Origin of the sequence: Pasteurella dagmatis, assembly GCF_900186835.1 — a bacterium.
GTDB classification, from domain to species: domain Bacteria; phylum Pseudomonadota; class Gammaproteobacteria; order Enterobacterales; family Pasteurellaceae; genus Pasteurella; species Pasteurella dagmatis.
The window spans coordinates 2,017,672-2,248,357 of sequence record NZ_LT906448.1; the positions used below are offsets into that span (position 1 = coordinate 2,017,672).

Annotated in this window: 207 protein-coding genes, 6 tRNA genes, 4 rRNA genes, 1 other RNA gene, 4 pseudogenes, 1 CRISPR repeat array and 1 riboswitch (2 of these 224 running past the window's edge); of the genes and pseudogenes, 118 read left to right on the forward strand and 104 right to left on the reverse strand. The window is 38.4% G+C overall.

Annotated elements, in window-relative coordinates; all coding sequences use genetic code 11:
- From rplR to rplQ, 11 genes are all read left to right on the forward strand, one after another.
- On the forward strand, window positions 1-13 hold the 3' end of the coding sequence (gene rplR, locus CKV78_RS09200; RefSeq protein WP_005764306.1) for a 50S ribosomal protein L18. The gene continues 341 nt to the left of window position 1, outside the view; the window shows 13 of its 354 coding nt (coding positions 342-354); the start codon falls outside the window, past its left edge; it ends in the stop codon at window positions 11-13.
- A 15-nt stretch (window positions 14-28) separates the two neighbouring features.
- Complete coding sequence (rpsE, locus tag CKV78_RS09205; RefSeq protein ID WP_005764304.1) at window positions 29-529, forward strand: 30S ribosomal protein S5; 501 nt, start codon at window positions 29-31, stop codon at window positions 527-529.
- Between the two features lie 6 nt (window positions 530-535).
- Complete coding sequence (rpmD, locus tag CKV78_RS09210) at window positions 536-715, forward strand: 50S ribosomal protein L30 (RefSeq protein WP_005543631.1); 180 nt, start codon at window positions 536-538, stop codon at window positions 713-715.
- 4 nt (window positions 716-719) lie between these two features.
- Window positions 720-1,154, forward strand: a complete 435-nt coding sequence (gene rplO, locus CKV78_RS09215; RefSeq protein WP_005764302.1) for a 50S ribosomal protein L15 — start codon at window positions 720-722, stop codon at window positions 1,152-1,154.
- Between the two features lie 7 nt (window positions 1,155-1,161).
- Complete coding sequence (secY, locus tag CKV78_RS09220; protein WP_005764300.1) at window positions 1,162-2,487, forward strand: preprotein translocase subunit SecY; 1,326 nt, start codon at window positions 1,162-1,164, stop codon at window positions 2,485-2,487.
- Between the two features lie 28 nt (window positions 2,488-2,515).
- Entirely contained in the window at window positions 2,516-2,629 is a 114-nt protein-coding gene (gene rpmJ / locus CKV78_RS09225; protein WP_005548767.1) for a 50S ribosomal protein L36, read from the forward strand.
- 140 nt (window positions 2,630-2,769) lie between these two features.
- A complete protein-coding gene (gene rpsM / locus CKV78_RS09230; RefSeq protein ID WP_005717912.1) occupies window positions 2,770-3,126 on the forward strand; it encodes a 30S ribosomal protein S13 in 357 nt (118 codons plus the stop codon).
- A 16-nt stretch (window positions 3,127-3,142) separates the two neighbouring features.
- Entirely contained in the window at window positions 3,143-3,532 is a 390-nt protein-coding gene (rpsK, locus tag CKV78_RS09235; protein WP_005701868.1) for a 30S ribosomal protein S11, read from the forward strand.
- A 29-nt stretch (window positions 3,533-3,561) separates the two neighbouring features.
- Entirely contained in the window at window positions 3,562-4,182 is a 621-nt protein-coding gene (gene rpsD, locus CKV78_RS09240; RefSeq protein ID WP_005764298.1) for a 30S ribosomal protein S4, read from the forward strand.
- A gap of 32 nt (window positions 4,183-4,214) precedes the next feature.
- Window positions 4,215-5,204: a DNA-directed RNA polymerase subunit alpha gene (locus tag CKV78_RS09245; protein WP_005764296.1), complete on the forward strand. Its 990-nt coding sequence runs from the start codon at window positions 4,215-4,217 to the stop codon at window positions 5,202-5,204.
- A gap of 41 nt (window positions 5,205-5,245) precedes the next feature.
- A complete protein-coding gene (rplQ, locus tag CKV78_RS09250) occupies window positions 5,246-5,635 on the forward strand; it encodes a 50S ribosomal protein L17 (protein WP_032855573.1) in 390 nt (129 codons plus the stop codon).
- 198 nt (window positions 5,636-5,833) lie between these two features.
- Here the strand turns inward: rplQ and CKV78_RS09255 are convergent, their stop codons facing one another.
- From CKV78_RS09255 to ubiK, 3 genes are all read right to left on the reverse strand, one after another.
- Window positions 5,834-6,523, reverse strand: coding sequence for a metallophosphoesterase family protein (locus tag CKV78_RS09255; RefSeq protein ID WP_005764292.1), 690 nt, complete (start codon window positions 6,521-6,523; stop codon window positions 5,834-5,836).
- The gene (gene nadR, locus CKV78_RS09260) at window positions 6,520-7,806 is read right to left on the reverse strand and encodes a multifunctional transcriptional regulator/nicotinamide-nucleotide adenylyltransferase/ribosylnicotinamide kinase NadR (RefSeq protein WP_005764290.1); all 1,287 of its coding nucleotides are present in this window, start codon (window positions 7,804-7,806) and stop codon (window positions 6,520-6,522) included. Before nadR ends, CKV78_RS09255 begins: the two co-directional genes overlap by 4 nt.
- A gap of 63 nt (window positions 7,807-7,869) precedes the next feature.
- The gene (ubiK, locus tag CKV78_RS09265) at window positions 7,870-8,121 is read right to left on the reverse strand and encodes a ubiquinone biosynthesis accessory factor UbiK (protein ID WP_032855571.1); all 252 of its coding nucleotides are present in this window, start codon (window positions 8,119-8,121) and stop codon (window positions 7,870-7,872) included.
- 95 nt (window positions 8,122-8,216) lie between these two features.
- Window positions 8,217-8,362: riboswitch (FMN riboswitch) on the forward strand.
- Between the two features lie 114 nt (window positions 8,363-8,476).
- Here ubiK and ribB point away from each other — a divergent pair.
- Window positions 8,477-9,121: a 3,4-dihydroxy-2-butanone-4-phosphate synthase gene (gene ribB, locus CKV78_RS09270; protein ID WP_005764286.1), complete on the forward strand. Its 645-nt coding sequence runs from the start codon at window positions 8,477-8,479 to the stop codon at window positions 9,119-9,121.
- Window positions 9,122-9,192: 71 nt separating this feature from the next.
- On the opposite strand, the gene CKV78_RS09275 is transcribed toward ribB, so the two are convergent.
- The 6 genes from CKV78_RS09275 to atoD form a co-directional block, all read right to left on the reverse strand.
- Entirely contained in the window at window positions 9,193-10,521 is a 1,329-nt protein-coding gene (locus CKV78_RS09275; protein WP_005764284.1) for a GntP family permease, read from the reverse strand.
- A 64-nt stretch (window positions 10,522-10,585) separates the two neighbouring features.
- On the reverse strand, window positions 10,586-11,347 hold the full coding sequence (locus CKV78_RS09280; RefSeq protein WP_032855570.1) for a 3-hydroxybutyrate dehydrogenase: 762 nt from the start codon (window positions 11,345-11,347) through the stop codon (window positions 10,586-10,588).
- 113 nt (window positions 11,348-11,460) lie between these two features.
- Window positions 11,461-12,642 (reverse strand): acetyl-CoA C-acetyltransferase, encoded by a 1,182-nt coding sequence (locus tag CKV78_RS09285; protein ID WP_005764280.1) that lies wholly within the window; start codon window positions 12,640-12,642, stop codon window positions 11,461-11,463.
- Window positions 12,643-12,658: 16 nt separating this feature from the next.
- Window positions 12,659-13,981 carry a TIGR00366 family protein gene (locus CKV78_RS09290; protein WP_005764278.1) on the reverse strand — a complete coding sequence of 441 codons (1,323 nt, stop codon included), beginning with the start codon at window positions 13,979-13,981 and terminating at the stop codon, window positions 12,659-12,661.
- 9 nt (window positions 13,982-13,990) lie between these two features.
- The gene (locus tag CKV78_RS09295; RefSeq protein WP_005764276.1) at window positions 13,991-14,641 is read right to left on the reverse strand and encodes a 3-oxoacid CoA-transferase subunit B; all 651 of its coding nucleotides are present in this window, start codon (window positions 14,639-14,641) and stop codon (window positions 13,991-13,993) included.
- Window position 14,642: 1 nt separating this feature from the next.
- On the reverse strand, window positions 14,643-15,299 hold the full coding sequence (gene atoD / locus CKV78_RS09300) for an acetate CoA-transferase subunit alpha (protein ID WP_005764274.1): 657 nt from the start codon (window positions 15,297-15,299) through the stop codon (window positions 14,643-14,645).
- 319 nt (window positions 15,300-15,618) lie between these two features.
- Between atoD and CKV78_RS09305 the strand changes: the two genes are divergently transcribed.
- Window positions 15,619-16,512, forward strand: coding sequence for a LysR family transcriptional regulator (locus CKV78_RS09305; protein ID WP_032855569.1), 894 nt, complete (start codon window positions 15,619-15,621; stop codon window positions 16,510-16,512).
- A gap of 74 nt (window positions 16,513-16,586) precedes the next feature.
- On the opposite strand, the gene CKV78_RS09310 is transcribed toward CKV78_RS09305, so the two are convergent.
- Window positions 16,587-17,636: an extracellular solute-binding protein gene (locus CKV78_RS09310; RefSeq protein WP_032855568.1), complete on the reverse strand. Its 1,050-nt coding sequence runs from the start codon at window positions 17,634-17,636 to the stop codon at window positions 16,587-16,589.
- Between the two features lie 194 nt (window positions 17,637-17,830).
- Between CKV78_RS09310 and CKV78_RS09315 the strand changes: the two genes are divergently transcribed.
- From CKV78_RS09315 to speB, 3 genes are all read left to right on the forward strand, one after another.
- Entirely contained in the window at window positions 17,831-19,126 is a 1,296-nt protein-coding gene (locus CKV78_RS09315) for an NAD(P)/FAD-dependent oxidoreductase (protein ID WP_005764269.1), read from the forward strand.
- 213 nt (window positions 19,127-19,339) lie between these two features.
- Complete coding sequence (gene speA / locus CKV78_RS09320) at window positions 19,340-21,277, forward strand: biosynthetic arginine decarboxylase (protein ID WP_032855566.1); 1,938 nt, start codon at window positions 19,340-19,342, stop codon at window positions 21,275-21,277.
- A gap of 64 nt (window positions 21,278-21,341) precedes the next feature.
- Window positions 21,342-22,262 (forward strand): agmatinase, encoded by a 921-nt coding sequence (speB, locus tag CKV78_RS09325; RefSeq protein WP_005764265.1) that lies wholly within the window; start codon window positions 21,342-21,344, stop codon window positions 22,260-22,262.
- A gap of 57 nt (window positions 22,263-22,319) precedes the next feature.
- Here the strand turns inward: speB and CKV78_RS09330 are convergent, their stop codons facing one another.
- Entirely contained in the window at window positions 22,320-24,908 is a 2,589-nt protein-coding gene (locus tag CKV78_RS09330; RefSeq protein WP_032855564.1) for an ATP-binding protein, read from the reverse strand.
- 299 nt (window positions 24,909-25,207) lie between these two features.
- Window positions 25,208-25,921 (reverse strand): pirin family protein, encoded by a 714-nt coding sequence (locus tag CKV78_RS09335; protein ID WP_005764258.1) that lies wholly within the window; start codon window positions 25,919-25,921, stop codon window positions 25,208-25,210.
- 308 nt (window positions 25,922-26,229) lie between these two features.
- Here CKV78_RS09335 and CKV78_RS09340 point away from each other — a divergent pair, with 308 nt between their 5' ends.
- The 3 genes from CKV78_RS09340 to CKV78_RS09350 are packed head-to-tail and all read left to right on the forward strand — an operon-like array spanning window position 26,230 to window position 29,716.
- Entirely contained in the window at window positions 26,230-27,741 is a 1,512-nt protein-coding gene (locus CKV78_RS09340) for a sugar ABC transporter ATP-binding protein (protein ID WP_032855562.1), read from the forward strand.
- Between the two features lie 47 nt (window positions 27,742-27,788).
- Window positions 27,789-28,760, forward strand: coding sequence for an ABC transporter permease subunit (locus CKV78_RS09345; protein ID WP_005764254.1), 972 nt, complete (start codon window positions 27,789-27,791; stop codon window positions 28,758-28,760).
- Between the two features lie 26 nt (window positions 28,761-28,786).
- Window positions 28,787-29,716 (forward strand): ABC transporter substrate-binding protein, encoded by a 930-nt coding sequence (locus CKV78_RS09350; protein ID WP_005764252.1) that lies wholly within the window; start codon window positions 28,787-28,789, stop codon window positions 29,714-29,716.
- A gap of 43 nt (window positions 29,717-29,759) precedes the next feature.
- On the opposite strand, the gene CKV78_RS09355 is transcribed toward CKV78_RS09350, so the two are convergent.
- Window positions 29,760-30,479, reverse strand: coding sequence for a response regulator (locus CKV78_RS09355; RefSeq protein ID WP_032855560.1), 720 nt, complete (start codon window positions 30,477-30,479; stop codon window positions 29,760-29,762).
- 109 nt (window positions 30,480-30,588) lie between these two features.
- Here CKV78_RS09355 and mak point away from each other — a divergent pair, with 109 nt between their 5' ends.
- The 6 genes from mak (at window position 30,589) to proS (ending at window position 37,525) form a co-directional block, all read left to right on the forward strand.
- Window positions 30,589-31,506 carry a fructokinase gene (gene mak, locus CKV78_RS09360; RefSeq protein WP_005764247.1) on the forward strand — a complete coding sequence of 306 codons (918 nt, stop codon included), beginning with the start codon at window positions 30,589-30,591 and terminating at the stop codon, window positions 31,504-31,506.
- Between the two features lie 50 nt (window positions 31,507-31,556).
- A complete protein-coding gene (locus CKV78_RS09365; RefSeq protein WP_005764245.1) occupies window positions 31,557-32,240 on the forward strand; it encodes a D-lyxose/D-mannose family sugar isomerase in 684 nt (227 codons plus the stop codon).
- Window position 32,241: 1 nt separating this feature from the next.
- Entirely contained in the window at window positions 32,242-33,126 is an 885-nt protein-coding gene (locus tag CKV78_RS09370) for a ketose 1,6-bisphosphate aldolase (protein WP_005764242.1), read from the forward strand.
- Window positions 33,113-34,096 carry a carbohydrate kinase family protein gene (locus CKV78_RS09375; RefSeq protein ID WP_005764240.1) on the forward strand — a complete coding sequence of 328 codons (984 nt, stop codon included), beginning with the start codon at window positions 33,113-33,115 and terminating at the stop codon, window positions 34,094-34,096. Before CKV78_RS09370 ends, CKV78_RS09375 begins: the two co-directional genes overlap by 14 nt.
- Window positions 34,097-34,111: 15 nt before the next feature.
- On the forward strand, window positions 34,112-35,584 hold the full coding sequence (gene xylB / locus CKV78_RS09380; RefSeq protein ID WP_005764239.1) for a xylulokinase: 1,473 nt from the start codon (window positions 34,112-34,114) through the stop codon (window positions 35,582-35,584).
- 225 nt (window positions 35,585-35,809) lie between these two features.
- Entirely contained in the window at window positions 35,810-37,525 is a 1,716-nt protein-coding gene (gene proS, locus CKV78_RS09385) for a proline--tRNA ligase (protein WP_005764238.1), read from the forward strand.
- Window positions 37,526-37,596: 71 nt separating this feature from the next.
- Here proS and gpt read toward each other — a convergent pair whose 3' ends face one another.
- Window positions 37,597-38,058: a xanthine phosphoribosyltransferase gene (gene gpt, locus CKV78_RS09390; protein ID WP_005764237.1), complete on the reverse strand. Its 462-nt coding sequence runs from the start codon at window positions 38,056-38,058 to the stop codon at window positions 37,597-37,599.
- A 172-nt stretch (window positions 38,059-38,230) separates the two neighbouring features.
- On the opposite strand from gpt, the gene CKV78_RS09395 reads away from it, so the two are divergent.
- Complete coding sequence (locus CKV78_RS09395; protein WP_005764236.1) at window positions 38,231-39,691, forward strand: aminoacyl-histidine dipeptidase; 1,461 nt, start codon at window positions 38,231-38,233, stop codon at window positions 39,689-39,691.
- 92 nt (window positions 39,692-39,783) lie between these two features.
- Here the strand turns inward: CKV78_RS09395 and selB are convergent, their stop codons facing one another.
- On the reverse strand, window positions 39,784-41,658 hold the full coding sequence (selB, locus tag CKV78_RS09400) for a selenocysteine-specific translation elongation factor (RefSeq protein WP_005764235.1): 1,875 nt from the start codon (window positions 41,656-41,658) through the stop codon (window positions 39,784-39,786).
- Window positions 41,659-41,879: 221 nt separating this feature from the next.
- Between selB and uriH the strand changes: the two genes are divergently transcribed.
- Window positions 41,880-42,812, forward strand: coding sequence for a uridine-preferring nucleoside hydrolase UriH (uriH, locus tag CKV78_RS09405; RefSeq protein WP_005764234.1), 933 nt, complete (start codon window positions 41,880-41,882; stop codon window positions 42,810-42,812).
- A gap of 61 nt (window positions 42,813-42,873) precedes the next feature.
- On the opposite strand, the gene selA is transcribed toward uriH, so the two are convergent.
- Window positions 42,874-44,256: an L-seryl-tRNA(Sec) selenium transferase gene (gene selA / locus CKV78_RS09410; protein ID WP_032855557.1), complete on the reverse strand. Its 1,383-nt coding sequence runs from the start codon at window positions 44,254-44,256 to the stop codon at window positions 42,874-42,876.
- Window positions 44,257-44,444: 188 nt separating this feature from the next.
- Between selA and CKV78_RS10515 the strand changes: the two genes are divergently transcribed.
- From CKV78_RS10515 to CKV78_RS09485, 16 genes and pseudogenes are all read left to right on the forward strand, one after another.
- Window positions 44,445-44,539: transfer RNA gene (locus CKV78_RS10515), tRNA-Sec, on the forward strand.
- A gap of 342 nt (window positions 44,540-44,881) precedes the next feature.
- Window positions 44,882-46,165 (forward strand): tyrosine-type recombinase/integrase, encoded by a 1,284-nt coding sequence (locus tag CKV78_RS09415; RefSeq protein WP_005764232.1) that lies wholly within the window; start codon window positions 44,882-44,884, stop codon window positions 46,163-46,165.
- 169 nt (window positions 46,166-46,334) lie between these two features.
- The gene (locus tag CKV78_RS09420) at window positions 46,335-47,270 is read left to right on the forward strand and encodes a hypothetical protein (RefSeq protein WP_005764230.1); all 936 of its coding nucleotides are present in this window, start codon (window positions 46,335-46,337) and stop codon (window positions 47,268-47,270) included.
- 181 nt (window positions 47,271-47,451) lie between these two features.
- On the forward strand, window positions 47,452-47,649 hold the full coding sequence (locus tag CKV78_RS09425) for a helix-turn-helix transcriptional regulator (RefSeq protein WP_005764228.1): 198 nt from the start codon (window positions 47,452-47,454) through the stop codon (window positions 47,647-47,649).
- A gap of 9 nt (window positions 47,650-47,658) precedes the next feature.
- Window positions 47,659-48,081 (forward strand): hypothetical protein, encoded by a 423-nt coding sequence (locus CKV78_RS09430; protein ID WP_005764226.1) that lies wholly within the window; start codon window positions 47,659-47,661, stop codon window positions 48,079-48,081.
- Window positions 48,082-48,101: 20 nt separating this feature from the next.
- Window positions 48,102-48,821 (forward strand): Rha family transcriptional regulator, encoded by a 720-nt coding sequence (locus CKV78_RS09435; protein ID WP_032855555.1) that lies wholly within the window; start codon window positions 48,102-48,104, stop codon window positions 48,819-48,821.
- Window positions 48,814-49,092: a TroA family protein gene (locus CKV78_RS09440; RefSeq protein WP_005764222.1), complete on the forward strand. Its 279-nt coding sequence runs from the start codon at window positions 48,814-48,816 to the stop codon at window positions 49,090-49,092. Before CKV78_RS09435 ends, CKV78_RS09440 begins: the two co-directional genes overlap by 8 nt.
- 191 nt (window positions 49,093-49,283) lie before the next feature.
- A complete protein-coding gene (locus CKV78_RS09445) occupies window positions 49,284-49,559 on the forward strand; it encodes a hypothetical protein (protein ID WP_005764218.1) in 276 nt (91 codons plus the stop codon).
- Between the two features lie 364 nt (window positions 49,560-49,923).
- On the forward strand, window positions 49,924-50,331 hold the full coding sequence (locus CKV78_RS09450) for a terminase small subunit (protein WP_269457969.1): 408 nt from the start codon (window positions 49,924-49,926) through the stop codon (window positions 50,329-50,331).
- Between the two features lie 95 nt (window positions 50,332-50,426).
- Window positions 50,427-50,858: a hypothetical protein gene (locus tag CKV78_RS09455; RefSeq protein WP_005764214.1), complete on the forward strand. Its 432-nt coding sequence runs from the start codon at window positions 50,427-50,429 to the stop codon at window positions 50,856-50,858.
- A 473-nt stretch (window positions 50,859-51,331) separates the two neighbouring features.
- A complete protein-coding gene (locus tag CKV78_RS09460) occupies window positions 51,332-51,778 on the forward strand; it encodes a Panacea domain-containing protein (protein WP_005764211.1) in 447 nt (148 codons plus the stop codon).
- Window positions 51,778-52,131: a hypothetical protein gene (locus CKV78_RS09465; RefSeq protein ID WP_005764209.1), complete on the forward strand. Its 354-nt coding sequence runs from the start codon at window positions 51,778-51,780 to the stop codon at window positions 52,129-52,131. Before CKV78_RS09460 ends, CKV78_RS09465 begins: the two co-directional genes overlap by 1 nt.
- A 90-nt stretch (window positions 52,132-52,221) precedes the next feature.
- Window positions 52,222-52,752, forward strand: a pseudogene (locus CKV78_RS10690) (host cell division inhibitor Icd-like protein); the annotation flags it as partial.
- On the forward strand, window positions 52,745-53,071 hold the full coding sequence (locus CKV78_RS09475) for a hypothetical protein (protein ID WP_005764205.1): 327 nt from the start codon (window positions 52,745-52,747) through the stop codon (window positions 53,069-53,071). The pseudogene CKV78_RS10690 and the gene CKV78_RS09475, both read left to right, overlap by 8 nt.
- A complete protein-coding gene (locus CKV78_RS09480; RefSeq protein WP_005764203.1) occupies window positions 53,068-53,502 on the forward strand; it encodes a hypothetical protein in 435 nt (144 codons plus the stop codon). Before CKV78_RS09475 ends, CKV78_RS09480 begins: the two co-directional genes overlap by 4 nt.
- Window positions 53,495-55,678 (forward strand): annotated as a pseudogene (locus tag CKV78_RS09485) (DUF927 domain-containing protein). The gene CKV78_RS09480 and the pseudogene CKV78_RS09485 overlap by 8 nt, the downstream one beginning before the upstream one ends.
- Before the next feature lie 578 nt (window positions 55,679-56,256).
- Here CKV78_RS09485 and CKV78_RS09490 read toward each other — a convergent pair.
- The gene (locus CKV78_RS09490) at window positions 56,257-56,586 is read right to left on the reverse strand and encodes a hypothetical protein (protein ID WP_032855552.1); all 330 of its coding nucleotides are present in this window, start codon (window positions 56,584-56,586) and stop codon (window positions 56,257-56,259) included.
- A 457-nt stretch (window positions 56,587-57,043) separates the two neighbouring features.
- On the opposite strand from CKV78_RS09490, the gene CKV78_RS09495 reads away from it, so the two are divergent.
- The 5 genes from CKV78_RS09495 (at window position 57,044) to ansB (ending at window position 63,042) form a co-directional block, all read left to right on the forward strand.
- Window positions 57,044-58,048: an Abi family protein gene (locus tag CKV78_RS09495; protein ID WP_005765628.1), complete on the forward strand. Its 1,005-nt coding sequence runs from the start codon at window positions 57,044-57,046 to the stop codon at window positions 58,046-58,048.
- A 589-nt stretch (window positions 58,049-58,637) separates the two neighbouring features.
- Window positions 58,638-59,687: a GNAT family protein gene (locus tag CKV78_RS09500; protein WP_005764195.1), complete on the forward strand. Its 1,050-nt coding sequence runs from the start codon at window positions 58,638-58,640 to the stop codon at window positions 59,685-59,687.
- A complete protein-coding gene (locus CKV78_RS09505) occupies window positions 59,665-60,039 on the forward strand; it encodes an ASCH domain-containing protein (RefSeq protein WP_005764193.1) in 375 nt (124 codons plus the stop codon). The genes CKV78_RS09500 and CKV78_RS09505 overlap by 23 nt, the downstream gene beginning before the upstream one ends.
- 586 nt (window positions 60,040-60,625) lie before the next feature.
- Window positions 60,626-61,465 carry a hypothetical protein gene (locus CKV78_RS09510; RefSeq protein ID WP_032855550.1) on the forward strand — a complete coding sequence of 280 codons (840 nt, stop codon included), beginning with the start codon at window positions 60,626-60,628 and terminating at the stop codon, window positions 61,463-61,465.
- Window positions 61,466-61,992: 527 nt separating this feature from the next.
- Window positions 61,993-63,042, forward strand: a complete 1,050-nt coding sequence (gene ansB / locus CKV78_RS09515) for an L-asparaginase 2 (RefSeq protein WP_005764189.1) — start codon at window positions 61,993-61,995, stop codon at window positions 63,040-63,042.
- Between the two features lie 50 nt (window positions 63,043-63,092).
- Here ansB and CKV78_RS09520 read toward each other — a convergent pair whose 3' ends face one another.
- From CKV78_RS09520 to CKV78_RS09550, 7 genes are all read right to left on the reverse strand, one after another.
- The gene (locus CKV78_RS09520; RefSeq protein ID WP_005764187.1) at window positions 63,093-64,490 is read right to left on the reverse strand and encodes a DHA2 family efflux MFS transporter permease subunit; all 1,398 of its coding nucleotides are present in this window, start codon (window positions 64,488-64,490) and stop codon (window positions 63,093-63,095) included.
- Between the two features lie 10 nt (window positions 64,491-64,500).
- Entirely contained in the window at window positions 64,501-65,010 is a 510-nt protein-coding gene (mobB, locus tag CKV78_RS09525; RefSeq protein ID WP_005764185.1) for a molybdopterin-guanine dinucleotide biosynthesis protein MobB, read from the reverse strand.
- A gap of 51 nt (window positions 65,011-65,061) precedes the next feature.
- Window positions 65,062-65,493, reverse strand: coding sequence for a SoxR reducing system RseC family protein (locus CKV78_RS09530; protein ID WP_005764182.1), 432 nt, complete (start codon window positions 65,491-65,493; stop codon window positions 65,062-65,064).
- Between the two features lie 13 nt (window positions 65,494-65,506).
- The gene (gene rseB, locus CKV78_RS09535; protein WP_005764181.1) at window positions 65,507-66,457 is read right to left on the reverse strand and encodes a sigma-E factor regulatory protein RseB; all 951 of its coding nucleotides are present in this window, start codon (window positions 66,455-66,457) and stop codon (window positions 65,507-65,509) included.
- A 60-nt stretch (window positions 66,458-66,517) separates the two neighbouring features.
- Window positions 66,518-67,111, reverse strand: coding sequence for a sigma-E factor negative regulatory protein (locus CKV78_RS09540; protein WP_005764179.1), 594 nt, complete (start codon window positions 67,109-67,111; stop codon window positions 66,518-66,520).
- Window positions 67,112-67,161: 50 nt separating this feature from the next.
- Window positions 67,162-67,737 (reverse strand): RNA polymerase sigma factor RpoE, encoded by a 576-nt coding sequence (gene rpoE / locus CKV78_RS09545; protein ID WP_005764178.1) that lies wholly within the window; start codon window positions 67,735-67,737, stop codon window positions 67,162-67,164.
- A 119-nt stretch (window positions 67,738-67,856) separates the two neighbouring features.
- Window positions 67,857-68,111, reverse strand: a complete 255-nt coding sequence (locus CKV78_RS09550) for an FAD assembly factor SdhE (protein WP_005764176.1) — start codon at window positions 68,109-68,111, stop codon at window positions 67,857-67,859.
- A 275-nt stretch (window positions 68,112-68,386) separates the two neighbouring features.
- Here CKV78_RS09550 and CKV78_RS09555 point away from each other — a divergent pair, with 275 nt between their 5' ends.
- From CKV78_RS09555 to torD, 5 genes are all read left to right on the forward strand, one after another.
- On the forward strand, window positions 68,387-70,393 hold the full coding sequence (locus CKV78_RS09555; RefSeq protein ID WP_005764174.1) for a BCCT family transporter: 2,007 nt from the start codon (window positions 68,387-68,389) through the stop codon (window positions 70,391-70,393).
- A 237-nt stretch (window positions 70,394-70,630) separates the two neighbouring features.
- On the forward strand, window positions 70,631-70,786 hold the full coding sequence (locus CKV78_RS09560; RefSeq protein WP_081442239.1) for a nitrate/trimethylamine N-oxide reductase NapE/TorE: 156 nt from the start codon (window positions 70,631-70,633) through the stop codon (window positions 70,784-70,786).
- 10 nt (window positions 70,787-70,796) lie between these two features.
- Window positions 70,797-71,975, forward strand: coding sequence for a pentaheme c-type cytochrome TorC (gene torC / locus CKV78_RS09565; protein WP_005764170.1), 1,179 nt, complete (start codon window positions 70,797-70,799; stop codon window positions 71,973-71,975).
- A 10-nt stretch (window positions 71,976-71,985) separates the two neighbouring features.
- Complete coding sequence (torA, locus tag CKV78_RS09570) at window positions 71,986-74,457, forward strand: trimethylamine-N-oxide reductase TorA (RefSeq protein WP_005764168.1); 2,472 nt, start codon at window positions 71,986-71,988, stop codon at window positions 74,455-74,457.
- Window positions 74,454-75,050 (forward strand): molecular chaperone TorD, encoded by a 597-nt coding sequence (gene torD, locus CKV78_RS09575; protein WP_005764166.1) that lies wholly within the window; start codon window positions 74,454-74,456, stop codon window positions 75,048-75,050. The genes torA and torD overlap by 4 nt, the downstream gene beginning before the upstream one ends.
- A gap of 47 nt (window positions 75,051-75,097) precedes the next feature.
- Here the strand turns inward: torD and fruK are convergent, their stop codons facing one another.
- The 4 genes from fruK to mobA form a co-directional block, all read right to left on the reverse strand.
- On the reverse strand, window positions 75,098-76,039 hold the full coding sequence (gene fruK / locus CKV78_RS09580; RefSeq protein ID WP_032855547.1) for a 1-phosphofructokinase: 942 nt from the start codon (window positions 76,037-76,039) through the stop codon (window positions 75,098-75,100).
- Window positions 76,039-76,548, reverse strand: a complete 510-nt coding sequence (locus CKV78_RS09585; protein WP_005764163.1) for a hypothetical protein — start codon at window positions 76,546-76,548, stop codon at window positions 76,039-76,041. Before CKV78_RS09585 ends, fruK begins: the two co-directional genes overlap by 1 nt.
- Window positions 76,549-76,676: 128 nt before the next feature.
- A complete protein-coding gene (locus tag CKV78_RS09590; RefSeq protein ID WP_005764161.1) occupies window positions 76,677-77,189 on the reverse strand; it encodes a hypothetical protein in 513 nt (170 codons plus the stop codon).
- An 86-nt stretch (window positions 77,190-77,275) separates the two neighbouring features.
- Window positions 77,276-77,863, reverse strand: coding sequence for a molybdenum cofactor guanylyltransferase MobA (gene mobA / locus CKV78_RS09595; RefSeq protein ID WP_005764159.1), 588 nt, complete (start codon window positions 77,861-77,863; stop codon window positions 77,276-77,278).
- A gap of 63 nt (window positions 77,864-77,926) precedes the next feature.
- Between mobA and CKV78_RS09600 the strand changes: the two genes are divergently transcribed.
- The 5 genes from CKV78_RS09600 to CKV78_RS09620 all read left to right on the forward strand — a co-directional run bounded on the left by CKV78_RS09600 (window position 77,927) and on the right by CKV78_RS09620 (window position 81,212).
- Window positions 77,927-78,193 (forward strand): YihD family protein, encoded by a 267-nt coding sequence (locus CKV78_RS09600; RefSeq protein ID WP_005764157.1) that lies wholly within the window; start codon window positions 77,927-77,929, stop codon window positions 78,191-78,193.
- 9 nt (window positions 78,194-78,202) lie between these two features.
- Window positions 78,203-78,820, forward strand: a complete 618-nt coding sequence (gene dsbA, locus CKV78_RS09605) for a thiol:disulfide interchange protein DsbA (RefSeq protein WP_005764156.1) — start codon at window positions 78,203-78,205, stop codon at window positions 78,818-78,820.
- Window positions 78,821-78,880: 60 nt separating this feature from the next.
- Window positions 78,881-79,210, forward strand: a complete 330-nt coding sequence (locus tag CKV78_RS09610) for a DUF413 domain-containing protein (RefSeq protein ID WP_005764154.1) — start codon at window positions 78,881-78,883, stop codon at window positions 79,208-79,210.
- 136 nt (window positions 79,211-79,346) lie between these two features.
- Window positions 79,347-80,444, forward strand: coding sequence for a tRNA (uridine(54)-C5)-methyltransferase TrmA (gene trmA, locus CKV78_RS09615; protein ID WP_005764152.1), 1,098 nt, complete (start codon window positions 79,347-79,349; stop codon window positions 80,442-80,444).
- 3 nt (window positions 80,445-80,447) lie between these two features.
- Window positions 80,448-81,212 carry a class I SAM-dependent methyltransferase gene (locus CKV78_RS09620; protein WP_005764150.1) on the forward strand — a complete coding sequence of 255 codons (765 nt, stop codon included), beginning with the start codon at window positions 80,448-80,450 and terminating at the stop codon, window positions 81,210-81,212.
- Between the two features lie 79 nt (window positions 81,213-81,291).
- On the opposite strand, the gene CKV78_RS09625 is transcribed toward CKV78_RS09620, so the two are convergent.
- Window positions 81,292-81,831 (reverse strand): hypothetical protein, encoded by a 540-nt coding sequence (locus CKV78_RS09625; RefSeq protein ID WP_005764148.1) that lies wholly within the window; start codon window positions 81,829-81,831, stop codon window positions 81,292-81,294.
- A gap of 180 nt (window positions 81,832-82,011) precedes the next feature.
- Here CKV78_RS09625 and glmU point away from each other — a divergent pair, with 180 nt between their 5' ends.
- Window positions 82,012-83,388, forward strand: a complete 1,377-nt coding sequence (glmU, locus tag CKV78_RS09630; RefSeq protein ID WP_005764146.1) for a bifunctional UDP-N-acetylglucosamine diphosphorylase/glucosamine-1-phosphate N-acetyltransferase GlmU — start codon at window positions 82,012-82,014, stop codon at window positions 83,386-83,388.
- Between the two features lie 59 nt (window positions 83,389-83,447).
- Here the strand turns inward: glmU and ppx are convergent, their stop codons facing one another.
- The 5 genes from ppx to CKV78_RS09655 form a co-directional block, all read right to left on the reverse strand.
- Window positions 83,448-84,995 carry an exopolyphosphatase gene (gene ppx / locus CKV78_RS09635; RefSeq protein ID WP_005764145.1) on the reverse strand — a complete coding sequence of 516 codons (1,548 nt, stop codon included), beginning with the start codon at window positions 84,993-84,995 and terminating at the stop codon, window positions 83,448-83,450.
- A 7-nt stretch (window positions 84,996-85,002) separates the two neighbouring features.
- Complete coding sequence (gene tamB, locus CKV78_RS09640) at window positions 85,003-89,049, reverse strand: autotransporter assembly complex protein TamB (RefSeq protein ID WP_005764143.1); 4,047 nt, start codon at window positions 89,047-89,049, stop codon at window positions 85,003-85,005.
- 18 nt (window positions 89,050-89,067) lie between these two features.
- Window positions 89,068-90,834 carry an autotransporter assembly complex protein TamA gene (tamA, locus tag CKV78_RS09645; RefSeq protein WP_005764141.1) on the reverse strand — a complete coding sequence of 589 codons (1,767 nt, stop codon included), beginning with the start codon at window positions 90,832-90,834 and terminating at the stop codon, window positions 89,068-89,070.
- Between the two features lie 151 nt (window positions 90,835-90,985).
- The gene (locus tag CKV78_RS09650) at window positions 90,986-91,615 is read right to left on the reverse strand and encodes a response regulator (protein WP_005764139.1); all 630 of its coding nucleotides are present in this window, start codon (window positions 91,613-91,615) and stop codon (window positions 90,986-90,988) included.
- 16 nt (window positions 91,616-91,631) lie between these two features.
- Entirely contained in the window at window positions 91,632-94,148 is a 2,517-nt protein-coding gene (locus tag CKV78_RS09655; protein WP_005764138.1) for a class I adenylate cyclase, read from the reverse strand.
- Window positions 94,149-94,299: 151 nt separating this feature from the next.
- On the opposite strand from CKV78_RS09655, the gene hemC reads away from it, so the two are divergent.
- From hemC to CKV78_RS09675, 4 genes are read left to right on the forward strand one after another with little or no spacing between them, the layout of a single operon-like run.
- Window positions 94,300-95,235, forward strand: coding sequence for a hydroxymethylbilane synthase (gene hemC, locus CKV78_RS09660; protein ID WP_005764135.1), 936 nt, complete (start codon window positions 94,300-94,302; stop codon window positions 95,233-95,235).
- A gap of 13 nt (window positions 95,236-95,248) precedes the next feature.
- Window positions 95,249-95,995: a uroporphyrinogen-III synthase gene (locus tag CKV78_RS09665; protein ID WP_005764133.1), complete on the forward strand. Its 747-nt coding sequence runs from the start codon at window positions 95,249-95,251 to the stop codon at window positions 95,993-95,995.
- 45 nt (window positions 95,996-96,040) lie between these two features.
- Window positions 96,041-97,462 carry a uroporphyrinogen-III C-methyltransferase gene (locus tag CKV78_RS09670; protein WP_005764131.1) on the forward strand — a complete coding sequence of 474 codons (1,422 nt, stop codon included), beginning with the start codon at window positions 96,041-96,043 and terminating at the stop codon, window positions 97,460-97,462.
- A gap of 12 nt (window positions 97,463-97,474) precedes the next feature.
- The gene (locus CKV78_RS09675) at window positions 97,475-98,743 is read left to right on the forward strand and encodes a heme biosynthesis protein HemY (RefSeq protein WP_005764129.1); all 1,269 of its coding nucleotides are present in this window, start codon (window positions 97,475-97,477) and stop codon (window positions 98,741-98,743) included.
- A 58-nt stretch (window positions 98,744-98,801) separates the two neighbouring features.
- Here CKV78_RS09675 and recX read toward each other — a convergent pair whose 3' ends face one another.
- On the reverse strand, window positions 98,802-99,263 hold the full coding sequence (gene recX, locus CKV78_RS09680; protein WP_005764127.1) for a recombination regulator RecX: 462 nt from the start codon (window positions 99,261-99,263) through the stop codon (window positions 98,802-98,804).
- Window positions 99,264-99,373: 110 nt separating this feature from the next.
- Window positions 99,374-100,438, reverse strand: coding sequence for a recombinase RecA (gene recA / locus CKV78_RS09685; protein WP_005764125.1), 1,065 nt, complete (start codon window positions 100,436-100,438; stop codon window positions 99,374-99,376).
- A 232-nt stretch (window positions 100,439-100,670) separates the two neighbouring features.
- On the opposite strand from recA, the gene mutS reads away from it, so the two are divergent.
- Window positions 100,671-103,253, forward strand: coding sequence for a DNA mismatch repair protein MutS (gene mutS / locus CKV78_RS09690; protein WP_005764123.1), 2,583 nt, complete (start codon window positions 100,671-100,673; stop codon window positions 103,251-103,253).
- Between the two features lie 50 nt (window positions 103,254-103,303).
- On the opposite strand, the gene CKV78_RS09695 is transcribed toward mutS, so the two are convergent.
- The 8 genes from CKV78_RS09695 to rapA form a co-directional block, all read right to left on the reverse strand.
- The gene (locus CKV78_RS09695; RefSeq protein WP_005764121.1) at window positions 103,304-105,076 is read right to left on the reverse strand and encodes a DUF4209 domain-containing protein; all 1,773 of its coding nucleotides are present in this window, start codon (window positions 105,074-105,076) and stop codon (window positions 103,304-103,306) included.
- Between the two features lie 16 nt (window positions 105,077-105,092).
- Complete coding sequence (locus CKV78_RS09700) at window positions 105,093-106,211, reverse strand: anhydro-N-acetylmuramic acid kinase (RefSeq protein WP_005764120.1); 1,119 nt, start codon at window positions 106,209-106,211, stop codon at window positions 105,093-105,095.
- Between the two features lie 136 nt (window positions 106,212-106,347).
- Window positions 106,348-107,016: an NAD(P)H-dependent oxidoreductase gene (locus CKV78_RS09705; protein WP_005764118.1), complete on the reverse strand. Its 669-nt coding sequence runs from the start codon at window positions 107,014-107,016 to the stop codon at window positions 106,348-106,350.
- Between the two features lie 65 nt (window positions 107,017-107,081).
- Window positions 107,082-108,449, reverse strand: a complete 1,368-nt coding sequence (hemN, locus tag CKV78_RS09710; RefSeq protein ID WP_032855543.1) for an oxygen-independent coproporphyrinogen III oxidase — start codon at window positions 108,447-108,449, stop codon at window positions 107,082-107,084.
- A gap of 17 nt (window positions 108,450-108,466) precedes the next feature.
- The gene (locus CKV78_RS09715) at window positions 108,467-108,907 is read right to left on the reverse strand and encodes a DUF2489 domain-containing protein (protein WP_005764111.1); all 441 of its coding nucleotides are present in this window, start codon (window positions 108,905-108,907) and stop codon (window positions 108,467-108,469) included.
- A gap of 5 nt (window positions 108,908-108,912) precedes the next feature.
- Window positions 108,913-109,482 (reverse strand): Der GTPase-activating protein YihI, encoded by a 570-nt coding sequence (yihI, locus tag CKV78_RS09720; RefSeq protein WP_032855542.1) that lies wholly within the window; start codon window positions 109,480-109,482, stop codon window positions 108,913-108,915.
- A gap of 63 nt (window positions 109,483-109,545) precedes the next feature.
- Window positions 109,546-110,205: a bifunctional tRNA pseudouridine(32) synthase/23S rRNA pseudouridine(746) synthase RluA gene (gene rluA / locus CKV78_RS09725; protein WP_032855541.1), complete on the reverse strand. Its 660-nt coding sequence runs from the start codon at window positions 110,203-110,205 to the stop codon at window positions 109,546-109,548.
- Window positions 110,206-110,286: 81 nt separating this feature from the next.
- Window positions 110,287-113,190 carry an RNA polymerase-associated protein RapA gene (gene rapA / locus CKV78_RS09730; RefSeq protein ID WP_005764105.1) on the reverse strand — a complete coding sequence of 968 codons (2,904 nt, stop codon included), beginning with the start codon at window positions 113,188-113,190 and terminating at the stop codon, window positions 110,287-110,289.
- Window positions 113,191-113,434: 244 nt separating this feature from the next.
- Between rapA and pnuC the strand changes: the two genes are divergently transcribed.
- Both pnuC and CKV78_RS09740 read left to right on the forward strand, forming a co-directional pair.
- Window positions 113,435-114,127, forward strand: coding sequence for a nicotinamide riboside transporter PnuC (gene pnuC, locus CKV78_RS09735; RefSeq protein ID WP_032855540.1), 693 nt, complete (start codon window positions 113,435-113,437; stop codon window positions 114,125-114,127).
- A gap of 20 nt (window positions 114,128-114,147) precedes the next feature.
- The gene (locus CKV78_RS09740; RefSeq protein WP_032855539.1) at window positions 114,148-114,669 is read left to right on the forward strand and encodes a rhodanese family protein; all 522 of its coding nucleotides are present in this window, start codon (window positions 114,148-114,150) and stop codon (window positions 114,667-114,669) included.
- Window positions 114,670-114,779: 110 nt separating this feature from the next.
- Here CKV78_RS09740 and CKV78_RS09745 read toward each other — a convergent pair whose 3' ends face one another.
- Window positions 114,780-115,493, reverse strand: a complete 714-nt coding sequence (locus tag CKV78_RS09745) for a tRNA1(Val) (adenine(37)-N6)-methyltransferase (RefSeq protein ID WP_005764100.1) — start codon at window positions 115,491-115,493, stop codon at window positions 114,780-114,782.
- 111 nt (window positions 115,494-115,604) lie between these two features.
- On the opposite strand from CKV78_RS09745, the gene srmB reads away from it, so the two are divergent.
- A complete protein-coding gene (gene srmB / locus CKV78_RS09750) occupies window positions 115,605-116,933 on the forward strand; it encodes an ATP-dependent RNA helicase SrmB (protein WP_005764099.1) in 1,329 nt (442 codons plus the stop codon).
- Window positions 116,934-117,078: 145 nt separating this feature from the next.
- Window positions 117,079-117,407: a CRISPR direct-repeat array (repeat unit 29 nt; unit sequence GTTCACCGCCGCATAGGCGGCTTAGAAAT).
- Between the two features lie 116 nt (window positions 117,408-117,523).
- On the opposite strand, the gene rfaC is transcribed toward srmB, so the two are convergent.
- The 7 genes from rfaC to CKV78_RS09785 form a co-directional block, all read right to left on the reverse strand.
- Window positions 117,524-118,474: a lipopolysaccharide heptosyltransferase RfaC gene (rfaC, locus tag CKV78_RS09755; protein WP_005764097.1), complete on the reverse strand. Its 951-nt coding sequence runs from the start codon at window positions 118,472-118,474 to the stop codon at window positions 117,524-117,526.
- Window positions 118,474-119,517, reverse strand: coding sequence for a lipopolysaccharide heptosyltransferase II (gene waaF / locus CKV78_RS09760; RefSeq protein ID WP_005764095.1), 1,044 nt, complete (start codon window positions 119,515-119,517; stop codon window positions 118,474-118,476). The genes rfaC and waaF overlap by 1 nt, the downstream gene beginning before the upstream one ends.
- A 66-nt stretch (window positions 119,518-119,583) precedes the next feature.
- Window positions 119,584-119,994: a copper chaperone PCu(A)C gene (locus CKV78_RS09765; RefSeq protein WP_005764093.1), complete on the reverse strand. Its 411-nt coding sequence runs from the start codon at window positions 119,992-119,994 to the stop codon at window positions 119,584-119,586.
- 119 nt (window positions 119,995-120,113) lie between these two features.
- Complete coding sequence (locus tag CKV78_RS09770) at window positions 120,114-121,538, reverse strand: sucrose-specific PTS transporter subunit IIBC (protein ID WP_005764091.1); 1,425 nt, start codon at window positions 121,536-121,538, stop codon at window positions 120,114-120,116.
- 221 nt (window positions 121,539-121,759) lie between these two features.
- Complete coding sequence (locus tag CKV78_RS09775; protein WP_005764089.1) at window positions 121,760-122,779, reverse strand: LacI family DNA-binding transcriptional regulator; 1,020 nt, start codon at window positions 122,777-122,779, stop codon at window positions 121,760-121,762.
- 24 nt (window positions 122,780-122,803) lie between these two features.
- Window positions 122,804-124,246 carry a glycoside hydrolase family 32 protein gene (locus CKV78_RS09780; RefSeq protein ID WP_005764088.1) on the reverse strand — a complete coding sequence of 481 codons (1,443 nt, stop codon included), beginning with the start codon at window positions 124,244-124,246 and terminating at the stop codon, window positions 122,804-122,806.
- 37 nt (window positions 124,247-124,283) lie between these two features.
- Window positions 124,284-125,207, reverse strand: a complete 924-nt coding sequence (locus CKV78_RS09785; RefSeq protein ID WP_005764086.1) for an aminoimidazole riboside kinase — start codon at window positions 125,205-125,207, stop codon at window positions 124,284-124,286.
- 189 nt (window positions 125,208-125,396) lie between these two features.
- On the opposite strand from CKV78_RS09785, the gene hflD reads away from it, so the two are divergent.
- The 6 genes from hflD to CKV78_RS09815 all read left to right on the forward strand — a co-directional run bounded on the left by hflD (window position 125,397) and on the right by CKV78_RS09815 (window position 132,318).
- The gene (gene hflD / locus CKV78_RS09790; RefSeq protein ID WP_032855538.1) at window positions 125,397-126,008 is read left to right on the forward strand and encodes a high frequency lysogenization protein HflD; all 612 of its coding nucleotides are present in this window, start codon (window positions 125,397-125,399) and stop codon (window positions 126,006-126,008) included.
- 27 nt (window positions 126,009-126,035) lie between these two features.
- On the forward strand, window positions 126,036-127,403 hold the full coding sequence (gene purB / locus CKV78_RS09795) for an adenylosuccinate lyase (protein WP_032855536.1): 1,368 nt from the start codon (window positions 126,036-126,038) through the stop codon (window positions 127,401-127,403).
- Between the two features lie 375 nt (window positions 127,404-127,778).
- On the forward strand, window positions 127,779-129,365 hold the full coding sequence (locus CKV78_RS09800; protein WP_005764081.1) for an L-lactate permease: 1,587 nt from the start codon (window positions 127,779-127,781) through the stop codon (window positions 129,363-129,365).
- Between the two features lie 80 nt (window positions 129,366-129,445).
- Window positions 129,446-130,165 carry a (Fe-S)-binding protein gene (locus CKV78_RS09805; protein WP_032855579.1) on the forward strand — a complete coding sequence of 240 codons (720 nt, stop codon included), beginning with the start codon at window positions 129,446-129,448 and terminating at the stop codon, window positions 130,163-130,165.
- A gap of 11 nt (window positions 130,166-130,176) precedes the next feature.
- Window positions 130,177-131,580, forward strand: a complete 1,404-nt coding sequence (locus CKV78_RS09810; RefSeq protein ID WP_005764077.1) for a LutB/LldF family L-lactate oxidation iron-sulfur protein — start codon at window positions 130,177-130,179, stop codon at window positions 131,578-131,580.
- Window positions 131,581-131,595: 15 nt separating this feature from the next.
- Window positions 131,596-132,318 (forward strand): LutC/YkgG family protein, encoded by a 723-nt coding sequence (locus tag CKV78_RS09815; RefSeq protein WP_005764076.1) that lies wholly within the window; start codon window positions 131,596-131,598, stop codon window positions 132,316-132,318.
- 93 nt (window positions 132,319-132,411) lie between these two features.
- Here the strand turns inward: CKV78_RS09815 and pssA are convergent, their stop codons facing one another.
- The gene (gene pssA, locus CKV78_RS09820; protein ID WP_032855534.1) at window positions 132,412-133,782 is read right to left on the reverse strand and encodes a CDP-diacylglycerol--serine O-phosphatidyltransferase; all 1,371 of its coding nucleotides are present in this window, start codon (window positions 133,780-133,782) and stop codon (window positions 132,412-132,414) included.
- A 164-nt stretch (window positions 133,783-133,946) separates the two neighbouring features.
- On the opposite strand from pssA, the gene CKV78_RS09825 reads away from it, so the two are divergent.
- Both CKV78_RS09825 and CKV78_RS09830 read left to right on the forward strand, forming a co-directional pair.
- A complete protein-coding gene (locus CKV78_RS09825; RefSeq protein ID WP_005764072.1) occupies window positions 133,947-135,032 on the forward strand; it encodes a tRNA/rRNA methyltransferase in 1,086 nt (361 codons plus the stop codon).
- On the forward strand, window positions 135,032-135,562 hold the full coding sequence (locus tag CKV78_RS09830) for an opioid growth factor receptor-related protein (protein WP_005764070.1): 531 nt from the start codon (window positions 135,032-135,034) through the stop codon (window positions 135,560-135,562). The genes CKV78_RS09825 and CKV78_RS09830 overlap by 1 nt, the downstream gene beginning before the upstream one ends.
- Here the strand turns inward: CKV78_RS09830 and CKV78_RS09835 are convergent.
- Window positions 135,544-135,804, reverse strand: coding sequence for a YfhL family 4Fe-4S dicluster ferredoxin (locus tag CKV78_RS09835; RefSeq protein WP_032855532.1), 261 nt, complete (start codon window positions 135,802-135,804; stop codon window positions 135,544-135,546). The two genes, CKV78_RS09830 and CKV78_RS09835, sit on opposite strands and share 19 nt — an antisense overlap.
- Before the next feature lie 77 nt (window positions 135,805-135,881).
- On the opposite strand from CKV78_RS09835, the gene CKV78_RS09840 reads away from it, so the two are divergent.
- The 4 genes from CKV78_RS09840 (at window position 135,882) to fbaA (ending at window position 139,508) form a co-directional block, all read left to right on the forward strand.
- On the forward strand, window positions 135,882-136,577 hold the full coding sequence (locus tag CKV78_RS09840; protein WP_005764066.1) for a ribonuclease T2 family protein: 696 nt from the start codon (window positions 135,882-135,884) through the stop codon (window positions 136,575-136,577).
- A 116-nt stretch (window positions 136,578-136,693) separates the two neighbouring features.
- A complete protein-coding gene (gene pgk, locus CKV78_RS09845) occupies window positions 136,694-137,857 on the forward strand; it encodes a phosphoglycerate kinase (RefSeq protein ID WP_005764065.1) in 1,164 nt (387 codons plus the stop codon).
- Between the two features lie 54 nt (window positions 137,858-137,911).
- A complete protein-coding gene (locus CKV78_RS09850; protein ID WP_005764063.1) occupies window positions 137,912-138,352 on the forward strand; it encodes an Sbal_3080 family lipoprotein in 441 nt (146 codons plus the stop codon).
- A gap of 76 nt (window positions 138,353-138,428) precedes the next feature.
- Entirely contained in the window at window positions 138,429-139,508 is a 1,080-nt protein-coding gene (fbaA, locus tag CKV78_RS09855) for a class II fructose-bisphosphate aldolase (RefSeq protein ID WP_005764062.1), read from the forward strand.
- Between the two features lie 216 nt (window positions 139,509-139,724).
- Here fbaA and CKV78_RS09860 read toward each other — a convergent pair whose 3' ends face one another.
- Genes CKV78_RS09860 through metN form a run of 3 tightly spaced genes read right to left on the reverse strand, consistent with a single transcriptional unit; the run spans window position 139,725 to window position 142,314 of the window.
- A complete protein-coding gene (locus tag CKV78_RS09860; protein ID WP_005764061.1) occupies window positions 139,725-140,552 on the reverse strand; it encodes a MetQ/NlpA family lipoprotein in 828 nt (275 codons plus the stop codon).
- A gap of 45 nt (window positions 140,553-140,597) precedes the next feature.
- A complete protein-coding gene (locus CKV78_RS09865) occupies window positions 140,598-141,287 on the reverse strand; it encodes a methionine ABC transporter permease (RefSeq protein WP_005764060.1) in 690 nt (229 codons plus the stop codon).
- Window positions 141,280-142,314: a methionine ABC transporter ATP-binding protein MetN gene (gene metN / locus CKV78_RS09870; RefSeq protein ID WP_005764058.1), complete on the reverse strand. Its 1,035-nt coding sequence runs from the start codon at window positions 142,312-142,314 to the stop codon at window positions 141,280-141,282. Before metN ends, CKV78_RS09865 begins: the two co-directional genes overlap by 8 nt.
- Before the next feature lie 188 nt (window positions 142,315-142,502).
- On the opposite strand from metN, the gene gmhB reads away from it, so the two are divergent.
- The 8 genes from gmhB to CKV78_RS09910 all read left to right on the forward strand — a co-directional run bounded on the left by gmhB (window position 142,503) and on the right by CKV78_RS09910 (window position 148,810).
- Window positions 142,503-143,090, forward strand: a complete 588-nt coding sequence (gmhB, locus tag CKV78_RS09875; RefSeq protein ID WP_095075316.1) for a D-glycero-beta-D-manno-heptose 1,7-bisphosphate 7-phosphatase — start codon at window positions 142,503-142,505, stop codon at window positions 143,088-143,090.
- Between the two features lie 302 nt (window positions 143,091-143,392).
- Window positions 143,393-144,934: ribosomal RNA gene (locus CKV78_RS09880) — 16S ribosomal RNA — on the forward strand.
- A 96-nt stretch (window positions 144,935-145,030) separates the two neighbouring features.
- Window positions 145,031-145,106: transfer RNA gene (locus CKV78_RS09885), tRNA-Glu, on the forward strand.
- Between the two features lie 190 nt (window positions 145,107-145,296).
- Window positions 145,297-148,192, forward strand: a 23S ribosomal RNA gene (locus tag CKV78_RS09890).
- Between the two features lie 136 nt (window positions 148,193-148,328).
- Window positions 148,329-148,444, forward strand: a 5S ribosomal RNA gene (gene rrf, locus CKV78_RS09895).
- 51 nt (window positions 148,445-148,495) lie between these two features.
- Window positions 148,496-148,611: ribosomal RNA gene (gene rrf / locus CKV78_RS09900) — 5S ribosomal RNA — on the forward strand.
- Together the 16S, 23S and 5S rRNA genes with 3 tRNA genes alongside form the textbook arrangement of a ribosomal RNA operon.
- A gap of 12 nt (window positions 148,612-148,623) precedes the next feature.
- Window positions 148,624-148,700, forward strand: a tRNA-Asp gene (locus CKV78_RS09905).
- Window positions 148,701-148,734: 34 nt separating this feature from the next.
- A tRNA-Trp gene (locus tag CKV78_RS09910) sits at window positions 148,735-148,810 on the forward strand.
- A 263-nt stretch (window positions 148,811-149,073) separates the two neighbouring features.
- Here the strand turns inward: CKV78_RS09910 and CKV78_RS09915 are convergent.
- Genes CKV78_RS09915 through CKV78_RS09930 form a run of 4 tightly spaced genes read right to left on the reverse strand, consistent with a single transcriptional unit; the run spans window position 149,074 to window position 153,361 of the window.
- On the reverse strand, window positions 149,074-150,243 hold the full coding sequence (locus tag CKV78_RS09915) for an FAD-dependent 2-octaprenylphenol hydroxylase (RefSeq protein WP_005764793.1): 1,170 nt from the start codon (window positions 150,241-150,243) through the stop codon (window positions 149,074-149,076).
- A gap of 3 nt (window positions 150,244-150,246) precedes the next feature.
- The gene (gene ubiH / locus CKV78_RS09920; RefSeq protein ID WP_005764795.1) at window positions 150,247-151,452 is read right to left on the reverse strand and encodes a 2-octaprenyl-6-methoxyphenyl hydroxylase; all 1,206 of its coding nucleotides are present in this window, start codon (window positions 151,450-151,452) and stop codon (window positions 150,247-150,249) included.
- A 12-nt stretch (window positions 151,453-151,464) separates the two neighbouring features.
- Window positions 151,465-152,790 (reverse strand): Xaa-Pro aminopeptidase, encoded by a 1,326-nt coding sequence (gene pepP / locus CKV78_RS09925; RefSeq protein WP_005764797.1) that lies wholly within the window; start codon window positions 152,788-152,790, stop codon window positions 151,465-151,467.
- A 25-nt stretch (window positions 152,791-152,815) separates the two neighbouring features.
- Window positions 152,816-153,361 (reverse strand): YecA/YgfB family protein, encoded by a 546-nt coding sequence (locus CKV78_RS09930; RefSeq protein ID WP_032855648.1) that lies wholly within the window; start codon window positions 153,359-153,361, stop codon window positions 152,816-152,818.
- 134 nt (window positions 153,362-153,495) lie between these two features.
- On the opposite strand from CKV78_RS09930, the gene CKV78_RS09935 reads away from it, so the two are divergent.
- From CKV78_RS09935 to CKV78_RS09945, 3 genes are all read left to right on the forward strand, one after another.
- Window positions 153,496-153,798, forward strand: coding sequence for a cell division protein ZapA (locus CKV78_RS09935; RefSeq protein ID WP_032855649.1), 303 nt, complete (start codon window positions 153,496-153,498; stop codon window positions 153,796-153,798).
- A gap of 80 nt (window positions 153,799-153,878) precedes the next feature.
- Window positions 153,879-154,061, forward strand: a non-coding RNA gene (gene ssrS / locus CKV78_RS09940) — 6S RNA.
- A 16-nt stretch (window positions 154,062-154,077) separates the two neighbouring features.
- Window positions 154,078-154,647, forward strand: a complete 570-nt coding sequence (locus CKV78_RS09945) for a 5-formyltetrahydrofolate cyclo-ligase (protein WP_005764803.1) — start codon at window positions 154,078-154,080, stop codon at window positions 154,645-154,647.
- Between the two features lie 47 nt (window positions 154,648-154,694).
- Here CKV78_RS09945 and CKV78_RS09950 read toward each other — a convergent pair whose 3' ends face one another.
- Window positions 154,695-155,477, reverse strand: coding sequence for an outer membrane protein assembly factor BamD (locus CKV78_RS09950; RefSeq protein ID WP_032855650.1), 783 nt, complete (start codon window positions 155,475-155,477; stop codon window positions 154,695-154,697).
- Between the two features lie 111 nt (window positions 155,478-155,588).
- Between CKV78_RS09950 and rluD the strand changes: the two genes are divergently transcribed.
- Together rluD and pgeF are read left to right on the forward strand one after the other, a co-directional pair.
- The gene (rluD, locus tag CKV78_RS09955) at window positions 155,589-156,563 is read left to right on the forward strand and encodes a 23S rRNA pseudouridine(1911/1915/1917) synthase RluD (protein WP_005764808.1); all 975 of its coding nucleotides are present in this window, start codon (window positions 155,589-155,591) and stop codon (window positions 156,561-156,563) included.
- A gap of 9 nt (window positions 156,564-156,572) precedes the next feature.
- The gene (gene pgeF / locus CKV78_RS09960) at window positions 156,573-157,307 is read left to right on the forward strand and encodes a peptidoglycan editing factor PgeF (RefSeq protein ID WP_005764811.1); all 735 of its coding nucleotides are present in this window, start codon (window positions 156,573-156,575) and stop codon (window positions 157,305-157,307) included.
- A 94-nt stretch (window positions 157,308-157,401) separates the two neighbouring features.
- Here the strand turns inward: pgeF and CKV78_RS09965 are convergent, their stop codons facing one another.
- Window positions 157,402-158,979, reverse strand: a complete 1,578-nt coding sequence (locus CKV78_RS09965; RefSeq protein ID WP_081442242.1) for an autotransporter outer membrane beta-barrel domain-containing protein — start codon at window positions 158,977-158,979, stop codon at window positions 157,402-157,404.
- A gap of 434 nt (window positions 158,980-159,413) precedes the next feature.
- On the opposite strand from CKV78_RS09965, the gene ligA reads away from it, so the two are divergent.
- A complete protein-coding gene (gene ligA, locus CKV78_RS09970) occupies window positions 159,414-161,435 on the forward strand; it encodes an NAD-dependent DNA ligase LigA (protein WP_005764815.1) in 2,022 nt (673 codons plus the stop codon).
- 95 nt (window positions 161,436-161,530) lie between these two features.
- On the opposite strand, the gene nanA is transcribed toward ligA, so the two are convergent.
- The 14 genes from nanA to clpB form a co-directional block, all read right to left on the reverse strand.
- Window positions 161,531-162,412: an N-acetylneuraminate lyase gene (nanA, locus tag CKV78_RS09975; protein WP_005764817.1), complete on the reverse strand. Its 882-nt coding sequence runs from the start codon at window positions 162,410-162,412 to the stop codon at window positions 161,531-161,533.
- A 20-nt stretch (window positions 162,413-162,432) separates the two neighbouring features.
- Window positions 162,433-163,299, reverse strand: coding sequence for a MurR/RpiR family transcriptional regulator (locus CKV78_RS09980; protein WP_005764819.1), 867 nt, complete (start codon window positions 163,297-163,299; stop codon window positions 162,433-162,435).
- Window positions 163,300-163,326: 27 nt separating this feature from the next.
- Window positions 163,327-163,794 carry an N-acetylneuraminate anomerase gene (gene nanQ, locus CKV78_RS09985; RefSeq protein ID WP_005764821.1) on the reverse strand — a complete coding sequence of 156 codons (468 nt, stop codon included), beginning with the start codon at window positions 163,792-163,794 and terminating at the stop codon, window positions 163,327-163,329.
- Window positions 163,795-163,803: 9 nt separating this feature from the next.
- Window positions 163,804-164,697 carry an N-acetylmannosamine kinase gene (locus tag CKV78_RS09990; protein WP_005764823.1) on the reverse strand — a complete coding sequence of 298 codons (894 nt, stop codon included), beginning with the start codon at window positions 164,695-164,697 and terminating at the stop codon, window positions 163,804-163,806.
- Window positions 164,698-164,705: 8 nt separating this feature from the next.
- Complete coding sequence (locus CKV78_RS09995) at window positions 164,706-165,395, reverse strand: N-acetylmannosamine-6-phosphate 2-epimerase (protein ID WP_005764825.1); 690 nt, start codon at window positions 165,393-165,395, stop codon at window positions 164,706-164,708.
- A 155-nt stretch (window positions 165,396-165,550) separates the two neighbouring features.
- Window positions 165,551-166,144, reverse strand: coding sequence for an SGNH/GDSL hydrolase family protein (locus tag CKV78_RS10000; RefSeq protein WP_005764827.1), 594 nt, complete (start codon window positions 166,142-166,144; stop codon window positions 165,551-165,553).
- Between the two features lie 19 nt (window positions 166,145-166,163).
- Window positions 166,164-167,846, reverse strand: a complete 1,683-nt coding sequence (locus CKV78_RS10005; RefSeq protein WP_005764828.1) for an FAD-binding protein — start codon at window positions 167,844-167,846, stop codon at window positions 166,164-166,166.
- Between the two features lie 55 nt (window positions 167,847-167,901).
- Window positions 167,902-168,711 carry an ATP-binding cassette domain-containing protein gene (locus CKV78_RS10010; RefSeq protein WP_005764830.1) on the reverse strand — a complete coding sequence of 270 codons (810 nt, stop codon included), beginning with the start codon at window positions 168,709-168,711 and terminating at the stop codon, window positions 167,902-167,904.
- Between the two features lie 3 nt (window positions 168,712-168,714).
- Window positions 168,715-170,697, reverse strand: a complete 1,983-nt coding sequence (locus tag CKV78_RS10015) for a dipeptide/oligopeptide/nickel ABC transporter permease/ATP-binding protein (protein WP_005764832.1) — start codon at window positions 170,695-170,697, stop codon at window positions 168,715-168,717.
- Entirely contained in the window at window positions 170,697-171,650 is a 954-nt protein-coding gene (locus CKV78_RS10020) for an ABC transporter permease (protein WP_032855652.1), read from the reverse strand. Before CKV78_RS10020 ends, CKV78_RS10015 begins: the two co-directional genes overlap by 1 nt.
- Before the next feature lie 147 nt (window positions 171,651-171,797).
- Window positions 171,798-173,408 (reverse strand): ABC transporter substrate-binding protein, encoded by a 1,611-nt coding sequence (locus CKV78_RS10025; protein WP_005764835.1) that lies wholly within the window; start codon window positions 173,406-173,408, stop codon window positions 171,798-171,800.
- Between the two features lie 875 nt (window positions 173,409-174,283).
- Window positions 174,284-175,012: a cytochrome c biogenesis CcdA family protein gene (locus CKV78_RS10030; protein WP_032855653.1), complete on the reverse strand. Its 729-nt coding sequence runs from the start codon at window positions 175,010-175,012 to the stop codon at window positions 174,284-174,286.
- A gap of 19 nt (window positions 175,013-175,031) precedes the next feature.
- Window positions 175,032-175,406, reverse strand: a complete 375-nt coding sequence (locus CKV78_RS10035; protein ID WP_005764841.1) for a thioredoxin family protein — start codon at window positions 175,404-175,406, stop codon at window positions 175,032-175,034.
- 155 nt (window positions 175,407-175,561) lie between these two features.
- Window positions 175,562-178,129, reverse strand: a complete 2,568-nt coding sequence (clpB, locus tag CKV78_RS10040; RefSeq protein WP_005764843.1) for an ATP-dependent chaperone ClpB — start codon at window positions 178,127-178,129, stop codon at window positions 175,562-175,564.
- 276 nt (window positions 178,130-178,405) lie between these two features.
- On the opposite strand from clpB, the gene dapF reads away from it, so the two are divergent.
- From dapF to CKV78_RS10060, 4 genes are all read left to right on the forward strand, one after another.
- A complete protein-coding gene (gene dapF, locus CKV78_RS10045) occupies window positions 178,406-179,230 on the forward strand; it encodes a diaminopimelate epimerase (protein ID WP_032855654.1) in 825 nt (274 codons plus the stop codon).
- Window positions 179,231-179,316: 86 nt separating this feature from the next.
- Entirely contained in the window at window positions 179,317-180,006 is a 690-nt protein-coding gene (locus CKV78_RS10050; protein ID WP_005764847.1) for a DUF484 family protein, read from the forward strand.
- Window positions 180,007-180,029: 23 nt separating this feature from the next.
- Window positions 180,030-180,920 carry a tyrosine recombinase XerC gene (gene xerC / locus CKV78_RS10055; RefSeq protein WP_005764848.1) on the forward strand — a complete coding sequence of 297 codons (891 nt, stop codon included), beginning with the start codon at window positions 180,030-180,032 and terminating at the stop codon, window positions 180,918-180,920.
- Window positions 180,921-180,929: 9 nt separating this feature from the next.
- Entirely contained in the window at window positions 180,930-181,643 is a 714-nt protein-coding gene (locus tag CKV78_RS10060) for an HAD-IA family hydrolase (RefSeq protein ID WP_005764849.1), read from the forward strand.
- Window positions 181,644-181,713: 70 nt separating this feature from the next.
- On the opposite strand, the gene folB is transcribed toward CKV78_RS10060, so the two are convergent.
- A complete protein-coding gene (folB, locus tag CKV78_RS10065; protein WP_005764851.1) occupies window positions 181,714-182,070 on the reverse strand; it encodes a dihydroneopterin aldolase in 357 nt (118 codons plus the stop codon).
- A gap of 103 nt (window positions 182,071-182,173) precedes the next feature.
- Here folB and plsY point away from each other — a divergent pair, with 103 nt between their 5' ends.
- On the forward strand, window positions 182,174-182,776 hold the full coding sequence (gene plsY, locus CKV78_RS10070; protein ID WP_032855655.1) for a glycerol-3-phosphate 1-O-acyltransferase PlsY: 603 nt from the start codon (window positions 182,174-182,176) through the stop codon (window positions 182,774-182,776).
- A gap of 62 nt (window positions 182,777-182,838) precedes the next feature.
- Here the strand turns inward: plsY and zipA are convergent, their stop codons facing one another.
- Window positions 182,839-183,882 carry a cell division protein ZipA gene (gene zipA, locus CKV78_RS10075; protein ID WP_005764855.1) on the reverse strand — a complete coding sequence of 348 codons (1,044 nt, stop codon included), beginning with the start codon at window positions 183,880-183,882 and terminating at the stop codon, window positions 182,839-182,841.
- 139 nt (window positions 183,883-184,021) lie between these two features.
- On the opposite strand from zipA, the gene cysZ reads away from it, so the two are divergent.
- Both cysZ and cysK read left to right on the forward strand, forming a co-directional pair.
- Window positions 184,022-184,828, forward strand: a complete 807-nt coding sequence (gene cysZ, locus CKV78_RS10080) for a sulfate transporter CysZ (protein WP_005764858.1) — start codon at window positions 184,022-184,024, stop codon at window positions 184,826-184,828.
- A gap of 97 nt (window positions 184,829-184,925) precedes the next feature.
- Complete coding sequence (gene cysK / locus CKV78_RS10085; protein ID WP_005764860.1) at window positions 184,926-185,876, forward strand: cysteine synthase A; 951 nt, start codon at window positions 184,926-184,928, stop codon at window positions 185,874-185,876.
- 690 nt (window positions 185,877-186,566) lie between these two features.
- Here cysK and eno read toward each other — a convergent pair.
- Window positions 186,567-187,868 (reverse strand): phosphopyruvate hydratase, encoded by a 1,302-nt coding sequence (gene eno, locus CKV78_RS10090; RefSeq protein ID WP_005764861.1) that lies wholly within the window; start codon window positions 187,866-187,868, stop codon window positions 186,567-186,569.
- 220 nt (window positions 187,869-188,088) lie between these two features.
- On the reverse strand, window positions 188,089-189,717 hold the full coding sequence (pyrG, locus tag CKV78_RS10095; RefSeq protein ID WP_005764863.1) for a glutamine hydrolyzing CTP synthase: 1,629 nt from the start codon (window positions 189,715-189,717) through the stop codon (window positions 188,089-188,091).
- Window positions 189,718-190,040: 323 nt separating this feature from the next.
- Between pyrG and brnQ the strand changes: the two genes are divergently transcribed.
- A complete protein-coding gene (gene brnQ, locus CKV78_RS10100) occupies window positions 190,041-191,345 on the forward strand; it encodes a branched-chain amino acid transport system II carrier protein (RefSeq protein WP_005764865.1) in 1,305 nt (434 codons plus the stop codon).
- 63 nt (window positions 191,346-191,408) lie between these two features.
- On the opposite strand, the gene cobB is transcribed toward brnQ, so the two are convergent.
- A complete protein-coding gene (gene cobB, locus CKV78_RS10105) occupies window positions 191,409-192,113 on the reverse strand; it encodes a Sir2 family NAD+-dependent deacetylase (RefSeq protein WP_005764866.1) in 705 nt (234 codons plus the stop codon).
- Window positions 192,114-192,199: 86 nt separating this feature from the next.
- On the reverse strand, window positions 192,200-193,165 hold the full coding sequence (rluC, locus tag CKV78_RS10110; protein ID WP_032855656.1) for a 23S rRNA pseudouridine(955/2504/2580) synthase RluC: 966 nt from the start codon (window positions 193,163-193,165) through the stop codon (window positions 192,200-192,202).
- A gap of 425 nt (window positions 193,166-193,590) precedes the next feature.
- Here rluC and rne point away from each other — a divergent pair.
- The 3 genes and pseudogenes from rne to CKV78_RS10120 all read left to right on the forward strand — a co-directional run.
- Window positions 193,591-196,159: pseudogene (gene rne / locus CKV78_RS10115) on the forward strand (ribonuclease E); the annotation flags it as partial.
- 179 nt (window positions 196,160-196,338) lie between these two features.
- Window positions 196,339-196,551 (forward strand): annotated as a pseudogene (locus CKV78_RS10725) (hypothetical protein); the annotation flags it as partial.
- Between the two features lie 153 nt (window positions 196,552-196,704).
- Window positions 196,705-196,794: transfer RNA gene (locus tag CKV78_RS10120), tRNA-Ser, on the forward strand.
- A 285-nt stretch (window positions 196,795-197,079) separates the two neighbouring features.
- Here CKV78_RS10120 and CKV78_RS10125 read toward each other — a convergent pair.
- The 4 genes from CKV78_RS10125 to rpsU all read right to left on the reverse strand — a co-directional run bounded on the left by CKV78_RS10125 (window position 197,080) and on the right by rpsU (window position 201,326).
- A tRNA-Ile gene (locus CKV78_RS10125) sits at window positions 197,080-197,156 on the reverse strand.
- A gap of 141 nt (window positions 197,157-197,297) precedes the next feature.
- Window positions 197,298-199,169, reverse strand: a complete 1,872-nt coding sequence (rpoD, locus tag CKV78_RS10130) for an RNA polymerase sigma factor RpoD (protein ID WP_005764872.1) — start codon at window positions 199,167-199,169, stop codon at window positions 197,298-197,300.
- Window positions 199,170-199,244: 75 nt separating this feature from the next.
- Entirely contained in the window at window positions 199,245-200,993 is a 1,749-nt protein-coding gene (gene dnaG / locus CKV78_RS10135; protein ID WP_005764874.1) for a DNA primase, read from the reverse strand.
- A 117-nt stretch (window positions 200,994-201,110) separates the two neighbouring features.
- Window positions 201,111-201,326 carry a 30S ribosomal protein S21 gene (gene rpsU / locus CKV78_RS10140; protein ID WP_005717672.1) on the reverse strand — a complete coding sequence of 72 codons (216 nt, stop codon included), beginning with the start codon at window positions 201,324-201,326 and terminating at the stop codon, window positions 201,111-201,113.
- 216 nt (window positions 201,327-201,542) lie between these two features.
- Between rpsU and tsaD the strand changes: the two genes are divergently transcribed.
- Genes tsaD through CKV78_RS10155 form a run of 3 tightly spaced genes read left to right on the forward strand, consistent with a single transcriptional unit; the run spans window position 201,543 to window position 203,410 of the window.
- Entirely contained in the window at window positions 201,543-202,580 is a 1,038-nt protein-coding gene (gene tsaD, locus CKV78_RS10145; RefSeq protein WP_005764876.1) for a tRNA (adenosine(37)-N6)-threonylcarbamoyltransferase complex transferase subunit TsaD, read from the forward strand.
- A gap of 13 nt (window positions 202,581-202,593) precedes the next feature.
- Window positions 202,594-202,830, forward strand: a complete 237-nt coding sequence (locus CKV78_RS10150; protein WP_005764878.1) for a hypothetical protein — start codon at window positions 202,594-202,596, stop codon at window positions 202,828-202,830.
- 1 nt (window position 202,831) lies between these two features.
- Window positions 202,832-203,410, forward strand: a complete 579-nt coding sequence (locus tag CKV78_RS10155; RefSeq protein WP_005764879.1) for a thymidine kinase — start codon at window positions 202,832-202,834, stop codon at window positions 203,408-203,410.
- Between the two features lie 91 nt (window positions 203,411-203,501).
- Here CKV78_RS10155 and gorA read toward each other — a convergent pair whose 3' ends face one another.
- From gorA to CKV78_RS10170, 3 genes are all read right to left on the reverse strand, one after another.
- Window positions 203,502-204,857, reverse strand: a complete 1,356-nt coding sequence (gorA, locus tag CKV78_RS10160; RefSeq protein ID WP_005764881.1) for a glutathione-disulfide reductase — start codon at window positions 204,855-204,857, stop codon at window positions 203,502-203,504.
- Between the two features lie 105 nt (window positions 204,858-204,962).
- On the reverse strand, window positions 204,963-205,808 hold the full coding sequence (locus CKV78_RS10165) for a 23S rRNA (adenine(2030)-N(6))-methyltransferase RlmJ (protein WP_005764883.1): 846 nt from the start codon (window positions 205,806-205,808) through the stop codon (window positions 204,963-204,965).
- Window positions 205,809-205,979: 171 nt separating this feature from the next.
- Window positions 205,980-208,559, reverse strand: coding sequence for a penicillin-binding protein 1A (locus CKV78_RS10170; protein WP_005764886.1), 2,580 nt, complete (start codon window positions 208,557-208,559; stop codon window positions 205,980-205,982).
- Between the two features lie 140 nt (window positions 208,560-208,699).
- Here CKV78_RS10170 and CKV78_RS10175 point away from each other — a divergent pair, with 140 nt between their 5' ends.
- The 8 genes from CKV78_RS10175 (at window position 208,700) to CKV78_RS10210 (ending at window position 215,084) form a co-directional block, all read left to right on the forward strand.
- Window positions 208,700-209,476, forward strand: coding sequence for a hypothetical protein (locus CKV78_RS10175; protein ID WP_081442243.1), 777 nt, complete (start codon window positions 208,700-208,702; stop codon window positions 209,474-209,476).
- A 25-nt stretch (window positions 209,477-209,501) separates the two neighbouring features.
- On the forward strand, window positions 209,502-210,008 hold the full coding sequence (locus CKV78_RS10180) for a PilN domain-containing protein (RefSeq protein WP_005764891.1): 507 nt from the start codon (window positions 209,502-209,504) through the stop codon (window positions 210,006-210,008).
- A gap of 33 nt (window positions 210,009-210,041) precedes the next feature.
- Window positions 210,042-210,593, forward strand: coding sequence for a hypothetical protein (locus CKV78_RS10185; RefSeq protein WP_005764893.1), 552 nt, complete (start codon window positions 210,042-210,044; stop codon window positions 210,591-210,593).
- 5 nt (window positions 210,594-210,598) lie between these two features.
- Window positions 210,599-210,991, forward strand: coding sequence for a pilus assembly protein PilP (locus tag CKV78_RS10190; protein WP_005764895.1), 393 nt, complete (start codon window positions 210,599-210,601; stop codon window positions 210,989-210,991).
- An 8-nt stretch (window positions 210,992-210,999) separates the two neighbouring features.
- Window positions 211,000-212,295, forward strand: coding sequence for a type IV pilus secretin PilQ (locus CKV78_RS10195; RefSeq protein WP_005764897.1), 1,296 nt, complete (start codon window positions 211,000-211,002; stop codon window positions 212,293-212,295).
- A 249-nt stretch (window positions 212,296-212,544) separates the two neighbouring features.
- On the forward strand, window positions 212,545-213,072 hold the full coding sequence (gene aroK / locus CKV78_RS10200; RefSeq protein ID WP_005764899.1) for a shikimate kinase AroK: 528 nt from the start codon (window positions 212,545-212,547) through the stop codon (window positions 213,070-213,072).
- 24 nt (window positions 213,073-213,096) lie between these two features.
- Entirely contained in the window at window positions 213,097-214,185 is a 1,089-nt protein-coding gene (gene aroB / locus CKV78_RS10205) for a 3-dehydroquinate synthase (protein ID WP_005764902.1), read from the forward strand.
- Window positions 214,186-214,190: 5 nt separating this feature from the next.
- Window positions 214,191-215,084 carry a Dam family site-specific DNA-(adenine-N6)-methyltransferase gene (locus CKV78_RS10210; protein ID WP_005764905.1) on the forward strand — a complete coding sequence of 298 codons (894 nt, stop codon included), beginning with the start codon at window positions 214,191-214,193 and terminating at the stop codon, window positions 215,082-215,084.
- A gap of 82 nt (window positions 215,085-215,166) precedes the next feature.
- On the opposite strand, the gene CKV78_RS10215 is transcribed toward CKV78_RS10210, so the two are convergent.
- Window positions 215,167-215,475, reverse strand: coding sequence for a DciA family protein (locus CKV78_RS10215; RefSeq protein ID WP_005764907.1), 309 nt, complete (start codon window positions 215,473-215,475; stop codon window positions 215,167-215,169).
- 91 nt (window positions 215,476-215,566) lie between these two features.
- Between CKV78_RS10215 and secM the strand changes: the two genes are divergently transcribed.
- The 3 genes from secM (at window position 215,567) to mutT (ending at window position 219,159) form a co-directional block, all read left to right on the forward strand.
- Window positions 215,567-215,881, forward strand: a complete 315-nt coding sequence (gene secM, locus CKV78_RS10220) for a secA translation cis-regulator SecM (RefSeq protein WP_032855657.1) — start codon at window positions 215,567-215,569, stop codon at window positions 215,879-215,881.
- Window positions 215,882-215,964: 83 nt separating this feature from the next.
- Entirely contained in the window at window positions 215,965-218,658 is a 2,694-nt protein-coding gene (secA, locus tag CKV78_RS10225; protein WP_005764910.1) for a preprotein translocase subunit SecA, read from the forward strand.
- 96 nt (window positions 218,659-218,754) lie between these two features.
- Window positions 218,755-219,159, forward strand: a complete 405-nt coding sequence (mutT, locus tag CKV78_RS10230) for an 8-oxo-dGTP diphosphatase MutT (protein WP_005764912.1) — start codon at window positions 218,755-218,757, stop codon at window positions 219,157-219,159.
- 59 nt (window positions 219,160-219,218) lie between these two features.
- Here mutT and CKV78_RS10235 read toward each other — a convergent pair whose 3' ends face one another.
- The 13 genes from CKV78_RS10235 to hisIE all read right to left on the reverse strand — a co-directional run.
- Window positions 219,219-219,497 carry a DUF5339 family protein gene (locus CKV78_RS10235; protein WP_005764914.1) on the reverse strand — a complete coding sequence of 93 codons (279 nt, stop codon included), beginning with the start codon at window positions 219,495-219,497 and terminating at the stop codon, window positions 219,219-219,221.
- Between the two features lie 113 nt (window positions 219,498-219,610).
- Window positions 219,611-220,645, reverse strand: coding sequence for a DNA polymerase III subunit delta (holA, locus tag CKV78_RS10240; protein WP_005764916.1), 1,035 nt, complete (start codon window positions 220,643-220,645; stop codon window positions 219,611-219,613).
- A 3-nt stretch (window positions 220,646-220,648) separates the two neighbouring features.
- Entirely contained in the window at window positions 220,649-221,149 is a 501-nt protein-coding gene (locus CKV78_RS10245; RefSeq protein ID WP_005764918.1) for an LPS-assembly lipoprotein LptE, read from the reverse strand.
- Window positions 221,150-221,206: 57 nt separating this feature from the next.
- Complete coding sequence (gene leuS / locus CKV78_RS10250; RefSeq protein WP_005764921.1) at window positions 221,207-223,789, reverse strand: leucine--tRNA ligase; 2,583 nt, start codon at window positions 223,787-223,789, stop codon at window positions 221,207-221,209.
- Window positions 223,790-223,955: 166 nt separating this feature from the next.
- On the reverse strand, window positions 223,956-224,261 hold the full coding sequence (locus tag CKV78_RS10255; RefSeq protein WP_005764924.1) for a heavy-metal-associated domain-containing protein: 306 nt from the start codon (window positions 224,259-224,261) through the stop codon (window positions 223,956-223,958).
- 11 nt (window positions 224,262-224,272) lie between these two features.
- Complete coding sequence (locus CKV78_RS10260) at window positions 224,273-224,626, reverse strand: membrane protein (protein WP_005764925.1); 354 nt, start codon at window positions 224,624-224,626, stop codon at window positions 224,273-224,275.
- Window positions 224,601-225,704, reverse strand: a complete 1,104-nt coding sequence (locus tag CKV78_RS10265) for a transglutaminase-like domain-containing protein (protein ID WP_005764927.1) — start codon at window positions 225,702-225,704, stop codon at window positions 224,601-224,603. The genes CKV78_RS10260 and CKV78_RS10265 overlap by 26 nt, the downstream gene beginning before the upstream one ends.
- Before the next feature lie 184 nt (window positions 225,705-225,888).
- Window positions 225,889-226,458, reverse strand: coding sequence for a DUF3885 domain-containing protein (locus CKV78_RS10270; RefSeq protein ID WP_005764929.1), 570 nt, complete (start codon window positions 226,456-226,458; stop codon window positions 225,889-225,891).
- Complete coding sequence (gene apaH, locus CKV78_RS10275) at window positions 226,451-227,275, reverse strand: bis(5'-nucleosyl)-tetraphosphatase (symmetrical) ApaH (RefSeq protein ID WP_005764932.1); 825 nt, start codon at window positions 227,273-227,275, stop codon at window positions 226,451-226,453. Before apaH ends, CKV78_RS10270 begins: the two co-directional genes overlap by 8 nt.
- 20 nt (window positions 227,276-227,295) lie before the next feature.
- Window positions 227,296-228,162: a 16S rRNA (adenine(1518)-N(6)/adenine(1519)-N(6))-dimethyltransferase RsmA gene (rsmA, locus tag CKV78_RS10280; RefSeq protein WP_005764933.1), complete on the reverse strand. Its 867-nt coding sequence runs from the start codon at window positions 228,160-228,162 to the stop codon at window positions 227,296-227,298.
- Window positions 228,163-228,263: 101 nt separating this feature from the next.
- The gene (locus CKV78_RS10285; protein ID WP_032855659.1) at window positions 228,264-229,196 is read right to left on the reverse strand and encodes a peptidylprolyl isomerase; all 933 of its coding nucleotides are present in this window, start codon (window positions 229,194-229,196) and stop codon (window positions 228,264-228,266) included.
- A 70-nt stretch (window positions 229,197-229,266) separates the two neighbouring features.
- Entirely contained in the window at window positions 229,267-229,812 is a 546-nt protein-coding gene (gene pyrR / locus CKV78_RS10290) for a bifunctional pyr operon transcriptional regulator/uracil phosphoribosyltransferase PyrR (RefSeq protein WP_005764937.1), read from the reverse strand.
- A gap of 320 nt (window positions 229,813-230,132) precedes the next feature.
- Window positions 230,133-230,686: the 3' portion of a bifunctional phosphoribosyl-AMP cyclohydrolase/phosphoribosyl-ATP diphosphatase HisIE gene (hisIE, locus tag CKV78_RS10295; protein ID WP_005764939.1), read on the reverse strand. The gene runs 64 nt beyond the window's last position; 554 of the gene's 618 nt are visible here — the last part of the coding sequence; its start codon lies beyond the right edge, outside the window; its stop codon occupies window positions 230,133-230,135.

The window sequence follows — 230,686 nt, forward strand, 5'->3', positions numbered from 1 at the left end:
TCTACAGTTCTAATAGAGGTAATTTTAGATGGCAAACATCGAAAAACAAGCTGGTGAACTGCAAGAGAAGCTAATCGCGGTAAACCGTGTATCAAAAACTGTAAAAGGTGGTCGTATTATGAGCTTTACTGCATTAACTGTAGTAGGTGATGGTAACGGTCGTGTAGGTTTTGGTTATGGTAAAGCGCGCGAAGTTCCAGCAGCGATCCAAAAAGCGATGGAAAAAGCACGTCGCAATATGATCAATGTAGCTTTAAATGAAGGTACATTACAACACCCTATTAAAGGTTCACACACTGGTTCTCGCGTATTTATGCAACCAGCTAGCGAAGGTACTGGTATCATCGCAGGCGGTGCTATGCGTGCAGTATTAGAAGTTGCAGGTGTTCGTAACGTTTTATCTAAAGCTTATGGTTCAACCAACCCAATTAACGTTGTTCGTGCAACTATCGATGCACTAGCAAATATGAAATCACCAGAAATGGTTGCTGCAAAACGTGGCAAAACCGTTGATGAAATCTTGGGGTAATTGATAATGGCTAAAACTATTAAAGTAACTCAAGTTCGTAGTTCTATTGCTCGTTTACCAAAGCATAAGGCTACATTGCGTGGTCTTGGTCTTCGCCATATGCATCATACTGTAGAGTTAATCGATACTCCTGCAGTACGTGGTATGATTAACCAAGTTTCATACATGGTTAAAGTGGAGGAGTAATCTGATGCGTTTAAATACTCTATCACCAGCTGAAGGTGCTAAACATAGTGCTAAACGCTTAGGTCGCGGTATTGGTTCTGGTTTAGGTAAAACAGGTGGTCGTGGTCACAAAGGTCAAAAATCTCGTACAGGTGGCGGTGTTCGTCGTGGTTTCGAGGGTGGTCAGATGCCTTTATACCGTCGTTTACCAAAATTTGGTTTTACTTCAATGAAATCAGCTGTTACAGCTGAAGTTCGCTTAAATGATTTGAACAAAGTTGAAGGCGGCGTAGTAACTTTAGAATCATTGAAAGCAGCTAACGTACTTTCTAAAGATATTCAATTTGCAAAAGTAATTTTAGCAGGTGAAATCAAAGGTGCTGTTGTTGTTCGTGGTTTACGCGTAACTAAAGGTGCTAAAACAGCAATCGAAGCTGTTGGCGGTTCAGTTGAGGAATAATAAATAAATGGCTAAGCAACCAGGTTATCAAAGTAGAAGTACTCAAAGCGGTACAGGCGAACTTAAAAACAGATTATTATTTGTATTAATCGCTCTGATTGTATTCCGTATTGGTTCTTTCATCCCGGTTCCTGGTATTGACGCAGCCGTATTAGCTCAGTTAATTGAACAACAGAAAGGCACCATCATTGATATGTTTAATATGTTCTCTGGTGGTGCATTGAGCCGTGCGTCTATTTTTGCGTTAGGTATCATGCCTTATATTTCGGCATCGATTATCATCCAATTATTAACAACGGTTCACCCAGCATTAGCAGAATTAAAGAAAGAGGGTGAAACTGGTCGTCGTAAAATTAGCAAATATACGCGTTATTCAACGTTAGTACTTGCGACTTTACAGGCGGTTGGTATTGCGACAGGATTACCAAATATGTTACCAGGTCTAGTACCTAATTTAGATATTTGGTTCTATATTACAGCTGTGGTTAGCTTAGTTACAGGAACAATGTTCCTAATGTGGTTAGGTGAGCAAATTACAGAGCGTGGCATTGGTAACGGTATTTCTTTAATAATCTTTGCAGGTATTGTTGCTGGTTTACCATCTGCTATTGGTCAAACTATTGAGCAAGCTCGTCAAGGGCAAATGCATCCATTAGTTCTCTTATTGATCGCAGTTATTGTTTTTGCAGTAACATATTTTGTTGTCTTCGTAGAAAGGGGACAAAGAAGAATTAAAGTTGAATATGCTAAACGTCAGCAAGGTCGTCAGATCTTAGGTGGACACTCTACACATTTACCATTAAAAGTTAATATGGCAGGTGTGATTCCAGCAATCTTTGCTTCAAGTATTATTTTATTCCCTGCGACATTAGCGCAATGGCTCGGTGAAGGTTCTAGTTTAGAGTGGTTAACTGATTTATCAATGTTATTACATCCAGGTCAGCCACTATATTTACTTGTTTATGCAGTAGCAATCATCTTCTTTAGTTTTTTCTATACCGCAATGCAATATAATCCTCGTGATACAGCGGATAATTTGAAAAAATCTGGTGCATTTATACCAGGAATTAGACCAGGTGAACAAACATCACGTTATATTGATAAAATTATGACTCGCTTAACATTAATAGGTGGGTTGTATATTACGTTTGTATGTTTGGTTCCTTACGTTATGACATCAGCTTGGAATGTACAATTTTACTTTGGTGGTACATCACTTCTGATTGTTGTAGTGGTAATTATGGATTTCATCGCTCAGGTTCAAAGTCATTTAATGTCTACAAAATATGAATCTGCGTTGAAAAAAGCAAACCTTAAAGGTTTCGGACAATAATTTGTCCATTAAATAAAAGGGATAAGCAATGAAAGTTCGTGCTTCCGTTAAGAAATTATGTCGTAACTGTAAAATTGTTAAACGTGAAGGGGTTGTCCGTGTACTTTGTAGTGACCCTAAGCATAAACAACGTCAAGGTTAATTAACATTTTTCTTGCAAAGAACCAGTTGAGCAGTTATACTGCTCAGCTCATTTATGTCCTTGTCACTTTGTTTGAGTATCCTGAAAACGGGCTTTTCAAGATCAAAGTGTCAAATTAGTTAAAATAATAGGAGTGCATAGTGGCCCGTATTGCAGGCATTAACATTCCTGATCATAAACACACTGTAATCGCTTTAACTGCAATTTATGGTATCGGTAAAACTCGCGCGCAAGCTATTTGTGCTGCAACTGGTATTGCCGAAGATGTTAAGATCAGCGAATTGTCTGAAGAGCAGATTGATAAACTGCGTGACGAAGTTGGTAAATTTACCGTTGAAGGTGACTTACGTCGTGAAGTAACACTAAACATCAAACGTCTATTAGACTTAGGTTGTTATCGTGGTTTACGTCATCGTCGTGGTTTACCAGTACGTGGTCAACGTACTAAAACTAATGCGCGTACCCGTAAGGGTCCTCGTAAGCCGATCAAGAAATAAGTCGGGGTAAGGTAAAATGGCTAAAACACCAGTTCGTGCACGTAAACGTGTAAAAAAACAAGTTGTAGATGGCGTAGCTCACATTCACGCATCTTTCAATAATACAATCGTTACTATTACTGACCGTCAAGGCAATGCTTTAGCTTGGGCAACTGCTGGTGGTTCAGGTTTCCGTGGTTCTCGTAAATCTACCCCGTTTGCTGCACAGGTTGCTGCTGAACGTTGTGCTGAAGTTGTAAAAGAATTCGGCTTAAAGAACTTGGAAGTTATGGTGAAAGGACCAGGTCCTGGTCGTGAGTCTACTATTCGTGCGTTAAACGCTGCGGGTTTCCGTATCACGAATATTACTGATGTGACTCCGATTCCTCATAACGGTTGTCGTCCACCGAAAAAACGTCGTGTTTAATGGCGTCATAGGATAGTTGGAGAAAGAAAATGGCAAGATATTTGGGTCCTAAGCTCAAGCTAAGCCGTCGTGAAGGCACTGACTTATTCCTTAAGTCAGGTGTGCGCGCGATTGAATCAAAATGTAAAATTGATACTGCCCCTGGTCAACATGGTGCTCGTAAGCCACGTTTATCAGATTATGGTAGTCAATTACGTGAAAAACAAAAAGTTCGTCGTATTTACGGTATCTTAGAACGTCAATTCCGTAATTATTATAAAGAAGCAAACCGCTTAAAAGGTAATACTGGTGAAAACTTGCTAGTATTATTGGAAGGTCGATTGGATAACGTTGTTTATCGCATGGGCTTTGCTGCAACTCGTTCTGAAGCTCGCCAATTGGTGAGTCACAAAGCGATTGTTGTAAATGGTCGTGTTGTTAATATCCCATCATTCCAAGTGTCAGTTAATGATGTTGTTGCTGTTCGTGAGAAATCTAAAAAACAAGCACGTATCAAAGCATCATTAGAATTAGCAGAGCAAAGAGAAAAACCAACTTGGTTAGAAGTCGATGCTGCTAAAATGGAAGGTGTGTTCAAACGTGTTCCTGAACGTTCTGATTTATCAGCAGACATTAACGAACATCTGATCGTTGAGCTTTATTCTAAATAATAGTTAAAGCTTAGAAGCAAAGAGAGGATAAAATGCAGGGTTCTGTTACAGAATTTTTAAAGCCACGCTTAGTAGATATTGAGCAAATTAGCTCAACTCATGCTAAAGTGATCTTAGAACCGTTAGAGCGTGGATTCGGCCACACTTTAGGTAATGCATTACGTCGTATTCTTCTATCTTCAATGCCAGGTTGTGCTGTAACTGAAGTGGAAATTGATGGCGTGTTGCACGAATACAGCAGTAAAGAAGGTGTTCAGGAAGATATTCTTGAAGTGCTTCTAAACTTAAAAGGCCTAGCGGTTAAAGTTCAGAATAAAGATGATGTATTTCTGACATTAAACAAATCTGGAATTGGCCCTGTTGTTGCAGCTGACATCACCCATGATGGAGATGTTGAGATAGTAAATCCTGAGCATGTTATTTGCCACTTGACAGATGAGAATGCATCAATCAATATGCGTATTCGTGTGCAACGTGGTAGAGGTTATGTACCAGCTTCTGCTCGCGTACACGCTCAGGATGAAGAAAGACCAATTGGTCGTCTATTAGTAGATGCCTGTTATAGCCCAGTAGATCGTATTGCTTACAATGTTGAAGCTGCACGTGTTGAACAGCGTACTGACTTAGATAAGCTTGTTATTGAGTTAGAAACTAATGGCACTATTGATCCAGAGGAAGCAATTCGTCGTGCAGCAACAATTTTAGCAGAGCAACTTGATGCATTCGTTGATTTGCGTGATGTTCGTCAACCAGAAGTTAAGGAAGAAAAACCAGAATTCGATCCGATTCTGTTGCGTCCTGTTGATGACTTAGAGTTGACAGTTCGTTCTGCTAACTGTTTGAAAGCAGAAACAATTCACTATATCGGTGATTTAGTACAGCGTACTGAAGTTGAGTTATTAAAAACACCTAACCTTGGTAAGAAATCTCTTACTGAAATTAAGGATGTTCTTGCTTCACGCGGCTTATCACTAGGTATGCGCCTTGAAAATTGGCCACCAGCAAGTATTGCTGAAGACTAGTTTGGTCATAGGTTAAAGATTTTTCTGAGAAGGATAAGGTCATGCGCCATCGTAAGAGTGGTCGTCAACTAAACCGTAATAGTAGCCATCGCCAAGCGATGTTCCGTAATATGGCAAGCTCTTTAGTTAGTCACGAAATTATCAAGACTACATTGCCAAAAGCTAAAGAATTACGTCGTGTAGTTGAACCGTTAATTACATTAGCAAAAGTAGATAGCGTTGCAAATCGTCGTTTAGCTTTTGCTCGTACACGCAACATTGAAACTGTTGCTAAATTATTCAATGAATTAGGTCCACGTTTTGCTCAACGTGCAGGTGGTTACACCCGTATATTAAAATGTGGTTTCCGTGCAGGTGATAATGCTCCAATGGCTTACATTGAGTTAGTTGATCGCCCAGAAGTAGCAACTGAAGAGGCTGCTGCGGAATAATATAGATAAGTTAACTTTTTTGACTTATATCGAGATAAAACCCACTAGTAATTGCTAGTGGGTTTTCTTTTATCTAAATTATTATAAATAGATAGTGATAGGTTCGTATTTAAAAAATAAGATAAAATTAACCGCACTTTTATTGTTGAGATAAAAAGTGCGGTTAGATTGAAATGAATTTTGTATTAGTTAGTGTATCTATTCTTCACGATCATCAATTCCCATTAATAAGTATTCTCCTTCGATATTGCAAAGGCTGCGGAAGCCTACATTTGTGATTTTGAAATTAGGTTGTTCTTTAATGCTCAGATAGTCAAAGTTTTCATGATGATGCCCATGGAAGATATGATTAACTTGCATTTTATCTGCCAGCTCATTAATCACTGCAAAACCAGAAGGGTGTGGTTTGGGGGCTTCGTGAGAAATAAGAATATCTGCAGTCAGTTGTTCTAATATCTCAATATCAGAAGGGAAAATAGATGTGCGATGGCGTAATGGCACACCGCCACGCCAAATTTTTTCTTGTGAACAATATTGGCAATAATGAATGGGATCGAAAAAAAGTGGTTTATTGGGAGGCATCCAGATTTGCCCTCTGAATACACCACCTAAACCAGCAATTTTCTTACCTTGAATTTCAGTTACTTTACCGTGTAAGTTGCGTGATTGCCATTCACTTTCCCAAATAGACTCAAATGCATTAACAGTTTTGCTGTCATGATTACCGTGGATAAACCAAAGATCACAATGTTTTGCAAGTTTTTCTAATTCTTCAGCAGTGCTTATCTGTAAGTCACCGAGAATAATTAATGCCACATCCTGTCGGTCTTTGATAAAAGGATAAAGATGATCAAAACTTCCATGTGGATCACCTGCAAATAAAATCATTCTTCTTCCTCAAAAATTGACATTGAATGTTGTTCATTATGTAAATTAGGGAGCTCTTCTTCGTTTAAGATTTTTTCAACAATTTGTTTTACTTGATTATAGCGTTCTAAATAGCTTGGTGACTCAATTTCAATGTAAGGAACATTGTATTTATCTAGCAATTTCTTCAATAACATCTGAAAACGTTGACGTTGTTTATGATTGCCTAGACTACGCAATCCGTCATCTACCCATTTTGTATTGTTGTTTAATAGAATAGTCACATCAAAAGGGTACTCTTTGATCATCGAATCAAGAAATGGGTGTGCCTTCCCTTCATATTGAATACAAAAAGCTTGTGTTGTGATGAAGTCAGTATCAATAATAGCGACTTTATGTGCGTGGCGCACAGCATAATCAATATAGCGTTGATGCCCCAATGCCATTTGCGGATAATCTGAATATTGCATTGCTTGCTCATTGCCACCTAATTTTTCAAATACAAATTCGCGTCCATATTCCCAAGCAGATGTGGTATTAAACACAGTTGCTAGTTTATTGACTAAGACCGTTTTACCACTGCTTTCCCCACCGAGAATTGCAATCGTTTTTGCAAAGAATGGGCGAACCTCCTTTGGAATAAATTTCCAATAGTGGAATGGGTTATTACGAATTTTTGTAGCAGATACATTGAAAAATTGCCTATCAGGATCGACTAATGCTACTTCTAGGCCTAAATATTTTTCGTATGGCGCTTTATCTTGAGTCTCGCTACTGAATACGATACTTGGATTTACATTTTTTTCTTTAAATAAGTTTCTCACTTGTTGTGCCCATGCTTCCCATCCGTTTGGATAGCTAGGAATACCGTCTTCTACAAGGTGATGAATAAAAATTTGATTTTTCTGATATTTAAAGATTTGTTGCATCCAACGTAAGCGATCTTGCACTGTTGGCATACGTTTCATTTTACTATCGTAGAAAAGTTTTAAATCACGTTCTGTATCGCTACACACTACCACGTGAATTTCATCCACCTTACTGAATGCTTCATAAATCATATTAATGTGGCCAGTGTGTACGGGATAAAATTTACCAAAAATCACACCAACTTTTTTGTTATTCGGCTCGGTAATTTGTAAGACTTTGTGTAATGCACTGAGTTTGCTTGCACTTGGATTCTTGATTTTTCCACTAACTAACTGGTTAAAATAGGCACGCGTAATATTAGCTTGTTCGCAAATATCATTGACTTTGAGATTCAATTGTTTACGCTTTTGTTGTAAGTAAGCAAAGGCGGACATAATATGTTCCTCATTTTGAAATAGTAAAAAATTTACCGCACTTGATTAAAAGTGCGGTGCTTTTTACGATTGTTTCTGTTGTTCAAGTAACGTATCAATACGCTTTTCTAACTCAGTCAATTTCTCACGAGTGCGCATTAATACTTGAGTTTGAACATCAAATTCTTCACGAGTAACTAAGTCCAATTTGGATAATTGGGCTTGTAATGTCTGTTTTAGTTTCGCTTCAGCATCTTGCCCTAAATCTTTTAGCCCTTGGGGTAATGAATCTTGAATTTGTTGTATAATTTGCTCTATTTTTTTAGGATTTAGCATACTGACCTCACATATTAATAAAATATGGTCTATTGTATGCAATCTAACTATAAATAAAAACATTTTTTCATGATTAAGTTTGCGCTATACTATGCGAGCATTCTCAGGGCCGGGTGAAATTCCCTACCGGTGGTAAGTGCATTTGCATAAGCCCACGAGCGTTTGTTCGACATTGAGCAAAGTCAGCAGATTTGGTGAGAATCCAAAGCCGACAGTATAGTCTGGATGAAAGAGAATAAGCAGGTTTTGAACAAAACCTGTATTTTTTGTTTGTTTAAGATTTTCTTAGCCACTTAATTTTCTCATCAGCCCTGATTCTGGTATCTAAAGATCATGATATTTCAAGGAATTTACTATGAATCAGTCAATTTTATCGCCTTTTGGCAACGCAGAAGAACGAGTTATCGCAGCGCTTAATGCTTTTAAACAAGGTAATGGTGTTTTAGTGCTAGATGATGAAGATCGTGAAAATGAAGGCGATCTTATTTTTCCTGCAGAAACGATTACTCCAGAACAAATGGCAATGTTAATCCGTTACGGTAGTGGTATTGTGTGTTTATGCTTAACAGATGCAATCTGCCAACAACTTGATTTGCCACCAATGGTACAGGAAAACACTAGTGTTAATAAAACTGCATTTACGGTAACGATTGAGGCTGCACAAGGCGTTTCAACCGGTGTATCTTCAAAAGACCGAGTGACAACAATCCGAGCTGCGATTGCAGATAATGCAAAACCGAGTGATTTAAGTCGTCCAGGACACATTTTCCCACTACGTGCAGAAGATGGCGGAGTGTTAAAACGACGTGGTCATACAGAAGCTTCTGTCGATTTAGCCCGTTTGGCAGGTTATAAAGAAGCAGGGGTGATTTGTGAAATTACTAATGATGACGGTTCAATGGCACGTGCGCCAGAGATTGTAATATTCGCACAGAAATTTGGTTTCCCAGTAGTGACTATCGAAGATCTAGTGGCGTATCGTCAGAAGTACAATTTATAATTTTTCTGAGTACCTATTATGAAAAAACACCTGTGCGTTGTCGCTCAGGTGTTTTTTTATGGGATAACGAATTAATAAATACCAAATAAACTAAATAATGTAATAACAATGATTGTTGCGACAATAGGTAGAATGAAAGAAGTCACTGCTATTTCTAAATAGGAATCACGGTGTGTCATCCCTGTATTACTGAGTAAAGTTAATACCGCACCATTATGTGGCATCGTATCTAAGCCGCCAGATGATAAGGATGCAATACGGTGGAATGGTTCAGGTGAGATTCCTGCTTGTTTGGCAATGGCAAGATATTTTTCACCCAATGCTTCAAGTGCAATTCCCATCCCTCCTGACGCAGATCCTGTTGCACCAGCTAAGATATTGACAGCAACAGATAAAGAAATAAGTGGGCTACCTGGTACATTTAAAATCATTGTTGTTAAATGTTCAAAACCCGGTGCCATTCTTACCACGCTACCAAATCCAACCGCTGCTGCTGTATTAATAATTGCGCCAACTGCACCATTTGCGCCCTTTCCGATAGCGGGAATAAAAGCAGACCTTTTATTCAAGTTTAAGATAATCACGAGGGCAATACCGGTTAATAATGCTAATACAATATTTTTAGGATCACCATTTTTTAGGCCGATTAATTCAGGGACAAAGTTAAGCACAATAATAACGCTGATTAATGGCAAGATAGCCAAAAGTGGAGAAGGTAAATTTGCATTGCTGTTATCTTCCGTATTTTCTATGGCAGGCTCGATGAAGTATTCCCCATTTGTTGCATATTTTTTGCGGCGCATTTCTAAATAAGCAACACCTCCAAAAAAGAGAATTGCAGAAGCAATTGTTCCCATAACCGGTGCTGCGAGTGCGTTAGTTCCAAAATAAGCGGTTGGGATTAAATTTTGAATTTGTGGTGAACCTGGTAGTGCTGTCATTGTGAAAGTGAATGCACCGCAAGCGATCGTGCCAGGAATTAAGCGACGAGTAATATTAGCTTCTTTAAATACTGCTAAAGCAAGTGGATAAACTGCGAATACAACTACGAATAGGCTTACACCACCATATGTGAGCAATGCACAGCCTAATACTATTGAAGCTATTGCACTTTTTGAACCTAACATTCGGGTTAACCAGATTGCAATTGATTTTGCACCACCTGTGACATCCATTAAGTTGCCGAAAATAGCACTGAGTAAGAATGCAGGGAACCAAGCTTTAACAAACCCAACTAAACCTGTCATATAACTGCCTAAATAGGCATCTAAAACATTTAAATCTCCTGTGAATGCTACGACAGTTGCACAAAGCGGTGCAATCCAAACAATAGAATATCCCCTGAAAGCTAAATACATAAGTAGCACAAGACCAACGAAAATACCTAATAAACTAAGCATAATTTTCCCCTCTTATAATAAAGCCACAATTGCATTAACAATTGTGGCTAAGGATTGTTGTTTATTAACCCGCAGTCCAACCGCCATCAACCGTTAGGCAGGAACCTGAAATAGATGCTGCAGTATCTGAACAGAGGAATTTGACAAATTCACCGATATCAGAAGGCTCAATTAAGCGTTTCACCGCAGCTTTTTGTAACATAATTTTGCTAATGACATCTTCTTCAGAAATATTATGGTGAGCAGCTTGATCGGCAATTTGTTTATCAACAAGCGGAGTCCTTACATAGGCTGGGCAAATAGAGTTGACTGTGATTCCATATTGGCCACCTTCAAGAGCGGTTGTTTTAGTTAAACCTGATAAGCCATGTTTTGCGGAAACATAAGCTGATTTGAATTCAGATGCAACAACGCCGTGAATTGAATTTAAGTTGATGATACGACCCCATTGATTTTTTTTCATATATGGCCAAGAGTATTTTGTTAATAAGAATGGCGCAGTCAACATGACATTGATCATAAAGTCCCATCTGTCTTCTGGGAAATCCTCAATCGGAGAAACGGTTTGAATACCTGCAACGTTGACTAAAATATCTACGCTCCCAAAGGTTTCAACAGCATGTTCTACAGCAGTTTTACAAGCTTGTCGTTTAGATAAGTCTGCAACGACATAAGTGGCTTTTAGTTTTTCTGCTTGTTCTTTTAATAAGGTTTCATTGATATCCACCATCACAACATTCGCCCCTTCCTGTGCGAGAGTTTGACTAACAGCAAGACCAATACCACTTGCTGCGCCGGTGACTAATGCAACTTTGTTTTTTAACATAGTGACTCCTGAATCCATATAAGAATGTGATGCCGCAAAAGTGCGGTGAGTTTTATGAGAATTTGCACCTTATCTGCCGAAGCGAATACATAAGGTGCAATTGGGTGGTAGGGTTATACGCGTTCGATAACCATTGCAATACCTTGGCCGCCACCAATGCATAATGTAGCTAAACCTAAGGTTTTATTTCTTGCGTGTAGTGCGTGAATAAGTGTGACAAGTATGCGAGCACCACTTGCACCAACAGGATGTCCTAAGGCAATTGCACCTCCATTTACATTGACTTTTTCTGGATCAAATCCTAGCTCTTTACCTACTGCAAGGAATTGTGCTGCAAAAGCTTCGTTGGCTTCAATAAGATCAATGTCATTTAACGTTAATCCTGCTTTAGCAAGTGCCTTTTGTGAGGCAGGCACTGGCCCCATCCCCATAATATCTGGAGCAACGCCGCCACTAGCATAACTTTTAATTCGAGCAAGAATTGTTAAGCCCAGTGCTTTTGCCGTTTCTTCTTCAACGATAACTAACGCTGCTGCACCATCATTGATACCAGATGCATTACCAGCAGTGACAGTTCCTTCTTTATCGAATGCTGGGCGTAGAGAAGAAAGTCCTTCTAATGTAGTATCTTTTTTCGGAAATTCATCGGTATCGAAGATGATTTCTTTTTTCTTCACTTTGATTGTGACAGGCACAATTTCATTTTTAAATGCACCAGACTCAATGGCTTGTACTGCTCTGCGTTGTGATTCTACAGCCATTTCATCTTGCTGCTCACGTGTAATGCTATATTTTTTAGCTACATTTTCTGCAGTAATGCCCATGTGGTAATGGTTTTCAGCACAGACTAAAGCATCTAATAAAATAACATCATTGAGCTGCCCATTTCCTAAGCGATGTCCCCAACGTGCTTTAGCATCTAAGAGGTAAGGTGCTTGGCTCATATTTTCCATACCACCGGCAACGATGATATTAGCATCCCCTGCACGAATTGCCTGAGCTGCTAGAGCAACAGTTTTTAAACCTGAACCACATACTTTATTGACGGTATAAGCTGTTACATCCTGTGAAATACCACTTCTTAGTAGGGCTTGACGAGCAGGGTTTTGTTTTTGACCTGCTTGTAATACTTGTCCCATAATCACTTCATCAATACTTGAAATCTCAATCCCTGATTTTTCAATAGCAGCTTTAATTGCAATTGTGCCTAATTCAACCGCACTTACGTTTGATAAGCTACCATTAAAGTTACCAATTGGAGTACGGATTGCACTTGCGATAACGACGTTTTTCATAAACTCTCCTTTGTTTTTAAAATACTGTTAATCCGATAATGAATATGGCACTTGAGAATATGAGTGCGGTCATACAATAGCCCATAATATCTCTCACACCTAAGCCTGCAATTGCGAGAGCTGGTAATGCCCAGAACGGTTGAGCCATATTCATCCATTGCTCACCATAAGCAATTGCCATCACTGATTTTCCTAAGTCTGCATCTAGTGCTTGTGCAGCTGCGAGAACATAAGGTCCTTGAATTACCCAGTGACCACCACCAGAAGGTACTGCAAAGTTAATGAATGCAGAGCTGAAGAAGGTCATTAAAGGGAAGGTTTCTTTTGTTGATACGTTGATAAAGAATTCAGTGATTAATCCGCCTAATCCAGAATGTTCCATCATTAATTGGATACCGGCATAGAATGGGAATTGGATTAAAATACCAGCAGTGCTTCCTGCAGCAGCTTTGACGGCACGCATATATGCCATAGGTGTTTTATGAAGTAATACGCCAGTGATAAGGAAAATAAGGTTTACTGTATTGATTGTAATGTTGAAGCCTTTATCCATAAAGTACATCACTAAATAACCAATACCGAATGCACCAATTACCCAACTTAATACTCTACTTTCTTCTAGTTTTTCAGATGGAGGTGCATCTTTAGAAAGTGTTTTTTGATAATTAGCTTCTTCTTTTAATAACTCTGGATCAATCATTACAACATCACTTGGCTTTGGAACCATCATTTTAGTTAAGAATGGTAGGAATACGACTAATCCAATTGTGATGAAAAGATTGAAGCCAGTGAGTAAGGTGTTTTGGATAGGGATTAATCCTGCAATATGCTCAACAGGGTTACCGGGAGTGGCTGCAAGTAGTGGCATTGAGCCAGATAAACCACCGCCCCAAGACATAAAACCAATATAAGCGCAAGCAATCAGTAATGGGTAGTCAGATCCTTTGACACGGCGAGCAACTTCACGAGCAAACATCGCACCTACAACTAAGCCAAATCCCCAGTTGATTACGCAAGCTAGAGCACTAAAGAAGGTCACTAACATTACACCTTGTGTTGGTGTTTTTGCTAAAGATGCAATGTTACGTAAAACATTTTTGACAGGAGGGGAACTTGCTAATGCGTGGCCTGTAACCACAATCAAAGCCATTTGCATACCAAAACCAAGTAGGTTCCAGAATCCATCACCCCAATATTTCACCATTTGTACAGGCGTTGAGTCTGTCAGACCCAACGCAACAAAAAAGGTGATTAGCGTAAGTAGTAAAGCAAAAATGAGAGGGTCCGGTAAATAACGGCTCACAAATTTTGTCATCCCTCTCGAAATGGTGCTAATCATATAATCTCCTTATTGTGCTAGAGGCATCACTTTGAGAGATGGGGATACAATAAACTCTGCTTCAGTTTTAGCTTTAATAGCTTCGACATCCTGTCCTTCAGCGACTTCAGTTAAGTGTAGTTTTCCATCAATAAATTCAAATACAGCTAATTCTGTTACTAGCATATGTACCGCATTGACTGCTGTAAGAGGCAATGTACAGCGTTTTAACACTTTTGAAGAGCCATCCTTGGCACAGTGTTCCATTGCTATAATTACTTTACGAGCACCTGTTACGAGGTCCATTGCACCTCCCATTCCTGGCACCATTTTCCCTGGCACCATCCAGTTGGCGAGGTTAGCTTCTTCGTCTACTTGCAATCCGCCTAGAACACAAGCATCAACGTGTCCACCGCGAATAAGTGCAAACGAAGTTGCGCTATCGAACATCGCAGCACCAGAAATCATCCCACAAGGCTGACCTCCAGCATTTACTAAGTTTGGATCTACTTCCGTGACAGGTCCTAAACCTAGAAATCCATTTTCAGATTGAAGGGTAATATCCATCCCTTCAGGCAAGTAGTTTACTACTTGTGTAGGCAATCCAATGCCTAAGTTAACGATATCACCATCTCTTAATTCTAAAGCTACTCGGCGAGCAATTCGTTCTTTAGCATTCATCTTAGCGCTCCTCTGGAAGAATAATGTAGTCAATAAGTGCAGCAGGGGTCACAACGTGATCTGGCTGGATATCACCAACTTCAACAATTTGCTCTGGCTCAACGAATGTTTTTTCTGCCGAGAAAGCAATGATTGGATTGAAATTTCGAGTAGTTAATTGATAGGTTAAATTACCTTTTTTATCTGCTAAATGAGCGCCAATAATTGCAATATCTGCTTTGATCGGTTTTTCAAGAAGGTATTTTTTACCTTCTAATTCAAGGGTTTGTTTTCCTTCTTCTACAACAGTACCAACACCTGTTGGAGTGAGTACACCACCTAATCCGGCACCACCAGCTCGAATACGTTCGATTAAAGTGCCTTGTGGCACTAGCTCAACTTCCAATTCACCAGAAATCATTTGGCGACCAGTTTCGGCGTTCGTTCCAATATGTGAGGCAATCACTTTCTTAACACGTTTATTTGCAATAAGTGGGCCAACACCGGTATCAACAAATGCAGTGTCATTGCCAATAATAGTGAGATCTTTTACACCTGAATCTAAGATCGCTTGTACTAAGCGATTTGGTGTACCAATCCCCATAAATCCCCCAAATAAGATGGTCATTCCATCTGACAAATGACTTTGTACATCCATAATAGGTATGACTTTAGACATAGTAGTCCTCCATGTATCTAATAAAATAAATTTATATAAAGTAAGGCAATCCTGATTAAAGGTATAAGTAATAATGTTTAATTACTTTAATGAATATAAATCTAATTATTTATAACCAATTGCTAATATATTCATTTTATTGTTAAAAAAGTTAAATTTTTGTAAATGGGTATAATTTATTTATCTAAAAGATAGCAAGAAATATTTTGTAGAGGAAATACTGTTTTTTGAATTATATATAAATTAATTTTATGGATTGTTTGACTAGGAGAGAAAATACTTTTATGCTGTGAGACAGAAAAACAGTCAGGAGGCTCTCATGGATATTAGACATCTACGCTATTTTATTTCGATTGTAGATAATGATTTCAACTTAAGTCGCACGTCACAAAATCTTTATATCTCGCAACCTGCTTTAAGTATGATGATTAGCGATTTTGAGCAACGAGAGGCGGTACAACTGTTTAAACGTTCGAAAGGAAAAATTATTGGCTTAACTTATGCTGGAGAGAATTATTATAACGATGCAAAAGAGTTGATTCAAAAATATAATGAGATGAATAAAAATTTGCATAAAGTCACAAAACAAATAACGGGTAATGTAACAATTGGAATTCCACCTTTAGTGTTATCTGTTGTATTTTCTGAAATAATGCCAAATCTTATTTTAAATAATCCTGATATTAATTTTACAATAAAAGAACAAGGTGCTTATGTACTAAGAAATGAATTATTATTAGGTAATATTGATTTTGCTGCATTATTATATCCAGAACATATTTCTAAAAATATTATCGACTCTGTTGAACTTGTACATTCAGAATTAGCTGTATTTCTTTCTCCAAATCACCACCTCACTCAAAAAGAAAAACTAGAATGGAAAGATTTACATAATGAAAAATTGGCTATTTTTGATAAAACCTTTTTTATTTACCACCAATTAACCTCTGCCTTTGAATTACATAATGTGTATCCTAATGTGATTTTAGAATCCAGTTCGTGGGATTTTTTATTAAACTCAGCAAAAATCAATAAAGATTTATTAACAATTTTACCTTTACCAATTGCAGAACAATATCCATCAAATGATTTTGTTTGTCGTCGAATTAAAGATCCTATTCCTTGGATTGTGACCTTATGCCGATTAAAGAAAAATACTTACTCAAGTACAGAGAGTTATATTTTTGACTCATTATTAAAGGGATTTAGTTAAATATTTCACTATAAAAAAAGTGCGGTCAAATTTCTTAAAATTTTGACCGCACTTATTCTTGATTCTGTTATCAACTAGTTAGTTTTTAGTTTGCTCCAATATTTTTCGTATATATCAATAGCTTTACCAACATCACCCTGCATTATCCCTTTTTCCACCTCTTCAGCAGGTGGAAATAATATTGGATTGCTGACAAGTTCGGGCGATAATAATTTCTTAACACCTTCATTTGGCATTGAGAAGCCCATTCTTTCGATAACTATTTTTGCATTTTCAGGGCGCAATAAGAAGTCGATAAATTTATAAGCACCTTCAATGTTTTTCGCACTTTTTGGGATGGCGTAGTTGTCCATCCAGAAAATTGCGCCTTCTTTTGGATAAATAAATTGAATACTTGGGTTTTCTTTTGTCGCTAAATAAGCAGAGCCATTCCAAATCATTCCAAGAGATACTTCTCCTTGTACATAAGGCACTTCAGGTGAGTCTGAGTTAAATACAAGTACATTTGGCATTAATTCAACCAATTTGTTGTACGCGTCTTTAATCTCGTTTTCTTGCGTGGTGTTTGGTGATTTTCCGTTAAGTAAAAGTGCTAAGTGGAACACTTCACGTGCGTCACTGGTAAGTAATACTTTGCCTTTATATTCTGGTTTCCATAAATCTGCCCAGCTGGTGACTTGTTTTGGATCGATGTCATCAGCGTTGATCCCGATACCTGTTAAACCATAGATATATGGCAATGAATATTGGTTATTTGGGTCAAATTCTTTATTGAGTAAATGGCGTGGAATTTGATGAAAATTGCTTAATTTACTATGATCTAATGGTGCGAGCATCCCTTCTTTTGCCATTTTATCGATGTAATAGCTTGATGGAAATACGAGGTCGTATCCATTGTTTTTAGAAAGTAGCTTTAATTTTGCATACATTTCTTCATTGCTTTCAAAGGTTGAATAAATCACTTCAATACCAGTTTCTTTGGTGAAATCTGCAATCACAGTTGAAGGAATATAATCTGTCCAGTTATACACATATAATTTTTTTGAAGCGAATGCAGATTGGGTTACGAAAAGGAGAGAAGTTAAGGCAAGAGATTTGAGCACATTAGTAAACAGTTTTTTCAATTCATAGTCCTCTGCGTCATAAAGACGATAAAGTGCGGTGAAAAATAAATGGATTTCATTAGCTAATCCACAATAACATTTGGTGTCTGAAAAGACGACATTGAGTATAGCAAACTTTAGAAACTGATTGAATTAAATTGACATATTTTCTGGTGAGAGTAAACTGCCCGAAGTTTTCAACAAAGAGCCATTTTATGCTGAAATTTTCTCATCAAGAGCATATTAAATCATATTATTCAGACACTCGTAATATTCATTTCACACTTCCACCTTTAGAACACCGCCAATCTGCGGATGTTTGCGTTGTTGGTGCCGGATTTTTTGGGCTATCCACAGCCTTAGAACTTGCAGAGCAAGGGAAAAAAGTGATTGTGTTAGAGGGCGCTAGAGTTGGCTTTGGTGCTTCCGGACGTAATGGTGGACAAGCGATTAACGGTTTCGAAGAAGATATTAGTGATTATATTGATGCAGTGGGTTTTGAAACTGCAAATAAATTATGGCAGATGTCTTTGGAAGCTCTGGATATTATTGATGAGCGTATTACTAAATATGGTATTCAATGCGATTGGAAAAAGGGTTATGCAACACTCGCATTAAACCACCGCCGTTTTGATGATTTAGTCACGATTGAACAATCCTGCCGTGAATATTTTGGTTATCAAAGTATGGAGCTGTGGGATAAAGCCAAGCTTGAAAAAACGTTGGGAAGCCAAATTTACCAAGGGGCATTATTTGATCCAAACTCTGGGCATTTACACCCACTGAATTATTGCTTAGGGCTAGCGAAAGCGTGCTTGGATTTAGGTGTTGAGATTTATGAACATTCACCGGTGATGGATTTACGCATTGGTAAATCTAAAGTGAAAGTGAAAACCGATAAAAGCTCAGTATTGGCAAAAAATGTGGTCTTGGCAACTAATGCCTATGTTCGTGCTTTACCGAAAACATTACATCATGGTATTGCACGCAAAATCTTACCTGTAGAAAGTTTTATTATTGCCACTGAACCACTTAGCGATGAAGTGGCAAACAGTTTGATCAGTAATCGTATGTCAGTATGCGATAACAATTATTTCTTGGATTATTATCGTTTAAGTGCAGATAATCGTTTGTTATTTGGTAGTGACTCTAGTCCTGAACTTAATATGAAAACAGTAATGCGCTGCAATATGTTACACGTTTTTCCTCAATTAGAAGATGTAAAAATTGAGTATGGTTGGGGGGGGCCGATTGATATGACATTAAATTCCAACCCACATTTTGGACGTATTGCACCGAATATTTATTTTGCACAAGGTTATTCAGGCCATGGCGTTGCATTAACGGGGTTAGCAGGGCGTATTGTTGCCGAAGCTATTTTAGGGAATGATGAGCGTTTGCGTGTGTTTGAAAAATTAAAAGTACCCACAGTCCATGGTGGTAAATTATTGCAAAAAGCAGCATTATTTATTGGTACTAATTATTATCGCTTTTTAGATAAATATCGTTAGTTTCAAAATAGATAGAAAATGGTGAGTTCATAATGGACTTACCATTTTTTTATGCCAGATTTTTGTGAGAAATACAAGAAAATACTAGTTATTCCAAAGTATTTGTTTTATGCTTTGAAAGTTATTTTCTATCACTCCACAGTACAGAAAATACAGAGTATGGCGTATTTTTCGCTTGAATTTTTGACCCGTTTTAAGAGGTAAACTAAGACATTGGAACAGGTTACTTTAGACTCTCAAGAGACGACTTCACCAATTTTCACAGAAAATACTGTGCGTGAAGTATGTAACATCAATTACTGGGGAATGCGTTATTACAACGTTGATGAAAATGGTGATATTTTCGTTTGTCCTAATCCAGAACAGCCGCAAAATCGTGTTTCTTTAGCAAAATTGGCTGAGAAAGCACAAAAAGAACAAGGTGCTCACCTGCCAACATTGTTCTGCTTCCCGCAAATTATTCAACATCGCTTATGCTCAATTAATCAAGCCTTTCAACAAGCTCGCGAAAACTTCGGTTATGAAGGCAATTACTTTTTGGTTTATCCAATCAAAGTAAACCAACATCGCCGTGTGATTGAGTCATTGATTAATTCTGGTCAAACACTTGGCTTAGAAGCTGGCTCAAAGGCTGAGTTGATGGCGGTGTTAGCTCACGCAGGCGTGACACAAACGGTGATCGTATGTAATGGTTATAAAGATCGTGAATACATCCGTTTTGCGTTAATGGGTGAGAAACTTGGCCACAAAGTCTATTTGGTGATTGAAAAGCTTTCTGAAATTCAGTTAGTGCTTGAAGAAGCAGCTAAATTGAATGTGAAACCACGTTTAGGTGTACGAGCACGTTTAGCTTCGCAAGGTTCAGGTAAATGGCAATCTTCAGGCGGGGAAAAGTCTAAATTTGGCTTATCAGCATCGCAAGTGTTATCCCTTGTAAATATGCTTAAAGAACATGATTGTTTAGATTGTTTGCAGCTTTTACATTTCCATTTAGGCTCACAGCTTGGCAACATTCGCGATGTGGCAACTGGAGTGCGTGAAAGTGCACGTTTTTATGTGGAATTACATAAATTAGGTGTCAACATTCAATGTTTTGACGTGGGTGGTGGACTTGGTGTGGATTACGAAGGTAATCGGACGCAATCAGATTGTTCAGTAAACTATGGTTTGAACGAATATGCTGACACTGTGGTATGGGGAATTGGGCAGGCGTGCCGTGAAAGTGGATTACCGCACCCAACCATTATTACTGAATCGGGACGTGGCGTAACCGCACATCACGCAGTATTAGTGTCTAATGTGATTGGTATTGAGCGTTATAAACCTGAGCCATTAAGTGCACCTGAAAAAGATGCTCCAAGCGTGTTACACAGTATGTGGGAAACCTGGGCGGATATTCAATCTTCACGTGAAAAACGTTCATTACGTAGCTGGATCCATGAAAGCCAGTTTGATCTATCCGATGTGCATAATCAGTACAATGTGGGCATTTTAAATCTAGAGCAACGAGCTTGGGCAGAGCAACTTTATCTCAATATTTGCCACGAAGTGGGGCAGTTATTTAATGAAAAACATCGTTCACATCGCACTATTATTGATGAGCTACAAGAACGCTTTGCCGATAAATTGTATGTAAACTTTTCATTGTTCCAATCATTACCTGATGCGTGGGGCATCGATCAATTATTCCCAGTTTGTCCGATTTCAAATTTAAATCAGCCAGTCAGTCGTCGTGCTGTCTTGCTTGATATTACGTGCGACTCTGATGGCACGATTGATCACTACATTGACGGTGATGGTATTACAACAACGATGCCAATGCCATATTATGAAGAAGATAACCCGCCACTTTTAGGTTTCTTTATGGTAGGGGCTTATCAAGAAATTCTTGGCAATATGCATAACTTATTTGGTGACACTAGTACGGTGGATGTTCTAGTGGAAGGCAAAGATAAAGTGCGTATTGTTGATTATGATGAGGGCAACACAGTGGCAGATATGTTGGAGTATGTTTATCTTGATCCCAAAAAACTGTTAGACGGTTATCGTGAACAAATTGAACATTCCAATTTACCTGCCTCGGAAGCGATTCATTTCTTGAAAGAGCTCGAGATTGGTTTAAACGGTTATACTTACTTGGAAGAAGAGTAGTCGAGAAAAAGTGCGGTCTAAATTTTGGAAAAAATGACCGCACTTGTATGTAATAGGAATAACTATGTACAACACTTTAAATAACAAAGAAGATATTTCTTTAGTGTCGAACAATTTTGGTTTTTTACGTTTGCCTGTTAATTTCAACCCAACGGAAAGTGATGCAGAATGGGTGATCACAGGCGTGCCCTTTGATGCTTCAGTATCAGGACGTTCAGGTACCCGTTTTGGTGCAGAGGCGATTCGCCGTGCCTCTGTTAATCTTGCATGGGAACATTGCCGTTTCCCTTGGGATTTCGATGTGCGTGAGCGTTTAAATATTGTTGATTGTGGCGATTTAGTCTATTCATTTGGTGATAATCAAAACTTTGTTGAAGAACTTGAAGCGCACACTACTGCTCTTTTAAAAGCCGGTAAACGTTGCTTAACATTCGGCGGTGATCACTTCATTACCTTGCCATTATTGCGTGCACATGCAAAACATTTCGGTAAGTTAGCGATGATTCACTTTGATGCACACACTGATACCTATGAAAATGGTAGCAACTTTGACCACGGCACAATGTTCTACCACGCACCAAAAGAAGGTTTAATTGATGCTGCACATTCAGTTCAAATTGGTATTCGTACTGAATTTGACCGCACTTTACCTTTCACAGTGCTTTCAGCGCCACAAGTCAACGATGACAGCGTAGAACAAATCACTGCTAAAATTAAAGAGGTGGTGGGTGATCTACCTGTTTATTTAACTTTCGATATTGATTGCTTAGACCCAGCTTACGCACCTGGTACAGGTACACCTGTGTGTGGTGGTTTAACAACTGACAAAGCGCTTAAAATTTTACGCTCATTAAAAGATGTAAATATTGTGGGTATGGACCTAGTGGAAGTTTCTCCAGCGTATGATCAATCAGACATCACTGCATTAGCTGGTGCTACTATTGCGTTAGAAATGCTTTATATGCAAGGTTGGAAAAAAGGCTAATTGTTTTTCCATATATTAAAAAATCCATCTCTTTGAGGTGGATTTTTTTGATGAGTTTTACAATGAACGCAATTTTCGTTGCAATTCAACTTGTTTAAACGGTTTAATTAATATAGGGAATTGTTCTGCTTTTTCAACTTGTTCTGTATGCCCTGTCATCAACAAGATTTTTACTTGTGGTAACTGGCTTTCTACCCATTTTGCAACATCAACTCCGGTCAATTTACCTGCTAGCATAATGTCAGATAAGAGATAATCAACTTCTAATCCGTGCGAGAGTAATCCAATCGCTTGTTCTCCAGATTCTGTCAAAATAGGTTGGAAGCCCATTTTGAGCAATTGTTCCGCTAAAGTTTCACGTAAACTTGCTTTATCTTCAACAACAAGGATTTGATATTGGATTTCATTAAGCTTGTTATCTTGTAGAATCTCAGTATCTTCTGGCGCTATCAATTTGGCGATTGGAAGTTGTAAATGAATGGCAGTGCCTTGATTTAGTTGTGAATCAATTTTAACTCGCCCTTTAGATTGTCGGATAAACCCATAGACCATCGACAAACCTAACCCACTACCACGACCATTTTGTTTAGTGGTAAAAAATGGCTCAAAGACACGTTTTTGTGTTTGTTCATCCATGCCACAACCGTCATCAATAATTGATAATTGCACCATATGTTCTTGGTAGTGTGTCCGTTGCACATTAAGTTGGGTCGTTTGAATAATGATATGACCTTCATTATTGAGAGCATCTTTCGCATTAACAATTAAATTGACTAAAGCCGTTTCGAGCTGGTTTCTATCAATATATACAGGAGGTAAATTTTCGTCTAAATCTAGCTGTACGTTGATCGTTGGTGGAATGGTATGTTTGATTAAATCATTGAATTCCAAAACTAATTGATTGATATCTATAGCTGTTGGGTGAAGAGGTTGTTTTCTTGCATAGGCTAATAAACGTTGAGTTAGGGTTGCACTATTCTCTGCTGCTTTGAGTGCACGCTGTAAGCGTTTGGCTTGGCGATCATCTAAAGCTGTTTGATCAATTAAATCCAAATTACCAATAATGACGGCTAAAAAGTTATTAAAATCGTGTGCAATCCCACCCGTTAAATGACCAATCGCACGCATCTTTTGACTATGTACAATTTCATTTTCTAGTTTTTTGCGTTGTGTACGGTCGATTAAAAATGTGACTAATCCATCTTTCAATGGACTAACACGCCATTCTAGAATTTGATGCTTGTATTCAATTTCAAGGAAATCTTGCGTTTGGCGAATTTTTTTTAGTAAAGCTAAATCAATGGGTTGTTCACTTCCAACAATAGTTGCATGTTGTGCATTGAAATGTTCCACAAGGGAATGGATAGTCGGTTTTTTCTGTTCAGCAAAGAAATCTTGTAACAGCGTGATAAATTGTGTGTTATATGATACTAAATTAAGTTTGTTATCAAATATCGCTAGACCGTCACGCATTGCTAAAAAAGTTTGTTCCAGCAACTCACTTTTTTCTTTCAATAATGAGTCTGTTTGCTCCAGAGTAATCACATTTTGATGGAATATATCAAATGTCCTTGCTAAATCACCAATTTCATCTTGAGTTTGTTGCTGTGGCACTGTGACATTTTTATCGCCTTGTGATAGTCGTTTTAATGCGTCTGTAATGGAATAAAGTCGCTTACCAATCAAAGAATAAATATATTTCCCTAAAACAATAATTAATAAGATTGTAAATAATGAAAACAACAAAATAGATAAAGAAAGTGTAGATAAATGTTGTTGAATTTGCTTAGAGTCGACATCAACACTATCTACTTTTTCTTTAGCAAGTTGGGTATATTGCTGAGTAATTTGTTGGACTAGTGCATCAATTTGAAAAGTTAAAAATTGAATACGTAGGTTTATTTTAGAAAGCGATTCGACATGTTGGAGTATTTCGGGGAATAATTCTTTCAATTTAGTAAATTCGGTATCGATATCATTGAATGTATCAATTGCAGGGAAAAAAAGAAAATTTGATTGAATACTCAAAAATACGCTAGTGGAAAAGCTGTTTTTGGTGGCATCTTCCATCAATTTTTCTACTCGTGCTAGTTGCAACATAAATTCACTCGGAAAAGAATCAGAAGGTGTGGTGCGTTTTTCCAATCTTTTGATATGCTGAATATAAAGCAATCCTTGATTTAGCTCGCTAATAATATTGGTTTGTAGTAGGTGACGTTGATGTGTTTGCAATAATAATTCTTGTACGCTTTTTCCTAATGAATCAATGTGGTAGATAATTTTTGTAAAGGCTTGATCTTGTTTTGAAGTAGATTGTTTAGCTTGTACTAAAAGTGTTTGGAGCTGTTCTGCGTGTAGTGCAAGCGTCTTAGATTCCTCTTGATATTCTAAGGCTCGTGTCGTTTGTGTCAGGCGCTTAGCGTATGTTGAGATCTGTGCTGTTTTTACACCTAATGTCATAGATGAAAACATTTGGTTAAGCGAACTATCGCGTAAGTTAGAAAGGGAATGATAGGTGCTATTTAAACCAATAATTGCGGTCATACTGATTACAATAATCAAAAAAATAGCGGTGATCAAAAATAGCATTAATCGAAAACGTACGCTATAAGGCTTGGTAAAAAAAGATGTTTTCCAATTTTTCATTTTTTAGACCGCACTTGAATTAGGTTGCTATTATTTTAAGCATAAATGACAGAAAAAAAATGATAAATATGAATTGAATAGTGTTTTTTTGTATTAAGAAAAGACAAAGATAAGATTAAAGCAGAGTGATGTCTATTTTAGGCGCTAAGAATATTTATTTTATAATCCAATGCGAATAGCATTTTATACCAATCGGGAGTTGATAATACTTCCGTATGATGTCAAAGCCTAAGGAGGAATTACGTTATAGAATAAAAAAACCTGAGGCAGTGCTCAGGTTTTTTCATATATTTGCGAGATTATACTTCCATTGGTACTTCCATGAGTAACACTTCTGCATCACTTGAAGCAATAATGTCTAGATTATCAGTATCCCAGATACCTAAGCCATCTCTTTCATTGAGAGCAACACCTGCGACATTCGCTTGTCCTTTGATAACAAAAGCATATACGCCATTACCTGCTTTATTTAGTGCATAATTTTTAGATATACCTTGATCAAATTTTGCTAGTGAGAACCAAGCATCTTGATGAATCCAAACACCATCATCATCTGGATTTGGTGATAGAATTTGTTGGAAATCATTTGGTTTTGCGTTATCAGCAATTGTAATTTGTTGATAGCGAGGTTCAACATTACGCTTATTCGGGATAACCCAAATTTGTAAAAATTTTACTGGGATATCTGCATTAGGGTTCATTTCACTGTGTGTAATCCCTGTTCCCGCAGACATTACTTGAATGTCACCATTACGAATAATACTACCATTTCCCATGCTATCTTTATGTGCTAAATCACCACTTAATGGAATTGAAATAATTTCCATATTATTATGTGGGTGAGTGCCAAATCCCATACCCCCTTCAACGAAGTCATCATTGATAACTCTTAATGCACCGAAATTAATACGGCTAGGATCATAATAGTGACCAAAGCTAAAAGTATGTTTGCTTTTTAACCAACCATGATTTGCGTCACCACGACTATTTGCTGAATGATAGATAGTTTTCATTTTCTTTCCTTAAAATTAATTTTTTACCAAAAACGTTGTGTATTATATATTTTCATTCTAGAGAATAAATATATTTATTATTGATTATCTTTAAACTAATAGTAAATAATATTGATATACCTGATATCAGGTAAAGCACATCGATTTATCTATGGAAAAGCATACCATTATTAATGATATTTCGTGATCTCTTTCTCAAAATTGGAAAAAACAAAGAATTATGACAATTATGAATGAGATTAAACATTTTCTATTCATATTCCTATGATTAAATGGAAATATGTTTAATTTAATAGGGATCTATGATAATGGCACAAGTAAATAACAGCTCGCCAGTTCATCCTTTATTAGAAATGAAAGGTATCGCGAAGAGATTTGGGACTTTTTATGCCTTACAAGATGTGGATTTATCTATTTATCGTGGCGAAATTCATGCACTCATGGGGGAGAATGGGGCTGGTAAAAGTACTTTAATGAAAATTCTCGCGGGTGCTTATACTGCCTCAGCAGGTGAAATTCTGATTGATGGCGAGAGTTTTTCCATTTCCTCACCTACAGATGCCATTAAAGCAGGCATTACTCTAATTTATCAAGAAATTCATCTTTCCCCCAATTTGACTGTTGCTGAAAATATTTTTCTTGGCCGTGAAATCAAAAATCTGTTTGGTTTAGATCGCAAAACCATGGCAGAAGAGTCACAAAAAGTTTTAGATCGTTTAGGTGCCCAGTTTTTAGCTACTCAAAAAGTCTCATCTTTAACCATCGCTGAACAACAGCAAGTGGAAATCGCGCGTGCATTGCATCGTAATAGTCGTATTTTAGTGATGGATGAGCCAACTGCGGCACTTTCTTCACGTGAAACAGAACGTTTATTTGAGTTAGTTAAAAAGTTACGTGATGAAGGCATGGCGATTATTTATATCAGTCATCGCATGGCAGAAATTTATGAACTTGCTGATCGTGTGAGTGTACTACGTGATGGTAAGTATGTAGGCTCATTAACACGTGAGAATTTAGACTCTGCTACTTTAGTGCAAATGATGGTAGGTCGCCCACTGACAGATTTATTTAATAAAGAAAAAGTGCCTGTTGGTGAAGAGGTGCTACGTGTAGAAAACTTATCAGATGGCAATAAAGTGCAAGATGCTTCGTTAGTCGTCAGAGCGGGTGAAATTATTGGCTTGTCTGGTTTAGTTGGGGCAGGGCGTTCTGAATTAGCGCATTTGTTATTTGGGGTGAAGCAGGCAACTAAAGGAAAAATATATTTAAGTGGTGGTGAGATTAGTTTTAATTCTCCACGTGATGCGATAGCACATCATGTTGCACTATTACCAGAGAACCGTAAAGAAGAGGGATTATTCCTTGATTTAAATATTCTAAAAAATGTCACGATGGCAACTATTGAGCGTGATGCGACTATGCTAGTGATTGATCAAGCAAAAGGTAAACAAGCTACGCAAGAGGCGATTGAAGGCTTAAAAATGCGTGTGCCAAGTGCAAATGTGAATGTCAGTGGTTTATCTGGTGGTAATCAACAAAAAGTGTTGCTTTCTCGCTGGGCAGCTATTCAACCGAAACTGTTTATTATGGATGAGCCGACACGTGGCGTAGATGTTGGTGCAAAAAGTGAGATTTATCGCATGATGATTGAAATGGCTAAGAAAGGTGTTGCTATTTTAATGATCTCCAGTGAATTACCTGAAATCGTAGGTATGAGTGATCGAGTCTATGTGATGCGAGAGGGTTATACTGTTGGTGAATTGAGCGGTGATGAGATTAATCAAGAGCAAATCATGGCATTTGCTTGTGGTGCTGCTTAACTGAATGAAATAACGAATAAAATTAAATATATTGAGGAGATGTAAATATGGGAACTGCACAACCAGCCAAAGCAGGTTTTAAAAAACTCGCAATTGCTGATGCCATGCAAGCAATGGGGATTTTACCGATTTTAATTTTAATTGTGATTGTGTTTTCTTTTGTCGCACCAAACTTTATGACCGAAGCGAACATGATGAATATCACGCGTCAAGCATCAATTAATATTGTATTAGCAGCAGGGATGACTTTTGTGATTTTAACCGGAGGGATCGATCTTTCTGTTGGCTCGATTCTTGGAGTAACTGCAGTGATTGGTCTTGTGAGTTCACTTAACCCCGCTTTAGCCGAATTTGCTGTGCCATTAGCTCTGTTAGCAGGCTTAGGCATGGGGGTCTTCAATGGTTTATTAGTTGCTTATGCCGGTTTACCACCATTCATTGTAACATTGGGAACTTACACAGCATTGCGTGGAGCAGCTTATTTAGTTGCAGATGGTACAACAGTAATCAATTCAAAAATCTCATTCAGTTGGATTGGAAATGGTTATCTTGGTTCGGTGCCTTGGTTAGTCATCATCGCTTTTGCCGTGATTGCTGTATGTTGGTTCATTTTACGTCGTACTACACTTGGTACACATATTTATGCAGTAGGGGGCAACTTACAAGCAGCCCGTTTAACAGGCATCAAAGTCTCTTTAGTTTTAATCTTTGTTTACGCTGCTAGCGGTTTATTATCCGGTCTCGGTGGCGTAATGAGCGCATCTCGTTTATATAGTGCTAACGGTAATCTTGGCGTTGGTTATGAACTTGATGCGATTGCTGCTGTTATTTTGGGTGGCACAAGTTTCGTGGGAGGTATTGGTACCATTACTGGTACACTCATTGGAGCCTTGATTATTGCTACTTTAAATAACGGTATGACGTTAATGGGCGTGTCTTATTTCTGGCAACTCGTTATTAAAGGTGGGGTAATCATCGTTGCAGTATTAATCGATAAGTACCGTACTCGTTCAGCTTAATTATCCACTTCATAGGAGAAATTGTAATGAAATTAAAAACTTTAGCAGTATCTTTAATGTTAGCTATTGCACCTTTCGCTCAAGCGAAAGAACTGAAGTCAATTGGTGTAACAGTTGGTGATCTAGCTAACCCATTCTTCGTACAGATTGCGAAAGGGGCAGAGTTAAAAGCGAAAGAATTAGCAGGCGATAAAGTTAATGTGGTTTCGGTATCAAGTGGTTATGACTTAGGTCAGCAAGTTGCCCAAATTGATAACTTCATTGCGGCTAAAACAGATATGATTATTCTCAATGCAGCGGACTCTAAAGGAATCGGACCTGCGGTAGAACGTGCACGTAAAGCGGGGATTGTTGTTGTTGCGGTGGATGTGGCTGCAGATGGTGCAGATGCCACTGTGACCTCAAATAACTACCAAGCAGGTGAAATTGCGTGTCAAACTATTGTCGAAAAATTAAATGGCAAAGGTAACGTTGTGATCATCAATGGACCACCAGTATCAGCAGTACAAGACCGTGTTCAAGGCTGTCAAGATGTGTTTGCGAAACATAGTGATATCAAAGTGTTATCACACAACCAAAATGCAAAAGGTAGCCGTGAGGGGGGATTAGAAGTGATGACATCATTATTAATTGCCCATCCGAAAATTGATGCTGTCTTTGCAATCAATGATCCAACAGCAATCGGCGCTGATTTAGCGGCAAAACAAGCACAACGTAGTGAATTTTTCATTATGGGTGTGGATGGATCGCCAGATGGTGAAGAAGCATTGAAATTATCAGATAGCTTATTCCGTGGTACACCAGCACAGGATCCTCAAGTAATGGCTGCTGAAGCAGTGAAAATTGGTTATGACATTTTACAAGGCAAACCAGCGCCAAAAGATCCAGTGTTGATTCCTGTACACCTTATTACACGTGATAACATCAAAGATTATAAAGGTTGGACAGTGAAGTAATTAAGTAGTCATTTTATCCCTCTCCCAAAAGGAGGGGGATAATCTAAGAACAGCGTTCAACTGCGACAGAAAATAAATACCCCATACCTCGCACTGTTTGAATATATGTAGGGGCTTTGGGATTAGGTTCAATTTTTTTACGCAACCGCATAATTAATACATCAATAGTGCGGTCAAAAATTTCTAAACTTTCACTATGGGTTAATTCCAATAGTTTTTCTCGAGAAAGTACTTTTTGAGCATGTGAAACTAACGCATGCAATAAAGTATATTCACCTTGTGTCAGGTCTATTTCCTGTTTTTGTGGTGAAAATAATTTGTGATTTTCTGTATCAAGTACCCAGTGATTAAATGTAAATCCTTGCTGAATGTTTGGGTTTGTAAAAAGTTGGGGATGGTGACGACGCAGTGCGACTTTGGCTCTGGCAACTACAACACGAGGATAAAAGGGTTTAGCAATATAATCATCAGCACCCATTTCTAAACCCACTACGATATCAGATTCAGAATCTAGACCACTTAGCATAATAACAGGTGCTGAACTAATACTTTTTAAACGTTGGAGTAAAACAAGCCCATTAACATCAGGCAGTATTAAATCAAGAAAAATAAGTGAAAAATGTGTTGTCTGCAATAAAGAGAGTGCTTGTGTGCCCGTTTGCGCTGTAACAACAGTATAACCATGTTCTTCAAAAATATCAGTTAAGAGTTCACAAATTTGAACATCATCATCAATAACAAGAATATGGGTATTTTGTTGCATCGTATGATCCATTTGATTGAATAAAGAATAGTGAAAGTATATAAAATTTCCTAAAAAAATCATATTTATTGAGTAAATAAAATGCAAAGTAAAAAGTAATGAGGTGGTTATGCGTATTGGAATTGATTTAGGTGGTACAAAAATTGAAGTGATCGCACTGTCTGATGATGGTACAGAATTATTTAGAAAGCGAGTGCCTACACCCAGAGGTTCCTATGAAGAGACGCTTTCAGCGATTAAAGGATTAGTAGATGATGCAGAGCGAGAAACCGGGCAAACAGGTACAGTCGGTCTTGGTATTCCAGGCACAATTTCTCCTTTTAGTCATAAAGTGAAAAATGCGAATTCTGTTTGGTTGAATGGTCAGCCACTAGACAAAGATCTTTGCTTATTATTGGGGCGTGAAGTGCGTATTGCTAATGATGCAAACTGTATGACTGTCTCTGAGGCAACAGACGGTGCAGGAGAAGGAAGTGCGGTTGTTTTAGCCTTAATTTTAGGCACGGGCTGTGGTTCTGGCATTGTGATTAATGGCAAACCCCATAACGGCGGTAATGGAATTGGTGGTGAATGGGGACATAATGAATTGCCTTGGATGGATGAAGAAGAAAAAGAAGTGGCTCGAACAAAACAATGTTATTGCGGCCGTTATGGCTGCATAGAGCAGTTTATTTCAGGGACAGGATTGTGTGATGATTATGAACGCCGTTCAGGTAACCGGTTAAAAGGTGATGAGATTGTTGCTCTTTCTGAACAGGGCGATGAAATCGCTGAACAATCTCTTCAAGCGTATGAGCGTCGTTTAGCGAAAGCATTATCTGCCTATGTCAATGTGCTTGATCCTGATGTGATTGTGTTTGCTGGTGGGGTTTGTAATATTGATCGCCTCTACACTAATGTCCCGAAATTAATGCCGAATTATATTTTTGGTCGAGAATTTCATACCCCTATTCGTAAGGCATTGCATGGTGATTCCAGTGGCGTTCGTGGCGCTGCTTGGTTATGGCCATTAGCGCAAGAAAAGTAAAAATTCTCAAAAATTGACCGCACTTTTTACCATAAAAAGAGGGCAAGCGAATGAAACGTTCTGAAATTAATCAAGTGATTCGTGAAGCAAAAGCGTTAATGCAACAACATTGCTTCCATTTGCCTGAATTTGCAAAGTTCAGTTTAGTAGACTGGGAAACCCAAGATTTACTTGCACAACAAGAAGTGTTAGATGCACGTTTAGGATGGGATGTAACAGATTTTAATTTACATGATTTTGCCAAATTTGGTTTAACTTTGTTTACGATTCGCAATCAGTCTTCCACGAACAATAAGCCCTATGCAGAAAAGATTATGATGGTGAAAGAAGGGCAAATTACACCGATGCATTACCATTGGAAAAAAATGGAAGACATCATAAATCGTGGTGGTGGAACTTTAGTGATTCGTCTATATCAACGCGATGAACAAACAGATTTATTAGATGAAAAATCGGATATTCAAGTGGCGGTTGACGGTAAGCAAATTAAGGTGAAAGCAGGGGGGATCGTCAAATTAAAACCTGGGCAAAGTATTTGTTTAACACCTTTGTTGTATCATAGTTTTTGGGCAGAAGGTGGTACGGTGTTGGCTGGTGAGGTATCAATGGCTAATGATGACTTAACCGATAATCGCTTTTTAGAGCCGTTAGGGCGTTTTTCACAGATTGAAGAAGATGAGAAACCAATTCATTTATTATGTAGCGATTATCAGCATTATTTAATGGGAGTATAAAATGGCATTATTGAACTTAAAGTCGATTCTAGCAGTTGCAAATCAACATAAATTTGCTGTAGGTGCATTTAATGCGATTGATTCTAATTTTATTGATGCAGTCTTTGCTGCGGCACAACAACAGCAATCACCTGTTATTATTAATGTGGCAGAGGTGCATTTAAAATATATTGATCTAGAGCCGACCGTAGAATACATCAAGAAAAAAGCCGCGCTAGCAGGGGTGCCAGTATGTTTAAACTTAGACCATGGTTTAACGTTTCCAACCATTGAGCGCGCAATTAAGTGCGGTTTTTCTTCTATTATGTTTGATGGCTCACAACTCTCTTATGCAGAAAATATTGCACAAACACGTAAAGTAGTTGAGCTTTGCCAAAATTATGGGATCTCTGTTGAGGGAGAATTAGGTGCTGTTGGTGGTGATGAAGGTGGTGCACTAGAAAGTCATGCTGATGTTGCGTTGTATACCAAAGTTGAACAAGCGGTGGAATTTGTCCATGAAACGGGAATTGATGCACTTGCGGTTGCGATTGGAAATACGCATGGTAAGTATAAAGGTATACCTAAACTTGATTTTGAGCGCCTTGAGCAAATTCATCAAGCGGTTTCTGTACCATTAGTATTACATGGTGGATCGGGGTTAAGTGTAGAAGATTTCCAAAAAACGATTCAACGCGGAATTTGTAAAATTAATTTCTTTACAGGGATGTCACAAGCGGCATTACAGAGTGTAGAACAAGATATTAATAATACGGAATTAGATACAAAATATAATTATTACCTTATGATGATGAATAATATGCAACAGGCAATTAACAGAACTGTTGCTGAACAAATGCAGATTTTTAATAGCATTAATAAGGCACAGTTATATGCAGGATCGTAACGGTATTTTAGCCATTGGTAACTTATTAGTGGATAGGACGTTAGTGATTTCGGACTATCCACAAGAATCCATGTTAGCCACTATTTCAAAAATGGAATTACATTGTGGTGGTGGCTGTACTAATGTATCGTTTAATCTTGATAAACTTGATCCTAACTTACCTCGTTTTCTCGCTGGGGCAATTGGCAAAGATAGTGAAGGGCAGTTTATTTTACAGCAAGCCCATCAGCATCGTGTTAATGTTGAAAATGTGATAACTGTCGATCTCCCAACATCATTCACTGATGTGATGATCAATTCAAAAACAGGTGACCGCACTTTTTTTCATTATGTAGGTGCGATGGCAGAGTATCGGATAGAACATCTTTTTCAACTCAATCATTCTGCGAAAATTGCACATATCGCCTATTTACCACTATTACCGCAGTTTCTTGATGTAGAAAAGTTGAAAGCAGTGCTTACTGAATTGCATCAACGTGGTTTTTTGGTTTCGATTGATTTAGTGTCTGTTTCGGATAAACTGATTTTCATACAACAAATTCAACCGATTTTAGCTTTTGTCGATTATGTCATTATTAATGACGTTGAAGCAAAATTGCTTACGGATTCTGTTCACTTAGATTCGACTCAAGATGTTTTACAGTACATGGCAGAAAAAATTATGTCACAAGGTGTGCGTGAAGCTGTGATTGTTCATGATCCCAAATGGGCTGCCGCAATCAATAAACAAGGTGAACAAATTGCTGTTCCATCTTATTGGGTAGAAAAAAATAATATTGTCAGTACATTAGGTGCAGGTGATGCGTTTTGTACAGGTGTACTTTATGGCTTACATCATGATTTACCTTTACATGAGGTATTGCAATTAGGCCATGGTTTAGCCTATTTCAATTTATTTTCCATTTCGGCAACAGATGGTGCAGTGAGTTATCAGGAACTGAAGCGTTTTATTGCACTGAATAAGTCCTAACTTGAGGAGTGAATTATGTATATCGGTATTGACTGTGGCACGCAAGGAACAAAAGCAATCGTAGTAGATAGCCAGCAGAAAAAAGTGATTGCTGTTGGTTATGCTGCACATGAAATCATCGAAAATAGCGAAGGACGTCGAGAACAGCAACCACAATGGTGGACTGCGGCCTTAGTGAGCGCATTTCATGAGGCAGTAAAATTAGCCAAAATCGAACCGCACTTAATTAGAGGGATTGGTGTATCGGGGCAACAGCACGGGTTAGTGATGTTAGATGAGAATGATCAGCCTCTATATAATGCAAAACTTTGGTGTGATACTGAAACTGCAGCTGAAAATGCGGAATTTATCCAATTATTAGGTGGAAATGAACAGGCATTTGCTCAATTAGGTATCATGCCACAAACAGGTTATACTGCCTCAAAAATTGCATGGTTTAGAAAACATTATCCTGAACAATATCAACGTATAGCTAAAATCATGTTGCCGCATGATTACCTGAACTATTGGTTGACAGGGCACTTTTGTATGGAGTATGGCGATGCATCTGGGACAGGGTATTTTGATGTAGCTAATCGCCAATGGGATCTTGATGCTTTCCGTTTACTCGCCCCTGAACTTGATCCACAAAAAGTATTAGCCCCTTTGGTTTCAGCAGAACAGAAAATTGGCACTATACGCCCTGAAATTGCTAAGTTATTAGGCTTATCTCCTCAGGTAATAGTTTCTACTGGTGGGGGTGATAACATGATGGGGGCAATTGGTACGGGCAATATTAAACAAGGTATTGCCACGATGAGTTTAGGCACCTCTGGTACATTGTATGCTTATACGGATACACCTCTCAGCGATTTACCAATGGAAATTGCCAATTTCTGTTCAAGCACTGGTGGATGGCTACCTTTAGTGTGTGTCATGAACATGACGTCAGCGAATAAAAAAGTAATGGATTTACTGCAAATTGATGTGAAAAAATTTAATGAATTTATTCAACAAAGCCCTATTGGCGCAGAAGGTATTACTATTCTGCCTTTCTTCAATGGTGAGCGTGTGCCTCCGCTACCCCAAGCCAAAGCCAGTATTTTAGGGTTAGATGCGGCTAATTTCACCCAAGCGAATTTATGCCGAGCCATGATGGAAGCTGCCAGCTTTACTTTACGTTATGGTTTAGATTTATTCCGCCAAGCAGGCTTATCTACTTCACAAATTCGTTTAATTGGCGGTGGAGCAAAAAGTGCAGTTTGGCGGCAAATGATCGCGGATATCATGAACACCGAAGTAGTGTGTTTGAAAGAGGAAGAAGCAGCTGCCCTAGGAGGTGCAATCCAAGCTATGTGGGCAAATGGCGAAGGAGAGTTAACAGAGTTATGCCAAGACTTTGTGCATCTTGATGAGGAATCTGTTGTTCAACCAAAACCACAGAGTTTTGTTGAATATGAACGAATTTATCAACGATATTTAACATTATTACAGCAATATTATGCATAATTAATGAAATATACCTTAGGTTAAATAATAAAAGTTATTTAACCTATTTTTTGTTCGAGACTAATAGATTACTACTGAAATGAAATGGAAGAAGTTTATTTACAGTTCTTTTTGTTTTATGAGTAAATTTGTTTATAACTCTTTGTCCCACGCCCACACAGTGATAAACTAACCAACAATTTTTTTCGATTTATAAACCGTTTTTAGAACTTAACAGGTATATCAATGCGTACAAGTCAATATTTATTCTCAACCTTAAAAGAAACGCCTGCGGAGGCAAGTATTGTTAGCCATCAATTAATGTTGCGTGCGGGGATGATTCGTCCGTTAGCGTCAGGGCTTTATACTTGGTTACCGACAGGTTTACGTGTGTTAAACAAAGTAGAAAATATTATCCGTGAAGAAATGGATAAAAGTGGTGCGTTGGAAGTTAAAATGGCCGTCACACAGCCCGCAGAATTATGGCAAGAGTCTGGACGTTGGGAAGAATATGGACCTGAATTATTACGTTTTAAAGATCGTGGGGATCGTGATTTTGTGATTGGACCGACGAATGAAGAAGTGATTACTGATTTGATCCGTCGTGAATGTGCGTCATATAAACAATTACCGTTGAATTTATATCATATCCAAACTAAATTCCGTGATGAAGTACGCCCCCGTTTTGGTGTGATGCGTTCGCGTGAGTTTGTGATGAAAGATGCATATTCTTTCCATACTACCCACGAGTGTTTGCAAAAAACCTATGATGTGATGTATGAGACTTACTCAAATATTTTCAATCGTTTAGGTTTAGATTTTCGTGCAGTACAAGCAGATACAGGCTCGATTGGTGGGAGTGCTTCACACGAATTCCAAGTGTTAGCCCAAAGTGGTGAAGATGATGTCGTGTTTTCAACTGAGTCAGATTTTGCCGCCAATATTGAGCTTGCTGAAGCCGTGGCATTAGGAGAACGTGGTGCACCAACAGAAGCATTGCGTTTAGTCGATACGCCAAATGCGAAAACGATTGCTGAATTAGTTGAACAATTTAATCAACCGATTGAGAAAACTGTGAAAACGTTAGTGGTACACGCAACGGAAGAAAGCGGTCATAAGTTAGTGGCATTATTAGTGCGTGGTGATCACGAGTTAAATGAAATCAAAGCTGAAAAAGTCGATATCGTTGCAAGCCCGTTACAATTCGCAACGGATGAAGAAATTCGTGCGGTAGTTGGTGCGGGTACAGGTTCTTTAGGTCCAATTAACTTACCAATGCCAGCGATTGCAGATCGCACTGTTGCGAATATGGATAACTTCTCTGCCGGCGCTAACCAAGACGGTAAACACTACTTTGGTATTAACTGGGAACGTGATTTGCCTTTACCACAAATTGCTGATTTACGTAACGTAGTTGAAGGCGATCCAAGTCCAGATGGTAAAGGTGTGTTACAGATCAAACGTGGTATTGAAGTGGGTCATATTTTCCAATTAGGAACGAAATATTCAGCAGCAATGAATGCCACAGTACAAGGCGAAGATGGGCGTCCACAAACTATGATCATGGGTTGCTATGGTATCGGTGTAACACGTGTCATTGCCGCAGCGATTGAACAACATCATGATGAACGTGGGATTATTTGGCCAGAAAATATTGCGCCGTTTAAAGTAGCTATTGTACCAATGAATATGCATAAATCTGAAAGCGTGCAACAATTTGCTGAAGAATTATACCGCACTTTAATGGCACAAGGTGTGGAGGTGATTTTCGATGATCGTAAAGAGCGTCCAGGTGTGATGTTTGCGGATATGGAATTGATCGGCGTACCACATATGATTGTGATTGGTGAGAAAAATCTTGAGAAAGGCGAAATTGAATATAAAAATCGTCGTTCTGGCGAAAAAGAAATGATCGCTAAAGAACAATTACTTGATGTGTTAAAAGCAAAATTTAATCAATAAGTTGAATCACAGATAACAAAAAATGCGAGTTTACTACTCGCATTTTTTTATGTTGTAAATTTAAGACTGAATTATTTTCTTGCCAAAGGTGGTACAAAAGTTAAACCTAAATCCCAAGGTTGTTCGATCCAAGTGTTTTGTGGAATATCAATGACATAATCATCCACTAATGGCGCACCTGCAGGTTTTGCGAATACAGTGACAAATCTTGCTTTTGGATACATTTCACGAATTGCACGTGCAGTGTTGCCAGTGTCTACTAAATCATCAACCACGATAAAGCCTTCTCCATCACCTTCTGCACGGTGTAATACTTTTAATTCACCTTGCTCAACGTGATCGTGGTAGCTTGCGATACATACAGTTTCTACGTGACGAATACCTAATTCACGTGCTAAAACGGCTGCTGGAAATAAACCGCCACGGCTAACTGCAATAATGCCTTTCCATTGTGTTGCTGGAAGTAAACGCTCTGATAATTTGCGTGCGTGCATTTGGAACATATCCCACGTCACTACATATTTTTCACTCATAAACACACCTTTCTAAAAATGAGGGGCAAATTTCTACCCATAAATTAAAAAATTGCGTTAGGATAACCTGAAATAGGGTTTTATGCTATAATTTTGCTAATTTTTTCTCATGAAATGGCTGAAAATTGATTATTTTTCAGGCTGCATATAACTAATACCAAAAGGAGGAATTATGTCAGAAATTCAAACGTTACAACCTGCCAGATTATGGAAATGGTTTGACCAGATTTGTGCAATACCGCATCCGTCTTATAAAGAAGAACAAATCGCACAATTTATTTTAGCTTGGGCGAAAGATAAAGGCTTTTATGCGGAGCGTGATGAGGTTGGTAACATTCTGATTCGTAAACCGGCAACAGCTGGAATGGAAAAGCACACCGCAGTGGCATTACAAGCACATTTGGATATGGTACCACAAGCAAATGAAGGTACAGTTCACGATTTCGCCAAAGATCCAATCCAACCTTATATTGATGGTGAATGGGTAAAAGCAAAAGGCACAACATTAGGTGCAGACAATGGTATCGGTATGGCATCTGCACTTGCGGTATTAGATAGTGATGATTTAGCACATCCACCGCTTGAAGTGTTATTAACAATGACCGAAGAAGCGGGAATGGAAGGTGCGGTTGGTTTACGCCCAAATTGGTTGCAAAGTGAAGTGATGATTAATACCGATACCGAAGAAAACGGCGAAATTTATATTGGCTGTGCTGGTGGTGAGAATGCAAATATCTCATTGGAAATTGAACGTGAAGCAAACACGTTCAGCCAAAGTTATCAAATCGTATTAAAAGGCTTATGTGGTGGTCACTCTGGTGGAGATATTCACACTGGTCGTGCAAATGCAATCAAAGTGTTAGCCCGTTTCCTTGCGACATTAACTCAAGATCAACCAGAATTTCAGTTTGCACTAAGTGAAATCCGTGGTGGTTCAATCCGTAACGCCATCCCACGTGAAGCTTTTGCAACGTTGGTATTTAATGGCAATGCGGATGTTCTCAAAAGTGCGGTGAAAAATTTCGAAGAAATTTTGAAAGCAGAATTAGCGAAAGTTGAGCCAAACTTAACCTTTACTGTACAAGAAACGGAAAAAGCAGAAACGGTATTTACTGCAACCACAACATACAAAGCTATTCACTTATTCAATGCATTGCCAAATGGTGTGATTCGCAATAGCGATGTGGTGGAAAATGTGGTTGAAAGCTCATTAAGCGTGGGTGTGTTGCGTACAGAAGAAACGCACATTAAAGCAATTATTTTGATTCGTTCATTGATTCACACGGGTAACCGTTATGTGGGAAGTTTGTTGAAATCATTGACTTCACTAGTCGGTGCTAAAGTAGAATTTTCAGGTTACTACCCGGGTTGGGAACCGCACGATGATGCACCAATCGTGAAATTAACTGAGAAAGTTTACGCAGAAGTGCTTGGTTATGAGCCAATTGTGAAAGTGATACACGCAGGTTTGGAATGTGGTCTATTGAAGAAAATTTATCCAAATATAGATATGGTATCGATTGGTCCAACTATCCGGAATGCACATTCGCCAGATGAAAAAGTACATATTCCCGCAGTACAAATCTACTGGGAATTACTCACTAAAGTGCTTGCAGAAATGCCACAAAAATAATTCCATCGGTTCTTGCTAAGACTACAAAAAAGCAACCTGTTTAGGTTGCTTTTTTGTAGTCTTAAAAAATTTTGTGAAAAATGACCGCACTTCTAGGCATCAAAAACATCACCATCTCGCAAAAGATGTAAATTGCCTTTACGACGCAGAAAGCCACTGCGGTCGTAATATTCAATTAGCTGAACTACTAATTTTCGTCCAAATTGCAATTCATCACGTAGTTGATTCACTGAAATAGCGCCTTCTTGGGTAATAAAGGCTTTGATTAGTTTTGCATAGGCATAAATGCTTTCGGTGAGGAAAAAACGATCTTTTACAATTGGCGTGAGATAACCCAATTTGCCGGCTTTATACAAAAAGTTACGCATTGTAGTTTCTTCTACGGATAAAATTGTGGCAAGATCGCGTACCCAAAATGCTTGTCCTTTTTGCTTTTCAAATTCTGCTAATACGGCTTGCCACAAGGCTTGTTCCTCACTAGAGAACGCAATTTTATGCTCTGGTAAATGTAACCAACCACGAGTTTGTTGTAACTTACCTGTTGATAATAGTTCATCAATAAAATGATTAATCAATTTTTCAGGCTGATTGACACTAGCAATGCGGTATAAACGCGCTTTGCTAATACCTAACTGATCATTATGTTGCTCGTGATATTGAGCAAGTGATGTTAATAATTTTTCGGTTTGTTGCTGCCGATAATCTGTATTAAAGCACCACTCTTGGAAACGAATATGCTGATTCTTCGTAAGAACTTCATCGAGTTTAGCTGCCGTTAATTGTTCTATCCACGCTAAGTTTTTGGCTTCAACCGCTTTATTTTGCAGATAGAGTGCGGTGCGTTCTTCCTCAGTTTCAGCTTGTAACAGTTGTTGTAAAAAAGATAAGCGACTTTCAGTGCGTTTATAGCGTCTCGGAGAGTGAATTTCTAACACGCTTGCTCCTGCGACTAGACGTTTTGCATCACCACTGCGCAAAATCAGTTTATCGCCATAAGCTAAAAAGAGCGGCTTTTCTAAAATAATTTCTGCTAAACCTGCTTGATTTGGGGTGAGGCTTTTGTTGTCTAATAAGCTCAATTTCCCAGTGGTACGTGCGGTTGCGTGGTAAATATGAATGGGCTGGGTTTCATTTAACGCCATTTCAGCACAGAGTTTTACAGTGATGCGATCTGTGGCTTTTAATGGGGATTGTGCCAATAGCCAATCACCGCGTTCAATTAAAGTGCGGTCTAAATCAGTATGAATATTTAAAGCTAAGCGTTCGCCACCAACTCCTTGTGTAGCAGGTTGGTTTTGGCTATGGATATTTTTTACACGAACTTTATGTCCGCTAGATAAATAAAGATCATCTTCAATCTTAACCGTGCCGGCAAAAGCTGTCCCAGTCACTACAGTACCCGCTCCTTTTACGCTAAACACTCGGTCGATAGCATAGCGGAATGGTTTTGCAGGATCAGCAAAGGAGGGCAATTTAGTTAAATATTGGCGTAATTCAATAATACCATCACCATTTTTAGCCGATGTTACAAAAAAAGATGAATTAGCTAAAATCGTGTAGTTGGTTCTTAACTGTTGTGTAAGTTGTTCTATTTGTGTTTGCGTTGCACGATCGGATTTTGTGATGACGACTAAAATTTCTTTGAATTGTAGGAGACGTAAAATCGCTAGATGTTCTTCCGTTTGTGCTTGAATGCCTTCATCTGCCGCAACAATTAACATTGCATAATCAATGCCGCCTAAGCCAGCTAACATATTAGTTAAGAATTTTTCGTGACCTGGCACATCAATGAAACCTAAAGTGCGGTCAATTTTGCCGTTTTTTTCTAAAGGTAAATAGGCATAGCCTAAATCAATGGTCATTCCACGTTTTTTTTCTTCGGGTAAATGTGCAGTATTTTTTCCAGTTAATGCTTGTAATAAGGCGCTTTTCCCGTGATCTACATGACCAGATGTCACAATAATCATCTACTTTTCCTCAACGTCTTTTTGCCTGAATTCTAACATTTAAGGCGCAAATAAGTAGTTTTTTCTTCATTTCTGATAAAACAAAAAAACACACATTGATGATGTTGTGATCTCGTTCACAGTTCCTCATTGAAAAGATTGTGATAAGATGGAATTATCTCTACTCTGAGTAATTGAAATTTCAAAAAGAAACAAACTCTTATCTTCCACAGAGGTAGCCAATGAAAAAGATTATTTTAGACTGTGACCCCGGCCATGATGATGCGATTGCGATTTTACTTGCCCATGGAAACCCTGAAATTGATTTATTAGCGATTACTACTGTTGTTGGTAACCAAACTTTAGAAAAAGTTAGTCGTAATGCGTTAGCCGTTGCTGAAATCGCCAATATCATTGGTGTGCCTATTGCGAAAGGCTGTGTACGTCCTTTAGTACGTGAAGTGGAAGTCGCTCCTAACATTCATGGTGAATCGGGTATGGATGGTCCTGTTTTGCCAGAGCCAACTTTAACGTTAGATCCTCGCCATGCAGTAGATTTGATTATTGAATTAGTGATGAGTCATCCAGCAAAAACTATTACATTAGTACCTACAGGTGGGTTGACGAATATAGCCATGGCAGTGCGTAAAGAACCACGAATTGTAGAGCGAGTGAAAGAGGTGGTATTAATGGGTGGCGGCTATCATACAGGGAACTGGAGCGCAGTAGCCGAATTTAATATTAAAATTGATCCTGAAGCGGCACATATTGTGTTTAATGAAAAATGGAAAGTCACAATGGTTGGTTTAGACTTAACACACCAAGCACTTGCTACTCCAGATGTTGTTGAGAAAATTGCGCAAATTCCAACCAAACCAGCGAAGTTTGTGCTCGAACTGCTCGAGTTTTTCGGCAAAATGTATAAACAAGCACAAGGTTTTGATTATCCGCCAGTGCATGATCCTTGTGCGGTAGCTTATGTGATCGATCCAAGTGTTTGCACAACAAAAGCTGTGCCAGTCAATATTGAACTGACAGGTACACATACATTAGGTATGACAGTAGCCGATTTCCGTTACCCTATTCCTGAAAATTGCCATACACAAGTGGCAATGAAATTAGACAAAGATAAATTCTGGGGGCTGATTTACGATGCACTAAAACGCATTGGTTAATGCTAAGAGAATAAAAAAGAAGGGGCAATGTAAAAATGCCCTTTTGTTATTTAAATGTATTTTAAAGCTGTTTAACGGTTTCTAATAAGAGCGCTAAACTGGCAAGACTGCGTAAATCGAGCCAGATTTTTTCTTTTTCTACTCGGCAAATAATTGGCTGGGGTAAACGTTTAAAACGTTGTAAAAGTGCGGTCAGTTTCCCCGGAATTTCTGTCGAAATCGTGACAGCAACAGAGGGAATTATCGCTAACGGTTGCGAACCGCTGCCAATTTGTGCCGAACTGTCTTCAATTTGCAGTAAATAATCAGTGCCTAATTTTTCTTGTAACGCAGTTTTTAGCTGTTCTGCTTTGGCGAGTAACTCATTGACAGGTTGGGTCAGCAAATAAAGTGCGGTCAGTTTTTCACTTAATTTTTCAGGCTGTAAATATAAACGCAGTGTCGCTTCCAAGCCTGCTAAAATCACTTTATCGCAACGCAATGCTCTTTTTAGTGGATGGGATTGCAGGCGATCAATCCATGCTTTTTTCCCGACAATAATGCCAGCTTGCGGACCACCTAATAATTTATCCCCTGAGAAAGAAATTAAATCCACCCCTTGCGCCCATTTTTCTTGTACAGTCGGCTCTGAAGGTAGTCCATATTGGCTTAAGTCCACTAAAGCACCGCTACCAAGATCCGTTATTACTGGCAGATTAAATTCATTCGCTAACTTAACTAATTCTTGTTCAGATACAGATTTTGTAAAACCACAAATTTGATAATTACTGCTATGCACTTTCATTAAAAATGCCGTATTTTCGTTAATTGCGTTGCGATAATCACTTAAATGGGTACGATTGGTCGTGCCGACTTCAACTAATTTACAACCCGCCTGTTGCATAATATCAGGAATACGAAATGCACCACCAATTTCGATCAATTCTCCTCGCGAAATAATCACTTCTTTGCCTTGCGCAAAGGTGGCTAACATTAATAAAACTGCTGCAGCATTATTATTGACCACACAAGCCGCTTCTGCACCAGTTAACTGACCGAGTAATTCACTAATATAATGATCTCGATGGCTACGTTTGCCCGTATCCAAATCATATTCCAATGCCACATTTTGTTGCATCGCAGTCAAGGCCGCTTGTTGTGCTACTTCTGACCACAACGCACGCCCCAAATTGGTATGTAATACGGTGCCTGTTAAATTATATACAGATTGAATATTGACTTGCTGTTGTTGCTGTAATTTGTTGCGAATAGTTTCAATTGTGTATTTAAAATCGGTAAAAAAGTGCGGTAATTTATTTTCATTTTTTATACTTTCACGCCCTTGCTCGATTAATTGACGGCAAATATTGACTACCGCTGAATGCCCAAATTCAGTAATTAGTGTCACACCATCAGCTGTTTTTAAGATTTTATCGACAGAAGGAAGGCTTTGATAAAGAGACATTCTTATTCCTATTTTGTAGATCAAATTAGCTAAATCATACTCGTTTTCTACTGAAAATTCAGTATTCATAAACAAGAAAACCGAATTTTGTGATGTGGTTAAAAAAGTGCGGTAAGTTTTATGAAAATTTTAGCTTATGGCTTGAATCAAATAGTTATTTGCGTTAAAGTTCAAACACTTTCCTATTTGGAAGATCGTCGTTTCCGGTGAAGCGGCAGGACTTCAAATCCTGTTGAGGTTGCCAGCAATCTCGGGTGGGTTCGACTCCCATGATCTTCCGCCAATCCATAAATCAATCTTCATCAAACCTCACCAAAATAATTAATAAAACCCAGTAAAATCAAGGTTTATCGCATTTTATATAGTGCAAAATTAATCAAACTTATTCATTCTAACCCACATTTTTAGTACTATAAATAGTACTATAATTTTAGAAAGAACCCATTTTAGTACTATTTACTCCCAAAATAAGAAAATAAAACTTTCAAATTATAGTACTAAAAAACGCATAAAGCCTTTTATAACAAGGTTTGAAATGGTTTAGTACTATAATTCTCCCATTCAAAAAATAGTACTATCTTGAGTATGTTTTCTAAAAATAACTCTTTCTACATGGAGTTTTTTTATGGCTAGATTAGTGAAGAAACTAACAGACAGCGAGATTAAAAACGCAAAAGCGAGCAGCAAACCACTATATGATGGTGAAGGGCTATTTTTAGAAGTATCACGTAAAGGGGCTAAGTTGTGGCGTTTTAGATACGCCCAACCCTACACCAAAAAACGCACTACAATTAGCTTAGGTACTTATCCTGATTTATCCCTATCACAAGCCAGAGCCAAGCGTGATGAATATAACGCCTTGCTGGCTAATAATATCGACCCACAAACCTACCGTAAGCAACAAGAACAAGCACAGGCGGATAAACTAAATCGCACCTTTGAGAAGATAGCTAAAGCGTGGTTTGAAGATAGAAAGATAAAGGCTAATTTTTCAGAACGCACAGCTAAAGATACGTGGGCTTTATTTGAGCGCCATTTGCTCCCACGCTTTGCCAGTTATCCAATATCAGAAATCACGCCACTTATCGCCATTAATGCGCTTAAACCACTTGAGAAAGAGGGCAAGTTAGAAACCGTTAAAAAGATTATTGGCAACATTAACAATGTAATGCGGTTCGCACTTCATAGGGGATTGATTGCGCATAATCCGTTAGCAGAAATAGGCAAGGAATTTGATAAGCCAGTATCTAAGGGAATGAATACTATCACCCCTGAAGAATTAAGCGAGTTTTTACAAGGCTTTTACAAAGCAAGAGATGAAAGGCGTTTTAATCCGTTTTCATTTTATGCGGTTATGCTGGTGGTATTGACTGGTGGACGACCGTCTGAAATAGCCAAAGCGAAATGGGCGGATATTCATTACAAAGAGAAAACGTGGATCTACCGAGTCCAAAAAGGCAATAAGAATCTACCAGAGGGGAGAGAACACGTAGTAACACTATCACGCCAAGCAATTGGGATATTTAATAAAATGCAGCAGTTACACACCGCACTTGGCATTGAGAGTGAATTTGTGTTTGCCAGTTTAACAGCGAAAAGCGGTCATTTAAGCATTGAGGCAATGCGAAAAGCCATTATCAAGGGGATAGGGGAAAAACGCCTTACTACGCACGGCATACGCCATTTATTCAGCACGTCATTAAACGAGAAAGACTACAAAGCAGACTGGATAGAAAGAGCCTTATCACACAAGCAAAATAAAGATAAAAACCAAATTAGACGTACCTATGATAAATCCTTGTATCTCTCACAAAGGGCGGTGATGTTACAAGAATGGGCGGATTATGTAGAAAGTCAGGCACCAGAACCAATTATTCCACCACCAAAACACCTGAAAATTGTTGCTTAAATAGTCAGATTATACAGTATTGAACTGTATATTTTGGTGCGGTATTATTCACCATATATAACCAAATATGCGCAACTAGGAGCGGACTAATTACCCGAGCCGAAAGAGAACAACCCTATTTGTTCTTTGTTGCGCACCAACTAAATAGGGCAACGTATAGGGACGTAATGTGTTATTTCTTAAAAGTACATATTCAGTAAATGAAACCGTTCAATTATTAAATGAGTATTTTTCAGTAGAAACATTTAAAACAAAAGATATTCTTGATTTGTTTTTTGAAGGAAGTCTTAACTTTTCTTTAAGGTGTTCATTTTTTAGAGCCGAAGATGAAGAATGCTTCCTTTCAATCAATGGAGAAAGTAAAGAAATATTTTGTAATATCTCAATCTATGGAATCCCAAGCAAAAAAGAATCAATAAGTGTGAGTGATAGTTACGCAGAAATCTTTGTGAATAGCGTAGACTGTTTTGTAGGGGAAGGATTATTTAATATTCTCCCAGAAGGTTCTAAATATATAAAGGATGAAGGGGGAGAACCATTTTCCATTTACATAAAGCAGTTAGGGTTTATCGAATATGCTAATACGGATGTATATCCTAATAAATACAGGAATAGAGTAGGAATAGTGAATGTGTTATTTGAAGAAGGTGGAGTGGTTGCAAATATTTCATCTGTTGTTATTGAGAGTAAGAGCCTTTTAGACTGTATAGAAATATTGCAACACAGAAATAAGTCAATTAATTATAGACTGGGTTCTTCATCTGATAAGTCCCTAGTGGATAAATTACAGACTGAAAATGTAGAGCTTAAATCTGAAAATAAGAATTTACAAGAATACATTACAGTGCTTGAAAATGAAAATCAGAGCCTTAGAGATAGCAACCAAATATTATCTGCTGTGGAATATGCTGGAGATATTCCAATACGAACAGATAAAGATAAATTAGCCTACACTTTCAAACTTATCATTCAAAAGAGCGATTTTATAACAAAGAATGATGGAAAGTATCCGACATATAGTGAACTACACACAATGTTAAAGACTACTTACAGAAATCAGCATATTCCATCCAAAAACACTCTGAGGAAATACCTTGAACCATAATTAATACCGCCTACTTAGGCGGTATTTTGTATTTTAATCCTATCCAAAACAGTTCATTTGTTCATTGAACTTGTTCAATTGTTCATTTTCCCCCTGAACTAATCCCATATCGCCAAAATACTCCCAAGCAAAATGAAATACTTTGCTTAATTTTAATTAACCAAATTAAAAGGGGGTATTTATGAGTACTACTCAAACCAATCAAACACCAATCAAAAAATACTATTCCATTAATGAGCTAACCGCACTTGGTATTGGCTCACGTACCAAAATTGACCGCTTAGCAAAACAGGGCTTACTCAAAAAAATCAAAATCGGTGGTTCTGTGCGTTTTAGTGCTGATGAGGTCAATGCCTTTATTCAATCCACTAACGCATAAGGGGGAATTATGGAAGGTGATCAATATCTAGCGAGTTTTAACTTTCCAGCAATGGAACGTAAGCCAAAAGTAGCTGGCTTAGCTGTGCTATTGGGTGAGGTTAGTGAACTTGAATTACAAAAAATCTGTTTTAACCGTTCTTTGCGTAATGAGATTAATCAACTCGAGGAGCAAAACGATATTTCATTTGTGCGAGTGGAACGCAAGGGGGTATACGGTGGCGTTTATCTCTCTTACCGAGTAGCAAGTGCGAAAGATTGCGAGAAGTTAGCCAAGTATTACAACCTGAAAGCAAGCCAGCGAGGTTATAAGCCACTCTCACAGGCAGATATTAACGAAGCAATGAATCGTTTTCATTATGTCGATCCTTTGGCGGTGGTGGACGGTGAAAGAGTTGTACAAAAGCCATCACGTACAAAAGCCAATATTTAGCGCATAGCGAGGATTTAATGATGATCAATACAAACATTCAAGTAAACCAAGCAAACGAGCTACAAAGCGCAGAAAGTGCGGTAAATAACGCAGTATTTCCTAAAGTCTTTCACAAAGAAACGGTAGCAATGACAGATAGCCTAAAAGTAGCGCATTACTTTGGTAAACGGCACGATAACTTACTAAACACCATTAAAAATCTAGGTTGTTCTGATGAATTTAGACTCCTTAATTTTAAGGAGTCCTATTACCTGAATGAACAAAATAAAAAACAACCAATGTTCTATATGACCCAAGACGGCTTTACGTTGTTAGTGATGGGCTTTACTGGCAAGAAAGCAATGCAATTTAAAGAGCAGTACATCAAAGAGTTTAACGAGATGAAAAAACGCCTTGCGACCCGAGCAAATATGAAGGCTGATCAAATACGAATGAATGAGGCGATTAAGTACCGCTTAGAACAAGTAGGCAAAGAAGACCCTCACGCATACAGCCGAGAGAATAACCTTGTTTATGTGGTAGCACTAGGGAATAGCCGTAAATCGTGGTTACAGGTAAATGGCTATCCTGATGATATGGAAATAAGACAATGCTTAACTGCAGAACAATTGCAATTAGTTGATCAGTTGCTTTCTGAAAATGCCGTAATGATTAAGTTAGGTATGGACTACTATCAGCGAAAAGCACAATTACAGGAAACCACATTACACCACTTGAGAAAGGGGGCATTAAATGCTTGATACCAATCCACCAGCAGAAAACCAATATAACCCAACATACGCAGATATTGCAGCGCAATTAAACGATATTCAAGAGAGTTTGGAAATCGCCATTGATAAAGGTTATCCAACGATAAAAGCAGAGGGAGTGCCTGATGTGAGAATGAGCGATAAAGACTATCTGGAGTGGATGTTAGAGCGTATTAATTGCGTGATTTATGACGTGGAGAATATCCAAGAAAAATTAGCACAATTACTGCAGATAAATTGCGACACAAACTGCGAATTGTGAAAACCGTTAAACCCTTGCTGGTGGTGGATTGTGAGTGATCAGATAACGCCAAAAGTGCGAAATAAAACGCCTATTTGCGAAACGGGTAACAAATATCGCCATAGCCGATTTAACGCATTAAAGCACGGTGGATATGCCACACACTTTCACGCCCTCACAGAAGAAGAAAAGCGAGTTTATTGGGAAAAGAAATGGAAATAAAGAACAAGATAGCCAAGCGTTTTCTCTTACCTAATGCTGTTCAACATTACTTGGTGAGAGCGACTACCTACTCTTTCCTTAGTCTTGATGACGATAACGAACCCTATCCATTAAGTGAGGTCATCCTGCTGCAGAAAGAAAAGGTGCTAGAAATTGAACGGGAATATAAACAATGCCCTACGGAGTTTTTATTAGGGCAATTACTCAAGGCTAAACAAACGCTGAATAAGTTAGAGAAAAGGCTAAGCGAGGTTGGGAAGACGTGAACCCTCCTGAATTTTTGAGGTAGTCAATCCAATTTTGGTTCAGTTGAACTGTTGCGATAACACAACACTTAGCTATGTACATAATCCAACTGTGGTCATATGACCACTACTGAACTAACACAAGTTGGCGGCAATCTCCTCAAATTTTAGGAGATGAAAACCAGCTCAATTTTGAGCCCGTCCACCAATGATGGTTTTAGGAATTTTTGGAGTCCATAAAAAAGCAGTAAGCGCACGAGGAGATATGGCTTCACCTCAATTTGAGGGAATTATAAATTGTTGATTTTCTTGCAAAACTCAATTTTGAGGTTTGTTTTAAAAACAATGAATTACAGGAGGGCAAATTTTTAACCATAAATTAACGCTGAAACAAGAAAATTTTTGCTTACAGTATATCGAGACAGGCAACGCCAGCGAGGCTTATAGACAGGCTTACCATGCTGAGAATATGAAACCTGACACCATAAATCGAAAAGCAAGTGAATTACTATCAGACGGTCCTATTACGGTCCGATTAGATGAGCTAAAACAATCTCACCAACAACGCCATGAAATCACTGTAGATGATTTGATTAGGAAACTCGAGGACATTTACCAAAAGGCAATTAGCGGAAACGGTAGTTTAAATACAGCAGTTAACGCAGTAATGGGGCAAGCTAAGTTATTAGGTTTAGATAAACAAACAGTTAAGTTGGAAACGATAGATTATCCAACTGTGATTGAATTAGTTGCGCCTGATTTTAATTCAGTCAGCTCCAAAGAAAATGATTAAAAAATCCAGAAAACAAAAAACCTCACCGAGTTTAGCTCAATGAGGTTAGATACAAATTACAGACATATGCTAATAAAATTAGACGGATTTATTATATGGCAGACTACGCAAAAGTGAAAGGGCGGCAAGGAAAAAAGCGAAAACAATTAGAGCAAGCTGTCAACGGTAACACATGGACTGCACTACGCCATGATGTTGTAAAAAGTCCAGAATTTATTAATCTCAGCTTATCAGCTAAATGGGTGTTCATACGTTTAGTTGCAGATTATGATCGTAAAAATAATGGAGATCTTTCAGCCCCTCAAAATAAAGCGAAGGAAATCTTTAATCTTTCTTCAAGAGGGTTAAAAGTGGCATTAGATGAATTAATTAGTGCTGGCTTTCTTGAGGTAACGAGGATAGGAGGTAAAAATCATTGTTCCCTGTATGCTTTGACATGTTACCCAATAAATAACATTCAAAAAACAGGACTCGCTTTAATAGAAAAGCATAAGCCTACAGACAATTGGAAAACTACAAATAGCTAATTTTTCTTCTAACCAACATTCGTTTTTTTTGTGAGTGCTTTTCTTAGAAATTAGAAATGAGAATGTTTAAATAATAAATATAGTATATGGCATAATATATAAAGGTAGTTACTCAGTAACTATCAGAAATGCCTAAAAACACTCTGACACCCCTACTCAGTAACTATCAGATTGTCAAATTAGCTCAAAAAATAATCTAATTGCACTACTCAGTAACTATCATTGCACTACTCAGTAACTATCATTGCACTACTGAGTAACTATCAGAAAAAATAAATTATCTATTGATTTTGTGTTATTGATAGTTTTTACCTTTATATTAAGGGTTGGCTTTATATAAATTTGTGTGCTAACTCCCAAAAATAAAGAAAATATCGCCAATTAATTTTATACAGTATTTTCTTGTAAATATGTTTTATGACACAATATTGTTCTAATGAACGTTAATTAATAGCTATCTAAGGAGGTTAAATATGGCTTATTCAGCAATGCAAGTTGCAAATTCTTTTATTCAGAGAGCGAAAGATGGAGCTGTTACTGATTTAACTCCAATGAAGTTACAAAAGTTAATGTTTTTTGCTCAATCGTGGAGTTTAAAAGAAACAGGGTATCCTTTGTTTGATGATTTCTTCTCACGTTGGCAGTATGGACCTGTAATTCCATCTATTTATCACGAATTTAAGAGTTTTCGAGATCAACCTATTACCTCATATGGTATAGATGTTTTTGGCAATACAGTCATGGTTAGTGAAGATGATCCACAGTCGTGGGAGCTTATTGATGACATTATCAAAGAGTATGGTGAATATTCAGCATCCCAATTATCATGGATGACTCATCAACCTAAAACAGCTTGGAGTATGAATGATATTTTAGGAACGGTGATTACTAATCTTGAGTTGTATAAAGGGAAAGTTTAATGGCTATTCGTTCCCAATTTAGAAACTCTGAAATAGGACATGATCCGAATATCGATATACAATATCAAAATCAGGGGCTAAAAGCCCCTAGTTCCAATATTAATAGCTCTATAAAACAAGAAAGATTAAAAGATAGTAAGGCAAATCGTAATTTACGTATTTGTTATGCCGTGATTGCTGTATGTTTTGCAATTGCTAGTATTATTTTTTGGATGAGATTTATTCAGTTCTACTACGATCCAAAAAAACATTCAGATACAGTATTTATTACTATAACAAGTGCTTGTACTGTCAATATTTTGGCGGCATTTATTTCTATAATCAAAGGACTATTTCCATCTAAGCGTAAATAGCCTACTTGTTTTAAGTTTATTCTAATCAATTTCTAAAAACGTGATCTAAATCACTTTACAACCTACGGTAAAGTCCGTTATCTTAATAGCGTTCTAGCAAAATCTAGAACCGAGCGTGGAAACTCGAATAATAAATCAACGGCGAACAGTAGCACGCCATTTAACCGTGCTTTTTTTGTTCGTGAAGTTCGCACACCTAAAATCCGATATGCAAATTCGCACAACGGAATTTTCTCAATAAATTCAATACTATCCATTTTTGGATTGACTGGATTTATCTCAATGGTAGCGTGCGATTGGCAACGTCTAATCGTTGGCTGTGTACCGTATGTCGCAGTTTTCCACCCAGTCGCACGTTACCGCCCTAAAGCGTGGAAACTTTTAGCGGTAACTCTCAATAATTTTACATACGGAGTTACGCAAATGATTTATCAATTCATTGGCATATCACGCCAACACTACGACCAAACCAAAGCAGAACAAATCCGCATCCAAGCCGACAACGAGCAACAAGCCCGAGCATACCTTGCCCACCATTATGTGCTGATTTTGTTAGGTCGCTTACCAAACACCGCCAAAAATGACCGCACTTTAGAGGTTAAAGGGGGAGTTTATGCGTAAATACAGCGTAATCACTTATCGAGAAGATGAAACCGTAGAAGGTCAACCATTCATTATTGCCACGGGGAAAACATACCAAGAGGCAGCACAAATCGCACGTGAGGCAATGGATAACGATCCGCTTGTTTATGGTTCAACATTAAGAGTAGAGCGTCCCCCTTATGAAATAACCGTTTTTGATAAACAAGGCGAGATTGCTTTTGTGGGTGAATATCCTACCTATGCTCAAGCTTGTGAAGTATCCGACTATTTAAAAACCACTGGCTTGTATGCTGAAATCAGAATTAGTCATCCCGATGGTTTAGGAGGTGATCAATGATGAACCCTATCACTCAAATGAAAGTAGCGAAATCCACCACCGAACCAAATAAGCTATTTAAAGCGAAATTAGAGGGCTGTTTGAACGATGGAAAGCCAACCCTCACCTTAGGCAAGGGAAATGGCTTATATGTGCTATATACGCAAATTAACCGCCAATTTCAGCTAATAAAAGACAGTAACCAACGCTGTTTTAATGAGTTTCCAGATTGCTATCACCATAAGATTAAATTAGCCAAAGAATGTGATGATTTAGCCGAACGGTTATCAAAAGGCTTGTTGATGGTGGAAGAATTAGCAGAAGGAAAAACGTTAAGTAAAGAGCAAAAGGGGCAGATTAAAGCCTTTATGCGTGGTGCTAAATATTTAATTAGCAAACTGCAGGGTGTTAGTTTCAATGTAGATGAAATACAAGGTGGTGGAAATGAGTAAAAAAATGATTCAGGCACCACACTTTAAAGGACAACCTAATGAGCCGTTGAGTGATTTAATTGTGTTAGCAGGCAATCAAGCGTGGGAATGGTGGGGTAAAGGTAAGGGCGAGGGATGGCTCTTACTTTGCCAAGCATTACAGCATGATTCAAAGCAAAAGCCGATTATCCTTGATGTAGAGCAGTTGAATAAATTAGAGCGGTTAGCAATTGTTCCACCAGCACAGAAAGCAGTAAGGGTGCTCCAATGTGGTGAGCTTTTACAAGCAGAAGTTACCGCACTTTGTCTTAACCTTGCCAAACATTCTAAGGTTGAGCAATTGGCATTATGTAATTGTATTGGCGAAGTAACCGAGAATCTAAGCGATTATATTAAACGAGTAAGAAAGGGTGATAGTGTGGCTGAAATCGTGAGCGAGAGCATCACAGAGGCACACAAAGAGAATAATCAAGCCAACACCTTACCTTTTATCGAAGAACGCACAGAACGAGGGAAAAGGGGCTTATATCGAATTACATTAAAGACCAATAGCTCAACGGGTGAAATCTACGAGGACAAAATAGAGTGGCTTTGTGATGCGGTTGAGGTTGTTGGAATGGGGCAAAGTGAAGATGAGTTTTACACAATGTTACGCTTTACGCCTAATCGCAGTGAGCAAAGTAAGGTTATCGCTTTGCCATTAAAAGACGTTGGCGAGCGTACAGGCTGGCAATTATTGCGTAAAAATGGCTTGAATATCACGAATAATCAACGCTTACGCCCTTATTTAGCCGATTATTTACAAGACTATTATCAAAAGGGATTTTATCGTGTAGTAAATGCGACAGGGTGGCAATCAGGCGCATATATTTTGCCTAATGGTGAGGTTATTGGAGAACCTAAAACACCAGTATTTTTTGTAGGGCAGTCTGCTAATAATAAAGGCTATGGCGTAAGCGGTAGCATTGAAAGTTGGCAGCAGGAAATCGCTAACAACGTGGCTGGTAATCCGTTTATGATGCTAGGTGTAGCCGTTGCGTTAAGTGCGCCTATTATTCATTTGATCAATGCCGAGAGCTTTGGTGTACATATCTTTGGCGGTAGTTCAACAGGGAAAACAACAATCACCAATATTGCGAGTTCTATCTATGGTCACCCTGATGAAATCCGTTTAAGTTGGCTAACTACACCGCTAGGGATTAGCAACGAGGCGCAAGCCAGAAATGATGGCTTTATGCCGTTGGATGAGATAGGGCAAAGCACCAACCGCAAGCACGTGGGCGACATTGCTTACAGTTTATTTAATGGTGTAGGCAAGATACAAGGTGCAAAAGAGGGAGGCAACCGAGATTTAGCACGGTGGCGCACTGTAGCTTTTTCTACGGGGGAGATGGATTTAGAAACCTACTTAACTAACGTGGGGATAAAAACGAATGTGGGGCAATTAGTCCGATTGTTGAATATTCCACTACAAAGGGCTACTTAATTCCACCACCACAAAGACGGAAAGGCGCACGCTGACCATTTAAACCAATCCTCAAAATTGCATTATGGCGTTGTAGGGCGAGAATGGATTAAGCACCTTATTAATTTACACCACAATAACGCCATAGAGCCGTTATATCGAGCTATTTTGGATAACAGATTAAATACCTTGCCGAATGATTGCCATTCACAAGTTAAGCGTGTAATGAGTCGTTTTGCGATATTAGAAACAACATTAAAACTTTCCCTAGACTTCACAAAATGGGATGTGGTCGAATGTGAAAATGCGATCACGAAAGCCTTTAATGAGTGGGTAAATATCTTTGGTTATCATAGCCGAGAGGAATTACAGATTATTGAACAAGTGAATGGCTGGCTTTTAGCAAATGCGGAGGGGCGTTTTATTAGATACCCAATAGATCCAACGCAAAGAGAAGTAAACAATATCGCTGGTTATCGTGTAATACCTGATAGCAAGAGCGATGAACAAGAGTATTTTTATTTGTACCCAATGGCATTTGACGAGGCAATAAAAGGACATCCTAAAAAGCAGGCTTGCCAAATCCTAACCGAGAAAGGAATGTTAAAGCGAGGAAAGGAAAAGGGGTATGAATTTACAATCAAACTCCCACGCCAAATAAAAGGCGAGCGCACAAGATGCTATTTACTCTATACGCTGGTAGAGAGCGAGGACGAGGAAGAAAATACATAACCTATCCAGTATAAACAAGAGGGCAAACGCCCTCTTTTTTTATTGTCTGGCATGTGGCATATAAATTAGTTAAATATTCACATTTGTCAAAATATGTAGCATTTAATTTACATCATAAAATGGGCACAGAATTAAAAAATTAGATAAAAAGTTTTTTTCGTGTAGATAACTGTTTTTTTATAGGACCAATAGGACCAGAAAATAATATATATAAAAAAACAATGATTTATGTAAAAAATAAATAAAATTTGGTCCTATTTTTAGTGATTTTGGTCCTATTTTTGCCTGTTTTGGTCCTATTTTTGTCTATTTTGGTCCTATTTTTTAAAGCTCAAAAAACAACCATTTTTAAAACTGGTCCTATTTTGGTCCTACTGGTCCTATTTTTAAAAATGGAATAGGACCAAAAAACAGGCTTTCAACCCGCGCCAATACTGAATTGGTCCTATGGTCCTATTGGTCCTATAGTTTTTTGCTTATATATACACATTGCTTTTTTTCTTGATAAAAATCGTGGTAGTGGATTTATGAAAAATGAGGGAGATTATGCTACATAATACTATTGAGGATATTTACATCTACCAATGGTGGATGTAGGGTGTAGGTTGAATGTATTGACTTAGGTCTGTTTCGGTTTTAATATTGCGAGCAATGGAGCTATTCTCTGATAACGGTGATCGCAATTGAAGCGTAAGGTTATCTAAGAATTTAGCTCCTTTTTCTTTATTCCAATACAACACCCTAGCCATTAAATCATTAAACTCCTCTCCGCCAAACCGTTTGATTTGGCTGTTAGTTTGCTCCAGTTCTGCATTTTGTTGTTGCAGAATTTGTAATAGGCTTTTATCATTGACATCAGATAAAGGCGACGAGCTAGAAATCTCCGCAGTTGATACGCGAGAGGTCATTTCTAACAAGTTGCCTTTTTCTATTTTAGTCAACTTATGATCGTAGTATTTATCCCCAGTCGTTGATACGCCAACAACAGCACCATTAACTCAGTTTTTACAACCGCAGAATTAAAATTTTCAGATATGGGGGAGGGTAGGTAAAGAGTTCAGAAGAAAGGCTTGGGCTACCGCCCCGTCAACTCTATTTTATCGCTATTCCAGTTTTTTGACCTTTTTTACTCTTTGAGGCATTTCTGAAACGGCAGCTTTTTATTGTGTAAATATCTTATCTTAACCACTTGACTATCTGATATTGAAAGCTGAATTATAGAACTGTTTTGAGCTATTTTAGATTGTTTTGCACTGTTTTGGATTATCAAAATGTGATCTATATCCTTGCTTTTGATCTCATTTAGTGTAGAATATACCCCCAATCGTGGGGTAGCCTAAACGATAAAACTGACCTCAATCCGAAATGTTGAGTGTAAAAGCTACCTCCTTACCCTTCTTTTTTCTTCTTTATTATCCTATGCTTTTAACAAAACCTCATAAGGAATATGCTGAGTTAGTTGATATTTTGCTTACTAGAAAGATGGTAGTTGAAGATATTTCATATGCGAAAAGAAAACTTTCTCAGGTTGGTTATTATCGTCTTTCTGGATTTTGGTTTACTAGTAGAAGGACAGCTATAGTTACTGAAAATGGCATAAGACAAAGTCAATTTATTGATGAGTTTTTACCAAATACATCTTTTAATGAAGTTTATAAGCTTTATTTATTCGATAAAAAACTGAGATTATTACTGTTAGATATTATCGAAAGATTAGAGGTTAACATACGTTCGGTTATGGCGCATGAATTAGGTCGCATAGATCCATTAGCGTATAAAAGTGAGAAGTTTATTAAGAAAGATCATTCAAAAATAAGAAAAAACTATGATGATGTTTGGTTACCTAAGTTACAAGGCGAAATTAAAAGAAATAAAGCTGAGTTTATTATTTATCATAGGGAAAATGATAAAGAAATACCTTTTTGGGTGATTGTAGAAATATGGGATTTTGGGACTTTATCAAAATATTACTCATTCTTAAAAGGAAATAATCAGAAAAAAATCTCCAAGAAATTTGGCATAGATCACGTCACTTTTGAAAAATGGTTACGTGAAATCAATATCTTGAGAAACTTGTGCGCACATCATTCTAGAGTGTGGAATAAAGATTTTAATGCCATTACTTTACCTAACACTAGAGTAGAAACGAACGAAAGGACATCGCAACGTGTTTTTAGTCGCATATTAATATTATGGTATTTAATTCAGCAGACTGACAGCAAAAACTATAAATGGTTAGAAAAACTAAAGGATTTAATTGATACTGATTTTCCTAATGTTCCAAATGCTAAATTAGAGTTTATGGGACTGGGTAATTATAAAACATTACCCATAGAGTTAATGAAACAGAACTATAATGAAAGCACCTAAATGGTGCTTTTTTATTGCCTAAAGATGTCGATAGAAAGGGAACAGATATTGATTGCGTTATTTACCAGTGATTGTGGCATAAATAAAGACTGATATAACAAGTAATTAAATTAAAAGGTACTCCTGACGGGGGTGGGCTTTCCACGGGGCTGGACGCGCGCGGTTTTTGACAGTTTTTTGATATTTTAGGCGATCCACCACAGTAATGTAATTTATTGTTTTTAATATATTTTTATTTTTTTGTTGTGGATTTTATTATGAAGGATATGCGCAATGATTGATTTTCACAACCGCAGAATTAAAATTTTCAGATATGGGGGAGGGTAGGTAAAGAGTTCAGAAGAAAGGCTTGGGCTACCGCCCCGTCAACTCTATTTTATCGCTATTCCAGTTTTTTGACCTTTTTTACTCTTTGAGGCGGATCACAAAACGCATAATGGATGTTTGTTTATATAACGTTATTGTCTTAATATTAAAAAATCAACTTTTTATAGAGGTGATTTTGTTGCATTTAGTGTGAGAGTTGATAAACAAAGTCTTCTGGTGGTCTGTGCTTTGTGATTAGTGGATTTAACATAAGGAAAAAAATATGGATAACTTAAAAGTTGTACTCTTCTCCGATGTCAATTTAGACGATCCATTCTTTGATAGCTTAAAGAAAGATTATAAAGAGTTTTCTAACTGGTTTCGAACAAAGTCAAACGAGCGGGCTTATGTTTTATATAACGATAATAACCTGATAGAAGGCTTTTTATATTATAAATTTGAGAGTGATGTAGAAGATGTAAACCCACCTATTCGCGGTAAATCTGTGATGAAAGTGGGGACGTTTAAGTTTAATCCTGCAGGAACATTAAGAGGACAAAGGTTTATAAAGAAAATATTAGATATTGCCGTAACAAACCATGTTGATATAGTTTATCTTACTGTTTTTGAAAAACATGAGCCATTAATCAAGTTGTTTAAATTCTATGGTTTTGAGAAGAATGGAGAAAAAGTTAGCCAAAACGGGACTGAACTTGTTTACCTAAGAGATCTCCATGTGTTCAAGAACCATATTTATCAGGACTATCCTTTCATTCATCAACAAAACGCTAATAAATATCTACTTGCCATAAAACCTGAATACCACACAAGAATGTTTCCAGAATCAAAATTATTTGGAGAATCTCCAGATATTATTAAAGATGTGTCACATTCAAATAGCATACACAAGATTTATATATCAGCAGCTTATGGTGCGAATAATCTAAGGAGGGGTGATATTCTTGTGATGTATAGAACTAAAGATGAGGTAGGTTCTGCATATTATCGTTCGGTAGTGTCGTCTGTTTGTGTAGTTGAAGATGTTCGCCATATATCAGAGTTTCAAACTGAAGACTCTTATATTCGATATTGTAGTCGATTTAGCGTGTTTAACGCTGATGAACTTTCTCGTTTTTACAAAGAAAAACGCTATCCATATATCATTCGATTTACTTATAACATGGCTCTGCCAAAGCGTATCAATCGAAAACAATTACTTGACAATGGCATAATAGGGGATCAAACTAGAACCGTGTTAAAACAAATATCTAATGAACAATTTAGTAAAATTCTGAGATTATCGCAAGCCAATGAAAGTTTTATTATCGATTAAACCTGAGTTTGTAGAAAAAATCATTTCAGGTGAAAAAAAATTTGAGTTTAGAAAATCGCTACCAAAACGCGAAGGAATAACAACAATTGTCGTTTACTCCACAATGCCTGTTGGAAAAGTGGTCGGTGAATTTAAGATTAAAGATGTGATATCCCATACACCAGAATCACTCTGGGAAAAAACAAAAGAATTTTCTGGTATTACCAAAAATTTCTTTGATGAGTATTTTTCCACAAGAGCTTTAGCGCATGCTTTTGAAATTGACTCATTCAAATTATACGATGAACCATTAGCGATTTCAGATGTTATAGCTTCTGGCACACCTCCACAGTCTTATTGCTACATTAATTAATCAACAAACCGCCACACTGGCGGTTTTTCTTTACCCTAAATTCATTTAAAGATAATCCGTATTGTTATTGTCCGATATGTAAATTTGCACAACGCTTATTAGTAAATAGATAAGAGTGAGGCACTTCACCGTTAGGAAAATTATCCTAACGTATATATGATAAGTATCCGCCAATGGCTGACACTCTTTGAACAAGTTTTAATTAGTCCTTTTTTATAATGTAAAGAAACTCATTTTTATAGAGGGATATTAGGCAGAAATAAAGTATAAAAAACAATCAAAAATAGGGGTAGCCAACAAAAATAGTACTAGGAATAGTACTATATTTTAAGGTGTGAAAATTTAGTCTTTTAAAAATCAATGTGTTATATGGTAAATTGGACTCCCATGATCTCCGCCAATCCATAAATCAATCTTCATCAAATCCCACTGAAGCGTTAATTTTGTATTTTGCTAATATATTTTTATTAAAAATAAATATAAATTATCATGTCAAGTATTTTGTTTAAAATGTGATCAATATCAATAATTGAAACGATTAAGCATTGTAATATAACAGTAAGGTCAAACAACAATGGAGGAAAAAATGAAAAAGTCCTTATTAGTTGTATTAATGAGTGTGCTGTTAGGTGCTTGTGGTAGTGGAACAAGTGGGACAAATTTAGATTTAGTGGACAATGGAGGCTCAATTAATCCACCTGTAGAAGAGCCTAAACCAGAGGAGCCAATATTAATTGATATGGTTCCTAACCCTGATATTCTAGCTGTTGATTACATTGAGGATAAGGGGTTGAAAGATAAAGTGCTTAATACAAAGAATAGGTTTCTTTCGAGAATTTTTGGTGCTGAGTTTGATGCGATTACTTTACCTGAAGGTGTGATGACTAAAGAGGTGAATGGGAATGTCGTAAGAATGCTGAATTTGCCATATTCTGTGCTTGCTTGGCGCCAACCTAGTGCCTACACAGAAGGTGAGGAGTTTTATGACAGTAAAGAATTGCTTTCTGGGATAGGAGAATTCACTATTAAAGACAATTACCCTGCAAGTAAAGTGACTTATCGTGGTTATTCTGCAAATCCAAATGCTGTTGGAATGATGCGCTTAGATATGGACTTTGCTAGCACCACAGTATCGGGTAAGCTTTATGAGCGGAAAAATAAGGAGGGTGAAGAGCTGCCTGAGATTATCTTAAAAGAAACTAGTAACTATGCGGAAGATGCTGGGGTTGGTGCCTTATTAGGTGAAACTGATTATAAACCTATGGGAGTCGACAATAATTTAAAATACGTGGTTACTTTTGCGGGGCCTTCAGCAGATGAAGCTATCGGTTTTGTCATGGATATAGGAGAGATGTCTAATCCGCCGCTAATCTATGAGGTATTTGGTGGAAAACGAGATCTACCTAGTCCGCCACTAGATCCATAGTTAAATTTTCTCACCCCCAAGTAGCATTACTTGGGGGTTTTAGATTTAAAACTAATCAATGCTATGAAATCAGTATCTATGATGTAGAAATAGCATTATTTTTTATAAAAATATATGAATAAAATTGTCATACGGGATACGATTAGAAGGAACGGCGGTAAAGCCTCTTAGATATTTAATTGATCTTATTCTGTGGTTATCTGGGAATTGTCAGGTCAGGCTGATATAACGATATAAGACCCATATTATAAATGGGGACTAATTAAAGATAATATGACAACATAAAGTCATATTTACCTTGTGAATCAAAATGTGATGGGAAGAATGTATTTTTTCTTATATAACACCAAGCAACTCGCTTGGTTTTTTGTTTATAAGTGCGGTCGTTATTAGACGTAGATTATTGGTTTAGTGTTATCTTGTTATTTTTAAAGGCAATTAAATAAAAAAATGCTTTTTTATGTTTTCTTCTTACATCATTTATGTGGATAATATGCTGTCTTTTTGTCAACTTAGAGAGGAATGATATGAAACTATCAAAAATTGCAGCAGCGACCTTATTAAGTGTTGGGCTTTCAACCGCCTATGCGGCGGAACTACCAAATATTACAATTCTTGCAACGGGTGGTACCATTGCGGGAAGTGGTCAAACTGCAGTAAGTGGCGCTTATAAAGCAGGTCAGCTGAATGTAGATGTATTGATTGATGCAGTCCCTGAAATTAAAACTTTAGCCAATATTCGTGGTGAGCAATTAGTCAAAATTGGTTCGCAGGATATGAGTGATGAAGTGTGGCTAAAATTAGTGAAACGCATTAATCAGCAGTGTAAAGAAACCGACGGTTTTGTGATTATGCATGGCACTGACACGATGGAGGAAACAGCGTATTTCCTTGATTTAACCGTAAAATGTGAAAAACCAGTGGTGCTTGTGGGAGCAATGCGCCCAAGTACCAAGAAAAGTGCTGATGGCCCTTTAAATTTATATAATGCAATCGTAGTGGCAACTGATGAAAAATCAGCAGGCCGTGGTGTGTTAGTTGCAATGAATGGAGAAGTGCTTGGTGCGCGTGATGTAACAAAAACAAGCACAACAGCAGTACAAACTTTTGCTTCTCCAAACTTCGGTACTTTAGGTTATATTCAAGAAAATCGAGTGGACTATGAGCGTTCACCTGAAAGTAAACACACTGTGAATACACCATTTAATGTGGATAAATTAGATGAATTACCAAAAGTTGGGATTGTGTATGCTTATGCGAATATGCCAACAGAGCCGTTACAAGCTTTACTTGATGCTAAATATAAAGGCATTGTTGTGGCGGGTGTGGGTAACGGTAATATGAACCAAGCTAACTTAGAGTTGTTAGCGAAAGCGGCGAAAGAGGGCGTTGCAGTTGTACGTTCTTCTCGTGTACCAACGGGTTACACAACACGCGATGCGGAAGTGGATGATACCAGTTATGGTTTTAGTGCTTCAGGTACATTGAACCCACAAAAAGCGAGAGTCTTATTACAATTAGGCTTAACGCAAACGACTGATCCAAAAGTGATTCAACAGCATTTTGAAGACTTCTAATGTTGTGAAGTAGATAATAAAAAGCCATCTAATAAGATGGCTTTTTATCTTTAACGTTTGCTGGCATGTTGTAAGTTTTCACCGTCTGTTCGTTTTAAATATGTGAGTACCCAAATCAAAATTATACCGAATAAGGAAACTGATAAAAAAGTATAGCTAAAAGATTGCTGTAATTGTATGCCAACTTCGCCAATATTGTCTCGATAGATGCCTAAAATCACCGAACATACAGCGATACCTATACCAATTCCCATTTGCTGTGCTACGCTTAATACGGTAGAACCTGAACTTGCGTGATGATCTGGCAATTCACTCACTGCTAGAGTGTTAGTTGCGGTGAAAATTACAGACATACAAGCACCATAGAAAGACAGCAAACTGATTAATAGCCAAATTGGTGTTTCCACTGTCACAAAGCCCATCATTGCAATGCACAAACTGAGTAAAAGTGCGGTCAAAAGTATCGTACTTTTGTAGCCAAGATGTCTTAAAATTGGACTCACTAATGGTTTCATTAGTACAGAGCTAATAGCAATTGGTGCCAGCAACCAACCTGATAGTTCCGCACTGTAATTAAACACCAGTTGCATCATTAGTGGTAATAGGAATGGAATGCCAGAACCACATAAGCGAATAAATAAGTTCGCTAGAATCCCAATGCTGAAGGTACGTGTTTCAAATAAGGATAATGGCAATAGCGTGTTTTCACTGCGGCAAGCATAAAAATAATAAGATATTAATAGCACAAGCCCGAGTGTTAATACCGCAAATGAAATAAAGTGATGACCGTTTCGTTCAGAAATTAAATCTAAGCCAAGGGTAATACCGACTAATCCACCTGCAAATAAAATAAAGCCTACCCAATCTAGCTTGTTTGTAGCGACAGTATTATTTGGCATATAGTTGCCCGCAATCAGGATACCGATAATGCCAATGGGAATATTGATTAAGAAAATCCAATGCCAAGTGGCGTAAGTCACTAGCCAACCACCTAAGATTGGTCCGAGAATAGGACCGAGTAATCCTGCCATTGCCATTAAATTCCACACCGATAACAAATGCTGTTTAGGCACACTACGGATAATCGCTAAGCGTGCCACAGGCATCATTAATGCACCACCGAAGCCTTGCAAGACGCGAGAAAATACAAGGGTATTTAATGTATTGGACACCGCACAGGCGATAGAGCCAATAACAAACACACCAATGGCAAGTTGGAACATTTTGAGAGTGCCATATTTATCTGCAAGCCAACCACTCAGTGGGATAAATAAGGCAACAGAAAGTGCATAGCTAATAATCGCTAATTGCATTTCTAAAGGTGATTCATTTAAACTACGCGAAATGGCAGGCAATGCTGTATTTAAAATCGTTGCATCTAAAGTTTGCATAAATAATGCAATAGCTGCAATCCAGGCAAGGCCTCGATAACTTTCGCGTTCCGTCATAAAAAATTTCCTATTTTGTACCGCACTTTTGCTGGTACCAACATACAATAAATGCGGTGATTTCTGCGGTATTATTAATATCTAATTGAGTGTGAGTTGAAGGCACAGGATAGTCTGTCGCTAAGGCAATAATGTGCTCATCTTCTGTATTTAAAGGTTTATCCATCGTTTGGCGATGCAATAAAATTTTTTCAATGGGTTCGTGTTTAAAGCCTTCAACTAGAATAAGATCTGTTAGATTTGAGTCAAATTGTTGGGATAAATAAGCTAAATCCATTGTTTTTTTGGGGGTCTCTGTCATCAACGCCCAACGATTATCACACGCCATTAGCACTTGTGCTGCACCGGCTTCTTTCATTCGCCAACTGTCTTTGCCTTCCTTGTCCACTTGTGCATTGTGATGGCTGTGTTTAATCACAGAAATGCGTAAACCTTCAGCAATTAAAGCGGGTACGAGCTTTTCCAATAAAGTGGTTTTGCCACTGCCGCTATAACCCGTAATACCTAACATTGGGATCATAACATTGTCCTTTTTAAATTACTCTGTGCATTATAAAGGCAAGCGAACAGATCACAAAGTTCTTAATAGAATTGGTTTGTAAGCGGCTTTTCGAGCGAGTTTTTTGGAATAAGTGCGAATAGCAATGAATGAAAGTGCGGTGCAAAAAAAGATAAAAATTGCACTGATTAATTCGTGTGAAAATAGTTTTTCAGCGATAAACGTACTAAGCAAAATTGTCAATAATGGCACGATATAGAGCAATAATGCAGATAAAATTAGGGATCTTTCTTCTAAGCCAATTTCAACATGTTGACCCACTTTTAACGGCATTATAGTTTCAATTGTGAAAATATGTTCACCTACTTCACCTGTGAGTTCAGAAAGTGCTGAGGCACCACAAGCATTTTTGGCCGCACAGGTACCACAAGCACTTTGTGATTGACATTTGACTTTGGCAATCCCTGCTTCGTAGGCAATAACAACCGCATTTTCTTTTAACATTTTGAGAACCTAATTATTTAAACTTAATATCTTGAACGATACGTTTTGCAGTGGACAGTGGTAATTGCCCGATAAAAGTGATTTCTTTATTTTGGATTGTTTCACTGTAAATAGTGTAGGCACCTTGCTTCCACGCATTGTCTAATTCTGTTTTGTTAATAGGATCGGCAATATAAATTGTGAAAGAAAACAAGCCATCACTATATAGTTGGCTTTCAATATTACTATTATTTTCCACACCAATTTGCTGTTTGATTACTTCAAAGCCTTGTGGCAACCAACTAGCTTTCCAATTTAGCTCTACCGATTTTTCCTCTTTTTTATCGAGAAGCAATGGTGGGTAAGTGATGTCTTCCAAATAGTCAGCTAAGCCATTCAATCCTTCGCCAATATATAAATGTACAACACGGAATTGATCTAGCAAATTACCATCACGATCGAGCAAATCGCTTTGTAATAATAAGTGGTTTTCTTCATCAATAAAGGCAACGTACTGATAGCGGAAATCGTCTTTTGGTAAAATACGGATCGTCTGCACTAAGCGATCCGCCACTCGATTTCGCCCAATTTTGATAAAGTCGTAATATTTTTCGAGTCTATCAAAATTGCTATTCATCAGCACTGGCAAGCTATCAACAATATGTTGGCTGTTGATAGTAAAAGGCTGGAAATTGGTCTGGAAATAGCTGACTAAGTTATCACGTAAAATAATTTCTTGTTGCACACCGTCTAAAGACACAAGTTGGGCATAATTTTTGCCATCACGCATTAAATGGCGGTAACGTAAGGATTCAATATTGAGCGGAGTTGCTTTGAAAAATGCTATCTCATAATTTAACTGTTTGTTGGCGACAGGCATTTTTTGTAGAAGTTGTTTTGCAGATAATGTTTGTTCTGCAAAGACTGAAACTGAAAGTCCTAGTGTGACAAAAAGTGCGGTCAATTTTTGAAAAGTTTTTAACATAATTCGCTACCATAAAACAAATTCACCACCAATAAGGTGGTGAATTTAAATTCGAGAACGTTATTTTTGCGAGCTTTGCTGTGGATTCAAAATCATTGAATCAGAATAAAGCCTACGCTGTACTTCATAGTTTTGTAACATCGCACCAATGCGTTTATTTTTTTGCTCGAGTTGCTCTGGCGTAATCACATCTTTCACTGGCGCATTGTAGCTGACTTCTTGCACTAAGTTATTAAATGGCAAAGTCTGCAGCACTGGTGTATCTACATTGGTAGGTACATCGTTTTTTGCTGTCATCAAGGATTGTGTTCCAAGTACTGCAACTAAACACACACTCGCGGCCACTGCAACCTGTGCCAATGGGGCAAAGAGCGATTTGAATTTTTGCATAAATGGCAGTTTTTCAACCTCTTCTGGTGATGGTTGCGATACCACAGGGCTTGCCACTTTGATTTCTTCTGCTTCAATGAGTTTTTCCATTTTAGCAGTGAAGTCAGCACCTAATAGCACTTCAGTTTCTTGACGCATCACAGCCCGAATTGTGTGAAAACTTGCCCAAGATTGTTGTAATTCTGCATCTTGGCATAATTTTTCTGTCAATTCAGCACTGACTTGTTCACCATCAATGTAGGCTGAAAGTAACTCTTTTTGCATTGGGAACTCCAACTTTCGTTTGGTTTTTTATTGATTAATATGAATTATGTTTAACGTTGCAACATCGGTTGCACTTTGCTCTCGATAATTTCGCGAGCGCGGAAAATTCGAGAGCGAACCGTACCGACTGGACAATCCATAATTTCAGCAATTTCTTCATAGCTTAATCCTTCGATTTCTCGTAAAGTAATTGCTGTTCTTAAGTCTTCTTGTAAGCCGTTGATGGTATCAAACACAATTTTCTTTAATTCGCTGGATAACATTTCATTTTCGGGGGTATCCACATCCCGTAAATTACTGCCCATTTCATAGCTTTCAGCATCTTCTGCCAAAATATCTTCAGTTGGAGGGCGACGCCCTTGGGCAGTTAAATAATTTTTTGCCGTATTAACGGCGATTCGGTATAGCCAAGTGTAGAAAGCACTGTCACCACGAAAAGAATCAATAGAGCGATATGCTTTTATAAATGATTCTTGTACAACATCAGGGATATCGTTTTGCGACACATAACGAGTCAGCAAACCAGCCACTTTATTTTGATAACGAGAAACCAATAAATTAAAGGCTTTTTTATCTCCTTGCTGTACTCTTTCTACCAAAGCCTGATCTGTTAGCTGTTCAGCCATATAACCTCTTATATCACCTCTAACAAGCTCTAATATGCAAAGACAGCAAGCTCTTGTAAACGGTTAGACGGTGTAGAATAAAAAAAGTTCAATCTTTTTGCGAAGACAAAATATTGTGATTAATCAGCTAATTTCAAGGTCGCTTGAATGTAATTGATCATTTGTTGCAGCTCAGGATCTGAGGCTTGCCCACGATTGAAAAACCAAGAAAATAATTGTAAGTCAGTGCAAGCTAATAAACGAATAAAGACATCTTTCTGTGCATCAGGTAATTGGTCAAAATGCTGTTGATAAAAGGGCATTATCACTTTATCAAGTTCTAACATTCCACGGCGACAATCCCATTCGATCCGTAATTTATTATATTTTGTCATTTTATGTCCTTGGAAAACGTAAACGTGCTAAATATAGCAAGGAAAGTGTAGGAAATAAACTCTCTCACTTATTTTGTATCATATAGTTTATCTTGTACATTTTTGCAGATTGTAGAATTTTCTGATATATTACCTGCGTATTCTACGAAGTTAGTCTCAAATTCCCGCGTATTTAAAACTAATTAATGTTTAGTTTTTTCCTTGTAAAACTGTTATATGACAGTCATTTTTATTGATAATACGTTATTACAAAATACACTCACTAAGGAGGCGTTTTGTCGTTTTTAAAGCAATTACGTGCTAATAGCACGCTAAAAGCACCAATTTTTTTACCAAGTCTGTTTTTAATTACTTTTATTACGCTTTACTGCATATTTTTCCCTCAATATGCACAAACCACGTTGAATTTTGCTAAACAGCAAATCTTCACTCACTTTAGTTGGTTCTATGTTTTAGCTGCGTCTATTTTCATTTTATTTTTAGTGTTACTTTGTTCGAGCCGTTTAGGTGATGTGCGTTTAGGTGCAGATAATGAAGAGCCGGAGTATCCATTCCTCTCTTGGGTAGCGATGTTATTCGCGGCAGGAATGGGTATTGGTTTAATGTATTTTGGTGTAGCAGAGCCAATGTTGCATTATGTCAGCCCACTTTCGCAAGGCTTAACAAATACTGAAAAAGCTAAAGAAGCGATGCTGATGACGTTTTATCATTGGGGCATTCACGCTTGGGCAATTTATGCGGTGATTGGTTTAACGTTGGCGTATTTTGGTTTTCGTTATAAGCTGCCGCTGACAATCAGGTCGGGATTTTATCCGTTACTTAAGCATCATATTTCGGGTTTTTGGGGACACGTGATTGACGTTTGCGCATTATGTAGCACGATTTTTGGTATTACAACTACATTAGGTTATGGCGCAATGCAATTAGATGCGGGTTTAAATAGCCTTGGCTGGATTGATTCTCGCAGTTTTTCTACCTTATCAATTTTAATTATTGTGGTGATGTGTTTAGCTACCATTTCTGCGATTACAGGTGTGGCGAAAGGCGTACGCCGTTTAAGTGAAATTAATTTATTTTTAGCTTTATCTCTGCTGATTTTTGTGATGGTTATGGGCCCAACGTTGCTATTGTTGACTAGCTTTACTGAAAATCTTGGCTATTACTTAAGTAAGTTAGTGTCGCTGAGTTTCCGTACCTTTGCTTATGAGCCTCAAAATCAAGGCTGGTTCAGTGGTTGGACGGTACTTTATTGGGCTTGGTGGGTGTCTTGGGCACCGTTTGTCGGCTTATTCATCGCTAAAATTTCCAAAGGTCGTACAATTCGTGAATTTATTTTAGGCGTGTTATTTATTCCATCTTTATTCAATGCGTTATGGATGACAGTTTTCGGCAATTCTGCTATTTGGTTAGACGGTGAAACTGCAGGAAATTTGACCGCACTTTCTGTTAACACGGAAGCCTTATTGTTTGGCTTTTTTGAACAGTTGCCATTAGGTAACGTCGCCTCTTTTATTGCGATTGTGATTATTGCATTGTTCTTTGTAACATCTGCGGATTCTGGCATTTACGTGATTAATAGCATTGCCTCGCAAGGGGAAGAAAAAAGCGTGAAATGGCAAAGTGTATTTTGGGCGGTGTTATTGGCTGTTCTTGCGATTTCCTTATTGCGTTCTGATGGCTTATCAGCGTTACAAACTATGACATTAGTTATCGCTTTACCGTTTACATTGATTATGTTGTTGCTGTGCTTTGGATTATGGAAAGGTTTAATGGTGGATAACCAATATTTCAGTAAAACATTCTCTCAAGGCAGTGGTAATTGGAGTGGTAAACATTGGAAAAGTCGATTGGAGAAAATTCTTTCTCAGTCAAAACGTGCCGATGTGCGTGGTTTTCTTGATGATATTGCTCAGCCTGCATTTAATGAATTAGTCATCGAATTTGAAAAATACGGTTTAACGGCGAAAGTGGAAATGATTGCGGGCAAAAATCCGAAAGTGGAATTTATTGTGATGAAAGAAAATCTTCGCAATTTCCTGTATGGTATTGAATGTAAATCAAGAGAACTATCAGCTTTGGTGGTGGAAGATGATTCAATGCCAAATATTGATTCCGAGCGCATTTATGAGCCAATCACGTATTTTATTGATGGGCGTGAGGGCTACGATGTGCAATATATGACCAAAGATGAATTGATTGCTGATGTGCTAAAACAATATGAACGTTACATTAATTTGGCAATGGATAATACCAATGCTTTGATGACTTTCGATGTAGCGTAATCATAGTCAAAACATTAAAAATGGGACACTTTGTCGTGTTCCATTTTTTATTATATCGATTAAAAATGTTTAAAAATCAAACCGCACTTTATTGTATAAGTAATTATATTCCGCTTATTTTTATAGCATAAACATACCATTTTACCTCTTTAAAGGTAGTTTCGTTGATCCTACTCAACATTCACTTCTTTTTCTTCTGTATAATCTGCGCCTTCTATAATCAAGTGGAAACATTTAATGAAACAACGAACAAATTCTCTTTTTAAAGAGATTGTTAAAACTTTTTTCTTCGCAGGCATTATTTTGCCTATTTTAATGATGGGAAGCATAGGCGCTTATGGATTGATTGTTTGGTTATTGCAAATATTCGCCATTGGCTTAGCTAGCGCATAACGGAGTGGATATGAAACTTTTTACTTCAATTAAACGATTTTTTACTCAACCTTCCGCCAAAATTGGTTTAGGGGTTTTAGTAACTATCGGCTTTATTGCGGGGGCAATTAGCTGGGAGAAATTTAATGATGTAATGGATCACACTAGCACAGAAGAATTTTGTATTAGTTGCCATTCCATGCAACAACCTTTAGAAGAATTAAAACAAACTGCGCACTGGTCTAATCGTACTGGTGTTACTGCAACTTGTTCAAGTTGCCATTTACCGCACGATAAAACAGAAAAATATGCACGCAAAGTGCAGGCTATTCGTGAAGTGTTTGCCGAGTTTAGCGGCAAATATGACGAAGAAGGGTCGTTTGAGAAACATCGTCAAGAAATGGCAGAAAGAGAGTGGGCTCGCTTTGAGGCTAACGGCTCTAAAGAATGTAAAACCTGCCACAGTTATGATCGTATGAACTTTGACAAAATGTCAGAGGCAGCGAAAAAAGCTATGATCCCAGCGGCTAAAAAAGATCAAAGTTGTATGGACTGCCATAAAGGCGTGGCACATCACTTACCAAAAATGGAAGTGGCAGAAGGCAGCGCATCTAAATTTGATAATTTGGTGAGCAAAGCACCGCAAGCGGACAAAACTTATTACAGCAAAGCCAATGTGAACTTGTTCAAAGATGAAGCAATGAAAGAGCAAATTGGCCAGCTTGAAACTGCAGTGCCCGTGCGTTTTGTGAAAGCGGGGCAAAGTGCTGATTTGGTGGAAATGACAATGTGGCGTAAAGACAAAGGCTTTGGACGCATTTGGTATCATCAATTTGGTAAAAACATTACTGATGCCGTGTTAAGCAAAGAATTTATGCAAAATGCACCGCACTTTGATGTGTTGGATAAGAAAGAAGATCCTCTAACAGGTTTAACTTGGCAACAAGTGAAAATGCAAGTGTGGATTCCAAAATCACAATTAATTGAAGACGTTAAACCGGTGTGGGCTGCAGCAGAAAGTGTGTACAAAACTCAATGTAGTACCTGTCATAAACAACCTGATGTAGCGCATTTTGATTCAAATACGTGGATCGGTTTATTCAACGGAATGGTGGGATTCACCAACATTGATAAACAAACTAGCAAAGAAGTATTGCGTTATTTACAACTACATTCATCTGATTTCGAAGCACATTCTGAGAGCCAGTAGGAGATAAAAAATGAAACAATCACGTCGTCAATTTTTGAAAAATATGTCAGCGATGGCTGCCACATTTGCGATGCCTAATTTCCTTGTTTCTCAGAACGCATTTGCGCAGTCTGCTGAGAATTTAACAGAATGGAAAATTACAGGTTCACACTGGGGTGCAATTCGTGCCAAAGTGCAAAATGGTAAAGTCGTTGATGTAAAACCTTTTGAATATGACCAATACCCAACAGAAATGATCAACGGGATCAAAGGGTTAATTTATAGTGATGCTCGTATTCGTTACCCAATGGTGCGTTTAGACTGGTTGAAAAATCGCCATAACAGCAATACTGCACAACGTGGTGATAATCGTTTCGTGCGTGTGACTTGGGACGAAGCGTTGGATCTTTTCTATGAAGAATTAGAACGTATCCAAAAAGATTACGGTCCTTGGGCATTGCATACTGGTAACGTCGGCTGGCGTGCTACTGGGCAATTCCATAGTTGCGGTAACCATATGATCCGCGCAGTGGGGATGCACGGTAATAGTGTGAGTACCAGTGGAGACTATTCAACAGGTGCAGGACAAGTGATTCTACCTTATGTATTAGGTTCAACAGAGGTTTATTCACAAGGTACTTCTTGGGAAGTGATCTTAAAAGAAAGTGAAAACATCATTTTCTGGGCAAGTGATCCCGTGAAAAACTTACAAGTGGGCTGGAACTGTGAAACTCACGAAGCTTATAAATATTTAGAGCAATTAAAAGCGAAAGTGGCAGCGAAAGGTGTGAATGTGATATGCGTTGACCCTGTGAAAAGCAAAACCCAAAACTATTTAGGCTGCGATTTCCAATACATCAACCCACAAACTGACGTGGCGTTTATGTTAGCGTTGGCTCACACTTTATATATTGAGAATTTATACGATAAAAAATTCATTGATATGTACACCGTTGGTTTTGAAAAATTCCTACCGTATTTATTAGGTGAAACCGAAGATAAAGTGGTAAAAGACGCAGAATGGGCAGCCAAAATTTGTGGCATCAGTGCAGATAGAATTCGTCAATTTGCGAGAATGTTAGCAGGTAAACGCACACAATTAATTTTTGGTTGGGCAATTCAACGTCAACAACACGGTGAACAGCCCTATTGGATGGGTGCAGTGCTTGCAGCAATGCTGGGTCAAATTGGTTTAGCGGGTGGTGGAATCAGCTATGCTCACCATTATAGCTCGATCGGTATTCCAAGTTCAGGTGCAGCAATGCCGGGTTCTTTCCCACTGAACTTAGACGAAGGTCAGAAACCAAAATACGATAATTCAAACTACAATGGTTATAGTGCGGTCATTCCTTGTGCAAGAATCACAGACTCGTTATTACAACCGGGTGAGACAATTAATCATAACGGACAAAAAGTTATTTACGCACCGTATAAAATGGCGATTTTTACTGGTTGTAACCAATGGCACCGTCATTCTGAACGTAACAAGATGAAACAGGCTTTCCAACGTTTAGAAACCATCGTATCGATCAATTATAGCTGGACTGCAACTTGCCGTTTCTCGGATATCGTGTTGCCGGCTTGTACCCCATTTGAGCGTAATGATATCGACGCTTATGGTTCATACAGTAACCGCGGGGTGATTGCAATGCAAAAATTAGTGGATCCATTGTATGACTCTCGTTCTGACTTTGAGATTTTCAAAGATCTTTGCCGTCGTTTTGGTAAAGAAAAAGAATATTGCCGCAATATGGACGAAATGGAATGGGTAACTCAGCTATATGAAGATTGCCGTAAAGAAAACCAAGGCAAATTTGAAATGCCACCGTTTGCGGAGTTCTGGAAAAAAGGCTATGTGTTATTCCCAGAGGGCGAGCCTTGGGTACGCCACGCTGATTTCCGTGAAGATCCTGAATTACACGCATTAGGTACACCATCAGGCTTTATTGAAATTTTCAGTAACAAAATTGCGAGCTATGGCTATGAAGACTGTAAAGGTCACCCAATGTGGTTTGAAAAAGCAGAGCGTTCACACGGCGGACCAAAATCGGAACAATATCCATTTTGGTTGCAATCAGTTCACCCAGATAAACGCTTACACTCTCAGTTATGTGAATCTAAAGAATTACGTGATACCTATGCTATTCAAGATCGCGAACCGTTGTTTATCAACCCTGAAGATGCAAAACGCTTAGGCATTGCGCACGGCGATTTAGTACGAGTGTACAACGATCGTGGTCAAGCCATTGTTGGGGCGCACGTATCCGATAACTTCCCACAAGGTGTTGTTCGCTTACAAGAAGGGGCGTGGTATTCACCATTAGATGAGAAAGTGGGTTCAATTGATACCTATGGTGACCCGAACACAATGACTTTAGACATTGGTAGCTCAAGTTTGGCACAAGCAGTTTCTGCGAATACTTGTTTAGTGAATATTGAGAAATTTGTTGGTGAAGCTCCCGCAGTCAATGGTTTCAAAGGCCCACAAGAGATCACATTATGATGCAATTTGAGCGTGAAGAACGACAATTTGTGTATACCTGGCTAAGCAATCTGCTTGGCAAGGAGTTATCAGAGAGTCAGTTAGTGCAATATCAACAAGGGGCATTTGATGATTTCTTTGCTTTCTTGTCAGAACAAGGATTTCAAAGCCAAGTTGCAGTGATTCAACAGGAATTACAGCGTTTAAAAACTCTTGATTTTGCTCATTTAGAGCTAGCAGCAGATTATACTCAATTATTTTTATTAGATGGCGCGGTGAGTGCTTTGCCTTATGCTTCAGTCTATTTGCCAGAAGCTGATTTGGAAAGCCATTTTGCTTTCCTAGAAGCGTTATTAGTACGTTTTCAGCTTCAAATTAATCGAGATAAGCCAGAGCCAAGTGATCATTTATGTGTTTATTTGGAATTATTAGCTCAATTAGCAGAGGCAGAAGATTGGGCAACGTATCAGCATTTTATCCAAGATTATTTTTTACCTTGGCTACTAATGTTTAATGATAAAGTACAAAGAGTAAAAATTTCGACCGCACTTTATCAACAAGTGATTGTGTTGTTGATTTTACTGTTGCAAGCAGAGATGAAATCCAGCTTATAAAATGTAAGGGCGAACCGCAATGTTCGCCCTTATTTTTATCTGATGAATTAGGAATCTAATAATGTGATTTTGATTTGTTCGATCACAGGCGGAATTAGAGCAGGATCTGGCACGCCAACATTACTTTGTGAAACAGCTAAAAAAGAGACCGCACTTGCAAAGGTAAGCGTGTCTTTTTGAGGTAAATGGTGAATCAGTCCGTAAATTAAACCAGCCACCATTGAGTCACCTGCACCGACTGTGCTGACGACATTTTGACATTTTGGCGGTTGTGCTTGTATAACAGCCTTTTCACTTAACCAAATTGCGCCCTCTTCACCCATTGAAATCACAACATTCGGAATGCCTTGCGCTTGTAATTTTTTCGCCGCATTGATAATTTCAGGCAAGCTATTTAATTTTTGCCCCGCCCAAGCCTCTAGCTCTCGATGGTTAGGCTTCACTAACCAAGGTTTTGCACTTAGCCCTGCTCGCAATGCTTGATTGCTGCTGTCTAACACGACTTTTACACCTTGTTCACTTAATGTTTGAATCCATTGCCCAAACTGTTCTGCTGAAATGCCTCGCGGCAAACTGCCACAGATCGCCACAATATCAAATTCTTTGCTGTACTCTAGCGAGTCTTTCACAAAGGCTTGCCAGTCGGCTTGCGTAATTTGGTAACCTTGGAAATTAAAATCTGTCACATTGGATTCGGTTTCCGTAATCTTCACATTAATGCGTGTTGCCCCATCTATGCGGTGAAAATAATCAGGGAATTGGCGTTCTGCTAACATTTTGCTGAAGCTACTTTGATTATCCTTACCAAGAAAACCGCCCAAGCTTACATCAACATCTAAATCTTTGAGAACCTTCGCCACATTGACCCCTTTGCCAGCAGGGTGTAGGCCTAAATATTCCACTGAGTTAACTTCGCCCAATTCAATACGTGGTAAACGCCCAATTAAATCATATGCAGTGTTTAATGTAATTGTTAATACTTTTGCCATCATTCTTCACCTAAGTCTGTTTGTAAATTTTGCTTATTTTTGACCGCACTTTGTGGCTGAAAGATAGGAGAGAGGTTTCCATTTAAGGCATTGAGAATGTCGTGCATATCGCCAAAAAGTAAGGCGTTTTGTACTTCAGGTGTTAATAAGCGGGATAAGAGGGAGTTGATTTGATCGTCAATGGCAGAAATGGTGAGTACACCAAGTACGGCTTTGCCATTGTTATGAAAGACGTTTTTTGCCCGGCTAAATGCGAGGGCGTTTTTTTGATTACCTACAAGCGCGTCAGTCAACCAAATCCCGTCAACTAAAGGCAATGCGGGCGAGGTGATGACTTCTTCAATAAAGGTTTCATCGACAGCGTGCTGTTGGGCTAAGTTGTTGGCGTTGAGTTGGGTGAGTGTGAGTAGGCTGGTGGTATCTACATTAAGAAGAATGGCTTCAGGTTTCACTGCCATATCATCTGTGATTTCAGATGAGTAAGTGTCGTTTTCAACTGACTGAAACATTGTCGCCTCTTGAATGTATCATCAAGCAAAATGGCTGTAACTCTTAGAAAAATAAAGCTAAACCATTCAGCTTTGGGAAAAATAAAAAACTATTGATGTAGTTATACACCAATAGTTTTTTGATCTAATTAATTTGTACAAAGTTTTAAGATTTGCTCTGAGCCTTGTACGATATAAGGGTCATTTTGCTCACGTACGCTATCTTTTTGTAAGTCTTTCATTGCATCATAAATAGCTTGTGTCAAACTTGGCGTATTTAAGTGCGACCAACAACCTGCTTTTAAGTTATTAAAGTTAGTTTGTAATGCCGATGCAAACAGCACACCGCTGTAATAAGCGTGTACGTTAGCATCGTGTCCACCTTGATATAAGTTCTTACGAATTTGTTCAATTGGCACAAGAATACGGTTTAAATACCAGTCATTCACTCCACTTGTAAATGAGTTCACATCAAAATCATCGTTCACACGACCTTTATAGGTTTCGATAGTGGCTTCATAGGCAGTTGCATAAGATTTTTGATCGATTTGATCTTCATCGAGCTGAATAACCGCTTTATCACCTGTGAATGGGACGTAAGAAGAAAGAGAGCAAGCAGAAAGCATTGCAATCAGGGCTACCATAGAGAGTTTTTTCAACATAGAAAGATCCTTTCAGTCAAATAAAGTTATCACAGTATTATACTGTGAAGCGAGTTTTAAGGCGAATTTGTTTATCTTCAATCAGTTTATACTGTGCGATCTGATTGTTTTTGTAAATCATCTAGTGTATTAATATTTTGAAACGCCGCTTTATCTTCAGAAAAATCCACCGCTACGGCGTGCTGTTGTCGCATAAAAAATAGCATTTTGCGTTCGCCTTGCGCTAAATAACGAGCTAATTCAGGTGCTACTTTTTTGGATACTAAACAGAAAGTTGGGTGATCACGCTCCCCATCATGTGCATAAGCAATAGAAACTTGCGAAAAATCGACCGCACTTTTGAGCTTAGCTAAGAGATTTTTTGGCAGAAAAGGGCAGTCGCAAGGCACGAACAACACAAAATCGGTACTGGCACGCTTTAAGGCTGTGAGTATGCCACTTAATGGACCTTGAAAGTCTTCAAGTTCATCATTAAAAACGGGTAAGCCACTTTCAGCATAAATGGCTTGATTACGGTTTGCGTTAATTGCAATATCTTCGACCTGTGGCTTCAAGCGTTGATAAATGTGCATAAACAGCGGTTTTTGATTTAATAACTGCAAACCTTTATCCACTCCGCCCATTCTACGTGCTTGACCGCCCGCCAAAATAACCGCACTAATTGTCATTGTCATATTTTCTTCTTTGCCTAATTAAAGTATGATGCCAACACATTTTTCAATCATAAGGAAAAGCAGATGAAATGTCATCGTTTAAACGAAGTATTGGAACTTTTACAGCCATACTGGTCTAAAGACCCAGATCTCAATTTATTACAAGTGTTACAAAAAATCGCAGATGAATCAGGCTTCGATAAGCCCGTATCTGAGTTAACAGATGAAGTGATTATTTACCACTTGAAAATGCACGGAACGGATAAACACGAACCAATTCCAGGGATCAAGAAAGATTACGAAGATGATTTTAAAACCGCACTTTTAAAGGCGCGTGGTATTATTAAATAAGGATTTTCAATGAAAAAATTATTTGTTGCACTAAGTGCTATTTTTCTTACGTTTTCTGTAAATGCAGCTGATTTAACAGAAGGCAAACAATATGTGACGTTAAAGACTGCACCATCTGCTCAATCTGAAGTTGTAGAATTTTTCTCATTTTATTGCCCACATTGTTATTCTTTTGAATATCAATACAAAATTCCAGAACAAGTGAAAAACAATTTACCAAAAGATGTGAAATTTACGCAATATCACGTTGAGTTTTTAGGTCCTCAAGGGAAAAACTTAACACGTGCTTGGGCATTTGCAATGGCAACAGGTATTGAAGATAAAGTAAAAGAAGCTCTATTTTTAGCTGCACAAAAAAATACACTTCGTTCAATGGAAGATATTCGTCAAATTTTCTTAGATAAAGGTGTGTCAGCAGAGCAATTTGATGGTGGCATCAATAGTTTTGCAGTGACTGCGTTAGTGAGCAAACAAGTGAATGCGGCAGAACAATTCAAAGTACGTGGTGTTCCCGATTTTTATATCAATGGTCGTTTCAGAGTGAATGCTGAAGGATTAAACACCAAAAATACTGAGAGTTTTATCAAAGATTATGTAGAAACTGTAAAAGGTTTATTGCAAAAATAGTAAAAAATTGGTTTAATGCGTGCCGATTTTTTAAAATGAAGATGACTCGCAGAGGATATTATGGCTGAAAGTTTTAGTGTTACGCGTCGTTTTTTTGACGATAAAAATTACCCAAGAGGGTTCTCACGTCACGGTGATTACACAATAAAGGAATCACAAGCGCTTGAGCAATATGGCCAAGCATTTAAAGCGTTAGAATCAGGTGAACGTGAACCTGTGACGCAAGAAGAAAAAGATTTTGTGGCGTGTTGCCGTGGCGAGCGTAAAGCTGAAACTTTCTTAGAAAAAACTTGGTTAAAATATCGTTCTCGCATTTCAACAACCAAACGTGTTTATACATTATCAGGCGTAGTTGGTGTTGATAACTTAGATGATTTCTCAGCGGAATGATCATCTAGAATACAGAGAAAAAGGCTTAGGCAACTAAGCCTTTTATTTATTAGAGCCAATAAAACTGAAGACTCAAAAGAAGGTTTTAAGGCTTCCAATCACTTTAGAGATCACAATTCACCAACATACAAAGATTATGCAATCCAAATTACCTATCGAACAATACGACAGCTTACTGGCGGAAAAACAGCAAAAATTGACCGCACTTTTAGCACCTTTTAACCCACCTAGCATTGAAGTGTTTTCATCACCAGTGCAGAATTATCGTATGCGTGCAGAGTTTCGTATTTGGCATAATCAAGGTGATTTCTATCACATTATGTTTGATCAACAAACTCGCCAACGCTATCGTGTGGATACCTTCCCGATTGCGAGCGAATTAATTAATCAAATGATGACCGCACTTTTACCGTTGTTAAAAACAGAGCGTGCGTTGCATCATAAGTTATTCCAGATTGATTATTTAAGCACCTTAAGTAATAAAATTATTGTGAGCTTGTTGTATCACAAAACCCTTGATGAGCAATGGGAAGAAGCAGCAAAACAGTTAAAACTTGCGTTAGAGCAGCAAGGGTTTGATGTGCAAATTATTGGTCGTGCGAGCAAACAAAAAATCTGCTTAGATAATGAGTTTGTTGATGAAGTATTAACGGTTCACAGCAAGCCTTATGTGTATCGCCAAGTGGAAAACAGTTTCACGCAACCTAATGCAATGGTAAACCAAAAAATGCTTGAATGGGCGATTGATTGCACCAAAGGCAGTCAAGGTGATTTGTTAGAACTTTATTGTGGTAACGGAAATTTCTCTATTGCGTTGGCACAAAACTTCCGCAAAGTGTTGGCTACAGAAATTGCGAAACCGTCAGTGGCAGCTGCGCAGTTTAATATTGCAGAAAATGGCGTGGATAACTTACAAATTATTCGTATGTCAGCGGAAGAATTTACACAAGCGATCAATGGCGTACGTGAATTTAACCGTTTGAAAGGCATTGATTTAAAGGCTTACGAATGTAACACCATTTTTGTTGATCCTCCACGTGCGGGCTTAGATGAAGAAACGGTGAAATTAGTGCAAGGTTACGATCGTATTCTATACATCTCTTGTAACCCACATACGCTGTGCGATAACTTACAAACCCTATCTCAAACGCATTATATTGAAAAAGCTGCTCTGTTTGATCAGTTCCCTTATACAGATCATATGGAAACTGGTGTTTGGTTAATTCGGAAATAAGCGATGAAAATTCAACTGCTCTGCGAAACAGAAAATTCTGAAAATTTTACCGCACTTTGTGAAGTAGCTGGTTTGTTGCACGATCCAGAAAGTTATTTAGCGTTAGTGCAAACTTACAACGGACAAGAGCAAACTCGATTAGAATTACGCAAATTAGATGAGCCGAAATTAGGTGCAGTTTTTGTGGATTTTGTTCGTGGTACAATGATGCATCGTCGTAAATTTGGAGGAGGACGTGGAGAAGCAGTAGCCAAAGCAGTGGGAATTAAAAATGACATTTTACCGACCATCATTGATGCTACTGCAGGTTTAGGTCGAGATGCTTTTGTGCTAGCTTCAATAGGGTGTGAAGTGCGCTTAGTTGAGCGTCATCCAGTTGTGAGATTATTATTACAAGACGGTTTACAACGTGCGTATGCGGACAGTGAAATTGGCGCCATGATGAAACAAAATATGCGACTTCTACCTGTCGATCACATAGGACAACTTAACCCAGAAACTGATTTTGCTGATGTGGTGTATTTAGATCCAATGTATCCACATAAACAAAAAAGTGCTTTAGTTAAGAAAGAAATGCGTGTGTTTCAGCATTTAGTCGGTGCAGATTTAGATGCTGATACTTTGCTTGAACCTGCTTTATCGTTGGCAAAAAAACGTGTAGTAGTGAAGCGGCCTGACTATGCAGAATTTCTTGCACAAAAAGTACCGCACTTTAGCAGAGATACTAAAAACCACCGTTTTGATATTTATGTGAATCACATAAAATAATGAATTTTTATTAGTATAATTGGCTTTTAATAGATATAAAAAAACCGCACCATCCTAGTGCGGTTTTTTATTTTTTTAATTAGTTTTGAGTTGTCATATCACCGTATTTAGTTGCCAATTCATTATTTAGTTGAGTAAACTCATCAGCAACTTTGATCAAAATTTCTTTTTTCGTTACTAATGATTGAACTCCTTGTGGTGATGGATTTTGTTGCAGCTTCACATTATCAATCATTAATTCAGAAGATTTCAGTAATAAATCTTTTGCTTGAACTTTCAATTTGATAATTTCAGAACTATAAATTGGTAATGAATCCAACTCTTTCGCAATATCATTAATTTGAGTTGAAAATTTAAGTAATACAGGTTCAAGTGCTTTTAAATCACCGGCTTGTACTGCACGAGTAATTTCTTCGTTTAATGCCGCTACTTTAGCATTTTGAGAGATTTGAAACTCTGTAAATTTCTGAAAATCTGCTTTTGGATCTACTTGGATATGCACAGGCGCAGATGGCGCTGGCTTACTCTGCATTGTTAAACTTTCGATGTCAAACTTATCACAAGCAAATAAAAATACCGAGCAAAATGCAACGGCTGTCATTTTAGTTAATGTATTCATAGTCTGTTCCTTGCTAAATTTTTAAATAACGCGCTAGATAATATAATACCTATATAATATTACACCTCTTTTGCTTTGGGCGCAATTTTACACTGTTTTAATTATCATTGGCTTATTTTTATGATGAACTTGGATTATAATTTTAGTTGAATTTTATTGATAACCTGAATAGGGCATTTTATGGAAGCAAAAACATTAAGCATTGTTATTTTAGCCGCGGGTAAAGGAACACGTATGTATTCTGATTTACCGAAGGTATTGCATAAAATTGCAGGCAAGCCAATGGTTAAGCACGTGATTGATACAGTGAAATCCATTAACGCAAAAAATATTCATTTAGTGTATGGTCATGGCGGTGAAATGATGCAGGCTCGCTTACAAGATGAGCCTGTCAATTGGATTTTACAAGCAGAGCAACTTGGTACTGGTCACGCAATGCAGCAAGCAGCCCCGTTTTTTGCTGATGATGAAAATATTTTGATGCTATATGGTGATGGTCCATTAATTACTGCAGAAACTTTGCAAAAGCTCATTGCAGCAAAACCTGAAAATGGTATTGCATTATTAACAGTTTACTTGGATGATCCAACGGGCTATGGTCGTATTCTGCGTGCAAATGGCAACGTTGTGGGGATTGTTGAGCAAAAAGATGCGAACCCTGAACAACTTAAAATCCAAGAGATTAATACTGGCCTATTAGTTGCAGACGGAAAGAGCTTTAAAAGGTGGTTATCGCAATTAACCAACAATAACGCACAAGGTGAATATTACATTACTGATGTGATTGCATTAGCAAATCAAGATGGCTGTCAGGTTGTGGCTGTTCATCCAAGCGATGTAATGGAAGTTGAAGGCGTGAATAACCGCCAACAACTGGCTCGTTTAGAGCGTTATTATCAACGTAAACAAGCTGATAAATTATTGTTAGCAGGTGTGGCTTTAGTGGATCCTGAACGTTTTGATTTACGTGGTGAGCTAACACACGGAAAAGATGTAGAAATTGATGTGAACGTTATTATCGAAGGTAAAGTCCATTTAGGTAATCGTGTTCGTATTGGTGCTGGTTGTGTTCTGAAAAATTGTGAAATCGCTGATGATGTAGAAATTAAACCTTATTCAGTGTTAGAAAATGCAGTTGTGGGTAAAGCATCAATGATAGGTCCTTTCTCTCGTTTACGTCCAGGGACTGAATTAGCTGAAAGCACACATATTGGTAACTTTGTTGAAATTAAAAATGCGAAAGTAGGTAATGGCTCTAAAGTCAATCATTTAAGCTATGTAGGCGATGCTGAAGTAGGTGAAAAATGTAATATTGGTGCCGGAGTGATTACTTGTAACTATGATGGTGCAAATAAGTTTAAAACGGTGATTGGCAATAATGTTTTTGTCGGGTCAGATGCACAGCTTGTTGCACCAGTGACTATTGAAGATGGTGCAACTATTGGTGCGGGTACAACTGTGACAAGAAATGTGTCTTACGATGAATTAGTGATTTCACGCATACCACAACGCCATATTCAGAACTGGCAACGCCCTGTGAAAAAAACATCAAAATAGAGCGTGCTTTTCAACCAAACGCCCGAGGTTTCGGGCGTTTTTGTATGTCATTTTGTATTTTATTGGAAAATTAATTCTAGTCCAATATCGTTGAGTAAGCGTTTTTCTGCTTTTAGTTCATTATGAATTAATGGAGTATGCTTGAGATAACCCTCAGCAAATTTCAATTTCCATTGATTCAAAGTGCGGTCAATTTCTAAGTAAATTTGTTCTGTTTTATCTGTTGCCTGACGTGGCTTATTGAGCATAATAGCTAAGCGTAGCAAGCGCACTACGGCAAGTATATCTTTATCTGTATAACGTCCTGATTTGCTCAATTCACTTGGTTTAAACAGATTGATTTGATAGCGTACTAAGGTGACGAGTAAACGTTGCTGTTCTTTATCAAAACCGGGTAATTCCATATTTTGTAGGATATAAGCAGAATGTTTTTGTACACCTTTGTGATTAATCACTATGCCGACTTCATGTAAGCGAGCTGCCCACAGCAAAATTTCTCTCATTTCTTCAGACAGGTCATTTTTTTGCCAAGCCTGGTATTGTGTACTCAGCAAGTACGCTGTTTGATAAACGCGTTCTGCTTGTGCTTGGTCGATATTAAATTGTTCAGTCAAACCGAAAGCAGTACGTTGACGAATATTGGTGACTTGGAAATTTTTTTCTAAGCTGTACATCACACCTTCACGTAGCGCACCATCTGAATAACGCATTTGCTTAATAGAAAAGGTTTCAAATACTGCGCTTAAAATAGCTAAACCTGGCACAAATACATCTGCTCTTTCTTCGATCAAACCCGGCAATTTTAGATCTTCAAAATGGGGTACTTGTAAGGTTTGTTCAATAAGTTGATCGATCCGCTCTTTGGTAATGATGCCGTTAGGATCGATATTTGCCATAATCACTTGGTACACAGTTTTGATAGTGCCAGAAGAACCAAATGCCACATCCCAACCTAGATTACGGTATTCAAAGGCAAGATCTTCAATTTTAGTAAGAGCGGTTTGGCGAGCTTGATTAAAGCTTTCTGCAGAAATCACCCCGTTAGGGAAGAAACGTTTAGCAAAGCTTACACAGCCCATATGACGGCTTTCTGCTAACAAGGGGGTGAAGTTTTCACCGACAATCATTTCAGTCGAGCCACCACCAATATCTACTACTAGTTTACGACCCATTTCAGGTTGAGTATGAGAAACACCTGCATAAATGGTTTTGGCTTCGGTCTTCCCTGTAATAATATTAATTGGGTAGGGGAAAACGGCTTTCGCTTGGCGTAAAAATTCTTCATTATTGACCGCTCTTCGTAAGGTATAAGTTCCAACCACATTGACATTTTCAGGATCAAAACCTTGTAAGCGCTCTGCGAATAACGCCAAGCAATTAACTCCACGATCAATTGCTGCTTGATTTAGAACATTATTTTCATCTAAGCCTTCTGCAAGCTGCACTTTTTGCTTAAGACGAGAGAGAATTTGGATTGAACCATTGACAATGCGTGCCACAATCATGTGAAAGCTATTCGAACCGAGATCGATAGCTGCAATTTCTCGTACATCATGTCGATGTGACGTCAGTACGGTCATTTTTTCCATCAAAATTTCATTGTTCATAATTCACCTAAAATTCAAACTGATAGAGCAGATCTACTGCTTGTGTCACACCAGAAACAGATTGTAGATAAAGTTTTGGTAATAAACGATAACGAACAGTAAATTCTGCTAATCCATCAAATAAACCTACACCGTATTTCACTTGTAAGCGTGGAGTAATGCTACCACTTACAACAACTTTAGATGCATCCCCCACTCCTTGGGTACCTAAGTTAAGATCTTGAATGCCAAAGGCCTGTCCAATACCTCCAACCACTTTGCCGCTTTTCGCTAAGCCTAAGCCAAGTAATGCAGCACCGATTGAACCACCAGAACCACCTTCCCCGCTATTTTCTAATGAGCGGCCAGTAAGAATATAAGATAATGCTTGGTCTTGTGACATTCCTGGTTCAGAAAATACTTTTACTTCGGGGCTTTCTGCTAAACCAACCACTTTCACTCCAGCAATAATCCCCGAGGTTTCCATTGACTCAGGGTTACGAATCGCTTCAATATTTAACATGGGCTGTGATGGTAAACCAGAGAAACTAATTAAACCTTTGCGAATTAACAAATCCTGACCAAATGAAGCATAGCGACCATTGGTTAAGTTAATTTGACCGTATAAACCAAGGTTGCCTTTGTCTTGGCGTACTGAAAGTAACCCATTCAAATTACTGGTTAAACCATAAGCATCAAGGTGTACATCTTTACCAATGTTGATAGTAAGGTTCGATACAATTTCCATACCTGATTTGGTTTTAGCTGGTAATTTCGGTAATTTCTTATTGGTCGTTTTACCATCTAAAATAACTTCATCTTTACTTACTTCAACTGCACTTGCTGGTAATTCTTCAATGGCAATACGTGCCCAAGGGATATCCACATTACCTGAAAGTTCTAGACGTTTCGGATTTGCATTAATATAAATATCAGGGCTGACTCGTAATCTAGCGATGGATGGGATATCAACTTTAAATTGGTCAGCTTTGATATGTAATGTACTAGTCCATTTATCCATTGTCTTCCAGCTTGCATTTCCAGTCATATCAAGTTGGCTATCAGCTGTTTTAATGTAACCTTGCAAAGTAGAGTCGTGGCCACGGAAGTTCAGGTTTAGTTGACCGTCGTTAATGTCAAATGGTAACGCTGCCATTGTTGCACGAATACGTTGAATATTGAAACTACCATTCAAGTCAGGTGAATTGAGGTTGCCACCAAATTTAATATTGGCTGTAACTTTACCGCCGATATTGTCTTTTAATGGTAAAATTTGGTTAAATATATCTAAATTTAAGTGATGAATAACAAAAGCACCACCTAACTGACGAGCTTTAGCCAGATCTTTAATATCAACTTGCGCGGTCATTTTCCCTTCATCTTGTACGTTTAATTCGGAAGTTAGAGCAAGATTATTGTTGTGTAAATTGGCATTGAGCTGTAATTTTAGAATATCTAAGTTAAAGGAACGGCGATCAATTTTTTGGCTAAATTCAAGATTTTGACCATTCACCGCTACATTCAGTTGAGGTGCTTTATCTGAAAACCAAGCAATTTTTCCTTCGCTTGTTAGCTGACCTTTTAGCATATTTTGTTCAGTCAGTTGATTAACTAATGCTAAGTCGAATTTTTTAATGTTAAACGGCACTTCTCCTGATTTTCCCGCTTGGAAATTTTGTGGGAAGCACAATTCAATATTAGAATTTTGCCAACAATGTGCGTGGATATTGGCTATTGTATTTTTGTGATCATAGTTGATGTTAACCGCTTGATTGGTTTGCCAACTACCAACAGGGGATTGGATATTAATTTGACTGATATTACCTCTCCAATTTTGTGAAGTGCGGTCAAAACTCCCATTAATATTCAGTTTTGCCCCCACAGGGTCACCTTGTGAAGTTAAGATGAGTTGATGCTGTTTTTCATCGCCTTGTACCGCTAATTTGGCGCTATTTATTTTTATATCACTGTAATTAAGTCCGTCTAGTTGTAGATCAAGTTGGCCTTTGGAACCTTGAGCAATATTGATATCGCCTTTTGCTTGTAAGTTATAAAGGTTTAATTCCTTGAACTTAATTTGTTTACCCGTTAAATCAAGAGATACTCTAGGTTGAATTAAATTTCCAGAGATGTGCATTTGAGCTTTGATATTACCCATCAATGTTGGTAATAAGCCTTGTAGATTTGGTGCATTTATATCAAGTTTTAAATCGGATTTTTCGCCTAAGAAACCATGTGCGTTAATTTTATTGTCACCATAAGTGATTAATAACTCAGGTAGCTTTACTAATAAGTCACGAATGCCTTGTTCTGCACCAAAACTTAATTTACCTTTTAATGCAAGTGGGCGGTTTGAAAGCGAGCCTTGTAAATCCAGATCTGGAACATCAATCAACCACTTATCTTGGTTGATTAAACCTGTTGAAAATACAGAACCTGATAAAACAGTGGGCACATATTCACTTAAATTGAGCTTGGCGAGCTGTAAATCGCTGTACCACTGCACGCCATTACGCCAGCCTAATTTACCTTGCATTGTTGCAGTGCCTTGCAACGCATCTACACGCAATTGATTAATAGTGAGATCGGTTAATTCACCCGTCGCATCAAGTGCCAGTTTGGTTTTTGGAATATCCATTCCTTCTGCTTGCGCAGTCAGTATCATTTTGTAGTTCAGTAGGTTACCGCTTAAAGCTAGATCGGCTGCTGGTACTGTGAGAATATTTCTTTGCGAATCATCCCATGGGTATTTGAAATCTTTTATATCAAGATTTAACTGAAAAGGCGTTTTCGGTTCGTGTAATTCCACTTGTCCAGTTAACGATGCATTGACAATGCCGTTGGTTTGCAAGGAAAGTGCGGTCTGTTTTAACAAATTTCCTGAAATTTGAATTTTTGCATCCGTTTTAGGCAGTGTGAAGCTTGCACCGAGCTGTTGTTTTACCAATTGAGATTGCAAATCTAATTGAATTGGATAATCACCACTTAATTGTAGTTGACCTTGCCCGTGAATTTGTCCCGCACTGCTTTCTAACGCAATCGTGGTTAATTGCACTTTATCGCCAGTAGCATCGGCTTGTAATTGCACGTTTGAGATTTCAATTAGTTGATTATTTTCAGGTTTTTCAGCAATGTGTTGATATTGCCATTGGTTGCCTTGAATATTTGGTAAATGAATATCGAACGGTAATTCGACTTGCGGTAGATCCGCTAACAAAGGTTGCGAAAGGATTTCAGCAAGTTTGTCCCAGTCGATTGGTGATTTTGTTTTTTCCGCTTTTTCATCAGCAGCTTTTTGATCAGCTTGGTTGTGAACAATCTCTTCACCTATGGCTTTTTCAACTTGTTCACCAACTTTTTCCACTACCTTGTCTGCCACTTTTTCTTTGACTTTATCCGTTGCAGTTTGTGCAGTAGCTAGTTCAGCTTGGTTCTTTTCAGCCTTTTCAATTGTGGCTTTGGCTTTCATTGCAATGAGCAATTCATCAATGTTGGTCGGCTGAATGGTTAATCCCGTTTCATTGTTTAAACTAACCGCACTTTGAAAGCGAGCCAAATCAATGTTGTTTTCATCGATTTGTACTTTTGCCTGCTCAATGAGAATATTTTCCACTTCCACGGACATTGGCAATGTAATGCGCTGCATTGGCTGATTGCGTTCTTTTTTCGCTTTGCTTGGTGGTAAAAGCGCCGTATCTACTTGAATATGGGGTTGTTTGACAGTGATATCTTGGATACAAATATGCAAACGCAATAAACAATTCAGCCCCATTCGTAGGCGAACTTGCTCAACGTTGGTGGTGACACCTTGAGAAGTGATTTGTAGCTTATCCAGCACTAAACCTTCTTGTAAGCTACCACTGACTTTTGCAATAGCCAGATTATCAAGGTATTTATCCGCAAGTTCGATCAGATTGCGTTGTCCAGCGCTAGTGCTTAACGCAATGACAAGTGCGAAAATAGGTAAAAACATGACCGCACTTACACAGAGTAAAATGCGACACCATCTGCGTTTTTTCGGCTTTGCAGTCGGTTGTGTTTCATTGGTTTCAGTATTTTCTGTTTTATCTGTCATTCTTAAGTATCCATAGGATTAAAGTTCTGCACCCAGCCCAATGTAGAAATGGATGTTTTTGCTGTTGTCTTTATCTCGAATTGGGGTTGCGATATCAAATTTAATTGCGCCCACAGGCGATGCCCAACGCACGCCCATTCCTGCGCCATAACGGAGTTCTTCACGTTTGAAGGTATTTGCCGCTAAGCCAGTGTCACCAAAAGTAGCTAACCACCAGTCTGGATAGACTTGGTATTGATATTCAAAGCTACCGGTGAGTAAGCGTGAGGCACCAATTAATTTACCTTGAGCATTTTTCGGTGAAATTTTCTTATAGCCATAACCACGTACACTACGATCCCCTCCTGCAAAGAAACGAATTGCTGGTGGAATACGTTGAATATCTTTTGTATGTAACCAACCGAGTTCTAAGCGAGTCACAATGCGGTGGTTTTGTGCATAGGTTCTGACCCAAAGGCTAGAGGCTTGTACTTTGAAAAAGTCTACATCAGATAGCCACCAAGTACGGCCAAAATCAACAGTGATATTTTGACGATCTCCCCAAGTTGGGAACAAGCCTCCCTGTAAGCGAGTGCGACGTAAGGATGCGGTTGGATAAACTAATAAGGTTTTATCTTTTACATTCGCTTGGGTGAAAGAATCATAACGCACACGTAAGCCCAGTGAATGTTGCCAACCAGCCGCATGATTCCAATAACGTAATGCTGCAAATGTTGAGGCAAATGTATTGGTATCATTGATCTTTTCATTTTCAAAACCCGTAGACATTTCATAATAATAATTTAACGGATTTTTCAACAAGGGCATTTTATAGGTCGCTTCCAAAGATTGTTTTGGTGCTGATACATAAAGGTTAGTGCGGAAGCTATGACCACGATTATTGATCCAAGGTTTGTTCCAACCTAGCTGTAAGCGAGGCCCTACATCCGATGCCCAGCCGATACCCACTTCCATGCTATTTTTTTTACGTGGACGGAGCATTACATTCACATTAACAAGCTTATTGTCATCATCTAATTCAGGTTGTAACAATACTGAACTAAACCAGTTTGAGGAAGTGTAATTATTGGTGAGCTTAGACAAGTCATTGATTAAATAAGGATCGCCAGATTTCACATTTGACATGTTGCGCAAATAATCTTCGCGTATTTGTGAGTTCTCGAAGGTAATTTCACCTATATGATAACGCTCACCACTATCATAGGTTAGACGCCACCAGGCTTGGTACTTAGAGGGCATAATTTCAAGGCGAGAACGGGTAAAGTCTGCGTCAAAATAACCTCGACTTAACGCTATTTTTTGTAGGCTATCTTTATAATTATCGTAAGTTTCGTGATTGACGATAGTACCTTTTGCGGGAACGTTGTTTTTGAATTTATTAAATTCAGTATCATTTTTTGCATCGCCTTCAATTAGTACATCGGTTGCAGCAATTTTAACTGGTTCACCAATATCCACGGTTGCTAGCAAAAGGTGAGCGGGAATATCATCTTTTTTATTTGGTAACTGTTTCAGTTGAAATGCTACTGTGCTGTGGTAATAGCCGTAGGCCCTTAGCCCTTTGTTAATCGCATCTTCGACTAGCTCTTTATGTCTATCAGATCCATCTGCATCATATTCATCAATTAGATTAATATAGATGGTCACATTCTCTTTGAGAGTTGAATTTTTGATACCGATAACTTCGGTTTTTACTTGAGCAAACGAGGTAGCACTGACAAATAGAGTGCTAATTATGAGCATATTGGCAATGGATAATGCCACTTTATTGCGAAATAATTTCATAGATTCCCCAAATAGAAAATTTCTTTAGTGTACCTTTTAATCAACTAAATTGGCAATGTAAAGTGCGGTCATTTTTGGGAAATTTTTATTAATTTACAAATGAAAAAAAGCCAAGAAAGTATACTTGGCTTATTAAAATATTGAAACGAACTTACAGATTTTTGTGTTCGAAATAAAGCACTGTCGCAGCAACACGTGAATGTACGTTTAATTTGCGTAGTAAATTACGAATGTGGACTTTGACGGTTTCTTCTGAAATAAACAGCTGCCCTGCAATTTGTTTATTTGATAAGCCCGTAGCAATTAAGCGTAGTACATCCATTTCTCGATCTGTTAATGAATAAATTGGATCGGTAGCAGATTGTCGTTCAATTAAAGCATTCTTAATTGAGTCACTTAAGATTACTTCACCTTGTGAAATACGTTTAATTTGACCTAATAAAGTGTCTGGTTCTGTATCTTTTAATAGATAACCATCAGCACCTGCATCAATTAAGGTAAAAATATCGTTTTTTGAATCAGATACAGTGAGGATTAAAATACGAGCATCAATACCTTCTGAACGTAGTGCTTTTAATGTATCTAATCCTGATAAGCCTTTCATATTTAGATCAAGAATAATTAAATCAGGTTGAGTCTGTAATGCGAGATTGATGCCTTCACTGCCATTACCCGCATCTCCTACAACACTAAAACTTTCGTCTAATTCAATTAATTGTTTGATTCCTCGACGCATCAATGGATGATCATCGATAATCAATACTTTCATTTTTTCTGACATATAACCCCCAATATGACTATGACATCGCCAATCGACTATGGAATGGCACTATTTTAACCCCATTCTCTTGTGATAATAATTGATAAAACTGTGGATAGTTAAAATCACGCTGCACAATTTTATACGGATTATTATTTTCATCCAAGCTTGAAGATTGATAAATATGATTTATCTCTTTTATCTTTTGCTCTTTTGAACCATCGCAGTTACGATAAATTTCAATTCGATTAGCTTCATCTAAAATATAAACATTAAAGGAATTATCAGGGTTATCTTCAAAAAAGAATTGTAAAAAACCTTCGCTCGCAAAGTTGTCCATTTCAGGTGGATAAGATCGTGCTTGTGCCCAAGTTATAATTTCTTTTTCTTCTATTTCATGTTGAAGTGCGGTATCAAATTCTGAATTTTCTACTAAATTATCTTCACTCAACTCTTGTAAGCTAATGCCACGTTCTTCAAAGAAAAATTGCCAGTTTTTACCTGCAACACGTAATAAGTTATTTTTTGGTGGTTGTGTAGCGCCAATTTGAATGCTTATACAACGGTTAATTAATGCCGTGACAATATTGCGTAATGTCCGTCGATAACGATAGCTATAACAGAAGACCTCCACTGATTTTGGGGAAGGTGCTCCACGGTGAATTTTATTAGAAAGTACTTTTAAAGCTAATAAGATAGCGTTAGGTCCTTCAAAATGTAGGGTGCGGATCTCATTCCAAAGGTTACGATAAGTAATATCAATACTGCCAACTAAGCTTTCTTCTTTAGGACCAAAGCTGAAGAGATCACTAGCATGAATTTTTTCTTTGGCTTGTGTAAGGTTTTTCGTTGGATCAACGGTCAAGTTAATTGCGACTATTAGGTTGCTAATCTCGCAAGTATTACTTAGGTTTTCATTAGTGGCGGAAGGTATTGTAGTTGGAAAAGATAAACGTAAATCGGTAACAAAGTTCCGCAAGGTATTGAGTGAAACATTATCACTAATAATATTAATATGTGTATTAGCCGTTAATAAACGATTGAAGTAAGTCCAAGCGACTAATTTATTTAAGCTGGTACTGTGCTCTGTGTAACGCTTTTGTGATAGACCATCCAGATTTGGCGTATGATTCACTACATACCAACCATCTTTAAAGGATTTGTTGTTTTTTACTTCAAAAAACAGCAAGTTCTTTTCCGATAAGTCTAAGGCAATCTGCGGGTTTAATAAGGTAATCTTGCCTGGTAGTTCTTCAAATGCAGTATAAAGTTTGCGAGTAAGCACCGTAATATCTTGCGGCATAATGCTAGAATTTACTTTATGTTTACGAGCAAAATTTACTAAATTACGATAACTCAGCATTAAGAATTTAACTAAGCTATTATGCGACTTTTTGACGTATTTGATTTTCCATTGAGGGCGTTGATTAAGTTCTTCAATTAAACTGTCAGACCATTGCCATTCTTTCACTAGCTTTTGTAAGTAAGCAACACGCCAGTTATTGCGACTATTTTCATCTTCCCAATTAATGCCTTCAGTGGCTTTTAAATAAACACTACGACGAACAAAACCCAAGCGTTTTAATTCATTATTTTGTTGAAGATAACGTGTTGCACGCTCAAGCATTGCTAAGTAAGGGTCAAATTGGTGGGATGGATTGACTTTTCCAGTCAATAACTGCTCTTTGAATTCACGTGCTATCAAATAAGTATTTGGATATTCAGAAGAATAGGTTTCCAGAGATAAGATCTTAATCACTGACTTATAAGGCGCATCAATTCCTTTGTAAAGTTGCCACAAGCTTGCACCGAAATATTCGTTAGCTGAAAATGACCCTAAACCACCGAAATCAACCCAATCATCCAAATTAATTTCTTGATTGGCAACCAAGCGCTCGACTTCGCTTTCATAATGTATTTCATTTTGTACTAGTAAATGCTGCCAAAGAAGGGGTTTACCTGCTAAACGAATCGCTGAACGATAAAACTCATCAAGCAACAACATATATTGTGCTGATCCACAATTTTCTGCAGTTAATGGCTCAGCATAACGAAAACAGCGGAAACGCTGTTGATCAATAAGATAAAGGTTGAGCTCAATATGAAATTGGCCAGCCCATTTTTGTAAAAAATCGGCTTTTCGTTGCAGGGCAGCTTTTTCTTCTAGGCTTAAATCTTCACGATGGCAAACCCAAATGTCCAGATCAGATAAAGCAGTTTGTGAGATTGAGGCAATGCTACCCATTACATACACACCTAAAATGGCATTCGAAGTGCGGTACGAAAATGAAGAAATAGTATCTTGCGCTAAATTGATATTTGGTAGGTTTTCGCGCAAGTAATTTTTTTGGTAAGCAGTGAGTTTAAAATCGACGATCCCTGCAGGCGAATCAGAAGTATAGCCTGGTAAATTAGGATGGTTGGCGTGTAATAACAACGTGATCAGTTGAAATACGTGTTTAAATTCATTAGAAGTATCTAATAATGCACGTTTGAGGCGTAAATTATCTAAATATTCAACTTGTTTTTTCGCACTAAAGAGATCGTAATTCAAGTCATCCCCTACAATTTTATAATGCAGTGTGTTTTCTCAATTACTCTAACATTTGCCCTGTATGAAAGCAAAAAAATTAAATGGAAACTGACATTTTGGGTGAACAATGGTAGGATAACGAAGGATTATTTTATGAAAAATGAATACATTTATGACAAATAATACGTTGAAAATTGCGACTCGCCAAAGCCCACTTGCGTTGTGGCAAGCGAATTATGTGAAACAACGTTTAGAGAGTTTTTACCCAGATTTAAACGTGGTTTTAGTCCCTATGGTGACAAAAGGCGACGTTATTTTAGATACACCATTAGCCAAAATTGGTGGTAAAGGATTATTTGTTAAAGAGCTTGAAATTGCTTTATTAAGTGGCGAAGCGGATATTGCGGTCCATTCAATGAAAGATGTGCCAATGCAATTCCCAGAAGGGCTTGGATTAAGTGTAATCTGTCCACGTGAAGATCCGCATGATGCTTTGGTTTCAAATACTTACCGCACTTTAGAGGAGCTTCCTCAAGGTGCTATTGTCGGTACATCCAGCTTGCGCCGTCAGTGTCAATTAAAGCAACTTCGTCCAGACCTAAAAATTGAATCATTACGAGGTAATGTTGGCACTCGTCTAAGTAAATTAGATTGTGGTGATTATGATGCGATTATTTTGGCGGCTGCCGGTTTAATTCGTTTAGGGCTTACTGAACGTATTGCATCATTTATTGATATTCAAGATATGTTGCCAGCAGCAGGACAAGGCGCAGTGGGGATCGAGTGTCGTAAAAATGACAGTCGAGTACAACAATTACTTGCTCCGTTAGCTGATATTGAAACTACTGACTGTGTATTGGCTGAGCGTGCGATGAATACGCATTTACAAGGCGGTTGCCAAGTGCCAATCGCAGGTTATGCGATTATTGAAAATGATCAGATTTATTTGCGCGGATTAGTAGGGGCACTCGATGGTTCCGCAATTCTTCGTGCAGAAGCAAAAAGTGCGGTTAAAAACGCGGAAAATTTAGGTATTCAAGTAGCTGAAATGTTGTTACAGCAAGGTGCAGGCAACATTCTAAAGGTATTATATTCAGCTAAAAATTAAAGGAATTAAAATAATGGCAGTGTTAATCACACGTCCCGACGAACGAGGAAAACAACTAGTTGAAATGCTGATACAGTCAGGTGTTTTTGCTATTCATTTGCCATTATTTACTATTGAATCAGGCAGAGAGTTAAATGATTTGCCAAATAAGTTGTCTCAATTAAAAGTAGGCGATTATGTTTTTGCGGTTTCACCGCATGCGGTGACATTTGCAGTTCAAACCTTGAGGCATACAGGATTTTCTTGGCGTCAGGATTTAAATTATTTCGCAGTTGGGCAACGCAGTGCGGAGTCTTTTACTGCTCAGATAGAACGGCCAGTGTTTTATCCAAATCAGCAAGAGACTAGCGAAGGATTGTTGAACCTCCCTGTAATGCAACAGCTAGCAGATAAAACGATATTAATTTTGCGTGGAAATGGTGGGCGAGAGTTTTTTGCAGAACAAGCCGAATTACGTGGTGCAAAAGTTGAAATTGTGGAATGTTATCAACGCATACCTATAGATTATAATAACGCAGAGCAAATTAGTATTTGTAAACGTGCTGGGATTAACAGGATTGTCGTGACAAGTGCAGAAATTTTGCAGTATCTTATGGATTTTGTTCCAGAAAATGAACATAATTGGTTGAAAAATTGTCAACTTATTACAATTAGCAGACGAATTGCCAATTTAGCGATGGCGCAAGGTTGGACAAATATTGTGATTTCGCCAAAGGCGGATAATCATAGCTTATTGCAAACTTTATTAAGCACTAATTGATTTATACAGAACTCTAAATCATCATAAAGGGAAATAGGTATTACTATGGCTGAACATAAAATAACATCTTCTGAAACCAATGAAGTACCAAAGAATGATGCTGATGTTGTGGAGATTAAAGCAGAGGCACAAGAAATGGTGAAACCTGCAGAAAGTGAAGTAAAGAAACGATCTTCTAAAACAGAAACTACAGCAGAGCATCATAAAGTGAAAAGTCACAAAGTGGAAATCGAAACACAGAAAATGAAAGCCGAGCCAGAAATGAAGCAACCTGAAATTAAACAACCAGAAGTGAGAGAAACGGTCGTGGTTAAAAAAGGTGGTACAGGCTTAGCACTATTGGCGTTGTTGATTGCATTAGGTCTTGGTGGTGCGGGTTATTATTTTGGTCAGCAGCAAGTAGATAAAATGCAGCAAAAATTGACCGCACTTGAAAGTAAAGTTGCACAACAAGTTCTTGCCCAGCCCGTTGATTTTCCTTCCTTCGATAAAGAACGTCAGCAGATTGAACAGTTAGTCGCAACATCATCTGCGTCGGTAGAAAAATTAGCGCAGTTACAAAGTGAATTGACGATTAAAGATCAAGCTATTTCTGCATTACAAACACAAATCAATCGTTTAAATACAGCTTCGAAAGAAGAACAACCAAATGACTGGTTATTATCAGAAGCTGATTTCCTTTTGAATAATGCTTTGCGTAAATTAGTGATTGATAATGATGTTGATACTAGTATTTCCTTATTAAAAGTCGCAGATGAAGTATTGACGAAAGTATCAGATCCTCGTGTGATTAGTGCAAGAACGGCATTGAATGGAGATTTAAAACAATTGCTCGAAGTGAACAATGTGGATCAAAATGCGATTATGCAACGTTTATCACAACTTACGACAATGTTAGATGAAATGGATGTGCTTGATGTGAATTTTGGTGAGTCACAAAACACTTCAACACAATTAAGTGATTCAATTGAAGATTGGAAAGAAAATGCAGAAAAAAGCGCAACTTCATTCCTAAATCACTTTATTCGAATCACACCAAGAAATGCGAATGACAAAGTATTATTGGCACCAAATCAAGATATTTACTTACGTGAAAATATCCGTTTACGTTTACAAATTGCTATTATGGCAGTACCTCGTCAACAGGATGAGCTTTATAAACACTCACTTGAAACAGTGGCATCTTGGGTAAGAAGCTATTTTGATACAAATACTGAAGTGGCACAAAACTTCTTGAAGAGTGTAGATGAATTGGCAGAACAATCGATTTACGTTAATGTGCCAAACCAATTATCGAGCTTAAATGTGTTAGATAAATTGCTAAATAGAGAACCTCAAGAATTACAAAAAGTTGAGATCTCTGTGGACAAATCCTTATCTGAAGTTAAGCCTGACAGCAAAGCTGAAAATGTGGTGGAAAAAATGGAAGAAACAGTCCCTCCAACACAAGCTGAACCACAACAGTAGAGGAAATAGATTATGTTTAGAGTGCTATTTTTAATGCTGGTATTGTTAGCTGGCTTAATTGCAGGTCCTTACTTAGCTGGTAAACAAGGCTATGTGCTTATTGAAACCAGCAAATACAGCATCGAAATGTCTATCACCACATTAGTCATTTTCTTTGTTGTGATTATGGCAGTAATTTATGGCATTGAGTGGGTTGTAACCCGTTTCTGTCGATTAAGCAATAATACTTACACTTGGTTCTCTCGTCGTAAACGTGAAAAAGCGCAAAAACAAACCCTAGAAGGTTTAATGCGTATGGATGAAGGTGATTATTCAAAAGCAGAAAAGTTAATTGGTAAAAATGCAAAACACGCAGAGGAACCTATACTTAACTTTATTAAAGCAGCAGAAGCTGCTCAACAACGTGGTGATGACTTCAATGCAAACCGCTATTTAATTCAAGCGACTGAACTTGCAGGTTCTGATAACTTGATGGTTGAATTAGCAAGAACTCGCATTTTATTGCAGCAAGGTAAATTACCAGCTGCACGTAGTTCAGTAGATAGCTTGTTAGTGATGACTCACCGTAATAAAGAAGTACTGAAACTTGCGGTAGAGATTTATTTAAAATCAAAGGCCTATCTTGCTCTAGATAATATTCTAGATCAAATCGAAAATTCTAGCTTATATTCACCAAGTGAATTTCTTACTTTAAAAACACAGGTTGAAGAAGGTTTGCTAGATGAGAAAATGAATGAAGAAGGCGTAGACGGCTTATTAGCTTGGTGGAAAGAGCAACCTCGTAAACGCCGTAATGATGTGGCAGTGAGAATTGCATTAATCCAACGTTTAATTGATTGTAACGATCATGAATCAGCCTATGAATTGACAGTCGATACTTGGAAAAAAGTAGAAGAAAATACGGTTGATACTAAATCACTGTGTGTGCAAATTAACCGTTTACAACCAATGGATAATAGTAAGTTAATTAAGCTTATTGAAAAACGTGCGAAAAAAGCTGATGTGAGTGTTCAGTGCTGTATCAATCGTGCGTTAGGTTATTTATATGTACGTAATAACGAGTTTAACCAAGCAAGTGAAGCTTTCAAGAATGTGATCACTTGTAAAAGTGAACTTGAGCCATACGACGTGAATATGGCTGCTTATGTGTTTGAGCAGGTAGGTGAGCATACATTAGCACAGCAAGTGAGAGAAGAGAGTGTTAAAGCAACAATGGCAGTGACGGCATTAACAAATGTGCAAACTGATGCAAGTACGACCGCACTTTTAGAAAATAAATAATTGATAAAATCATAATTGAAAAGGGCACTTAAACTAATTAAGCGCCCTTTTTATTTGCTTAATATATTTCATCAGATTGATGATTGCCAATATAATGGGAAAATTCATCGGGTTTAAATCCGTGCGACAGCATATAACGCCACACTTTCTGCTTTAACTTTAAGTCATTAATTTCTGGATAATTAGGGAATTTTTTACGTAATACAGATAGTGCTTTATCTTCCCAATTCACCTCCATTTCTTGCAATACATCATAAATGACCTCAGAAGAAATGCCTTTGATTTTCTGCAATTCTTGTTTGATTCTAGCTAGTCCATATCCTCGCTGTGCTTTAAATGTCAGATAGTTTTCCGTGAAACGACGATCGTTTTGCCAATTCTTCTGTTGGCAAAAGGCAAGCGTGTCATCAATTTCTTGTTCAGAAAATTGCTTTTCTTGCATTTTGCAGCGGATTTCAAATTCACTATATTCTCGTCGGGCTAATAAACTCATTACATAATTTAATGCTTGTGAAGACATAATATAAGCACCTTTTATCAGTTTCTATTTATGTATTTTAATGAAAAAAGTGCGGTGAAATTATTTAAAATAATCACCGCACTTTTTGGCATATTGAGGATACTAAGGGATTAATAATCTGAATCCAAATCCATATCTGCTTCATTTTGTTCAGCAATATCAGCAGCGAGGACTTTCTCTGGATTCGCTAATAATTCATTACGTAACTTAGTTTCTAATGCTAATGCTTCTTCTGGGTGTTCTTCTAACCATTTCATTGCATTTGCTTTGCCTTGACCGATTTTCTCGCCATTGTAAGCATACCAAGCACCAGATTTATCTACTAATTTGTGTTTCACACCTAACTCAATGAGTTCACCTGTTTTTGAGATACCTTGACCGTAAAGAATTTGGAAATCCACTTGGCGGAATGGCGCAGCCACTTTGTTTTTCACAACTTTTACGCGAGTTTCGTTACCAATCACTTCTTCACCATCTTTGATTGCGCCAGTGCGGCGAATATCTAAACGTACAGATGCATAGAATTTTAACGCATTACCACCTGTTGTGGTTTCTGGGTTACCAAACATCACACCAATCTTCATACGAATTTGGTTGATAAAGACAACTAAGCAGTTTGAATTTTTAATTTGACCAGTCAATTTACGTAATGCTTGTGACATTAAACGTGCTTGTAAACCCATGTGTGAGTCGCCCATTTCACCTTCAATTTCTGCTTTTGGTGTTAATGCAGCAACCGAGTCAACAATGATCACATCAACAGCACCTGAACGCACTAATGCGTCACAGATTTCTAATGCTTGCTCACCATTATCTGGTTGTGAAACTAAAAGCTCGTTCACATTTACACCTAATTTTGCCGCATAAATTGGATCTAATGCGTGTTCAGCATCGATAAATGCGCAGGTTTTACCTTCTTTTTGCGCTTGTGCGATAACAGATAATGTTAATGTGGTTTTACCTGAAGATTCTGGTCCGAAGATTTCAACAATACGACCCATTGGTAAACCGCCGATACCTAATGCAACGTCTAAGCTAAGTGAGCCTGTTGACACAGCTTCAACGTCTAATGCTTGGGTATCGCCTAATTTCATGATTGAGCCTTTACCAAATTGTTTTTCAATTTGACCAAGTGCTGCGGCGAGCGCTTTATTTTTTTCTTCTTTAGTTGCCATTTTTGAATCCTCAATAAAAAATCATTACCAGAAATTTGGGTGTATAATAACTGTATGAATAAACAGTATCAAGTCATTTTTACAAAATTTGTGAAATTTGTTCCAAAATGAAAATTTTAATTGCGTAAGAATTGGCGTGACGGCATTTGATCTTTGTATAAAGCTATATGGTGTCCTGTGATTTTATGCGAAAATAGACCGCACTTTTGTTACAAATTTATAGAGAATTGGAATGGATAACTTAGACTTGCACACGCCAATGATGAGACAATATTTAGCTCTCAAAGCGGAAAATCCCGATATTTTGTTATTTTATCGAATGGGGGATTTCTATGAGCTTTTTTATGATGATGCGAAGAAAGCGGCAGCATTGCTAGATATTTCATTGACTAAACGTGGGCATTCTGCGGGGCAACCTATTCCAATGGCGGGTGTGCCTTATCACGCTGTTGAAGGCTATTTGGCAAAGTTAGTCCAGCTCGGTGAGTCAGTGGCGATTTGTGAGCAAATAGGTGATCCTGCAACTTCTAAAGGGCCTGTTGAACGTCAAGTGGTGCGTATTGTGACCCCGGGGACAGTCAGTGATGAAAGTTTATTACCAGAACGGCAAGACAACTTAATCGCTGCACTGTATCAAGAAAAATCGCGTTTTGGTTTAGCGATTTTGGATATTAGCTCAGGGAGTTTCCAAATTAGCGAACCTGAAGATCGTGCAAGCTTGCAAGCAGAATTGCAACGTATTTCACCGGTAGAAATTTTGTATTGTGAAGAGCTTGCAGATTTTGCAGCGATTGAACATTTGAAAGGATTACGCCGTCGCCCAATTTGGGAGTTTGAATTAGGCACAGCAATTCAGTTACTTAACCGCCAATTTAATACCAAAGATTTACGTGGTTTTGGGGTCGAAAAAGCCATTTTAGGTTTATGTGCCGCAGGCTGTTTATTGCAATATGCGAAAGACACGCAACGCACCGCATTACCGCATATCCAAAGCATTACTTTATTACAAAATTCTGAAAATATTCAATTAGATGCAGCGACTCGTCGTAATTTGGAGTTAACTCAAAATTTAGCGGGTGGAACAGAAAATACACTCTCTTCTGTACTAGATAAATGCGTGACTGCAATGGGTAGCCGTTTGTTAAAACGCTGGATTCATCAACCTATTCGTGATCGCAGAAAATTGTTGCAACGTCAGCATATTATCGGCGCATTGTTAGAGCAGGATTTAGTCGCTCAATTACAACCTTACTTGAATCAAATTGGTGATATGGAGCGTATTCTTGCGCGCGTTGCATTACGTTCTGCACGCCCACGTGATTTAACCCGTTTGCGTACCGCATTGGCACAACTGCCGTCGATTCGCCAAATCCTAGAAAATCAAACTTCGCCAAATTTAACCGCACTTTTACAGCCAATTGGTGAATTTTCGGCACAATTAGATTTATTGCAACGTGCATTAATTGATAACCCGCCAATGCTTATTCGTGATGGTGGCGTGATTGCAGAAGGGTATAATGCCGAGCTTGATGAATGGCGTAGTTTGTCTGACGGTGCAACTCGTTATTTGGAAGATTTAGAACGCCGCGAGCGTGAAAGTACAGGCATTGATACTCTAAAAATCGGATTTAATGCAGTGCACGGATATTATATTCAAATCAGTCAAGGGCAAGCACACAAAGCACCAATGCATTATGTTCGCCGTCAAACGTTAAAGAATGCGGAACGCTATATTATTCCTGAACTAAAAACCTATGAAGATAAAGTGTTGAAGGCTAAAGGTGCAGCGTTAGCATTAGAAAAACAACTTTACGAAGAAATTTTTGACGAATTATTACCGCACTTGGGCGCATTACAACTGGCAAGCTTGACCTTAGCGGAACTGGACGTGTTGACCAACTTAGCAGAGCGTGCAGAAACACTGAATTATGTTGCACCACAATTTAGCGATGAGATTGGTGTGAATATTCAAAACGGTCGCCATCCTGTGGTTGAGCAAGTATTGAAAGAGCCGTTTATCGCCAATCCTGTGCATCTCACCCCACAGCGCCATTTGTTGATTATTACTGGTCCAAATATGGGGGGTAAAAGTACTTATATGCGCCAAACTGCATTGATCACATTAATGGCATATATGGGCAGTTTTGTGCCGGCAGAAAGTGCGGTGATCGGTCCAATCGATCGCATTTTTACCCGTATTGGTGCGTCAGATGATCTGGCTTCTGGTCGCTCAACCTTTATGGTGGAAATGACCGAAATGGCGAATATTTTGCACCAAGCAACAGCAAATAGTTTAGTGTTGATTGATGAGATTGGTCGAGGCACCTCTACTTATGACGGCTTATCGTTAGCTTGGGCCTGTGCGGAATGGTTAGCCAAAAAGTTACGCTCACTGACATTATTCGCCACCCATTATTTTGAATTGACTGTGTTGCCAGAACAGCTTGCAGGCACAGCCAACGTGCATTTGGATGCCTTAGAGCATAATGACACTATTGCGTTTATGCACTCGGTGCAAGAAGGTGCAGCAAGTAAGAGCTATGGTTTGGCGGTAGCCGCATTGGCTGGCGTGCCACAATCTGTGATTAAGCTAGCAAAACAAAAATTAGCCCAATTAGAAAAACTGTCACAACAAAATGCGGATCAGCGTATTCAAGATTTACGCCAGCTCAATCAAACACAAGGTGAATTGGCGTTAATGGAAGAAGATGATGGTAAAAATGCCGTTTGGGAAATGCTCGAAAAACTCGATCCTGACGAGCTCAGCCCAAAACAAGCATTGGCATATTTGTATCAGCTGAAGAAATTGGTTTAATAGGAAAATAAGTACAATAAAAGCCGATTTTCGGCTTTTTATATGAGCCTCTAGATATTTCTAATGATGATTCGTAATACCATCCACCAAGCATAGATATAAGTATACGAGTTACTATCCTCATCATTCAACAAACCATGAGCAACCTTATTTCTGAGGTTAGCACCTAAGGGATGTGTAAATACCGCTTGGAGTTCGAACCACAGATCGTCTCCTAAAAGATTTCTGGATTGTTCATCATCTAATAAAGAAGAAAGGCTTCTCTCATTTTCTTTTCCATCCGGATCGGTATGGGTAGTAATTACACCATTATTTTTGAGATATTGTCTGACTATATTCTCTACTTGTGGTGTCAATAAATGTATTGCATTACCAAAATTATATTCAAATCCTTGGAACAGTGCTTCTGCAACAGAAATGACCCTGTTATCAGGCACTATGCGGGAGTGTTTACATAAAGAAATTAAGATTTCTTTAGATATAGCATATTCATTTTGAAGTTGCATAAATGCTGGCTTTATAGATGTAATAACTTCAAATCCTATATGCATCGGGAAATTATGAATAGCTTTTTGAAAAAGAACTTGCTCTTTGTTTTCCTGTGTCAAAGGTTGAATTTCTTGAATTAATCTACCATCACTAGAAAAACAAGAATAGCTGGCAAGATTCTGGAAAATTGTTTTTCTAGCTATGTCTTCTGTTTGTTGAAGTATATTATTTAAATTACAAGACGAGATGCCAGAAAAATATCCTAATGCTAATGATATGTCATTTTTATTTGCAACATGTGCAATAGCTACTTGTTTTAGTTTAGAAACATCTATTTCCGGTGTTTTTACAAGAGTAAACTCATCAATCATTGATTGTGCTGATGTATTTATCCGATTTATAAGATTATTTAGTTTTGTATCATCAATACAAAATTTATTCCTATATCTTTTGGGGATTTTTCTATAAAAGAGTAAAGCTTGCCTATAGTTGTGATTTGCAGTTATGTTACTGTGAGATTTATTTAGATCGCCTTGTTCTTCGTGTAATTTTCCTAAGAGGTGATCGCATTCCGCAATTTTTTCTGAATTTTGTATTTTTTCAAAGATACTTTTAGCACCTGAAATGTATTCATTTTTTGCATTAAAAGGATTTTCAAATTTTGGAAGTGCTATTTTTAAAAGTTTTTCTCCTAATTGTTGAAGAATACTATTATCTAATCCTGTATTTAAAACGATTTCGCTAATGCGTAATTGATGAAAATCCCAATGTATTGAATCCTTTTCAAATTCCAGTACAAGTTTATTTTTTATTTCCTCTGATATTGTTTGATCTTTTAGAGATACGCTTAAATAACTAGCACGCTCCCATAAGTCATAAATATCAAGATAAGAAAAGTTATTTGATGCTTCAATTGCAAGGTAGCTCTTAATCGCAGTAATACAGTGTTCTCTTTTCTTAGGTTTAGCATATATCCATAAAATATCGGCAATTCTTGCTTTTAAAATAGGTTGCTCAATTTCTTCTAGAATATCAGCTAAAGAATCAAGTTCTTCACTTGTTAATAATGTAGGTGTGAAAATAGGGTATGGGTTAGAACAAGATGCTATGAATGGTTCATTTCTGCTAGTTGGTTGAAGGGTTGGTGATGTTACTTTTGCTAATAATGTTAACGTCTCTGCTATTTTTTTATCTTTTTCCTTATTAGCTTGACTACTAAATGCAGAGGCAATTTCAAATACTGAATATGGTTCATTCGGTCTTTTAAGAAGTGAAAATACTTCTGTACATTTTTGTTTTAATATTTCCTTCTCACAAAACTCAAGGTTAGGCATGAACTTTTTCTCCTATTTATATAGACACACTCTTTTCCTTCGGATAAATTGCCCCCAAACTTACCGCACTTTTTGCGCCGGTGACACTTGGCAAATTGGCTGGTAGGTTGTTGAGGCGTTGGTGGGCGAGCCACGCAAAAGCAGCGGCTTCTACGTAGTCAGCATCTAAGCCGTAGTCATTGGTGGTTTGGACTTGCCATTGAGGTAATAAAGCTGCGAGACGTTCCATTAATAAGCTATTTTTCACCCCACCGCCGCACACTAATAAGTGACGCTCTAAATCTGTTTCAATCAGATTGAGCTGCTCCACAATGCTTTGTGCTGTGAGTTCTACAAGAGTTGCTTGCACGTCTTGCGGTAAAAGTGCGGTATGTTTTTCTAATTTTTTATGAAGCCAAGCTAGGTTAAATAATTCTCGTCCTGTGCTTTTCGGTGGGGGAAGCACAAAGAACGGTTCATCGAGTAAATCTGCCAGTAAGTCAGTATTCACTTTACCGGATTTTGCCCATTCTGCATTTTTATCATAGGATTTGCCTTGATGTTTTTCGATCCATACATCTAACAAAGTATTGCCGGGACCAGTATCATAACCAATCACTTCTTCATCTGGTAAAAGACGAGAAATATTGCTGATACCACCTACATTTAGCACTACTGTGGCTTGATTGGGTTTCAGGAATAGTGCTTGATGAAACGCTGGCACTAATGGCGCTCCTTGTCCACCAAATGCCATATCTTTACGGCGGAAGTCTGCTACCGTTGTGATGCCGGTTTTTGCAGCGATTAAGTTGGCATCGCCAATTTGCATGGTAAACGGATATTGGCTATTTGGTGAATGCCAAACGGTTTGACCGTGGCAACCAATTGCGGTGATCTGTTCTGGAGAAAGCTGATATTTTTGTAAAAACTGTTTTATGCAGTCGGTATAGAGCAAACCAAGCTGATGATCTAATTCGCCTAAGGCTTGCAATGTGGTTTCGCCCGAATTGCATAATGCTGAAATATGTTTTCGTATTGCAGGTGGCATAGGGTAAAAATCAGAATGGATAAGCTGTGGCTGCTCATAGGAAAAATCCATTAACGCCAAATCTACTCCATCTAAACTTGTGCCAGACATTACACCGATATAGTACATAATCGTTCCTTATTTCAGTTTGCTTGAATTTCATTATAGGGGAAGGGGAAAAAATAGCCAAAGTTTAGTTTTTAGCAGAAATAAAAATAGGCGCATAGTGCGCCTATTTTTCATATTTTAAATCTGGTTGGGATAATTATTTTACCCATTCCACCACATCATCAAAGGCTTGGCGTGTTTTAGCTTTTGGTTCATTTAAGCGATAGCCAAACGCGATCATTACGCTCAGCTTATATGTATTGGGATCATAAAGCCCCTGTTCTGCAAGGATGCTATCCATTTTTTCTAATGGGAAACCTTCAATTGGGGTTGAATCCACGCCGATCATTGCTGCACTGGTGAGCATATTTGCCATAGCAATATAACTTTGACGGCAAGCCCAATTATAGAATGCTTTTGAATCTTGTGTTAAGGAGAAATCTTGTTCAGTAAAAGTGCGGTAGAAATTTTGGCGCATTTTTAGTATATCTTCAGGAAGCTGGTGGATATCTCGCATCATATGTTGCACATATTCACTATCAGCAAGTAGAGTTTTTGGTTGACGTACTAACACGACGACAAAATGGCTACAATCCGTCACTTTATCTTTTGCACCCCACGCTATATCACGGATGATTGTTTTAATCTTCTGATTTTCAATCACCAAAAATTTCCAAGGCTCAATGCCGAAAGAGCTTGGTGAAAGGCGCCCTGTTTCTAAGATAAAACGAAAATCCTCATCACTGATTTTTTTCGTAGGATCGTAAGTTTTGCATGCGTGGCGGTAGTGGAAAGCATTAAGAATATCTGTTTTTGCTATCGACATATTTTTTCTCCTAATAGTTCTTTCTTTGTTTTTAGACAAAGTGCGGTGTTTTTTCAAGTTGCTGTTTAGATGATTCGTGAGAATTGTTGGCGTTTTGCTTGCTCTCTTGAATACGTATCAAAACATAAGCAAATATTGCGAATTAATAAACGCCCTTTTGCGGATACTTGTATATTATCTTCACCAATCTCTAATAAACCGTCTTTTGCTAATGGCTCAAGCAATTTTAAGTCTTCGGCAAAATGGGTTTTAAATTGAATGTCATATTGTTGTTCAATTGGTAGAAAATTCAATTTAAAGTTACAAATTAATTGTTTAATCACATCACGGCGCAAGCAGTCTTCTTGGCTCATTACAAAGCCTTTGTGTAATGCAATTCCAGAGTTGTCTACATCAGCATAATAATGTTTTAACTCTTTTTGATTTTGTGCATAAGTGTCGCCTAATAAGCTAATGGCAGACACGCCTAAACCTAATAAATCACATTCTTCTTGTGTGGTGTAGCCTTGGAAATTGCGATGTAAAACGCCTTTTTGTTGGGCGATAGCCAATTCATCGTCGGGCTTAGCAAAGTGATCCATTCCGATGAAGGAATAGCCAGCATCACCCAAGGTTTCAATCATTTTTTGTAAGATTGTTAATTTAGTCGCCGGTGCAGGCAGTTGATCATTTTTGATTTTGGCTTGTCCTGCAAAACGGCTTGGTAAGTGTGCATAGTTGAACACACTTAAACGATCAGGGTTTAATGCGATCACTTTTTGCAATGTGAACATGAAGGTATCCACATTTTGCAGTGGCAAGCCATAAATCAAATCTAAGTTAGTGGATTGGAAACCGAGTTCTCTCGCACGCTTTAACAAAGCCTCAATGAATTGTTCATCTTGCTCACGATTCACCGCTTTTTGCACGTCTTTATTGAAATCTTGCACGCCCATACTCATTCGGTTAAAGCCAAGATGACGTAAGTGATCAAGCATTGGTAACTCAATTTCACGTGGGTCAATTTCAATACTAATTTCTGCATTACGCGTAATAGAGAAATGTTTATGTAACATTGACATTAGGCGCGAGGATTGTGCTTCTGTGAGGTAAGTTGGTGTACCTCCGCCCCAGTGTACTTGTGTTGTGATACGATTTTTAAAGAGTGGAGCACGCATTTCGATTTCTTTTTCTAAGAAATCGAGGTAGATATCTGCCTTGTGTTGGTGGCGTGTAATCACTTTATTACACGCACAGAAATAGCAAAGTTTGTGACAGAAGGGGATATGCACATAGAGGGAAAGGGGGCGGTTAGGATAACGTTGCGCAGCCTGAATAAAATCAACATTAGTATAATTCTCATTAAATTCCAGTGCTGTTGGATAGGATGTATAACGTGGACCAGAATAGTTATACTTTTGAATTAGTGCTAAGTCCCAAATAACTTCGGACATTTTCCCCCCTTTCAATCTCAAGACGAAATTTTTTCAATATCAGATAATAGCTGATGGATTTCCAATAATATTTTCTTTTCTAAATCAGCTTCGGCACTTTCACGTTGTAGATCTAAACGCATACGCTCATTTTTCTTTAATTCACGGCGTTTTTCGTGTGTTGGCATATCCATAACGACTTCATAAAGTTGGTACATCGCTTGATAAGTTTTCAATTTATGACCCAAAGGATCAAGCAACATTTTTAAGCGAATGACTCCTTCAGAATGGTTACAATCCCCGTTTTGCATTGCTTTAGCGATGATTACGACACTTTCTTTAATACGTTTTGCACGTGCAAAACGTGCGTTTTCAATGGCTTTGCGCTGTTTTTGTAATGCGAGTAATAAATAACCCGCATACACTGCCATTGCCACCACAATGACTATTGCTAGAATGAATAAAATCGTTGTCCACATAACAATTATCTAAATTGGTTAATATCGATTTTTTCAAAAGTGCGGTATAAATCTTCTTCCGTGTCTTCTTCGTCAGAAATACCTAACTCATCCATTAATTGTGCAATGCGATCTAAGCACTCATCAACGAATTTTTGATCGTCTGCATTTAACGTTTTTCCTGCATCTAATTCGTCTAATAATTGGTTTAAGCATTCATTATTTTCAAGTTGTTCTAATTCCAACATTGGATCTAATTTCGGTGCTTTTTCTTCCAATTTCATTGGCGGAATGGTCATTCCTTTCTCAGGTTTGTTCACAAATTCCACAATTAAAGGCACTTTTTTACGGCTACCAATGCGCGGATCTTTTTTCTCTAACGCTTGGTTATTTGCATTGTTTTCTGTTGCACTATGACGTGAGCCTGATGCTAAGCCTTTGTGTTTACGTTTCTTTTTATCTTCACGAGCTTTGGCATCTAATTCATAGCGAGTTAATTTTTTGCCTGGTTTGCCTTTTGGCAATTCCACTTTTTTATCTACCTTGCGCGCAGGCATAATATCGGTAATTCGGCGTGTTTTCTTCTTACGAGCCATATTCTTTTCTCTTAATTTATCATTGGTGGCGAATTGTACCACTGTTCAATAGGTAATGCCTAACTAAAACTCTGGTTTTACAGTGAAAACCAATCGTTCTTGAGTGATTGGGTGGCTAAATTCTAAACTCTCTGCGTGCAAGCATAAGCGAGGTGAAAGGGCTTTTGCTTGTGGGTGAGCGTAGAATTTATCGCCTAAAATTGGGTGTCCTAAGGCCAGCATATGTAATCTAAGCTGATGTGAACGCCCTGTAATTGGGGTTAATTTTACTCTTGTAGTGTTGTTAGGATAGCGTTCTAAAACTTCATATAATGTGACCGCACTTTTGCCACGTTCAAAGCAGATTTTTTGGCGAGGGCGATTTTCCCAGTCACAAATTAGGGGCAGATTGATTTTCCCTTGGTCTTCTTCCAAATGTCCCCAAACCAATGCCTGATAATGCTTTTTCGGTTCACGTTCACGGAATTGACGTTTTAACTCACGATCTGCAGCTTTGCTTAAGGCAAATAAAATCAAGCCACTGGTTGACATATCTAAGCGGTGTGCTGGTTCACAGAAACCATATTTTTCTTTTACTCTCGACATTGCGCTGTCGTAATACTGCGGCTGATTGCCGGGTACTGAGAGCAAGCCACTCGGTTTGTTTACCACGACAAAATGATCGTCGTAATGGACGATATCGAGATAAGGTTCTGTGGGTGGGTTGTAGATAATTAATGCCATGTTAATTTCTTTTTTGTTATTTTGCACTTTTACCAATACTGGCTTTGTTTCGGTAAAAGTGCGGTGCTTTTCTTTAAAGTTTTATTCTTTATTACTCACAATCACGCGTAAACTGTCCAAACGCCAAGTGGCTTGTTGTAGCTGTGCGAGAGATTGTGTTCTGATGTTTTCTAGTGCATCGACTTCATCTTGGCGAATATTCTTATTTACTGCTTGTAATGCGGTTAAGCGGTTAAGTTCTGCGCTGAGGGTTTGATCTGCAAGTTGTTGTGCATTGTGGATAATTTGTTCAGCCTGTGCAATGATTTTTTGTTCGCTGGCTTTGATCAATTGTTCAATATTTTGACGTACCATTTTCACCACCTTGTTTGCCATATTTTTACCAATTGGTTTTAATTGCTTTTGCAGAGCATTAAAAGACACTTGGTCTGCCAAGTTATTGCCTTTTTGATCGAGCAATAAGCGGATTGGCGTTGGTGGTAAGAAACGTGTAAGCTGTAAGCCTTTTGGTGCTTGCGCTTCGACCACATAAACCATTTCCAGTAATAGCGTGCCAGCTGGTAAGGCTTTATTGATCAGTAAGCTCACTGTGCTTTTACCGATATCACCTGACGTAATCAAATCAATACCATTTCGGATCAGAGGGTGATCCCAACTGATAAATTCCAGATCTTCACGCGCAAGAGAAAGTTGACGATCGAAGGTGACAGTTGAACCTTCTTCCTTTAATCCGGGGAAATCTGGTACAAGCATATTACTCGAAGGTTGAATGACGATAGATTTTTCACCTAAATCCTCTTGCTCTAGACCGATAATATCAAACAGATTAAGTGTAAAATTCACTAATTCTGTTGAACCATCTTGTTTAGCAATATCCGCTGCAAGCTGTTGTGCTATTTCTCCCCCATTAGAGTTTAATTCTAATAAACGATCACGTCCTTTCTCTAAAGCTTGTTTCAGCTCAATTTGCTGTTTACGGGTCTGTGCAATGAAGTCATCAAATCCTTCAAGTGCGGTCGGTTTTTGTAAAATTTCATCTAACTGCGTTTGATATTTTTCGAATAATGTCATACCCATTGGGCAGGTTTCTTCAAAGGCATTTAAACCTTCGTGATACCAACGTGCAAGTACTATTTGAGCTGTATTTGCAAAACAAGGCACGTGAATTTGAATGTCACGAGTTTGACCAATACGATCCAAGCGACCAATACATTGCTCTAATAAATCGGGATTATCCGGCAAATTGAATAGTACTAAATGGCTGGCAAATTGGAAGTTACGACCTTCTGAACCAATGCTTGAACTTAATAATACTTGTGCACCTTCTTCTTGTTGAGCGAAGTAGGCAGCTGCTCGGTCACGCTCGACAATAGTCATTTTTTCGTGGAATACTGCGGCACGGATCGCTTCTTTTTCACGTAACGCTTGTTCTAATTGAATGGCAGTATTGGCTTGGCGACAAATGACGAGCACTTTTTCATCGCGGTGATTTTTCAAGAATGTGATTAACCATTCTAAACGAGGATCAAATTCCCACCAACGTGAATCTGGATTCAATTTTTGGAACATTTGTTCTGGATAGAATGAATCTTTCTCCCCTTTTTCACCTAACATTGTTAAGACGTTTGCTGCATTGTTGTATTGTTTTGGTAATTCCAACGTGATTTGGTTATAAGTACGACGTGGGAAACCTTTCACCCCTTGACGTGTGTTACGGAATAACACGCGACTTGTGCCATGACGGTCAATCAGGTTATCAATAAGCTCTTGGCGCGCTAATGCTTTTTGTTCTTCGTCAGCATTAGAGTCAATCACTTTTAATATTGGCTCAACGTCTTGTTCAGACAAAAGCTCCGAAATATGATTTTTTTCGACCGCACTTAATGACTTATCCGAAAGCAAACTTTGTACCGCATCAGCAACGGGTTGATATTGTTGCTGTTCTTTTAAGAACGCTTGGTAGTCATAGAAACGATCTGGGTCAAGCAAACTTAAACGTGCAAAGTGGCTTTCTTGCCCAAGTTGCTCTGGTGTAGCCGTCAGTAATAATACCGACGGAATTTTGCGTGCAAGCTGTTCAACTAATTGATATTCCAAACTTGGATTGTCTTCTGACCAAGCAAGGTGATGGGCTTCGTCCACAATCAACATATCAAAGCCCGATTCGAGTAATTGTTCTACACGTTTTGGTTTTTCGCGTAACCAATCTAACGCACAGATAATTTGTGATTCTGTCGTGAATGGATTGATCCACAATGCTGATGTTGGATCTTCAAAATCAGCACAACGTTCTTCATCAAACAATGAAAAATGCAAGTTAAAACGGCGCAACATTTCCACTAACCATTGGTGTTGTAGTGTTTCAGGCACGATGATTAACACACGTTCCACTTTTTCTGCAAACAACTGCTGTTGCAATATCATTCCTGCTTCAATAGTTTTACCTAAGCCCACTTCATCAGCTAATAACACTCGTGGTGCAGTACGTTGACCAACTTCTTTCGCAATATGTAATTGGTGTGGAATTAAGCCTGCACGAATACCACGCAATCCACGTAATGGTGACTGGAATTGTGCTTGCTGGTGTTTTAATGCGTTATAACGCATTGCAAAATGTTCATTACGGTCAATTTGTGCAGTAAATAAACGATCTTGTGGCTTACTGAAAGTCATTTGGTGAGCTAAATCCATTTCTTTTATTGTGACTTCTTCACCATTGTCACTGCGTTTCACCAGATAAAATGCCACACCTTTGTTTTCTAAAATATCTAAAACAGTGCCTTTCCAGCCTTCGTGATGAGTGATTTCATCACCCACTTGAAATAACACGCGCGTTAAAGGAGCAGAATCTAACGCATAAATACGTTGTTCCTCTGATGCAGGGAAAAGAATGGTGACGGTACGCATATCCACACCGACAATTAAACCTAAACCAAGACTATTTTCGCTTTCACTAATCCAACGTTGACCTACTGCAAATGTCATAAAATACTTTCTCTAATCATTGTTTTTATAAAAAATAGCCGGCTATTTTAGCGATCTTAAGCTGAAAAATAAAACGAAATATCAGCTTTCTGAAAATGGCAGAGATTATGCTATTTCGATTAATCCACATATTACAAAAAATGTAGTTAATGCTTATTTTTGAGAATGAAATGTAGCTTAACCTTGACATCAATTTAGTGAGGTGTGAAAATTTGACCATCTTTTTTCTATGGAGATTATGAGAATGAACTTACAAGCCATTAAAAATGAATTTTTAGGCGGTTGGAAACCTTTTGAAGTTGTCTGGCTATCTGCGTTTTTAATTGCTCAGATTGTGATTTATGTTCAAAATCCAGAGTCGATTTTGGCAATGATTTCAGGGATCTCAGGCATTTTATGTGTAGTCTTCGTGAGTAAAGGGAAAATCAGCAACTATTTCTTTGGTTTGATTTTTGCTTATACTTATTTTTATGTGGCGTGGGGTGCAAATTATCTGGGTGAAATGAACACCGTGCTTTATGTGTATATCCCAGCACAATTTATTGGTTATTTCCTTTGGAAGAATAATTTACAAAAAGAGACAGCGAATACAGAAAGTGTTATCAGTAAATCTCTCAGCTTAAAAGGTTGGGTCATTACCTTAACAGCGATTGCTGTGGGCACATTGTTATTTGTACAAGCATTGAATGCGGCGGGCGGAAGCTCAACAGGTTTAGATGGATTAACCACTGTGATTGTGGTGGTGGCGCAATTATTAATGGTATTGCGTTATCGTGAACAGTGGCTTTTATGGATTGTACTTAACGTGATTTCAATTGTGCTTTGGACGCAAGCGAACGAAGGCTCACTTTCTATGGTGACAATGTATTCTGCCTATTTACTAAACTCTCTTTATGGGTATTATAATTGGCGAAAATTAGAACAGGTCAATCGCTAATTAAATTTAAGGAGGGTCAAATGTCAATTACTATTATTTCAGCACAGGATGCACAGCAAAGGGTGCTTGCAGGCGCAGTTTTAGTGGATATTCGTCAACCAGATGAACACCGCCGTGAACATATTGAAGGTGCAAAATCTATTCCTCTTGAGGAGTTAAATAAAGGTCCACGTAAGGAATTAAAAGAACAGAAAGTCATTATTTTCCACTGTAAATCAGGAATGCGAACTAAAAATGCACAAGATATTTTGGCAAAATATGTGGATTTTGGTGCGGAAGTATATGTAGTCGAAAAAGGCATTGATGGCTGGAAAGCAGCAAATTTACCGGTCGTATTTGATAAAAAACAACCTTTAGAAATGATGCGCCAAGTGCAAATCGCTGCTGGCTCATTAGTGCTGTTAGGCTCAATTTTAGGTTTGCTTGCTTCACCATATTTTTTTGCAATTCCATTATTCGTTGGTGCTGGTTTAATTTTTGCGGGAGTGACGGGTTTCTGCGGAATGGCAAGGTTATTAGCTTTAATGCCTTGGAATAGATAATTTTTGATGTCGTGGTTTCCAGTTTGCCCCTCTTATGCAGAGGGGCAATTTTATGGGGCAGATTCAAAACTTCTTTAAAAGTGACCGCACTTTTTCAATTTCTCAACCTATTAAAACTTCAGATAAAAATCTCGTGTGAGTGCCACAAAATCCGAATGGTATTGGTTATTTTCATCGTAAATAATTAACTGGCTTTGCTTTAATGGCGCTGTTTGCAAGGCAAACGTCAGCAGTAAACGTTGTGGATCTTTGCCGATTTTTGTTATCACTTCACAACGTTCAACGCAAGGAAGTGCAGTGTGTTTTAATAATATTTCGCCCGCTTCAAAAGGTAATACAAAACTGATTTTGCCTTGTGCTGATACACATTGAGATGCCAAATCTAGCCAATCTAAATGCGTGAGATTTTCTGTATAACGTGCTAAATTACGTTGCTTACTGCTACAATCAATGCCTTGTGGAAAATAAGGTGGATTAGCCACAATTAAGTCGAATTTATCCACAGTATTTGTACAAAAATCCGCAATGTTTTGTGAATATAAGTGAATTTTGTTCGCCCATTTAGATTGTTGAATATTCTCTTGCGCTTGTAAAAGAGCCGCTTGATCTAATTCCACTGCACTAATTTGGCAATCCTCCGCACTGCGTTGTGCTAGCATTAAGGCAATTAAGCCTGTGCCAGTGCCTAAATCTAAAATGCGTTTAGCTTGGCTAATGTCAGCCCAAGCGCCCAATAAAATCCCGTCAGTGCCAACTTTCATTGCACAACGATCGTGATGAATATGAAATTGTTTGAAGGTGAAACCATTTTGTTTTGCTGACATAAATTTCCTTAAAAATGACCGCACTTAAGTGCCAATCTTGCCTTGATTTCGCAACGTGGGCAAAGTGCGGTATAATCTGCCACAATTTTTTAATGATAGAAACCCATACTTATGACATCAGCAACTTTTGACGATTTTGATCTCGACCCTGCCTTACTAAAAGCTTTGGCAAAAAAGGGCTACACACGCCCAACTGCAATTCAGCAAGAAACTATCCCAGCTGCAATGGAAGAGCGTGATGTGTTAGGTTCAGCACCAACAGGCACAGGGAAAACCGCCGCATTTTTATTACCGGCAATTCAACATTTATTAGATTATCCACGCCGTAAACCGGGCGCACCTCGTGTGCTTGTATTGACTCCAACTCGTGAATTGGCAATGCAAGTGGCAGAGCAAGCAGAAGAGCTTTCTGCATTCACAAATTTAAGCATTGCGACAATTACCGGTGGTGTGGCATATCAAAACCACGGTGAAGTGTTTAATAAAAACCAAGACATCGTAGTGGCAACGCCAGGGCGTTTATTGCAATACATTAAAGAAGAAAACTTTGATTGTCGTTCTGTTGAGATTTTGATCTTCGATGAAGCGGATCGTATGTTACAAATGGGCTTTGGGCAAGATGCTGAAAAAATCGCTGCGGAAACCCGTTGGCGTAAACAAACTTTATTGTTCTCAGCAACCTTAGAAGGTGAGTTGCTGGTGGATTTCGCAGGGCGTTTATTAACAGATCCTGTGGAAATCGATGCTGAACCAAGCCGTCGTGAGCGTAAAAAAATCCAACAATGGTTCTATCACGCTGATAGCAATGAGCATAAAATCAAATTGCTCGCCCGTTTTATTGAAGAAGAAAAAGTGAGTCGCGGTATTGTTTTCGTGCGTCGTCGTGAATATGTGCGTGAGTTGTCAGAAACTTTGCGTAAACGTGGTATTCGTTCTACTTATTTAGAAGGCGAAATGGCACAAACTCAACGTAATAATGCGATCGATAAACTGAAAAATGGTGTAGTGACAGTTTTGGTTGCAACGGATGTTGCCGCGCGTGGTATTGATATTGAAGATGTCAGCCACGTAATGAACTTTGATTTACCATATAGCGCAGACACTTATTTACACCGTATTGGGCGTACTGCGCGTGCAGGTAAAAAAGGCGTTGCGGTGTCTTTTGTCGAAGCACACGACTATAAATTACTCGGCAAAATTAAACGTTATACCGAAGAATTATTGAAAGCGCGCGTAATTGAAGGCTTAGAGCCACGCACTAAAGCCCCGAAAGATGGCGAAGTGAAGACGGTCACTAAAAAGCAAAAAGCACGTATTAAAGCGAAGCGTGATGAGAAGCAAAAACAAGAGCAGAAAAAGAAAACAAAACTGCGCCATAAAGACACTAAAAATATTGGAAAACGCCGTAAACCAAGTTCAGCAACGAACAGTGCAGAATAATTAACAACCTATCTTTAACCCTTTTTTCTTAAGAGATGATTTATCGAATAAGATGAAAGGGTTATTTTTATGCCAAAGAAAAGGTTTTTCACCGTCTAAGCAGCCCTTCCTTGATGAATAAATCCACATTGATTAGACTAGTCTAGTTCACCGCCGCATAGGCGGCTTAGAAATTGCATTGCATAGAACACAATCGCCAAGTGGTGTTCACCGCCGCATAGGCGGCTTAGAAATACTGCGTTTCACGAAATCAAGGGCGGCAAATGTTCACCGCCGCATAGGCGGCTTAGAAATTTCTTGCCGTTGTCGAGATTGTGCCAGTACGGTTCACCGCCGCATAGGCGGCTTAGAAATATAAGCACTTGAATTTCTGCCAGCGGTTGATGTTCACCGCCGCATAGGCGGCTTAGAAAATTGGTATTCCCCTGTTCTCATCTCAAACCAGGTTCACCGCCGCATAGGCGGTTTAAAAAACTCGCCGGTTTTCAAGACCGGCGGTGCCTTTATGTTTTAGATCGACCTCTTGAATGCCATTCATGCGCTCTTCTGGAAGGTAGATTATGGGGACTAATCGTTTTGGGGCTTGCCGATTATAAAAGTGCGGTGAGTTTTTGCAGAATTTCATTGGCTTGAATTTTGTCCATACTTTCAGCTACTAAATAATGTTGGTTTTTACCGTAAGCGCCGATTAATTTTGGATCAGTTGCACCATATAAGGTGATATTGGTTTTATCTAAAGCCGCGGTTAAATGCGCCAAACCTGTATCAACGGACACCACTGCTTTGGCATTGACAATCTGTTGTGCGAGTGCAGAGAGGTTCGATTTTGGCAGAATTTTTACCAACGCCAGATCTTGAGCGATCATTTCTGCACGCTGTCTTTCTGATGCATTGGACCAAGGTAAGCGAATTTCCAAACCAAGTGCGGTCAATTTTTCTGCTAATTTTCGCCATTGTTCGTCTGGCAAGAATTTATCTTGGCGTGTTGTGCCGTGGAAAAATATCACATAAGGCGTTTCGTTTGCTTGGGTTGGAAAATGGCGCGCAATGCCATAATCGCCTTGTGTTTGTGGTAACGTATAATTAAGACTTCGCGCAAATAGCTGGCGAATACGTTCTACGGCGTGTTGTTGGTAACTAATCGCATATTTTCTGTCATAGAAAAATGAGGCGATTGGCTCACGAATGGAATGGCGATCGTAGCCGTGTTTTGTGCCTTGTGCTAAACGGGTGGCAAAAAACGCACTTTTGAATAACCCTTGTGCATCAATCACTGCATCATATTGATCGGCTTGCAATAAAGTGCGGTAGTTTTTCCATTGATTTCGAATGTCAGCTGCAAAAGGGGATTTTCTCCAGCGACGTAACGCAATCGGAATAACTTGATTGACTGCACTGTGCCAATGTGGAATTTCAGCAAAATTTTCCTCAACCACCCAATCTACTTGTAAATGGGGGATCGCATTTTGTGCATCGGTCAGGGCAGGAAGTGTGTGTAAAATATCGCCCATCGATGAGGTTTTTACCAAACAAATTTTCATTAGCGTGCAAGTAATCCCGTGAGTTTTTCCAATACCCTTTCTGGCTGAATATCAATTAGACTTTGATGATAACCTTCAGCGCTGTCTTTACCTTTACGGACTTTGATTAATCCACCTTCAATCAAGCGAATGATGATCGCTTTATCAGATAACGGTGGCGTATAAGTTGGGCTAGTTGGGCCATAAAGGGCGACTAATGGGCGTTTTACAGCAGCTGCAATATGCATTAAACCACTGTCGTTGCTCACAACAGCCACACAGTTTGCAATTAAATCGACTGCTTCATTCAATGAGGTCTGTCCCGCTAAATTAATACAATAATGTCGCAAATTTTGTGGTAAAGCTTGGCGAATATCTTCACTTACTTCATTATCTTTCGCAGAACCAAATAAGCGAATTGCATAGCCTTGTTGAATTAACATTTCTGCCAGTTTCGCATAATGATAATGTGGCCAACGTTTTGCCGGTCCAAATTCGGCACCTGGACAAAAACCAATGCTCGGGCGATGTTCTGTAAGTGCGGTCTGTTTTTCGAATTTTTTTAGAGTTTCCGCTTGTTCTTCAGAATTGATCGTCAGATAGGGCACTGGGCGTGGTAAATCTGCCGCTTTTGGCACTGCACCTTTTTCAAAGCCTAACGCAATATAGCGTTGCACCATCATTGGATAATCTTTTTTGTTGTTGCGGATATCATTTAAGAAAATATAACGGCTTTCGCCTTTCCAACCACGACGGAGTGGAATTTTGGCAAAAAAAGGAATGAAAGCAGATTTTAACGAGTTTGGTAACACAATCGCCATATCATATTGATTACGCAAGGCTTTGCCTAAGCGATAACGTTCACCGAGTGCAAATGCACCGTGTCCGATTGGCATTGTAATTGCATTACGCACTTCAGGCATACGGGCGAGGAGTGGCTTACACCAATTTGGTGCCATAACATCAATCTCACAAGCAGGATATTGTTGTTTTAACACTTGATATAAACTGTGCGACATCATCATATCGCCAACCCAAGAAGGACCAATAATTAAAATCTTCATACTTATTCCATTCTTTTTTAAAAATAAGACACAATATGCTCTATTTTAGACTATTTTTGCGATGATTTATTGGTATTGAATAATTTTTGCATCAACTTTAATGACTTCGCCATTATCAAACAGTAAACGTAGTGGAAATGTGTTACCCGCTTTGAGATCTTGTTCAACATCAAATACCATAATATGCAACCCGCCACGTTTGAGTGATGTCATTTTATGGGCTGGAACGTTAATGTCACTCAATTCAACCATTCTACCATTTTGTGTGCCGTGCAATGTTAAATGAGCACCAATGTCACTTTGTACCGTTGCTAAACTAACATCTTCCTCACCTTCATTATAAATATTCATAAAGATGGCGGTCGGTTCTCCCACTTTAGCATTAAAAATCAGGGCTTGTGTGACATTAATTTTAGCAAAAAGGGTAACAGGCAAAAGTGCGGTCAAAATAAAGCACATTTTAGCTAATTGCTGCATAAAGGATCCTCGTCAATAAAAAATAATGGTACATAATATGTGGATATAATACGCTTTTGAAAAGAAAAATGCCGTGATTTTTTCGACCACGGCATTTTTTATTCTGTATCTAAATTGAGTTATTCTACTTTGAGTTGCGTTCTTTTACCTAAGATAACGCTGAGTGTAAAGGCGATAGAGGCGGAAATCAACATTCCCACGCAATACATCGCTAAGCTGTCAGGCTTAATTGATGGGATACCTGGCAAACCAGCAGCGCCAAGTGCAATGGCTTTCACATTGAATAAGGCGATGAATGCACTAGAAATACCCGCGCCGATCATTGCAGAAATAAATGGGTAACGATAACGTAAGTTAACACCAAACATTGCAGGCTCAGTAATACCTAACAAGGCAGAGATACCAGAAGGCACTGCGATACCTCTGACTTTGGCATCTTTCATCACATAAGCTGCACCTAAACAAGCAGCACCTTGCGCAATATTTGACATTGCTGCGATTGGGAAAATAAATGTACCGCCAGTGCGAGCGACTTCAGCAAGCAATTGCGTTTCTACCGCAATGAAAGTTTGGTGCATACCTGTGATCACGATTGGGGCGTAAAGAGTACCGAAAATTGCACCGCCTACGAAACCAAGAGTGTCATACAACCACGTTAACCCTGTGCTAATTAATGAACCAGCTTCACGTCCTAATGGTCCGATGACAGTAAAGGCAAGCAATCCTGTAACGAATAAGGCGAAAAGTGGCGTAATGAGGTTATCCAAGAATGAAGGAACGATTTTACGTAAGTTTTTCTCTAAAGTGGCTAATACCCAAGAGGCAACTAAAACAGGAATAACCGTGCCTTGATAGCCAACACGCTCAATCTCTAAACCAAAAATATTCCAATATTGAATATTGCCTTTAGCTAGCGTGAGCGCATAGTTCCAACCATCAGAAAGTGCGGGGTGGACTAATAACATGCCAAGCGCAGCCCCTAAGAAGGGATTTCCTCCAAATTTTCGAGTGGCTGAAAAACCAAGTAAAACAGGTAAAAAGACAAAAGGTGCATTAGCAACAGTATTTATAAAATCCACTAAATCCGCAATGGCAGGGTGCAGATCGACAACATTTTTGCCTTCAATGAAGAAACCTTTTGCTGTCAACATACTGTGAATACCCATTAATAAACCGCCAGCAACAATTGCAGGGATAATTGGTACGAAGATATCAGCTAACCCCTTGACTAAGCGTTGCAGTAAACCTTGTTTTTCGTTACCTGCACTTGCTACTTCAGAGGTAGTCATATCACCAATACTTAAAATCTTGCTTAATTCAGCATAAACTTTGTTGACTGTGCCAGAACCGAAAATAATTTGATATTGCCCCGCGACTGAAAATTGCCCTTTAATACCCTCGATATTTTCGATGCCTTCTTTATCAATGAGCGTTTCATCTTTTACAACGATTCTCAAACGTGTTGCACAATGTGCAGCTGCAGAGATATTGTCTTTACCACCGAGTTTTTCAATCACCTGTTGTGCGATTTGCTGGAAGTTCATAGTCACCACCTGTATTAATATGTATAAAATAGATTGGTTATATTTTAACTAAAGCGTTTTAGTTTGGAAGAGTTGTCCACTAAAACGTTTTAGTTTTGTGGAGTAGATCACATTTTTCTAAGGAATGAGCAAAAATGAGGATCTTTGAACAAGCAAAAATAGAGAAATGGGTAGATTATCAATAAAAAAGGGAACGATAGCGTTCCCCATAGTGATACGGATTAATGACGATAGATAATGTCACATTCGATTTTTTCATTATGGCTTTTTTTACCCTCAAAATAGCGCTTAATATGTGAAAAAATATGTTGCGCAATTTGGTGGTGGTTTTGCTTAATCGAATGTATGTGGAAGGGGAGCGCATTTAAAATATCGTGATCATCAAAGGTCGCTAAATGCAGCTGACGATTAAGCAATAAATCCATTTTTTGATGTTCAGTTAAATAGCGTAATACACCTTCTAATAAGGTGTAGGATGCTGTGAAAATGGCTTGAGGTAAACGCCCTAATTTTGCTTCGGTTTCTGCTAACATTTGATAGCCAGACTCTGGCTGATAAGTCCGGTGTAAAATCCAATCGTTTTGAATCGCAATATTCGCTTGTTCAAGCCCCTGTAAAAAGCCAGCTAAGCGAGATTCACTCGGCGAAAGCGTACGCTGTCCACCAAAGTATATAAATTCTGTTAATTGATATTTACTCGCAAGATGAGGAATTAAGGTCGCAATTTTTTCACGATCATTACTGATCACATAATTCAGTGCTAAGTTCGGCACATAGCGATCCAATTGTAGAATCGGGATTTGTTGGCTAATTTTTTTATAATAAGTGGGATCTTGATGTGTCGGTGACGTAATTAAAAAATCAATTTGACGATCTAATAGACGCTCAATCGCTAATTTTTCTTGCTGTGGATTGTCATCCGAACAAGCAATAATGAGTTGTAGACTATTTTCACGACATTGCTTTTCCAAGATCTTAGCAGTATAGGCAAAGCCATAGTTGGTCAGATCTGGAATAACCAAACCGATCACGTTAGAACGTTGCATTTTAAGCGATTTTGCATAGACATTGGCACGATAACCTTGTTCTTCCGCAATGGCTTTGACCCGTTGGCACGTTTCCGCTTTAATTTTAAATTCTTCACCTCGATTATTCAAAATCATACTGACGGTGGTGGTGGACAAGCCACAAAGTTTCGCAATATCGTTGAGGGTAACGCGTTTTTTATTTGTTATAGTCATAGCGTAAATTGAAATCAATAAAAATTAACCAGTAAAAATAATGGGTTTTAATTCTGCCACAGAAACGCAGAGCGGGCGAGAGCTATCTAAGGCATTTTCTCGTTCAGGAATAAAGAAACGTGAGGTCATCACTTTTTCCCCATCATTGAGAAAAATCTCCACAATAGAACGATCAAAGAAAATTTCGACTTTGTTTAATTCGCCTAAAACACAATGACGTTGTTCACCAAATTGCTGCATAAGTGCGGTCTGTTTTGTGTGAGTTCTGTCTAAAGTCAAAATTCCCGCTTGGTAGTGTAAAATCAGCAGTTGCCCAGCTTCATTAGCAAAAAAGCAGAGGGTGAAAGGCTGATTCTCGGCATTAAATTGGAGATAACTCTGATCTAAATGAGCAATCTGTTGCTTGCCTTCAATCTGATATTGTTTTGCTGGCAAGCATTGTGCATACACTTGAGCGATTGGTCGTTGATAAAGTTTTCCCTGTTTTATCGAAAATTGACGAGGCAAACTTAACATCGAGTGCCATTGATATTCATCTGTCGGGTAAGTTAAATCAGGCAAGCCCACCCAGGCATAATAAATGCCTTCAGCCCCTTGAATACTTTGTGGTGCATAAAAATCAAAGCCATAATCTAGTTCTTCAACGTGTTGTGCGAGAAAGTGTAAATCTTGATATTTGCCTAATGCATAAGTGGCGTGATAGTTATTTTGGAAGGCGTAGCTTTCACGAATTTTGCCTTGAGGTGACCAAATAAACAGATCTTGATTTTGAACTTGCAATAAATCAGGGCATTCCCACATAAATACGTGGCCATTATCAAAATCAGAGAGGTTGAGCTCACCCAACAGTTGTGGCGTAGAGTTAAGATCGGTCATTTCATAGATTAATGCGGTGCCAGAAAGATTTTCACGTTGGGCTCCAAGCACAAAACGGATTTTCCCTTCTTTCGTAACAAAGGGTTTTGGATCACGTACGTGCTCGGTATAACCTGCTGGGGCTTGGTTTAACAAGCAACGCTTCTCTAACAGTTTGCCGTCTTTCGTGAAAATGGCGATATTTTGGTGCGGAATCCGTTGGTTTTCTGCATTGCGAGTATTGCCTGTATAGAACGCCACGATGTGATCTTGCCATAAAAGCGCACCACCAGAATAACAACCGTGAGATTCAAATAATTCGTCTGGAATTAAGGGAGCTGCTTCTTGGAAATGCTGAAAATCACGGGTGATCAAATGCTTCCAATGCTTCATTCCGTGCATTGCACCATAAGGGAACCATTGATAAAAAATATGGTATTTTTCACCGTCAAACACTAATCCATTGGGATCGTTTAATAAACCCGTTTCTGGCGCAAGGTGGTAAGTTGGGCGAAATTCTGTATCTCTTAACACTTGCTGGCGAATGTGTTCAAGTTCACCGGCTTGCTGTGCGTGCAAACTTTTGTATTTACCTTGATTAAAAATATGCATAACGACGTCCCCAAAATAACAGAAAAATAACCGCACTTTACTCGGCGAGAAAGGCATCCAGTTGTTGTTTATTTGGTAAAGCAGACATTGCTCCTTTTGCTGTTGTAGCTAATGCGCCACAGGCATTGGCTTGTTTAATGATCTGCGTAAGTGCGGTTGAATTTTTCCAATTTTCCACTTGCGATATCCCAAATAATAAGCCACTGACGAAAGCGTCCCCCGCACCTGTTGTATCAACGGGGATTAACGGTTTGCAGGACACTAATTCACTTTCACCTTGTAAGTAATAGGTAGCGCCTAATTTTCCTAAGGTCACAATAATTAATTTCTCTGGGTAACGTTTGGCGAGTTTCGAGGTAGCCTCTGATAAATCCTTACTATCAGTTAAGAAAACCAATTCTTCTTCAGAGAATTTTAATACATCTGCTAATGCGACGACTTGGTTCACCACAGATTTCATTTCTGCACTGCTTTTCCATAAGGATTCACGTAAATTCGGGTCAAAAGAGAAGAAACCGCCTTCTGCTTTAATACGGCGAATGGCTTCAAAGGTAGTCGAGCGAGAAGGTTCATTGATCAGCGCAATAGAGCAACAATGTAGCCAATCATTTGAGTTAAAGTGGGGTAAATCGGAAAGGTCTAAAAATTGATCCGCACTTGGGTTGACCATAAATGTGAAACTGCGTTCACCTTCATTGAGCTCAACAATGACCGTTGAAGTGCGTTGTTGTGGATCGAGACTCATATGTTGAGTGCAGACATTTTCTTGTTGCAAGGTTTGTAGCATAAAGCGTCCTAACGGGTCATCACCCACTCGCCCAATAAAGCCAGTTGTACCACCTAAACGAGCGATACCTACCGCCACATTTGCAGGTGCACCGCCAGCACAACGTAGATAGGCATTTGCCCCTTCAGGAATTAAATCGACAACCGCATCGCCTAAAACCCAAATTTTCCCCATTTTGTTTCTCCCACTTTCATTTGATTTTTACTAATTTCAATCTTAACTAAAACGTTTTAGTTTTGCAAATTGGATTTTAATTTTTGAGATCTAGATCAAATTTTCAGCGACGATATCGTTTACTTTAAAAAAATGTTAAAAAGTGCTATATTGTCCACCGATTTTTTAGTCTTAATTTATTCCAATCTTATGGCGAATTATTACGATATTACTTTAGCACTGGCTGGTGTCTGCCAAGCCGCCAAGTTAGTCCAACAGTTTGCAGAAAAAGGCGAGGCTGACCCTAACTCGTTGGAAATCAGTTTGAAGACTTTACTACAAATGGCGCCAGAAAACACACTTGCGGTTTTTGGTGGTGATGAAAAAAATTTGAAATTAGGTTTAGAAACCTTACTTGAGCAAATGAATGGTAGTGGTTCTGATCTTGGCCGATATTGGATTAGTTTATTAGCGCTTGAAAGTAAGCTAAATAAAAATCCTCAAGCTAAAGCTGAATTAACCCGCCGTATTCAGTATTTACCTACGCAACTTGAGCATTATGAACTGTTAGATGATCAAATGCTTTCGACACTTGCAAGTATCTATGTTGATTTGATTAGCCCATTGGGTAATCAAATCCAAGTTAAAGGTTCAACCCATCATTTACAACAAATCTCAATGCATCACCGTATCCGTGCTTGCTTATTGGCTGGTATTCGTTCTGCTGTCTTATGGCGACAAGTGGGTGGCACAAAATGGCAGATTTTGTTTTCACGCCGTAAGATCGCAAGAATGGCAAAACAAATTTATTCTTCACTTTAATTATCTTATTTTATGGAGCTAACCTCTATGCAACTTAATGCATTAACTGCACTTTCCCCGATTGATGGTCGTTATCAAGACAAAGTCACTGCACTTCGTTCGATTTTCAGTGAATTTGGTTTGTTGAAATTCCGTGTAACTGTAGAAGTTCGTTGGTTACAAAAATTGGCAGCGGCTGATCAAATTCAAGAAGTTTCTTCATTGTCGCAAGAGGCAAACGATTACCTTAACCAAATTGTTGAGAATTTTAGTGTACAAGATGCAGAACGTATCAAAGAAATTGAACGCACTACTAACCACGATGTGAAAGCTGTCGAGTATTTCTTAAAAGAAAAAAGTGAAGCCTTACCTGAACTAGCAAAAGTGAGTGAATTTATTCACTTCGCTTGCACATCAGAAGATATTAACAATCTTTCTCACGCATTAATGCTAAAAACGGCGCGTGAAGAAGTGATTCTCCCAGAATGGCAGAAGCTCATTACAGACATTACCACGCTTGCGAACGAATATAAAACCATTCCATTGCTTTCACGCACACATGGCCAGCCAGCATCACCTTCTACAATGGGTAAAGAAATGGCGAATGTAGTATATCGTTTGCAGCGCCAATTCAAACAATTACAACAAATTGAAATTCTGGGCAAAATCAATGGTGCAGTAGGTAACTATAATGCGCATTTATCTGCTTATCCTGACATTAATTGGCATAAATTCAGTGAAGAGTTTGTGACTTCATTAGGTTTAACTTGGAATCCATACACTACGCAAATCGAACCACATGACTATATCGCTGAGTTCTTCGATAATGTGGCTCGCTTCAATACCATTATTATCGACTTTGATCGTGATTTATGGGGTTACATTGCATTAAACCATTTTAAACAGCGTACCATTGCGGGGGAAATTGGTTCGTCAACAATGCCGCACAAGGTTAACCCAATCGACTTCGAAAACTCTGAAGGTAACTTAGGTTTAGCGAACGCAGTGATGGCACATTTAGGTGCAAAATTACCAATTTCTCGTTGGCAACGTGACTTAACTGACTCAACAGTCTTACGTAACTTAGGTGTAGGTTTAGGATATTGCTTAATTGCTTATGCGGCAACACGCAAAGGGATCAGCAAATTAGAAGTGAATGAACAACATTTGCGTGATGAGCTTGATCAAAATTGGGAAGTGTTAGCAGAGCCAATTCAAACTGTAATGCGTCGTTACGGCATAGAAAAACCTTATGAGAAATTAAAAGAGCTGACTCGTGGTAAACGTGTTGATTCAGTGGCAATGCGTGAGTTTATCGAAAAGTTAGACATTCCAGCTGAAGAAAAAGTGCGCTTACAGCAAATGACACCTGCAACTTATATTGGCGCTGCGGTGGAATTAGTGGAGAAACTATAAATCATTTGTAAAAATGACCGCACTTTAACTAAAAATTTGCTTCATATGATGAAGAAGGTTGTGTCTTTTTAGGCACAACCTTCTTTTTTATGCTAAATGATAAAAAAGCATTTATTTTTTATTTATCTTTTGGTGTAGAAATGGACAATTTAAGAAGATTTTTTGTGTTGTGTGAAATATATCACAGAAAAAAAGTTATTTTTCCAAGCATTTTTTTTAAATTACTTTATTATAACAAACGATTAACATTTCCTTGTAAAGTTTATTATTTAAGCATTTTAAGGTCGTTGTTTAAATATATACCTATAAAGTGTTAGTTTCAAGTTATGATATTTTGATTTTGTTTAAAATTCAATCTAAGTATAGGAATTTTCTATGGTTTTCTTCTTGAGTATTCTACCTATTGCGTTATTAATTTATTTAATGGTAAAACGCAATAGTTTACCTTCCTACATCGCACTTCCTTTAATTGCATTATTAACTTACTTGTTACAAGTATTTTACTTCGGTACAGATTTGTCTCGCTTAAATGCAAATATCATTGCGGGATTAATTGCAACTCAAACACCAATTACGATTATCTTTGGAGCGATTTTATTTAATCGTATGATGGAAGTGTCTGGTAGTACAGACGTATTACGTAAGTGGTTAGCGAATATTAACCCAAACCCAGTGGCTCAAATTATGATCATCGGTTGGGCGTTTGCCTTTATGATTGAAGGAGCAAGTGGTTTTGGTACCCCCGCCGCAATTGCAGCACCAATCCTAATGGGATTAGGTTTTAAGCCATTACAAGTTGCAATGTTGGCATTAGTGATGAACTCAGTACCAGTCTCTTTCGGTGCAGTAGGTACACCAACTTGGTTCGGCTTCGGTTCATTAGGCTTAAGCGAAAGTGTTGTACTTGAAGTTGGTCAGAAGACGGCATTTATTCACTTTATTGCAGCGTTCTTAATCCCTGTATTAGCCTTGCGTTTCTTAGTGACCTGGCAACAAATTAAGCAAAACTTATTGTTTATCTATATCAGTATTCTTTCTTGTACGATCCCTTATTTATTATTAGCGCAAGTAAACTATGAGTTCCCTGCGTTAGTGGGTGGGGCAATTGGTCTATTTATCTCTATTTTTGTTGCAAATAAAGGCATTGGTGTAAGCAAAGAGCAAAATGCAGAATTGCAGCTCGAGCAAGTAGAATGGAGTCAAGTATTCAAAGCACTTTTCCCAACAATGATGTTAATTGCGATCTTAATTGTGACACGTATCCACCAGTTAGGCATTAAGCAGTTATTAAACGATGCGACAACTTGGTTCTCTGTGTCTTTAGGCGCATTAGGTGAGTTCAAAGTGAGTCAGGCGTTAATTCTTTCGTTAAACAACATATTAGGCCAAGGTATTAATGAAAGTTATAAGACCTTATATGTACCATCATTGATTCCGTTTATTGTCACTGTGATCATTTCGATTTTAGTGTTTAAGTTAAGTGGTGAAAAAGCGAAAAACATTGTTTCATCAACTTATCATCAGACAAAAAAACCGTTCTTTGCCCTCTTAGGTGCATTAGTTATGGTAAAATTAATGTTAGTTGGTAACGATAACTATGACTCAATGGTAATCACAATTGGTAAAACATTCGCTGATCTAACAGGTGATAAATGGATTTATTTCTCTTCTTACCTAGGTGCTATTGGTGCGTTCTTCTCTGGTTCAAATACGGTTTCTAACCTCACTTTTGGTGGTATCCAACTATCAATTGCTGAAACAACAAGTATGTCTGTGCCATTAATTCTTGCATTGCAGTCTGTGGGAGGCGCAATGGGTAATATGGTGTGTTTAAATAACATTATTGCAGTGTGTTCAGTATTGAATGTAAGTAACGAAGAGGGCTCTATCCTCAAACGAACTGTTGTACCAATGTTTATTTATGGTGTGATTGCTGGACTTGTTGCAGTCATTGTATTCTAGCCAACCGTTGATTTACTTTCCGATATAGCTAACTTTGATGAAGTTAGCTATATAGTATTTTTGGAGTGATAAATATGAATGTGAATGTGAATTTCTATGTTACCTGTATTGGTGATGCATTGAAATCTAATGTTGCTAAACAGTCTGTTCTACTATTAGAACAACTTGGTTGCAAAATTACCTTTCTTGAACAACAAGGTTGTTGTGGACAACCTGCGCTAAATAGCGGTTATGTCTTACAAGCTATTCCTGCGATGAAAAAACTCATCGAAACTTTTGAAGTGAATGATTACCCTATTGTTGCCCCCGCAGGTTCTTGCGTATATGCAATTACGACCTATCCAGACTATTTGAAAGATGAGCCTGAATGGGCTGAGCGTGCAAGAAAAGTGGCTGATCGCTTTTATGATTTAACAGATTTCATTGTGAATAAATTAGGCATTGAAAATGTCGGTGCAAAATTAGAAGGCAACGCCGTTTACCATCCATCTTGCAGTTTATTCCGTAAATTGGGTGTGAAAGAAGAGCCTGTTAAGTTACTGCAAAATGTAGAAGGCTTAAACTTGCTCCCAATTCATAACCAAGAAACCTGTTGTGGTTTTGGTGGTACTTTCTCCGTTAAAATGGCTGAGATTTCAGGCGAAATGGTAAAAGAGAAAGTTCAGCATATTATGGCAGTTAAACCACTTTATCTTATTGGTGCAGACGTAAGTTGCTTGTTAAATATTGGTGGACGTTTAAAACGTGAAGGTCATAATGTGAAAGTGATGCATATCGCTGAAGTATTAATGAGTCGCTAAGGAGGAGAACAATGTCGATTAAAACAAGTAACCTTCAATTTAAACCGCGTATCAATGAAGAAATTCAAAATGATATTATGCGTAAAGCGGTAGTAATGGCGCAAGAACGTATTGGTGCTAACCGTCAAAAAATGGTTGATGAATTGGGGCACTGGGAAGAGTGGCGTGAACATGCAAAAGACATCCGTAACCACGTGATTGAAAACCTTGATGCATATTTATATCAACTCTCTGAAAAAGTGACCCAAAACGGCGGTCATGTGTATTTTGCAGCAACAGCAGAAGATGCAACAAATTACATTAAAAACGTTGCAAAAGAGAAAAACGCGAAGAAAATTGTAAAATCAAAATCGATGGTGACCGAAGAAATCGGAATGAACCATGTGCTTGAAGCAGAAGGTATCAAAGTTGTTGAAACTGACCTTGGGGAATATATTTTACAAGTAGCGGAAGATAAGCCATCGCATATCGTTGTGCCTGCAATTCACAAAGATCGTCATCAAATTCGCAAAGTTTTAGCAGAAAAATTAGGCTATACTGGTTCTGAAACTCCAGAAGAAATGACTTTATTTATTCGTGAAACTATTCGCAAAGACTTCTTAGAAGCAGATATTGGTGTAAGTGGTTGTAACTTTGCAGTTGCTGAAACCGGTAGTGTATGTTTAGTGACTAACGAAGGTAACTTACGTTTAGCAACTTCATTACCAAAAACACATATCGCTGTAATGGGGATGGAGCGTTTAGCGCCAACCTTTAAAGAAGTGGATGTATTAATTACGTTACTTGCACGTAGTGCGGTAGGTGCACGTTTAACTGGTTATAATACTTGGTTAACGGGTCCACGTCTGCCGGGCGAAACTGACGGTCCCGAGGAGTTCCATTTAGTTATCGTGGATAACGGTCGTTCTAAAATGTTGGGTTCAGAATTCCGTGAAGTATTACGTTGTATTCGTTGTGGTGCTTGTTTAAATACTTGCCCTGCATACCGTCAAATTGGTGGTCACGGTTATGGTTCGATTTATCCAGGTCCAATTGGTTCTGTTATTTCACCAATTTTAGGTGGATATGATGAGTTTAAAGATCTACCTTCGGCTTGTTCTTTATGTACGGCATGTAACCAAGTTTGTCCAGTAAAAATTCCATTAGCACACCTATTATTAAAACACCGTCGTAATATCGCAGAAATGGGAATGAATCCATTAGCAGAGCGTCTTTCAGTAAAAGCCTTTACTATTGCAAATAATAACCCTGCATTATGGAAAATTGGTATGAATGTGGGGGCGAAAATGGCGAAATTGATGATTCGTGATGGTAAAGCTCCTGTTCAAGTAGGGGCATTAGCAGAGTGGACAAAAGCACGTGATTTGCCTGAAGCAGAGGGTGAAAGCTTCCGTTCTTGGTTCAAAAATCGTTAAGAGTGAGGAATTTCTATGTTAGATCAAAAAAATAGACAACAGTTTTTAGATAACCTTGCGAAACAATTAGGACGTGAACCACGTACGCAAGTGATTAGTGAATATCATCCATTAAATGATTATCCAACAACCCGTTTAACGGATTTAAGCGTTGATGAACGCTGTGATGCATTTGTTGAGTTTGCATCACAAACAATGTTAGTGAATTGCCAGGTGACAACGCCTGAAAGTGTGACTGCTGATTTGTTAGCAATGTGCGAAAAATACGGTGGAGGCCCTGTGATCTTAAATGATGATAGTCGTTTAGTGGAATCAGGTATTACCCCAGCGGTACAAGCAAAATATGAAACCCACATTTGGGCAGAAAATTCAGCTGAAATTAACCGCACTTTTGCGAACACTGCAAATATTGGTATTGTGTTTGCTGAATACGGCTTAACTGAATCGGGTGGTATCGTGTTATTCTCGAATTCACAGCGTGGTCGCTCAGTCAGCCTGCTTCCGAGAGTGTCGATTGTTGTATTAAACAAAAGCTCAATCTTACCTCGTGTAGCTCAGCTTTCTGAAATCTTGCACCAAAAAGCACAACAAGGTGAGCGTATGCCATCATGCGTTAACTTAATTGCTGGTCCAAGCTCAACGGCGGATATTGAGTTAATCAAAGTTGTAGGGGTACACGGCCCTGTGGCAAAAGCCTACTTAATTATTGATGATACTAAGCCGGTGGCTATGGCTTAAGTAAATATTATTGAGATAAACGAAAGACCGCATAAAAGTGCGGTCTTTTTTATAAAATTTTGAGGTGAAAGAGAAAAATTAGTTGTTCATTGATTAAAGTATCATCTTCACTAATTTATCCGCTTTCACTCGTGCGAATTTCTTCAATAGTTTTTGCACGGGTTCTGGGTATTGTTTCATTTCTTCTAATTCAGAATAATGTGTTAACACGCGTGTGTATTGGCGAATGCAATCCAGTTCCTTTTCAAATTGTGCACGTAATTCTTGTTTGGGATCATAAATGAATAAACCATTTTCTGCATCTAAACGCCAAGCACGTGGATTGAGGTTATTACCAGTAAGTAATATGTACTTATCATCTACCCAGATGCCTTTTAAATGATAGGAGTTATCACCATCTTTCCAAGTACGGATTTCTAATAACCCCAGATTGATTTGATATTCAAACTTTTTACTGAAACGACGTAAATTGCTTTCATATAGATAAGGTAATGCGCCAGCCATTTTAAACGGCTCAGACGGTGGAATATAAAAGTCATTAGCAGTTTTATCACCAACGATGATTTCCACTTTTTTGCCTTTGCTCAACAATTGGCATATTTTTTGTTGCAAAGTGCGTGGAAAATTAAAATAGGGTGTGCAAATCACTAATTTTTCTTCAACTACTTGGAATAAATCTTCAATAGTTTGGTTTAGTCGATTGTGGTATTTGCTTAGTCCAAATAACACAGAAATACTAAGCTGCTCTGGATTTGCTTCTAATAATGTTGCCCCTTTTAATGAATAATTAGCTTCAAAAGCTAGTGTTCTGCGGAAGCTTTTAAATGGTGCACGAACATCTTTGGTTTTTGGTCGTTCACAATTATCTAATGGGTGTACAGCCAAAGGATTTAACAAATATTGTTGTACAAATTCCACCATACTGTTAGCCAGTTGTGGATGGGTAATTTTGTGATAACGATCGTAACGATATTTATTTAACTGATTGAGATACACATTATTGATACTTGCACCGCTGTAAAGAATGGTGTCATCAAATACAAATCCTTTGATATGCAATACACCAAAAACTTCACGTGTATTGATGGGTACACCAAAAAACATATGGCTATTGTCTTGATGTTTTATTCGTTGTTCACAATACCAATCTGCATTTGTAGCACTTTTCTCTGCACCTAATAAATTACGTTGTGCACGATGCCAGTCGATCAGGATTTTAATATCTAACGCAGGGTTATTTTGTTTGGCACGATAAATTTCATCTAAAATTTCTTGACCCGCTTCGTCATTTTGCCAATAAAGTGCGGTGATATAAATACGTGATTTTGCTTGTTTAATTAGCTGAATAATTTGCTGTTTAAAGTCCGCAGCACTGTAAATAAATTCCACATTTTCAGCTTGTAACGGTAAACAGAATAAACGATTGATATTTTGTTTTGCTCGTTTGGTTTTGTTTATCAACATAAAAATCATTCTCTTTAGTTTGATTAGTTTCGTAGTTTACAATATTTACGCTGTAACTTGGTAGAAAAAAGCGGTTTTTTCGTTATAATGCTCACACTTTCTCGCAAAGTGCGCTGTTTTTTTGTGCATTTTGCGTCATCCAACAATCAAATTGGCATATCGAAATGAATAACAAAACAAAAACGCCTGTCTTCCAACAAGCTTCTCAAAAAAAATTCAATGAACGTTCTGTCGGTGAAAAATCTGAGAAAAAATCACCGCACTTTAAAGACAAATTTGAAGGTCGTGGAGAACGTAAACCACGTGATAACTTCACTTCAAATAATAAATTTCAAACCAAAGTGAAAAGCCCTCGTGCACCACAGCAAGTCGAGCAGCGTATTTCTGAAACTACAATGCGCACTGCTAGTGGCGAAGAAGGTAAAGTAAAAGTCGTGGTGAGAAGCAGTGGTCTCACAGAGAAACCACGTGAGAAAAAAACAGGTCCGTTATCTCCTCGTGCGCCTGAAAAAATTAAAAAGAATCGTTCTGAAGAAATGAAGGTGTATGGCGAAAATGCTTGCCAAGCACTCTTTTCTCAACGTCCTGAAAGCATTGTCCGCATTTGGGCAACCGTAGAAATGGCGAAAAAGAGCGGTGAACTTTTCAGTTATTTAGCAGAAAATAAGAAAGCGTATCATGTTGTAGATAACGCTGAATTAACCTTAGTGAGTGGCACTGAGCATCACGGTGGCATTTGTATGCTCGTGAAGAAAGCGCGTCCATTAACCTTATCGGGCTACTTAGATATTCCACGTAAACAGGATTGTTTAGTATTTATTGATGGCGTACAAAATGCGCATAATCTAGGTGGTGTTATTCGTACCAGTGCGGCATTTGGTGTAAAAGGCGTGATTGTCGAAAAAGTGTTTGCAGATAACTTAAATTCATCGGCGGCAGCGCGTGTGGCTGAAGGTGGAATGGAATACATTCGTGTGCTTGAAACTGACTATGCAGATAACGCTTTACAGCAATTACGCAAAGCGGGTTATCAAATTGTTCATTTAACTTCGAACAAACAAGCGAAACCATTAGCAAAATTAAAATTTGCGCAAAAAGTGGTATTTGTGGTGAATGAACAAGGTAAAACAAGCCTTGCACAACCAGAAGACGAGCAAGTGGTGTTGACACTGGGTAATCCATTAAAAGCAGAACTCAATATTGCTGTTGCAACGGGCATTTTATTAGCACAATGGGATTATAGTTTGTAATGAGTCAATTGACTGATTTTTTAGAAGGAAAAGCGCCCGATCATAAAGGGCGACTACTCAGTGATCTTTGGCAGCTTGATCACTTTAATTTGGAATATTTACACGATTATATTCAATGGCTTTTCCCTATGGATTCAGTGTCTCGTTCAAATAAACACGCTCCGGTACTTACTCTAACGGATCGTGAGTATTGTCAGCAATCTGAATTAATCCAACAAAACCAGCTTAAATCTTTGGATTTAATGTTGGCTTACTATGGGTTAATTCGACAAGATAATGTGATTTCTGCTTGTGATAACTTAAATATGAAACAACATATTTGGTTAAAAAGAGGTGGACATAATCAATTACGGATTACTCGCATCATTCGAAGCCTGGCGTTATGTGGTAATGAACTTGTTGCAACATCATTACAGACTTGTGTATTGAAGTATGGTGTGGAAAAAAGTTGTGTCCAACCTAAAGTACTCGAGTTTTGGCAAAATGCGATGAGCAATATAAGGTGTGAAAACTATAATTTATCAGAATGATGAATTAACACAAAACGCTCCCAAAGCTGTTCATTGGTTTCAATGTGATCGGGATCGGTGATGATACAGTTATTAATTGGACACACTTTCTGACAAGTTGGGATTTCATAATGCCCAACACATTCTGTACAAAGTGCAGGATCAATGACATAGATCTCGTCTCCCATTGAAATTGCTTCATTGGGACACTCAGGCTCGCACATATCGCAATTTGTGCATTTGTCTGTGATTAAAAGCGCCATTGTATTTGTCCTTTACTGTGTTAAAGTGAAGGCGACAGATTATAATGAATACTCTCTAAAAGTGAAATAGGAATTTTATGAACGAAAAGAAAACGCTTCAGCTTTCCATCTTTGTGGTTTGTTTCTTAATGTTTTTATTATCGGGTTGGTATTATTTTTCCAAACAGAAAAAAGCCGTCGAAGTCATTGTAGATCGTAACTATGATTACATAATGAAAAATGATTCGATTGGCCAAAATGCTGATGCACCAACTGATTATTACACTTTTGTCCTTTCTTGGTCTCCTGCCTTCTGTGAAAAACAACGCACTCGTTATGGCGACAACCTTCCAAAATCTTTACAGTATCAATGTGGATTAACGCAACAATTCGGTTGGATTATTCATGGATTATGGCCACAAAACAAGCGTGCGAGATCGGTATCGGATCAACCACGTTTTTGTAAAGGCGACTTGCCAATTGTGCCACAAGAATTAATCGAACAATATTTACCAGAATCACCTAGCGCCAATTTGTTGCAAGGTGAATGGGAAAAACATGGTGCTTGTGCATTTGATAACGCCAAAGCGTATTTTGAAAAACAACGTGAATTATACCGCACTTTAAAACTACCAAATTATGAATTGACGCGTAATGAGTTATTTCAATGGTTACGTAAGAATAACAAACACTTAAAAGATGTGTATTTGGGTGCGAGTCGCAATGAGCTTTTCATTTGTTATGACTTGGACTGGAATGTAATGGATTGCCCAAGAAGTCGAACTGGGTATTAATTTTTATTTATTAAATAATGAAAATTGTTTGATCTAACGCAGTACAGCCTAGTTAGAAAGGGGTATAATACCTTCAGTTTTCAGGTTTTTTAATTTAACTAGTAAGAGGATGAAATATGTCAGTAATCAAAATGAAAGACTTAGATTTAGCCGGCAAACGTGTGTTTATTCGTGCAGATCTGAACGTACCAGTAAAAGATGGTAAGGTGACTTCTGATGCACGTATTCGTGCAACCATTCCTACTTTAAAACTTGCGCTTGAAAAAGGTGCAAAAGTAATGGTGACTTCACACTTAGGCCGTCCTACTGAAGGTGAGTTTGATGAAGCAAGCTCACTCCAACCCGTTGTTGATTACTTAAATGCGCATTTGGATGTGCCGGTTCGCTTAGTTCGTGATTATTTAGATGGCGTTGAAGTGAAAGAAGGTGAAATCGTTGTTTTAGAAAACGTCCGTATTAATAAAGGTGAGAAGAAAAATGATCCTGAATTAGGTAAAAAATATGCCGCACTTTGTGATGTATTCGTGATGGATGCATTCGGTACAGCTCACCGCGCACAAGCATCAACTTACGGTGTTGCAGAATTCGCCCCAGTAGCTTGTGCAGGTCCATTACTTGCAGCTGAATTAGATGCGTTAGGTAAAGCGTTAAAAGAGCCTGCTCGTCCGATGGTTGCAATCGTTGGTGGTTCTAAAGTATCAACTAAATTAGAAGTATTAAATTCTCTTTCAAAAATTGCTGACCAAATTATCGTTGGTGGTGGTATCGCAAATACATTTATTGCAGCAGCTGGCCATAATGTAGGTAAATCACTTTACGAAGAAGATTTAATCCCAGTAGCGAAAAACTTAGCTGCAAGCACAGATATTCCTGTACCAGTTGATGTGCGTGTAGGTTTAGAGTTCTCTGAAACTGCGGAAGCAACTGAAAAAGCAGTAAATGAAGTGAAAGATGACGAGTCAATTTTTGATATCGGTGATAAATCAGCAGAACAATTAGCGGAAATCATCAAAAACGCAAAAACTATTCTTTGGAATGGTCCAGTGGGCGTATTTGAATTCCCTAACTTCCGTAAAGGTACTGAAATCATTTCTCACGCAATCGCAAATAGTGACGCTTTCTCAATTGCAGGTGGCGGTGACACTTTAGCTGCGATCGATCTATTCGGTATCAAAGATAAGATTTCTTATATCTCAACTGGTGGTGGCGCATTCTTAGAATTCGTTGAAGGTAAAGTATTACCAGCAGTAGAAATTTTAGAAAAACGTGCAAATGGTTAATGATGGTATGGGCAACTAGTGTTGCCCATTCTATCGATTAAGAGAAAAATAATAATGTCTAGAGTTGTATATTCATCTTTATCTATTATAGCTCTCGCTTTTTTATCTGGTTGTACATCAATTCAAGTATTGCCTGTGGCAAGAGAAGAATTTAAAAATATTCATGAAATTTGTATTATAAGAAATCCCATTGTAATAGTCTCAGATTTTGTTCCTGTTGTTGAATCGCGTTTGATGCAATACGGTATCAAGGCTCGTAAAGTAGAAGAGCATAATGCTGATAGTTGTACTTATACCTTACGTTATTCTGCAAAACGTTCTTGGGATATTGTAACTTATTTATCTTGGGCAAGATTGAAGCTGTACAAGAAGGATAAAGAAATTGCTAGTGCCGAATATTCATTAGTAGGAAAAGGTGGACTAGCATTAACTAAGTATCAATCTGTTGAAACGAAAATGAATCCTGTGATAGATCAGTTATTAGGACGCCCTTGATTGCTTATCTTCAATATAAATCACGTTTGATAACTGTACTTTTAACACAACAACTTAACTTTAGAAGGAAAAGGAAATGGCCAAATTATTAGATATTGTAAAACCTGGTGTAGTAACTGGTGATGACGTTCAAAAAATCTTTGCTTACGCAAAAGAACATAACTTCGCAATTCCAGCGGTAAACTGTGTGGGTTCAGATTCAGTTAACGCAGTATTAGAAACTGCAGCACGGGTAAAAGCACCAGTAATTATCCAATTCTCAAATGGTGGTGCACAATTCTACGCAGGTAAAGGTTTAAAACCAGCAAGTGGCACTCGTGCTGATGTATTAGGCGCAATCGCAGGTGCAAAACACGTTCACGCATTAGCTGAAGAATACGGTGTGCCAGTGATTCTTCACACTGACCATGCTGCGAAAAAATTATTACCTTGGATTGATGGCTTATTAGATGCAGGTGAAAAATACTTCGCAGAAACTGGTAAACCATTATTTTCATCTCATATGATCGATCTTTCAGAAGAGCCAATGGACGAAAATATGGCAATCTGCCGTGAGTACCTTGCTCGTATGGACAAAATGGGGATGACATTAGAAATTGAAATCGGTATCACTGGTGGTGAAGAAGATGGCGTAGATAACTCTGATGTAGAAGAATCTAAACTTTATACTCAACCAGAAGACGTACTTTACGTTTATGATCAATTAAGTCCAGTAAGCCCACGTTTCACTGTTGCTGCTGCATTCGGTAACGTACACGGTGTTTACAAACCAGGTAATGTGAAATTAAAACCATCTATTTTAGGTGCTTCACAAGAATTCGTTTCTAAAGAACGTAATCTTCCAGCGAAATCGATCGACTTCGTATTCCACGGTGGTTCAGGTTCAAGCCGTGAAGAAATTCGTGAAGCAATCAGCTATGGTGCAATCAAAATGAATATCGATACTGATACACAATGGGCATCTTGGGAAGGTATCTTAAAATTCTATAATGCAAATAAAGATTATCTTCAAGGTCAATTAGGTAACCCAGAAGGTCCTGACGCACCAAACAAAAAATACTACGACCCACGTGTTTGGTTACGTAAAATGGAAGAATCTATGTCTAAACGCTTAGAGCAATCTTTCGAAGACTTAAACTGTATTGACGTATTGTAATTTAAGAAATTTGCAAAAAATCAACCGCACTTAGTTACAAGACCCCAGCATCAGCTGGGGTTTTTTGTAGGGTATAAAACTACAATTTACTTTCTTTATAAATAAAATGAATCAAGTGTTAAAAGATAAATACAGAAAAAAATGACCGCACTTGATAAACAAAAAATCCCCAACAGAGATGGGGATTTCTTGTATCAGACTTTTATAAAGGTGAAATTACCAACCTTTTACAACGCCGTCTTTGAAGTGTTTGACTGCTTCTTGGTAAACTTCATCGCTTTGGAATGCTTTTACGAAGTCTCTTAATGTTTCGTTGTCTTTATTGTCTTCACGAGTGACTAATAAGTTTACATATGGAGAATCTTTATCTTCAACAAAGATACCATCTTTTTCGCGGCTTAAACCATGCTGTGCTGCATAAGTGTTGTTGATTACTGCAAAATCAACGTCATCTAATGTACGAGCCAGTAGTGAAGTTTCAACTTCTTTGATTACAACATTTTTCGGATTTTCAACAACATCGATTGAAGTTGAGAATAAGTTGTTTGAATCTTTTAATTTGATCACACCTTGTTTTTCTAAAAGAATTAGTGCTCGACCTAAGTTACTTGGGTTGTTAGGTACGGCAATGATTGCACCTTCTCTTAACTCAGAAACGTTTTTTATTTTTTTAGAGTATGCAGCGATTGGGAATACGAAAGTGTTACCAACGATTGCAAGTTTGTAACCGCGTTGTTCTACTTCTTTATCCATATATGGTTTGTGTTGGAATGCGTTTGCATCTAAATCGCCTTTTGATAATGCATCATTTGGTTGTGTGTATTCAGTGAATTCCACTAATTTCACATCAATGTTGTATTTTTCTTTTGCGATTTTTGCTGCAACCTCAGCAACTTGTGCCTCCGCACCAGACATTACGCCTAATGTTAATTTACGTGCAGCTGGCTCTTGTGGTGCAGTTGCTGCTGTTTTCTCATCTTTACAGCCGATTAATGCCACTGCTGAGAAAAGGGTCGCTAGACCTAAAAGTTTGGTTAATTTCATAGAATAAATCCTCTTAAAAGATGTTGTGTTAGTTGATTGTTATTACTAGCGATGATCAAAATGTTTTGCTAAATCATCACCCAATTTTTGGCTTAACATTACGATCAATACGATAATGATAGTTGCGATCCATTTTACATAGACCATATTGCGATGTTCGCCGTAAGTAATTGCAAGGTTACCTAAACCGCCACCGCCGACAGCTCCCGCCATTGCTGAGTAACCAATTAATGCTACTAAGGTTAGCGTGATGCCGTTAATCAAAATGGGAATTGACTCTGGTAAATAGTATTTTGTTACGATTTGCCAGTTTGTCGCTCCCATAGATTTTGCCGCTTCGGTTAATCCACTTGGGATCTCCAGTAATGCGTTTGATGTTAATCTCGCAAAGAATGGAATTGCAGAGACACTCAAGGGCACGATAGCGGCAGTTGTTCCTAATGTTGTTCCCACGACTAAACGAGTGAATGGCAATAGGATGATTAATAAAATAATAAATGGAATTGAACGGCCAATATTAATAATTATGTTTAACGCTTGGTGAGCTCTTTGGTTTTCCAAAATCTCGCCTTTACCCGTTAAGAAGGCTAAAAAGCCAATGGGTAAACCAATCACAATCGCAAATAAAGTTGCGACAAAGCCCATATAAAGTGTTTCAAGTGTTGAGAGACCAACAAGCTCCCAAATTTTTGGTGTGAGCTCATTGTTAAAATCTGCCCAAAGTTGATCAAACATAGCCTAATACCTCAACTTTTACGTTATGTTCCATTAAATATGCTTTTGTTTTTGTAATTGCATCATCATCACCTTCCATTTCAGCAATCACGAAACCAAATTTTACGCCACCTGCATAATCAATTTGCGAGGTTAAAATGCTTAAATCTACACCAAAAATTTTAGATGCTTGCGATAACACTGGCGCATCAACAGTACGTCCTGTAAATTCAAATTTCACAATTGGCCAAGAAGTTCCTGATTTTGGCGTGTCAGATAAATTTTCCATATATTCTTCAGGCAAGTGGATATGGAAAGTTGAGCGGATAAATTCTTTTGCAAGTTGTGTTTTCGGGTTAGAGAAAATTTCACTTACAGAACCTTGTTCAATTAACTGACCTTTATCAATTACTGCCACTTGATCACAAATACGTTTAACCACTTCCATTTCGTGAGTAATTAACAAGATTGTAATATCTAAAGTGCGGTTAATTTCTTTCAATAATTTTAAGATTGACTGCGTAGTAGCAGGATCTAATGCACTTGTTGCTTCATCACAAAGCAATACTTTTGGTTCGCTTGCCAATGCACGTGCAATTGCCACACGTTGTTTTTGCCCGCCTGATAAGTTTGATGGATAAGCATCTTTTTTATCTGCTAGACCAACTAGCGCTAATAATTCATTGACTTTACGTTCAATTTTTTCTTTTGGCTCGTTTTCTAATTCTAATGGTAGTGCAACGTTGCCAAATACTGTTCTTGATGTTAGTAAGTTAAAATGCTGGAAAATCATTCCAATATTACGACGCTCGTGAACAAGCTCTGCATTTTTAAGTTGAGTTAAATCTTTACCGTCCACAATCACAGTACCTGCAGATGGGACCTCAAGTAAGTTAACACAACGAATTAAGGTACTTTTACCTGCACCAGAAGCACCGATGACGCCACAAATCTGCCCTTTTGGTACGTGAAGTGACACATTATCAAGTGCGGTCAGTTTTTTCCCTGAAACCTCAAAAATTTTACTAATGTTTTCTAGCTTAATCATATAAGCCCTTAAATACTTCTTTTTTATAACGATGGACTAGCATTTTAGACGTCTGGATTGCTATGTCAATACATATTCAAAATATTTTTATAATTATTGGTTATCAGATAAAAGCGATAATCCACTATTTGCTAATGTAGAGAAGAAAAGTGATAATGACCTTATTAATACGTAATAAAGGAATTGAAATGAAAAAAGCAGTATTTTTAGATCGTGATGGCACATTAAATATTGATTATGGCTATGTACACCAAATTGACCAATTTCAATTTATTGAGGGTAGTATTGAAGCATTGCAACAATTAAAAGCAATGGGCTATCTATTAGTATTAGTGACGAATCAATCTGGTATTGCACGAGGATATTTCTCTGAAGATCAATTTTTACAGCTTACAGAATGGATGGATTGGTCATTGGCAGATCGTGGAGTTGATCTTGATGGCATCTATTATTGCCCTCATCATATTGATGGGCAGGGTGAGTATAAACAAGACTGTGATTGCCGTAAGCCGAAATCTGGAATGTTGTTGCAAGCGATTAATGAATTAGGAATTGATCCAGAACATTCTTTTATGGTGGGTGATAAAGTAGAGGATCTTTTAGCTGGAAAAGGTGCAAATGTAAAAACAAACATTTTGGTTAGAACAGGTAAGCCTATTACAGAAGAAGGGGAAAATCTTGCTGATGAAGTTATTGAATCAATAGCAAAATTGCCTCAGTTGATAAAACGACTAAAAAATAACGGAAATATAACGCAAAATATCCAAAAAGTTTAAAAAAACATCACTCAATAAAAAATCACAAAAAAATTGTAAAAAGGGGTTGCAAAGGGTGATGAAATGCCTATAATACGCAGCACACAACGACGCGACGTTGTAAACGAATTAATAAATACACTCGCGTCGTTGTTTTTTGTTCTTTAACAATATATCAGACAATCTGTGTGGGCACTTGTTGATTGATTTCATTTTGAAAAAATTTAATTATTGAAGTCTTAATAGGTGCTTAAACTGAAAATTCATAAACTTTTGAAGTGAATGTAAACTTTAGCTAAGCAGTTTATTGAGCGATTGAACTTGAATTGAAGAGTTTGATCATGGCTCAGATTGAACGCTGGCGGCAGGCTTAACACATGCAAGTCGAACGGTAGCAGGAAGAAAGCTTGCTTTCTTTGCTGACGAGTGGCGGACGGGTGAGTAATGCTTGGGAATCTGGCTTATGGAGGGGGATAACTGTGGGAAACTGCAGCTAATACCGCGTAGTATCGAGAGATGAAAGGGTGGGACCTTCGGGCCACCTGCCATAAGATGAGCCCAAGTGGGATTAGGTAGTTGGTGGGGTAAAGGCCTACCAAGCCGACGATCTCTAGCTGGTCTGAGAGGATGACCAGCCACACTGGGACTGAGACACGGCCCAGACTCCTACGGGAGGCAGCAGTGGGGAATATTGCGCAATGGGGGGAACCCTGACGCAGCCATGCCGCGTGAATGAAGAAGGCCTTCGGGTTGTAAAGTTCTTTCGGTAATGAGGAAGGGGTATTATTGAATAGATAATATCATTGACGTTAATTACAGAAGAAGCACCGGCTAACTCCGTGCCAGCAGCCGCGGTAATACGGAGGGTGCGAGCGTTAATCGGAATAACTGGGCGTAAAGGGCACGCAGGCGGACTTTTAAGTGAGATGTGAAATCCCCGAGCTTAACTTGGGAACTGCATTTCAGACTGGGAGTCTAGAGTACTTTAGGGAGGGGTAGAATTCCACGTGTAGCGGTGAAATGCGTAGAGATGTGGAGGAATACCGAAGGCGAAGGCAGCCCCTTGGGAATGTACTGACGCTCATGTGCGAAAGCGTGGGGAGCAAACAGGATTAGATACCCTGGTAGTCCACGCTGTAAACGCTGTCGATTTGGGGATTGTGCTTTATGCATGGTGCCCGAAGCTAACGTGATAAATCGACCGCCTGGGGAGTACGGCCGCAAGGTTAAAACTCAAATGAATTGACGGGGGCCCGCACAAGCGGTGGAGCATGTGGTTTAATTCGATGCAACGCGAAGAACCTTACCTACTCTTGACATCCAAAGAAGGCCGTAGAGATATGGCTGTGCCTTCGGGAACTTTGAGACAGGTGCTGCATGGCTGTCGTCAGCTCGTGTTGTGAAATGTTGGGTTAAGTCCCGCAACGAGCGCAACCCTTATCCTTTGTTGCCAGCGATTTGGTCGGGAACTCAAAGGAGACTGCCAGTGACAAACTGGAGGAAGGTGGGGATGACGTCAAGTCATCATGGCCCTTACGAGTAGGGCTACACACGTGCTACAATGGTGCATACAGAGGGCGGCGAGACGGCGACGTTGAGCGAATCTCAGAAAGTGCATCTAAGTCCGGATTGGAGTCTGCAACTCGACTCCATGAAGTCGGAATCGCTAGTAATCGCAAATCAGAATGTTGCGGTGAATACGTTCCCGGGCCTTGTACACACCGCCCGTCACACCATGGGAGTGGGTTGTACCAGAAGTAGATAGCTTAACCTTCGGGAGGGCGTTTACCACGGTATGATTCATGACTGGGGTGAAGTCGTAACAAGGTAACCGTAGGGGAACCTGCGGTTGGATCACCTCCTTAACCGAAAATGGAACGACTGCAAGTGTTCACACAGATTGTTTGATAAATTGTGTAAATGAAAAAGCAATGGCAAAGTGGAGAGCATCTTTAAATGCTGTCCCCATCGTCTAGAGGCCTAGGACATCGCCCTTTCACGGCGGTAACCGGGGTTCGAATCCCCGTGGGGACGCCATTTAAAGATGACTTTTGTTGTCTTTATTGTTCTTTAAAAAATTGGAAACAAGCTGAAAAACTGAAGAGATTTTCGAAAGAAAGTCTGAGTAGAAAAATCTTGTATGAAAAAGGCATACAAGTATTAGCGTTTAAACACAACAGTTAAGTAGAAAATAGTAAAGTATTACTAAAAATACTTGAGGTTGTATGGTTAAGTGACTAAGCGTACAGGGCGGATGCCTTGGCAATCAGAGGCGATGAAGGACGTGCTAATCTGCGAAAAGCTTGGATGAGTCGATAAGAGGCGTTTAATCCAAGATGTCCGAATGGGGAAACCCAGTAGATGAAGAATCTACTATCGTTACTTGAATTCATAGAGTAACGAGGCGAACCGGGAGAACTGAAACATCTAAGTACCCCGAGGAAAAGAAATCAACCGAGATTCTGTGAGTAGCGGCGAGCGAAAGCGGAAGAGCCAGTAAGTTTTAGCAAATGCATTAGAAGAACATTCTGGGAAGGATGGCGGCACAGGGTGATAGCCCCGTATTCGACAATGCCTATGTGGAACTAAGCTTACGATAAGTAGGGCGGGACACGAGAAATCCTGTTTGAAGATGGGGGGACCATCCTCCAAGGCTAAATACTCCTGATTGACCGATAGTGAACCAGTACTGTGAAGGAAAGGCGAAAAGAACCCCAGTGAGGGGAGTGAAATAGAACCTGAAACCCTGTACGTACAAGCAGTGGGAGCCTGTAAGGGTGACTGCGTACCTTTTGTATAATGGGTCAGCGACTTATATTTTGTAGCGAGGTTAACTGAATAAGGGAGCCGAAGGGAAACCGAGTCTTAACTGGGCGATTGAGTTGCAAGGTATAGACCCGAAACCCGGTGATCTAGCCATGGGCAGGTTGAAGGTTGGGTAACACTAACTGGAGGACCGAACCGACTAATGTTGAAAAATTAGCGGATGACTTGTGGCTGGGGGTGAAAGGCCAATCAAACCGGGAGATAGCTGGTTCTCCCCGAAATCTATTTAGGTAGAGCCTTGAGCGGACACCTTCGGGGGTAGAGCACTGTTTCGGCTAGGGGTCCATCCCGGATTACCAACCCGATGCAAACTGCGAATACCGAAGAGTGATACTCAGGAGACACACGGCGGGTGCTAACGTTCGTCGTGGAGAGGGAAACAACCCAGACCGCCAGCTAAGGTCCCAAAGTCTATATTAAGTGGGAAACGAAGTGGGAAGGCTTAGACAGCTAGGATGTTGGCTTAGAAGCAGCCATCATTTAAAGAAAGCGTAATAGCTCACTAGTCGAGTCGGCCTGCGCGGAAGATGTAACGGGGCTAAAATATAGCACCGAAGCTGCGGCATCAGATGTAAATCTGTTGGGTAGGGGAGCGTTGTGTAAGCGGATGAAGGTGAATCGAGAGGTTTGCTGGACGTATCACAAGTGCGAATGCTGACATAAGTAACGATAAAACGAGTGAAAAACTCGTTCGCCGGAAGACCAAGGGTTCCTGTCCAACGTTAATCGGGGCAGGGTGAGTCGGCCCCTAAGGCGAGGCTGAAAAGCGTAGTCGATGGGAAACGGGTTAATATTCCCGTACTTGGATAAACTGCGATGTGGGGACGGAGAAGGTTAGGTTATCGACCTGTTGGATGGTCGTTTAAGGTAGTAGGTGGAAGATTTAGGCAAATCCGGGTCTTCTTAACACTGAGAGCTGATGACGAGGTGCTACGGCACTGAAGTAACTGATACCACGCTTCCAGGAAAAGCCACTAAGCTTCAGGTTTATCTAAACCGTACTGAAAACCGACACAGGTGGTCAGGTAGAGAATACTCAGGCGCTTGAGAGAACTCGGGTGAAGGAACTAGGCAAAATAGCACCGTAACTTCGGGAGAAGGTGCGCTTACCGTAATTGTAGTCCCTTGCGGACGAAGGTGAAGTAAGTCGAAGATACCAGCTGGCTGCAACTGTTTATTAAAAACACAGCACTCTGCAAACACGAAAGTGGACGTATAGGGTGTGATGCCTGCCCGGTGCTGGAAGGTTAATTGATGGTGTTATCGAAAGAGAAGCTCCTGATCGAAGCCCCAGTAAACGGCGGCCGTAACTATAACGGTCCTAAGGTAGCGAAATTCCTTGTCGGGTAAGTTCCGACCTGCACGAATGGCATAATGATGGCCAGGCTGTCTCCACCCGAGACTCAGTGAAATTGAAATCGCCGTGAAGATGCGGTGTACCCGCGGCTAGACGGAAAGACCCCGTGAACCTTTACTATAGCTTGACACTGAACATTGAATTTTGATGTGTAGGATAGGTGGGAGACTAAGAAGCAGGCACGCCAGTGCTTGTGGAGTCGTCCTTGAAATACCACCCTTTAACGTTTGATGTTCTAACGAAGACTGCGGAACGTGGTCTCGGACAGTGTCTGGTGGGTAGTTTGACTGGGGCGGTCTCCTCCCAAAGCGTAACGGAGGAGCACGAAGGTTTGCTAATGACGGTCGGACATCGTCAGGTTAGTGCAATGGTAGAAGCAAGCTTAACTGCGAGACAGACAAGTCGAGCAGGTGCGAAAGCAGGTCATAGTGATCCGGTGGTTCTGAATGGAAGGGCCATCGCTCAACGGATAAAAGGTACTCCGGGGATAACAGGCTGATACCGCCCAAGAGTTCATATCGACGGCGGTGTTTGGCACCTCGATGTCGGCTCATCACATCCTGGGGCTGAAGTAGGTCCCAAGGGTATGGCTGTTCGCCATTTAAAGTGGTACGCGAGCTGGGTTTAGAACGTCGTGAGACAGTTCGGTCCCTATCTGCCGTGGGCGTTGGATGATTGATTGGGGCTGCTCCTAGTACGAGAGGACCGGAGTGGACGCATCACTGGTGTGCCAGTTGTCTCGCCAGAGGCATTGCTGGGTAGCTAAATGCGGAAGAGATAAGTGCTGAAAGCATCTAAGCACGAAACTTGCCAAGAGATGAGTCATCCCTGACTTAAAGTCAGTAAGGGTTGTTGGAGACTACGACGTAGATAGGCTGGGTGTGTAAGTGTAGTGATACATTGAGCTAACCAGTACTAATTGCCCGAGAGGCTTAACCATACAACGCTCAAGTGTTTTTGGGTGTAGGTGAGAGACGCTAAGCAAAGCAATAACGCAGACGAAAATTGGAAAGACTCATTAGACAGCTTGTTTCGAATTAAAGAACAAAGACAATAAGATAACATCAACGGGATATCTTGGCGGCGATAGTGCAGTGGACCCACCTAATTCCATGCCGAACTTAGAAGTGAAACGCTGTTACGCCGATGGTAGTGTGGGGTTTCCCCATGTGAGAGTAGGTCACCGCCAGGTCATTATTTGATTAGTTTATTTAGTAATAAGTGAGCTAATCAAATAAAATTTTTTGGTAGCCATAGTGCAGTAGAACCACCTAATTCCATGCCGAACTTAGAAGTGAAATGCTGTTATGCCGATGGTAGTGTGGGGTTTCCCCATGTGAGAGTAGGTCACTACCAAATACCAAATTTTGCGGAGCGGTAGTTCAGCTGGTTAGAATACCTGCCTGTCACGCAGGGGGTCGCGGGTTCGAGTCCCGTCCGTTCCGCCATTTATTTAAGCGAATTAAGTTTCGCTTTAACTATAGGGGCGTAGTTCAATTGGTAGAGCACCGGTCTCCAAAACCGGGTGTTGGGAGTTCGAGCCTCTCCGCCCCTGCCACCATATTTAAATAAAGCCGTAAGTAAATCATAAGCTTACGGCTTTTTTTTTGTTTTCTTAATGTTTTCCTTTATTACTATTTTTATCACTTATATTTTAGGCTATTGCAAGTTGTGATTTTATAAGCATAATTAACCAATTCCTGATATTAAAGGGCGGTCTATTTTTTTAAAATGTAGTAATATGTATTTCAGAAAAATCAGCATATACATTCTAGAGAATAAAAAAAGCGTGGTTTGATATAACTTGAAACACACTTTTATTTATAAGCCTAGAGCTTGTTTCATCAATTCTGTTTTGATAAAAGGAAGTTGGTTTGTAGCTCTTAACCCCACGCCTCTAATCAGTTTTTTCAGTGGGTTATCACCGTTAAACAGATCTTTTAGTCCTTGCATTGCAATAAGCATTTTTACTGCTTCTGTTTTTCTGGTGCGCTCATAAGTACGTAAATAACGGTATTCACCAATATCTAAGTGCTTATCAAGATTGATTTTAATATTTTGAGCGAGAGAAATGACATCTTGAAAACCTAAATTGACACCCAGTCCAGCTAGTGGATGAATAGTGTGTGCGGCATCTCCGACTAATGCAATTCTATTTTTTGCGAAGTCTCTAGCATAGCGAGCAGTGAGTTGGACTGTTTGTCTTTTAGATTTCACTTTACATAAGCCTAATCGCATATCAAATGCAACAGCAAGTTTTTGGTTAAATTCTTCTTCATCACATTGTGATAAATATTCTGCTTGTTCTGCTGGTTGTGACCAAACAATTGAGCTTAAATGAGTTTGATGTAATGGTAAAAAGGCGAGAATGCTATCTTCAGAAAAGATTTGTCTTGCACATTGGCCGTGTGGTTCAATACTTTCTACATTGCATACTAAAGCATGGTGACCATAATCGCGGAAAATCAAAGGAATATCAGCTTGTTTTCTCACCCAAGAATTTGCACCATCTGCACCTACAATTAATTTGGTCGATAACATTTGACCATTATTCAATGACAGAATGGCATTATCTTCAGTGATGGCGAAACTTTGTGGAAGTGCGGTAATAATTTCTACATTTTTTTGTGTCGTGACTTTATGCCATAAGCAATGTTGAATTAAATGGTTTTCGACAATATGTCCCAAATGAGAGAGTCCAAGCCCTTGTGTATCAAATTGGATATTAGCAAAACTGTCTTTTTCCCATACAGACATTTTGTCATAAGCAGTCGCTCGTAACGCAAGGATATCGTCCCATACGCCAAGTTCTGTTAATAAGTGTTGGCTTGCAAGATTTAATGCGCTGACTCGATTGGTAACTTGTTCAGTTGGTATTTTTGGTGGAAAACCTTCAATCACTATAATACGCAATCTGCTTTCTTTTAAACTTGCTGCTAGAGCAAGACCAACCATTCCTCCACCAATAATGGCTAAATCAAATGTTTTCATAAACTACATCCATCCTAATGTTGGTTTGGCAAAATGCTGACGTAATAATTTTGACTGCGCCAATGCCATTAATCCTAACGTTCGTCCAATTTGTAATGGGAATAAATTATTTGCAAAAATAGAAAGCAAGCCATCAGTTAGATTGATGATTTGCTGTTGATCTGGTGATCGTAGCACTTCGTAAACCTGTAAATTCGTGTAGCTACCAAGATCTTGTTGTTTTAAATAAAGTGCTGAAAGATGTTGTGAAAGTTGTATAACATCTCGAATACCAAGATTAAACCCTTGTCCCGCAATTGGATGCAATGTTTGTGCTGCATTACCTACTAATGCAATACGATGCTGAATGTGTTGCTCTGCTTGATAGAGATTCAGTGGATAAGTGAAACGTTTTCCACATTCTAATAACTTACCTAAGCGCCAGCCAAAGTGCTGTTGAAGTTTTTTGAGGAATGTTTTGTCATCTAATTGTATTAACTCATCAGGACTTTGTACGCACCAGACTAACGACATTAAGTTGTCTTGCATTGGCAATAACGCGACAGGACCTTCTGAAGTGAAACGTTCAAAAGCTCGGAATTGATGTGCTTGTTGCGGTTTGATGTTTGTAATGATCGCAGTTTGTTGGTATTCCCTGACGCATTTTTGCGAGATATTTGCGGCTTTGGCGACGGCAGATTGCGTGCCATCAGCACCAATGAGTAGAGAGCCAGTTAAAGTGCGGTCATTTTTAAGCAAGATTTTGACATCCTCTTGGTTGAGTTGAATCTGTTCAATTTCAACAGGGGAAAGATAATCAATATTAGGGTATTGTTTAATCGCTTTTAACAGCACATCGCCCATTTGATTCAACTCGATGACAGCACCAAGTTGTGAAAGGTGAAATTCTTCAGCAGTAAATTCAGTTAATCCGCTGTGTCCTTTATCTGACACGTGAATTTTCTTAATCGGTGTACTTAGATGCTTCGATAGTTGCCATAAATTTTTACTATCAGGTAATTTAATTTGTGCTAAGCGTTGGCAGCTACCATCAGATAATGCGATGCAACGAGCATCAAAACCACTTTGTTTATGATGATGTGCTACTTGTTTTTCTAAAATAGCAATCTTCATTTTCCCTTGTGTTTGGTAGCTAAGTGACAGAGCTAATGTAACCCCTGTCATTGCTCCACCAACAATCATAACATCGTAACTCGTCTCTTGGAGCATCGTAGTATCCTTTTATCGATTTGCCATCAGTTTTTCTATGTCTTCGACTTCTTTTGGCACAGCTGAAGTTAAATTTTTATTGCCGTATTCAGTGATAAGCAGATTATCCTCAATTCTCACACCAATACCTTTGTATTGCTCTGGCACATCAGCTTTTTCAGAAATATAAAGACCTGGTTCTACTGTTAGTACCATCCCAATTTCTAATGGACGATCACGCACCTTACTATTGCGGTTGTTATTGTGCTGATCTTTACTGTAACTACCCACATCGTGAACGTCCATTCCGAGCCAGTGGCCTAATCCATGCATATAGAATTGGCGATGGGCTTCATTTTCAATAAGTTCGTCCACATCACCTTTTAGGATACCTAGTTTGACTAAGCCTTCTACTTTAATTCGGACCACTTCATCGTTGGCTTGTTGAATAGAGTTACCAGGAATGAGTAATTCAATTGCACGTTTTTGCGCTTTTAACACAATCTCATAAATTTCACGTTGTGCCGGGCTGAATTTACCATTCACAGGGAAAGTACGAGTAATATCGCCTGCATACATTGCAAATTCACAACCCGCATCAATTAACACAAGTTCGCCGTCTTTGAGTGGCATATCATTTTCAGTGTAATGCAGAATACAAGCATTTTCTCCGCCTGCGACAATTGAATTATAGGCAGCGGCACGTGCGCCAAAACGGTTGAATTCGTGTAATAATTCGCCTTCAATTTCATATTCCATTCGATTTGGGCGCATTTTTTGCATCGCTCGAATATGCGCAAGCGCAGAAATTTGCCCTGCTTGTTGCATTAATGCGACTTCATTTTTTGATTTGAAAAGACGCATTTCATCAAGCATTTCTTTCCATGATAAAACTTTTTCTAAATCTACCGTACTTTTTGTAAGCAGTGCATCTGCCCAAGTATGAAGATCTTTTGTGTGATAAAGAGCGGTCGTATTTGCTAAAATTTTTGGCAGTTCTACTGCAAATTCATCAATTGAAAATGCACTATCAATTTGTAATTTAGCTGGGGCGTTATCCACACCTAAACGGCGGCCGTTCCAAGTTTCTAAAAGCGGGTCGGAAGGGCGAACAAAAATACTCGTGTGTGCCTGACCTTGTTTTTTGGTTAAAATAAAAATCGAATTTGGTTCATTGAATCCAGTTAAATACCAAAAATAGCTGTCTTGACGGAAAGGAAAACTGCAATCATTGCTGCGACGATGTTCAATTTCTGAGAAAAGAATGAATGCAGAATTATCTTGCATTTGTTCAAAAACACGCACTCGGCGTGAAATAAATTCCTCTTGTGGCAAACTTGCCATATAGGCTAAATCCATTTTTTCATCCCCTTTAAATTACAGATTAATGTAGCACTGGTTTTTGTTCCGTTTGAGGTTGGAAATGTGAGAACAACAAGCAAGCAATAGTGCGTACATACTCGATAATTTCTTCTAATGCTTCGCTGAGTTCTTCTTTTTCATCACTTTCATCGTATCCAAGTTGGCAAATATCGTGTAAATCATCTAAGGCTTCACCAATATCACCTTTTTCTTTATCCAATTTTGGTTGTGCTAGGCCTAAACCAAGTAAAAAATGGTTTGCCCACTCAGAGAGTGCATCTGCACGTGCAAAAATATCATCCTCATTTTCTGGTAGCCATAATTGAAAATCAAAACCGTCAATATCTGCGAGTTTTTTACTAATATGTTGGTGAATTTTAGTAACTTCAGATAAGAGTGTGGTCGGGTAGGCATGGTTTTCATTGGTGAATTGATATAAAAGTGGTAGCCAACTTTGATCGTTAATTCCACCACAGATTAACCCACTGAGAAAACCGTGTAATTCTGCAGCAGAAACGGCAATGCCAGAATTTTTTAATTGTTGAGAAAAGTCGGAATACGACGGCATACTTTTACCCTTAGTTAATTTCATAATAAATTGTGTTCAGTTTACCACTCTCACGCTATGCAACCAATAATTAGACGGATTTTTTTAGCTATGGCATAATAATCTACAAAATAATTATGCATTGTGGAGGCAAGATGTCGTCTAAAAGTATTGAAGTACCTGTATTGGGACAGGTGTTACGTTTAAATTGTCCAGAAGAACAACACGATTCCTTACGACAAGCTGCAAAAGAACTTGATTTACGCGTGTCGGAAATGAAAGAACGTACAGGTATTTTACAATTAGATAGAGTCTTAGCTGTTGTTGCATTAAATTTGAGTTATGAATTAATGCAAGAGAAGCAAAAAAATATCTCCATTGAAAATGTGTTGAAGACGCGTATTGAACAACTTGACCATTCCCTTGATACCATTTTGACGCCGAAATCGCACAGTTAATCTGCGGTTAGATGTAATGTCGTTTGTGGAATGGAATTAGCACTAGTCAATATCCCTAAATTACGTTAGTATAGAGTAAAGTTTACCTGAGGTGTTCGCCAGTAGGTTATGTCCCTGAGCCGATACTTTTATTTTTATGAATTGGTTTCTAATTGTTGGTGAGCATGCTTAGTTTTACTAAGAAGCCTAAAAATGATTATAACCGATTCCCTTGAACCGTTGGGTTCAAGGACTGGCACTTACAGCGGCATCTCGGGTTCTTCTTTCTTTTAATGTTTTATGAAAAACACTTCTCAACTTCGTCAGCAAATCCGTCAAAAAATCAGGCAAAATCGTCAAAAATTGACCGCACTTGAACAAGCTCAAGCTGAAAATTCGATTACTCAACAAGCCTTAGCATTCATTGAAAAGCACAATGCGCAACATATTGCACTCTATTTAGCTTTTGATGGAGAGATTTCTACACGAGGTTTGATAGATGCACTTTGGGCACAAGGTAAATCTGTTTATTTACCTGTTCTACATCCATTTTGTGCCGGGCATTTATTGTTTTTACGTTATTTGCCAGAGACCGCAATGTGTCAAAATAAATTTGGTATTTTTGAGCCACAATTGAATGTACAAAACGTGTTGCCTTTATCTGAATTAGATATGATCTTTACACCACTTGTAGCGTTTGATAAGGCAGGAAATAGGTTAGGAATGGGCGGTGGCTTTTATGATCGCACTTTGCAAAATTGGCAGCAGAAATTATTTTTACCAGTAGGGCTTGCCCATAAATGCCAAGAGATTGAGTCCTTACCAACGGAAAGTTGGGATATACCGCTTGCTCATATTTTTGTAGGATAAAAAAATAGGGCAAGCATTCGCTTACCCTACCTTATTCCAATCATTTATTATTGTGGTAATACTTTCGGATCTGCTGGTTTTTCAACTTCAGTAAATTGTTTATCTTTATTTGCTTCAATGATTTTCGCTGTTTGTGCTGCTAAATCCGTTAAATTCATTTTTTCGTAAGCCTGTTGCATTAATGGTAATGCTTCGTGGGTGGCTTGTGTATCTGGATATTGTTGCAACATTCCCACTACACGGTTTGCGACCGCAATATGCGCATCGCGTTTTGCATAGAATTTTGCAATAGATAATTCGTGGCGAGCAAGGCTTGCTTTAATATATACCATACGCGCTAACGCATCTTTTGCATAAGGGCTGTTTGGGAAGTGTTGCACTAATGTTTGGAAGTTAGCAAATGCAGCTTTAATTGAGCTATTTTCACGAGTTGCACGATCTACACCAAATAAGTCTTGAATATAGTTATCACCCAATGCAGAGTTGGTTAAACCTGCCATATAAAGTACATAATCTAAGTGAGAGCTTTGTGGATATTCTTGTAAGAAACGATCTGCGTACACCAATGTTTTTGTGTAATCTTGTGTTTTATAGTTCGCAAAAATTAAATTCAGAAGAGCTTGTTCGCTGTGGCTACTGCCAGGGAAACGGTTACGGACAGCTTCTAAGTAACGGATAGATTGTGAATAATCACCATCTTGTAAGTAAGTTTGACCCGCATTATAGAGTTCTTCTTCTGGGCGTTGTTCAACCTCATTATTGGAGCTTGAGCAAGCTGTTACAGCTAATGCGGTTAAAGCAATAAGGGTGAACGATTTTAATTTACGCATTGGATAATCCTTATTTTTACGAGCAATGATAAATGAGTTACAATAACTTAATCTTAATATTGTATATAACATTATTAAATAAGCAAACTTCATTAACGGATTTTTTTATTTATGGCACAAATTACCTTGTCGGCTGAAGTTCAGCTATCTCAAATGGGGCAACGTTTAGACCAAACTTTGGCGGAATTGTTCCCAGATTATTCACGTTCGCGCTTAAAAACTTGGATAGAAGACGAGCTTGTTTTGGTCAATGGTGAAGTGGTGATCCTACCTCGTGCTAAAGTGTATGGTGGTGAGCAAATTGAAATTACGGTAGAAATTGAAGAAGATAGCCGCTTTATGCCTGAGAATTTACCTTTGAATATTGTGTATGAAGATGATGATATTTTAGTGATCAATAAGCCTAAAGATTTTGTGGTACACCCTGGTGCAGGAAATCCAACTGGCACAGTACTCAATGCATTGCTGTATCATTATCCACAAATTGCGGAAGTGCCTCGTGCAGGGATTGTGCATCGTTTAGATAAAGACACTACTGGTTTAATGGTGATTGCGAAAACTATTCCTGCGCAAACTAAGTTAGTCCGAGACTTACAAAAACGCAAAATTACGCGTGAATACGAGGCGATCGCAAGTGGCATTATGACGAAAGGTGGCATGGTGGATCAGCCAATGGCTCGTCACCCAACTAAACGTACCCAAATGGCCGTTCATCCAATGGGCAAACCTGCGATTACCCATTACCGTATTATGGAGCGTTTCCGTAATTACACGCGTTTACGTTTACGTTTAGAAACAGGACGTACTCACCAAATTCGTGTTCATATGGCGCATATTGCTCACCCATTATTAGGTGATCAAACCTATGGTGGTCGTCCTCGTCCTCCGAAAAATGCGAGTGAAGAATTTATGGCAGTATTGCGTGATTTTAAACGCCAAGCATTACACGCAATTATGTTACGCTTAAAACACCCAATTACAGGTGAAATGATGGAGTGGTATGCACCATTACCAGAGGATTTCATACAGCTAGTCGAGGCATTAAAAGCTGATTACTTGCTACATAAAGACGAATTAGACTATTAAGGAACTGCAATGAAAGCTATCAAACCCAATTGGCAAGCACCACAAGGTGTTCATGCGTGGAGTACTTTAAGAGAAGGTGGTGTGAGTAAACCACCTTTTGATAGCTTTAATTTAGGCGATCACGTTAATGATGATAAAAATGCGGTCAAAGTTAACCGCACTTTGTTAGTCGAGCGATTCAGTCTGCCACAGTATCCTACCTTTTTAAATCAAACTCATAGTACTAACGTATTGCGTTTGTCTTCAAATGAGAACCAAATTGAAGCTGATGCTGTTTATACTGATCAGCCGAATCAAGTTTGCTTGGTTATGACTGCTGACTGTTTACCTGTGTTATTTACCAATAAAGCAGGCAATGAGGTCGCTGCAGCACACGCCGGTTGGCGGGGATTATGTGATGGTATCTTAGAGAAAACAATTGCTGAATTTAAATGTGAGTCTTCACTAATTATGGCATGGCTAGGACCTGCAATCGGACCTGAAAAGTTTCAAGTTGGTAAAGAAGTAGTTGAGCAATTTATTGCACAGCAACCAGAAGCAGAATGTGCCTTTACGTTGGATCCAAGCGAGCCAAACAAATATCTTGGCAATTTATATTTGTTAGCAACACAACGCCTAAATCGTTTGGGAATTACTAAAATTAGTGGTGGAGAGCATTGTACATTCAAGGAACAAGATAAGTTTTTTTCTTATCGACGAGAAAAGCAAACGGGGCGAATGGCATCTTTAATTTGGTTTGAATAGGTTTGTTTCCAGCAAAATATTAAAATACACAAAAGTGCGGTAAAATTCTGAGAAATTTTACCGCACTTTTATTTATGCTTATGGTCTGTAGATATTAGAAGGTTACTTTAAAGCCGACTTGAACTTGCGTTTCTTTATACGCTTGTTTACTTCTACGTTGTCCAACCGTTGCCCACATTTGCATATTTGGACCGACTTTCGCTTCAATACCTGTGTTGTACTCTACAAAACGTTTTGTTCCCTCAATAGCTTTACGGCGACCATTAACATAGGTGCCGAAGTCTTTTGAATTATGAACTAAATTTATTTCAACGTAAGGTTTAATATTGATTTTAGAACGGCTTACATGGCTATCAAGTAATAATTTTGTACCAATTTTAGTTTGGATATTTCCGTGACCAAAACCTACAAATGTGGTACCAGCACTATCAATATAGTTCTTTGGTTTTACACCTTGCCAAGTAATTTGCATCTGGGGCTGTACACTAATACGGTGTCTTTCTAAACTATCTACTCGATATTCAGTAAGAGGTAAGTGATATCCAGTTTCAACAGAGGCTGTAAAGCCTTTTGATGTGTAGTTAGCTTTACTTTCAGGTGAGTTAATTTCGTTTTTAAACCATTGATATTGTAACCAGCTATTCACGAATAGACCTGATTTACTAGAATCATCTTTTTGCCAAGCATAATAAGCACCCACAGAGTAACCTTTTACTTTTGCAGAAGCAGAATCTTTATCGGCTGAAATAGTCGAAGTTTGCTGCGCATATCCTAAGATATAACCTACTTTAGAGGTATAATTCACTTCGCGATCTTCACCTAATACAATAGAGTAATTTTTTGAGCTTAAGTGTGTTGAGCCATTGCTCATTTTATGATGCGCTCTACCTTTAGTCGCTTTAATCCAAATTCCCGGCAAGTCATGTTGACGATAGAAGTTGGTTATCCCTAAGCGTTCACTAAGAGTGATACTGAACATATTATTAGCAGCATAAAGATTGCTTGCGTAACTTGCCATAGCTGCATTATAGCGAGGTTCTATCACTTTAGGCATTTCTGGTGCTTTAGGTTTTTCTGGCTTCGGTATAGGCATAGGTTGAGGAACAACCTCAGGATTCTCTGATACTTCATTTGCTACAGCTACCTCTGCCAATGGGGATGGAATAACTTCTAGAGAGGTTTCTGCAGCAGATAAAATATTATTTACATTTGCAACTATTGGGCTTGCATCAGCTGTAACTACATTTTCTTTGTCCAAAGTATTAGTATTGTTCGCTGCCGCTCGACGAAAAGCACTTCTTGGTCTCTCGCTGATATTGTCAGGCGTTTTAGAAACTTTTTTATTATTTATGACCTGATTTGCTGATGGAGTAAGTAATTTGTCTATACCCAAGTTTACACTTCCCATTGTTTCTTTTAACAATGAGCTCATCGTGAGTCTATTTAGCTCTGGGAGTTGCATATCAACTACATTTGCTGCTAAAAGGGAAGTATTAGCTAGACTATTTCCATTATGCGAATTATTGAGATCGGATTTGAGTGTATCAAGAGTATTATTGACTGTTGAACATCCATTTCTACATTCATTAATAGTTTGCATATTAGAAATAGAATAATTTGAATAGAGAAAAATTAATGACGCTAAAGGAAGGGTAGCGTATCGAATCTTCATAAAGTTATCCTATTTTAATATTAAAAATTGGTTAATCATTTTAAAAATTAATTTGTGGCATTATAACGCTTATTTGCTTAAAAATGATACAAGAAAATCCAATATTGACATTTCTTTACAAAATAAAAATCAAGTTTATTGTGATTAAATAATATTCAACTATGGTGTTAAATAGAATAAGTATTTGTTCTATTTTTATTTAAAATAAAAGAGAGATTGATTTAATTTATAATTAAAGTGAATTATTTCATTATTTGTTTTTTTTATTAAGATAGATTTTATTTTTTATAATAATATATATTTCTGAGTTGTTCTTTGATTGAAGTGATAAGTGTAAATCTTACTTTGATAGGCGTTAGTTAAAAAATATTGTAAAATTGACATCGATTTTAAACGATGAAACCTATTATGAAGATTTTAGATCAGGATATTATATGAGTGAGCCAATTCAATTCGAGATGGAACAATTACGCAAGACTTTACGTCGTTATGAATATCAATACCATGTGTTAGATAATCCAACAGTTCCTGATGCGGAGTATGACCGTTTGTTTCATCAATTGAAGAAACTAGAGCGAGAATACCCACAATTTATTACCGAAGACTCACCGACGCAACGTGTTGGAGCAAAGCCTTTATCTGGGTTTGCTCAAGTAACTCATGAAATTCCAATGCTATCATTAGATAACGTATTTTCTGATGATGAGTTCAAAGCTTTTGTGAAACGTATTCAAGATCGTTTATTGGTCTTACCTAAGCAGTTGACTTTTTGTTGTGAACCAAAACTTGATGGATTAGCTGTGAGTATTTTGTATGTCGATGGTAAACTTGTACAAGCAGCGACGCGTGGGGATGGTACAACGGGGGAAGATATTACCTCAAATATTCGTACTATTCGTAACATTCCATTGCAATTATTAATGGATAATCCGCCTGGACGCTTAGAAGTACGTGGTGAGGTCTTTATGCCACAAGCTGGGTTTGAGGCTCTTAATGAGCAAGCTCTCATTAAAGGCGAAAAAACGTTTGCTAATCCTCGTAATGCTGCAGCGGGTTCGTTACGCCAGCTTGATCCTAAAATCACAAGCCAGCGCCCTTTGGTATTAAATGCTTATAGTATTGGCATTGCGGAAGGTGTTGAATTACCAGTGACGCATTTTGAACGTTTACAATGGTTAAAGTCGATTGGTATTCCAGTTAATAATGAAATTCAGCTTTGTGATGGTATTGAAAATGTGCTGGATTTTTACCGCACTATTATGAAAAAACGCAGCGATTTAGGTTACGATATTGATGGAACAGTATTAAAAATCAATGAGATAGCGTTACAACAAGAACTTGGATTTATTTCAAAAGCACCACGCTGGGCAATTGCCTATAAATTCCCTGCCCAAGAAGAATTAACCGTGCTTAATGATGTGGAATTTCAGGTGGGCAGAACAGGCGCAATTACGCCTGTGGCAAAATTAGCCCCTGTGTTTGTAGCGGGGGTGACAGTAAGTAATGCGACTTTACATAATGGCGATGAAATTGCTCGCTTAGATGTTGCAATTGGTGATACCGTGATCATTCGTCGTGCGGGTGATGTGATCCCTCAAATTATAGGTGTTGTGCATGAAAAACGTCCTGCTGATGCTAAAAAGATTGAATTCCCATCAAATTGCCCAGTGTGTGATTCTATTATCGTGCGTATTGAAGGTGAGGCTGTTGCACGCTGTACAGGTGGTTTATTTTGTGCAGCACAACGGAAAGAAGCACTAAAACATTTTGTTTCTCGCAAAGCAATGGATATTGATGGCGTTGGTGCTAAACTTATCGAGCAATTAGTCGATCGTGAACAAATTCATACACCAGCAGATTTATTTAAGTTAGATCTGACTACATTAATGCGTTTAGAACGCATGGGACCAAAATCTGCACAAAATGCATTAGATAGTTTAGAAAAAGCGAAAAAAACGACGTTAGCTCGTTTTATTTTTGCCTTGGGTATTCGCGAAGTGGGTGAGGCGACTGCGTTGAACTTAGCAAATTATTTCAAAACATTAACCGCATTAAAAGAAGCAACTCTTGAACAATTACAGCAAGTTCAAGATGTTGGAGAAGTGGTTGCTAATCGTATTTTTGTATTCTGGCGTGAGCCACATAATGTTGAGGTTGTTGATGACCTATTAGCACAGGGTATTCATTGGGATGCGGTTGAGATTACAGAAGCAAATGACAATCCGTTTAAAGAGAAAACTATAGTTTTGACTGGTACTTTAACTCAAATGGGGCGGACAGAAGCGAAAGCATTATTGCAACGTTTAGGAGCTAAAGTGAGTGGTAGTGTATCGGCGAAAACAGATTTAGTGATAGCAGGTGAGAGCGCAGGATCTAAACTGACAAAAGCAAATGAGTTGAATGTACAAGTTATTGATGAGCAAACTTTCTTAGATTGGTCAGAACCTTATCGTTAAGTAAAAAGAAAACCGCTTAAATAAAAGTTTAAGCGGTTTTTTATATAGGAAATAACGTACTTTTTTATACTTAAGTGCGGTCAGTTTTTGACAAATTAAGAAAGGTATTTGGCTTTTAATTCTTTTGCGAAAGCCACTTTCTCTGGTGTTAATTCTTTTGTCATTGGTTCACGGCAATAGCCAGATTCAACACCATCAAGTTTTAATAACTCTTTAATTGTTAGGTATAAACCATTAGATAAAATACCTTCGATTAAATCGTTAGTGACATGTTGAATTTCAAGTGCTTCTTTTAACTTGCCTGCTTGTGTTAATTCAAAAATTTGACGTGCACGAACACCGTTTACATTAAAGGTACTGCCGATTGCACCATCGACACCTAAGGCTGCTGCAGGTAACATCATTTCATCGAAACCAGCCCAAATTAAGTGATTTGGATAAGCTTTTTTCAAGCGTTCTAATAGATAGAAATCACCCGCTGTAAATTTCACACCTAATACTTTAGGGTTTTTATAAAGCTCACCAAATTGTTCAACACCAATGTTTACACCTGTTAAGAATGGAATAGAGTAAACGATCATGTAGTTGCCCGTTGCTTCAATAATGCTATCGTAGTAGTGCTTGATTTCTGGAAAACTGAATTTGTAGTAGAAAGGTGTGACGGCGGATAGGCTATCATAGCCTAACTCTGTTGCGTATTTTCCTAATTCAATGGCTTCTTGTAAGTTAACACTACCTACTTGTGCAATTAATGCGATTTGATCTTTTGCTTCATCTTTTGCAATACGGAAGATTTCTTTTTTCTCTTCTGTTGAAAGCATAAAGTTTTCACCCGTACTACCACCAACATAAAGACCATCTACTTTCATTTTGTCGATATTATAACGAACGATTTCACGTAGGCCTTTTTCGTTTATTGAACCATCAGCGTTGAAAGAAACTAACAATGCACTGAAGATACCTTTTAAGTTTTTCATTGGATACTCCTGTAAATGTGTTATTTAACACGTTGTTCTAAAATGACATTAACTGTCTTTTGCTTCGTTTTAGTTGCTTTATCTTCAGTTGCTTGGACAATTAAAGTGTAAATCAAATCTAAGACAAAAAGCTGTGCGATTTTTGTTCCCATAGAATCACCTTGTAATTGCCCTTGACGATTTCCATTGATGAGTACATGGTCTGCAGCATGGGTGATTGGCGAACGTAGGTTATATGTAATGGCAACAGTTGTTGCCTCATTCTTTTTAGCAATATTGAGTGCTTGGATAACTTCTTTAGAGTAACCCGAATGACTAATACCAATAACGACATCGCCTTCCTGCATAAGAGCTGCTTGCATATACATAAAGTGATTATTAGATGTTGAGTCAACTTGTAAGCCTATTCGCATAAACTTATTTTTGGCATCTTCCGCAGTAATACCAGAAGATCCCACACCAAATAAGAAGATACGTTTTGCATTCATCATAATTTTGACGACTTTTTCTAACTCATTAAAATCTAATAAGTTGACAGTTTCTGCGATAACATTTGTTACCGCACTTTGTAATTTTGCAGCAATACTTCTTGGATCATCAGAAACAGAAATATCGGTATCAAGTAAAGAGTTGTATTGTTTTTCTTTTGTCGCTAATTCAATAGCGAGTTCTAATTTGAAGTCAGTGAATCCTCTAAATCCTAGGGTTCGGCAAAAACGGATAAATGTAGCCTCACCCACATCCAGGTGCTTTGCAATATCAGAAAGCGAAGATTGACTGAGTAGATCTGGTGATGCAAGAATCGTTGCTGCGATTCTTTTTTCTGTTTTGGTTAAGCTATCGTGTAGCGCCCCAATTGTATCTAAAATTTTTCCACTAACTAACATAAAAAGCTCCTTAAAAGTACGCTAGAATCACAACAATTCGACAGGTACTTTTACTACAAGTTTTTTCAGGCTAACGACCTCGTGATTGACATTACAACCTGGTTTATGTGGTTCATATGGTAAGAACACCGCAAACATATTTGGTTTCAGTGTTAATGTACTCTTATGCTCAATTTCTGGAGTGAGTTGATAATCGTCTTTTTCATCATACTCGGTGTAGTTCGTGAGTATTGGATAGACAACACTATATTCAATATTTTCTTGCCCAGAAATAAGCACTTGAACATCAATATATTTACGATGTAACTCAGCTTGTTTAGTTTCAGGTGCGGCAGTATCAAATGCCATCACATTCATATAGATTTGATCGGTAATATCGTGACGACCTGTTTCCAGTGAAAGTAAGTCTAATGTTTTCAAATGTTCACAAACATTGATAATGACTTTAGGGAGTCCCAATCTAAAGTCATCACGGGTTAAATCACCAATAAACATAATATTCTCCTATTTCAAACTTATCCCTTGCTGTAAACAATCGTTCACCCACCAAGCTGCACCAATTAATCCTGCATCTTGACCATAATGGGCTTGTTCAACTTGGCAATGATAAAAATGTGGCATTTCGTTTAAGTATTTTTTTACTAAAGGTAAGTAGCCCACGGCTAAACCAACGCTTCCGCCAACAACAACTTTTTGCACATCTAAACCAATCACTAAATCGGCAATCAAATTTGCAATGGCCTTTGCTGAGCGTTGAATAAGTGCGGTCGCTTTTTCATCATTTTTTCTAAATAGCTCAAAGGCTTCTTTTGGGCTACAAGGTGGATTCCATTGTTTAGAGACTGCTTCAATTGCACGTCCTGCTGCAACAGCCTCTACACAGCCTATTCGACCACAACCGCAAATAGGTCCATTTGGATCGGCAAGTGTATGCCCAATATGACCTGCGATGCCATTTGGTTCAGTCAGTAAACGACGATCTAAAATGATTCCTCCTCCAACACCTGTCGATACAGTGATAAAAACAAAATTTTGTACCGCACTTTTATCTTCATCTTTGTATTCAGCACAAGCGGCAGCTTGCACATCGTTTAGTAAACCTATTGGTTTATCTGTATGGCGAGCAATACTTTGTTTCAACGGAAACTCAGCCAATCCCCCCAAATTCTTTGGGTTAAGTGCAGTTAAAATACCGTTATTAATAATACCAGTTGAAGCCACCGCAACATAATCAAATTGTCCTTGATATTGTTGTAAGATCTGTGTAAGCGTATCATGCATTGCATTTACAGCATCTGTTTGTGGTGTTGATACTTGTTGGCGTTGCTCAATTTTTCCATCAACCACAAGGGCTGAGGCAATTTTAGTACCACCAATATCTAATGCTAAACAACGCATAACGCCTCCTATTTTTCCGCTTTTTTTACTGAGTCTACAAACCAGCTCACAATATGCTCTAAGCGAGTCAAAGCAGAGCCTACAGTAACAGAGTAAGCACCAATTTCAATTGCTACTTTGGCAAGTTCTGGAGTGTTATAACGACCTTCCGCCATGACTCGACAGCCTGCAGCTTTTAAATCTTTAACAAGTTGATAATCCGGTTCAGTTGGTATTTCACCTCCAGTATAACCAGACATCGTACTCCCAATAATTTCTACACCGAGCTTTTGGCAGTAAATACCTTCTTCAAAGTTAGAGCAGTCAGCCATTGCTAGACAGCCTAATTCTTTAATACGTTTTACCGTTTCTTCAATCGTGGTTGGGCGTACACGATTTGTACCATCAAAAGCAATAATATCCGCACCTGCTGCAGCGAGATCTTCGACATCTTTCAGGAATGGAGTAATACGCACGGGGCTATCTTTTAAATCACGTTTCACGATACCAATGATTGGTACATTCACAACTTTACGCACCGCTTTTAAGTTCTCAATTCCTTCAATACGCAATCCAGCGGCACCACCAATCACAGATGCTTGTGCCATTGCCGCAACGATTTCAGGTGAATCCATTGGCCCATTATCTACTGGTTGGCAAGAAGCAATTAACCCATATTTAATTTGTTCTAAAACTTGTTGGTGTGATAATTTTGACATATAAACTCCAGTCTAAAACTGATAATAGAAGATTGACTCCAATTGGCATAGATTAATCTTAGATTGAAAAAATAACAACTAAAATAATAAAAATTTGCGATCTATGTCGCATATTTGTGACCGAAAGAAACCTCTTATTTTATTTAGTAAAAAGACTATAAATTTTGCTCCAAAATACGTTGTAAAATTTGATAACCTTTTTGATTAAAATGTAACCCGTCAGTGCAGTAATTTGCATTTAAGTCACCCTTGTCATCGCAAAATTCAGTTTGGGTTGGAATATAAATCACATTTTCAGGACAATGGGATTTTAAGTAATGATTGAGTTCGTGAATTTGTCTATTTGTAACGGTACCTATGTTGTTGACAGGTGTTGCTTCAAGTAAATAGTAACGAGAGTGTGGTGCGATTTTTTGTAGTTTTGTTAATATTGTATTGAGCCATGCCATCACTTGTACAGGGGAATACTCTTTTTCTTTGCAGATGTCATTTACACCTAAAAATAAAAAGACGTATTGACCTAAATATTGAATACGATCTTGATTGACAACAACATCTAAATATTGTCTAGTGCTGACACCTGAGATCCCTAAATTAGCAACGCTTTTGCCTTTTAGTGTTGGTGTGCTTTGCAGTTGATCTGCCCACATATCAAATAGAGAGTGACCGATCAGGCTGACTTCGGCTGGTTTATTAAATTCACTACGCTTTTGTAAGTAGCGTTGAAAAATATCTTGGTCTGATAACATCGCGATTTTTCCTCAAACTTTATTCTGTTTCAGCCACCGCCAGTTTTTGAATCACAATTTCTGCATTGTGCAGACGTACACGTAAACGGTAAGTATCTGCGGCTTTTTGTGGAAAATCAGCGCGGTAATGTGCACCACGACTCTCTTCTCTAATTAACATACTGCGTACTAAAAGTTGCGCTGTTTTTAACGCATAATAGATTTCAATCCCTTGATATTTGGCTTGTTCCAATGGGTTAAATTGATGCTCTAAGTTGATGAGCTGCTCAAGCAGCTGTTTCAAATGTGTGCCCGTTCGATATACATTGGCAAATTTACTCATCACTAGGCGTAAATGACTAAGCACTTGGCTTGCGCTTAAAGCATTTTGAGACGTTTGATTATTGAGTTGGTTAAGTTGTGTTTCTGCTTGTTGAATAGCACTTTGTTCATCAAGAGAGAAGGAAAAGTGCGATCGATTTTCTGCAATTTTTTGAATCGCACGTTTAACAAATACTAAGCTACCTCCAACTGAGTTACCACCTAAGCGGTTTGCCCCCTCAATACAAGAAGAAATTTCTCCTACGGCAAAAAGCCCTTTCACTTGGCTTTGTGCATATTCATCGATCTCGATACCACCGTTACAACTGTGGGCGAATGGAGCGATAGACACTTTATCTCGTAATAAATCAATGTCCGCTTCATTTTTCAGCCAATCTAAATAGACTGTGTAAAATTCTTCTTTATCTTCATACAGCGCAGATGAATAGCGTAAATAAACACCTTCAGCATTTGGATTTGCCATTAAGTACTGCATCATTTTTAAATCAAATGTGACACAAGTGAAATCCACTGAGAAAGGTGCATAAGCACTGCGTTGACTCATCATTGCTTGGAAATCGTGAGTGCTGACTTCCTCAAAGAGAGAATTACCTTTTTCATCTTCCACTGCTGTACAATATTTTAGCGTATGTTCACCAAACAAGACTTTGTATTTTGGTTCAATGAAAGAAGGGATAAATTGGATATATTCTAAATTGGTTAACGTCGCCCCAGCTTGTAAGGCAATAAAATGGCTTGAGCCAATCACATCCGCAGGATAAAGATTATCTTTATATAACCCCGCAATCCCACCACTTGCCAAAATAATCTGTGATGTTTGGCAGAAAATATATTGTGGTTCACCTTGCGCATTTGCTTGCATAAACACTGCACCCTGTACCTGATTTTGGTCAGTGACAATATGTAGCAAAGTAGCTTGTTCAAAAATTTGTGTTTGTTGTTTTGCCAAAATCGCTTTTGCCCGTTTGGCAGCTTCTTTCCAATCTTTGATTAAGTAAATCGGGCGAGAATATTGTGCAAAACACGCGGGGCGATTATCTTGACGTTTCCAAGGTTGAAAGCCAATTTCTGCCAATAAATTGACCGCACTTGGTGACTCTTCAATATATGCTTTGACAATTTTAGGGTTATTCATTCCCTGTGCGGCAGCTTGAATATCTTGCATAAAGCGGGTTTTATCGCTTTCATCGCCAGTGACTTGAATCCCTAATGTTGCTTTTAAAGGGAAAAAGCTAGCACCCGTACCGATTTGTGTTTTTGTGATGAGAATGTGAGGGATTTGTTTTTTATGCGCCTCTACTGCGCAGCTTAATCCTGCAATGCCACCACCAACAATCAATAAATCTGTTTTAACAGTTTGGGTAATACGAAGAGTTATCATAGCTTGATTCCGAGAATTAACCGCTCTCGAAAGAGCGGTCAATTTTTGCTAAGTTTTAGAGTAGTGATGGAGCAGCGCCGAGTAGGCGTTTGGTGTAGTCGTGGCTAGGATTATCAAAGATTTCCTGCGTTGTGCCCGTTTCCATAATTTGACCACCATACATGACAACGATACGGTCTGATACTTGGCGTACAGTTTGGATATCGTGTGAGATGAAGACCATTGCAAGATTTAGTTCTTTTTTCAAATCTGCTAACAAGTTCAGCACTTGTGCACGTACCGATACGTCTAACGCTGATGTTGGCTCATCAGCTACGATCAATTTTGGATTTAACGCTAATGCACGAGCTATTGCCACACGTTGTTTTTGCCCACCGGATAAACGAGTCGGTTCAACAAGTGCAGCTGAACGTGGTAACCCCACACGAGAAAGTAACTCATACACACGATTTTCACGTTCTCTTGGTTGTAGTACGTTGTGAATATCCATTGGATCTTTCAAAATATCTAATACTCGCATTCTTGGGTTAAGTGCAGTTGCTGGGTCTTGGAAAATGACAGACACTTGTCGACCAAATTGTCGACGAGCCTCTGCACTACCATATTGCATTTTTAAGCCATTGAATTTTACATTGCCTGATGTTGGCTTTTGTAAACCGATGATCACGTTAGCTAAAGTGGATTTACCACAACCAGACTCCCCAACTAAGCCGATGGTTTCACCGGCTTTGATGCTGAGGTTCACGCCATTTAATGCGTTGATTTTTTTACGTCCAAATAATGAGCCATCTCTTGATGGGAATTGCACAACAATATCTTCTAAATCAATGATATTTTGTTCTTTAATAACTTTGATACTGCTCATACATTACACCTCTTTGCTCGTAGCAGCTTCAGGTTGTCCCACTAAGTGTGATGCCCAGAAATGTTTAGGATCGTCACCTACCGGTACAAGTTTCAATTTTTGTTTTGGATTTGCATCAGGTCGTAGTGAACGGCTTGCGAATCGGTCGCCATCTGCAAAATCATACGGTGAAGGTACACTACCAGGAATTTGATAGAGGCGTGTTGCACGTTCTTCAGTTGAAAGTACAGAACCTAATAAACCACGTGTGTATTCGTGAGTTGGGTTTGCAAGTAATGATGAAGTTGGTGCAGTTTCAACGACTTGACCTGCGTACATTACAGTGATGTGATGCGCAAGTTGTGCGACTAATGCAAGATCGTGGCTCACAAACACCATTGCAAAACCTAGTTTGTCACGTAATTCGTTAAGTAGTTTTACTACCTCAGCTTGTACTGTTACGTCAAGTGCGGTTGTTGGCTCATCAGCAATTAACAGTTTTGGCTCACGAGTTAATGCCATTGCGATAACAACACGTTGACGTTGACCACCTGAAAGTTCGTGTGGATAGCGGTTTAACACTTTGCTTGGATCAAGTTGTACCCACTCTAAGAGTTTTTCTGCAGTGTGTTTGCTTCCACGTTTAATTAGCTGTGCCATTTGGTCTTTAATACGCATTGATGGGTTTAATGCACTCAATGAGTCTTGATAAATCATTGCGATTTCAGTACCACGTAATGATGCAAGTTCAGTTGAATTTAACAAGTTATGTTGTTTTCCACTACGGTCGGTAAAGAGGATTTCACCTGTAATTCGCGCAGTTTTTGGTAGTAAGCCCATAATTGAGAATGCTGTAATGGATTTACCACAACCTGATTCACCTACTAAGCCCATTGTTTCCCCTTCATTTACAGTAAAGCTAATATTGTCCACTAATGGGATTTCACCATAGCGATTTGGGAAACGGATAGATAAGTTTTTCACTTGTAAAATTGGTTTTGCATTGGGATCTAACTGCATACGGTCTGTACGAGTAATTTCTTTTTCGTGCAATTTCAACAAATAGCGTTTTAATGCAAGACTTTCTGCCATTGCTTCTTGTACGTCTGTGCTTAAGCGTTCTTCAGGTTTAGATTTGCCTTGTTTACTGTTTTTTAAACGTGGGTTGACTAACGCATCAGTTAGACCTTCCGCTAAGATATTTAATGCAAGTACTGTTAAGAGAATCATTAAACCTGCAAAGGTTGTTGCCCACCATGCACCGTTTAATACGATGTTACGACCTTCAGATAACACGTTACCCCAAGATGGATTTGGTGGCTGAACACCGGCGCCTAAGAAAGAGAGCGATGCTTCAAGTACGATGGCATCGGCAACCATTACTGTTGCGAATACTAATACTGGTGCAGCAGTGTTACGAACAACGTGTTTGAGTAGGATATAAGTGCGACTACCACCGATAACACGCTCTGCACGTACATAGTCCTCATCCCATTGAGAAACTACGTTTGCACGCACCACACGCGCTAATTGCGGTGTATAAACCACTGCGATAGCGATGATGATAACTGGAACAGTATTACCAAATGTTGCAAGTAAAATTGCAGCTAATGCGATACCAGGGAATGCCATTAAGATATCCATTAAACGCATAATGATTTCATTACCCCATTTGTCAGCCGTTGCTGCTGTTGCACCAAGGATACTACCTAAAAAGATTGCAAAAGCGACCGCACCTAGACCAATGAATAATGAGGTTTTCGCACCGTAGATAATACGAGAAAAAATATCACGCCCTAAACGGTCAGTACCGAATAAGAATTCGCCACTTGGTGGACGCATACGTGCGATGATTTCTAATGGATCGTGAGTTGCGATTACTGGTGCAAAGATCGCTACTAACGAAACAAATACTAAGAAAATTAACGCAATTTTTGATGCCCCTGAAAGAGCTTGGAATCTTGCACCACTTGCAGCTAAGCGCTGCGCCAAACCTTGTCGAAACATTATAGACTCCGAATTTTAGGGTTAATCAATAAGTAAAGAATATCTACAATGATGTTTACCATCACGAATGTGAATGCGATAGTCAGTACCACCCCTTGTACTAAGTGTAAGTCGTGGTTAACGATACCGTTGAAGATTAATTTCCCCATTCCCGGCAAGTCGAAAATTTGTTCAATAACGACCGCACCACCAAGTAAGTAACCTACACGTAAACCTAATACTGTTACTGGTGTAATTAATGCATTACGTAATACGTTGTGACGGATTACTGTTGCATAAGGTACGCCATTACCGATGGCCGTACGTACATAGTCTTTGTCCATTTCTTCAACCATTGTGGTACGTACAACTCGAATTAATGAAGCACACACAGGAATAGCTAATGCAAGTGACGGCAGGATCATTGATTGAACATAACCAGAGGGGCTTTCACTGAAAGGTACATAACCTCCTGATGGCAAAATATCTAGTTCTAATGAGAACCATTGAATTAATAAGATACCTAGCCAGAATGATGGTGTTGCAACCGCGGCAACAGAAAGTAAACGGATCACTTGGTCAACCCAGCGGTCACGATAAAGTGCGGCTAATACACCTAAAGAGAAAGAAACAATCGCAGCAAAAATAACACCGATAAAGGTAAGTTGTAATGTGATTGGGAATGCTTTACTGATCATTTCCCCAATAGGTAATTCTGGTGGCATTGTCACACCAAAATCGAGCATCAGTAAGTTGCCTAAAAAGCGGAAATATTGAACGATAATTGGATCATTCAAACCATGACTTTCACGATAAAGCTCTTTTGCCGCTTCGCTTGCACTTTCACCTAATGCGATAGTTGCTGGATCGCCGGGTGTAAATTGAAGGACAATGAAGACAAGAGCTGTAACACCCAAGATCATAACGGGTAGTGCCATTAAACGGCGGAACAACAATCGAAGTATAATTTCCATTTGATTCTCCAACGACTTGATGAAGAGTTAAGTCGAAAGGTTTTGTAACGGTAGGTCTAAGATGTTAAACGTTATTATTTAAACCTTTGTTTTTATCTCCCCCTTACAGAAGAAGTAAGGGGAAGTACCACATTTCTCTATTGAGAATTATTTACGACCAACGCCTAAGAATGATACACCAGTTGTTGGTAATGGTTGGTAGTTCTCAAGTGCGTTGCTATCCCAAGCTGAAGGAAGTTTACGGTGAACGATTGGGTAAAGAGGAACGTTTTCAGCAATGATATCAATTGCTTTATTCCAAGCCATTTGTGCTTCACCTGCATCTTTCGCTTTGGCTGCCACATCAAGTAATTCTTGAATTTGTTTAAATTCAGCACTTTCACTCCAGCGGAAACGTCTTTTCGGCCATACATCACCACGGTACCACCAGCTTAATAATAAGTCTAAGTCATTACCGAATACTGATGGGTCGCCCGGTGCAATAACTACTTTGTAGTTACCTTTATCAACGTGATTATTATAAAGCGCACCAGATTGTAAGTGTTGTAATGTTACTTTAACACCAGGAATCTTGTTCCAAGATTCTAAAATGATTGGCGCAGATTCTTTCACCCAGTCGTGGTCAGTTGCTAATAGTTCGAAGTTTAATTCTTTAACGCCAGCTTCTTTTAATAGCGCTTCTGCTTTTTTCACATCATAATCATATTGAGTTGATGCTTTGTGATAGTTAGGGTGGGTTTCTTGTACATAAGAAGTCGCTGCTCTGGCATTACCATCGAATACGATATCGATTAATTTTTCAGTATTTAAACCGAAGTGTAATGCTTGACGAACTTTAGGATTGTTGAATGGCGCTTGTTCGCAGTTGAACATTAAGAATAACAAGCCGAAAGATTGCACTGATTCAACAGTTTGCTTTTTCGCTTTTAAGCGAGCAACGTCGATATATGGTACGCTTTCCATTGCTTGAGTACGTTTAGATTCTTGTGCAGTAACACGTGCCGCAGCATCAGAGAGTAAGAACCAAGACATTTTTTCAACTTGTGCTGGGTATGGGCCGTTATATTTATCAAATGCTTCAAATACGATCTTGTCATCTTTAACCGCAGAAACAAATTTGAATGGACCTGAACCCACTGGGCTTGCGTCAAATGCAGATTGACCCATTTTCTCAACGATATGTTTAGGAACGATTTTCACGATTGTTAAACGTTGAGTGAATAATGCGAATGGATATTTAAGTTTGAATTCAATCGTTTTGTTGTCTAGTGCTTTCACTTTATCAATGAACGGTACGAACATTGCGAATAATGATTTAGTTTTTGGATCCATTACACGTTCAAATGAGAAAACAACATCTTCAGCAGTTACTGGTGAACCATCGTGGAATACTGCGCCATCACGTAAAGTGATTTTCCAAGTAGTCTCATCAATTTGCTCTGGTTCTTTTGCTGCAAGTGCTAAGTAAGGTTTACGTGTTGCAGGATGTAAATCGACTAAGCCTTCAAAAATGTGTAAGTTAGCCGCCATTGAAGATGCACCAGTGGTGATCATTGGGTCAAAACCTGTTGAAAGTGGGTATGCAATACCAACTTCGATTGATTTGCCTGCTGCTGTAGCAAGTGCGTTTGGAGTAAATGTACCAAGAGAACCGCTAAACGCTAAACCCGCACCGATACCTGCTACAATTTTCATAAAATGGCGACGAGATTCATTGCTCAATTTGTTGACATCGTTTGTAAGGATGTGTTTTGTCATATTAAACTCCTAATGTTTCATACGATATATTATTTTCAGCTACAACATCAGCTGTTGATAATGGCTTATTTAAAGGCTTTGCATTAAAAATGAAGTGAAGCTATCAAAATTAAAACAAAAATGATTTATTCATATCGTAACGTCTGCATAATATGAGGTCAATAGAACAACTAAGCGAGAATTCACATTTGTGATCGATATCACAACAGTTTAATAAAAATAGTCTCTTATAGCGGCTTCTTTCCCTGTATTGCTCAGTTATAACAGAAAAAATCACATGTTATAGCATAGCACAACATTTTGAAAATATTGTAAAAAGAGAAAGTTTGATGAAAAGATTGCCATTATCTTATTTCATAAAGAATCACAACTTTTATTCAAATGTAGGCAATTTATCTCACAAATTAACATATAAAAATTAGGTAATATTTAAAAATAGCTTTTAATATCTTTTGTATACTTATGTAAGCTTTTAAATTAAATCTTAGAAAAGAAATGTAAAAGTAATCTCTATTACTTTTCGTGAAATATATTTTGGTAGATAATAACGCTCAACAAAGCTATTTGGGTTTTCTTAATAAGAGCCTTGATTAGTTTGTTGTTTAGGAATTCTATGATTATTTAGTCAATTTTTTAAAAGATATATGAATGCATCGTTAGATTACCATTATTTATATCTTTTTATTGTATAGTCTTATTATGAGAATAAGTTGTACAGTCATCATAAGACGAATTTGGGAAGTTGGTGATAAGTATGTCACCGTTTTGATTCTACATATTTTAAGTTTTTTATTACATTGATGAAAAAAGCACTCAATATATTTTGAGTGCTTTTTTTATATGTGTTTTTAATTAATAAAGTGCGTTAATTTTTATCAAAATTTAGTCGTTAAATCAGTCAGCCATTCTGGACTTAGTTGGACTAACCAAATTTCAATTTGTTTATCAAAACCAGTTAAGACTAATAATCCAACAATTAATAAACTCCAGCCCATAACTTTACGTCCTTTTTGTCCAGCATCAGCTAATTTCTCACGTTTTTCTCGGAAGAATTGGCGAGACAATAATCCAATCGTAATTAATGGGATGACCGCTCCTAAACTGAAAATCACCATCACTAATGCAACGCTTGCTAATGCTTCACCTTGGCTTGCTAGTGCAATTGCTGCACCTAAAGTTGGACCGATACAAGGAGCCCAAACGATACCAAGCAATAAGCCTACGAAAAATTGCCCAGTTGCTGATTCTGGATTAAATCCACTTAACCAAGCTTCGCCTTTACCTGAAATTGCCGATGTATATCGACTGAAAATCTCTTGTAGATGTGAGCTAAGCAACCAGAACGCTACAAGTAGCATCAAGATTGCTGCTGCATAGCGTAAATATTCACTATTTAAGCCTAAAGCCAAGCCAATCGAGGCAATGACTGTTCCTACGAAAGTGAAGGAAATTGCCATACCCAAAGCTAGCGTAAATAAGCCAATTTTACGTTTTGCCATAGCAGAAGAGGCGACGATAGGTAAGATTGGTAAGACACAAGGGGATAGGGTAGTGAGCAATCCTGCCAATAAACTTAATCCTAAAACTGTGATATTAATGTCCATATTATTCCCTGTTTATTTGTTATGGTAATGTGATGAAACGGCGTAACCCATCTTCGCTTGTTTCTGCAATACTACGGCGAACTTCTTTACCCTCGTTAAATAGAATTAAAGTACTTTGGCGTGTAACTTTGAAGTTTTTTAATACCTCTTTTTGCTCGTCATAATCTACTTTAAATACGGTGTACTCTTTAAATTTTTCTTCTTTTAACATTGGCTCAAGTACTCTTAATTGGCGTTTGCAAGTTGGGCACCAATCAGCATAAACATCGATTAAAACAGGTTTATGGGTTTTTATAGCAGAATCAAATGCAGCTTGTTCAAAGGGTTTAAAGTCAACAGCAAAAGCTTGAAATGATATAAATAAAGTTGCAAGGAATACTAAAATTTTTTTCATAAAATCCTCCTAAAGCGTGTCAAAAAATTGATGATTATTGCGATTAATTTAGACGAAAGATTATACAAATTATTACAGAAAATTTAATCAAAATGACCGCACTTTATAAAAAAGCCCAATACATAAGTATTGGGCTTGATGGTTAAGAACGTTATTTATTGATTAGCAACCACTTTTCCATCTATATAATCAATAGTGACTAATTGATTAGGAAGTAATTTACCAGATAGAATTTGCTGTGCTAGTGGGTTTTCAATTTCTTGTTGAATTGCGCGTTTCAATGGTCTCGCACCATAAATTGGGTCATAGCCCACCTCACCGATAAAATCTAAGCACGCATCAGTAAAGTGTAATTGGTAACCGTGACTTTCCATACGTTTGATTAAACGTTGTAACTGGATAGTTGCAATAGCACGAATATTTTCTTTACCTAATGGATGAAATACTACTGTTTCATCAATTCGGTTGATAAATTCTGGGCGGAAATGTTGTCCTACCACAGACATCACTAGTGCTTTCATACTATCGTAATCCGCTTCTTTGTTTTCTTGGATTAAATGTGAGCCTAAGTTAGAAGTCATAATTACAACGGTATTGCGGAAGTCTACTGTGCGACCTTGACCATCAGTTAAACGTCCATCATCTAACACTTGTAATAAAATATTGAACACATCGTGGTGTGCTTTTTCTACTTCATCAAGCAAAATCACCGAGTATGGGCGACGGCGTACAGCCTCTGTTAAATAACCACCTTCTTCATAGCCAACATAACCCGGAGGTGCGCCGACTAAGCGAGACACGCTATGTTTTTCCATAAACTCTGACATATCAATACGTACCATTGCGTTCTCATCGTCAAATAAGAAGTTTGCCAAGGTTTTGCATAATTCCGTTTTACCTACACCAGTTGGTCCTAAGAATAAGAAAGAACCGATCGGACGGTTAGGATCTGATAACCCTGCTCGACTACGGCGAATAGCATTCGCTACCGCTTCAATTGCTTCATGTTGACCAATCACTCGTTTATGTAACTCGTCCTCCATACGTAATAATTTTTCTTTCTCACCTTCCATCATTTTTGCGACAGGGATGCCAGTTGCGCGAGAAAGCACTTCTGCGATTTCTTCATCGGTGACGCGATGGCGGAGTAAGGTCATTTCTTTGCCTTCTGCTGATTCTGCTTGGGCTAATTGTTTTTCCAAAGTCGGAATAACACCATATTGCAACTCAGACATTTTAGCAAAATCGCTAGCACGTCGAGCTTGCTCCATTTGGGTTTTTGCATTGTCTAATTCTGCTTTAATATGTTGTGTACCAGAAAGTGCGGCTTTTTCTGCTTTCCAAACATCTTCTAGTTCAGCATATTCACGCTCTTTTTCGCCCAATTCTTTTTCAAGCATTTCTAAACGCTTACGGCTTGCATCATCGTCTTCTTTTTGTAACGCTTGTTGCTCCAATTTTAATTGGATAATACGGCGTTCTAAACGATCCAATGGCTGTGGTTTTGAGTCAATTTCCATACGAATACTTGATGCGGCTTCGTCTATCAAGTCAATGGCTTTATCTGGCAATTGGCGATCGGAAATATAACGGTGCGAAAGTGTTGCTGCTGCCACGATTGCTGGGTCAGTAATTTGTACGTGGTGGTGGATCTCATAACGTTCTTTCAAACCACGCAAGATCGCAATAGTATCTTCCACTGTTGGTTCACCAACGAACACTTTTTGGAAACGACGCTCAAGTGCGGCATCTTTTTCGATATATTGACGATATTCATCTAAAGTTGTCGCACCAACACAATGCAATTCCCCACGTGCTAAACTCGGTTTGAGTAAATTTCCAGCATCCATTGCTCCATCAGTTTTACCCGCACCGACCATTGTGTGAATTTCGTCGATGAATAAAATCACACGACCTTCTTCTTTTGCAAGTTCATTTAAAACTGCTTTTAAGCGCTCTTCAAATTCACCTCTATATTTCGCACCGGCAATTAATGCCCCCATATCTAAAGAAAGTACACGCTTGTTTTTTAAGCCTTCAGGTACTTCTCCATTTACAATACGTTGTGCTAAACCTTCGACAATCGCTGTTTTACCTACACCCGGCTCACCGATTAATACAGGGTTGTTTTTAGTTCGGCGTTGTAACACTTGAATAGCACGGCGGATTTCTTCATCACGTCCAATCACAGGGTCAAGCTTACCGCTTTCTGCGCGAGCTGTTAAATCAATGGTATATTTATCTAACGCTTGGCGGTTTTCTTCTGCATTTTGATCGTTCACATTTTGCCCGCCACGCACTTTATCGATAGCTTGTTGTAAATTTTCTTTTTTTACACCGCTCTTTTTAAATATCTCACCGAGGGTTTTGTCTTCAAATCCCGCTAATAAGAATAATTCAGATGAAATAAATTTATCTTGGCGTTGCTGTGCTAATTTGTCACACAGATTTAATGTGTTGACTAAGCTGTTTGACACTTGCACATTACCACCATTGCCAGATACTTGTGGTAACTTGTTTAAAGCGACTTGTAATTCATTGCGTAATACAGATAAGTTCGCGCCACTTGTGGTTAAAATGGGAGCGATTGAACCGTCTTGCTGATTTAATAATGCACTTAGTAAATGGACAGGTTCGATAAATTGATTGTCTTTGCCAATAGCTAAAGATTGTGCTTCAGCAATTGCCTGTTGAAATTTTGTCGTAAATTTTTCGATATTCATATTTGCTCTCCTATATATTCAATTTGATTAGGGACTGGCAAAATATCCCCTCGAATTACAAGGGTTAAATAAGCCCCTTTTTGGTATTTTCAAGAGCGATCTCGCGATATATTTATATCAGTACCAATGAGCCCCAAAATTTTCAATGAGTTAGCGTGAAGAAAGTGCGGTTATTTTTTATAAGTTTTTGTGAGAACTATCACGCTCTAGCGATTTACTGATTTTTCTTGCCTGTTATAATGCCATTCATTCAGTGTTTTTATGAAAGGACAGGAAATGCAGTTTTCCAAAATGCACGGTTTAGGTAATGATTTTGTGGTGGTGGATGCTATTACGCAAAACCTTTATTTTTCACCAGAAACAATCAAGCGTCTTGCAGATCGGCATCGAGGCATTGGTTTTGATCAAATGTTAGTAGTTGAACCACCTTACGATCCCGATCAGGATTTTCATTATCGCATTTTCAATGCTGACGGTAGCGAAGTGGCTCAATGTGGCAACGGAGCACGTTGTTTTGCTCGTTTTGTGACTTTAAAAGGGCTGACTGATAAGAAAGAGATTACAGTCAGTACACAAATAGGCAAGATGATATTGAATGTGCTTGAAAATGAAAAAGTACAGGTGAATATGGGGGAACCAATTTGGGAACCTGCCAAAATTCCATTTGTAGCGAATAAATTTGAAAAAAATTACATTCTACGAACTGATATTCAGACTGTACTTTGTGGTGTGGTTTCAATGGGTAACCCACATTGTGTGGTGCAAGTGGATGATATTAAAACAGCCAATGTTGAACAACTAGGTCCATTACTTGAGAGCCATGAGCGTTTTCCAGAGCGTGTGAATGCGGGTTTTATGCAAGTAATTAACCGCCGTCATATTAAATTACGTGTTTATGAACGTGGTGCAGGAGAAACCCAAGCTTGTGGAAGTGGTGCTTGTGCGGCAGTCGCGGTGGGCATTATGCAAGGGTTATTGGATAGCAAAGTGCAAGTTGATTTACCAGGGGGGAGTTTAACGATTGAATGGGAAGGTGTTGGTAAGCCGTTGTTTATGACGGGGGAGGCGACACATGTGTATGACGGCGTTATAAGGTTATAGTTTTCTGTGACTTTGCTTTGTATCAGCAAAGTCAGCCACTCTGCTGACAGTAAAATCAAGAAATGAAAAACAGGTGAATAGAAACTATGCAAAATTTAACCCACGATCAGATAACAGATTATCTCACGCAACATCCTAATTTTTTTCTTGATCATCCAGAACTGCTTGATTATCTGAACCTTCATTATTCGCAAGAAAATACGCTTTCTCTTGTTGAATTACAGCTTGAACGCCAACGCCACCGCATCAAAGAACTTGAAGCAGAATTAGAAAAATTCACTCAACTTGCGATTCAAAACAGCGATATTTTTCTTGGCTTGTTGCCTTTACAGCAACAGCTTTCACAAGCACATAATCTTGCCGAAGGGATTCAGAAATTAGATCAATGGGTGAAAAGATTTGAGTTACAACAAGCCAAAATTTTATTGTTTACTGATGAATGGGAAAAACGCACAAGTTTAAGTGATGAAGTATGGTTAGATCGCAAAGCCTTTGAAATTGTGCGTTTAGAACGTTTTGGTTTACGCCGTTTTTATCTTGGGCAGATGACACATAAAGAAAAAACGATGTTGTTTTTACCTGAGGAATTTCCGATTGGATCTGTGGCTTGTTGCCTGCTTGGTGGCAAAACAGGGCAAAAGCCGACCGCACTTTTATTGTTTTCTGCTCGTGATGAGCGACATTTTCATAATGGGCAAGATACCGAATTTTTGAAACATTTAGTGGATATTGTGGAGCTACATTTAGGGCGTTGGGTTGATAATTTTAAACGATAGTGCGAAGAAGGATAGCAATCAGAATGCAAACACTACTTGAGAAATATTGGAATTATCTGCGTATTGAACGGCAAGTGAGCCCACATACGTTGAGTAATTATCAACGCCAACTTAATCGCATTGTGCAAATTCTCAATGAAAATGGCATGACTTCTTGGCAGGAGGTGACGCCAAGTGTGGTGCGTTTTATTCTGGCTGAGAGCAGTAAAACTGATAAATTGCACGAAAAAAGTTTGGCGTTGCGTTTGTCTGCATTGCGCCGTTTTTTAACTTATTTAGTCCAGCAAGATGAGCTGAAAGTGAATGCTGCGACAGGCATTTCAGCGCCAAAACAAGGCCGCCATTTACCTAAAAATATCGATGCGGAACAAGTACAAAAACTATTATCCAATGACAGCAAAGAACCTATCGATATTCGTGATCGAGCGATTTTGGAATTGCTTTATAGCTCGGGATTGCGTTTATCGGAATTACAAGGGCTTAACTTAAATAGTATTAATACGCGGGTGCGTGAAGTACGTGTGATTGGTAAAGGGAATAAAGAGCGAATTGTGCCTTTTGGACGTTATGCCTCGCACGCCATTCAACAGTGGCTCAAAGTGCGGTTGCTTTTTAATCCAAAAGATGATGCTCTGTTTGTGAGTCAACTTGGTAATCGCTTAACCCATCGTACCATTCAAAAACGCCTTGAAGTCTGGGGCATTAAACAAGGTTTAAACAGTCATTTGAATCCCCACAAATTACGCCATTCTTTTGCAACTCATATGCTTGAGGCAAGTTCGGATCTGCGTGCTGTGCAAGAGCTATTGGGACATAGCAATTTATCCACTACACAAATTTATACTCATTTAAACTTTCAACATTTAGCAGATGTTTATGATTCTGCCCACCCACGTGCAAAGCGTAAAAAATAGGAAAACGGAATGAAATTTTACCGCACTTTACAGTCTTTTAAACTGATCAGCTTTGATTTGGACGATACACTTTATGACAACACTGAAGTTATCCGCTTGGCAGAACAGCATTTCCTTGCTCAATTAAAACAAGAGAGCCAACTCCACGATCTCACTGCTGATATTTGGTGTGATTGGAAAAATAAAGTGGCGGAGCAAAATCCGATTTTGAGTGAAGATGTCGTGGAGTGGCGCATAGAGGGCATGCGACAGCTTTTGGCTCATCATCAAAAAAGTGCGGTCGAAATTACACGAATTTTGCAATCTGTGATGGATATATTTGTGGAATGGCGTCACAAAATTGATGTGCCAAACCAAAGCCAGCAAGTGTTGAATGCGTTAAAAGCAAAATATCCACTGGTGGCGATTACTAACGGCAACGTTGAACCACAACGCATTGGCTTGCCACAGTTTGATTTAGTTTTACGAGGTGGTGAACAGGGCAGAGCAAAACCCCACCAAGATTTATTTCATCAAACAGCGCAGCGATTTGGCGTACAACCACAAGAGATTTTACACGTAGGAGATAATTTAATTACCGATGTGCAAGGTGCGCTTCAAGCCAATTGCCAAGCGGTCTGGATTAATTTATCAGGTAAAACCTTACGTGATTTTCCTGAAGCTACACTAATGCCAACCCTAGAAATTACGGATTTGAAACAGTTATTAACGTTGGCAAAGTAATTTAAGTGATATTGTATTTTTAATAAGTAAGGCGCTATATTTTAGCGCCTTTTGTTTGATTTTTTCGTAATTAGAAACTACCACGAGTCACAAGAATACCCACGTTTTTAGCTTGTGCAACAGCTTTTGGTTTGCTGAGTTTTAAGCGTAATGCTTGAATGCCAAAACGTTGTTGTAATTGATCTGCTACTTCATAGGCGACACGTTCAATGAGTAAAAAGGGTTTTGATTGAACATAATCAATAATGAATTCGCTCACTTCCGCATAGTTTAAACAATATTGCACATCGTCAGTTTCAGCGGCTTTGCTGCTATCCCACGCCATTTCAATATCAAACACCAATTTTTGTTTAATTTGTTGTTCCCAGTCATAAACACCAATTTGAGCGAAAACGGTCAGCTCTTCAATAAAAATGTGATCAATCATTCATTTATTCCTTCTCATCTGAAATTTCATTAGGCTTATGCTATCAACTTTATGTACAATAGACGAACATATTTTCGATCCCTGCCACCTCAAAGGACAAAAAATGAGCCTATTTGCGATTTTCTATATGTTCCTTGCCTATTTACTAGGTTCTATTTCCAGTGCAATTTTATTATGTCGTTTAGCAGGTTTACCTGATCCAAGAACAACGGGATCGAATAACCCCGGTGCAACCAATGTGTTGCGTATTGGTGGACGTTGGGTAGCATTGGGCGTATTGATTTTCGATATGTTAAAAGGAATGTTGCCTGTTTGGCTAGGCTATTATTTGGGCTTAACGCACTTTGAATTAGGAATGGTGGCATTAGGGGCGTGCTTAGGACATATTTTCCCGATCTTTTTCAAATTCAAAGGTGGTAAAGGTGTCGCAACCGCATTTGGCGCAATTGCACCCATCTCGTGGGGCGTTGCTGGTTCAATGTTAGGCTCGTGGTTGTTGATTTTTTTAGTGAGTGGTTATTCATCATTAAGTGCGGTAGTAACTGCATTGCTAGTGCCATTTTATGTGTGGTGGTTTAAGCCAGAATTTACCTTCCCTGTCGCATTGGTATGTTGCTTGTTAATTTATCGTCATCACGACAATATCCAACGTTTATGGCGTGGGCAAGAAGACAAAGTTTGGAATAAATTTAAGAAAAAAGATTAAGGATAAATTGAATAAAAAAGACCGCACTTCGTGAAAGTGCGGTCTTTTTGTTTGTATTTTTATTATTTAACTCGGCTCAAATACGCTTGTTCACTCGCATCATCAAAGATTTCTTGCTTATCAGTAAGCACAAAACCGCCTAAGTCTTCTGCGATACTTTTTGCTGCTCGAATCATCATTCGCAAGTTCATTAAGTCGTTACCTTCAGAAGGTAGTTGCATAAAGAGAGCAATACCAATAGTACTGAAGTCATTCATATTATAGTCAAAGGTGCCGGGCTGCTGAATGTTTGCTACACTGAATAAAATCGGGCTGTTTACACTTAAATCCGAGTGACGGTGGTAAATATTGCGTTCACCAAATAAGAAACCAAGCTCATCTAAGATTTTTGCTAGTTTTTCCCCTTGGAATTGGTAATTTTCAGGCGCTACTACGTAAAGCATAATGAAAGGTGATTGTTCATCATTGTGTTGTTCTGATTTAGTGGCATTAGTTATGTTAACGGTGCTTACGTCAGGTTGTTTTTCTGATGCTTCTTCTATTGTTGGTATTTCTTTCAGCGAAGACAGCTGAATATCAGGCACTTGTTGAGCAAGTTCAGCTAATTGGCGGCGTAAGTCCTCTGAGTGAGTGTCAATGCCCATTTCTTGATTGGCGTAGTTTTCTACATCGGCGATAGTAGTAAATGCTGGAGATGAAGGGTGCAGCATCGGCTCAACTTGTGCTTGATAACTAGATTGTGCACTATTTGGTAAGCTGATTTTGATATTTTCTACCGCTTGTTCCACATTTTGTTGATTAGTATAAGGATCAAATTGCGGCTCTGTGGCTAGACTTTGTTGTACTGGTTCAGCATCGAAAGAAAATGTGTGTTGCTTGGGAGCTAACTCTTGTTGAGTTAACGTGGCTGTCTCAGAGACTGAAGGCGAAGGTGTTGGCGTATTACTCACTTGTGGAGGGGGCTCTCTTAAACGTGAATCACGAGTGAATGTGTTTGAGTTTTTAAAATATTGCGATTTTTCGCGACGATTTGCCCACAAACCGTGTGCAACTAAAACAACCAAGGCGATAATGCCTAAAATAATTAAAATTGTATTCAAATTCATTATCTATTCCTCCAGCCACAATAAATAGAATATAAGTGTCTTAAGCTTATCATATTTTGCTAAGGCGGTAAGCTTTAAAAATTGATTTTTTTTACCGCACTTTGTATGCTAGCGCTTTCTATTTGATAGGGTATTTATTATGCAGCAGTCAGAATTATATAAAGCATTTCATTATTTTATGATGGGGTGGCATTTAGTGACACAAAAAGGCTTACGCCGTTTTGTGATTATGCCAATTTTATTGAATATTGTGTTGTTGAGTGGATTATTTTGGTTGTTCATTAGCCAAGTTGATCGCCTGATCGATAGTATGATGAACTATGTACCAGATTGGTTAAGTTGGCTAAGTGCGATTTTATTGGTGCTTGCGATCTTAATGATCTTAGTCTTTTTCTATTTTATTTTTACCACTCTTTCAGGATTTATTGCCGCACCATTTAACGGTTTACTTTCTGAAAAAGTCGAGCGTATGTTAGCGGGAGAAAGCATTGAAGAGGGTGGAATGATGGATTTCATACGTGATATTCCACGAATGTTAGGGCGTGAATGGCAAAAGTTACTTTATAGCTTACCACGCATTATTCTTTTGTTTGTGCTAGGTTTTGTACCTTTAATCGGACAAACCATTATCCCCATAGTGGCTTTTCTCTTTAGTGCGTGGATGATGGCTATTCAATATTGTGACTATCCGTTTGATAACCACAAAGTGCCTTTTGGGGTAATGAAGCAGGAGCTTGCACAAAAGAGAAATTTAAGCGTTAGTTTTGGTGGTTTGGTGGCATTATGTACTTTTGTCCCTGTGGTCAATTTAGTTGTCATTCCAGTTGCAGTTTGTGGTGCGACTGCAATGTGGGTGGATAGCTATCGCGATCGTTTGAAGTTAGAGAAGAATAAGTCCACTTCCGATGTGATTATACAAGGGGCCGAGAATAAATTTATTAAATAACTTTTTGTTCTAAAATAGAATTAAATTTTATTTTTTAGATATAAAGAATTGTGTTAAATATTAAATGCATTTCGTTAAACTATTGTAAGGAACAAAAATGACAATTTATGCAGATAATTCTTATTCAATTGGAAACACGCCTTTAGTGCGTCTTAAACATTTTGGACAGAATGGCAATATTGTAGTGAAGGTGGAAGGACGTAACCCTAGTTTTAGCGTGAAATGCCGTATTGGGGCGAATATGGTTTGGCAAGCAGAGCAAGATGGTATTTTGACTGCTGGCAAGGAAATTGTGGATGCGACCAGCGGTAATACTGGAATTGCTTTGGCTTATGTGGCAGCCGCGCGTGGTTATAAAATCACCTTAACAATGCCAGAAACAATGAGTGCAGAGCGAAAACGTTTATTACGAGGTTTAGGGGTAAATCTTGTACTCACTGAAGGTGCGAAAGGAATGAAAGGCGCAATTGCAAAAGCGGAAGAGATTGTTGCTTCAAATCCCCAACACTATGTGATGTTAAAGCAATTTGAAAACCCAGCTAACCCTGCAATTCATCAACAAACAACAGGTCCAGAAATTTGGCGTGATACCGAAGGTAAAATTGATGTATTGGTTGCTGGTGTTGGTACAGGTGGAACGATTAGCGGTACTAGCCGTTATATCAAACAAGAACAAGGTAAAGCGATTATATCCGTGGCGGTTGAGCCTGCCGAGTCACCAGTGATTTCGCAAACTCTAATGGGTGAAGAGTTAAAACCTGCGCCACATAAAATCCAAGGTATCGGTGCGGGTTTTATTCCCAAAAATCTTGATTTAAGTTTAATTGATCGCGTAGAAACTGTCACCAGCGAGCTAGCTATTGAAACAGCTCGTCGTTTAATGGCTGAAGAAGGTATTTTAGCGGGAATTTCTTCTGGTGCAGCAGTAGCAGCCGCAGAGCGTTTAGCTCAATTACCAGAATTTAAAGATAAGCTTATTGTTGTTATCTTGCCTTCAGCAGCAGAGCGTTATTTAAGCACAGCACTATTTGAAGGTATTGAAGCTTAATTTATTTTCTTATGATTTAAAAGTGCGGTCAGAATTTATATTATTTTGACCGCACTTTTCTATGTTTTTATAAAACTCCTTGGTGACCTTACTTATTTGTTCATTTCCTTTTCTATCACTTTATTTTCATCTTCACTGGTATAGGATTTTTGATGATATATTGTTCTGATTAAGAAAAATCATTTTTTAATTTAAATGACATATTTTTTTGTATAAAACTTATATAAAAATCTTTTGCAAAATGTACAGTAATGACTGTCAGAGGTGAAATACTATCCGATGATATTCCTGAATTGTTCATCACGATTAGTGAAAAATCTGTCAATATGATCAATTACGTAATGAAATTCTCAAGGGTAAGATTTGTAATTCCAGAATATGTGCCAGCTTATTAAAAGTAGTGCTCCTGTTAAAACAATAGTTGTTATTAGTAAGCACTTGAACGGTCAATATGCTTTGTAGTTGCTTATTTTAGAGTAAGCGATAATGAAAAGGTTACCGTGAAAGTTCAAGGCAAGTGAGCAGTGAAAGGTAAGTTTGTGTGCTCAGTTGATCTGAAATAATAATGAGAGATAAACAGTTTCTTATTAGAGATGCGTTTTAAAGTAGTAAATATATTTAAATCATTGACAATAATAAACACCGCACTTTTAGAAGTGCGGTGTTATTTTTTACGATTTTATCAGCGAATTATGCTTGACCTTTAACCGCTTTTAAACCTAAGAATGGTGCTTTGTCACCTAATGCTTCTTCGATACGGATTAATTGGTTGTATTTCGCGATACGGTCAGAACGGCTCATAGAACCAGTTTTGATTTGACCTGCTGCTGTACCTACTGCTAAGTCTGCGATTGTCGCATCTTCAGTTTCACCAGAGCGGTGTGAAATTACTGCTGTGTAACCAGCATCTTTAGCCATTTTGATTGCTGCTAAAGTTTCAGTTAATGAACCGATTTGGTTGAATTTGATTAAGATAGAGTTCGCGATACCTTTTTCGATACCTTCTTTTAAGATTTTGGTGTTAGTTACGAATAAGTCATCACCCACTAATTGTACTTTGTCACCTAAAACTTTAGTTTGGTATGCGAAACCTTCCCAGTCTGATTCATCTTGACCATCTTCAATAGATACGATTGGGTATTCTTTACATAAACCTTCTAAGTAGTGAGTGAACTCTTGAGAAGTGAATGATTTACCTTCACCTTTCATTTCATACATACCGTTTTCTTTGTTGTAGAACTCAGATGATGCACAGTCCATCGCTAAAGTTACATCTTTACCTAATACATAACCTGCTTTTTCAACTGCTTCTTTGATACAAGCAAGTGCAGCAGCATTTGATTCAAGATTAGGGGCAAAACCACCTTCATCGCCAACTGCTGTGCTTAAGCCTTTCCCTTTTAATACTTTAGCAAGGTTGTGGAATACTTCAGCACCGATACGTAATGCTTCACGTAAAGTTTTTGCACCAACTGGTTGAATCATAAATTCTTGGATATCCACGTTGTTGTCAGCGTGCTCACCACCGTTGATGATATTCATCATTGGTAATGGCATAGAATATTGACCTGGAGTACCGTTTAATTCTGCGATGTGTGCGTAAAGAGGTAAACCTTTAGATGCGGCTGCTGCTTTTGCGTTTGCTAAAGATACTGCTAAGATTGCGTTTGCACCGAATTTAGATTTATTATCTGTACCATCTAAGTCGATCATAATTTGGTCGATTTCAGCTTGGTTTGATGCATCTTTACCTACGATAGCTTGTGCGATTTCGTTGTTCACTGCTGAAACAGCTTTTAATACACCTTTGCCTAAGAAACGTGCTTTGTCACCGTCACGTAATTCTAACGCTTCGCGTGAACCTGTTGATGCGCCTGATGGAGCTGCAGCTAAACCTACGAAGCCACCTTCTAAATGCACTTCAGCTTCAACAGTTGGGTTACCACGAGAGTCGATGATTTCACGGCCGATAACTTTAACGATTTTTGCCATTTTTGTTTTCCTCTTTAAATGAAAATTAAACTAAAACGAATGTTTTGTATCTTAAAATAATTCATATTGTTTGTCTTCTGGAAAATGCGGATTAATTGATTTATATCTAGTTTTTTTAGAGATAAAAATATTAAAAAATCAACCGCACTTTATTTTCAATGATTTTTGTTTAGGCAACGTATTTAGGATAAAATAAACCCCACAAATGTGGGGTTATGAATTATTTTTTCTGATTTTCTTTTGCTGCTTTAACAAAACCTGTAAATAATGGGTGACCATCACGTGGGGTTGATGTAAATTCTGGGTGGAATTGACAGGCTACAAACCAAGGGTGGTTTGGTACTTCAATGATTTCCACTAATTTTTTATCTGCTGATAATCCAGTGATTTTTAAGCCAGCTTTTTCTACTTGTGGGCGTAATACGTTGTTTACTTCGTAACGGTGGCGATGACGTTCTTCGATGGTTTCCGCACCATAAAGCTCACGTGCTTTACTGCCTTCGATTAAATGGCATTGTTGTGCGCCTAAACGCATTGTGCCACCTAAATCTGATTCATCAGTACGGGTTTCAATGTTACCTTCTGCATCTTGCCATTCGGTGATTAACCCTACAACTGGATATTCACAAGCACGCTCAAATTCTGTTGAGTTTGCATTTTTTAAGCCAGCGACGTTACGTGCATATTCGATGTAGGCAACTTGCATACCCAAACAGATACCTAGATAAGGTACATTGTTTTCACGTGCATATTGTGCAGTCAAAATTTTGCCTTCTACGCCACGATTCCCGAATCCACCAGGAACTAAAATACCGTCCACACCTTGTAACACGCATGTGCCTTTCGTTTCTACATCTTGTGAGTCAATATATTTGATCGTTACGTTTAAGCGGTTTTTTAAGCCTGCGTGTTTTAATGCTTCATTCACCGATTTATAGGCATCTGGTAATTCGGTGTATTTCCCTACCATACCAATAGTGACATCGCCAGTTGGGTTTGCTTCTTGGTATAACACTTGTTCCCACTCTGAGAGATCGGCTTCGGGGCAGTCTAAGTGGAAACGTTGGCAAATGAACTCATCTAAACCTTGTGATTTTAATAAGGCTGGAATTTGGTAAATAGAGCTCACATCTTTTAATGAAATAACGGCCCTTTCTGGCACGTTACAGAATAAGGCAATTTTCGCACGCTCATTTGGCGGGATCATACGATCTGAACGGCACACTAATACATCTGGTTGAATACCAATAGATAATAATTCTTTTACAGAATGTTGGGTTGGTTTAGTTTTCACTTCGCCAGCAGTTGGAATATATGGCACTAACGTTAAGTGCATAAAAATCGTGCGTTCACGCCCCACTTGCACTGCTAATTGGCGAAGTGCCTCTAAGAATGGAAGGGATTCGATATCACCTACTGTACCGCCGACTTCAACGATAGCGACATCGTGACCTGCTGCACCATCAATCACACGCGATTTGATTTCGTTAGTAATGTGTGGAATAACTTGAATGGTCGCACCTAAATAGTCGCCACGACGTTCTTTACGTAAGACTTCAGAATAGATTTTACCTGTTGTGAAGTTATTACGTTTTGTCATTTTAGTGCGAATGAAACGTTCGTAGTGACCTAAATCTAAATCCGTTTCTGCCCCGTCTTGGGTTACAAACACTTCACCGTGTTGAGTTGGGCTCATTGTGCCTGGATCGACGTTAATATAAGGATCCAGTTTTAACATTGTTACTTTTAAACCACGAGCTTCTAAGATCGCCGCTAATGATGCCGCAGCAATACCTTTACCTAGGGAAGATACAACACCGCCCGTTACAAAAATATAATTTGTAGCCATATGAAACCTAACTATTGATATGAAAAAAGGATTATTGGATTGAATGAATAATCAAGACGGGAGAGTAGTTTACAGCAAAGGGAAGATTAACTCAATCGTTGTGCAAGGTTTTCTCGTAAAGTCCCTCTTTCTGCTTTGCTTTAACATTATTCTAATTTAGCCCTGAATTTAACAGGTGATTTTGAATTTTATCCAATAATTGTGCATTTTTTATCACGCATTTATAGGTAATCCCTTATTTATATAGTAGAATGTTGCGTTTTTCTATTTTCTTATATATTAAAGAGCATTATTTATATTTTCTTTTTAACTTGAGGTTTTATATGAACAAAAACACATTTGTGGTTGGCTTTATGTTATTCGCCATCTTTTTCGGGGCGGGGAACTTGATTTTCCCTCCTAAGCTAGGTTTTGAAAGTGGTGTCGGTTTCTGGCCAGCGATTATTGGTTTTGTGGCAACGGGTGTGGGGTTACCGCTATTAGGTATTTTAGTAGCAACACGCTATGAAGGTGGCTATAAAAAAGCACTAGAAGATATTCACCCGTGGATTTCTATTTTATTGCTTGGTGCAATTTACTTAACCATTGGACCATTCTTCGCGATTCCACGTACTGCGGCAACGGCATTTGATATGGCGGTGATCCCATTTATTGGCGGTACAGACACTGTTGCATTATTTATTTTCACCCTCATTTATTTCGGTATCACTTTATGGGTAAGTTTAAACCCAACAAAAATGGTGGACCGCATTGGGGCAATCTTAACACCAGCACTTTTAGTGGCAATTATTGCCCTTGTTGTACGTATGGCAAGTATTTTACTTGGCGGTGAGCACGAAAATACCTTAGATACAATGCAAAACCCATTAATCACTGGCTTTATCGAAGGTTACCAAACAATGGACGTATTAGCATCATTTGCTTTCTCAGTTGTAGTAATGAATGCAATTCGCTCGAAAAGTGATAAGAGTAGTAGCTTCATCAAACAGGCGACTTTAGCAAGTATCGTTGCGGCACTTGCGCTTGCGTTTATTTATATCGCAATCGGTTGGATTGGAAACAATATGCTATTAACAGCAGAAACTCTTGCAGATGTGAGTGCGAAAGGTCAAAATTTAGGTGTGTTTATCTTAAATGAAGCAACTGCACAATCATTTGGCGAATTGGGTCGTAGCTTACTTGGTTTAATAGTGACACTTGCGTGTTTAACCACTGCGATTGGCTTAGTTGTTGCAACATCATCTTACTTCAACAGTATTTTTCCTGCGATTTCTTACCGTAACTATGCGATTTTATTCACATTAATTGGTTTTGGTTTAGCAAACCAAGGCTTAAACGCAGTAATTAGTAAATCAGTTCCTGTATTATTAGTACTTTACCCAATTTCAATGACAGCAATGTTATTGTTATTAGTCAACTTAGCTATGCCATTACCAAAATTAGCGAAAGGACTTCCTCTTGTTTTAGTGACTATCGTGTCAATCCTTTCAGTAATGGGTTCAGAACTTGTTTCAGGTTTACCACTTAAAGCACAATCTATGGAATGGTTACCTGTAGCGATTTTAGGTTGTATCGTTGGCTTCATTATCGCAAAAGTAGTACCTTGTAAGGCTTCGTGTGCGAAATAATTCGCTTCCATAACAAAAAGGTCTAGCATATTGCTAGACCTTTTTCTTGCCTGCTATACAGTTTTACAGAAATTGTTTTAAGTAATTCGGTACAACTTCGCTCGCTTTACCATAATGAAATTCTGCAAAATTTGACCGCACTTGACTTGGTTCTAAATTTAGCTCTACGGTATACGCACCATAAAATAATGCTTCTCGCACAAAGCCTGCAGCAGGGTAGACATTGCCTGAGGTACCAATTGAAATAAAATAATCACACTCAGAAAGTGCGGTCTGAATTTTTTCCATTTCTAACGGAATTTCTCCAAACCACACAATATGCGGTCTTAAAGTTTGAGGCGTTGCACAACATTGGCACTTGTTTTGCTCGGTGATGTCTTCTTGCCAATCATAAATTTGACCAGATTTCATGCAGCGCACTTTTAACAATTCACCGTGCATATGGATAATATTTTTTGAGCCTGCACGCTCGTGTAAATTATCGACATTTTGTGTTACAACTAGGAGATTATTGCCGATCTTTTTCTCGAGTTCCGCCAAAGCAATATGCGCGGCATTCGGTCTCACATCATCAGAAAATAATTGTTTACGACGTTCATTATAAAAACGCTGAACTAATTTCGGATCGCGTGCAAAACCTTCAGGTGTTGCAACATCTTCAACACGATGGTTTTCCCATAAACCATCAGAGGCGCGGAACGTTCTAATGCCTGATTCTGCAGAAATCCCTGCGCCTGTTAGTACAACAATTTTTGGTTGTTTTGACATTTTCTATCTCCCTATGAATAAATGACTTAACTAACAGGCTTAAATGCTAAGTTATCAGTCGATCATTTGAGAAAAACAGCTTACTTTTATTCACGTAATTTCTTCAAAATACCTTTCATTTCATCATCAAGTGGGGCATTGATACGTAGCGTTTCCCCAGATTTTGGGTGTTCAAAACGAATGGAAAAGGCATGAAGAAATAAGCGTTTTAAGCCAATTTCACTCATTTGCTCATCAAATTGTTTATCGCCGTATTTATCATCAAACGCAATGGGGTGACCTGCATATTGCGTATGCACACGAATTTGATGGGTACGTCCAGTGACTGGAGAGGCTTTTACTAAAGTCGCATTTTCATAACGTTCTTCAATAGAGAAGCGAGTTTCAGAGGGTTTGCCTTGTTCGCTCACTCGTACAATACGTTCACCGCTGGAGAGTTCATTTTTCAATAATGGTGCTTTAACCACTTTACAGTGCGACTGCCACTGCCCACGCACCAAAGCCAAATAGTCTTTTTGCACTGTTTTTTCACGTAATTGCTCGTGCAAATTGCGTAGAGCAGAACGCTTTTTGGCAACTAATAAAATGCCTGAAGTATCTCGGTCTAAACGATGTACTAATTCAAGAAAACGGGCTTCTGGGCGAAGCGCACGTAAGGCTTCAATCACACCAAAATTCAATCCACTGCCACCATGAACTGCGATTCCAGAAGGCTTGTTAAGTACTAATAAACAATCGTCTTCAAATAAAATCTGGTTTTCTAACTGATTGACTTTGTTTAATTTTGTGGAAACAGGTGCTTGTTCTTTCTCAGACACACGCACAGGTGGCACACGTACAATATCGCTAGCTTGTAATTTATATTCTGGTTTGATACGACCTTTGTTTACACGTACTTCGCCTTTACGCAAAATGCGGTAAATTAAACTTTTTGGCACACCTTTAAGTTTAGCTAATAAATAGTTATCAATGCGTTGCCCCGCTTCTTCTTCACTAATTGTGAGCATTTTTACGCTTTGATTGATGATTTTTTCGTCTTTTTTATTGCTCATTTGAATATTCTTTCTCATTAAAATTACACTGATCATACCATATTTTAGAAAGCCTTGGATGATTAAAATTACCTTGATAAATGAGAGTGATAAGTCCATAATAAGACGTATTTTTATGTCATTAAATTGACTTAAAAATGGAGCGCTATCGTTGAGCGTACATAATGCAGCAAGTGGCATAAGACATTAATAAATCAACGATTTTTAAAATTAAAGATTAAAAATGGCGTATGGCTTGCAAAATCATTTTCTATATCCGATTTTGTTTTGCTAAAGATCAATTTATTTTCTTTAGTAAAGTGATCAATGCACCCAGCAGATGACAGTCGAGAGACAGACATTCTGCGACAGACACGAGGTCGATTACTAAGACAAAAGTGCGGTCATTTTTAATTAAAATCAGAATAAAAAATAGAGTACAAATAATGAAAAGAATGTTAATCAATGCAACTCAAAAAGAAGAGTTGCGCGTTGCACTTGTTGATGGGCAACGTTTATTTGACTTGGATATTGAAAGTCCAGGACATGAGCAAAAAAAAGCAAACATTTACAAAGGCCGTATTACTCGCGTTGAACCAAGTCTTGAAGCTGCGTTTGTTGACTATGGTGCAGAACGCCATGGTTTCTTACCATTAAAAGAAATTGCACGTGAGTATTTCCCAGATGACTATGTTTATCAAGGTCGTCCAAATATTCGTGATATTTTGAGCGAAGGACAAGAAGTTATCGTTCAAGTGAACAAGGAAGAGCGTGGAAACAAAGGTGCTGCATTGACAACTTTTGTTTCTTTAGCAGGAAGTTATTTGGTGATTATGCCAAATAATCCAAGAGCAGGAGGCATTTCACGTCGTATTGAGGGTGATGAGCGTCTAGAGTTAAAAGATGCATTGAGTTCTTTGGAAGTACCAGATGGTGTCGGATTAATTGTTCGTACTGCTGGTGTGGGTAAATCCCCTGAAGAATTACAATGGGACTTAAAAGTGTTGCTACACCATTGGGAGGCGATTAAACAAGCTTCGCAAAGCCGCCCAGCCCCATTTTTAATTCACCAAGAAAGTGATGTGATCGTGCGTGCAATTCGTGATTATCTACGTCGTGATATTGGTGAAATCTTAATTGATAGCCAGAAGGTGTATGAAAAGGCAAAAGCACATATCAAGTTAGTGCGTCCTGATTTCATTAACCGTGTAAAACTTTACCAAGGTGAAGTACCTCTTTTCAGTCACTATCAAATTGAATCGCAAATTGAATCTGCATTCCAACGTGAGGTGCGTTTACCATCAGGTGGTTCAATTGTTATCGATGTGACTGAAGCATTAACAGCGATTGATATTAACTCATCTCGTTCAACACGTGGCGGAGATATCGAAGAAACCGCATTAAACACCAATTTAGAAGCCGCAGATGAAATTGCACGTCAATTACGTTTACGTGACTTAGGTGGTTTGATAGTTATCGACTTTATTGATATGACGCCAGTTCGTCACCAACGTGAAGTTGAAAACCGTATTCGTGATGCGGTTCGTCAAGATCGTGCACGTATTCAAATTAGTCGTATTTCTCGCTTTGGCTTATTAGAAATGTCGCGTCAGCGTTTAAGCCCATCATTAGGGGAGTCTTCTCATCACGTCTGCCCACGCTGTCAAGGTACAGGAAAAATTCGAGATAATGAATCGCTTTCATTATCGATTTTACGCTTAATCGAAGAAGAGGCATTAAAAGAAAATACTAAACAAGTACATACAATTGTGCCTGTGGAAATCGCATCTTACTTATTGAATGAAAAACGTCGTGCAATCAATAACATTGAAAAACGTCACGATGTGGATGTGATTGTAGTGCCAAATGAAGCAATGGAAACACCACATTTCAGCGTGTTCCGTGTACGTGATGGCGAAGAGGTGAATGAATTAAGTTATAACTTAGTGAAACTTCACCAAGAGCAAGATGATCATTTCGTGCCTGAAGAATCTTTAGTATCACGTAATATTGAGGCTGCAGCAGTGACTACTGAAAGTGTGTTAGAAAGTGCAGCTGTTTCTATTTCAATTCCAACGCCTGCACCAGTGCCAGAGAAAAAAGTGGAGAGCAAGCCGTCTTTATTAGCTCGCATTGTGGCAAAAATTAAAGCATTGTTTGCAAGCAAACCAGCTGAAGAGGAAAAATCGAAAAATCCTCGTAACCGGAACAACCGCAATCGCCGTAACCAAGAACGTCGGAATAATCGTCGCTCTCGCTCAGAAAATGTGGAACGTGAAAATACACTAAAACGTAACGAAGAAGAAGTTGTTGCTCGTCCGTCGAAATCAGATCGTAAACGTAATCGTAAAGCAAATGTTGTAGAAAATATAGTTGACACTTCAGCAATTGTAGAAACACAACAAGTTGATGTAGTTGAAACTGAAAAAACTGAACAAGTGACACAACGTCGTCAACGTCGAGATTTACGAAAGAAAGTGCGTATCACAGATGGAGTAGTAGAAGAAAAACCGGCTTTAACAGAAGAAAAAGCAGTTGTAGGGGTTGTTGATAGTCCTATTGAGCAAAATGTAATAGAAATGCCAGGAGAAGTGATTCTGGATGAGGTTATTGTAGCCGTTGAAGAAGGTGAAAATGAAAAACGCCGTGATAATCGTCGCCGTTTGCCACGTCATTTACGCGTAAGCAACCAACGTCGTCGTCGTAATCAAACTGAACAGAAATCACCTATGCCATTATTTGCAGCGGTAGCTTCACCAGAACTAGCAAGTGGTAAAGTGTGCATTGATTACAATAATGTAGTGAGCTTGAAAGAAACTCAACAATTCTTGTCAGTAGATGAGTTACTTGAACAGCAAGAGCAACCAAAAGATATTATTGCAACAACGCCTGCAATAGATATCGTGATTAATGAAATGGAAAAAGGTACTAAACCATTTAATCCATTTATGACACAACCTGCAAACGAGTCTGTGGAGAAAAAGGTCCAAGCCTCTCTTGAGCGTTTAAATGCAGAGCAACTTTTGGTTGAAACTATAGAGGTAACGAAGCAAGTGGTTGAGTTAGAAGCTGATGTCGATGTAGGAAGCAATGAATCTCAAGTTGTTTCTACCGAGCTAGTTCTTGAAAAGGATGCTAAAGAGCAGTCTGAACCTATTGAAATTAAAATAATGTCAGAAAATGACCGCACTTTTAACTTTACTGGTCGTTTAGGCACAATTTCCGCAGTGAAACATACGAAAGCAGAAATGACATTAGCTAAAGCAAGTGATGAAGTGCTTGAAATGGTGCGTATTCCGGCTTGGACGGAGTCACGTTATTACTTCCATGGTAAGGGCTCTGCGGGTCACCACAGTGCGATTAGTCATGTTTACGCAGAACCTACAAGAGCAGAAAGTAAAGAGTAAAAATTTTTAATTTAGCTCTTGTTTTGGGAATTAAGTGGAATTTGAGGGAGAATAAAAAAGATTGGCTTAAAATAAAGCAATCAAATAAAAATATCGATTTAATTGCTTGACTTAAGAGAGTAAAATCCGTATTATTCACCTCGCTTAAATCACGGAGGAATGGTCGAGTGGTTGAAGGCACCGGTCTTGAAAACCGGCGAGGGTTTACGCCCTCCGTGAGTTCGAATCTCACTTCCTCCGCCATCAAATTTAGGGAAAGCCGTAAGTTGTAACTTACGGCTTTTTTATTTTCAAGAATATTGTGCCATAACAAATAATCATCTTCGTCAGGCTAGTTTTTTCGTTGGCTTCCTATCATTTTATTTTTTTGATGCTCTTGCTCCCCTGCTATATCACCTTTTGTAGTAAAGTTTGTTATATATAGCGACATTAAAAAATATAGCTCTAATGAATATGGTTAATAAATAAAGAAAAATAACGTTTAATTAAGACGTATTATAAAAAGAGATATGAGATGAATATATGAAATGGTGCCCCCAACAGGACTTGAACCTGTGACCAATCGATTATGAGTCGACTGCTCTGACCGACTGAGCTATGGGGGCGATCAGGGATGTTTTTAAAACTCGATGATTATAGAGAAATATTAGTCTAAAGTCTAGGTAAAGTATTTTATATGTTGTAAATTTAAACAAAAAAAGACCGTTTATAATTTAACGGTCTTTTTGGTTTTAGCCTTGTGTGAGTTATTCATCTAAGAAGCTGCGTAGTGTTTCAGAACGGCTTGGGTGGCGTAATTTACGTAATGCTTTAGCTTCGATCTGACGAATACGTTCGCGTGTGACATCGAATTGCTTACCTACTTCTTCTAACGTGTGGTCTGTATTCATATCGATACCAAAGCGCATACGTAATACTTTTGCTTCACGTGGTGTTAAACCTTCTAGTACTTCGTGTGTAGCTGCTTTTAAACTTTGTGCTGTTGCAGAATCTAATGGGAGCTCAAGTGTTGAGTCTTCGATGAAGTCACCTAAATGTGAATCATCATCGTCACCAATTGGTGTTTCCATAGAAATGGGTTCTTTCGCAATTTTGAGTACTTTACGGATTTTATCCTCAGGCATACCCATTCGTTCTGCAAGTTCTTCTGGCGAAGCCTCACGTCCCATTTCTTGTAGCATTTGGCGAGAAATACGATTTAATTTATTAATCGTTTCGATCATGTGTACAGGAATACGAATTGTTCTTGCTTGGTCTGCAATTGAACGAGTAATCGCCTGACGAATCCACCAAGTTGCGTAAGTCGAGAATTTATAACCGCGGCGGTATTCAAATTTATCAACTGCTTTCATTAAACCAATGTTACCTTCTTGGATTAAATCTAAGAATTGTAAACCTCGATTGGTGTATTTTTTAGCAATAGAAATGACAAGACGTAAGTTGGCCTCTACCATTTCTTTTTTCGCACGACGAGCTTTTAGTTCACCGGCAGATATGCGTTCACAAACTTCACGGATTTGTTGTACAGTTAAGTTTGTTTGGCGTTCAATTTCAAGAATATTGTCGATAGAAGCACGAATTTCAGCTTCGTGTTTAGCTAGTTTTTCAGACCAAGTTTTACCTGCAGAAAGTGCTTTTACAAGCCAAGTATCTTGGTTTTCATGACCAATAAAGACTTTTTGGAATTGCTCTTTGGGCATTTTTGCTTTATCTACCACGATTTTTTGAATGTTACGTTCTTGTAAGCGAACAGATTTCATCATTCCGCTCATTAAGTTTACAAGCATATCAAATTGTTTTGGTACTAAACGGAATTGTGTGAAGACATCTGCTAAAGCTTGAATTTGATCTTTGGATTTTTTGCTAGCTCTACCGTGTTTAACAATTGTTTCTAATGTTTTGACATGCTGGGTTTTTAATTCAAGAAATTTTGCATGTGCTAGCTCAGGATCAATAGAGTTATCTGAATCGTTGTCATCGGATGTATTTTCTTCTTCGCTTTCCTCTTCTTCCTCTTCAGTGTCGTCTAATTTTGCACCAACGACAGTATCAGAATCTTCATCTTCATCGAAAGATTCGTCAATTTCAGCTACATCTTCTTCAGTAATTGCATTCGGGTCAACAAAGCCTGTGATAAGATCCGCTAAACGAACCCCACCGTCTTCGACTAAGCTATATTGTTCGAGTAAGTAGTTCAGTGCTTCTGGATAAAAAGCAACCGCACTTTGTACTTCGTTGATGCCTTCTTCAATGCGTTTTGCAATGTCAATTTCGCCTTCTCGAGTTAGAAGCTCCACACTTCCCATTTCTCGCATATACATACGTACAGGGTCTGTAGTACGCCCAATTTCAGATTCAACACTTGATAATACTTGAGTTGCTTCTTCTACGGCATCTTCGTCAGTGATTGTTTCACTTAACATCAGATCATCAGCATCTGGGGCTGTTTCAAGTACTTGAATCCCCATATCGTTGATCATCTGAATAATATCTTCAATTTGTTCGGCATCTACAAGTTCTTCCGGAAGATGATCGTTTACTTCCGCATATGTAAGATAGCCTTGTTCCTTGCCTTGTGCGATTAACAATTTCAATTGAGATTGTGGATTTTGATCCATAATGTAATATCCGCCTTGATTGAGTAGTTATGAAGATAAAATACGGTTGATTTTATCATTGTTATCGTAGATTAACTATGCCTTTTGTTGTTTTTTGAGTAATAATTGAGTGAGCTTTTGTCGTTCATTAACGCTTAACCCTTCAGCACGATCTTTAGCAATAAGTGAATCAATCTCACGTTCTACTAATTGAAAGTAAAAATAGCGTAGAGTCGCCTTAAAATTTTCTTCAATTTGCTCTTCTTCGACTAAATGATCCCACATTGCTAAAATTTCAAGGGCTTTGCTATATTCGCTATCTCGCCAATATTCCAGTATTTGTCCTGTAGTAATTCCTATTTTTTCTTGGCAAAGTGCGGTCAATTTTTCGAATAAATCTAATCCAGACTCATTTAATACACGTAGTGGTGTAAGGTTTGGTACAAGTTGTGCGAGTTCGGGATTTTGTAATAATAATGCAATGAGTACACGCATTGGTGTTCTTTTCACTGCTTGTGGTTGTGAAGATGTTTTTATTTCCGAATGGGTCGGAATCAAATTTTCTAATTGTGCTTGATCCAAGATTCCGAGTTTTTGCGCTAGTGTATTACGTAGTGACAAACGTAGCATAGCACCTGGGATCTTTTTAATTAATGGGACTGCAAGGGCTGCTAATTTTGTTTTGCCTTCTTTGGTAGAAAAATCTACTTGTGGAGTAAGGCTAGAGAATAAAAATTCACTTAGTGATAGTGCTTTTTGAATATATTCTTCAAAACCTGATTTTCCATACTGGCGAATAAATGAGTCAGGATCTTCTCCGTCAGGTAAGAAAATAAATTTTAGTTGTCTGCCATCTTCTAAGTATGGCAATGCATTTTCAAATGCTCGCCAAGCAGCTTCGCGTCCTGCCCGGTCACCGTCATAGCAACAAATTGCTTGCTCTGTTGAACGAAATAGCAGTTGGATTTGTTCTGCTGTTGTTGCCGTACCGAGCGAAGCAACAGCATAATCAACGCCAAATTGGGCTAATGCTACTACATCCATATAACCTTCAACTACCAACAACATTTCAGGTGTTTCATTTTTCTGTAAGGCTTCATATAAACCGTAAAGTTCGTTGCCCTTGTGGTAAGTTGCGGTTTCTGGTGAGTTTAAATATTTAGGTTTTTCATCCCCTAATACTCGTCCACCAAATGCAATTGTGCGTCCACGGCGATCTCGAATAGGGAACATAATACGATGACGAAAACGATCGTAGATTTTCCCTTGTTCATTACGTGAGAGCATACCAAGATCAAACAATTTTTGTTGATCTTCATTGCTTCTACCAAAGTGTTGTAACACAGCATCAAAACTATTCGGTACAAAGCCTATCTGGAAACGAGCGATGATCTCAGATGAAAGTCCACGTTGTTGTAAATAACTTTGTGCAGGGATATGTTGTGCTAATTGTTGTTGATAGAACTCTGCAATGGTTTGCATTAGTTCATACAAGTTACGTTTAGTTTGGTAATTGATTTGCTTATTGTTAAAGTGCGGTTTGTTCTCACGAGGAATTTCTAAACCTAGCATACCAGCAAGTTCTTCAATGGCTTCTATGAACTCTAATTTATCGTATTCCATTAAGAAAGAAATTGCATTACCGTGTGCGCCACAGCCGAAGCAATGATAAAACTGTTTTTTTTGACTAACAGTGAACGAAGGTGTTTTTTCGTGGTGGAAAGGGCAGCAAGCTTGATAATCTCTCCCTGCTTTTTTGAGTTTTACTCTTGAATTGATGAGCTCCACAATATCTGTTTTGGCTAACAGATCATCAATAAATGTACGTGGAATTGAGCCTTTCATCAAGTATGTGCCCTTAGTTTGAGATTAAAAAATGGAGCTGATTGAATGAAACAAAACCGTGATACCAATTGGTTTCACGGTTTTGTATAACTCGAGTTAAAAATACTTTATTTAGTATTAGTATAAACGTGTATTACGTGCATTTTCACGAGCCACACGTTTAGCATGACGTTTAGCACGAGTTGCGTTTTCGCGTTTACGGATAGTTGTTGGTTTCTCGTAGAACTCACGGCTGCGAACTTCTGCTAAGATACCAGCTTTTTCGCAAGAGCGTTTAAAACGACGTAATGCAACGTCAAATGATTCGTTTTCACGTACTTTAATTACAGGCATAAGCCAATCACCTCAATGGAATTAATTTTGCAATTGCTAATTTATCTTACCGTTTGGAATAAACGGCTTATTCAATAAAGGTCGCAATTTTAATCTACTTTTCATTTAAAAGCAAAGGGAAGTTTGATCTTTTCTACAAAAATGCTGTCTCAAACTGGTTAAAGCATATTAAACAAGGTAGAATCTTATGCTAAAGATAATTGAAAGGAATATAAAATGCGAGTGTTAGGCATTGAAACATCTTGTGATGAAACAGGTGTAGCGATTTATGATGAAGAAAAAGGGTTAGTCGCTAACCAACTCTATACCCAAATTGCGTTGCACGCTGATTATGGTGGAGTGGTGCCTGAATTAGCGTCACGAGATCATATCCGTAAAACTGCACCATTGATTCAAACAGCATTAGCTGAGGCGAATTTAAAACCTGAAGATATTGATGGGATTGCTTATACCTCAGGTCCGGGGCTTGTCGGTGCGTTATTAGTGGGATCAACGATTGCAAGATCCTTAGCTTATGCTTGGAATGTGCCTGCAATTGGTGTGCATCATATGGAAGGACATTTATTAGCTCCAATGCTTGAAGATAATCCTCCTGAATTTCCTTTTGTTGCGTTGCTCGTTTCGGGTGGGCACACACAGTTAGTGCGTGTAGATGGTGTTGGTCAATATGTGTTATTAGGTGAATCAATTGATGACGCAGCAGGAGAAGCCTTTGATAAAACAGCTAAATTATTAGGATTAGATTATCCCGGCGGTGCGGCACTGGCTCGTTTAGCAGAAAAAGGTGATCCTAAGCGTTTTACTTTCCCTCGACCAATGACGGATCGTCCAGGATTAGATTTTAGCTTCTCAGGCTTAAAAACCTTTGCTGCCAATACGATCACGCAAGCGATCAAAGAAGAAGGTGAATTAACCGAACAAACCAAAGCTGATATTGCATATGCTTTCCAACAAGCGGTTGTGGAAACATTGGCGATCAAATGTCGTCGCGCATTAAAAGAAACGGGCTTTAAACGTTTAGTCATTGCTGGTGGTGTGAGTGCGAATAAACAACTTCGTCACGATTTGGCACAGTTAATGCAACAATTAAAAGGCGAAGTGTTTTATCCTCAACCGCAATTTTGTACCGATAATGGTGCAATGATTGCTTACACGGGTTTTTTACGTTTAAAACAGGGAGAACGCCAATCCCTTTCCATTCAAGTGAAACCGCGCTGGGCAATGACAGAACTTTCTGCTATTAGCCAGAATTAAAAAGGATAAACAAATGAGTGACCAATTAAAAATAAGAGCAATACGTGCAGCAAGTGTTGGCTGTATATTAATGTTAATTGCTATTGCTATTTTTGTTTTTATTCTTCCTTCTGAGGAACTGATTAACTATTTGACATTGGCAGGCAACTCAGTTGGTGGTGGAACAACATTCGGTATTTTGATGTTAGCAGCATTACCGCCATTAATGGGGGGGATTTTTTATTATTTTTGGATGTGGGTGCTCAAATAATATGGCAAAACTTTATTTTTATTATTCAACAATGAACGCGGGTAAGTCCACTACTTTATTGCAATCTTCCTATAATTATCAAGAACGTCATATGAATACCTTGGTTTATACTGCCGCAATTGATGATCGTTTTGGTACTGGGAAGGTGACATCACGTATTGGTATTAGCCAAGATGCCCAACTTTTCTATAAAGACACTAACTTATTTGATGCGATTTCTGAACACATTCAGCAGCAAACACTACATTGTATTTTAGTTGATGAAGCACAGTTCTTAACTAAAGAACAGGTCTATCAATTGAGTGAGGTTGTAGATAAATTGCATATTCCTGTCTTGTGTTATGGTTTACGTACGGATTTCCAAGCAGAACTTTTTGAAGGCAGTAAATACTTACTTGCTTGGGCAGATCAACTAGAAGAACTGAAAACTATTTGCTATTGCGGGCGTAAAGCGAACTTTGTTTTACGTTTAAATGAAAATGGTGAGGTCGTCAGAGATGGTGTGCAAATTCAAATTGGTGGTAATGACACTTATATGTCAGTGTGCCGTTTACATTATAAAGAGAAAATTTCTCCCTAACGTGTAAATAGAAAATATACAAAAGTGCGGTCAATTTTGGGAAAATTTAATCAGAAAAGGCGGTGTTTAAAACCGCCTTTTTCGCTGTCTATTAACGCATTGTCACAAATTCTTCAGAACCTGTTGGGTGGATTGCGACAGTATTGTCGAAATCAGCTTTTGTTGCCCCCATTTTAATTGCGACAGCAAAACCTTGGATCATTTCATCAATACCAAAACCAATACCGTGTAAACCAACGATTTTCTCTTCTTTGCCTACGCAAACGAGCTTCATTCGGCAAGGTTGGCGATGTTGTGTTACAGCACTGTACATTGGAGTGAAAGAGGATTTATATACTTTCACATTTTCTTTACCATATTGCTCAATTGCTTTGGGTTCGGTTAAACCGATCGCACCAATTGGAGGGTGGCTGAATACAACCGTTGGCACTAAGTTGTAATCTAAATGTTCATTTGGCTTATTGTTAAATAAACGCTCAGAAAGGCGACGTCCTGCTGCAACCGCAACCGGTGTTAATTCAATACCGCCTTCAATGATATCACCAACTGCATAAATACCTTTTACATTGGTGTTTTGGTATTTATCTACTTTTATAAAACCACGTTCATTCGTTTTCACACCTGTTGCTGCAAGATTGATTACATCAGTTGCTGGCTCACGTCCAATTGCCCAAACCAAGCAATCTACATCTTGGCTTCGACCATCCTCTAATTTAATAGTTAATGAACCATCTTTGTTTTTGATAACTTCTTGTGGAATTGCTGTAGTATGCAATTGAATGCCATCTTGTTGGATCACTTCTAATAATGTATCAACGATCAACGGATCAAAGTTACGTAGTGGAGCATGTTGACGTACAAATAGGTGAGTTTCAACACCAAAGCTATTCATTACACCGGCAAGCTCAACTGCGATATAACCAGCGCCCACTATGGCAATGCGTTTTGGTAATTCGGTTAAAGCAAATACGCCATCAGAGTCAATGCCATATTCTGCACCCGGAATAGAAGGATGACTCGGACGACCGCCTGTAGCAATCAGAATATGATCGGCTGTGATTTGTTCACCATTCACTTCTACAGTATGTGCATTAACAAATTTCGCAAAACCTTGGATAACATCAACATTATTTTTTGCTAACACGTTGTTATAAGAGGTGTGAATGCGGTCTATATAAGCTTGGCGGCTTTCCACTAATTTTGCGAAATCAAATTTATTTACACTGATGTCAAAACCATAATCTGGTGCATAAAGGTTAATTGCTTCTGCAATTTGTGCGCCGTGCCACATGACTTTCTTCGGTACACAACCGACATTCACACAAGTCCCCCCCAAGTGTTTTGCTTCAATAATGGCACATTTTTTACCATAGCTTGCCGCACGGTTAATTGAGGCTATACCACCGCTACCGCCACCGATAGCAATATAATCATAATGTTTTGTCATCGTTCAATTCCTTCTAAATAAGTGGTTACGAGAAATATATTTATTGTGCAGCATAATAATATACAAGGCAAAGTAATGTTGTGTATTATTTCGATTGGAGATCATTTATTCTGGTGTAATCCAATTTACCGACCAACTGCCTGTTCCTTCAGGAATAAGGTTTTTTGTTAAATAAGGCAAAATTTTCTTCATTTGTTGTTCAAGTGTCCAAGGTGGATTAATCACGATAATTCCACTTGCTGTCATACCTCGTTGTTCTGTATCTGGGCGCACAGCCAACTCAATTTGTAAGATTTTACGGATTCCTGTATTTTCTAAATTTCTCACCATACGTTTAACTTGTTGGCGTAAGACAACAGGATACCAAATCGCATAAACTCCCGTTGCAAAACGTTTGTAGCCTTCTTCGATCGTATTAACGACTAAATCATAATCCTCTTTTAATTCATAGGGTGGATCAATAAGCACTAAGCCACGTCGTTCTTTGGGTGGTAGAGTCGCTTTCACTTGCATAAAGCCGTTATCACGTTTAGTGGTAATATTTTCAAACTCTTTGAAATTATTACGTAATAAAGGGAAATCACTTGGGTGTAATTCAGTTAGTAATGCACGATCTTGAGGGCGTAACATTGTTGCTGCAATTAAGGGTGAACCTGCGTAATAACGTAGTTCTTTACCACCATAATTGAATTTTTTGATGAGTTTTATATAGCGAGCCACTTCTTCGGGTAAATCATCGCATTGCCAAAGTCGTCCGATTCCTTCTTCAAATTCAGCTGTTTTTTCTGATTCTTCACTGAATAAGCGATAACGTCCAACGCCAGCATGTGTGTCTAAATAATAAAAGCCTTTCTCTTTTTGTTGAAGACTTTCAATAATTAACATTAATACAATGTGTTTTAACACATCTGCGTGGTTGCCAGCGTGAAAGCTGTGACGGTAACTAAGCATAATAACGCCTTTAAAACTAATAATGGTAAAAGCGTATTATAAAGAATTTTTTTGGGATCGCTATTAAAGATAAAGATGCACTCCATATTAATTACGTTATGAAGGAAGACATGGGCAAACAAACAAGGCACTACTTTATGAAAATAGTGCCTTGTAAAAGTGCGGTTGGTTTTAGAATAATTCTTGATATTCACCTGTGACAGGTTTGCCCGGGCTATCTTGTAATTCAGGTGGTACATAATATCCACGTTCTTCAACATAAGCTCGTTTCGGCTCAGTACCTTTAATGAAATATTCTATACGTCCGCCACTGTTTGACAGTAGGCCAGAACGTCTATCAATAGATTTCTCAATGATGTTTGGTGGTAATTCAAGTTTACGTTCAGGAATATCTGATAAAGCTTTTTTCATATAAGCAATCCAAGCGGGCATCGCAGTTTTTGCACCAGCCTCGCCACGACCTAAATCACGTTTGTTATCATCAAAGCCTACATAAACGGCTGTCGTGAGGTTTGCGCCAAAACCTGCATACCACGCTACTTTGGCGTTGTTGGTCGTTCCTGTTTTACCACCAATATCTTGGCGTTTAAACTCTTTTGACATACGCCAACTTGTACCCACCCAGCTTTGACCTGCTTCACCATACACCGCAGAGGTTAAGGCGCTTCTAACTAAGAAGGCAAGTTCACCGCTGATAACACGTGGTGCATATTGGGTTTCTGAGTTTTCAGTTTTTGCTTCAGCCATAAAGTCGAGATTTTTTTCATCAATCTGTTTGGTTTCCAGCGGTTGTAAATCTGGAATATCTGGCACAACTTCGATTTGTTCTGCATCTTCCTCGTCTGCACTGAGAACAGTATCATCGCTATTAATATTTTCAGTCAGGCTTAAATCATAGTTTTTAAAGCCATCGAGTTTTTCTGTTTCGCCGTAAAGCACAGGAATATCGTGGCAAGTAATACAAGCAATTTTAGGGTTTGCTAAGAAAATTTCTTTGCCTGTGTTATCTAAAATTCGGTTAATGATAAAAGGATCAATTAAGAATCCGCCATTATCAAATACCGCATAGCCTCTTGCCATCTCAAGCGGTGTAAATGATGCTGCTCCTAATGCAAGTGCTTCACTGGCAAAATATTGGTCACGTTTGAAGCCAAAGCGTTGTAAAAATTCCGCAGTGTATTCAATTCCTGCCATTTGCATTGCGCGAATTGCAATCATATTTTTAGATAACCCTAATCCCACACGTAAACGCATTGGACCATCAAAACGGTTTGGAGAGTTTTTCGGTACCCATGCTTTTTGCCCTTGCTTTTGTACCACTAAAGGCGAGTCTTGTAATACACTTGATAGGGTTAACCCTTTTTCTAATGCTGCTGCGTAAATAAATGGTTTTATCGAAGAACCAACTTGAACTAAAGATTGTGTCGCGCGGTTAAACTTACTTTGCTCAAAACTAAATCCACCCACTAATGCTTCAATAGCACCATTGTCACTGTTAAGTGAAATCAGTGCGGAGTTCGCTTCAGGAATTTGCCCTAGCACCCATTCATTTTTGCTATTTTGACGGATCCAAATTTGATCGCCGGCTTTTACTGGATTTTTACCTGCCCAACGCATTCCGGCAGGGCTTAACGTCATTTTTTCACCTGAAGTAAGTAACAATTCTGCGCCATTTTTGCCTATACTAAGTACCGCTGCAGGAAAGAGCGGTGCAGAATTTGGTAATTTTTTCAAAAATCCAATAATACGCTCTTGTTCCCATTCAGTTTCTCCTTTTTTCCAAAGAGGTGCACCTCCACGGTAACCGTGACGCATATCGTAATCAATTAAGTTATTGCGTAAGGCAATTTGGGCTTCTTCTTGGTCTTTTGAAAGTACTGTCGTGTAAACTTTAAATCCGCTTGTATACGCTTTTTCTTCGCCAAATCGTCTGACCATTTCTTGGCGTACCATTTCAGTTACATATTCGGCACGAAAATCAATTTGTGCTCCGTGATAACGGGCTACTATTGGCTCTTTAATTGCGGCATCGTGTTCTTCTTGTGTGATGTATTTGGTTGTCAGCATTCGACCTAATACTATGTTACGACGTTCTTCTGCACGTTTGAGCGAGTAAAGTGGATTCATTGTTGAAGGTGCTTTTGGTAATCCTGCGATAATTGCAATTTCAGATAATGTGAGATCGTCAAGTTCTTTACCAAAATAGGTTTTTGCTGCAGCAGCCACACCATAAGAGCGGTAGCCTAAATAAATTTTGTTTAAATAGAGTTCTAATATTTCATTCTTAGTTAAGGTGTTTTCAATATCAATGGCAAGAATTGCCTCTTTAGCTTTACGTTCAATGGATTTTTCAGGCGTGAGGAAGAAGTTTCTTGCTAATTGTTGAGTAATAGTACTCGCTCCTTGTGATGCTCCCCCTTTGCTGATTGCCACTTTAATCGCACGAGCAATCCCGATTGGGTCAACACCGTGGTGGTGATAAAAGCGAGCATCTTCAGTGGCAAGTACAGCATCAATAATTTTTTGCGGAATTTTATCTAAGGGTACAGGAATGCGACGCTGTTCACCCACTTCTCCAATGAGTTTTCCATCAGCTGTATAAATTTGCATAGGTTGCTGGAGTTCAACTGTTTTTAAGCTTTCTACATCAGGTAATCCTTGCTTTAAATAAAGATAGACAGCACCTGCTGCGATACAACCGAGTAAGAAAACGGTGAGTAGCGTACTTAATATTAATTTTGCGATCCGCATCGAAAAATTCTCTCTTAGTTAATGCTTAGTTATAAAAAACTGTGAAAAATTATCCTTACAGTATAAAGACTCGAGGTTTAAATCCAAAGTTAAAAGTGTACAAAAAGTGTAAATAATCAGTAAAGAAAGGGAAATTCATGATGGAAAAAGGGAAAGTGTTACAAATTGGTTTGAGTTGCAATCAAGATTGTCTTGAGGCTGTCTTTTTTGAACAACCAGATCAACCGGTTTTTATTTCCATGCCTATCACTGAGAGTCATAATTTCATGGAAACTTTACTTTCAAAATTGATAAACAAACCGACACGGACATTAAAATTACTGTTTATTTGTGCTGTGTTTCCTCATCAAATTTGGTCAAAAACCTTGTTCTTACCACAGAAGTTAACAGCACAAGAAGCAGATAATCAATGTCGCTTTATGTTAGAAAAAGAATTACCTCTTTCCTTATCGGAATTATGGTTTGATTATTGTTCAATACCTCTAAAACAAAGTTTCCGTTTGGATATTTTTGCTATTCAGAAAACCGTTGCACAGCAATATTTACAGCAATTTGAACCATTAAAAATTAATGTGCTAGACACTATCACCAACAGCTTACAGCGTGCTTTTGAATATCAGATGAAAAAGGTATTACAGAGTACAGATTTGTTACTTTATCAAGACCAGCAAAGTTGTTTAGCTATACAGTTTCAGCCTCATCGAACTTTGGTGTTACAACAATCTCAAACAAAATTGACCGCACTTTATCATCAGTTTTGTCGCCATAACGAACCTGCAGCAACACATGTTTATTTTTATTCTACGTTACCTCTTCAAGAGGTATTACCAATGGATTGGGTAGAAGTTCAATCTGAACTGCCTTTAATTCCGCTTGGAAATGCTTTGTGGCAGCAGGAATTTATTCAGCAGGCGTAAAGCTGATGAGCTTTGGAGAGTAGGAATGAAAACTGGGATTAATTTATTACCTTGGCGATATGATGAGCATCAAAAACGATTAAAAAAGTGGTGTTTAAATGTAATGGTATGGTGGAGTACTTTGTTAGCTATTTTTTATCTTTTTACATTTTTTCAAGATATTTGGGTAACACGATTGCAACAAAAACAGGAGCATTTAAAACAAATTACAGCTGAATTAAGTAAAGTTAATTATCAAGTTAATACTTTGAATAAACAGCCCATGCAGAAACAACAGTTATCTACATTGAATCAACAACATGTTTTTCAGCTAATGACATTGATCGCTGATATACCGTTAAATCAAGGAGAGTTAACAAACTTTTCTTTTGAAAATCAAAATATTATTTTGCAAGGTAGAGTCGAGAATCATTCTGAACTTGAAGCTATTCAAGGATATTTGAATAACAAGCAGGATATAAAACGAGTTGATTTAGTCAATTTTCAGCCTGAAACGGACGGACTTATATTTCGTTTTAACTTGGTATTGTGATGAAAAAACGTGATAACGAAAAGGATAAATACAATGTTTCGTTGGAATGAGCATAATACTCTCTTTGCAAGGTATTTGAGATTACCTTATTTTGCACATATTACTTTATTTTTTGTGGTTAGCATTGCTGTATTATCTCCAACTTTATTCTCATTTTATAAAAATTATCAACAGATTAATCAACTTGAAGAACAATGTATTGAGCAAGAGACCTTACTTGCGCAACAAAGGCAACGGTTAACCAATTTACAGCGACGTTTTGAGAAAAAGGGGTTCACGCCACAATTAACCCAACAAATTGCAACATTAAATGAAACAGTCCAATTATTATCGCAAGGAATGTCTATCCATTCTTCCGAATGGTCGTTTCAATCTGAACCATATTTAAGATTGCAGCTTCAAAGTAATTTTACAGACTTTCGGCGATTTTTGACCGCACTTTTAACTCAATCTAAGTTAGACCTATTAGCTCTTGAGTTGAAGCAGGCGGAGGATATTGAGCAAGGTAGTATTTTGAGTGACGTGATTTTGTTATTGCCACGTAATGCATTGTTAAATTCAGAGATTTCAACAGTAAATAAGTAAAAATAATGAAGAGAATTACCATATTTTGTTTGTTAAGCTTGGCCAGTTTGGTGTACGCCGATCCCTTTGATAAAAGCCAACGAGCGCTTTCTGTATCATCTCAACTATCAGTTGAATCTTTCCATAACTTGGCTTGTGAGCAAGCAAGACACAATCATATTGTTTTTTTCGATGATGTACCTTTTCAAGAGTTGATCCTGATTGGGTTGTTAAAGCAAGAGAGTGATTGGCAAGCACTGTTTGTCAATAAAAAACAAGAATTGATCCAAGTGCAAAAAGGGGACTTTTTGGCCAAAGAAATGGTTCAAGTCGAAAACATAGATAAGCAATCTGTGCAATTATTGCTGCGAGAAAAGCCAAATTGCCAGAAAACAAGTCAACTTTTGTTGAGGTTATAGAGGTTGTGATGCGGATATTGTGGAAGTTAGTGTTAAAGTGCAGTCTATTGTTATTGAGCTTTATACAAAATGTACAGGCGGAGGAGGCAGAACGTTTTTCTATTCGGTTAAAACAAGCGCCGTTGTTACCAGTTTTACAACAGCTTGCCTTAAACCAAAATAAAAATGTGATCATTGATGATGAGTTAAATGGGTCATTGTCTTTACAGCTTGAACAAACGGATTTTGAAGCATTTTTTCGTGCTGTAGCGAAAATAAAGCAGCTTCAATTTAGCAAAGAAGGTGAGTTGTATTATTTAACTCAACAAAATAAGCCACAACGCGTTGAACAGCTTGAATATACGCCAGAAAATGCAGACAATCTTGTTACTTCAGCAATAAAATTGCATTTTGCAAAAGTAGCAGAAGTCATGAAATCTTTATCGTCAGGTAGTGGTTCTTTATTGTCGCCACAGGGCAGTTTAAGTTTTGATGAGCGTAGTAATTTGCTGTTAGTGAAAGATGTGTCGCAGTCGGTACGTAACATCAAGAAATTAGTTGCAGAAATGGATAAGCCTATTGAACAAATTGCCATTGAAGCTCGTATAGTTACAATTTCTGATGAAAGTCTAAAAGAGTTGGGCGTGCGTTGGGGATTATTAAATCCAACAGAATTGTCTCATCGTGTAGCTGGTAGTTTGGATGCGAATGGTTTTAGTCAAATTAGTGAGCAGCTAAATGTAAATTTTGCGACTTCAATTACACCAGCAGGATCTTTAGCTTTGCAACTGGCAAAAATTAATGGGCGTTTATTAGATCTTGAGTTAACTGCACTTGAGCGTGAAAATAATGTAGAAATCATTGCCAGCCCACGTTTGCTTACAACTAATAAGAAAAGCGCAAGTATTAAGCAAGGGACAGAAATTCCTTATGTTGTTACTAGTGGTAAAAATGAAACACAATCGGTGGAATTTAGAGAAGCAGTTTTAGGTTTAGATGTCACGCCGCATATTTCTAAAGATAATCAAATTCTCTTGGATTTAGTGGTCAGTCAAAACTCACCGGGTGCAAGAGTAGCGTATGGTTCAGGGGAGATTGTATCGATTGATAAACAAGAAATTAATACGCAGGTGGTTGCTAAAGACGGTGAAACCATTGTGTTAGGTGGTGTATTTCACGATAGCATGACAAAAGGTGTGGATAAAGTGCCTGTTTTGGGTGATATTCCTATGATTAAGCATTTATTTCGTAAACAAAATGAGAGACATCAAAAGCGTGAATTGGTCATTTTTGTGACACCTAGAATTCTCAAGTCGAAAGAATGAGGCTTCTGTTATTGCCTTCTAACAACGTCAAATTCGCTTGATAAAAATGATCAAAAATTTGACCGCACTTTTTAACGTTTCATCAAATAACCAAATAAATCGCCCATTAAGGTTGAAAAATAGGGCGATTTATTGAGATAATCTCAATTATTTTTTGGGTGATCTTTTTGCGACCAATGAGGGTCGCTTATCTATTTTATAAAAGATCATAATTATCAATATATTATATATAAAGAAGAAAAACTAGAGATGGCAGAAAAGCGTAATATTTTCTTAATCGGGCCAATGGGTGCGGGAAAAAGCACCATTGGTAGACAGTTAGCACAGCAATTAAATATGGACTTTGTGGATTCCGACGCTGAAATTGAGCAACGTGCAGGTGCGGATATCGGTTGGATTTTTGATGTAGAAGGTGAAGAAGGTTTTCGTAAGCGTGAAGAGCGAATTATTAATGAATTGACACAAAGACAAGGTATTGTACTTTCAACTGGTGGTGGCGCAGTACTTTCAAAAGAAAATCGTAATCACTTGTCAGCACGTGGAATCGTCATTTATTTAGAAACAACGGTAGATAAACAATATCAACGTACACAACGCGATAAAAAACGTCCTTTATTACAGGATGTAGATGATCCGCGTGAAGTATTAGAAAACTTAGCAAAAATTCGTAATCCGCTTTATGAAGAAATTGCGGATATTACTTTGCCAACTGATGACCAAAGTGCAAAAGCAATGGCGACTCAAATCGTTGATTTAATTGATAATATTAACGGTTAGCTAAAATAAAAATAGGATATTAAAATGTTGTGTGTAAATGTTGAGTTGAAAGATCGCCGTTACCCAATTTATATAGGTGCAGGCTTATTGTCAGATAAGAGTCGTTATCCATTAAAATCGGGTGATAAAGTGATGATCGTCACCAATCCAACTGTTGCACAACATTATCTTGCACAAGTTACTGAAACTTTAGAAGAAATAGGGTGTTCAGTGGATTCTGTGTTATTAGCAGACGGCGAAAAATATAAAACCTTAGACTCATTAAATTTAATTTTTACTGCTCTTTTAAAAGCTAATCACGGTAGAGATACCACTATTATTGCTTTAGGTGGTGGTGTGATTGGTGATGTTGCGGGATATGCTGCTGCAAGTTATCAACGTGGAGTGCGCTTTATCCAAATTCCAACCACTTTACTAGCGCAAGTGGATTCCTCGGTGGGTGGAAAAACAGCTGTAAACCACGAGTTAGGTAAAAATATGATCGGTGCCTTCTATCAACCTTGTACAGTGATTATTGATACCTTAACTTTATCAACCTTGCCAAAACGAGAAGTGAATGCAGGTCTTGCTGAGGTGATTAAATACGGCATTATTTTAGATGCTGAGTTTTTCGTTTGGTTAGAACAACATATTGACCAACTTGTCGTATTAGCACCTGAAGCTTTACAGAAATGTATCGCCCGTTGTTGCCAAATTAAAGCTAATGTTGTAGCTCGTGATGAAACTGAAAAAGGCGATCGTGCATTATTGAATTTAGGTCATACCTTTGGCCATGCTATTGAAACACACTTAGGTTATGGCAATTGGTTACACGGTGAAGCAATTGCTGCAGGTATGTTAATGGCAGCTGTGCTATCTGAGCAATTAGGTGACTTGAGTTTAGAAGATGTTGCTCGTATTGAAAAATTGCTTGCTCGTGCAAATTTACCAACAATATCCCCCGATAGTATGCAAGCAGAAGATTATTTGCCGTATATGATGCGTGATAAAAAAGTACTTGCAGGTAAACTCCGTTTAGTTTTGTTGAAAAAATTAGGTCAAGCTTATGTGGCGAGTGATACGGATAAAACACTTGTGCTTGATGCTATTCGTCGCTGTTCACAGGTTGACTAACTTTTATGTCACCTCCTTCAATTCGTTCTGTGGCTAAAAAAGCGAGTTCAAAAGCCTATATAAAAAAATCCCCAATAAAATACCGCCCTTTTTTAAAATGGGCGGGGGGAAAATTTCGTCTTACTGATGATATAAATAAATGTTTATCTAAGAAAAAATCATGCTTAGTTGAGCCTTTTGTGGGGGCAGGTGCGGTGTTCCTCAATACAAATTTTGAACGTTATATTTTGGCGGATATTAATCCTGATTTGATTAATTTATTCAATTTTGTCAAGCAAGACGTTGAGCATTATATTAAGAGTTGTAAGTCTGTTTTTTTTCACCCAGAAGCCAACACTTCAAGCTATTATTATGCAAGACGTGAGCAATTTAACCGCTCAAGAGATAGTTTTGAACGATCTATACTATTCTTATATTTAAATCGCTTTTGTTTTAACGGGCTTTGTCGTTATAACTCAAAAGATGAGTTTAATGTGCCTTTTGGTTCCTATAAAACCCATTATTTTCCAGAGAATGAATTGCGCTATTTTGCAAAAAAAGCACAAAATGCGACATTTATTTGCGCTGATTTTGCGACTACTTTTGCTTTAGCGGATGAAAATTCTGTGATCTATTGTGATCCTCCTTATGCCCCGATTGTGCAAGAAAGCAATTTCACTGGCTATGCGGGAAATGAGTTCTCATTAAATCATCAAAAAGTGCTTGCTGATTTAGCATATAAAACGGCACAAGAACGCCATATTCCCGTAGTAATTTCAAACCACGATACAGGGTTTACGCGAGAGATTTATTCTGGTGCAAAATTAAAACGTATTAAAGTGCAACGTTCGATTAGTCAACAGTCAGAAAAACGCGTTAAAGTCGCAGAGTTAATTGCCTCATTTTCAGTAAAAACATAAAAAGTCGTACCCTAAGTCTCAATGGATTAGTCACTCACTAAACTAGGAAAAAGTGCGGTACTTTATTCTGAATTTTTGACGATTAGCTGTAAGCAAATTCAGGATTAATAATGAATTTGAGCTTGGTAATTGTTGGATAATCATGGCGTACTAGGTTCAGTAATTCTTGTTGGTGAAAGAGTAAGGCTTGTCTAACGGTTGCATTAGTCACTTCAAGAATCAATTCATTTTCGTTGATATCAGCCACTTGATATAAACCTTGATATTGTGCTGGGAAAAGGCGTTGTAAACGTATATTGAGCTCATTTAAAAACAAGCCTTTTTTCATAATTTTGGCAAGGCTTGAATTTTCAATTAATTCACATACATTTACGGTTTTTTCATATCGCATAGCCTTGTTTTCTCACTTTTTACCTCAATATCTATGACATTGTAGCGAATTTCCGCTACAATACGAGAGATTTTTTAATTAAGGTTATATGATGATTTTAAGGAAAGGTAAGCATAGTTTTTGGTCGCAGTTGCTCTTAAGCGTGATTGCGATTTTTGCGTTACCTGATGCACAAAGTTTATCTCATCAAACCAATCTTCCCAATGAAAATTATCAAAAAGCACAATCTGTTCAAGAACAGTTCCTCCGTGCCGTATCTCTAGTTAAACAGGTTCAAAAACAACAATTTATTCATATTGATGCTGTTCCTGAAACTTCTCCAATTTTAGTGAAAGTTGAACCTCACTTTTATGTCGAATATTTTCACATTATTCCACCTATTCGAGCAGGTCCTGAGACGATCTAACCTGAATTTTGACATTTTTAAAATTGCGGCTGATTGCATAAAATCAGCATGTTGTTAGATCATTTTTATTAGAAGAAAAGACTATGTTTAGAAGCATTATTACCAAAGTATTTGGTAGCCGTAATGACCGTATTTTACGTCGTTTAAATAAAACTGTATTAAAAATCAATAAATTAGAACCTGAATTTGAAGCGTTAAGCGATGATGAATTAAAAGCCAAAACAGCGGAATTTAAAGCACGTTTAGAGCAAGGTGAAACCTTAGAGCAACTTCTACCAGAAGCCTTTGCAACAGTGCGTGAGGCAAGCAAACGTGTGTTGGGAATGCGCCATTTCGATGTACAGTTAGTGGGCGGTATGGTATTAACCAACCGGTGTATTGCAGAGATGCGCACGGGTGAAGGTAAAACATTAACTGCAACTTTACCTTGTTACTTAAATGCGTTGACAGGCAAAGGCGTACATGTGGTAACTGTGAATGATTACCTTGCTCGTCGAGATGCGGAAACTAACCGCCCATTATTTGAGTTTTTAGGAATGAGTGTGGGTATTAACGTGCCAGGCTTATCGGCAGTACAAAAGCGTGAGGCCTATGCTGCGGATATCACTTATGCTACTAATAGCGAATTAGGTTTCGATTATTTACGTGACAACTTAGCGCACTCTGCTCAAGAGCGTTTCCAACGTTATTTACATTATGCGTTGGTGGATGAAGTGGACTCAATTTTAATTGACGAGGCTCGTACACCATTGATTATTTCAGGTCAAGCAGATGACAGTTCAGAGCTTTATCAAACCGTTGATAAACTAATTCCTAACTTAGTTAAACAAGACAAGGAAGATAGTGATGAATATCAAGGCGATGGTGATTTCACACTTGATTTAAAAACTAAACAAGCACATTTAACAGAACGTGGTCAAGAGAAAGTAGAACATTGGTTAGTGCAACAAGGTTTAATGCGTGAAGATGAGTCTTTATACTCACCATCGAAAATTTCTTTATTACACCACGTTTATGCTGCCTTACGTGCGCATACTTTATTCGAACGTGATGTGGACTACATTGTCAAAGATGGTGAGATTGTAATCGTTGATGAACATACGGGGCGTACAATGGCGGGGCGTCGTTGGTCTGATGGTTTACACCAAGCTATTGAAGCCAAAGAAGGTGTCCGTATCCAAAGCGAAAATCAAACTGTGGCATCTATTACTTACCAAAACTACTTCCGTCTATATGAAAAATTAGCGGGTATGACTGGTACGGCGGATACCGAAGCATTTGAGTTCCAGCAAATTTATGGTTTAGAAACTATCGTTATTCCAACTAACCGTCCAATGATTCGTGATGACCGCACGGACGTAATGTTTGAAAATGAAGATTATAAATTTAAAGCGATTATTAAAGATATTCGTGGTTGCGTTGCTCGTAAACAGCCAGTGTTAGTGGGTACAGTGTCGATTGAAAAATCCGAGCTTTTATCTAAAGAGCTAGATAGAGCGGGAATAAAACACAACGTATTGAATGCGAAATTCCACGCACAAGAAGCGGAAATCGTTGCAAATGCGGGATATCCAGGAGCAGTAACAATTGCAACTAATATGGCGGGTCGTGGTACAGATATCGTATTGGGTGGTAACTGGAAAGCTGAGGTTGCTAAATTAGAAAATCCAACGCCAGAACAAATCGCAGAAATCGAAGCGGCTTGGAAAGAGCGCCATGACATTGTGAAAAATGCAGGTGGTTTACATATTATCGGTACAGAGCGCCATGAATCTCGTCGTATTGATAACCAGTTGCGAGGTCGTTCTGGTCGTCAAGGTGATCCGGGTTCTTCACGTTTTTACTTATCACTTGATGACGCGTTAATGCGTATTTACTTAAATGAAGGTAAGTTGAACTTAATGCGTAAAGCGTTCAGTGCTCCAGGCGAAGTGATGGAATCGAAAATGTTGGCTAAAGTGATTGCTTCTGCACAAGCGAAAGTAGAAGCACATAACTTCGATGGTCGTAAAAACCTACTTGAGTTTGATGATGTAGCCAATGACCAACGTCACGCAATTTATGCACAACGTAATACATTATTAGATAACGATGACATTTCAGATACGATTGATGTGATTCGTGCTGACGTATTTAATCAAGTGATTGATCAATATATTCCACCACAATCTTTAGAGGAAATGTGGGATATTCCAGCATTAGAGCAACGTTTAAAACAAGACTTTGCTTTGGATTTACCACTTGAGAAATGGTTAGAAGAAGATAATCACTTTGATGAAGATGCATTGCGTCAACGTGTGATTGATTCTGCTGTTGCTGAATACAAACAAAAAGAAGAAATCGTAGGTGCGCCAACAATGCGCAGTTTCGAAAAAGGGGTGATGTTGCAAACCCTTGATGAACTTTGGAAAGAACATTTGTCTGCAATGGATCATCTGCGTCGCGGCATACACTTACGTGGTTATGCACAAAAAGATCCAAAGCAAGAATATAAAAAAGAATGCTTCCAAATGTTCACAGATATGCTTGATGCATTGAAATTGAGCGTTGTGACGACATTAAGCCGTGTTCAAGTTCGCACTCAGGAAGAAGTTGAGCAAGCTGAACGTCAACGTCAAGAAATGGCGCAACGTGAAAATGCGGCAATGCAATTTAATGGAGCAGAGAGCACAGAGCAAGCTGTTGAGCCGGATCATAAGATTGGTCGTAATGAGCCTTGCCCTTGTGGTTCAGGTAAAAAATACAAACATTGCCACGGTAGTAAAGCAAAATATTAATTATTTGCAACAGGCATAATTTAACGTAAATCACAAAGTGCGGTAGGTTTTGAAAACTTTTTAAAATCGGACCGCACTTTTTTTCAAGGATAAACTATGAAAAAACCTGTAGTTCAAGTGGCCGCTGGCATTATTCGCAATGAGTTTGGGCAAATCTATTTAACTCAGCGTTTAGAAGGGCAAGACTTCGCACAGTCTTTGGAATTTCCTGGTGGAAAAGTTGATAAAGGTGAAACGCCTGAACAGGCATTAAAACGTGAGTTAGAAGAAGAGATTGGTATCCATATTTTACACGCTGAGCTTTATGAACGTTTTCAATTTGAATATCCAACTAAGTTGATTTCTTTCTATTTTTATTTAGTTGATGAATGGTTTGGTGAGCCTTTTGGACGAGAAGGGCAGGAAGGTTTTTGGATTGCTCAAAATGAATTAGATGCGGGACAGTTTCCTCCTGCTAATGCAAAACTTATTCAGCGCTTATTAGCTGAAGAAAATCACTAATTAGTCTATATAAATAAACCCTGCCACAATGAGCAGGGTTTATTTTTAAAGTCTAAATTTTATGTATGGATTGTATTTTGTTCATCTGTCTGATGTCGTTGTTCTAATTTTTCTGAGGCTTGTAAGCAAGATTGTTCTTGAATGTATTGTGGTAGTGATGAGAATTGTTTTTTGACCTCTGCATATTCTCGCTTTAGATTTACTGACTCAGAAGCAGGAATTGCATTTAATAAATTTTCATATTCTGAAAAGTAAGCAATACAGCTCGGTGCAAGTTGTGCAGATGAAATCTGTGTTGCCATGCTCAAGGTTATCATTAATAGTAGTTTTCTTTTCATTTTAATTCCTTTTAAATAGTCTGTAATTTACCAATTTCCGAAATGGTGGTTAATTCTAGAACTTAGGAAAAATAATCTCAAATTTTATGTGAGATTTATTGATAAAACGCAAATTATTTGCAGATATGAATAGATAAGCTCACTAACTTGTCCCAAAGATCATCGCTAAAATCTTGTTTTGCAGCTCGTTCAATATCGGCTAATTGCTGAAAAATTAGATACAGTTTTTGATAAGTGAAGCGTTGAAAGATTTGAGTGAAAAGTGGACGGCGGTTTTGCCACACTTTTAAGCGATCAAAATTTTCACGTAGTTGGTGAGTAGGTAATGGATCCGTTAATACGTATTTTTGTGTTGGTTTCGCTAATTCAAGTAAGGTTATTAGATCGCGCTGTAAGGTACGCAATAAAATGATTGGTTGCATATCTTCAGCTTTTAAACCCATTAAAATGCGATTAGCTCGATTAATTTTTCCTTCAAGTAATGCATCAACCCATTGGAATGGTGTGAATACAGAGGATTGTTCCACACTATTTTGTACACGTTGGTATGTGAGTTTATTGTCAGGATAGAGCAGAGAGAGCAGTTGTAAACTTTGTTTTAACGCTAAGAGGTTATTTTCGTAGCTATAACAAAGTAATTGTACTGCTTGTTCATCAATGTTCAGTCCCATTGATTTTGCACGTTGTAGAACCCAGCGAGGCAGTTGTTCAATTGTTGGTGTTTGGCAATTGACTAAAATCGCTTGTGGTTCATAAGCGTTGGCTTCGGTGAACCATTGTTGTTTTTCAGTGGCTTTTGCCAGTTTTGGTAACTGTAAAACGAGTAGCACGTCTTCATTTAACAAGCTAATGAGCTCTTGCAAATGTTGTTGTAAAAGTGCGGTCAGATTTTCAGGTAAATTGAGAAATAGGATCTGTTTATTAAAAAATAATCCCATTGATTGGCAGCGTTCAAAAATATCATTCCAATCTGTATTGGCGTCAATTTGAATCACATTTTTTTCATCAAAACCTTGGTTTAAGGCGAATTGGCTGATGAGATCTTGGCTTTCACTTAACAATAGCGGATCTTGCCCCACTAAATAATAGACTTTTGCCAGTCGATTAGTGAGAGAAGATCCGAGTTGTTCAGTAAAAATACGATTCATTCTTTATTTTTGAACTTGGTGTTGTAATGCAACCATTTTGGTAATGAGTTGGCGTGCGGCTTGTTCACGCATATCATTCCAAATCACGTCTTTTTCAGCAGATTTTGCTAAGGCAGCACGTGAGTTATCAAAGAAAGTGCGGTTGACTTTTGCTGAAATTGGGAAGGTTGTGTTATTCGGTAATTTCACACTTGCTTCAACTTCTAATAACAGCACTTTTTCAGCTTCACGTCCGTGCTTAAAAATAGAGGCTACTTTGTCGTTAGTGCTAATTTTATGTAAATGTAACACTGGTACATTGGTTTGGCTTTCGACAAGGTTCACATTATTTAGCTGTAATTGCTTTCTTAACACAATTGCCATTTCACTGTAAGGATCGCTACTTTCTAGCGTGAGCGTTTGTAATGCTGGAGGAATGAGTCCACCATTTTGGAATTGCAAGCCACAAGCACTTAAGCTAAAAAGTATTGCTGTGAATAACAGACGTTTAAGTTGTTTTAACATAGTTCAATCCTCAATTTCCCTCTTAAAAAAGAGGGAAATATTAAGATAAATAAGACGTTATTTGGCTACAAAGCTAAATAATTTGCCGGGAACATAGATGGTTTTCACTATGTTTAAACCTTCTAAGTGTTTACTTACATTACTGTCAGATAATGCCACTTGCTTGATATTTTCTTCAGACATATCCGCAGGTACAGTCACTTTAGCACGTACTTTACCGTTTACTTGTACAACAACCAATTTTTCATCATCAACCATTGCAGCTGCATCTGCTTCAACCCAAGGGGCAAAGTCGATTGCTTCTTTATTACCTAATTCTTTCCATAATTGGAAACAGATATGTGGTGTGATTGGATAAAGCATACGTATTACAGAACTTAATGCTTCAGCCATAATGGCACGATCTTGATCATTTTCTAATGGTGCTTTCGTTAATTTATTCATTAACTCCATAATTGCAGCGATTGCCGTGTTGAATGTCTGACGTCGACCAATATCATCGCTCACTTTGGCAATCGTTTTGTGTACATCACGACGCAATGATTTTTGGTTCGCTGAAAGTGCGGTCGGTTCTACAGCAGTTTCTGCAGGATTTTTATTGTATTCAAATACTAAATTCCATAAACGACCTAAGAAGCGTTTTGCACCTTCTACACCAGACTCTTGCCATTCTAAAGTCATTTCTGCTGGTGAAGCAAACATCATGAACAAGCGTACTGTATCCGCACCGTATTTTTCCACCATTTCTTGCGGGTCAATACCGTTATTTTTGGATTTTGACATTTTAGTCATACCAGAGTGAACTAATTCACGACCTTCTTTATCAAAGGCTTTTAAGATACGACCTTTTTCATCACGCTCAAGTGTGACTTCCGTTGGCGATACCCAAATACGCTCATTAGTTGGTGATGTGTAATAGAATGCATCTGCTAGCACCATACCCTGACACAATAATTTGTCTGCGGGCTCATCGCTTGTGACAAAGCCAGCATCACGTAGTAATTTGTGGAAGAAACGGAAATACAATAAGTGCATTGTTGCGTGTTCAATACCACCGATGTATTGATCCACAGGTAACCAGTAGTTCGCTTCTTCTTTATCTAACATTGCTTCTGCAAATGTTGGTGAGGTATAACGTGCATAGTACCAAGAAGATTCCATAAAGGTATCAAAGGTATCTGTTTCTTTTAGTGCAGGTTGGGCGTTGTACGTGGTTTTTGCCCATTCAGGATCTGCTTTGATTGGGCTTTTCACACCGTCCATTACCACATCTTCAGGCAATACGATTGGTAAATCTTGTAATGGTGCAGGCACGACATCGCCATTTTCTAAGGTAAGCATTGGAATTGGTGCTCCCCAGTAGCGTTGACGAGACACGCCCCAGTCACGTAAGCGGTAGTTAGTTTGCTTTTTACCTACGCCCATTTGCGTGAGTTTGTCTGCGATCGCGTTAAACGCACCATCAAAATCTAAACCATCAAATTCAGCTGAGTTCACTAATTTACCGTATTCAGTAAATGCTGCTTTGCTGAAATCCCATTCTGAACCATCTAATGGTTGGATAACTTGATTAATTGGTAAATCATATTTTTTTGCAAATTCATAGTCACGTTCATCGTGAGCAGGAACAGCCATAACCGCACCTGTACCATAATGCATTAACACAAAGTTAGCGACCCAAACTGGCACTTTTTTACCTGTTAATGGATGAATAGCGTAAACGCCTGTTGCCATTCCTTTCTTTTCCATTGTCGCAAGTTCAGCTTCTGCCACTTTGGTGTTTTTGCATTCTTGAATGAATTGGGCTAATTCTAGGTTATTTTCCGCCGCTTTTTCTGCTAAAGGGTGTGCTGCTGCAACAGCAACATAAGACACACCAAAGAAGGTATCTGGGCGTGTGGTATAAACGGTTAAGCTATCTTCAGAATTGTCTAATTTGAATGTAATTTCAACCCCTTCAGAACGACCGATCCAGTTACGTTGCATTGTTTTTACTTGGTCTGGCCATAATGGAAGGTTATCCAAATCACCTAACAATTGCTCTGCATAATCTGTGATTTTAATAAACCATTGTGGAATTTCTTTTTGTTCCACAGGAGTGTCACAGCGCCAGCAGCAGCCTTCGTGCACTTGTTCATTCGCTAATACGGTTTCATCGTTTGGGCACCAGTTCACCGTAGATGTTTTTTTATACACTAAACCTTTTTTGTATAACTCGGTGAAGAACCATTGTTCCCATTTGTAGTATTCGGGTTTACAGGTGGTCACCTCACGATCCCAATCAAAGCCAAAACCCAAAATTTTGAGTTGGTTTTTCATATAATCGATATTTTCGTAAGTCCATTTTGCAGGTGCAGTCTTATTTTTGATCGCAGCACCTTCAGCTGGCAAACCGAATGCATCCCAGCCCATCGGTTGTAACACATTTTTCCCGTTCATACGTTGATAGCGTGAAACAACATCGCCAATAGTATAGTTACGCACATGACCCATATGCAGACGACCTGATGGGTAAGGGAACATTGAGAGGCAGTAATATTTCGGTTTATTAGTATCTTTAATCGCTTTAAATGTTTTATTTTGAGCCCAGTATTGCTGAACTTCTGGTTCAATCAAATCGGGGCGGTACTGTTCTTGCATAATTTTACCTTTGATTTTAACCGCACTTTTGCGGCGAATTTACCTAAGAAAATGTGATATAGGATAGCGTAAAATGGGGTAAATTGACACAAAAGTGAGAGGATTTTTTTGATTTTTGACCGCACTTTTCTGATCTTCAAAAAGTGCGGTACTTTTTTATAAAGTTTTAAGGTTGTTGTGACAGAATTTCTGGCGTGTATTTGAGCTTACGAATCGCTTCGGTAAATTGACTATTGTCTACAGATTGCTTGGCAACAATATTTACCACACGATCTTTAAAGTTAGCTTTAGTAGATACTACGCCGTCAATATTACGTAATTCTTTATTCACCAAATAAACACAAAGTTGGCATGTCATTTCTTTAATATGAATAGAGACCTGCTTTTCGTCTGTATTTACGTTAGGTATTGATGCATAACTGATATTGAACAAAGAAAAAAAGAACAAAAATGCACAGAATATTTTTTTCATAACACACCTTTTTATTCAAGGAAGTAAGGTAACAGTGTTGGATAAAGTAAGAAAAATAGCATTACGACGAACACAATGGCATACAATATAATCAGATTTTTACGCGATACATATTTTGTGCAGATGATTTTTTTAGAAAATGTGAGTAACCAAAATCCATAACTAAATGCTGCTAGAGATAAAATGAACATCGGTATGCGTAAATAATCGTATTCGTGTAAGCTGACTAACCAAGTAGATGAAACACCAAATACCAGATAAATTAATGGTGCAATGCAACACAATGTAGAAGTTACTGCGGCAATTACCGCAGTAACACAAGTTGCAATAAAACTTTTGTTATAGTTCTTTTGCAGTGAATTCATAGCTGAACTCTTTTGGATCAAAGAAGTTTAACGGATCGCCACCAATCTCTGCATATGGATAACCAAAGTTATTTAATGGTGCGACTTCTGGCAGTGGATAAAGCTCGAAATCACGTGCGTGATTGTAGCCCATCCAGTTCATTTCCCAGTTGCCAAATAAGTAATCAGACACCGCTTGTGTATCAGGATCATTCACCGATTTTTTCTCAGCTAAACGCATTTTTGTGACATCCGCCGAATCTACAGGCACCCAGCCAAACCCTGCTAAATAAAATTCAGCACGGCAATGTTGTCCGCCACTGATATTCGCAAATTTATTCACATCAGCACTGCCAAATGCGCCTTTAGAGTATTTGCCCATTTTCACGGCTTGTCCTAAGCGTAAGCCAAAAATTTCACGCGCAGGAATGTTTGAGGCACGAGCTAACGCTACAAAAACTGAGTTAATATCTGTACATTTTCCTTTTAGTACCCCTGTGGTTAAGATTTTTTCTACATCTCCATCGCCACAGCCTAATACAGAGTTATCTCGCTCCATATTATTCACGATCCATTGGTGGATTAATTCAGCTTTTTTCAGTGGATTAGATTCTTTACCTACAATTTTATCTGCATATTCTTTCACAATGCCGTTAGTTTTGATGTGCGTTGTCGGTTTTAAATATTCTAAGACATCAACAGAATACTGAATTTTATTTGGCACTTGGTAGTCTTTTAATGCACCTTGCAACATAGGTTCGCGATCTTTGGTTTGAATCACCAATTGGATTTTTAAATCGCGTTTATCTGCATTTTCGTCCCAATTTGCAAATAAGGTTTTTGCACCGTATTGGTTATTTTCACTGATATAAGCGGATTTGTAATTGCCTTCAAATTTTACTGACTTCACTTCTTGATATTCATTATTAAACGGCAATGGCACCCATAAATTAGTTTCACCTTTTGAGCCTTTTGGTACAGCTAAATTAAAAGATTTGGTGATCTCGTAAGTATGTGTGTCAGTGAGTGTATTTGGAATTGAAGTGGCAAATGCGAAAGTAGAGCAACCTGCAAGCAGGGCGGTGAATAATTTTTTCATTAGATTTTCCTGTGTAGATAAATAAACATAACATGTTATATGCATCTCTGTTCATTCATTTTTTGTATGTAATGAACTCGGCACAGATTACCTGAAAATGGATGGAAAATAAACAGATATTTTGAAGTTATATTTATAAGTGATTGCTGAAATCAGTTAGTTGGATAGCCGCAGGAATATGTGATTATAGTCCATCGCCTCTATGAGATAGCCAGTCTTGATATCGTTCTTTGTATAAATTTCGCTCTTTGGGAGTTGCGAAAATAATATCTACGCCTCCATCATAAGGGGCAATTAGGATATTTTTTGTAAAAGAAACAAAGGTTGCTCTTGAATTATCATTGGCAATATCTAATAACATTTTGTCATAATTATGGTCTTGCCAGTAGTGTGCTGAAAATAAACAGGTGTAATGAGATATTTCATCATATTCTGTAGGGAGTTGTTTTGATAAATCAATTTGTGCAAATTGTTGAAAATCATATTGAGAATACACTTTACTCATTTTTTGATTATCAAATAAACCAATAACAATAAAAAACTCATTATTGCTGCCAATTAAATCGTTGAATAATTGATTCTGTCTAGCTAATAAAAGCTGTTCTTCATTTTTATTAGCAGGATAACGTTTTGAGCTGGGAAGACTATGAATACGCAACCAACGCGTTGGGTACTGTATTTTATATAAATGCGTGATAGGGACTAAATATGGATAAGATAAATCCCATAACTTTTTGAACAGTATGCTATTCATTATAATTTTTTACAGCAGGTTGAGTAAAATATTGCTTATCTTCCCAACGTAACATTGTCATACGGTTACCCCATACGCAACCTGTATCAAGCGCATAAATATCCGTAGGTGTTGGCGTATCAACAAGGCTTGCCCAGTGACCAAACACAATCGGTGTGTTTTGATAGAGTGGGTTATCCAAATTAAACCAAGGGGTGAGTTCTTCCGGTGCAGATTCCGGTGGTTGTTTGCAATCGAAATCTAAACGATGATCCCAATAGCAAAAACGCATACGGGTGAACACGTTAATGCTGTAACGTAGGCGATCTAAACCGTGCAAATTTTCATCCCAACGATCAGGGTGATTTTGGTACATATTTTCGATTAGGTGATGATAATTGCCGTTGCGTAGCACTTCTTCCACTTCGTTAGCACATCGCTTAGCAGTAGCAAGATTCCAATCAGGTGAAATCCCTGCATGTACCATGACAAAATTGTGCAGCTCATTATGAATGAGCAACGGCTGGTGACGTAGCCAATTGATTAATTCGTTAAAGTCAGGAGCATTGAAAATAGCATCGACACGATCGCGTGGTTTCACTCGTTTAATGCCAAGTGCGGTGGAAATTAAGTGTAAATCGTGATTACCCAATACCGTTTTGGCGGATTGACCAAGGGATTTAACAAAACGTAAGCATTCGAGAGACTTATCGCCTCGCGCCACTAAATCACCGACTAAATAAAGCTGATCCTTTGTAGGATCAAATTTTACTTTTTCGAGTAAAAGCTGTAATTCGTCGTAGCATCCTTGTAAATCACCAACCAAATATGTCGCCATTTTGCACCGCACTTATTCCATTAATCGTCTAAATTTTCAATCACTTCGTCTTTGTTGACATTTGCAGGTGGATTGTCTGCTAACCAGTTTGCTAAACGAGCATAATCCGCAATTGATAAGTTTTCTGCACGTGCTGTTAAATCAATGCCTAATTCAGTCAGTTGCTCTGCAGTGAATAAAGTAGATAACGCATTGCGTAAGGTTTTACGGCGTTGGTTGAATGCTTGGCTACATACACGATTTAACCAATATAAATCTTTTACTGGGTGCGGTAATTCTTTATGTGGCACTAAGCGCACCACCGCAGAATCCACTTTCGGCGCAGGTTTAAATGCTGTTGGTGGCACTTCAAGCACAGGCATCACCTGACAGAAATATTGCGCCATAATAGTTAAACGGCCGTAAGCTTTGCTATTTGGACCAGCACATAAACGTTTTACCACTTCTTTTTGTAACATAAAGTGCATATCTTGAATGCAATCGTGATACTTAAATAAGTGGAACATTAACGGCGTAGAAATGTTGTAAGGTAAGTTACCAAACACACGCATTTTTTGATTTTTTTCAGCAAGTTTGGCCTCTTGATACAACTGACCAAAATCAAACTGCATTGCATCAGTTTCAATCACTGTGATTTTGTGATGTAAAAATGGGTGGTGGCGTAAACGCTCTGCTAAGTCGCGGTCTAATTCCACGACAGTTAAGTGATCGACTAAATCACCCACAGGCTCAGTTAATGCGCCTAAACCTGGACCGATCTCAACTAAAAATTGATCTTTCTGTGGATAAATAGCAGAAACAATGCCTTGAATCACATTGTCATCGTGTAAAAAGTTTTGCCCAAAACGCTTACGGGCGGTATGTCCTAAATGTTTTTTTGAATTCATATATTCTCAATTCTGGGGTCAATAATAGCATTAAAAGTGCGGTCTATTATAAAGTAAAATCCCAGCTTGTGTGCTGGGATTTCGGGATTAATTTAGCCGGCTTAGTTAAAGTATTGAATATCTGCGTTTTTACGTAATGCTTTCACCCAATCTTTTTCTGCATCTTTCACTTGTGAGTTAATTAATTGCTCATAAGCTTGTTGACGGTAAGCATCTAGTGTTCTGTCACCATCACGTGTGTTGGTCACTTCCAAAATGTGCCAGCCAAATTCTGTTTTGAATGGAGCTGAAATTACCCCTTGTTTACTAGTGATCACTGTTTTTTGGAATGGACCGACATAAGTTTCTGGGAAGGCGAAACCTAAGCTACCACCATTTGCGCCTGAAAGATAATCTTTCGAGTATTTTAATGCTGCATCTGCAAATGTCATTTTGCCAGCCATAATATCTGCACGGATTTGAGATAATTGTGCTTTTGCTTGCGTATCATTTAATAATGGATTTAATTTCAATAGAATATGACGAACTTCATATTGTTTGCCCGATACTTTTTTCTCTGTGCCTTTTTCTTTTGCTTCTTGCAATAATTGTTTACCAAGGGCTTCTACTTGCTCTCTGGTTACATCAATGCTTTGACCAATTGCTTGATTACGCACTTCAGTCATTAATAATTGATTTGCAATTTGCTGGCGATAAGTGTTGTAGCTAATACCTTGATAATCCAATGCATCTAAGAATTGACCATAGGTTAAGCCATTTTGTGCTGCAATCCCTTCAATAATTTGATCAACTTGGGCATAGTTCACTTTTACGCCTGAGTTCTGAATGGCTTGTTGTACTAAAATATCATCAATTGCTTTATCCAAAGCGGCTTGGCGATTACCTTTTTTACCCGAATTGGCTTTTACTTGACTTTCTAATACGGGTATCCCATTCACTGTTGCAACTACGCGCTCGGCTGCTTGTGTTGTGGTCGAAATTGCAAATAAGCCAACGAGTGCAAAGAAAATAGATTTAATATTCAAGGTTTTCATCATCTATTCCATTAATTAATTAAAAAATTATGTTCGTTAGAGTATCAATTTTATAAAAGGTTCACAAATTTTATTTTGTGGAAGAAATTAAGGCGACCTCATAACGGTTATCAAATTTCATTGTGCGAACTTGGATCTCTTCATCACGACTAGTTGGCACATTTTTTCCCACATAATCTGCACGAATTGGCAATTCTCGATGTCCACGATCCACAAAAATGACTAACTCAATTTTTGCTGCACGACCAAAATCTACTAATGCATCTAATGCGGCACGAATGGTTCTGCCTGTGTAAAGGACATCATCAACTAAAATAACTTTTTTATTATGAATACTAATAAAGTTAGACGCGCCACTATAAGTTGGTGATTGTGAATCAGGCTCAGCGTACTCTAAATCATCACGGTAGAACGTAATATCTAAATCAATAGAGGGTAATTCTATTTTCGCTAAATCAGCAATTTTTTTCTTAATCAACTCTGCAATTTCAGCACCACGACGTTTAATCCCCACAATAACTACATTGTCTAAACTGTGGTGTTTTTCAATAATTTCATGTGAAATACGAGAAATAGTACGCAGAAATTGGTTTTCATCAATAATGATTTTTTCCATGATAATTGGCCTAAATAACTAAGAAAATTCAGCGATTAAAATAGCATAAAAGTAGGGAATATTATATAGGGTAAATATTTTTCAATTCTTTTAAGTTCGATTTATATAAAGAGGTTTTTCGTTATATTACTTATTACTGTTACTTTTCTTTGCGTTGCCAAAGAAAAGTAACCAAAAGAAAGGCAACCCGAATAAGCCGCTTATCTTCATTACATTATGATTTTCTTTACAGAAAGTTAGCTGTCTTCGCACTTTGTGCTACGCAGCCTAACTTTCTTAAAAATCATAATTACATTCGGGCGTCTTACATGGGGTATTATTTATTTTGAATGGCGTTCTTTGAGTTTGCCGATCACGTCTGCCCAACTTAAATCGGCATCTTGTAGTAAAACAGTCAAGTGATAAGCCAAGTCTGCCGCTTCACAAATGGTTTCATTACGATCTTTAACTGTTGCCGCAAGTGCTGTTTCGACCCCTTCTTCCCCAACTTTCTGTGCAATACGTTTTGTGCCTTTGGCATAGAGTTGAGCGGTGTAAGAGCTTGTTGGATCAGAACCTTTACGTTCAGCAATCAAACGTTCTAATTTACTAAAGAAAATCCAATCAGGTTGGGTTGCATGGTCAAATTGATAAAAACAGCTTTCTGCGCCTGTATGACAAGTTTCACCGATTGGATTGACCAAAATCAGCAACGTATCATTATCACAATCCAAGCTCATATCTACCACATTTAAAAAATGCCCAGAAGTTTCACCTTTTGTCCATAAACGGTTTTTCGTACGTGAAAAAAAGGTCACTCGTTTTTCAGCTAGTGTTTTTTCTAAAGCCTCTTGGTTCATATAACCCAGCATTAACACTTCGCAAGTGGTTGCAT

Bases quoted from the DNA above. Each gene is read 5' to 3' on its own strand.
- rpsE (WP_005764304.1), top strand. From the start codon at position 29: ATGGCAAACATCGAAAAACAAGCTGGTGAACTGCAAGAGAAGCTAATC.
- rpmD (WP_005543631.1), top strand. From the start codon at position 536: ATGGCTAAAACTATTAAAGTAACTCAAGTTCGTAGTTCTATTGCTCGT.
- rplO (WP_005764302.1), top strand. From the start codon at position 720: ATGCGTTTAAATACTCTATCACCAGCTGAAGGTGCTAAACATAGTGCT.
- secY (WP_005764300.1), top strand. From the start codon at position 1,162: ATGGCTAAGCAACCAGGTTATCAAAGTAGAAGTACTCAAAGCGGTACA.
- rpmJ (WP_005548767.1), top strand. From the start codon at position 2,516: ATGAAAGTTCGTGCTTCCGTTAAGAAATTATGTCGTAACTGTAAAATT.
- rpsK (WP_005701868.1), top strand. From the start codon at position 3,143: ATGGCTAAAACACCAGTTCGTGCACGTAAACGTGTAAAAAAACAAGTT.
- rpsD (WP_005764298.1), top strand. From the start codon at position 3,562: ATGGCAAGATATTTGGGTCCTAAGCTCAAGCTAAGCCGTCGTGAAGGC.
- CKV78_RS09245 (WP_005764296.1), top strand. From the start codon at position 4,215: ATGCAGGGTTCTGTTACAGAATTTTTAAAGCCACGCTTAGTAGATATT.
- rplQ (WP_032855573.1), top strand. From the start codon at position 5,246: ATGCGCCATCGTAAGAGTGGTCGTCAACTAAACCGTAATAGTAGCCAT.
- CKV78_RS09255 (WP_005764292.1), bottom strand. From the start codon at position 6,523: ATGATTTTATTTGCAGGTGATCCACATGGAAGTTTTGATCATCTTTAT.
- nadR (WP_005764290.1), bottom strand. From the start codon at position 7,806: ATGTCCGCCTTTGCTTACTTACAACAAAAGCGTAAACAATTGAATCTC.
- ubiK (WP_032855571.1), bottom strand. From the start codon at position 8,121: ATGCTAAATCCTAAAAAAATAGAGCAAATTATACAACAAATTCAAGAT.
- ribB (WP_005764286.1), top strand. From the start codon at position 8,477: ATGAATCAGTCAATTTTATCGCCTTTTGGCAACGCAGAAGAACGAGTT.
- CKV78_RS09275 (WP_005764284.1), bottom strand. From the start codon at position 10,521: ATGCTTAGTTTATTAGGTATTTTCGTTGGTCTTGTGCTACTTATGTAT.
- CKV78_RS09280 (WP_032855570.1), bottom strand. From the start codon at position 11,347: ATGTTAAAAAACAAAGTTGCATTAGTCACCGGCGCAGCAAGTGGTATT.
- CKV78_RS09285 (WP_005764280.1), bottom strand. From the start codon at position 12,642: ATGAAAAACGTCGTTATCGCAAGTGCAATCCGTACTCCAATTGGTAAC.
- CKV78_RS09290 (WP_005764278.1), bottom strand. From the start codon at position 13,981: ATGATTAGCACCATTTCGAGAGGGATGACAAAATTTGTGAGCCGTTAT.
- CKV78_RS09295 (WP_005764276.1), bottom strand. From the start codon at position 14,641: ATGAATGCTAAAGAACGAATTGCTCGCCGAGTAGCTTTAGAATTAAGA.
- atoD (WP_005764274.1), bottom strand. From the start codon at position 15,299: ATGTCTAAAGTCATACCTATTATGGATGTACAAAGTCATTTGTCAGAT.
- CKV78_RS09305 (WP_032855569.1), top strand. From the start codon at position 15,619: ATGGATATTAGACATCTACGCTATTTTATTTCGATTGTAGATAATGAT.
- CKV78_RS09315 (WP_005764269.1), top strand. From the start codon at position 17,831: ATGCTGAAATTTTCTCATCAAGAGCATATTAAATCATATTATTCAGAC.
- speB (WP_005764265.1), top strand. From the start codon at position 21,342: ATGTACAACACTTTAAATAACAAAGAAGATATTTCTTTAGTGTCGAAC.
- CKV78_RS09330 (WP_032855564.1), bottom strand. From the start codon at position 24,908: ATGAAAAATTGGAAAACATCTTTTTTTACCAAGCCTTATAGCGTACGT.
- CKV78_RS09335 (WP_005764258.1), bottom strand. From the start codon at position 25,921: ATGAAAACTATCTATCATTCAGCAAATAGTCGTGGTGACGCAAATCAT.
- CKV78_RS09340 (WP_032855562.1), top strand. From the start codon at position 26,230: ATGGCACAAGTAAATAACAGCTCGCCAGTTCATCCTTTATTAGAAATG.
- CKV78_RS09345 (WP_005764254.1), top strand. From the start codon at position 27,789: ATGGGAACTGCACAACCAGCCAAAGCAGGTTTTAAAAAACTCGCAATT.
- CKV78_RS09350 (WP_005764252.1), top strand. From the start codon at position 28,787: ATGAAATTAAAAACTTTAGCAGTATCTTTAATGTTAGCTATTGCACCT.
- CKV78_RS09355 (WP_032855560.1), bottom strand. From the start codon at position 30,479: ATGCAACAAAATACCCATATTCTTGTTATTGATGATGATGTTCAAATT.
- mak (WP_005764247.1), top strand. From the start codon at position 30,589: ATGCGTATTGGAATTGATTTAGGTGGTACAAAAATTGAAGTGATCGCA.
- CKV78_RS09365 (WP_005764245.1), top strand. From the start codon at position 31,557: ATGAAACGTTCTGAAATTAATCAAGTGATTCGTGAAGCAAAAGCGTTA.
- CKV78_RS09370 (WP_005764242.1), top strand. From the start codon at position 32,242: ATGGCATTATTGAACTTAAAGTCGATTCTAGCAGTTGCAAATCAACAT.
- CKV78_RS09375 (WP_005764240.1), top strand. From the start codon at position 33,113: ATGCAGGATCGTAACGGTATTTTAGCCATTGGTAACTTATTAGTGGAT.
- xylB (WP_005764239.1), top strand. From the start codon at position 34,112: ATGTATATCGGTATTGACTGTGGCACGCAAGGAACAAAAGCAATCGTA.
- proS (WP_005764238.1), top strand. From the start codon at position 35,810: ATGCGTACAAGTCAATATTTATTCTCAACCTTAAAAGAAACGCCTGCG.
- gpt (WP_005764237.1), bottom strand. From the start codon at position 38,058: ATGAGTGAAAAATATGTAGTGACGTGGGATATGTTCCAAATGCACGCA.
- CKV78_RS09395 (WP_005764236.1), top strand. From the start codon at position 38,231: ATGTCAGAAATTCAAACGTTACAACCTGCCAGATTATGGAAATGGTTT.
- selB (WP_005764235.1), bottom strand. From the start codon at position 41,658: ATGATTATTGTGACATCTGGTCATGTAGATCACGGGAAAAGCGCCTTA.
- uriH (WP_005764234.1), top strand. From the start codon at position 41,880: ATGAAAAAGATTATTTTAGACTGTGACCCCGGCCATGATGATGCGATT.
- selA (WP_032855557.1), bottom strand. From the start codon at position 44,256: ATGTCTCTTTATCAAAGCCTTCCTTCTGTCGATAAAATCTTAAAAACA.
- CKV78_RS09415 (WP_005764232.1), top strand. From the start codon at position 44,882: ATGGCTAGATTAGTGAAGAAACTAACAGACAGCGAGATTAAAAACGCA.
- CKV78_RS09425 (WP_005764228.1), top strand. From the start codon at position 47,452: ATGAGTACTACTCAAACCAATCAAACACCAATCAAAAAATACTATTCC.
- CKV78_RS09430 (WP_005764226.1), top strand. From the start codon at position 47,659: ATGGAAGGTGATCAATATCTAGCGAGTTTTAACTTTCCAGCAATGGAA.
- CKV78_RS09435 (WP_032855555.1), top strand. From the start codon at position 48,102: ATGATCAATACAAACATTCAAGTAAACCAAGCAAACGAGCTACAAAGC.
- CKV78_RS09440 (WP_005764222.1), top strand. From the start codon at position 48,814: ATGCTTGATACCAATCCACCAGCAGAAAACCAATATAACCCAACATAC.
- CKV78_RS09445 (WP_005764218.1), top strand. From the start codon at position 49,284: ATGGAAATAAAGAACAAGATAGCCAAGCGTTTTCTCTTACCTAATGCT.
- CKV78_RS09455 (WP_005764214.1), top strand. From the start codon at position 50,427: ATGGCAGACTACGCAAAAGTGAAAGGGCGGCAAGGAAAAAAGCGAAAA.
- CKV78_RS09460 (WP_005764211.1), top strand. From the start codon at position 51,332: ATGGCTTATTCAGCAATGCAAGTTGCAAATTCTTTTATTCAGAGAGCG.
- CKV78_RS09465 (WP_005764209.1), top strand. From the start codon at position 51,778: ATGGCTATTCGTTCCCAATTTAGAAACTCTGAAATAGGACATGATCCG.
- CKV78_RS09475 (WP_005764205.1), top strand. From the start codon at position 52,745: ATGCGTAAATACAGCGTAATCACTTATCGAGAAGATGAAACCGTAGAA.
- CKV78_RS09480 (WP_005764203.1), top strand. From the start codon at position 53,068: ATGATGAACCCTATCACTCAAATGAAAGTAGCGAAATCCACCACCGAA.
- CKV78_RS09490 (WP_032855552.1), bottom strand. From the start codon at position 56,586: ATGACCTCTCGCGTATCAACTGCGGAGATTTCTAGCTCGTCGCCTTTA.
- CKV78_RS09495 (WP_005765628.1), top strand. From the start codon at position 57,044: ATGTTGAGTGTAAAAGCTACCTCCTTACCCTTCTTTTTTCTTCTTTAT.
- CKV78_RS09500 (WP_005764195.1), top strand. From the start codon at position 58,638: ATGGATAACTTAAAAGTTGTACTCTTCTCCGATGTCAATTTAGACGAT.
- CKV78_RS09505 (WP_005764193.1), top strand. From the start codon at position 59,665: ATGAAAGTTTTATTATCGATTAAACCTGAGTTTGTAGAAAAAATCATT.
- CKV78_RS09510 (WP_032855550.1), top strand. From the start codon at position 60,626: ATGAAAAAGTCCTTATTAGTTGTATTAATGAGTGTGCTGTTAGGTGCT.
- ansB (WP_005764189.1), top strand. From the start codon at position 61,993: ATGAAACTATCAAAAATTGCAGCAGCGACCTTATTAAGTGTTGGGCTT.
- CKV78_RS09520 (WP_005764187.1), bottom strand. From the start codon at position 64,490: ATGACGGAACGCGAAAGTTATCGAGGCCTTGCCTGGATTGCAGCTATT.
- mobB (WP_005764185.1), bottom strand. From the start codon at position 65,010: ATGATCCCAATGTTAGGTATTACGGGTTATAGCGGCAGTGGCAAAACC.
- CKV78_RS09530 (WP_005764182.1), bottom strand. From the start codon at position 65,493: ATGTTAAAAGAAAATGCGGTTGTTATTGCCTACGAAGCAGGGATTGCC.
- rseB (WP_005764181.1), bottom strand. From the start codon at position 66,457: ATGTTAAAAACTTTTCAAAAATTGACCGCACTTTTTGTCACACTAGGA.
- CKV78_RS09540 (WP_005764179.1), bottom strand. From the start codon at position 67,111: ATGCAAAAAGAGTTACTTTCAGCCTACATTGATGGTGAACAAGTCAGT.
- rpoE (WP_005764178.1), bottom strand. From the start codon at position 67,737: ATGGCTGAACAGCTAACAGATCAGGCTTTGGTAGAAAGAGTACAGCAA.
- CKV78_RS09550 (WP_005764176.1), bottom strand. From the start codon at position 68,111: ATGACAAAATATAATAAATTACGGATCGAATGGGATTGTCGCCGTGGA.
- CKV78_RS09560 (WP_081442239.1), top strand. From the start codon at position 70,631: ATGAAACAACGAACAAATTCTCTTTTTAAAGAGATTGTTAAAACTTTT.
- torC (WP_005764170.1), top strand. From the start codon at position 70,797: ATGAAACTTTTTACTTCAATTAAACGATTTTTTACTCAACCTTCCGCC.
- torA (WP_005764168.1), top strand. From the start codon at position 71,986: ATGAAACAATCACGTCGTCAATTTTTGAAAAATATGTCAGCGATGGCT.
- torD (WP_005764166.1), top strand. From the start codon at position 74,454: ATGATGCAATTTGAGCGTGAAGAACGACAATTTGTGTATACCTGGCTA.
- fruK (WP_032855547.1), bottom strand. From the start codon at position 76,039: ATGGCAAAAGTATTAACAATTACATTAAACACTGCATATGATTTAATT.
- CKV78_RS09585 (WP_005764163.1), bottom strand. From the start codon at position 76,548: ATGTTTCAGTCAGTTGAAAACGACACTTACTCATCTGAAATCACAGAT.
- CKV78_RS09590 (WP_005764161.1), bottom strand. From the start codon at position 77,189: ATGTTGAAAAAACTCTCTATGGTAGCCCTGATTGCAATGCTTTCTGCT.
- mobA (WP_005764159.1), bottom strand. From the start codon at position 77,863: ATGACAATGACAATTAGTGCGGTTATTTTGGCGGGCGGTCAAGCACGT.
- CKV78_RS09600 (WP_005764157.1), top strand. From the start codon at position 77,927: ATGAAATGTCATCGTTTAAACGAAGTATTGGAACTTTTACAGCCATAC.
- dsbA (WP_005764156.1), top strand. From the start codon at position 78,203: ATGAAAAAATTATTTGTTGCACTAAGTGCTATTTTTCTTACGTTTTCT.
- CKV78_RS09610 (WP_005764154.1), top strand. From the start codon at position 78,881: ATGGCTGAAAGTTTTAGTGTTACGCGTCGTTTTTTTGACGATAAAAAT.
- trmA (WP_005764152.1), top strand. From the start codon at position 79,347: ATGCAATCCAAATTACCTATCGAACAATACGACAGCTTACTGGCGGAA.
- CKV78_RS09620 (WP_005764150.1), top strand. From the start codon at position 80,448: ATGAAAATTCAACTGCTCTGCGAAACAGAAAATTCTGAAAATTTTACC.
- CKV78_RS09625 (WP_005764148.1), bottom strand. From the start codon at position 81,831: ATGAATACATTAACTAAAATGACAGCCGTTGCATTTTGCTCGGTATTT.
- glmU (WP_005764146.1), top strand. From the start codon at position 82,012: ATGGAAGCAAAAACATTAAGCATTGTTATTTTAGCCGCGGGTAAAGGA.
- ppx (WP_005764145.1), bottom strand. From the start codon at position 84,995: ATGAACAATGAAATTTTGATGGAAAAAATGACCGTACTGACGTCACAT.
- tamB (WP_005764143.1), bottom strand. From the start codon at position 89,049: ATGACAGATAAAACAGAAAATACTGAAACCAATGAAACACAACCGACT.
- tamA (WP_005764141.1), bottom strand. From the start codon at position 90,834: ATGAAATTATTTCGCAATAAAGTGGCATTATCCATTGCCAATATGCTC.
- CKV78_RS09650 (WP_005764139.1), bottom strand. From the start codon at position 91,615: ATGTCAGAAAAAATGAAAGTATTGATTATCGATGATCATCCATTGATG.
- hemC (WP_005764135.1), top strand. From the start codon at position 94,300: ATGACAAATAATACGTTGAAAATTGCGACTCGCCAAAGCCCACTTGCG.
- CKV78_RS09665 (WP_005764133.1), top strand. From the start codon at position 95,249: ATGGCAGTGTTAATCACACGTCCCGACGAACGAGGAAAACAACTAGTT.
- CKV78_RS09670 (WP_005764131.1), top strand. From the start codon at position 96,041: ATGGCTGAACATAAAATAACATCTTCTGAAACCAATGAAGTACCAAAG.
- CKV78_RS09675 (WP_005764129.1), top strand. From the start codon at position 97,475: ATGTTTAGAGTGCTATTTTTAATGCTGGTATTGTTAGCTGGCTTAATT.
- recX (WP_005764127.1), bottom strand. From the start codon at position 99,263: ATGTCTTCACAAGCATTAAATTATGTAATGAGTTTATTAGCCCGACGA.
- recA (WP_005764125.1), bottom strand. From the start codon at position 100,438: ATGGCAACTAAAGAAGAAAAAAATAAAGCGCTCGCCGCAGCACTTGGT.
- mutS (WP_005764123.1), top strand. From the start codon at position 100,671: ATGGATAACTTAGACTTGCACACGCCAATGATGAGACAATATTTAGCT.
- CKV78_RS09695 (WP_005764121.1), bottom strand. From the start codon at position 105,076: ATGCCTAACCTTGAGTTTTGTGAGAAGGAAATATTAAAACAAAAATGT.
- CKV78_RS09700 (WP_005764120.1), bottom strand. From the start codon at position 106,211: ATGTACTATATCGGTGTAATGTCTGGCACAAGTTTAGATGGAGTAGAT.
- CKV78_RS09705 (WP_005764118.1), bottom strand. From the start codon at position 107,016: ATGTCGATAGCAAAAACAGATATTCTTAATGCTTTCCACTACCGCCAC.
- hemN (WP_032855543.1), bottom strand. From the start codon at position 108,449: ATGTCCGAAGTTATTTGGGACTTAGCACTAATTCAAAAGTATAACTAT.
- CKV78_RS09715 (WP_005764111.1), bottom strand. From the start codon at position 108,907: ATGTGGACAACGATTTTATTCATTCTAGCAATAGTCATTGTGGTGGCA.
- yihI (WP_032855542.1), bottom strand. From the start codon at position 109,482: ATGGCTCGTAAGAAGAAAACACGCCGAATTACCGATATTATGCCTGCG.
- rluA (WP_032855541.1), bottom strand. From the start codon at position 110,205: ATGGCATTAATTATCTACAACCCACCCACAGAACCTTATCTCGATATC.
- rapA (WP_005764105.1), bottom strand. From the start codon at position 113,190: ATGACATTTGCAGTAGGTCAACGTTGGATTAGTGAAAGCGAAAATAGT.
- pnuC (WP_032855540.1), top strand. From the start codon at position 113,435: ATGAACTTACAAGCCATTAAAAATGAATTTTTAGGCGGTTGGAAACCT.
- CKV78_RS09740 (WP_032855539.1), top strand. From the start codon at position 114,148: ATGTCAATTACTATTATTTCAGCACAGGATGCACAGCAAAGGGTGCTT.
- CKV78_RS09745 (WP_005764100.1), bottom strand. From the start codon at position 115,493: ATGTCAGCAAAACAAAATGGTTTCACCTTCAAACAATTTCATATTCAT.
- srmB (WP_005764099.1), top strand. From the start codon at position 115,605: ATGACATCAGCAACTTTTGACGATTTTGATCTCGACCCTGCCTTACTA.
- rfaC (WP_005764097.1), bottom strand. From the start codon at position 118,474: ATGAAAATTTGTTTGGTAAAAACCTCATCGATGGGCGATATTTTACAC.
- waaF (WP_005764095.1), bottom strand. From the start codon at position 119,517: ATGAAGATTTTAATTATTGGTCCTTCTTGGGTTGGCGATATGATGATG.
- CKV78_RS09765 (WP_005764093.1), bottom strand. From the start codon at position 119,994: ATGCAGCAATTAGCTAAAATGTGCTTTATTTTGACCGCACTTTTGCCT.
- CKV78_RS09770 (WP_005764091.1), bottom strand. From the start codon at position 121,538: ATGAACTTCCAGCAAATCGCACAACAGGTGATTGAAAAACTCGGTGGT.
- CKV78_RS09775 (WP_005764089.1), bottom strand. From the start codon at position 122,779: ATGACTATAACAAATAAAAAACGCGTTACCCTCAACGATATTGCGAAA.
- CKV78_RS09780 (WP_005764088.1), bottom strand. From the start codon at position 124,246: ATGCATATTTTTAATCAAGGTAAATACAAAAGTTTGCACGCACAGCAA.
- CKV78_RS09785 (WP_005764086.1), bottom strand. From the start codon at position 125,207: ATGGGGAAAATTTGGGTTTTAGGCGATGCGGTTGTCGATTTAATTCCT.
- hflD (WP_032855538.1), top strand. From the start codon at position 125,397: ATGGCGAATTATTACGATATTACTTTAGCACTGGCTGGTGTCTGCCAA.
- purB (WP_032855536.1), top strand. From the start codon at position 126,036: ATGCAACTTAATGCATTAACTGCACTTTCCCCGATTGATGGTCGTTAT.
- CKV78_RS09800 (WP_005764081.1), top strand. From the start codon at position 127,779: ATGGTTTTCTTCTTGAGTATTCTACCTATTGCGTTATTAATTTATTTA.
- CKV78_RS09810 (WP_005764077.1), top strand. From the start codon at position 130,177: ATGTCGATTAAAACAAGTAACCTTCAATTTAAACCGCGTATCAATGAA.
- CKV78_RS09815 (WP_005764076.1), top strand. From the start codon at position 131,596: ATGTTAGATCAAAAAAATAGACAACAGTTTTTAGATAACCTTGCGAAA.
- pssA (WP_032855534.1), bottom strand. From the start codon at position 133,782: ATGTTGATAAACAAAACCAAACGAGCAAAACAAAATATCAATCGTTTA.
- CKV78_RS09825 (WP_005764072.1), top strand. From the start codon at position 133,947: ATGAATAACAAAACAAAAACGCCTGTCTTCCAACAAGCTTCTCAAAAA.
- CKV78_RS09830 (WP_005764070.1), top strand. From the start codon at position 135,032: ATGAGTCAATTGACTGATTTTTTAGAAGGAAAAGCGCCCGATCATAAA.
- CKV78_RS09835 (WP_032855532.1), bottom strand. From the start codon at position 135,804: ATGGCGCTTTTAATCACAGACAAATGCACAAATTGCGATATGTGCGAG.
- CKV78_RS09840 (WP_005764066.1), top strand. From the start codon at position 135,882: ATGAACGAAAAGAAAACGCTTCAGCTTTCCATCTTTGTGGTTTGTTTC.
- pgk (WP_005764065.1), top strand. From the start codon at position 136,694: ATGTCAGTAATCAAAATGAAAGACTTAGATTTAGCCGGCAAACGTGTG.
- CKV78_RS09850 (WP_005764063.1), top strand. From the start codon at position 137,912: ATGTCTAGAGTTGTATATTCATCTTTATCTATTATAGCTCTCGCTTTT.
- fbaA (WP_005764062.1), top strand. From the start codon at position 138,429: ATGGCCAAATTATTAGATATTGTAAAACCTGGTGTAGTAACTGGTGAT.
- CKV78_RS09860 (WP_005764061.1), bottom strand. From the start codon at position 140,552: ATGAAATTAACCAAACTTTTAGGTCTAGCGACCCTTTTCTCAGCAGTG.
- CKV78_RS09865 (WP_005764060.1), bottom strand. From the start codon at position 141,287: ATGTTTGATCAACTTTGGGCAGATTTTAACAATGAGCTCACACCAAAA.
- metN (WP_005764058.1), bottom strand. From the start codon at position 142,314: ATGATTAAGCTAGAAAACATTAGTAAAATTTTTGAGGTTTCAGGGAAA.
- gmhB (WP_095075316.1), top strand. From the start codon at position 142,503: ATGAAAAAAGCAGTATTTTTAGATCGTGATGGCACATTAAATATTGAT.
- CKV78_RS09915 (WP_005764793.1), bottom strand. From the start codon at position 150,243: ATGAAAACATTTGATTTAGCCATTATTGGTGGAGGAATGGTTGGTCTT.
- ubiH (WP_005764795.1), bottom strand. From the start codon at position 151,452: ATGCTCCAAGAGACGAGTTACGATGTTATGATTGTTGGTGGAGCAATG.
- pepP (WP_005764797.1), bottom strand. From the start codon at position 152,790: ATGGATTTAGCCTATATGGCAAGTTTGCCACAAGAGGAATTTATTTCA.
- CKV78_RS09930 (WP_032855648.1), bottom strand. From the start codon at position 153,361: ATGCCGTCGTATTCCGACTTTTCTCAACAATTAAAAAATTCTGGCATT.
- CKV78_RS09935 (WP_032855649.1), top strand. From the start codon at position 153,496: ATGTCGTCTAAAAGTATTGAAGTACCTGTATTGGGACAGGTGTTACGT.
- CKV78_RS09945 (WP_005764803.1), top strand. From the start codon at position 154,078: ATGAAAAACACTTCTCAACTTCGTCAGCAAATCCGTCAAAAAATCAGG.
- CKV78_RS09950 (WP_032855650.1), bottom strand. From the start codon at position 155,477: ATGCGTAAATTAAAATCGTTCACCCTTATTGCTTTAACCGCATTAGCT.
- rluD (WP_005764808.1), top strand. From the start codon at position 155,589: ATGGCACAAATTACCTTGTCGGCTGAAGTTCAGCTATCTCAAATGGGG.
- pgeF (WP_005764811.1), top strand. From the start codon at position 156,573: ATGAAAGCTATCAAACCCAATTGGCAAGCACCACAAGGTGTTCATGCG.
- CKV78_RS09965 (WP_081442242.1), bottom strand. From the start codon at position 158,979: ATGAAGATTCGATACGCTACCCTTCCTTTAGCGTCATTAATTTTTCTC.
- ligA (WP_005764815.1), top strand. From the start codon at position 159,414: ATGAGTGAGCCAATTCAATTCGAGATGGAACAATTACGCAAGACTTTA.
- nanA (WP_005764817.1), bottom strand. From the start codon at position 162,412: ATGAAAAACTTAAAAGGTATCTTCAGTGCATTGTTAGTTTCTTTCAAC.
- CKV78_RS09980 (WP_005764819.1), bottom strand. From the start codon at position 163,299: ATGTTAGTTAGTGGAAAAATTTTAGATACAATTGGGGCGCTACACGAT.
- nanQ (WP_005764821.1), bottom strand. From the start codon at position 163,794: ATGTTTATTGGTGATTTAACCCGTGATGACTTTAGATTGGGACTCCCT.
- CKV78_RS09990 (WP_005764823.1), bottom strand. From the start codon at position 164,697: ATGCGTTGTTTAGCATTAGATATTGGTGGTACTAAAATTGCCTCAGCC.
- CKV78_RS09995 (WP_005764825.1), bottom strand. From the start codon at position 165,395: ATGTCAAAATTATCACACCAACAAGTTTTAGAACAAATTAAATATGGG.
- CKV78_RS10000 (WP_005764827.1), bottom strand. From the start codon at position 166,144: ATGTTATCAGACCAAGATATTTTTCAACGCTACTTACAAAAGCGTAGT.
- CKV78_RS10005 (WP_005764828.1), bottom strand. From the start codon at position 167,846: ATGATAACTCTTCGTATTACCCAAACTGTTAAAACAGATTTATTGATT.
- CKV78_RS10010 (WP_005764830.1), bottom strand. From the start codon at position 168,711: ATGAGCAGTATCAAAGTTATTAAAGAACAAAATATCATTGATTTAGAA.
- CKV78_RS10015 (WP_005764832.1), bottom strand. From the start codon at position 170,697: ATGTTTCGACAAGGTTTGGCGCAGCGCTTAGCTGCAAGTGGTGCAAGA.
- CKV78_RS10020 (WP_032855652.1), bottom strand. From the start codon at position 171,650: ATGGAAATTATACTTCGATTGTTGTTCCGCCGTTTAATGGCACTACCC.
- CKV78_RS10025 (WP_005764835.1), bottom strand. From the start codon at position 173,408: ATGACAAAACACATCCTTACAAACGATGTCAACAAATTGAGCAATGAA.
- CKV78_RS10030 (WP_032855653.1), bottom strand. From the start codon at position 175,012: ATGGACATTAATATCACAGTTTTAGGATTAAGTTTATTGGCAGGATTG.
- CKV78_RS10035 (WP_005764841.1), bottom strand. From the start codon at position 175,406: ATGAAAAAAATTTTAGTATTCCTTGCAACTTTATTTATATCATTTCAA.
- clpB (WP_005764843.1), bottom strand. From the start codon at position 178,129: ATGAATATCGAAAAATTTACGACAAAATTTCAACAGGCAATTGCTGAA.
- dapF (WP_032855654.1), top strand. From the start codon at position 178,406: ATGCAGTTTTCCAAAATGCACGGTTTAGGTAATGATTTTGTGGTGGTG.
- CKV78_RS10050 (WP_005764847.1), top strand. From the start codon at position 179,317: ATGCAAAATTTAACCCACGATCAGATAACAGATTATCTCACGCAACAT.
- xerC (WP_005764848.1), top strand. From the start codon at position 180,030: ATGCAAACACTACTTGAGAAATATTGGAATTATCTGCGTATTGAACGG.
- CKV78_RS10060 (WP_005764849.1), top strand. From the start codon at position 180,930: ATGAAATTTTACCGCACTTTACAGTCTTTTAAACTGATCAGCTTTGAT.
- folB (WP_005764851.1), bottom strand. From the start codon at position 182,070: ATGATTGATCACATTTTTATTGAAGAGCTGACCGTTTTCGCTCAAATT.
- plsY (WP_032855655.1), top strand. From the start codon at position 182,174: ATGAGCCTATTTGCGATTTTCTATATGTTCCTTGCCTATTTACTAGGT.
- zipA (WP_005764855.1), bottom strand. From the start codon at position 183,882: ATGAATTTGAATACAATTTTAATTATTTTAGGCATTATCGCCTTGGTT.
- cysZ (WP_005764858.1), top strand. From the start codon at position 184,022: ATGCAGCAGTCAGAATTATATAAAGCATTTCATTATTTTATGATGGGG.
- cysK (WP_005764860.1), top strand. From the start codon at position 184,926: ATGACAATTTATGCAGATAATTCTTATTCAATTGGAAACACGCCTTTA.
- eno (WP_005764861.1), bottom strand. From the start codon at position 187,868: ATGGCAAAAATCGTTAAAGTTATCGGCCGTGAAATCATCGACTCTCGT.
- pyrG (WP_005764863.1), bottom strand. From the start codon at position 189,717: ATGGCTACAAATTATATTTTTGTAACGGGCGGTGTTGTATCTTCCCTA.
- brnQ (WP_005764865.1), top strand. From the start codon at position 190,041: ATGAACAAAAACACATTTGTGGTTGGCTTTATGTTATTCGCCATCTTT.
- cobB (WP_005764866.1), bottom strand. From the start codon at position 192,113: ATGTCAAAACAACCAAAAATTGTTGTACTAACAGGCGCAGGGATTTCT.
- rluC (WP_032855656.1), bottom strand. From the start codon at position 193,165: ATGAGCAATAAAAAAGACGAAAAAATCATCAATCAAAGCGTAAAAATG.
- rpoD (WP_005764872.1), bottom strand. From the start codon at position 199,169: ATGGATCAAAATCCACAATCTCAATTGAAATTGTTAATCGCACAAGGC.
- dnaG (WP_005764874.1), bottom strand. From the start codon at position 200,993: ATGAAAGGCTCAATTCCACGTACATTTATTGATGATCTGTTAGCCAAA.
- rpsU (WP_005717672.1), bottom strand. From the start codon at position 201,326: ATGCCTGTAATTAAAGTACGTGAAAACGAATCATTTGACGTTGCATTA.
- tsaD (WP_005764876.1), top strand. From the start codon at position 201,543: ATGCGAGTGTTAGGCATTGAAACATCTTGTGATGAAACAGGTGTAGCG.
- CKV78_RS10150 (WP_005764878.1), top strand. From the start codon at position 202,594: ATGAGTGACCAATTAAAAATAAGAGCAATACGTGCAGCAAGTGTTGGC.
- CKV78_RS10155 (WP_005764879.1), top strand. From the start codon at position 202,832: ATGGCAAAACTTTATTTTTATTATTCAACAATGAACGCGGGTAAGTCC.
- gorA (WP_005764881.1), bottom strand. From the start codon at position 204,857: ATGACAAAACATTATGATTATATTGCTATCGGTGGCGGTAGCGGTGGT.
- CKV78_RS10165 (WP_005764883.1), bottom strand. From the start codon at position 205,808: ATGCTTAGTTACCGTCACAGCTTTCACGCTGGCAACCACGCAGATGTG.
- CKV78_RS10170 (WP_005764886.1), bottom strand. From the start codon at position 208,559: ATGCGGATCGCAAAATTAATATTAAGTACGCTACTCACCGTTTTCTTA.
- CKV78_RS10175 (WP_081442243.1), top strand. From the start codon at position 208,700: ATGGAAAAAGGGAAAGTGTTACAAATTGGTTTGAGTTGCAATCAAGAT.
- CKV78_RS10180 (WP_005764891.1), top strand. From the start codon at position 209,502: ATGAAAACTGGGATTAATTTATTACCTTGGCGATATGATGAGCATCAA.
- CKV78_RS10185 (WP_005764893.1), top strand. From the start codon at position 210,042: ATGTTTCGTTGGAATGAGCATAATACTCTCTTTGCAAGGTATTTGAGA.
- CKV78_RS10190 (WP_005764895.1), top strand. From the start codon at position 210,599: ATGAAGAGAATTACCATATTTTGTTTGTTAAGCTTGGCCAGTTTGGTG.
- CKV78_RS10195 (WP_005764897.1), top strand. From the start codon at position 211,000: ATGCGGATATTGTGGAAGTTAGTGTTAAAGTGCAGTCTATTGTTATTG.
- aroK (WP_005764899.1), top strand. From the start codon at position 212,545: ATGGCAGAAAAGCGTAATATTTTCTTAATCGGGCCAATGGGTGCGGGA.
- aroB (WP_005764902.1), top strand. From the start codon at position 213,097: ATGTTGTGTGTAAATGTTGAGTTGAAAGATCGCCGTTACCCAATTTAT.
- CKV78_RS10210 (WP_005764905.1), top strand. From the start codon at position 214,191: ATGTCACCTCCTTCAATTCGTTCTGTGGCTAAAAAAGCGAGTTCAAAA.
- CKV78_RS10215 (WP_005764907.1), bottom strand. From the start codon at position 215,475: ATGCGATATGAAAAAACCGTAAATGTATGTGAATTAATTGAAAATTCA.
- secM (WP_032855657.1), top strand. From the start codon at position 215,567: ATGATTTTAAGGAAAGGTAAGCATAGTTTTTGGTCGCAGTTGCTCTTA.
- secA (WP_005764910.1), top strand. From the start codon at position 215,965: ATGTTTAGAAGCATTATTACCAAAGTATTTGGTAGCCGTAATGACCGT.
- mutT (WP_005764912.1), top strand. From the start codon at position 218,755: ATGAAAAAACCTGTAGTTCAAGTGGCCGCTGGCATTATTCGCAATGAG.
- CKV78_RS10235 (WP_005764914.1), bottom strand. From the start codon at position 219,497: ATGAAAAGAAAACTACTATTAATGATAACCTTGAGCATGGCAACACAG.
- holA (WP_005764916.1), bottom strand. From the start codon at position 220,645: ATGAATCGTATTTTTACTGAACAACTCGGATCTTCTCTCACTAATCGA.
- CKV78_RS10245 (WP_005764918.1), bottom strand. From the start codon at position 221,149: ATGTTAAAACAACTTAAACGTCTGTTATTCACAGCAATACTTTTTAGC.
- leuS (WP_005764921.1), bottom strand. From the start codon at position 223,789: ATGCAAGAACAGTACCGCCCCGATTTGATTGAACCAGAAGTTCAGCAA.
- CKV78_RS10255 (WP_005764924.1), bottom strand. From the start codon at position 224,261: ATGAAAAAAATATTCTGTGCATTTTTGTTCTTTTTTTCTTTGTTCAAT.
- CKV78_RS10260 (WP_005764925.1), bottom strand. From the start codon at position 224,626: ATGAATTCACTGCAAAAGAACTATAACAAAAGTTTTATTGCAACTTGT.
- CKV78_RS10265 (WP_005764927.1), bottom strand. From the start codon at position 225,704: ATGAAAAAATTATTCACCGCCCTGCTTGCAGGTTGCTCTACTTTCGCA.
- CKV78_RS10270 (WP_005764929.1), bottom strand. From the start codon at position 226,458: ATGAATAGCATACTGTTCAAAAAGTTATGGGATTTATCTTATCCATAT.
- apaH (WP_005764932.1), bottom strand. From the start codon at position 227,275: ATGGCGACATATTTGGTTGGTGATTTACAAGGATGCTACGACGAATTA.
- rsmA (WP_005764933.1), bottom strand. From the start codon at position 228,162: ATGAATTCAAAAAAACATTTAGGACATACCGCCCGTAAGCGTTTTGGG.
- CKV78_RS10285 (WP_032855659.1), bottom strand. From the start codon at position 229,196: ATGAAAACCTTGAATATTAAATCTATTTTCTTTGCACTCGTTGGCTTA.
- pyrR (WP_005764937.1), bottom strand. From the start codon at position 229,812: ATGGAAAAAATCATTATTGATGAAAACCAATTTCTGCGTACTATTTCT.